Origin of the sequence: Reichenbachiella versicolor (assembly GCF_003171675.1) — a bacterium.
In the GTDB taxonomy this organism is placed as follows: domain Bacteria; phylum Bacteroidota; class Bacteroidia; order Cytophagales; family Cyclobacteriaceae; genus Reichenbachiella; species Reichenbachiella versicolor.
Window position 1 is genome coordinate 461370 of the sequence record NZ_QFZQ01000002.1, and the last position, 230686, is coordinate 692055.

General features: G+C 37.0%; 152 protein-coding genes, 1 tRNA gene, 1 other RNA gene and 1 pseudogene (2 of these 155 only partly in view). 63 read left to right on the forward strand and 92 right to left on the reverse strand.

Translation table 11 applies throughout. The annotated features are described in order from the left end of the window. From DKG80_RS06825 to DKG80_RS06835, 3 genes are all read right to left on the reverse strand, one after another. A protein-coding gene (locus DKG80_RS06825; protein ID WP_109830569.1) for a hypothetical protein crosses the window boundary here: on the reverse strand, positions 1 to 90 show its beginning. Its footprint begins 306 nt before the window's first position; the window shows 90 of its 396 coding nt (coding positions 1-90); it begins with the start codon at positions 88 to 90; the stop codon falls past the left edge of the window. 91 nt (positions 91 to 181) lie between these two features. Further along, positions 182 to 2017, reverse strand: a complete 1836-nt coding sequence (yidC, locus tag DKG80_RS06830) for a membrane protein insertase YidC (protein ID WP_109830570.1) — start codon at positions 2015 to 2017, stop codon at positions 182 to 184. 18 nt (positions 2018 to 2035) lie between these two features. Continuing rightward, entirely contained in the window at positions 2036 to 3655 is a 1620-nt protein-coding gene (locus DKG80_RS06835) for a CTP synthase (protein WP_109830571.1), read from the reverse strand. A gap of 270 nt (positions 3656 to 3925) precedes the next feature. Between DKG80_RS06835 and DKG80_RS06840 the strand changes: the two genes are divergently transcribed. The 3 genes from DKG80_RS06840 to DKG80_RS06850 are packed head-to-tail and all read left to right on the forward strand — an operon-like array spanning position 3926 to position 5488. Further along, positions 3926 to 4468 (forward strand): RNA polymerase sigma factor, encoded by a 543-nt coding sequence (locus DKG80_RS06840; protein ID WP_109830572.1) that lies wholly within the window; start codon positions 3926 to 3928, stop codon positions 4466 to 4468. A 36-nt stretch (positions 4469 to 4504) separates the two neighbouring features. After that, a complete protein-coding gene (locus DKG80_RS06845; protein ID WP_109830573.1) occupies positions 4505 to 4948 on the forward strand; it encodes a hypothetical protein in 444 nt (147 codons plus the stop codon). Positions 4949 to 4966: 18 nt separating this feature from the next. Next, on the forward strand, positions 4967 to 5488 hold the full coding sequence (locus DKG80_RS06850) for a periplasmic heavy metal sensor (protein ID WP_109830574.1): 522 nt from the start codon (positions 4967 to 4969) through the stop codon (positions 5486 to 5488). Between the two features lie 115 nt (positions 5489 to 5603). Here the strand turns inward: DKG80_RS06850 and DKG80_RS06855 are convergent, their stop codons facing one another. The 4 genes from DKG80_RS06855 to DKG80_RS06870 form a co-directional block, all read right to left on the reverse strand. Then, entirely contained in the window at positions 5604 to 8273 is a 2670-nt protein-coding gene (locus DKG80_RS06855) for a CHAT domain-containing protein (RefSeq protein ID WP_109830575.1), read from the reverse strand. Next, positions 8274 to 9248: a hypothetical protein gene (locus DKG80_RS06860; RefSeq protein WP_162555730.1), complete on the reverse strand. Its 975-nt coding sequence runs from the start codon at positions 9246 to 9248 to the stop codon at positions 8274 to 8276. 33 nt (positions 9249 to 9281) lie between these two features. Further along, positions 9282 to 9560 (reverse strand): hypothetical protein, encoded by a 279-nt coding sequence (locus tag DKG80_RS06865; protein WP_162555731.1) that lies wholly within the window; start codon positions 9558 to 9560, stop codon positions 9282 to 9284. A 257-nt stretch (positions 9561 to 9817) separates the two neighbouring features. After that, complete coding sequence (locus DKG80_RS06870; RefSeq protein WP_109830578.1) at positions 9818 to 10108, reverse strand: hypothetical protein; 291 nt, start codon at positions 10106 to 10108, stop codon at positions 9818 to 9820. A gap of 145 nt (positions 10109 to 10253) precedes the next feature. On the opposite strand from DKG80_RS06870, the gene DKG80_RS06875 reads away from it, so the two are divergent. From DKG80_RS06875 to DKG80_RS06900, 6 genes are all read left to right on the forward strand, one after another. Further along, positions 10254 to 10742, forward strand: coding sequence for an FKBP-type peptidyl-prolyl cis-trans isomerase (locus tag DKG80_RS06875; RefSeq protein ID WP_109830579.1), 489 nt, complete (start codon positions 10254 to 10256; stop codon positions 10740 to 10742). 205 nt (positions 10743 to 10947) lie between these two features. Further along, positions 10948 to 11649 (forward strand): ABC transporter ATP-binding protein, encoded by a 702-nt coding sequence (locus tag DKG80_RS06880; RefSeq protein WP_109830580.1) that lies wholly within the window; start codon positions 10948 to 10950, stop codon positions 11647 to 11649. After that, on the forward strand, positions 11642 to 12871 hold the full coding sequence (locus DKG80_RS06885) for an ABC transporter permease (protein ID WP_109830581.1): 1230 nt from the start codon (positions 11642 to 11644) through the stop codon (positions 12869 to 12871). Before DKG80_RS06880 ends, DKG80_RS06885 begins: the two co-directional genes overlap by 8 nt. A 1-nt stretch (position 12872) precedes the next feature. After that, positions 12873 to 14138, forward strand: coding sequence for an ABC transporter permease (locus DKG80_RS06890; protein WP_109830582.1), 1266 nt, complete (start codon positions 12873 to 12875; stop codon positions 14136 to 14138). A gap of 25 nt (positions 14139 to 14163) precedes the next feature. Further along, positions 14164 to 15276, forward strand: coding sequence for an efflux RND transporter periplasmic adaptor subunit (locus DKG80_RS06895; RefSeq protein WP_109830583.1), 1113 nt, complete (start codon positions 14164 to 14166; stop codon positions 15274 to 15276). A gap of 10 nt (positions 15277 to 15286) precedes the next feature. After that, on the forward strand, positions 15287 to 16651 hold the full coding sequence (locus DKG80_RS06900; protein WP_109830584.1) for a TolC family protein: 1365 nt from the start codon (positions 15287 to 15289) through the stop codon (positions 16649 to 16651). A 115-nt stretch (positions 16652 to 16766) separates the two neighbouring features. Here DKG80_RS06900 and DKG80_RS06905 read toward each other — a convergent pair whose 3' ends face one another. Then, positions 16767 to 17861 carry an AI-2E family transporter gene (locus DKG80_RS06905; RefSeq protein WP_109830585.1) on the reverse strand — a complete coding sequence of 365 codons (1095 nt, stop codon included), beginning with the start codon at positions 17859 to 17861 and terminating at the stop codon, positions 16767 to 16769. Between the two features lie 272 nt (positions 17862 to 18133). Here DKG80_RS06905 and DKG80_RS06910 point away from each other — a divergent pair, with 272 nt between their 5' ends. The 6 genes and pseudogenes from DKG80_RS06910 (at position 18134) to DKG80_RS06935 (ending at position 29371) form a co-directional block, all read left to right on the forward strand. Next, a complete protein-coding gene (locus DKG80_RS06910) occupies positions 18134 to 19243 on the forward strand; it encodes a cytochrome P450 (RefSeq protein WP_109830586.1) in 1110 nt (369 codons plus the stop codon). Continuing rightward, positions 19240 to 19575, forward strand: coding sequence for a cytochrome P450 (locus tag DKG80_RS21400; protein ID WP_109830587.1), 336 nt, complete (start codon positions 19240 to 19242; stop codon positions 19573 to 19575). The genes DKG80_RS06910 and DKG80_RS21400 overlap by 4 nt, the downstream gene beginning before the upstream one ends. 11 nt (positions 19576 to 19586) lie before the next feature. Continuing rightward, positions 19587 to 20206: pseudogene (locus DKG80_RS06920) on the forward strand (MarC family protein). 898 nt (positions 20207 to 21104) lie between these two features. Beyond that, positions 21105 to 26225 carry a LamG-like jellyroll fold domain-containing protein gene (locus DKG80_RS06925; RefSeq protein ID WP_109830588.1) on the forward strand — a complete coding sequence of 1707 codons (5121 nt, stop codon included), beginning with the start codon at positions 21105 to 21107 and terminating at the stop codon, positions 26223 to 26225. Positions 26226 to 26308: 83 nt separating this feature from the next. Next, a complete protein-coding gene (locus DKG80_RS06930; protein WP_109830589.1) occupies positions 26309 to 28558 on the forward strand; it encodes a galactose-binding domain-containing protein in 2250 nt (749 codons plus the stop codon). Positions 28559 to 28939: 381 nt separating this feature from the next. Continuing rightward, positions 28940 to 29371 (forward strand): SRPBCC family protein, encoded by a 432-nt coding sequence (locus tag DKG80_RS06935; RefSeq protein ID WP_109830590.1) that lies wholly within the window; start codon positions 28940 to 28942, stop codon positions 29369 to 29371. A gap of 7 nt (positions 29372 to 29378) precedes the next feature. Here the strand turns inward: DKG80_RS06935 and DKG80_RS06940 are convergent, their stop codons facing one another. Further along, positions 29379 to 30377 carry a DHH family phosphoesterase gene (locus tag DKG80_RS06940; protein WP_109830591.1) on the reverse strand — a complete coding sequence of 333 codons (999 nt, stop codon included), beginning with the start codon at positions 30375 to 30377 and terminating at the stop codon, positions 29379 to 29381. Positions 30378 to 30413: 36 nt separating this feature from the next. Further along, on the reverse strand, positions 30414 to 31433 hold the full coding sequence (locus tag DKG80_RS06945; protein ID WP_109830592.1) for an alpha/beta hydrolase: 1020 nt from the start codon (positions 31431 to 31433) through the stop codon (positions 30414 to 30416). A 289-nt stretch (positions 31434 to 31722) separates the two neighbouring features. Here DKG80_RS06945 and DKG80_RS06950 point away from each other — a divergent pair, with 289 nt between their 5' ends. Next, positions 31723 to 32421, forward strand: a complete 699-nt coding sequence (locus DKG80_RS06950) for a tetratricopeptide repeat protein (RefSeq protein WP_109830593.1) — start codon at positions 31723 to 31725, stop codon at positions 32419 to 32421. A 61-nt stretch (positions 32422 to 32482) separates the two neighbouring features. Continuing rightward, positions 32483 to 33406: an acyl-CoA desaturase gene (locus DKG80_RS06955; protein ID WP_109830594.1), complete on the forward strand. Its 924-nt coding sequence runs from the start codon at positions 32483 to 32485 to the stop codon at positions 33404 to 33406. Between the two features lie 481 nt (positions 33407 to 33887). On the opposite strand, the gene DKG80_RS06960 is transcribed toward DKG80_RS06955, so the two are convergent. The 11 genes from DKG80_RS06960 to DKG80_RS07010 form a co-directional block, all read right to left on the reverse strand. Further along, on the reverse strand, positions 33888 to 34331 hold the full coding sequence (locus DKG80_RS06960; protein WP_109830852.1) for an outer membrane insertion C- signal: 444 nt from the start codon (positions 34329 to 34331) through the stop codon (positions 33888 to 33890). Positions 34332 to 34427: 96 nt separating this feature from the next. Continuing rightward, entirely contained in the window at positions 34428 to 34880 is a 453-nt protein-coding gene (locus tag DKG80_RS06965; protein WP_109830595.1) for a DUF2214 family protein, read from the reverse strand. Between the two features lie 108 nt (positions 34881 to 34988). Beyond that, positions 34989 to 35330, reverse strand: coding sequence for a hypothetical protein (locus tag DKG80_RS06970; RefSeq protein ID WP_109830596.1), 342 nt, complete (start codon positions 35328 to 35330; stop codon positions 34989 to 34991). Positions 35331 to 35623: 293 nt separating this feature from the next. After that, a complete protein-coding gene (locus DKG80_RS06975) occupies positions 35624 to 37450 on the reverse strand; it encodes a sulfatase-like hydrolase/transferase (RefSeq protein WP_109830597.1) in 1827 nt (608 codons plus the stop codon). Between the two features lie 168 nt (positions 37451 to 37618). Continuing rightward, positions 37619 to 39640, reverse strand: coding sequence for a T9SS type A sorting domain-containing protein (locus DKG80_RS06980; RefSeq protein WP_162555733.1), 2022 nt, complete (start codon positions 39638 to 39640; stop codon positions 37619 to 37621). Positions 39641 to 39946: 306 nt separating this feature from the next. Beyond that, a complete protein-coding gene (locus DKG80_RS06985; protein WP_109830599.1) occupies positions 39947 to 42139 on the reverse strand; it encodes a glycoside hydrolase family 3 C-terminal domain-containing protein in 2193 nt (730 codons plus the stop codon). 334 nt (positions 42140 to 42473) lie between these two features. Continuing rightward, complete coding sequence (locus DKG80_RS06990) at positions 42474 to 43967, reverse strand: PKD domain-containing protein (RefSeq protein ID WP_162555734.1); 1494 nt, start codon at positions 43965 to 43967, stop codon at positions 42474 to 42476. Positions 43968 to 43999: 32 nt separating this feature from the next. After that, positions 44000 to 44410 (reverse strand): hypothetical protein, encoded by a 411-nt coding sequence (locus DKG80_RS06995; protein ID WP_109830601.1) that lies wholly within the window; start codon positions 44408 to 44410, stop codon positions 44000 to 44002. Between the two features lie 185 nt (positions 44411 to 44595). Then, on the reverse strand, positions 44596 to 46137 hold the full coding sequence (locus tag DKG80_RS07000; protein ID WP_162555735.1) for a hypothetical protein: 1542 nt from the start codon (positions 46135 to 46137) through the stop codon (positions 44596 to 44598). Further along, on the reverse strand, positions 46130 to 47890 hold the full coding sequence (locus tag DKG80_RS07005; RefSeq protein ID WP_109830603.1) for a RagB/SusD family nutrient uptake outer membrane protein: 1761 nt from the start codon (positions 47888 to 47890) through the stop codon (positions 46130 to 46132). The genes DKG80_RS07000 and DKG80_RS07005 overlap by 8 nt, the downstream gene beginning before the upstream one ends. Before the next feature lie 11 nt (positions 47891 to 47901). Continuing rightward, positions 47902 to 51078, reverse strand: a complete 3177-nt coding sequence (locus DKG80_RS07010; RefSeq protein ID WP_109830604.1) for a SusC/RagA family TonB-linked outer membrane protein — start codon at positions 51076 to 51078, stop codon at positions 47902 to 47904. Between the two features lie 233 nt (positions 51079 to 51311). On the opposite strand from DKG80_RS07010, the gene DKG80_RS07015 reads away from it, so the two are divergent. After that, positions 51312 to 52943, forward strand: a complete 1632-nt coding sequence (locus tag DKG80_RS07015; protein ID WP_162555736.1) for a tetratricopeptide repeat protein — start codon at positions 51312 to 51314, stop codon at positions 52941 to 52943. A gap of 97 nt (positions 52944 to 53040) precedes the next feature. Here the strand turns inward: DKG80_RS07015 and DKG80_RS07020 are convergent, their stop codons facing one another. From DKG80_RS07020 to DKG80_RS07055, 8 genes are all read right to left on the reverse strand, one after another. Beyond that, complete coding sequence (locus DKG80_RS07020) at positions 53041 to 54564, reverse strand: peptide MFS transporter (protein WP_109830606.1); 1524 nt, start codon at positions 54562 to 54564, stop codon at positions 53041 to 53043. 285 nt (positions 54565 to 54849) lie between these two features. Further along, the gene (gene trpA, locus DKG80_RS07025; RefSeq protein ID WP_109830607.1) at positions 54850 to 55620 is read right to left on the reverse strand and encodes a tryptophan synthase subunit alpha; all 771 of its coding nucleotides are present in this window, start codon (positions 55618 to 55620) and stop codon (positions 54850 to 54852) included. 5 nt (positions 55621 to 55625) lie between these two features. Continuing rightward, positions 55626 to 56813 carry a tryptophan synthase subunit beta gene (gene trpB, locus DKG80_RS07030; RefSeq protein ID WP_109830608.1) on the reverse strand — a complete coding sequence of 396 codons (1188 nt, stop codon included), beginning with the start codon at positions 56811 to 56813 and terminating at the stop codon, positions 55626 to 55628. A 12-nt stretch (positions 56814 to 56825) separates the two neighbouring features. Beyond that, the gene (locus DKG80_RS07035; protein ID WP_109830609.1) at positions 56826 to 57443 is read right to left on the reverse strand and encodes a phosphoribosylanthranilate isomerase; all 618 of its coding nucleotides are present in this window, start codon (positions 57441 to 57443) and stop codon (positions 56826 to 56828) included. 3 nt (positions 57444 to 57446) lie between these two features. Further along, positions 57447 to 58226 carry an indole-3-glycerol phosphate synthase TrpC gene (gene trpC, locus DKG80_RS07040; protein ID WP_109830853.1) on the reverse strand — a complete coding sequence of 260 codons (780 nt, stop codon included), beginning with the start codon at positions 58224 to 58226 and terminating at the stop codon, positions 57447 to 57449. Beyond that, complete coding sequence (gene trpD, locus DKG80_RS07045) at positions 58226 to 59221, reverse strand: anthranilate phosphoribosyltransferase (protein WP_109830610.1); 996 nt, start codon at positions 59219 to 59221, stop codon at positions 58226 to 58228. The genes trpC and trpD overlap by 1 nt, the downstream gene beginning before the upstream one ends. A 100-nt stretch (positions 59222 to 59321) precedes the next feature. After that, entirely contained in the window at positions 59322 to 59888 is a 567-nt protein-coding gene (locus tag DKG80_RS07050; RefSeq protein WP_109830611.1) for an anthranilate synthase component II, read from the reverse strand. Next, on the reverse strand, positions 59885 to 61318 hold the full coding sequence (locus DKG80_RS07055) for an anthranilate synthase component I family protein (protein ID WP_109830612.1): 1434 nt from the start codon (positions 61316 to 61318) through the stop codon (positions 59885 to 59887). Before DKG80_RS07055 ends, DKG80_RS07050 begins: the two co-directional genes overlap by 4 nt. 322 nt (positions 61319 to 61640) lie before the next feature. Here DKG80_RS07055 and DKG80_RS07060 point away from each other — a divergent pair, with 322 nt between their 5' ends. Next, entirely contained in the window at positions 61641 to 62054 is a 414-nt protein-coding gene (locus DKG80_RS07060; RefSeq protein ID WP_109830613.1) for a tellurite resistance TerB family protein, read from the forward strand. A gap of 48 nt (positions 62055 to 62102) precedes the next feature. On the opposite strand, the gene DKG80_RS07065 is transcribed toward DKG80_RS07060, so the two are convergent. Continuing rightward, a complete protein-coding gene (locus DKG80_RS07065; RefSeq protein WP_109830614.1) occupies positions 62103 to 63011 on the reverse strand; it encodes an outer membrane beta-barrel protein in 909 nt (302 codons plus the stop codon). 229 nt (positions 63012 to 63240) lie between these two features. Here DKG80_RS07065 and DKG80_RS07070 point away from each other — a divergent pair, with 229 nt between their 5' ends. The 5 genes from DKG80_RS07070 to ssrA all read left to right on the forward strand — a co-directional run bounded on the left by DKG80_RS07070 (position 63241) and on the right by ssrA (position 85573). Next, positions 63241 to 64830 (forward strand): PorP/SprF family type IX secretion system membrane protein, encoded by a 1590-nt coding sequence (locus DKG80_RS07070; RefSeq protein WP_109830615.1) that lies wholly within the window; start codon positions 63241 to 63243, stop codon positions 64828 to 64830. A gap of 25 nt (positions 64831 to 64855) precedes the next feature. Continuing rightward, entirely contained in the window at positions 64856 to 68197 is a 3342-nt protein-coding gene (locus DKG80_RS07075; protein WP_109830616.1) for an FG-GAP-like repeat-containing protein, read from the forward strand. Positions 68198 to 68428: 231 nt separating this feature from the next. Continuing rightward, entirely contained in the window at positions 68429 to 84139 is a 15711-nt protein-coding gene (locus tag DKG80_RS07080) for a gliding motility-associated C-terminal domain-containing protein (RefSeq protein WP_109830617.1), read from the forward strand. An 18-nt stretch (positions 84140 to 84157) separates the two neighbouring features. Then, the gene (locus tag DKG80_RS07085) at positions 84158 to 85078 is read left to right on the forward strand and encodes a PorP/SprF family type IX secretion system membrane protein (protein ID WP_109830618.1); all 921 of its coding nucleotides are present in this window, start codon (positions 84158 to 84160) and stop codon (positions 85076 to 85078) included. Positions 85079 to 85176: 98 nt separating this feature from the next. Beyond that, positions 85177 to 85573, forward strand: a transfer-messenger RNA (tmRNA) gene (gene ssrA, locus DKG80_RS07090). A 285-nt stretch (positions 85574 to 85858) separates the two neighbouring features. Here ssrA and DKG80_RS07095 read toward each other — a convergent pair. Then, a tRNA-Met gene (locus DKG80_RS07095) sits at positions 85859 to 85931 on the reverse strand. 383 nt (positions 85932 to 86314) lie between these two features. On the opposite strand from DKG80_RS07095, the gene DKG80_RS07100 reads away from it, so the two are divergent. From DKG80_RS07100 to DKG80_RS07110, 3 genes are all read left to right on the forward strand, one after another. Continuing rightward, positions 86315 to 87286, forward strand: coding sequence for a ketopantoate reductase family protein (locus DKG80_RS07100; RefSeq protein WP_109830619.1), 972 nt, complete (start codon positions 86315 to 86317; stop codon positions 87284 to 87286). Positions 87287 to 87596: 310 nt separating this feature from the next. Beyond that, positions 87597 to 88331: a DUF6261 family protein gene (locus DKG80_RS07105; protein ID WP_109830620.1), complete on the forward strand. Its 735-nt coding sequence runs from the start codon at positions 87597 to 87599 to the stop codon at positions 88329 to 88331. 225 nt (positions 88332 to 88556) lie between these two features. After that, entirely contained in the window at positions 88557 to 89456 is a 900-nt protein-coding gene (locus DKG80_RS07110; protein ID WP_109830621.1) for a M43 family zinc metalloprotease, read from the forward strand. A gap of 97 nt (positions 89457 to 89553) precedes the next feature. Here the strand turns inward: DKG80_RS07110 and DKG80_RS07115 are convergent, their stop codons facing one another. The 14 genes from DKG80_RS07115 to DKG80_RS07185 form a co-directional block, all read right to left on the reverse strand. After that, a complete protein-coding gene (locus DKG80_RS07115; protein WP_109830622.1) occupies positions 89554 to 90639 on the reverse strand; it encodes an NAD(P)H-dependent flavin oxidoreductase in 1086 nt (361 codons plus the stop codon). After that, positions 90629 to 90997, reverse strand: coding sequence for a nuclear transport factor 2 family protein (locus tag DKG80_RS07120; RefSeq protein ID WP_109830623.1), 369 nt, complete (start codon positions 90995 to 90997; stop codon positions 90629 to 90631). The genes DKG80_RS07115 and DKG80_RS07120 overlap by 11 nt, the downstream gene beginning before the upstream one ends. Before the next feature lie 11 nt (positions 90998 to 91008). Further along, positions 91009 to 91755 (reverse strand): SDR family NAD(P)-dependent oxidoreductase, encoded by a 747-nt coding sequence (locus DKG80_RS07125; RefSeq protein WP_109830624.1) that lies wholly within the window; start codon positions 91753 to 91755, stop codon positions 91009 to 91011. Position 91756: 1 nt separating this feature from the next. Continuing rightward, entirely contained in the window at positions 91757 to 91957 is a 201-nt protein-coding gene (locus tag DKG80_RS07130) for a tautomerase family protein (RefSeq protein ID WP_109830625.1), read from the reverse strand. Between the two features lie 98 nt (positions 91958 to 92055). After that, the gene (locus DKG80_RS07135) at positions 92056 to 92622 is read right to left on the reverse strand and encodes a Crp/Fnr family transcriptional regulator (RefSeq protein WP_109830626.1); all 567 of its coding nucleotides are present in this window, start codon (positions 92620 to 92622) and stop codon (positions 92056 to 92058) included. Positions 92623 to 92869: 247 nt separating this feature from the next. Next, complete coding sequence (locus DKG80_RS07140; protein WP_221409066.1) at positions 92870 to 93430, reverse strand: GAF domain-containing protein; 561 nt, start codon at positions 93428 to 93430, stop codon at positions 92870 to 92872. A gap of 238 nt (positions 93431 to 93668) precedes the next feature. Next, positions 93669 to 94370 carry a porin family protein gene (locus DKG80_RS07145; RefSeq protein ID WP_162555737.1) on the reverse strand — a complete coding sequence of 234 codons (702 nt, stop codon included), beginning with the start codon at positions 94368 to 94370 and terminating at the stop codon, positions 93669 to 93671. 304 nt (positions 94371 to 94674) lie between these two features. Further along, a complete protein-coding gene (locus tag DKG80_RS07150; RefSeq protein WP_109830628.1) occupies positions 94675 to 95049 on the reverse strand; it encodes a type II toxin-antitoxin system VapC family toxin in 375 nt (124 codons plus the stop codon). Next, on the reverse strand, positions 95036 to 95206 hold the full coding sequence (locus tag DKG80_RS21095) for a hypothetical protein (RefSeq protein ID WP_162555738.1): 171 nt from the start codon (positions 95204 to 95206) through the stop codon (positions 95036 to 95038). Before DKG80_RS21095 ends, DKG80_RS07150 begins: the two co-directional genes overlap by 14 nt. 479 nt (positions 95207 to 95685) lie before the next feature. Next, positions 95686 to 95907 (reverse strand): hypothetical protein, encoded by a 222-nt coding sequence (locus DKG80_RS21100; RefSeq protein WP_162555739.1) that lies wholly within the window; start codon positions 95905 to 95907, stop codon positions 95686 to 95688. 689 nt (positions 95908 to 96596) lie between these two features. After that, complete coding sequence (locus DKG80_RS21105) at positions 96597 to 98309, reverse strand: hypothetical protein (protein WP_162555740.1); 1713 nt, start codon at positions 98307 to 98309, stop codon at positions 96597 to 96599. 519 nt (positions 98310 to 98828) lie between these two features. After that, positions 98829 to 105764: a PKD domain-containing protein gene (locus DKG80_RS07170; RefSeq protein WP_162555741.1), complete on the reverse strand. Its 6936-nt coding sequence runs from the start codon at positions 105762 to 105764 to the stop codon at positions 98829 to 98831. A gap of 708 nt (positions 105765 to 106472) precedes the next feature. Then, positions 106473 to 107384, reverse strand: a complete 912-nt coding sequence (locus tag DKG80_RS07180; RefSeq protein WP_109830633.1) for an SH3 domain-containing protein — start codon at positions 107382 to 107384, stop codon at positions 106473 to 106475. A gap of 198 nt (positions 107385 to 107582) precedes the next feature. Next, entirely contained in the window at positions 107583 to 108638 is a 1056-nt protein-coding gene (locus DKG80_RS07185) for a hypothetical protein (protein ID WP_109830634.1), read from the reverse strand. Positions 108639 to 109739: 1101 nt separating this feature from the next. Here DKG80_RS07185 and DKG80_RS07190 point away from each other — a divergent pair. Genes DKG80_RS07190 through DKG80_RS07200 form a run of 3 tightly spaced genes read left to right on the forward strand, consistent with a single transcriptional unit; the run spans position 109740 to position 111262 of the window. Continuing rightward, entirely contained in the window at positions 109740 to 110576 is an 837-nt protein-coding gene (locus tag DKG80_RS07190) for a CPBP family intramembrane glutamic endopeptidase (protein ID WP_109830635.1), read from the forward strand. Positions 110577 to 110583: 7 nt separating this feature from the next. Next, the gene (locus DKG80_RS07195) at positions 110584 to 111054 is read left to right on the forward strand and encodes a hypothetical protein (RefSeq protein WP_109830636.1); all 471 of its coding nucleotides are present in this window, start codon (positions 110584 to 110586) and stop codon (positions 111052 to 111054) included. A 1-nt stretch (position 111055) separates the two neighbouring features. Next, positions 111056 to 111262: a helix-turn-helix domain-containing protein gene (locus DKG80_RS07200; protein WP_109830637.1), complete on the forward strand. Its 207-nt coding sequence runs from the start codon at positions 111056 to 111058 to the stop codon at positions 111260 to 111262. A gap of 391 nt (positions 111263 to 111653) precedes the next feature. On the opposite strand, the gene DKG80_RS07205 is transcribed toward DKG80_RS07200, so the two are convergent. From DKG80_RS07205 to truA, 7 genes are all read right to left on the reverse strand, one after another. Next, positions 111654 to 115925: a hybrid sensor histidine kinase/response regulator transcription factor gene (locus DKG80_RS07205; RefSeq protein WP_109830638.1), complete on the reverse strand. Its 4272-nt coding sequence runs from the start codon at positions 115923 to 115925 to the stop codon at positions 111654 to 111656. Positions 115926 to 116144: 219 nt separating this feature from the next. Continuing rightward, the gene (locus DKG80_RS21415) at positions 116145 to 122471 is read right to left on the reverse strand and encodes a glycoside hydrolase family 48 protein (RefSeq protein ID WP_109830639.1); all 6327 of its coding nucleotides are present in this window, start codon (positions 122469 to 122471) and stop codon (positions 116145 to 116147) included. A 646-nt stretch (positions 122472 to 123117) separates the two neighbouring features. Next, entirely contained in the window at positions 123118 to 123963 is an 846-nt protein-coding gene (locus tag DKG80_RS07215; protein ID WP_109830640.1) for a hypothetical protein, read from the reverse strand. Positions 123964 to 123992: 29 nt separating this feature from the next. Next, positions 123993 to 124229: a type II toxin-antitoxin system RelE/ParE family toxin gene (locus DKG80_RS21460; protein ID WP_109830641.1), complete on the reverse strand. Its 237-nt coding sequence runs from the start codon at positions 124227 to 124229 to the stop codon at positions 123993 to 123995. Continuing rightward, entirely contained in the window at positions 124226 to 124444 is a 219-nt protein-coding gene (locus DKG80_RS07225; protein WP_109830642.1) for a hypothetical protein, read from the reverse strand. The genes DKG80_RS21460 and DKG80_RS07225 overlap by 4 nt, the downstream gene beginning before the upstream one ends. 602 nt (positions 124445 to 125046) lie before the next feature. Further along, on the reverse strand, positions 125047 to 125358 hold the full coding sequence (locus tag DKG80_RS07230; RefSeq protein ID WP_109830643.1) for a hypothetical protein: 312 nt from the start codon (positions 125356 to 125358) through the stop codon (positions 125047 to 125049). A gap of 149 nt (positions 125359 to 125507) precedes the next feature. Continuing rightward, positions 125508 to 126284, reverse strand: coding sequence for a tRNA pseudouridine(38-40) synthase TruA (truA, locus tag DKG80_RS07235; RefSeq protein WP_109830644.1), 777 nt, complete (start codon positions 126282 to 126284; stop codon positions 125508 to 125510). Between the two features lie 105 nt (positions 126285 to 126389). Between truA and DKG80_RS07240 the strand changes: the two genes are divergently transcribed. The 4 genes from DKG80_RS07240 (at position 126390) to cydB (ending at position 131371) form a co-directional block, all read left to right on the forward strand. Then, complete coding sequence (locus tag DKG80_RS07240) at positions 126390 to 126752, forward strand: hypothetical protein (protein ID WP_109830645.1); 363 nt, start codon at positions 126390 to 126392, stop codon at positions 126750 to 126752. 196 nt (positions 126753 to 126948) lie between these two features. Next, positions 126949 to 128742, forward strand: a complete 1794-nt coding sequence (locus DKG80_RS07245; RefSeq protein ID WP_109830646.1) for an acyl-CoA dehydrogenase family protein — start codon at positions 126949 to 126951, stop codon at positions 128740 to 128742. 209 nt (positions 128743 to 128951) lie between these two features. Beyond that, a complete protein-coding gene (locus tag DKG80_RS07250; RefSeq protein ID WP_109830647.1) occupies positions 128952 to 130328 on the forward strand; it encodes a cytochrome ubiquinol oxidase subunit I in 1377 nt (458 codons plus the stop codon). 5 nt (positions 130329 to 130333) lie between these two features. Then, complete coding sequence (cydB, locus tag DKG80_RS07255) at positions 130334 to 131371, forward strand: cytochrome d ubiquinol oxidase subunit II (protein ID WP_109830648.1); 1038 nt, start codon at positions 130334 to 130336, stop codon at positions 131369 to 131371. Positions 131372 to 131435: 64 nt separating this feature from the next. On the opposite strand, the gene ispE is transcribed toward cydB, so the two are convergent. From ispE to DKG80_RS07280, 5 genes are all read right to left on the reverse strand, one after another. Beyond that, positions 131436 to 132257 (reverse strand): 4-(cytidine 5'-diphospho)-2-C-methyl-D-erythritol kinase, encoded by an 822-nt coding sequence (ispE, locus tag DKG80_RS07260; RefSeq protein WP_109830649.1) that lies wholly within the window; start codon positions 132255 to 132257, stop codon positions 131436 to 131438. Further along, entirely contained in the window at positions 132251 to 133024 is a 774-nt protein-coding gene (locus tag DKG80_RS07265; RefSeq protein ID WP_109830650.1) for a Stf0 family sulfotransferase, read from the reverse strand. The genes ispE and DKG80_RS07265 overlap by 7 nt, the downstream gene beginning before the upstream one ends. 70 nt (positions 133025 to 133094) lie before the next feature. Beyond that, positions 133095 to 134192 carry a redox-regulated ATPase YchF gene (gene ychF / locus DKG80_RS07270; protein WP_109830651.1) on the reverse strand — a complete coding sequence of 366 codons (1098 nt, stop codon included), beginning with the start codon at positions 134190 to 134192 and terminating at the stop codon, positions 133095 to 133097. Between the two features lie 6 nt (positions 134193 to 134198). Beyond that, positions 134199 to 135293 (reverse strand): AI-2E family transporter, encoded by a 1095-nt coding sequence (locus DKG80_RS07275; RefSeq protein ID WP_109830652.1) that lies wholly within the window; start codon positions 135291 to 135293, stop codon positions 134199 to 134201. Between the two features lie 70 nt (positions 135294 to 135363). Continuing rightward, complete coding sequence (locus DKG80_RS07280; RefSeq protein ID WP_109830653.1) at positions 135364 to 135714, reverse strand: DUF3276 family protein; 351 nt, start codon at positions 135712 to 135714, stop codon at positions 135364 to 135366. 222 nt (positions 135715 to 135936) lie between these two features. On the opposite strand from DKG80_RS07280, the gene DKG80_RS07285 reads away from it, so the two are divergent. Next, positions 135937 to 136851, forward strand: a complete 915-nt coding sequence (locus DKG80_RS07285; RefSeq protein ID WP_109830654.1) for a DUF58 domain-containing protein — start codon at positions 135937 to 135939, stop codon at positions 136849 to 136851. Here the strand turns inward: DKG80_RS07285 and DKG80_RS07290 are convergent. From DKG80_RS07290 to DKG80_RS07300, 3 genes are read right to left on the reverse strand one after another with little or no spacing between them, the layout of a single operon-like run. Beyond that, on the reverse strand, positions 136848 to 137312 hold the full coding sequence (locus tag DKG80_RS07290; RefSeq protein ID WP_109830655.1) for a nuclear transport factor 2 family protein: 465 nt from the start codon (positions 137310 to 137312) through the stop codon (positions 136848 to 136850). The genes DKG80_RS07285 and DKG80_RS07290 overlap by 4 nt on opposite strands. Positions 137313 to 137314: 2 nt before the next feature. Beyond that, entirely contained in the window at positions 137315 to 138157 is an 843-nt protein-coding gene (locus tag DKG80_RS07295; protein ID WP_109830656.1) for an SDR family NAD(P)-dependent oxidoreductase, read from the reverse strand. Further along, positions 138154 to 138894: a TrmH family RNA methyltransferase gene (locus tag DKG80_RS07300; RefSeq protein ID WP_109830657.1), complete on the reverse strand. Its 741-nt coding sequence runs from the start codon at positions 138892 to 138894 to the stop codon at positions 138154 to 138156. Before DKG80_RS07300 ends, DKG80_RS07295 begins: the two co-directional genes overlap by 4 nt. Between DKG80_RS07300 and tamL the strand changes: the two genes are divergently transcribed. Both tamL and hemF read left to right on the forward strand, forming a co-directional pair. Continuing rightward, positions 138866 to 141418: a translocation and assembly module lipoprotein TamL gene (gene tamL / locus DKG80_RS07305; protein WP_109830658.1), complete on the forward strand. Its 2553-nt coding sequence runs from the start codon at positions 138866 to 138868 to the stop codon at positions 141416 to 141418. The two genes, DKG80_RS07300 and tamL, sit on opposite strands and share 29 nt — an antisense overlap. A gap of 11 nt (positions 141419 to 141429) precedes the next feature. Then, the gene (hemF, locus tag DKG80_RS07310) at positions 141430 to 142320 is read left to right on the forward strand and encodes an oxygen-dependent coproporphyrinogen oxidase (protein ID WP_109830659.1); all 891 of its coding nucleotides are present in this window, start codon (positions 141430 to 141432) and stop codon (positions 142318 to 142320) included. A gap of 618 nt (positions 142321 to 142938) precedes the next feature. Here hemF and DKG80_RS07315 read toward each other — a convergent pair. The 13 genes from DKG80_RS07315 to DKG80_RS07375 form a co-directional block, all read right to left on the reverse strand. Next, positions 142939 to 143676, reverse strand: a complete 738-nt coding sequence (locus tag DKG80_RS07315) for an alpha/beta hydrolase (RefSeq protein ID WP_109830660.1) — start codon at positions 143674 to 143676, stop codon at positions 142939 to 142941. Positions 143677 to 143682: 6 nt separating this feature from the next. Beyond that, a complete protein-coding gene (locus DKG80_RS07320) occupies positions 143683 to 144525 on the reverse strand; it encodes a 2,3,4,5-tetrahydropyridine-2,6-dicarboxylate N-succinyltransferase (protein ID WP_245906971.1) in 843 nt (280 codons plus the stop codon). A 609-nt stretch (positions 144526 to 145134) separates the two neighbouring features. After that, complete coding sequence (locus DKG80_RS07325; RefSeq protein WP_109830661.1) at positions 145135 to 146181, reverse strand: flavin monoamine oxidase family protein; 1047 nt, start codon at positions 146179 to 146181, stop codon at positions 145135 to 145137. A gap of 74 nt (positions 146182 to 146255) precedes the next feature. After that, positions 146256 to 147011, reverse strand: coding sequence for an SDR family NAD(P)-dependent oxidoreductase (locus DKG80_RS07330; protein WP_109830662.1), 756 nt, complete (start codon positions 147009 to 147011; stop codon positions 146256 to 146258). Between the two features lie 168 nt (positions 147012 to 147179). Next, positions 147180 to 148034, reverse strand: a complete 855-nt coding sequence (locus tag DKG80_RS07335) for a helix-turn-helix domain-containing protein (protein WP_109830663.1) — start codon at positions 148032 to 148034, stop codon at positions 147180 to 147182. A 209-nt stretch (positions 148035 to 148243) separates the two neighbouring features. Continuing rightward, positions 148244 to 149638 (reverse strand): T9SS type A sorting domain-containing protein, encoded by a 1395-nt coding sequence (locus DKG80_RS07340; RefSeq protein ID WP_109830664.1) that lies wholly within the window; start codon positions 149636 to 149638, stop codon positions 148244 to 148246. Positions 149639 to 149814: 176 nt separating this feature from the next. Then, the gene (locus tag DKG80_RS07345) at positions 149815 to 150396 is read right to left on the reverse strand and encodes a hypothetical protein (RefSeq protein ID WP_109830665.1); all 582 of its coding nucleotides are present in this window, start codon (positions 150394 to 150396) and stop codon (positions 149815 to 149817) included. A gap of 46 nt (positions 150397 to 150442) precedes the next feature. Next, the gene (locus DKG80_RS07350; RefSeq protein WP_109830666.1) at positions 150443 to 151444 is read right to left on the reverse strand and encodes a hypothetical protein; all 1002 of its coding nucleotides are present in this window, start codon (positions 151442 to 151444) and stop codon (positions 150443 to 150445) included. A gap of 474 nt (positions 151445 to 151918) precedes the next feature. Next, entirely contained in the window at positions 151919 to 152746 is an 828-nt protein-coding gene (locus DKG80_RS07355; protein ID WP_162555743.1) for a hypothetical protein, read from the reverse strand. Between the two features lie 170 nt (positions 152747 to 152916). Continuing rightward, the gene (locus tag DKG80_RS07360) at positions 152917 to 153627 is read right to left on the reverse strand and encodes a hypothetical protein (protein WP_109830668.1); all 711 of its coding nucleotides are present in this window, start codon (positions 153625 to 153627) and stop codon (positions 152917 to 152919) included. Between the two features lie 174 nt (positions 153628 to 153801). Beyond that, complete coding sequence (locus DKG80_RS07365; RefSeq protein ID WP_109830669.1) at positions 153802 to 154410, reverse strand: DUF4145 domain-containing protein; 609 nt, start codon at positions 154408 to 154410, stop codon at positions 153802 to 153804. A gap of 145 nt (positions 154411 to 154555) precedes the next feature. Then, positions 154556 to 155614, reverse strand: a complete 1059-nt coding sequence (locus DKG80_RS07370; RefSeq protein ID WP_109830670.1) for a nucleoid-associated protein — start codon at positions 155612 to 155614, stop codon at positions 154556 to 154558. Beyond that, the gene (locus tag DKG80_RS07375) at positions 155611 to 156498 is read right to left on the reverse strand and encodes a DUF6602 domain-containing protein (RefSeq protein WP_162555744.1); all 888 of its coding nucleotides are present in this window, start codon (positions 156496 to 156498) and stop codon (positions 155611 to 155613) included. The genes DKG80_RS07370 and DKG80_RS07375 overlap by 4 nt, the downstream gene beginning before the upstream one ends. 708 nt (positions 156499 to 157206) lie before the next feature. Here DKG80_RS07375 and DKG80_RS07380 point away from each other — a divergent pair. The 3 genes from DKG80_RS07380 (at position 157207) to DKG80_RS07390 (ending at position 159340) form a co-directional block, all read left to right on the forward strand. Next, a complete protein-coding gene (locus DKG80_RS07380) occupies positions 157207 to 158316 on the forward strand; it encodes a glycosyltransferase family protein (protein WP_109830672.1) in 1110 nt (369 codons plus the stop codon). 97 nt (positions 158317 to 158413) lie between these two features. After that, a complete protein-coding gene (locus tag DKG80_RS07385; RefSeq protein ID WP_109830673.1) occupies positions 158414 to 158722 on the forward strand; it encodes a hypothetical protein in 309 nt (102 codons plus the stop codon). Positions 158723 to 159055: 333 nt separating this feature from the next. After that, a complete protein-coding gene (locus DKG80_RS07390; RefSeq protein ID WP_109830674.1) occupies positions 159056 to 159340 on the forward strand; it encodes a hypothetical protein in 285 nt (94 codons plus the stop codon). 42 nt (positions 159341 to 159382) lie between these two features. On the opposite strand, the gene DKG80_RS07395 is transcribed toward DKG80_RS07390, so the two are convergent. Beyond that, positions 159383 to 160510: a C40 family peptidase gene (locus DKG80_RS07395; protein WP_109830675.1), complete on the reverse strand. Its 1128-nt coding sequence runs from the start codon at positions 160508 to 160510 to the stop codon at positions 159383 to 159385. A 108-nt stretch (positions 160511 to 160618) separates the two neighbouring features. Between DKG80_RS07395 and hisS the strand changes: the two genes are divergently transcribed. Genes hisS through DKG80_RS07415 form a run of 4 tightly spaced genes read left to right on the forward strand, consistent with a single transcriptional unit; the run spans position 160619 to position 165295 of the window. Further along, on the forward strand, positions 160619 to 161995 hold the full coding sequence (gene hisS, locus DKG80_RS07400; protein ID WP_109830676.1) for a histidine--tRNA ligase: 1377 nt from the start codon (positions 160619 to 160621) through the stop codon (positions 161993 to 161995). Positions 161996 to 161997: 2 nt separating this feature from the next. Next, on the forward strand, positions 161998 to 163908 hold the full coding sequence (locus DKG80_RS07405) for a T9SS type B sorting domain-containing protein (RefSeq protein ID WP_162555745.1): 1911 nt from the start codon (positions 161998 to 162000) through the stop codon (positions 163906 to 163908). 54 nt (positions 163909 to 163962) lie between these two features. After that, positions 163963 to 164301, forward strand: a complete 339-nt coding sequence (locus DKG80_RS07410; RefSeq protein ID WP_109830678.1) for a YbaB/EbfC family nucleoid-associated protein — start codon at positions 163963 to 163965, stop codon at positions 164299 to 164301. Next, positions 164294 to 165295 (forward strand): glycosyltransferase family 2 protein, encoded by a 1002-nt coding sequence (locus tag DKG80_RS07415; RefSeq protein WP_109830679.1) that lies wholly within the window; start codon positions 164294 to 164296, stop codon positions 165293 to 165295. Before DKG80_RS07410 ends, DKG80_RS07415 begins: the two co-directional genes overlap by 8 nt. Before the next feature lie 110 nt (positions 165296 to 165405). Here the strand turns inward: DKG80_RS07415 and DKG80_RS07420 are convergent, their stop codons facing one another. Continuing rightward, a complete protein-coding gene (locus DKG80_RS07420) occupies positions 165406 to 166584 on the reverse strand; it encodes a mechanosensitive ion channel (RefSeq protein WP_221409067.1) in 1179 nt (392 codons plus the stop codon). 87 nt (positions 166585 to 166671) lie between these two features. Then, positions 166672 to 167244: a DUF4202 domain-containing protein gene (locus tag DKG80_RS07425; RefSeq protein WP_317048729.1), complete on the reverse strand. Its 573-nt coding sequence runs from the start codon at positions 167242 to 167244 to the stop codon at positions 166672 to 166674. A 223-nt stretch (positions 167245 to 167467) separates the two neighbouring features. Here DKG80_RS07425 and nirB point away from each other — a divergent pair, with 223 nt between their 5' ends. The 4 genes from nirB to DKG80_RS07445 are packed head-to-tail and all read left to right on the forward strand — an operon-like array spanning position 167468 to position 172861. Then, on the forward strand, positions 167468 to 169966 hold the full coding sequence (gene nirB, locus DKG80_RS07430) for a nitrite reductase large subunit NirB (protein ID WP_109830681.1): 2499 nt from the start codon (positions 167468 to 167470) through the stop codon (positions 169964 to 169966). A gap of 32 nt (positions 169967 to 169998) precedes the next feature. Next, on the forward strand, positions 169999 to 170373 hold the full coding sequence (gene nirD, locus DKG80_RS07435; RefSeq protein ID WP_109830682.1) for a nitrite reductase small subunit NirD: 375 nt from the start codon (positions 169999 to 170001) through the stop codon (positions 170371 to 170373). A 53-nt stretch (positions 170374 to 170426) separates the two neighbouring features. Next, complete coding sequence (locus DKG80_RS07440) at positions 170427 to 172178, forward strand: ATP-binding protein (RefSeq protein ID WP_109830683.1); 1752 nt, start codon at positions 170427 to 170429, stop codon at positions 172176 to 172178. Positions 172179 to 172186: 8 nt separating this feature from the next. After that, positions 172187 to 172861, forward strand: a complete 675-nt coding sequence (locus tag DKG80_RS07445; RefSeq protein WP_109830684.1) for a response regulator transcription factor — start codon at positions 172187 to 172189, stop codon at positions 172859 to 172861. A 32-nt stretch (positions 172862 to 172893) separates the two neighbouring features. Here the strand turns inward: DKG80_RS07445 and DKG80_RS07450 are convergent, their stop codons facing one another. From DKG80_RS07450 to DKG80_RS07470, 5 genes are all read right to left on the reverse strand, one after another. Beyond that, complete coding sequence (locus DKG80_RS07450) at positions 172894 to 174315, reverse strand: DUF5723 family protein (RefSeq protein ID WP_109830685.1); 1422 nt, start codon at positions 174313 to 174315, stop codon at positions 172894 to 172896. Between the two features lies 1 nt (position 174316). After that, the gene (locus DKG80_RS07455; protein ID WP_109830686.1) at positions 174317 to 175882 is read right to left on the reverse strand and encodes a hypothetical protein; all 1566 of its coding nucleotides are present in this window, start codon (positions 175880 to 175882) and stop codon (positions 174317 to 174319) included. Positions 175883 to 176016: 134 nt separating this feature from the next. Then, entirely contained in the window at positions 176017 to 176616 is a 600-nt protein-coding gene (gene miaE / locus DKG80_RS07460) for a tRNA-(ms[2]io[6]A)-hydroxylase (protein ID WP_109830687.1), read from the reverse strand. A 2-nt stretch (positions 176617 to 176618) separates the two neighbouring features. After that, entirely contained in the window at positions 176619 to 178442 is a 1824-nt protein-coding gene (locus DKG80_RS07465) for a putative porin (protein WP_109830688.1), read from the reverse strand. Continuing rightward, the gene (locus DKG80_RS07470) at positions 178439 to 179152 is read right to left on the reverse strand and encodes a hypothetical protein (RefSeq protein WP_109830689.1); all 714 of its coding nucleotides are present in this window, start codon (positions 179150 to 179152) and stop codon (positions 178439 to 178441) included. Before DKG80_RS07470 ends, DKG80_RS07465 begins: the two co-directional genes overlap by 4 nt. A gap of 59 nt (positions 179153 to 179211) precedes the next feature. Between DKG80_RS07470 and DKG80_RS07475 the strand changes: the two genes are divergently transcribed. The 5 genes from DKG80_RS07475 (at position 179212) to DKG80_RS07495 (ending at position 186510) form a co-directional block, all read left to right on the forward strand. Beyond that, positions 179212 to 180306 (forward strand): Nif3-like dinuclear metal center hexameric protein, encoded by a 1095-nt coding sequence (locus DKG80_RS07475; protein WP_109830690.1) that lies wholly within the window; start codon positions 179212 to 179214, stop codon positions 180304 to 180306. A gap of 6 nt (positions 180307 to 180312) precedes the next feature. Then, a complete protein-coding gene (locus DKG80_RS07480; RefSeq protein ID WP_109830691.1) occupies positions 180313 to 181089 on the forward strand; it encodes a zinc ribbon domain-containing protein in 777 nt (258 codons plus the stop codon). A gap of 10 nt (positions 181090 to 181099) precedes the next feature. Beyond that, positions 181100 to 182599, forward strand: a complete 1500-nt coding sequence (locus DKG80_RS07485) for a tetratricopeptide repeat protein (RefSeq protein ID WP_162555746.1) — start codon at positions 181100 to 181102, stop codon at positions 182597 to 182599. Positions 182600 to 182719: 120 nt separating this feature from the next. After that, positions 182720 to 185755: an ATP-binding cassette domain-containing protein gene (locus tag DKG80_RS07490; RefSeq protein ID WP_109830693.1), complete on the forward strand. Its 3036-nt coding sequence runs from the start codon at positions 182720 to 182722 to the stop codon at positions 185753 to 185755. A gap of 173 nt (positions 185756 to 185928) precedes the next feature. Continuing rightward, the gene (locus DKG80_RS07495; protein ID WP_162555747.1) at positions 185929 to 186510 is read left to right on the forward strand and encodes a YdcF family protein; all 582 of its coding nucleotides are present in this window, start codon (positions 185929 to 185931) and stop codon (positions 186508 to 186510) included. 52 nt (positions 186511 to 186562) lie between these two features. On the opposite strand, the gene DKG80_RS07500 is transcribed toward DKG80_RS07495, so the two are convergent. The 4 genes from DKG80_RS07500 to DKG80_RS07515 all read right to left on the reverse strand — a co-directional run bounded on the left by DKG80_RS07500 (position 186563) and on the right by DKG80_RS07515 (position 189822). Next, positions 186563 to 187363: an SDR family NAD(P)-dependent oxidoreductase gene (locus DKG80_RS07500; RefSeq protein ID WP_109830695.1), complete on the reverse strand. Its 801-nt coding sequence runs from the start codon at positions 187361 to 187363 to the stop codon at positions 186563 to 186565. A gap of 2 nt (positions 187364 to 187365) precedes the next feature. Next, positions 187366 to 187872: a dihydrofolate reductase gene (locus DKG80_RS07505; RefSeq protein ID WP_245906972.1), complete on the reverse strand. Its 507-nt coding sequence runs from the start codon at positions 187870 to 187872 to the stop codon at positions 187366 to 187368. 71 nt (positions 187873 to 187943) lie between these two features. Continuing rightward, positions 187944 to 188861 carry a methionyl-tRNA formyltransferase gene (gene fmt, locus DKG80_RS07510; RefSeq protein WP_221409068.1) on the reverse strand — a complete coding sequence of 306 codons (918 nt, stop codon included), beginning with the start codon at positions 188859 to 188861 and terminating at the stop codon, positions 187944 to 187946. A gap of 10 nt (positions 188862 to 188871) precedes the next feature. Then, positions 188872 to 189822: a fatty acid desaturase gene (locus DKG80_RS07515; protein ID WP_109830697.1), complete on the reverse strand. Its 951-nt coding sequence runs from the start codon at positions 189820 to 189822 to the stop codon at positions 188872 to 188874. Between the two features lie 231 nt (positions 189823 to 190053). On the opposite strand from DKG80_RS07515, the gene DKG80_RS07520 reads away from it, so the two are divergent. The 5 genes from DKG80_RS07520 (at position 190054) to DKG80_RS21110 (ending at position 196915) form a co-directional block, all read left to right on the forward strand. After that, positions 190054 to 191046: a family 16 glycosylhydrolase gene (locus tag DKG80_RS07520; protein WP_109830698.1), complete on the forward strand. Its 993-nt coding sequence runs from the start codon at positions 190054 to 190056 to the stop codon at positions 191044 to 191046. Positions 191047 to 191084: 38 nt separating this feature from the next. Continuing rightward, positions 191085 to 191936: a methyltransferase domain-containing protein gene (locus DKG80_RS07525; protein WP_109830699.1), complete on the forward strand. Its 852-nt coding sequence runs from the start codon at positions 191085 to 191087 to the stop codon at positions 191934 to 191936. Between the two features lie 125 nt (positions 191937 to 192061). Next, a complete protein-coding gene (locus DKG80_RS07530; RefSeq protein ID WP_109830700.1) occupies positions 192062 to 194260 on the forward strand; it encodes a tetratricopeptide repeat protein in 2199 nt (732 codons plus the stop codon). A gap of 794 nt (positions 194261 to 195054) precedes the next feature. Continuing rightward, positions 195055 to 195705 (forward strand): DUF2490 domain-containing protein, encoded by a 651-nt coding sequence (locus DKG80_RS07535; protein ID WP_221409069.1) that lies wholly within the window; start codon positions 195055 to 195057, stop codon positions 195703 to 195705. Positions 195706 to 196573: 868 nt separating this feature from the next. Continuing rightward, a complete protein-coding gene (locus tag DKG80_RS21110) occupies positions 196574 to 196915 on the forward strand; it encodes a helix-turn-helix domain-containing protein (protein WP_162555748.1) in 342 nt (113 codons plus the stop codon). Between the two features lie 140 nt (positions 196916 to 197055). Here the strand turns inward: DKG80_RS21110 and DKG80_RS07545 are convergent, their stop codons facing one another. After that, positions 197056 to 197256 carry a hypothetical protein gene (locus DKG80_RS07545; RefSeq protein WP_109830703.1) on the reverse strand — a complete coding sequence of 67 codons (201 nt, stop codon included), beginning with the start codon at positions 197254 to 197256 and terminating at the stop codon, positions 197056 to 197058. 72 nt (positions 197257 to 197328) lie between these two features. Here DKG80_RS07545 and DKG80_RS07550 point away from each other — a divergent pair, with 72 nt between their 5' ends. Continuing rightward, positions 197329 to 198141 (forward strand): PorV/PorQ family protein, encoded by an 813-nt coding sequence (locus DKG80_RS07550; protein WP_162555749.1) that lies wholly within the window; start codon positions 197329 to 197331, stop codon positions 198139 to 198141. Next, the gene (locus tag DKG80_RS07555) at positions 198138 to 200198 is read left to right on the forward strand and encodes a helix-hairpin-helix domain-containing protein (protein ID WP_109830705.1); all 2061 of its coding nucleotides are present in this window, start codon (positions 198138 to 198140) and stop codon (positions 200196 to 200198) included. The genes DKG80_RS07550 and DKG80_RS07555 overlap by 4 nt, the downstream gene beginning before the upstream one ends. Positions 200199 to 200213: 15 nt before the next feature. On the opposite strand, the gene DKG80_RS07560 is transcribed toward DKG80_RS07555, so the two are convergent. Further along, on the reverse strand, positions 200214 to 201923 hold the full coding sequence (locus tag DKG80_RS07560; protein ID WP_109830706.1) for a Na/Pi cotransporter family protein: 1710 nt from the start codon (positions 201921 to 201923) through the stop codon (positions 200214 to 200216). A gap of 159 nt (positions 201924 to 202082) precedes the next feature. Here DKG80_RS07560 and DKG80_RS07565 point away from each other — a divergent pair, with 159 nt between their 5' ends. After that, positions 202083 to 203192 carry a Na/Pi symporter gene (locus DKG80_RS07565; protein ID WP_109830707.1) on the forward strand — a complete coding sequence of 370 codons (1110 nt, stop codon included), beginning with the start codon at positions 202083 to 202085 and terminating at the stop codon, positions 203190 to 203192. A 75-nt stretch (positions 203193 to 203267) separates the two neighbouring features. On the opposite strand, the gene DKG80_RS07570 is transcribed toward DKG80_RS07565, so the two are convergent. The 5 genes from DKG80_RS07570 to DKG80_RS07590 form a co-directional block, all read right to left on the reverse strand. Then, a complete protein-coding gene (locus DKG80_RS07570; RefSeq protein ID WP_109830708.1) occupies positions 203268 to 204062 on the reverse strand; it encodes an XRE family transcriptional regulator in 795 nt (264 codons plus the stop codon). 114 nt (positions 204063 to 204176) lie between these two features. After that, the gene (locus DKG80_RS07575) at positions 204177 to 204455 is read right to left on the reverse strand and encodes a hypothetical protein (protein WP_109830709.1); all 279 of its coding nucleotides are present in this window, start codon (positions 204453 to 204455) and stop codon (positions 204177 to 204179) included. A gap of 177 nt (positions 204456 to 204632) precedes the next feature. After that, positions 204633 to 205847, reverse strand: coding sequence for a DEAD/DEAH box helicase (locus tag DKG80_RS07580; RefSeq protein ID WP_245906973.1), 1215 nt, complete (start codon positions 205845 to 205847; stop codon positions 204633 to 204635). Between the two features lie 108 nt (positions 205848 to 205955). Beyond that, positions 205956 to 207806, reverse strand: coding sequence for a M1 family metallopeptidase (locus tag DKG80_RS07585; protein ID WP_109830710.1), 1851 nt, complete (start codon positions 207804 to 207806; stop codon positions 205956 to 205958). Between the two features lie 86 nt (positions 207807 to 207892). Continuing rightward, positions 207893 to 208222 (reverse strand): hypothetical protein, encoded by a 330-nt coding sequence (locus DKG80_RS07590; protein ID WP_109830711.1) that lies wholly within the window; start codon positions 208220 to 208222, stop codon positions 207893 to 207895. Positions 208223 to 208898: 676 nt separating this feature from the next. Here DKG80_RS07590 and DKG80_RS07595 point away from each other — a divergent pair. Together DKG80_RS07595 and DKG80_RS07600 are read left to right on the forward strand one after the other, a co-directional pair. Beyond that, positions 208899 to 222293, forward strand: coding sequence for a T9SS type A sorting domain-containing protein (locus DKG80_RS07595; RefSeq protein WP_109830712.1), 13395 nt, complete (start codon positions 208899 to 208901; stop codon positions 222291 to 222293). Between the two features lie 858 nt (positions 222294 to 223151). After that, positions 223152 to 230686 carry the 5' portion of a DUF2341 domain-containing protein gene (locus DKG80_RS07600; protein ID WP_109830713.1) on the forward strand. It continues 6331 nt past the right edge of the window, so 7535 of the gene's 13866 nt are visible here — the first part of the coding sequence; its start codon is at positions 223152 to 223154; the stop codon falls past the right edge of the window.

Here is a 230686-nt window from a genome sequence, read left to right on the forward strand (position 1 = left end):
ACGGATCACTTCAGACTCTTCTAAAAGTTGCTTTTCTAATACATTCTCACCGTTGGGTTCTGGTTTTTTGTACCATGCCAGTATATTCATTTCTATTTTTTTTCTACTAAAAAGCCCTGTTGCAATTAATTGAAACAGGGCTTTAGACTAACTTGACAATAAAAGTTTATTGACCAATCTATTACTTTTTCTTTTTCTTCTGCTGCTTTTTAGACTCCTCTGCGGCTTTCATAGCTTCGTCTAACCTACGCTGGAAGCCTGATTTCTTCTTATTAGCGTTTTTCTTTCTATTCTCCTCCATCACCTTCTTGATTTTTTCTTCATCAATCACTTTTCTAAAAAGCGACATCTGTCCAAAAGAAACAAGGTTAGAAATAAAGTAGTAAAAAGTAAGACCCGCTGAATAGCCATTCAATACGAATAAAAACATAATTGGCATCATGTATTGCATCGTCTTCATTGGCCCTTGCATCTGAGTATTCATTTGACTATTAGACCATGTCAACGCAATTGTTGAACCTGTCATCAATAAACAAAATAAACTCACATGATCACCATAAAAAGGAATACTAAATGGTAAATCCAAAATGCTATCATAAGTGGACAAATCTTTCGCCCACAAAAAAGCTTGCTGTCTAAGCTCTATTGAATTTGGAAAGAAATTGAACATTGCTAATAAGAATGGAAACTGTAGTAACATCGGAACACAACCACTTAATGGGTTGATTCCTGCCTTACTATATAGTGCCATAGTCTCTTGCTGAACCTTTTGTTGATCATCTCCAATTCTTTCTTTGATAGCATCGATTTCAGGCTTTAGTACTTTCATCTTTGCCATTGACATATGTGATTTCCATGTCAATGGTGCCAATAATAATCTGATTATAAATACAAGAATTATAATAATCAGCCCATAATTAGATATATATTGATCAAGAAAATTAAATATTGGAATAATCAAAAGCTTATTCACGAATCTAAATAGTCTCCATCCTAAATCAACATTCTCTTCATAACCTGGATAAACTTTCTTAGTGATTTGATAATTGTTTGGGCCAAAATAGTATTTCAAATCACCTTTACCAGTTTTCAAATCACCAATTGGCAATTCAAATTCAGCTTTGACTTTCTTTACATATGAAGTATCACTCTCTACTAGGCTTGTAGAGAATGAAGGGTTTTTAATACCATTTCCATAAATCAAACCTTTAGAGAAAAACTTTTGCTTAAATGAGAACCAAGTCACAGATCCATCCACGCTTCCTTCCTCTGGCTTCTCAGAAAGACTCAAGTGATCAAATCCATTATCTACCATGTAGTAGTTAATGGTAGATTTTCTTCTGGAATCTTTAATATCAGACTCCACTTTTTCCAAGACATCATTCCAAACAAGCTTAGCATCTTGATTATCAATTATACCATCCATTCCTACTAGATTGACTTCGTATAAAAGCTCATATCCAGTCCCTCCAAGTACATATTTCTGCTCAATATATCTACCAGTTTCTAATTCAATTTTGAAACTTACGGATACGCTATCAGAGCCTGACACCACATTGTTCCCCGAAATGTTATTATCGAAGTACAACTCGGAAATATTGACCGATTTATAATTACTAGCTAAAACAAGGTCCAGTTTGCTACTCTCTGGAGTCAATAGTACCAGTGGGTTTTGGCTACTAGTTTTATACTTTTTTAAGGTTACTTTATTAACCACTGCTCCTTTACTAGAAAGCTCAACAATTATTGACTCATTTTCTAAAGTGACAATATTGTTTTCTCCCGTCGCAAAACCTGACAACAACCCATATCGTTCCTTGTTGATAGCACTAATAAGTGAATCATCTTGTACTGAATATGATGATGTATCTGTGGTAGAAGGTTTTGTAGAAGACCCAATTAGCTCAGCAGTAGAATCTTCTTGTGTTGGTTCTGGTGGTTCAGGTGCAAAAAACTGAAAATACACGGTCATAAGTATTAACATGACCACCAAACCAGCTATCTGATTTCTATCCATTATAGTATTTAGTAAAAATTATTTGGTTTCGTTTTTAAGATCTAGTGCTGCCTTGACAAACTTCACAAAAAGCGGGTGTGGGTTGAGCACTGTACTTTTTAATTCAGGGTGAAATTGAGCCCCTACAAACCATCTATGGTCTTTAATTTCCACAATTTCTACTAATCCTGATTTTGGGTTGATTCCTGAAGCAATCATACCTGCATCTTCAAAATCCCGAAGATATTTATTATTAAACTCATATCTATGTCTATGACGCTCCTGAATGTTGGTAGAACCATAAACATCATAAGCCTTAGTTCCTTCTTTGATCTCACAATCATATGAACCTAACCTCATGGTCCCTCCCATTTCGGTAATATTCTTTTGATCCTCCATCAAATCTATTATTGGATTAATCACTTTTTCATTCATTTCTCTTGAATTTGCCCCATCTAGTTTCAATACATTTCTAGCAAATTCAATAGTGGCGCATTGCATTCCCAGACAAATCCCAAAGAAAGGTATGTTATTTTCTCTCACATACTTGATCGAGTTAATTTTACCTTCTAGGCCTCTTTCTCCAAATCCAGGAGCGACTAACACGCCTGACATATGTGCTAACTTCTCTCCAACATTCTTTTCAGTTATCCCTTCAGAAGAAATCCAATATACTTTTACTTTTACTTGATTAGTAGCACCTGCATGCACAAAAGCTTCACTAATTGATTTATAAGCATCTTGTAATTCTACATATTTACCCACTACCGCAATTTTAACCTTGTCTCTGGGGTTCTTTAATTTGCTAAGAAAATCCGTCCATGGTCCTAGTCCAGCTGCTTTTTTATAAGAAAAATTAAGTTTTGACAAGACTACTTGATCTAACTTCTCTTCTCTCATTAATAGTGGCACGTCATATATAGTAGGCGCATCCATTGCTTCTATTACGCAGTCTACTGGTACATTACAGAACAAAGCTACTTTTCTTCTTAAATCATCCGGAAGTTTATGTTCAGTTCTACACACCAAAATATCCGGTTGAATTCCAGCTTCTAACAACTGTTTTACGGAGTGTTGAGTAGGCTTAGTTTTCAATTCACCTGCTGCGTTCAAAAAAGGAATTAATGTCAAATGAATACAAATAGCGTTCTCATGCCCAAGCTCAAACCTTGCTTGTCTTACTGCCTCTATGAACGGAAGAGATTCAATATCACCTACACATCCCCCTAGCTCAGTAATAACTACATCAAACTTATCCGTTTGACCTAATTTGTAAATAGAGTTTTTAATTTCATCTGTAATATGAGGAACTACCTGAACTGTTTTCCCTAAAAACTCTCCTTCTCTTTCTTTTTTTATGACATTATAATAAATACGACCAGTTGTTACATTGTTGGCTTGAGAGGTTGGTACATTTAAAAAACGCTCATAATGTCCTAGGTCAAGATCAGTTTCTGCACCATCATCGGTTACATAGCATTCACCATGTTCATAAGGATTTAATGTACCTGGATCCACATTTATGTATGGATCAAATTTTTGAATAGTTACAGAAAAACCTCTTGCTTGAAGAAGTTTTGCCAAAGATGCTGAAATGATTCCCTTTCCGAGAGATGAAGTTACCCCGCCCGTAACGAAAATGTATTTAGTAGATGTCATGTAGATGTGTTTCTATCTCTTGTTACGGGGTGCAAAGTTATGCGAATCCGTCTCATTTATGCACGTGAATTTAGGTTTATTTAAAACGGATCTTTTAATCCTCTGATTGGCAGCCACTAGGACTTTATTCTTCATGGCAGAATATCACACTATTGTCACCAATTGTTTAATAAACTCTACAACTGATCTACAGATTTTTTAAATTCTATCATTGATGTTTAAACCTTCTACATTAAATAATGTCTATAGATCAAACATTCCACTTTTGTTTTGACTGATAAAGATATAATTGACAAGATTAGAAATTCTGACAGCCTTAATATGGGCTTCAATATGCTCGTTCGCAAATATCAGGAGCGCATATATTGGCATGTTCGTAAAATGGTTATCGACCATGATGATGCAGATGACATAGTTCAAGAGGTCTTTGTGAAAGTTTGGAAAAACATTGGAAAATTCCGTGAGGATTCAAGTTTATTCACTTGGGTGTATAGAATAGCGACGAATGAATGTCTTAATTTCTTAAAAAAGAAAAGGAATAAATTCTTCTTACCTATTCATAATCTAGGAGAAGAATTAATCGGAAAGATCAACGAAAGTTCTAATATTTCTGGAGATGACATTCAACTTAAACTACAAAAAGCCCTAGTTAAACTCCCAGACAAACAACGTCTGGTATTTAATATGAAATACTTTGAGGAGATGAAGTTTGAACAGATTTCAAAGATCACTGGAACGACAGTAGGTGCACTAAAGGCGAGTTACCATCTAGCGGTTAAAAAAATAGAAGAAAAAATTAAGGCAGAAGATTAAACCTTATCAGGTCATAATTGTCAATAAATAAAACAAATGAAAAAGGAGAAGATAGATATTGATAAGTTGGAAAAGGTAAATATCTTCAAAGTACCCGAAAAATACTTTGAAGATTTAACACTTCGTATCCAAACCAAGGTAATCCAAGAAAAAGCGTCATCAACGTATTGGTATAAAACATCAAAAGCCTATTGGACACTTTGTACCTCCATGTTTGTCTTAATCATTGGATTCATTTGGCGATGGCCTATTCAAGAAGTTAAAATAGAGAATGATCCTTTAACTCAATTCACCACTGAAGAGATAATCGATTATCTAGCTTATGAAAATGTAAGCTTGTTTGAAATAGTGGACAATATGGATATCAATGTCATAATTTCTGAACTGGATAATGACTACGTAGATATCACTGATGGCATCACAGATGACGAATTAGAAGGATTGTATAGTGAATATGATTTAGAAGTTGAATTACTATAATTTTCAAAGTAGAGTATTATGAAATCAAATCTTACAAATAGTATAATGATAATAGTCTTGCTAATATCTACTTCAGCATTTGCTAAGGCGCAGCGAGGCCCAAGCCCAGAAGCTAGAAAGAAATTGGAAGCTGCCAAAATTGGATTAATAAGCGAACGCCTTATGTTAACTCCTGAACAAGCTCAAAAATTTTGGCCCATCTACAATGAATATAGCCAGAAGAGAAGAGCGAACCACGAGGCTTTTAGAAAAAAAAGAAGAGAGTACAATCCAGAAACGGCATCAGATAGTGAAACAAAGGATTTATTGACACTAGGTAGAGAAACTAAAAAAAGGGAATTTGATCTTGACAAAGAATACTCTGAAAGAATGCTATCGGTAATTGACAGCAAGCAACTTTTATCATTACATCAAGCGGAAAGAGATTTTAAAGAAAAACTCCTAAGACACCTTGAACAAAGACGCAAAGGTAGACAGGGAAATAAACCTAATGAAGATAAACAGAAATTACATCATCAGGATCAAAAGAGCCTTAGATAGAAAAGAAATCAGAAAAAACAACCTCAAGAAAACCAATAAAGAATTATGAATTAATTCGACAATCTGGATTCGTCTAGATCTATTTCAATGGAAACAACAAAAAGCTTCCAACCAACTATTGCCCTATCAAAATAAAGGCAGCCCAATAATATGGATCACTAAACTCCTCAGAGTTAATCATAGCCAGTTTAGCTGATCTTAAATCTCGTGAATACCCCTTGCTTGTTGAGTGATATAGGTGATTTTTATAAAAGTTTATCATCAGTTTAGAGGTGGATTGATCAGAAACTGTCCATAAACTCACTACAATATTATTGGCACCAGCATACATTAATGCTCTACTTAACCCTACTACTCCTTCTCCTTTTACTACTTTACCCAACCCTGTTTCACACGCTGAAAGTGTTACCAAATCGGCATTCATATTTAGTGAATAAATTTCCCCCTCATATAGATTGCCGTCCTCTTCATCAGCAGGAGTTAAAAAGACTCGTGATAATTCTGGCACTTCTGAATTCACAATACCATGAGTGGCTAAATGAATACAAGAGTAGCTATTCAAATCTTTTGACTTCAAAACCGACTCTGTTGCTTGACTTCCAATACCAACTTTACACTGATATCCGTCTCCACCGAATAAATATTTAATCTCTCTAATTTCTTCTTGAGAGGCTTTTAAAGATGACAGTCTAATATCATTTTTATCAAAATCAATAGGGGCTAACAATAAAGCACTCTTTGCTAAAACAGGATCCTTTTTAACCATCTTTTGATAAAGCATCTTAGCAGAGTATTCATATGAAAGTGAATACTCTTCAATGAGATATTGACCATCCTTATTTTTCAATACTTCAAATGGAATTGTCCCTAGAACTCCATCTGGGATTAATACTACATTTTTTACCTGCTTTGGTAATGAAGGAATCAATAAATTGTAAAGCTCCTTGGATATCTTATCAAAGGAACCATTATCCTGATATCGAATTGTATTTCTGAGAGCTTTTATTTTTTTTGAAAAACCTTTATCTAGTTTGCTTTCTACTACATCTATAGACTTTGAAGTCAAGGACATCACAAAGAACCTATCCTCTCCGGTAAAATACGAAACGACTGCCTGATCATCAGAAATATTGGATTGCAACTGTGAAATTTTTAACGGCGCATGATCATATTTTAATTGGAAATACTCTGGATAATCAGATTCCAATTCTTTAGCAAAGAGTCTCAAAGCGGACTGGTATTCAAACAAGTCCGTTTCCAATTTTTTTAAACGATCAAGGTCATTCTCATGTGCTATTAGTAACTCTTTATAGGCAATTTCCTTCTTCAAACTATCTTCAAAATCAATTTTACTTTTTGGTATTCTTCCAAACTCTTTGGCATTACTCTCTTGGATAGCTTCTTGAAGAACACCAGCTTTACTTCGTTCAGCAAATTCAAAAACCTTTTCTAAATAAGGTTTAGGAAAAACAGAATATTTACTGAGGTAGAGTGCAGACTCCATCGCAGATAAATATATTTCATACGACTCCTTAGATAGTTTAAGCTTATCCTGTTCAGATTCTCTAATACCTCTCAAATCTGTGATCAACTCATCACATAATGCATATACCTCAAGAGCACTTTCTATATCTCTTTTTTTCAAGGATTTATTAAAATGATAGGCTTCTAAGGCTCCTGCTTTGGCATGTAATGAATAAAGAAGAATATCGGGATTAAAATAGTTCTCTAATTTGGGAAGGTCATAAATATTTGAACTACTCTGCCCTATTAGGTTTGAATAAATTGCTGAATGATAATTTTCAATTGAAGATAAAAAGTCTCCTCTATTGAAGTATATCTCTGCGATTTGATAATACACGTTAGAAATCTCTGGATGCTTTTCTCCATAAAGAGAATGATAAATCGTTAACGCTTCTTGTAATAAGATTAATGCTTGATCATGTTCTCCTAATTTCACTAGAAGTCTAGCTCTATTACTTTTTGCGAAAGCTACGTTTGGGTGATCACCTTGATACTGCTGTCTCCAGATTTGATCTACTAGATCCATATAGGTAATGGCCTGTTGATAGTTACTCATACCTGCACTAGCAAACGCCAAATTGGTGTAGAGGTAAGCTTTTTTTGGATCTGATGAGTCTAGAGTTTCTTTATAAATAGCTAAAGCTTTTTCAAAATATTCAACACTCCTTGTTGGTTCTGTTTCCAGTAACAATAGACCGATATTCAAATATGAGTCACCCTGAAGCACATAATTCCCCTCTTCATTATTGTTTTGTCTTATTAATAAGGATTTTTCGTGATACCCCTGTGCTACTTCCAAGTTTCCATTATTCCAATAAGCTATCCCTAAATTTTCATAACACTCAGCAGCATCTAATGAATTAGAAGGCAATAACTTTAAAGCTTTAGTAAAGTTTTCAATCGATTCTTTATTTAACCCTAAATTCAGCTTTGATTCGCCTATTAACATCAATGACTGTCCCAAATAGTCTTGACTAAGCTCATTATTGTCTACAAAAGATTTGGTTTCTTGTGCAAGAGACAAAGCCCCCCTCAAGTCTCCGGTTTTAAGAAGACACCGTACCATCATGAAATGACAATCGGCATAATAATTAAATTGACGACTCTCAAAATACTGATCAGATAATAATTGATATGATTGATAAGCTTCTTGATAGCGAGATTCTTTAAATTTTTGATCAGCACTATTATGCCCAGAATCCTGTGCAAAGACTGTGGCAAAGCAAAATATTAACACCAATAAATTAAACCCGTATTTCATCTAAAACCTCAATACATAGCTAAGACTAGAAACAAATTCTCTTGTTAACCCATCTGGGTTAACTCTACGTTGAGCTAGCTTTTTGCCCAAAATTAACTTCATACTGCTATTGACATTGAAATGATAAGCACACCCTCCTAATACTGAAAGAGCTAGTCCTGTGGTTCCATCCTCTTTTATTCGAATATCATTATTAAAATCATATCGTTCATCTTTTGTAATTCGATAGATAGGCAGCAGTCCCACATTAAAACTATAATTGACAAATCGAAAGTTTCTTTCTATACGTAACATCACATCTGTACCACGTTTCAAATTATTAGCTAAATCATAAGACCCAACATAACCAGAAGATTCACCATTTTGATAGTTAGCCCTCCATGAACCCGATACATTTTCATTCCCCCATCTAAAATCGTTTTCATTTTCAGTTAGTGCCATCTGAATACCTGTAGCTAATAACCATTTACTGGTGATCCAAGAGCCTCCAAAAATAAGATCATAAGATCCCAAACTTGTTTGATAATACATTGGTAAGTCATTCTCTACCCCCCAAGAATCTGGATCAGATTGAGAAGAATTATTAGTAGGAATCTTAGTCCCAAGTGTAGCACTAATATTCCCTCCTAAAAATTCACCTATCCCATAAGTGATTCCGAATGAGAGATCACCTACACTACGAGCCTCTCCCAAACTTCCATCAGCCATTTGATATGGAACTTTTGCCTGAAAAAATAATGAGTTAGTAATTGAAATTGTTGCATCTAAGGTCAAAACATAAATTATAGGTGTAAGTGTAGTAGTTCCTCGATACGCATTTACTTCTATGGACTGTAACTTAAGATTGACTTTTTCACTATAGTCTTGATCTGGCTTCATAGCACCCATGGTACAGAATCCAGCATCACTGCACCCTTGAGAAAAAACACTTGATGAATAAAGGAGAAAAAATATGGCAGGTATTAATAGTTTCAAAATTCTGATAAAATTTATAAAATTAGACAAATCCTAGTTGCCTGAGTTTAATCTCAAAGCATCCATTTCTTCATCCGAAATCGCTCGCATTCGTTTTTCATGAACCGTACCTTGCTTTCTACTTTTATATTTTCTTACAAAATATTTTCTTTTAGATACCCGACCTCTTACGATACACTCTACTTCCTTACCGGTACTTTGTTCAAAAACCCAAACATGCTGATGCGTGAAAAAAACTGGATATTTTCTATCATGACGAGGATACGATCGTTCCTTGTATTTGGCACGATATGATGTCTGACAAGACGCCATCATAACAACAATAAATACCCATAAAACAATTCTCGACATACGAATGCAACAATATCAGAAGATGACAAAGATATATTTTCTTTATCCAACCTTCGCTAGGTTTTCAAAGATCAATAATTCTAATTTAATGTTTTTACTTAACTCATTACATAAATCGAATCCGAAGTAGTTATGAAGAAGTTAATAGAACTTAAGATTTTAAAGTAAAACAAATCAGAGCATCAAATATAAGAATGCTCTGATAAATTCATTTATTCTTACTTTTTCGACTCTTCAGTCTTAGGTATAGTACCCTCTAAAGATTTAATAAACTTCTCGTGAACTTTGCCTTGTTTATTGCTCCCTACTTGACGAACATAATATTTCTTCTTAGAAACATGACCATGGATAATGGCTTCCACTTGTTTGCCATCTGGCATAGTCACTAATACATGCTCGTTTATTTTAAATGCATGTCCTGATTCTTGACTATTGTTCTTTTTTTGAGCTAAAACTACTCCAACTGCTAAACATACCATCATTAAGGTAATGGCTATTTTTCTTTTCATAAAACTGGTATTAAAGATATATGTTAACTATTCTGCTAAGATAGTTTCAACTAAAATGCTATACCAACAATCAGATTAGTAGCTATTAATTTATTTAATATCCAACAGGTAAAAACGAAAACGATTGAATAGGTAACTTGCACAAATGAAAATCGAAAAAGATAAGGTCGTAACAATCTCTTACACACTAAAAGAGTCTGATGGATCGGGAGAGGTCATTCAGGAAGTAAACAATAAGGAACCTTTCTCATTCCTATTCGGTCACAATCAAATATTACCACAGTTTGAGACAGAATTAATTGAAAAAGAAAATGGGACTCAATTTGAGTTCGAAATTAAATCTGAGGATGGTTATGGTGAAAGAAACCCAGACGCAGTGACTGATCTTCCGATTGACCTTTTTCAAAAAGACGGAAAACTAAATGAGCATGTGCAATTAGGCCATTTCCTCCCTATGAATGATGCTGAAGGCAATGAACTTCAGGGATTGGTACTTGAAATTAATGATAAAACAGTAAAAATGGACTTTAATCATCCGATGGCAGGATTAGATTTGTATTTTTCTGGAGAAGTAATAGACGTAAGAGAAGCTACCAAAGAAGAAATAGAAAATAGTCTTACTCAAGGCAATTAACAGTTTAACGCAATTACTGACTAGTAATTAATGACTTAAAACCGAAGTTTAAAAATAGAATACTGTCAATGAATAGTATTCTATTTTTATATTCTGGTGTAACCTTTTCATAAAAAACCTCATCTTATGTAATAAATGAAAAAATAGTTACACTAAGTACTTGTATCTAAAAACATCTTGTGACAACTCAGCTTACAGATCCGAAATGATAGAAATTGAAAACCTACATAAGTCCTACAAAATGGGTAATAATTCCCTTCATGTACTAAAAGGCATTGACTTTAAAGTTAAACAAGGTGAACTGGTCGCAATCATGGGATCATCGGGCTCTGGCAAATCAACCCTTCTTAATATTTTAGGCATGCTGGATCTAGCAGATGATGGCTCCTATACATTGGATGGGGTTCCTATTAAGAACCTTAGTGAGACGAAAGCGGCTAATTATCGAAATAAATTTCTAGGTTTTGTATTCCAATCTTTCAATTTGATTAACTATAAAACCGCTGAGGAAAATGTAGCACTACCTCTACTCTATCAAGGAGTTTCGAGAAAAACAAGAATTCAAAAAGCAAAGGAATATCTAAAGAGAGTAGGGCTACTAGAATGGGCTGGACATCTACCAAGTGAATTATCTGGAGGTCAAAAGCAACGTGTAGCTATAGCACGTGCAATGGCTGCACAACCTAAAGTTTTACTTGCTGACGAACCTACTGGAGCCTTGGATACTAAAACTTCCTATGAGGTGATGGATTTAATTCAAAAATTAAATGATGAAGGTAATACAATACTCATTGTAACTCATGAACCTGATATTGCAGAAATGTGCCATCGAGTAGTCATCCTTAAGGATGGAAAAATTATAGAAGACAAAAAAGTAGATCAAGTAAGAGCATTAGACCATGTTTAGTAGAGATCGCTGGCAAGAAATTTTTCAGACCATTCGAAAAAATAAGCTTAGAACAATTCTTTCTGGTTTTACTATATCTCTTGGGATTTTTGTTTTCGTATTACTATTTGGTCTTGGAAATGGACTAAAGAATGCCTTTCAAGACTTTTTTATTGATGAAGCTCAAAACGCTTTTTTCATACATTCAGGAAGAACCAAAAAACCATATAAAGGCTATAAGTCTAATCGTCAAATCAAATTTAGAAATGATGATTTGTTTGATGTAAAAAGGAAGTTTGGAAATGAAATTGAGTATTTAACTCCACGTATTTATAGAAACTACAACATTAGATATAAGGGAGAATCTAATAACTATAGTGTGCGTGGTGTTTCTCCTGATCATCAACATCTTGAAAAAACTATAATGATGAAAGGAAGATATCTCAATTCTTTGGACATCAAAAACAAGGCTAAAAATATTGTCATAGGGAGATTGGTAGAAAAAGACCTTTTTAAAAATGAGAGTGCTCTTAATAAGTATGTGGAAGTAAAAGGAAGTTCTTTTAAAGTCATTGGTGTTTTTCAAGATGATGGCGGTGACAATGAAGAACGAAATTGCGTTATTTCATATAGCACCATTCAAAAAATGGAAAAAGGCAATGATAGAATAAATGCAATTCTACTTACTTTCAAACCTGAACTGGGATATTTTGGAGCTAAATCTTTAGAAGAGCGAATAAGGAAATTCATTAAGAAAAAGCATTCTATTCACCCAAAAGATAATGGAGGGTTTTATCTATGGAACTCTGCAGAAAGCATAAAAAAAACAAACCAGTTCGCTGGTGTACTTCAGCTAATTGTAACTTTTGTTGGCATTGGAACTTTATTGGCAGGAGTTATTGGCATAAGCAACATTATGATCTTTGTCGTAAAAGAAAGAACGAAGGAATTGGGAATCAGAAAGGCACTAGGTGCTACACCCGCTTCTGTGATAGGTATGATACTCCAAGAATCAATATTTATTACAACCATTGCTGGATACATAGGGTTAGTTAGTGGAATTGCCTTATTAAGTACCGTTGGTCTCAAATTGGAAGAATACTATATAAAAAACCCATATATTGATATCAGCACTGGAGTCACTGCCACAATAGTACTGATCTTCTGTGGTGCAATTGCGGGTTATATTCCAGCAAGACGAGCAGCCAAAATCAAACCTATTGTAGCCTTAAGAGACGAGTAATATGAGCTTTTTATTTAAAAGAGATACCTGGCAAGAAGTCTTTGACTCAATAGGTAAAAATAGAGTGCGCACCCTAATTACCGTAATTGGAGTTCTTTGGGGTATTTTTATCTATATCGCATTATCTGGTGCTGCTAAAGGCCTAGATAATGGGTTTGAAAAGGATTTCGAAAAGGTATCTAAGAACAGTATGTTTCTATGGACTCAGCCAACAAGTATACCATATGGAGGGTATAAGATTGGTAGACAATTCAGCTTGAAATACTCAGATATTCCTTTATTTAAAAGTAAGGTACCTGAAATCCAACATATAGCACCTAGGTCACTGAGAGGTCGATGGGGAATTCCTCCGGGTAAAGTAGTAAGAGGTCAACGTACCGGAGAATATACTATTTATGGAGACGTACCGGTGTTTACTAAAATTTTTTCCATGAAGTTTTATGATGGTGGTAGATTCATAAACCCTGACGACATAAAAGAAGCAAGGAAAGTTTGTTTAATTGGTGAACGAATTCAAGAAGAGCTTTTCGAAGAAGATGAGAACCCTATTGGTCAATATATTAGAATCGATGGAGTATTCTTTTTGGTTATTGGAGTCCATGTCTACGAGCAAGGAGGAGGGTTTAATTCAGATAGCGATATTCATATCCCATTTACCACTTTTAGAAGTATGTATAATCGTGGAGACAAAGTGGGCTGGTTTGCTTTATCTGCTCACGACAACACCGACGTAGTAGCAGTCGAAGAAAAAATTAAAGCTACTGCCAAAGAAATTTATCGAGTACATCCTGATGACGAAAGAGGGTTTGGATCATTTAATCTAGGGCGTGAATTCAGACGTGTTAGCGGGTTTGCTAAGGGAGTCACACTTCTATCAATCATAGTTGGAATTGCTACTATACTCGCTGGTGTCGTCGGTATTGGAAACATTTTATTGATCTCAGTAAAAGAAAGAACCAAAGAATTTGGAATAAGAAGAGCTCTTGGAGCAACTCCTTCAGAAGTAAGAGGACAAATATTATTAGAGTCTGTATTTCTCACATTGTCAGCAGGCATGTTTGGAATCGTACTCGGATCATTGGTCCTAACTCTGATAAGGTTAGCCACACAAGACCTAAATGATTTTCCATTCACAAACCCTACTGTACCTGTAATATTAGTGATTAGTTCGTTACTAATCATGGTAGTATTAGGAACCTTGATTGGACTTATACCTGCTCAGCGGGCAGTTAGTATAAAACCAATTGACGCTTTAAGAGAAGAATAAAACATTGACCTTATTTAACAATAACATGAAATTAGCACTAAAAATTATCTTAGGAATTGTAGCTGTAGCAGGCATTGGGTATGCTGGCTATTTTTTTATTACTACCAATCAAAAAGGTATCGAAACTTTTGAAACCGAAAAACCTTTTACTACCACTATTGAAAAGAAAACCGTTGCTACTGGTACCGTAATTCCTGAGATTGAGATTGAGATCAAACCTCAAATTTCTGGTATAGTAGATAAACTATATGTAGAAGAAGGAGATGTAATTAAAACTGGGGATAAAATTGCTAAAATTAAAGTAGTCCCGAATGAATCTGCTCTTAACAACGCAAGAGGGCAGGTCAAAAATGCTCAAATAGTTCTAAACAATGCAAAAATCGAATATGACAGGAACAAAGCACTTTTCGATAAAGGCATTATTTCAAGTCAAGTTTTTAACAATACTGAACTGTCATATAATCAGTCCAAACAAAGCCTAGAAAATGCTATTAGCAACCTTAAAATCATCAAAGAAGGTACAGCAGGTGGAGGAGCAGCTAACACCTTGATACGTGCTACTGTATCAGGTACGATACTAGAAATACCAATTGAAGCTGGTGATCAAGTCATTGAAAGTAACAATTTCAACCCTGGAACGACAATCGCTACCATCGCCGACCTATCTAGAATGATTTTTGAAGGAAAAGTTGATGAATCTGAAGTTCCTAAATTAGAAATAGGAATGCCTCTAACTATCAACTTGGCCGCTATAGAAAACAAAAATTTCAATGCTAAACTGAGATTCATCGCACCAAAGGGTACAGAAGAAAATGGAGCTGTACAATTTAAAATTAAAGGTGATGTTGTGCTAGATGGCGATTTTTACGTCAGAGCTGGATATAGTGCAAATGCTACTATGGTATTGGATAAAAGCATAGATGTTCTGGCTATAAGAGAAGCAATTCTTCAGTTTGATAATAAAACTGATAAACCATATGTCGAAATAGAAACCGCTCCGGAGACTTTCGAAAGAAGAAACATTAAACTTGGTCTATCGGACGGTATTAATGTAGAAATAGATTCTGGTTTAACTGAAAATGATAAAATCAAAATCTGGAATAAAACAGAACCTAAGAAAAGAGATTCTAAAAGCTAACCATTAAACAATGATCCGAAATATACTTACAGCAGTCATACTAACAGTATGCCTTTCAGTTCAAGGTCAAGAAAGCAAGAAATGGACTCTTGAAGAATGTGTCCAATATGCTATTGAGAACAATATCTCCATTCAACAATCTGAACTGGACATTCTAGATGCCAAAGCTGGTAAAAAAACTGCACTAGGAAACTTTCTTCCCAATGCAACTGGTACAGTAAATCATGCTTGGAACAATGGTTTAACCAGAGATCCTATTACAGGGGTCAATGCAAACGTCACACAAATGAACACCTCTGTTGGAGCTAATGCTCGAATTGACCTTTTTACAGGGTTGAATAATCGGAGGCAAATGCAGCGTGCTGAACTCAGCATAATTTCCAATCAATATCAACTTGATGATATGAAGGACAATATATCACTGAATGTAGCAAGTGCGTTTTTACAAATATTGTTTAATGTTGAAAACTTGAAAGTTCTTAAATATCAAAAAGAGATTTCTAAACAAGAGATTTCTAGAACTAATGAACTCATTGCTTCTGGTACTATTCCACAGGGGGATATTTATGAGGTGGAAGCAACACTGGCAAGCCAAGAACAACAAATTGTAATAGCAGAAAACGATATACGTCTATCCAAAATTAATCTAGCTCAAATTTTATTAATTACGGATTACGAAAACTTCGATGTTTCATTTGATGATATTGAAATAACGGAAGCCCCAGAAGTTTTGAGTGCTAAGCCAAAGGAAATTTATGATGTAGCGCTGGATACTAGATACAGCATTAAGATTCAAGAAACGCAATTAGACATTGCAAAAAAGAATTATTTTATTGCTAAAAGTGGATACTCCCCTACTTTATCCGCCTTTTATTCCTTTGATACTAGGGCAAGTGACAGACCTACTCTTGATTCCAACACAGGACAACCTCTAGATGCTGCGCCGATTTTTGATCAGTTCAGTAGAAACAAAGGTCATACATATGGTTTTACTTTAAGTGTACCTATTTTCAGTAGATTCAGAAACAACGTCAATGTACAACGAAACAAGTTATCGATGCAAAGAGCTCAACTTGATTACGAACAAACCAAAATTGATTTAGAAAGTAATGTTAATCAAGCCTATAATGACGCGAAAGGAGCTTTGAAAGCTTATCATGCTGCAGAAAAAACAGCACATGCTAGAAGTGAAGCGTTCAAATATGCAGAGGGACGTCATGAAGTAGGTGTCATCAATTCTTTTGAATATCAACAGATAAAGCAACAAATGGAGGCTGCAGAATCACAAGTAATTCGCGCTAAATATGACTATATTTTCAAACTAAAAATCCTAGAGTTTTACTTCGGAATTCCAATCGCCAAAACTACTAACTGAAATCATGAATGAGACTATCAAAAGCGTGTCTACATATAGTTTAGATAGTCTCTATTTCTGCTTCAAGTTATTCCCCACCAACTCTGCCAATTCGTGCAGAGTCAATAAGTATCAGTCAAACCTTACTTTTATTTTTAACTTGATGTTTAATAGAATCTAAATCATCTTCATACAACCACCCCATCAGTAAAGTGTAACCCAAAGACAAACCGACAGCTCCTGTAAATAGACCCAAAAAACCTACTGAAATAAACCCTCCTAGGGCACCCAAAAAGATTACTAACATTGGAACCTTTGCCCCTGCTCCCATTAAGATAGGCTTAAGCACATTATCAATGAGACCTCCTACCGCAATCAAAATACTCCAAAATATAGCTGAGCCTAAATCCATAGTAGAGAAAACATAAACAATAATCGGGGTAGTCAACAATCCTACAGGAACCTGAAGAACACCTATAACAAAACAAATTAAAACCCAAAGCCCAGCATAAGGAATACCTGCAAAATAAAAGACTAAGGCCAAGAATGTAGATTGAATAATAGATACTCCTAGTATCCCTTTAGTTACACTCCGAATAGTATTCTCGCAAAGCTCTGTTATTTCTGTCCCTCTCTCCCCTATTAGTTTATTTAAAAACTTAGCAGCTATTTCCCTAGTTCCATTTGCAGCTAACATAATTCCTGAAATAATGATGGCTAAAAATGCTTGCAAAACCGTAGAAGATATCCCTAGTACAGCTTTAAGCACTTTTCTTCCCACTCCCTTGATATTATCTTCATGCACTTTTAAAAACGCTTCTAAATCGTTAGAAGCATCAAGCCAAAAATTATAAACAACATCACCAATCAGGGGCCAACTCTTGACTTTTAAACTAGGTGGCGGAAGATCAATTTCTCCTTTAGACAATACCAATCCAGCTTCTTTAATATTCTGAATAAGAGCGTTTATCCCAAAAATTGAAGGCACTAGTACAACTAATAAAAACACAACAACCATCACTGTAGCAGCTAATTTATTCCTACCATTAAGCTTTTTAGTTAACACATTGTAAAACGGAGCCACTGCAATGGCCAGTATAGCACCTCCTACCACTGGAGTTAAAAACGGAAGTAGTATCAACACACATATTCCAATTAATAAAAAAAGAAACAGTAGTCTTATACTAATTTCTATAGATGTTTTGACTTGATCGTTTAACTCTGGTTTCATTCAAACATTTATGCTTTTCTTTCCAAAGTAAATTATAAAACATTTAATTAAGCTAATATGACATTAGGTTACTACAATCATACCGTTATAAAAAAACAATAAAACCAAAAACATGATATTTTTAAAGGCTTCATATAAAACAACTTTTACACACAACGCTACTTTATTTCTTCAATCAATGTATATTGAGGCCGGTAATTTGAATTTTATCAAATAATTTTAAAATCATAACATTGTTAATACAGTAATTTATTGCGGTTTCAAAATCAAATATGAGCACATCTAATACTAGCAATATCCTAACAAGCGATAATTTACCTTCACCAAAAGGTCATCCTTTGACTGGTCATTTCACGGATTTCAGAGCAAATAACAAACACCGAGTTATGGAAAAATGGGTAGACGAAGTTGGTGATCTCTTTAGAATAAGTCTGATAGGAAAGAAATTTATAGTTTCTGCACGATCAAGTCTCAATAAAGAAGTTCTTCGTTTGCGTCCTAATAAGTTCCGTCGTTTTAGTAACATCGATCAAGTGATGTCAGAAATGGGTATCTGCGGGGTATTTAATGCTGAAGGTGAAACATGGAAAAACCACCGTAAACTAGCCTCTGAAGCTTTAAACCTTGATAATGTCAAAAGCTACTATCCTACCATTGCCGAAATCACTGAACGACTGATTCGTAAATTCAATAAATATGCTGCTCTTAACGAGTCATTCGATGTACAAAAACAAATGATGCGATACACAGTTGATATCACCACTGAAATTGCATTCGGGTATCCAATGAACACTCTCGAAAAAGGAGATAATACAATCCAGAAACATCTTAATAAGATATTTCCTATGATTAATTCACGTATTACAGCTCCTATTCCTATTTGGCGGTTGATTAAATCAAAAAAGGATCGAGATTTTGATCACTCCCTCAATGAAACAAGAAAACTTATTATACAATTCATTAAAGAAGGTCGCCAACGTCTCGCTGATACACCATCACTAAAACAAAATCCGAAAAATTTTTTAGAGGCTCTACTTGTACAACAGGAACAGAAAGATAAATTCACCGATTACGAAATATTTGGCAATATTTTCACAATGCTCCTCGCTGGTGAAGACACTACATCAAACACCATCTCCTGGTGTATATATTATCTAAGCCAAAACCCACATTTAATAGAAAAAGTAAGAGCTGAAGCCAATGTAATTTATGAAGAATCAAATATCCCAATGACATATAAAGAAGTAAGTCAACTTAAAGTTGCAGAAGCAGTCGCACTGGAAGCTCTTCGAATTAACCCTGTCACACCCAATCTATACATGACTGCAAATGAAGATGTAGAAATAGAAGGCTTTCGATTTCGCAAAGGAGAACAATCATGATGCAAAATAAAGTGCCTCAGACTGATAAATGTAATTTTACAAAACCTAACAATTTTATACCAGAAAGATGGACTAGAGAAGGATGTCCCATTCATGAAGGCAATCATAAACCAGAGCATGTTAGAGCATTTGGAGGAGGCGCAAGATTTTGTCCAGGTAAAAATTTAGCAATGACAGAACTAATCTGTTCTATATCTGCTATTTGTAAAAATTTCAATTTCAAGTTAACAGTCTCCCCTGATGAAGTAGAAGAAGTATTTGCATTTACAATGTATCCAAAAAATCTTTTTATCAAATTGACAGCAATTAGTAACCCTTTGGTGAAAGAATAGTATCACTCAATATGCTAACAGATTTTATAAAATCTTTCATTACTTTTTTCACTGTTATTGATCCAATAGGAACCATTCCCGTATTTATAGCTGTCACTGCCCGTAGTAAAGCAGATAAAAAAATCAAATTGCATTACGAGCAGCAGTAATTGCCGCAGGCGTACTAGTATTTTTTGTGATATTGGGTAAAATAATACTTAACACAATTAATCTTAAACTCTCCACTCTTCAAATTGCCGGAGGTATTGTGCTATTCCTATTCGCACTTACTATGATTTTTGGAGAAACTAAGGCAGAGGAAGAAATATCTCATGTGGATGAAGCTGATGATAAAGCGGCCTTTCCCTTGGCGATGCCATCACTAGCCAGCCCTGGAGCTATTTTAGCAGCTATCCTATTGACAGAAAACAATAAATATAGCATAGCCGAACAAACCTTGACGACAGTAGCTATGTTAATAGTTTTAACAATGGCTTGGTTATTAATGAGAATATCTTCGAAAGTGTTCAACATAATTGGTAACGGTGGAGCAGCTATAATCAGTAGAGTTATGGGACTAATTTTGTCAGCTGTAGCTGTATCTAATATTTTAGAAGGCATAAAATCCTACTTCAATCTACTAACTATGTAGTTTAATTTTTTCTAAAAAAATCACTTGGTTTTGTTAAAATTAAAAAGATAGCATTACCTTCGTATCAGGTTAGGTTAATTAGATAATGGCGGAAGTTCTCGTTCGAGGCTTCCGCTATTTTTTTATCCATTCTTAAATGCCTTGTCCCTCTACTACCGAACTACGGAATCATTTTTTATATATTTTTCAAAAAAATAGCTTCAAAAGCTTTCGTCATTTCCATAAGTCATATTACCTTCGTATCAGGTTAGGTTAATTAGATAATGGCGGAAGTTCTCGTTCGAGGCTTCCGCTATTTTTTTGCACTATTTCTAATACTCATCTTTTTTGATGAATCATAGCCTTTCTTTGACAACAAAAAAGTCCACGACGACTTCGTAGACTTTAACTAAATATATGATGAATATGACTAAATTTTGATTTATTTTAATTGTTTGACCAATTTCTAATAGTTGCAATTTGAAAAGAATTAAATACTCTCCTTTTATTAATAGCTAATAGTATTAAATGCATTGTTCAAGAATATAGAGACCTCCGTTTTCTAATTCCTTCATTTAAAAATGGTAATAATTGACTTTCAAATCCTGCCAATTTCCTATCAGATCCTGCCATTTTTTTAATTCGCCTAAAACCTCCCCTATATATTAAGATATCCTATACCACTAAATCATGAAAACCGTAAGCAGGACTAACACCCTTTTAGGTATAGAAAATCCTTAACCATAGCTACCCATTCTATTAGATAGCTTAACTAAGCCTAGCAGTTGTTACTCAATTCAAAAATTGAACTAGTTCAAGAAATTCAACAAAACGTCAGACCTTTAAATCATAATAGTTACAAAAATTATATAATTATTTATATCGACATAGTTTTATACCGAAGTTATAATCTATACATATGAAACTAATCTTAAGGGCCAACCTAAACAATCAGCTGAATTATAAACTAAAAGAGTTATCTCTAATTGTCATGATGTTCTTTTTCATTGTTGCATCTGCTTTTGCAGAGAAACGATCTTCAATAGAGCAATATGGAATTACCTGGACTTTTGACAAAGAATATGAATGCGGTCAGTTTGTCACAGGTGATTGGTGGGTTGTCGGACCCGTTACTATTGTCTCTGTAACACCGGAACAAACACCAGGTAGAAACGGGTCTGTATTGAATCCTAACCCAGGAGCCCACCATGGATATGACGATAGATCTGCTGGAAGGGTTTATAGAGAAAGTTTAAGAGTTGACTACCCACTCACACTCTCTGGTGTAAACAGTCTTGTGTCTACTGCAAGTGTAACAAAAGCCAAAGACTGTGTAGCAGGAAATGGGTTTGACGGATATATAAGCCGATTAGGGCATTGTGATAACCGATCATCCATTCAAACTATGGCGGTTCTCACAATAGTTGATCAACCTATTCCTAATGGAACATTCAGGCCTTCATTTGTAGGTTCTGATCACAAAGAGTTCAATACAATTTCGCAAGTAGATTACAATATTCTGCCTCGTTTGCCTCAGCCCTCTATGACTCCCACTATGGAAGATTTGATACCAAACATGGATCGTCCCTTAATGGATCACTTCAATGGTTGGACTACTCAGCTATGTTACGCTTTTGATAATGGCTCTGGTTACGGAACTTCAATCACTAGAGATATGACAGATGTTGCCATCACCATGATGTTGGATATTCCTGAAGAAGATCTTCAGTTATTATCTAACTACATGATTCAGAGAGGAATCGATTCCTATGGAGCAATAAGAAATGGAGCCAAATGGCCGGCAGATGGCGGGCATGCAAGTGGCAGAAAGTTACCTATATTGATTGCTGGCAAACTACTCAACAATACTGGAATGCTTAACATTGGTAGAGACTATAGCGATGGTACTTTCGGTGAAGATTGTCAAACCTACTTTGATGATTCCAACGTCCCCAGGTGGGGAATCCGCTACTGTCAGGATCCAGATCGCCCGGGTTTCACAGATGAATCAAATAATTACCGATTTTGCTGCACATCAGTTGTATGGGGTGGACAATCTGTCGTTGCAAGAATATTACACCTGGATGATGAATGGAATCATCCAGCATTCTTTGCGTACACACAAAGATGGGTAGATGAAGGCGGATCCGTGAGGTCTAGAACTCCTAGTTATGCTGCTTATCTATGGGACAATTACAATGAAAACATTCCTGCTGAAATCCCACACAACCTGGATAATCCAGATAATGAAGCTCCTAGTCAACCGACAAACCTTGCAGCAAATAACATCACGGGCACTTCGGTCCAATTGAGCTGGACCGCCTCCACAGATAATTTTGGTGTCACACGATATGATATTTACAAAGGAAATGAGGTAGAGCAGTCTGTCATTAGTGGAATTACCTCTGTAAACATATCCGACCTTGAATGTCAGACTGATTATTCATTCAAAGTAAAAGCATTTGATAGCAGGTGGAATGAATCTGATTTCAGTGAAGAACTTATGGTGACCACTACTGATAACTGTCCTCCTGTTAACCTTGCTTTGGGAAAGAATACGAATGTCTCAGCAGCACTGCAAACCGAGTTTTCCGGAAATAAACTAACGGATGGAAACATTGAGGATGATGCCCGTTGGTCAGCATTGGGATTTCCTCAGTGGGCAGAAATTGACTTAGGAGCAAATACTGATATCACCACCTTTGAACTTTACACTTTTCAAAGTCGTGCCTACCAGTACATTATCGAATTAAAGCAAGAAAGCGGGGACTATTTTACCGCAGTAGATCGAAGTATCAACACAGCAGGTGGAAACCCGATTTCCAATACCATAGAACCTACCAATGCTCGATATGTAAAAATCTCTGTTTTGGGTGCATCGGGATACACTGGATCTTGGGTGAGTTTGAATGAATTGAAGGTCTTTGGACCCTCAGACCCTTTGATAAAAACAAATATTCCGCCAGTTGCTGATGCTGGACCCGATTTAAGTGTTGCCGTAAATACATCCGTTATGCTAAATGGGGCTAATTCTTTTGACCCTGACGGAAATTCATCTGAAACAAGCCTATCTTGGATTCAGCTAGATGGTCCTTCGGTAACTATTAATAATAGTGATGAAGCAACAGCTAACTTCACTCCGACTTTGACAGGAACTTATGTTTTTCAAGTCACGATAGAAGATGCAGAAGGGGCGATTGATCAAGATCAAACCACTATTACTGTGGTCGAAGAAATGGCTGACATCCTCGATCATTTGGTTGCTAGATGGTCCATGGAAGAAGGAAGCGGAACCATATTGACGGAAAGCTCACCTAATAACAATGAAGGGACTATTTCTGGTGCTACCTACTCAACAGATGTAAATGATCTTAGCAATCATTCCTTAAGTTTTGATGGTGTAGATGATCAAGTTGACATTGGCACACTTGACCTTACTGGAAACGAACTGTCCATCACCTTCTGGGCTAAACCGCTCTCTTTTGGAGTGAGGGACGCTAGAATACTTTGTAAGGCAATAGGTACCGATGAGCAGGATCATTATTGGATGGTTAGTACTCTAGACGGTGATCTTCGGGTACGATTGAAAACCGAGAATGGAGGTACCACTACTCTCATTGCTAGAAACACGCCATTAGACATTGGTGAATGGGCGCATTTTGCAGTAGTGTACAATGGCAATCAACTATTGGTGTATAAGAATGGAACACTTACCGATCAAGTAGCCAAGTCCGGTGCTTTGTCTTCAGACCCACTCTTAGCGGCTGCCATTGGTAATCACCCAGGAAGCATCAGTAAACCCTTTGATGGCTTACTGGATGAAATGCGTATCTACAACCGTGCATTGACAATTGAAGAAATCAATGTGGTGAAAAATGCTTCAGTAGCTGGTCAAAATCTCCCTCCTATTGCTGATGCAGGTATTGAGCAAGAAGTGACTGTTGGAACACTTGCATTGCTAAACGGCTCCAACTCAAGTGATCCGAACGGAGAAACACTCACTTATACCTGGACGCAGGTCAGTGGACCTTCACTAACAATCACGGATGCGAATCAAGCCACTGCCTCGATTACACCGTCAGAAGTTGGTGTATATGTTTTTGAATTAGAAGTGGAGAACAAAAGTGGACAGACTTCTACCGCTCAAACTACTATTACGGTGATTGAACCAGTCAATGACATCCTTGATCATCTGGTTGCCAGATGGTCTATGGAAGAAGGAAGTGGAACCATATTGACGGATAGCTCACCCAATGACAATGAAGGAACTATTTCTGGTGCAACCTACTCAACAGATGTAAATGATCTAAGCAATCATTCCTTGAGTTTTGATGGTATAGATGATCAAGTAGACATTGGCACACTTGACCCGACAGGAAATGAATTGTCTATTACCTTCTGGGCTAAACCGCTCTCTTTTGGAGTCACGGATGCTAGAATACTTTGTAAAGCAACAGGCACCAATGAGCAAGATCACTATTGGATGGTCAGTACTTGGCAAGGAGACCTTCGTGTACGATTGAAAACCGAAAATGGAGGTACCACTACCCTCATTGCTAAAAACACGCCATTAGACCTTGATGAGTGGGCTCATTTTGCGGTAGTCTACAATGGCAATCAACTATTGGTGTATAAAAATGGAACGCTTACCGATCAGGTAGCCAAGTCCGGTGCTTTGTCTTCCGATCCGTTCTTAGCTGCTGCCATTGGTAATCACCCGGGAAGCATCAGCAAACCTTTTGATGGGCTGCTAGACGAAATGCGTATTTACAACCGTGCATTGACAATTGAAGAAATCAATGTGGTGAAAAATGCTTCAGTAGCTGATCAAGCTCTTCCTCCTATTGCTGATGCTGGCATTGAGCAAGAAGTGACTGTAGGAACACTTACATCGCTAAACGGATCCTACTCAAGTGATACGAACGGAGAAACACTCACTTATACCTGGACACAGGTCAGTGGACCTTCACTAGCAATCGTAGATGCGAATCAAGCTATTGCCTCGATTACACCGTCAGAAGTTGGTGTATATGTTTTTGAGTTAGAAGTGGAGAACGAAAGTGGACAGACTGCCACTGCTAAAACCACTGTTACCGTGACTGAGCCAATCAATGACATCCTTGATCATTTGGTTGCCAGATGGTCTATGGAAGAAGGAAGCGGAACCATATTGACGGATAGCTCACCCAATGACAATGAAGGAACTATTTCTGGTGCAACCTACTCAGTAGATGTAAATGATCTTAGCAATCACTCCTTGAGCTTTGATGGTGTAGATGATCAAGTTGACATTGGCACACTTGACCTGACAGGAAATGAACTGTCTATTACCTTCTGGGCTAAACCGCTCTCCTTTGGGGTCAATGATGCAAGAATATTGTGCAAGGCAACTGGTACCAATGAGCAAGATCACTATTGGATGATCAGTACTTGGCACGGAGACCTTCGTGTACGGTTGAAAACCGAAAATAGAGGCACCACGACCCTCATTGCTAAAAACACGCCATTAGACCTTGGTGAGTGGGCACATTTTGCAGTAGTCTATAATGGCAATCAACTATTGGTGTATAAAAATGGGACGCTTACCGATCAGGTAGCCAAGTCCGGTGCTTTGTCTTCCGATCCGCTCTTAGCAGCTGCCATTGGCAATCACCCGGGGAGCATCAGTAAACCTTTTGATGGGTTGTTGGACGAAATGCGTATCTACAACCGTGCATTGACCATTGAAGAGATAGGAATTATTCAGAATGCAGGAAATTTATCGGCACGAACTTCTGACTCAGAAGAACAGTCGTTAACATTTGAAAATCAAATATTTAAATATTACCCCAACCCAGTCTCTAATTTTCTGCTAATTAAAAATATCGATAGCGATGATGAGCTAAATATTAAATTAATGAACACTTCTGGCATGATACTCTATGAAGGTATTACTATTAACAACCGTCTTAATATGAAAAAATATAAACTTGGAAAATATATTCTAATCGTAGAAACGGAAAATAACCAGAAATACACAGGGGTAGTCATAAAAAGATAGGCTCAGGCTTAATAACTGTCAACAACTTAAAATTATCATTAAATAAAGAATAGAAAGTTCGAACTTTTCTGCAAAAGTAATTCATGAGATATCCAAACAAACTCCTAATTCTTACTTTAATATTATTTTCCTGTCAAAACTTTAGTAAAGCAGAACTACTTAGTTCAATTACTCAACATGGAATCACTTGGCATTTTGACAAAGAATATGAATGCGGTCAATTTGTCACAGGAGACTGGTGGGTTGTTGGTCCCGTTACCATCACACACACTGATCCACTTCAAGTACCTGGCAGACATGGTTCGGTGTTAAATGTGATTCCAGGAAAATTTCACGGATGGGATGATCGTGCAGGAAATTTCAATGAAAACCTTAGAGTTAAATACCCAATAACACTAGCAGGCATAAATAGCTTAGCTTCTACAATTAGTGTAGTTTCCAAAGATTGTTCTGACTTATCTGGAAAAACAGGATTTATGTCTCGTTTTGGTATTTGTTCAAGAACCAACACCCAAACGTTAGCTATCCTTACTATTGTAGAAGAAAAAGTACCAAATGGATCTTTTAGACCTTCTTATATAGGAAACTCTCAAAAAGAAATTCTTAACATTTCTGATGTCGATTTTAAAATTTTGCCTCATTTACCCATTCTAGAGACTAATACTGATTTAAATCTTTTAATTGATTTCATTGAACGTCCCTGGTTAGATCATTTTAATGGCTGGACTACTCAATACAACTTCGCAGCAGATAATAATCGTGGATATGGAAGAGATATGAGTGATCAAATATCTGAGATTTCGGTCGCCCTTATGCAGGATATACCAGAATTGGAACATTTAGCAACACTTATGATACAAAGAGGGATCGACATTTATCAGGCAGTAGAAAACGGTGCAATATTCCCTGCAGATGGTGGACACGGAAGTGGTAGAAAATGGCCTATTCTATTTGCTGGTAAATTACTTAACCATCAAAAAATGCTAAAAACAGGTTATGATTACAATGCTTCTTCGAATACTTTTCAAGAAGATTGTCAGACCTACTATACTATAGAAGGTAAGCCCTGGTGGGGAGTTAGGCATTGTAGTGATCCTAGTCGAGATAGCGAAGCTTTGGACAGTTATCGAGTTTGCTGTACTGCAAAAACATGGGTAGGCCAAATGTTAACTGCTCAAATCCTTGGATTGAAAGATGAATGGTACCATGAAGCATATTTTGATTACGTAGATAGATGGATAAATGAAGGAGGTGGGTATGGAGGAGTCACTGATGGCTATATCCAAGAATTTTGGAATAAGTATAGAAACAATATTCCAGAAGAAAATCATCATTCTGGAAGTAATGAAGTGGATTCGGAACCACCTACATCTCCTCACTCACTAATGGCTAGGAACGTTACTAGTAACTCTTTAGTATTATCATGGAGTGCTTCTTCAGACAATGCTGCTGTTAGTACATATCATATCTTCATGGATGGAGTTCTTTATTCTAAAGTTACTGAAAACATACGGAGTATTGAAGTTTCAAAATTAGACTGTAATTCAACACACTCTTTTCAAGTACAAGCCCGAGACTTATCAGGAAATACATCCAATATGAGTGATATTCTGACAATAACTACAGATTCTAAATGCGCTCCAGTGAATATAGCGTTGAACAAACCGGTTTACGCTACCGATGAAGAAATACCCACTCCAGCTACTCATGCAGTAGATGGTAATATCGAACAAAGCTCTAGGTGGTCAGCTAAAGAATTCCCTCAGACAATAGAAATAGATTTAGGAGCCAACTATGAGTTATCTAATATTGAAATATTCACATATAAAAATCGAGCTTACCAATATACTGTTGAAGGAAAAATTGAAAATGGAAATTATACTCTCCTAGCTGATAGAAGAACAAACACATCATTCAAACAACCTATTTCAAATTCTATCGACGGCATTGCGCGCTATGTAAAAATTACTGTAACGGGTTCTTTTCAATATAGAGGATCTTGGGTAAGCCTTACCGAAATAAAAATTTATGGCGACTTCATCAAAAACGCCTCCTCGAAACTACTCAATGTAGCTACTCAAAATACAGTAAGTGTAAATCTCTATCCCAACCCAGTTTCAGCTAAAGACTATCTAACAATAGAATCCAAGGACTTCGACTTCTCTCAAAGCACTTATTTTTTCATAAATGACTTTTCTGGAAAAACCATTTATGAAACAGCCAATATTTCAAACCTTAGGCCTTTCAAAGTAAAAGAAATTGAAAAAGGAATCTATGTAGTTTCAATTAGTAACGGTAAACAGTTTTTTAAAACAAAGTTAATTGTGAAATAGGTTGAGCCAATCATTCAACCCTGCTTCTCATCTTTTTAAAGTTGATATTCTCAACACACAGATTACTCTAAAATATAAGCTTTTATAAGCTTATTCTACGCTATCGATTGTTAATTCTTTTTTCAAAAGAAATTTAATCTAGATTGAAAGTCATATAAAAAAGAAAACAATACCGCTATAAGTAAAACTCCATATATTAGGTACGGTTCAATTTCTGCGGTTTAACAGATTTTTAGATATTATGACACCAATTTTAATTTTATCAAAACATAAATTCTTATAAAAATTCAAGTCAATCATAGAATCAGACGTGCATTTTGAATCACTAATCTCTATCTTCATGGTATATTTGACATCAACTACTGCCTAAATAAAACAGCCATGACCGTAACCATACAAACTACTATAAACGCACCCATAGAAAAGGTCTGGAAATATTGGACAGACCCTGAACATATTACCAAATGGAACTACGCTAGTGATGATTGGATCTGTCCATCAGCAGTCAATGATCTACAACCTAAAGGAAAGTTCAATTGGAGAATGGAATCAAAAGATGGTAGCATGGGTTTTGATTTTACAGGAACATATGAAGAAATAGATCTCCATGAATTGATTTTTTTCAAAATGTCAGATGGCCGATCCGTGCAAATCACCTTTAGTGAAATTGGCAAGGAAGTAAAAATCATGGAAGCTTTCGAAACAGAAGGCTCTAATTCTGAAGCCCAGCAAAAAGCAGGATGGCAAGCTATCTTGAGTAATTTTAAGAAGTATGTTGAAGAGCAGGTAAATCAACCAAAAGTCTCTGTATAAAGAGATTTCAACCAAAATAATTGGGAATTAGTTGTTTTAATTTCTCTACTGTTTCATCTAGAGATAAATCGCTTATGCCTCCGGCAGCGTTTGCATGTCCTCCACCGTCAAAATGATCAGCAGCTAAAGTATTAACTGGATTATTTTCTCCTTTGGATCGAAAAGACATTTTGACTTTACCATCTTTCTCAGAGAGCATAACCGCCATCTTCATACCTCTAATTGTCAAAGCTAGATTAGCTAGATTATCGGTGTCTCCTTTTTTGTATTCATAAGATTCTAACTCTTCTTTAGACAAAGGAATAATAGCAGCCATATAATCATCCAATACAATCATTTTCTCACTTAGAGCGAAACCTTGCAGTCTTATTCTACTTTCTGTATTGGTATCGTTAATAGCTTCATGGATCAAATGATGTTCCACACCTGCGCTCAGCAGCTTAGCCAATATCTCATGTGTTCTTGGCTCCACTGAAGAAAACCTAAAACTTCCAGTATCAGTTAATATACCTAGGTATATTGGAGTCCCTACTTTTTGATCAAGTTTCTCATCATTTCCTGACTGAATAATTAATTCAGCTATCAATTGACATGTAGATGAAGCTGAAGTTTCAGAAATCATAATATCTGCGAAAGATGAAGGCTCCAAATGATGATCAATCATTATCTTTTTACAAGTAGAAGTCTCCAGTAATACTTGCATTTCTTCACCTACCCGATCAGTACCATTATAATCTAGACTAAATAACAAATCTGCTTCTTCAAATTTATTCCTTACTTGATCTTGATGATCAGTCATAAGTAAGAAACCGTCAGTTCCGAAATCATATAAAAAATCAGGAGCTACATCTGGATGACAAATAGTTGCATTTTTACCCAGCTTTTCAATAAAATATAACAATCCTAAAGAGCTCCCTACAGAATCCCCATCAGGAGACTTGTGTGAAGTAATAACGATATTTTCTGCAGCCAAAATAGCTGCAACAACCTCTTGATACTTATTCATGATCTCTGTATTAGAATACTAAATTAGTATCTAAACCTAGTTCTGCAAAAAATCAATAAGAAGTGGATACACCACATCGATTCTGGCAAAAGATTGAAGAGGCTCTAAATAATCATGTTTTAAACCTAACTCTGGATCAAGAGTATATTCTAATACTTCCGTATTTTCATACCCTCTCCATAATTCAGCATATTCGTCTATAACATCATTCCTTACACTTTGGTCACCCATTGACTTAATAAAAACGATCCTACTTTTCTGTTGAGGAAATTGTCCACTTTCCAAATCCTTTCGAAGTTGAGCAGCTATTTCTATAAAAGCTAGAATTCCTTTAGTATGAATTCTAGGATAAGCATGTAAAGGACCCGAGGTTGCATTATCCTGTATACTATCATTCCACCATTTAAATTCGGGAGGCATTATTTTTAGTGTGTTGATAACAAAGTTCTGTGAGTAATCAAATGGCAATGAAAGCTTAGGCAGAAAAAAGGGTGACGATAGTACGGCAACATCTACATTGTCATAATAGTAAGCGGCACATGCTGCTAAAGTAGCACCACCTGATATTGCAATTGTTCTGACAGATTCGCCTAGCCCTGAAGCAATTTCCATTGACTCATGAATATATTTAAGTAAATCTTCTTTACGTAATTTACCAAAATCGTCGGTTGCAACATCTGAGTATCCATGATAAGGCATTCTTGGAACAAACACATTAAACCCTTTTGCATATAATTGGTTAGCAAGAATTTCAAACTGCTTTGGACAATTGGTATAGCCATGAAAAAGAACAACTACTATTTCGGTTTTGTTTCCATGATCTAATACAAATGACGAACATTCCTGATTTACTTCTGCTGGTTCATTGCTAATCAAATTATTAGCATTTTCCTTAGCTGATCGAAACGACAAGTGACTTTCATTTTTATTAAACTTGACATCGAATGATGGATAATAATAAACTATTGCAAAGAGTATCACTATCAATAACGTTAAAGAAATCAACCATTTAATAAGGTTATTCAGCATTTTCATTTTTTGAATTAGTGTATGCATAACGTAGAGCAAGTTAATTACATCTCTACGAATAATACTCTATCCCAATTTAAGTGTAGATTAAACAATGATACGTGGATAATACTAAATTGAAACCGAGATGACGTATCAAAAGTCATTTAACATTTTTAGCTACTTATTTTTCAAATAAATTGTTTGACAGAATCCTTTAACTAAAAGAAAAGTCTTTCTGTATTTGAGTTCTATTTAAACAACAGTTACTCGAAATGTGGTCGTTGCGTAATATGCTCATTACCTTTGCGGCAGAATTGACGTACGAAATGTGCGTTTGGATATTTTTAAACTAAAACCAAAAGAGGAGAAAGGCATGGCAGAGAAGGCTACCGTTTACGAAACCCTTAAATTATTGTTTTATTCAGGTAAGGTTAAACCTTCATTGAATAAGATCATAGCTGAACTAGAAAAAGACCCTTCAAATTTAGAATTGACACTTTTAGCTTGCAAAGCTCTATTAAGAGGAAAAGAGTATAAGAGTATCGAAAAGTATGCGGATGCTGCTATTAAAATTGATGATCAAAACCCTACGGGTTATCACTACAAAGGTCTAGCGATTCATCATAACAAAGGACAAGAACAGGAAGCTCTCAAAAATATCAACAAAGCTCTAGAAATTGATCCTGAAAACGTAGTCTTCCTTAAAGATAAAGCCATCACACACTTAGCACTATATAAGGACTATGACTTACCTGTAAAGTTTGCAGAAAAACACGGAGACAAAAGTCGTGAATGCATTCTAAAAATCATAGATCTCGTTGACAGCAAAGCAGCTCCAAACTATATGGAACTATACGCAGTAGCAGAAGCTTCAATGATGATAGAGAAAAACCTAGACGCTAAACAGTATCTCCTTAAAGCAGAAAAAGCTTTTAACAAAGCAGAAGAAGGTGATAAAAATCAGAACGTCTATAAAGACATTATAAAGGCACAAAAAGCCTGTCAGAGACTTATAGACAAGTTCACTGAGTAGCAAATTGACTATATTCGCGTCTAATTTTAAAAATTAAGATTTTTACCAACAATCATTTCAAATGGCGACAGCAGCTACAGCTCCTAGAGAACTAGGGAAACCATCCAATAAAAGTATCTTTGGATTCTTGTTATTTCACCTAGTTCCTTTATTGGCTATATATACAGGAGCAACTGCGTTCGATTGGGCTCTTTGCATTTTCTTGTATTTTTACAGAATGTTCTGGATTACAGGTGGTTACCACAGATATTTCGCCCATAGATCGTACAGAACATCGAGGTTTTTTCAGTTTATCATTGCGTTTATGGCACAAACTTCTGTGCAAAAAGGAGCGCTTTGGTGGGCTAGTCACCATAGAGTTCACCATAGAAAAAGTGACACCTATGATGATCCACATTCGATGAAACATTATGGATTTTGGTATTCTCACATAGGATGGATTATGTCAAAAGAATTCAAACCAACACATTATAAATTGATCTCTGATTATTCAAAGTATCCAGAATTGGTTTGGTTGAATAAATACCATTTAGTACCACCTATTATTTTAGCTTTGGGAGTAATGGCTCTTGGAGGAATAGTAAACGGAGGAAGTATTGATATGATGTTTACTAGTGCTGGTACTTCAAGTTTGCTAATAGGGTTTTTCTTAAGTACAGCTATTTTGTTTCATGGTACATTTAGTATCAACTCAATTATGCATAAACTAGGCAGACAAAGGTATGAATCAGGTGATGAATCAAGAAATAGCTTAATTTTAGCATTGGTGACTCTTGGGGAAGGATGGCATAATAATCACCACTATTACGAAGTAGCGGCACGTCAAGGTTTTTTCTGGTGGGAAATCGATATTACTTGGTACATTTTGAAAGCTTTTTCTTTCGTAGGACTAATTTGGGATATGCAAAGTGTGCCTAAGCACATTAAATATTCTAAAAATAAAGAAGATGCCAAAAGGTTAGCTAAAGAAATGGCAGCCGCTTAAGAACGTTTTAGAAAAAACTTTAAAACGCAGTTATTAGATGAAATAACTGCGTTTTTTTTATTCTATAGCATAAAGAAAATCTGTCTTACATATCAAGACACAGAATTACGAACTCTTTATCCACTTAGTCTTATAATTATTATTTGGAAGGGATAGACTAGTAAACCCAAATAACGAGCTAGACACTATCTATGAATTCTTAGTGGTTTTTAATACTTCAGGATCTTGTATACTAATAAGGATCATCATCAGTAAAACAAGGCTACTTTTCTAAAGTTCAAACTCTACTCAGGACCAAGAGAATTTGTAAGTTGATAAAAGAACTCATTTTAATTTGTAAATATATTTTAGAATGCCTCCTATCAAAGACCTAAGATATTATACATATCAAATGTTAACCACGCATATTGCTTTTCTTTACGTATAAAAAAGCCCTGATTATCCAAAATAATCAGGGCTTTTTTACTATGCTAAATGGTAACTAAAAGACAAACCTAACATTCAATCCAAAACCATCTCCAGAAAATTCAGTTTCTTCTACTAACCAAAATGTTGGTCTCCAATCCGCGGATAATGACATAGGAAAGTTAAATTGGTAAGACAACCCAACTTCTCCACTTACCCCTAATAAGAATAAATTATTTCCTGCATAAAGTGACGGTCCTGCGCCTACATACCATCTCAATGCTTCTTCTGTCCCTACTCGATCATACAAAAAGTCCCAAAGAGCATCTGCTCCAAATCCATCACCGAAAGAGACATTAGCATGAATCCTTTTAACATTACCAGGGTTCAACAAACCATCAATTGCAACATTATTTCCTGAAACTTCTCCAAATCGAATACCCAGTTCTGAAACAAACTGTGCTTGAGCTCCTACTGCTGAAATGACTATGAAAGTCAAAATTGCGATAATTTTTTTCATATAATATTGTTTAAGCATTTTATCATTTTAGGGTTTGAAATTAGTACTTTTTCAATTTGTTACACCCTTTTCAGAATCGATTTTTTTGATGAAAAACTAATACCCTATTCCCTTAGCCATTAGTGATGCACACAATACGGTGAGAACCAATCCAATCAACTCAAATGTAAGTATCCTTGAAATCAACTTATATTCTCGATCTGTGACTATAGGTATTTTCCCTTTGTAAGTGGAACGTTGCCATTTGACAATTTTAACTGTTGGATAAATAGATAATACTCCTACACTGAAAAACATAGTTAGCTTAAGAATAAAAAAAGGACTACTCCAGTAAAACCCACTTCCCTTTTCTAAGAAGAAAACTCTGATGAATCCAAATATCAATACCAATGCAGCTGATAAGCCGTATACCATATCGGCTTGCTGGATTCGTTTAGCATCGACAAGGGTTAACTCCTTTTTAAAAGTAACCTTCTCATAAACAACAGCTGACACTACCCCAAATGCTGCCAAAAAATAAAAAAACGCAACTATTGAGTTGATAATCATAGACTTGTATTAATTAACTTTTAGCTCTATGAATATACTTGATATAAAATAAAAAATCCCAGTCAGCAAAAGCCAACTAGGATTTATGATGATGATAAGACTAAATTTTTATTTCGAGATTGTCTTCTCTACTGCGTAATCTGCTATAGATACTTCATAAGAATAGTCACCCTCAGGTAACCGAGATACGTCAAATCTCTTAAGAACCAAACTGGCATTTTTTACTCTTTCGGAGTATAGTGCTGCTCCATCAGCGTCGTAGATTTTAATTTTCACAACATCTGATCCAAATTTCTGGAATCCTACTAATACTTTTCCAGTTTTCTGCTGCTCGATCACCACATCAATAGCTGCAGTTTTAGTTTCGTCTAGCAATTTCCCAGTCTTAGCAAAAACCGAAGATGATGAGAACAATACTAGTGCGATCAAAGTGCTTTTAAATATGTTCATTGCTATATTATTTTGTTGCGTTGTTAATTGATTACAATGCAAACTTGAAAAAACACTCTTTTAATCTAAAATGAATACCGGCGGACTGAAGGATACTCATGGTGAAATGCACAATTATCTAGGTGAATTGAAAGAGCTTAAACCAATTAAATAATAGATACAATACAACATCATAGATATAAATAAAAGGGGTCTGAGAAAACTATCAGACCCCTTTTATCAATTATTAGAGATTAATTGCAAATACAAATAAGATTACTAACCTCTGAATTTTCCTCACTAGACAATTTTATTTAGGGAATGATATTACTAGGTATGTCTAACTTACTATCATGAGTTCCCTTCGCAAATGTGCTAATGTTGTAACTATTCTCTTTAGACCAATCACATTCTATTCTTCCATCTCCTAACACAATATTTCCCAACTTTATTCTATACCAGTCCGCCAACTTTATGTAAGCTGGATCATTGGCCAGATTATTCAATTCGAACGGATCCTTTCTTAAATCATAAAGTGCCATTTCAGCTTTTTCTCTTGCACAAGTCATAGCCCATTTGACATTTTTATTTAGGTCATTCTTAGCAGGTCTCGTTTTCATTGAGAATGCAAAGTCATTTGATCTAATATATGCTCGTGGACCAGCAACTAGGTTTATTTCTCCTACTACATAATCTCTTTGTTCATCTTCATTATTCATGAAAGTCATCAAGTCCTTACCATCCAAGTAATCAAATTTTTCCTGAGATATATCTAATCCAGCTTCGGCTAAAATAGTAGGAGCTACATCTACATATTCAATTAACTGTCTTTTGATTTTGCCTGCTGGTATTTTGTTTTTGTCAGATGACACCATGATAATAGCGCTATTTACTGATTGTCTCCAAGGCCCAAATTTGGCAGCAATACCCTGTTCTCCTAACTGCCAACCATGATCACCTACGGTAAAAATAATCAGGTATTCTTGGTTATTTTTCTCACAATAAGATTTGAATAATTCAACTGCCTCTCCTATCAAAGCATCTCCATGAGCACAAAATGCATAATAATCTTGTACAGCCTGTAACTGCTCTTCTTTAGTCATCTTATCAAAGTTTAGGTTATTGTATAATTTGACTAATTGAGGTGGAAGTTTGTTCAGACTCTCTTTTTCGAAAACTGGTATGTTGTAATTCTTTTGTTTGAAAACGTCTCTAAACTTTTTAGGAGGAAGCACCGGTGTGTGTGGTAAATGAAACCCTAGACTTATCATTTGTGGTTGATTTGTCTTTGCACCTTGTACCTTGTCACCAAGTGCTGTCTCATACGAACTATTCTCATTTTCAAGGAATTTTTTAAGTTCCCTTACAACTAAGGCATCAATGGTTTTATTTGCAGGCATGGGATTTTGCCCACCTATAATTAACTCCTTATTCCCTCCTCTAGTATAAGACCTTAATATTTCAAGCTCTTTTTCTATCTTCCTTCTTTTCTTAAGATCATCCTTACTCATCTCCTCCCCTCTTACCTTAGAGGCATACTCTACTACGCGACCGTTCTCGAATTTCACTACTTCCTTACTACCTACGCGTTTGTACTTACCATCTACTGTCGCATACTTGTACTGAGTAAATAAGTCTCCAACGCCCTTTTTTTGAAGGTAGTTTTTAAAGTGCATTACGTAATTGTAGTGTCCAGCATCATAAAAACCTTGGCCTGGTCCCCATCTGAATATATACGGATCGTATTTTCCCCAAGCCGTAGCATAATAACCTTCTGCCTGTAAAGTTTGTGGAAATGAAGGTTTTACAAAATCAGGTGCTTGATGTGTCTGCACAAAGCCAAAATGTCCAGTTCTAAATGGATACCGACCACTATGTAAGGAACCTCGAGAGGGGCCACATGCTGGTGAATTGCAAAAGGCATTAATGAACATAGTACCTTCAGAGGCCAATTTGTCTATATTAGGAGATGATACGTAACCAAGGGTACTTTCCTTTTTACCTGTAGTGGCCATATTATAACACTCAAGCGCATCTGGTCTGTGATCATCTGTTATTATCCATAGAATATTAGGCTGCTTCTGAGCAACAGTCACTAAACCACTAATTACAAGTACCAATACTAGTAATAGTCTTTTCATATCAATTAATCTTATTCTCAACATAATGTAATTCAATTAGATCTATGTAAGATAGCTTTTGGAACACTCAAATTTCTTTACACTGAATAGACTCCTACTTATTGCAGACTGAACATGATCTAAACTAAAGCCTTTAAACTATAACTTATATTTTTAGGCTGGAAGGAATCAATTTAAAATAACCCTAGTACTATAGTGAGCCTCTCCCGTGATCACTTTGACCAAATATACTCCTTCTAAAGCCTCTAATCCCGTAACACCTATCTCATCATCTTGTTTATATAACTGAACAGTTTTTATCAGGCCTCCAGATGTATTATACAACTCTACGATCAGCTCTCCTGTGTAACCTGGAATTGAAACTAGTAATTGAGAATTACTCGGGTTTGGAAACAACTTAAAGACACTCTTATTCAGTTCATCATCGACATTTGTCTCTAACCCTTCTCCGAGTCCCAATGATTCCAATATCCAATTACTATTCTCCGTCTGAGCAAGAATATCCACTCCTGACTTCCAAGCAAACTCTAATTCAGGGCCTTCGTCAATTTGGGTTATCCTAGATTTACGTTCGTTCCCTCCTGGTAATATTTCATAGTATTTACCATTATTGTGAGATCTTAAATACCAAAATGGTTTTTGTACCTTATCAGAATAATTTTCTATCTGTTCTACTAGAATCTTATCCGTCGAATTATTGTTGATATCACCAAGTGTATACCCCTTGTAAACTTCCATATATTTCTTTGTCTTGGTGTTTTTTACGAAATAATAATATGGGTATCTAAATTCCAACTCCCAAACATCACTGCTATCTGAGGTTACATCTGTGGACATAACTAGTGAAGTGTTATCATTATCTGCTACAATGTAGTCACCTGTTTTTTTATTCCGGAAACGAAATTTATCGGTCGTGTCAATAATCATTCTTGGAGCTCTATCAATTATGACCTTCTTTATCTTGGATGATGGATATTCTATATCAATGGAATTATCACCATTCAGTACTTTATAAGCAAGATATCCGTCCTTTGATGAAGATAGTCCAATATTGTTCTTAACTGAAACATCTCTCGTAGGCAATTCGTACGGTAAATATTCGTGCTCGCCACCATGATCATACATAAAATCTATAGTGTTAAAAGAAGGGTCTTTGGCTTTTGCTTTAGAAAAGTCATTATTTTCAAATACTAAGTTATAAGGAGCATTAGAGGAAATGATCCAAGCGTATGTTCCGATCCATTCGTTATTGGTAATCGTAATATCATGACACTGTTGTAGTTCTCGATCTATAAAAAGCCCCCGAGCAGGAGAAATGTGCTCAAAAGTATTTCCATCAATCAAAAAGCTATGTCCAAATTCTTCCATATGAATCATATCTACATCTGCTCTATAGCCTTTAAAATGACAATTAGTAACTGATACATTAGAACACTTGGATGAAATTCCAAGCCCTGTACCATCCATTAAGCAGTTATCTATAATTGTTTCACTTTGATCCCATACAACTGGATACTCAGTATTCCCTGCATCTAGAGAGATCGCTCGAACATTAAAATTAACCTTGTCAAAATCTGGTTTGAAGAAACAATTCCTAATGACAAGTTTAGGTGCATAATCAATTTTCAACTTTCTATTGACAGTATAACCAAGAGCACTAAATTGGATAAAAGAGCAATTAGTAAAGGTTATTCCTGCGCCGTCTCCTCCATAAGCTTGAACCTGCCCTCCTTCAAAAATTACATTTTCAACCTTCATATTTTCATAAAACTCCCCATTGGTAATATGAGAATAGCGAGTAAAAACATACCCCACATTTGTGATTGGAATCAACTTCAAATTTGCAAGCGTTAAATGACTTGACCTCAAATGCATGATTTTCAAATTCTTGAAAGTTGTTTCTACATCATAGGCTCCTTGAATACTCTTATTAATATTATCAGCCAATTTCCCACTAATACAAATTGCTTTGGTTATAACGAGTGATTTACCGTCAAAGTCATACTCAGTACTATTAAATACGATGGTATCACCAACACTTGCAGAACTAATGGCTAGACCTATTTTACTAATTAAAGTGGCACCCGAAACGGTTCCATATCTGCTATCAAAATCTATCTGATCCGCATATATCTTCTTAACTGATAATAGAATTACCAGCACTATTGTCAACCTTTTAACTATCCTCATACATTCATATTTTTTAATACTATAATAATAAACAAGGATAGTACTAAATAGCATTCCTGAGACTCGACGAAGAATCGATTTCTACTAAACAATCAACTAGATTGATTATACAAACTATATACAAAAGATGTGAACAACAGGTCTAAATTGAAAAAGATGGTATTATTAGAAAGTACAACTAAACCGTATGACAATAATATTCTTGAATCTAAATTAGCCTGTAGAAGGAAATATCTTAACATTCATAGAATGCAAAGAGCTCAGAAACTTAATTCCTGAGCTCTTTGTAAAAGGAAGGGTATTAAATCACTTAAATGAAATAAGTGATACTTGAGGTTTTGACGCTCCAAGCCTAGTACTTAATTCTCCCGGAGATGAATTACCTACTATAATTTTGTATTGCCCTTTAAACCATTGTGGCTTACCATCTTGATTAATAAAGGTTAGTTTTTCAGCAGGAACGGTAAAGGATACTTTCTTAGATTCTCCTTTAACTAATGAAATTCTTTCAAAACCTTTCAAACTAGAATTTGGGATACCTCCAGTTGAAGATACTGGATTAATGTAAAGTTGAACAACTTCATCAATATCATAATCTCCAGTATTCGTCACTTCTACTTCTACTGATAAATCCGAAGTTTTTTTGAGTTTTGTAGAACTCACTTCAAGATTATTAAACTCTGTAGAGGAATAGGTCAATCCAAACCCGAAAGGGTACATTGGTTCTTCAGTCATATATCGATAAGTTCTTCCTTTCATACTGTAATCATCGTATGCTGGTAACTGACTAACATTCTTTGGAAAGGTTATTGGCAAATGACCTGAAGGCGAATAATCACCAAAAAGAACATCTGCAACAGCATTTCCACCTTGCTCTCCTGGATACCATACTTGAAGAATAGCATCACAGTATTCTTCTATGCCTTCGAGCGAAATCGCACTCCCGCTGGCAATGACAAGAACTAAAGGCCCTTTCTTTACTTCTATAATTTGTTTGATGTAATCAATCTGATTTTGAGGTAATTTTAAATCAACTTTATCACCTATGTTGCCGGAAGCAATAGCGTCTACTTCTTCACCTTCAAAGTCTGCAGTTAAACCTACTACACAAATCGTGACGTCTGATTCCTTGGCAACATTAGGTGCCCAATTTTTGGGATTTATATTCTTTTGAAATGGCAATGCGCCACTTCTATAGTTCAATGATGTACCTAAGGAAACTGCATCTACTATTCCTTCAAGTATGGTAACTAAGTTCGGACTCACCCCATAATAACTCCCCATCAACATATCTGCGGAATTGGCAAATGGCCCAGTGACGTACGGCACTTTTATTTCCTTAGATAATGGCAACGTGTTATTTTCATTCTTGAGCATTACGATTGACTTTCGAGCTACCTCTCTGGCAAGTTCTACATGTTCATCGCAATGTATTTTTTCTGAACCAATTTGAGTGTATGGATGATCTTTAACATCATCAAACATTCCCAATCTAAACCTGGTCATGAATAACTCTTTTGTTCTTTGATGAATTAATTCCTCGGTAATTAGACCTTTTTTCAGCGCCTCTCCCATTTTACTGTAGGTCTTCCCACAATTAAGATTCACACCCACTTTGAGCGCAACTGCTGCAGCTTCTGAAGCTGTCTTTACAAACTTCTGTTTCCAAACAATACCTCCAATAGCTCCACAGTCTGAAGTCACGTACCCATCAAATCCCCATTTATCTCTCAATACTTCTTGAAGTAAGAAAGGATTTGCACATGCAGGTTCACCAAAAACGGCGTTATACGCTCCCATCACACCTTCAACATTGGCATCTTTCACTAATGCCTCAAATGCGGGCATGTACGTTTCATACAAATCTTGTTGAGTCGGTTCCGCGTTGAAAGTATGACGTACTGATTCTGGACCAGAATGTACAGCATAATGCTTAGCGCAAGCTGCAGTTTTTAAGTAGTTAGGGTCATCACCTTGTAAACCTTTGACAAATGCTACTCCAATTCGCGACATCAAGAACGGATCTTCTCCATAAGTCTCCTGACCTCTACCCCATCTAGGATCACGAAAAATATTGACATTTGGTGTCCAAAAAGTCAACCCTGCATATTTACTATGGTTACCCATGCTTTGAGAAACCTCATACTTAGCTCTAGCCTCCGTAGATATGGCATCAGCTACCTTCTTTACTAAACCAGGATCAAAAGTCGCTCCCATTGCGATTCCCTGAGGGTATATAGTAGCTTTGCCATTTCTTGCTATACCGTGAAGGGCTTCATTCCACCAATCATAATCAGGTACTCCCAACCGGGGAATAGCAGGTGCGCTGTTTATTAGCTGTCCTATTTTCTCTTCAGTTGTCATTTGACTAACCAATACTTCTACTCTTTCATCAAGTGGTAACTGTGGATTTCTGAAGGAAAAATCTACTTGCTGTGCATTCGCAAAACCTATTAGCAACATGTATGCTAACAGCGTAACCAGTTTTTTATCAATCATAATTTGAGTCTGTTATCTACTTCTTCTAAGAACTTCAATTTCGGGTAAATCAAATCAAATTCCTCAAATTCAATGACCAACTGAACTTAACAAATACTGAATTTTCGGTTTCACCATCCCCAGTATTACAATTTTTCATCCAAATAAAAAGGCTGCCCCGCCTGGGCAGCCTTTACAATTGTTAATAATAAGACTAAAATTTTTATTCTTTCAATTCAATCAGCGAATGAAAAATTCCATTCGAAGATAATTAATCTTTATTGAATTTTGCATTCAAAATACATTTATTTAAATGTAAAATAATTAATCCTATTATTGTTCTATTATATGTTTATCAAGGTACTGTAATATCAGTAACATAAACATCATCTATCAAGACGTCTACCTCTCCTCTTATTCTCAAAACAGGGAAAGCATTCACATTTGGAGCAGCCGCTGTAACCGTAAACTGGTAAGTAAAAACTTCCCACTTATCAACTTCAAACTCATTAAACGGCTTTGGAGTAATAATAGCTGCCCAAGCATTATTCATATTTTCAACAGTAGTCACACCATTGATAAAACATTCAAACGTGGCTGGATCTCCATTCCCTGCATTTAGCCCCGAAGAATTAACACGAACTCTCAAAGAAACTTGGTAAGTGTGATCCATTTGTAATCCAGCACCAGATGCTTGATAAACCTCTATATCACTTCTATCATCATCTTCATTTATTATTCTTAAATGGTTCGAACCTGAGTAAGACCTTTTTGCTTCAGCATCTTCAGCCAAAGAAAAGGACTTTGAGCCTTGACTTCCTAAATAGGATACACCTTCTCTTTCTATATAGACTTTTCCTAAATCATCAGAGGATCCATAATTAAACACTCTACAATTTGGCATAGTAATAACATCACTTGCTAATGAGGAATTTTCAAAGTCTCCACCAGAAGAGTTTACTAAACCACCTGGAGCCGCTTCATACACTACAATAAAATTATTAGCCTCGTAAGTGTCTGTTTCCCCATCAACTGATCTGGTAACCTTTAGAGTAACATCATATTGACCAGGGCTTCCATACGAAACTACTGGGTTTTCATCAGTTGATGAGGTAATTGAACCTCCTTCAAATGTCCATAAATATTGATCTTCATCCCCTCTTGATGTATTTGTAAATTGTACCATGCCGCTGTTAAGGAAATTATAGTTATCGACATCAAAATCAGCTTTCAGTACTAGTTCTGTAACAGAAATCAGATCTGTTAATTCATAAGTATCTGTCATTCCATCGACTGTTCTAGTCACCTTCAATTTTACGTCATAAACGCCAATATCAAAATACTGAATTTTTGGATTCCTTTCATTTGAAGTACTAGGTGTACCTCCTTCAAATGTCCATTCCCATTTATCTACTTCACCAATTGATATGTCATTAAATTGTACATAATCTGTTTGTTCAATATCAGTCAGATCGTTTTCGAATTCTGCATCCACAAAATCTCTTACCGTAATTAATAGAGTATCACTAGCTACATCTCCATTATTGAAATTTACTCTAATAGCAGTTTTAAACTCTCCAGCTTCTTCATAAATGAGCGTCTCTTCTGAAAGCTTAGAAGAAGATTTACTACCTCCTTCAAAACTCCATTCTCGTTCTGCCACATTGGTTGAAGAGTCAATAAAAGTTATAGATTGCCCTACAAACACTAATGTATCACTAGTATATATCTTAAAATCACCTGTTACAGAGCTTCCTCCATCATCTGTTTCTTCATCTTCTACACATGAACTTATCAAGAATATTCCTACCAACAGATACAGAAACATTCCATTTATTAGTCTAATCATCTTCATCATTTTAATAATTTAGTCCTTACATATTAATTCACATTTATTCTACATCCACCAAACTCCCATCTATATATTTCTCCTGATTTGGGAGCTATTGAAGTCCTAAAAGCATTCGGAGCAAGATTTGCGTTTGAATCTCCTCCACATTCTTTTGGTATATTTTCATATACATTCTTGTTAACCTTCCAATACCTTGCTCCCCAATAGATCTTAGATCCTGGTTTAAACTTTCTATCCGTTTTTACCACACCCTCATAAATACCATCACCGATACTCTTTGTATTGACTCCTTCGCCCCAATTATTGAAGTTTCCAAATATTATTGGAGCTTTGTATTCTCCCTTTACATTAGACATGTCTACTTGAAACTTGATCTTAACCTGTGCATTTACAGCACCAATCATAACCAACATCAAGACTGTTATTAACATATTTTTCATATTGATACCTTTTCTAATAAAAAGTCAATCTAACCTTCAACTAGATTTCCTAATAGTTCCACTCAATCATTCAATAAGTAGATAAGTCAGGTATTAAGTATTAGAAAATCTAGAGATAAGATCGGGCTATCAATCTAAGAAAGTAGCCCGATCAACAATTGTGTGATATAAAACTAAATTTTTGTTTACGGTCTTTCTACAACCTCTGAAATAGAAACATCCTCTATATATGCTTCTCCTGAACCAAGAACTCTAACCATTGGCCAATAAAATACAACTCCATCTGCTACAGTTATCTCTTTCTCATAATAAACCCAATCACCTGTAGTGGTGGTACCTCCTACGGGTACATTAGGACCAACAGACTCCACTTGTGTCGGAGCAGAATATGCTTGAAAATAGACCTGAAAACTACTAGTAGACACGTCGTAATTCTTGACAAAAATCCATGCTGAAATTTTCAATTTCATTCCAGCCTCTACTGTAAGTTTAGGAAGAGCTGCTTGTGTCCAACTAGTCACAGCTGAATTATCCATATATGCACTTTGAGAACCTGAGTATACATAAGATGAATTAGTATTCCATTTAATAGCATTACCCCACTTTGGATTTTCCCATTCATCCGTGTTTTCCATAGACCACCCAGTACTGTTAGGACCTTTTGGTGCCAATAAATTAGAAAACAAAAACTCTACATCTGTGCTAAATGATTCTAAAGGATAAAAGTCTTCAGATTCTAGATTTCCTTTAACATAGTTTACAGTAACCTCGTCCGAATCAAGAATAATTTCATCAACCAGTGAAATCGTCATTTTACTAGGATCCTCACTATCAAGTTTTACAATCTCGATTGTCGGATTTATAATAGTTCCGTCCTCTTCTTCAATAACTACTTCAAACTCATTCTTATCTACAGATGAAGCCTTAATAGGTCTACTGAATTCAATTCCAATTTCATCATCTTTTTCATAAGCAGAAATAATTGTAACTGGCTTATCAGAAGGGATTACTTCAATAAAATCCTTAATGAATAAAGAGTCAATACCTTTTGGATTAAACCTTGTGGATTCCACATATAAGTCGTATGTACCTATTGTCTTATACACTGCTGTACCTGCCAATCCACTCAGCAAAGTTGGTTCTGCACCATTTAGTGTCCACTCAGGAGTAGCTCCCGCTCCTGTCACCTCGTCAATAGAGAATTCAACGCTTTCACCTGCTTTAATTACATTCTTTGCTCCGCTCTCTAAAGTCAAGTTATTGCCTTCATACTTAGCTGAAATGTTAATTAACCTGACTGTGTCAATTACTTCTACAGATAAAACCGTATCATAAGCTGTAGTATCACTATGAAAGTCTTTTAATGTATAGAACATTGAATCTTCAAACTGTTGAAACAAGTTTATCTCGTACATTCCGAGCTTATTGAATACAACGTTAATTTGTTGAGCAGTGGCTAATGTATCGTTTAGTCCTCCTCCTTGTATATTAGAAACGCTGTCCCCTGGTAAATCCCACTGCCTTTCAACAACTCCAGTAGAAGCGTCCAAAAAGGTCAAATAATCACCAACCTGAACTCTATTTCTATCTGAAGAACCATACACCATATGGTGACTACCTAAAGTAGCACCTTCTGGCGTTTCATACTCTTGTTCACATGCCGTAAATAAAATAAGTACAGCTGCTGTATATATTAAAAAATGTTTCATGATTTTAGCCTTATTCATACAATTTTCTATTAGTCTGAACTTCATCTACTGGTACTGGAAAGTATTTCAACTCATCTGTAAAACCTGTACTAGCCTCAAAAAAGTCTGGTCTTACACCTGTATATTGAAGATCTGAAGATAAAGACCATGCATTCTCAGTTCTCCATTGTTCATCGATATAAAGTCTATCAAATTGTTCTTTAATGACACCCCACCTAATCAAATCCTTCATTCTATGCCCTTCAAAGCACAATTCTAAAGGTCGTTCAACATACCTAATGTGTGTCAATAGATTCTCGGCGGTAGCCTCGACTCTAACTTCAGCCGCAGAATTTCCATTATCGACATTAGGAACCTGTTCACTTATATGATATGCTGGAAATGAAGGAGGAGTTAAAGGTTCTGCTAAATACTCTGTCAAAGTCACGATACCAGCTCTATCTCTAACCTCATCGATCATTTGTATTGCAACATTTATATAAAATACATCATCACCGTGCTCTTCAAGAATAGCCTCAGCATACATTAATAGTATGTCAGCGTATCGAATATGTCTGAAATTAATTCCTGATCGTGCAAGAACTTGATTTTCAATTTCTCTATCATGCCAACTCGTATATTTTTTAACGTAAGCATTTTGCTGGCCTCCCCATCCGTTACTTTCTTCTGGAGTTCTATTATAGTAAAGACCTTCAAAGTTTTTTGGAGCGATAGTACCATGCATTCTCATAGAGAAATCCCTAGTATCACCTCCTCCCAATGAGTTTTGAGGATCTGTCACATCTACTTCCTGACGGGTAAACATTTCGTGCAGATACAAAGTAGGCATCACAGAGTTGAAGCCACCATAATTCAACTTAGAATAAGAGCCTGGCAACCAATTGGCTTCAGCTCCAGCTCCATTAGAATCATCATCCGTTTTATTACCTCTTAAACCCTCTTTTAGAATTTCTGAAAATGTAACTTCAAAAATTGATTCTTCATTAAATTCATTATCAGCATTAAAATTATCAATCACGTTAGCTGTTAAAGAATAAATATTAGAATCAATAATCTTTTTAAACTCAGCTGCTGCATTCGCCCAATCTCTTTGATACAAATAGGCTTTACCAAGCATAGCAGTAGCTGCTCCCCAAGTAGCCTTACCTATATCATCATTGCCATCCCACGACGTAGGAAGGTTGTCTTGAGCAAACATCATGTCAGGAATAATCAATGAATCTGTAACAAATTTGATACTCTTCATTGGCTTATGAAAGTCCTCATCAGATTTTGGAAATGTATCGTGATAAACAGCTCCACCGTAGGTATGAATAATATCAAAATAGAAGAACGCTCTCAAAAACCTTGCTTCTCCCTCCATGATTAACTTAACATCGGGTTCTATTAAATCACTTGAATCAGCAGTAATTCTATCTATCACTTGATTCGCTCTATGAACACCTAAATAAAGCTCTCTCCACTTCTCTCTAACTTTAACAGAAGCGTCATTGTACTTAAAACTTGAGTACTCTATGTGAGGAACCCAAGCTACAGACCCTCCAAGATCAGTTCTTGCCGCATCATAGGCAGTACCATCACCACTAACGTTAGGAAGTTGTAAAGCTCCATAAACGGTATTTAGTGCTTTTTGATAATCTTGTTCAGACTCCCAAAACTCCTCATCCAAAATACTATTTGGATTAGTCTCAGTTAAAAATTTATCCTCATCACAGCTTGCAAAAACTAAGACCGCAGCTGCTAACCAAATTGTATTAATTAATTTCTTCATGTCTAGTCTTATTAAAAGTCAATCTGAATTCCTCCTAAAAACTGTCGTGTCACTGGATAGTTTCCTACATCCACTCCTCTTGTTGTAATACCGTTACCTGCAACTTCAGGATCATAACCTGTGTACTTCGTGAAAGTGAAAGGATTTTGTGCAGTAGCATACACTCTAAGTTTTGTGATATTATTTCCAGTCCATTTCTTAGGAAATGTATATCCCAGAGTGATGTTTTTCACTCTTAAGAAACTACCATCTTCTAAGAAGATATCAGTTCTTGTCCTATAATTATTATGGGTATTTGATCTTCGCACAATGGCAATATCACTCTCTGGGTTCTGAGGAGACCACATATAGTAAACATCTTTATGTCTACCTTCTACATATGCAAACCTGTCTGGACCATTATAAATCTTGGCACCATAGGATAAATACGTTTGAAAAAAGAAATCAAAGCCTTTATACTTCAAATCAGCAGTAAATCCTGATTCAAACTTTGGCATAGTTGAACCTTTATAAACTCTATCCTCATCATTCAAAATTCCATCACCTTGATCTGGTACACCATCACCATCTGTATCAACCGTCAATTGATCTGTAAACATATTGTCTCCCAATTCTGCAGTAGGATCGATTAACTGATAAGCAGTCAACTGGCTTAGTTCTTCTCCAGTTTCAGGATGGAAACCAAACTCATCACCATTTGGAACATCAGACTTGATAACTCCTTCATGCTCCAATAAGAAGAAAGAGGCTGCTGGATATCCTTTGGCCATAAACGTAGTGTAATCAGTCCTATCTGCTTGGAATCTAGCAGGACGACCATTAGGGTATGCTAAACCTTCAACGCCATTCAAGTCAGTGATTTCATTGATGTTTTTCGTAAATGTTAAACCAAGCTTCCATTTCAATCCATAAGAAGTGTTATTGGTGTATGAAACTGCTACTTCAATACCCTTATTAAGCATATCTCCAGCATTAATATTTCTTACGTTGTAAACATTCTGCTGTCCTGGATGCCAAGTACCTGTTGACGGGGGTAAAACCTCTTGAAGTAACATATCATCTTTCGTATTGTAGTATGCATCGAAATTGAAATGAATTCTTGAATTCAGTAATTCCATGTCAATACCTATATTTCTATTGATAGATGATTCCCATCTTATATCTTCATTTGGATATCTCCTTTGGATAGCACCTACTGCTAGAACCTCACTACCTTCGGGACCGTATGCATAATCAACACCATTTTCAATATATCTATTTGCTTGATACAACCTGACACTTTGATTACCTAATTGAGCATAACTCAATCGCAATTTGAAAATATTCATCCAGTCCAAAAAGGAGGCGTTATTGAAGAATTTCTCATCACTTAAAACCCAACCACCTGACACACCAAAGAATGGACTATAACGGTTATCCTCCCCAAAAGCAGAAGTACCATCATATCTTAAACTAGCAGAAAACAAATATTTCTTTTTATAGTTATATTGAACTCTCAAGAGCTTTCCTGCTAGTGTTCTTCTCTCATCTGTACCATTAGGTTTAATTCCAATTGTACCTGCACTTAATACTTGTGTAGAATTACTTAGTGATCCAATAGTTCCAACACCTACATTCTTAGTATCAAAAGTTTCGTACGAAATCACTCCTGTCACACCAAAGGAGTGTCCCTTAATCCACTTATTATATTGAATAACTCCTTCAGTTGTTCCTTTAGAAAAGAAATTGTAATCTTCTTCCAATACAGCCTCAAGAGTTGAACCTCCTGGAACAAGATTTCCATCAGTATCATAAGCTAAATACTGAGGTCTGAATGACTTTCTTCTAATTACTCTATCATTATATCCCGCTTTTAAGATTACCTTAAAACCTTTAAAAAACTGGTAGCCTACTCTAAAGTTATAGGTATTTTGATCAGTTTCTGATTCATTGATATTGTTAAGTTGTCTAGCCAAATAACCATAGACATTAACATTATCTGCGTCAATTTCAGTCTCTGTATCACTTATAGCGGTTTGATCAAACAAACTTCTCTGCCATGGATCGTTTCTCAAAGCCAATTGGTACAACCCCCATGGTTCAGACGTTTTCTTGTCTCTCGAAAGCCCTATACTAGTAAAAGCATCAAGTTTACCCTTTTTGAAACTTGCATTTACTCTTGTAGCTAGGCGCTCGTAACCAGAATTAATTAACACTCCTTCCTGATCGAAGTAATTGGTGTTCATAGTCAATTTTAAAGCTTTACTACCACCACTTACATCAATGTTATAACGTTGTATTACTGCATTGTCATTTTGTACCTCACCAACAAAATCAGTATTCCTTTCAAGTATGTCAGTCTCTCCATTCTGGAAAGGTCTTGGCACTTGCTCAAATGTTAATGTATTAACATAAATCTGCTCTGGAGTATTCAACAATGGAGTACCTGAAGTAATATTTTGTATACCTCTATAAGCTGAAAGCGATACTTTCATTTGATCTTCTTTCGCTCTTTTGGTTGTAATAAGTATCACACCATTTGAAGCTCTTACACCATATATAGCCGCTGAGGCACCGTCTTTTAGAACCTCAACTGATTCTATCTGCTCAGGAGCGATATTTGGATCTTGATCATAAGGAATACCATCAACAACAAATAGAGGAGACAAAGCACCCTCACTTAATGATCCCAAACCACGAATTTGAATGTTTGCAGGCTCTCCAGGTGAACCTGCAGACTGGATATTTACACCAGCTATCTGTCCTTGAAGTGCTGATGCTACATCAGAAGTAGCATTCTTTACTAGCTCTTCTGATTTTATTGATCCTACTGCACCAGTAACTTCGATTTTCTTTTGCTCACCATAACCAATCTTCACAACTTCCTCGAGCATCTCTACGTCATTCTCGAGTTGGACATTAATTATGGCCTTGCCTCCAACTGGTACATCTTTTGTCTTATAACCTATAAAACTAAAGGACAATACAACATCATTACCAGAAACAGATATTGTGTAGTTACCATCTATATCTGATACTGTACCACTAGTTGTGCCTTTAACCAGAATATTAACTCCTGGCAAACCCGATCCATCTGTTGGATCAGTCACCTTTCCTGAAACCTTACTTTGCGCTGTAACTGATAAACTACCGAGCAATAAACATAAGATAATAGGAACTACTCTCATTTTAGTTCTTAGTCTTTTCATTCACATATACTTTATAATTCCAAATAACTTATTCATCTATACTTCATACAATGGGCGTGTAGATGCAATAAATCATTCTTCCAAAGATGATATTATTGAGTCATGTTACATTCAAATTGACATACACCCTAACTTGATATAACATCACATAAACTTGACATCAACTAGACTAAGACTTGATAAAAGGCGCATTACAATTGAATTTGAAACCTTTTTTTATTTATATTGAAGGTATGATGAGACTAAATACTCGACTACTATTGATCATTTTGAGCATTAGCACCGCACCTCTATGTACAGTTTATAGTCAGGATAAAATAGACAAAGAAACTGAAAGAGAAATTCTTCTTGATCTTCCAAATTATGATATGTTCAAGGATAGAGAAAAGACAAAAAGTCTTTACCTTGAAACATATAAAAAACATATCGAACAAGAAGATACTACCCTTGCAATAAAAGCTTTAATTGATCTTGGAGACCTCTACGCACATGGAGGAAATTTCAGCTATTCATACGACAATTACTGGGACGCCTTGGAACTAGCTAAAGCTAGTAATAATCAAGTTGCCATAATGAAAGTACATCATGGACTTGGTTGGCAATATTTAATTTATAAGAGATATGATTTAGCGGAAAAACACTTTAAAGAAGCTTTAAAGATGATAAAAGAATTAGTCACCAATACTTCTGTTGACACCTTCAGACTTCCCACTTACTATTTCCCTATAGGGTCCTGCTATCGTCGTATGGAAAAATACAATCTAGCTAAAACATATCTTGATTCTGCTGATCTCTTTCAACATCCAAGCTATGGTTCAACATTTACCAATATTGAACGGGGAATGATAAAAATTAATGAAGGAGAATTTAGAAACGCTTTGAAATTAATGTTGCCAGAACTACAATTAATAGCTGAAAAACACCCCAAGTACAATACCATATTCCATTATGCAATAGCAAGAAGCTATAGAGGTTTAAATATGCTGGATAGTAGTAAATTTTATTTTGAAAGTGCTATCCATGCTGCCCATGAGTATACCAGTCATATAGACGTATTGCCCAGTATCTATGAAGATTATTCATCTTTAATGTTATCAATGGGTGAAGTATATACCTCATACTCTTGGTTAAAAAAAGCTAAAGAACTTAATGAGGAGATGTTCGATAGTCGCATTGGAAAAAATGCCCAAATACTAGAAATAAAAGATCAATATAGAAATGGAGAGCTAGAAAAAGCACAACTAATCAAAGACAAAGAAATATTGGCCCTACAACAAGAAGATAAAGTTTGGAGGCTAAGAATAATTATCTCAGGCATAATAATAACCTCTCTTCTTCTTATAATTTTTCTAATCTATAGACATTTCCGAATAAAGTATAAAACTAAAAAAGGGTATTTACATGAAAAGCGAGAAATAGAACGTAGAAGAATGCAGGATGTAATAGACGCAAAAAACAAAGAAATGACAGCATCCACATTACAGGTAATCCAAAAAGAAGAAATACTTTCTGAACTCAAAGTACAACTCAAAAAAATTTCCAAAGAATTAAATTCTCCTCAATTAAATAAAATTGCTTCAGGTATAAGTGTATCCACTTCTCAAAACTGGAAAGAATTTGAGACTCGCTTTATACAAGTAAATGAAAGGTTCTATTCTGAACTTAATAACAAATACCCTGATCTCAGCCTTGGAGATCAAAAAGTCTGTGCGTTGATCAAATTAAACTTTAGTGGAAAGGACATGTCAAGGCTACTCGGTATATCTATTGAAAGCGTACACACTGCCAGATACAGGATAAGAAAGAAACTCAACCTTGGTCGAAAGGATAACTTAGAAAAAATTATAGGAGAGATCGGGTCTTGATCTCTCCCATAATTTTATATTGATAATAAATCAAAACCTCTAAAAAAGTGAGATTTCAATAATCCAAATTAAAAGCATTGACATGGCAATTTATTCTTTATGAATTAGATTTTTCTAAGATTACATCCTCCGCGCCATGAGCCAATTTCTTAAGACGTTTTACAAAAGCTATAATCAAGAGTCCGAATAAAACACAAAAAATAACCAAGCCTGTAAAAGTTTCTAACTCACCTGCACTTTGAGATGCTTGACCTATCACACCGGCAACTTTATTACCTAAGCCTGTAGCAGCCCAAAAGACTCCCATCATTATGGAAACATATTTGATTGGGGCTACTTTAGTAATAAAAGAAAGTGCTACTGGAAAAGTACATAACTCTCCTACTGTATGCAGTAAATACGCTAGAATCAACCAATAAATAGCTGAACTTTCTGTATTAGAATATTCGATTGAGGCTAAACTCATAAACCCGAACCCCAATCCAGTAATAATTACACCTACAGCCATTCTGTAAAGTGAAGAAGATTCTAAGCCTCTATTTTGCCACCAAACCCAAAATCCAGCAACCGAAGTTCCTAGTGTGATTATAAAAAATGCATTAACTGACTGAAACCATGCAGCAGGTACTTCAAAGTTTAACATCTCAATAACTCTATCAGTCTTTTGTTGAGCATAAAGATTCATCAAACCTCCAGCTTGTTCAAATGCCCCTAGAAATACAATAATTATTAAGAATGATAAAAGTAGAATTTTAAACCTATCTTTTTCTTGAGCATCTATGTCATTATAAACCATACCCAAAAATCCTACTGAAAGAGCTAGGAATAATCCTAAAAGAGAATAAGCAATTTTCTCTATTCCTTCAGCGTAATTCCAAGAAAGATACACGCTTAACACCATCAAAAGAAGTGTCAACACCAACTGAAATTTACTCGTTAATAACCCTTTAACCAAATCAAGAAAACTTGAAGTTTCAGTACCATCTTCAGAAACCATCTTAGGAGCTTCACCAATACCTATCAAATATTTTTTACCGTACATTAAAACGATTTGACCGAAAACCATACCAATTCCAGCCAGACCAAAACCATAATGCCAACCCCACTCTACTGCGACCCATCCAGTAGCCAAAGCACCAGTAAACGCGCCAACATTAATACCTATATAGAAAATATAAAACCCTTTATCTCTTCTAACATCTCCCTGTTCATAAAGACCTCCTACCATAGATGAGATATTCGCCTTTAACCCACCTACTCCTAGTATGATTAATGCAAGACCCGTAAAAAAAGCCCATTGTGCATTTATCGCCAAAACAGTATGCCCGGCTACAAGCAAAGCTCCTCCATACATTACCGACTTTTTTTGTCCTATAAATTTATCTGCAAGAATCCCTCCCGGTATAGATGATAAATAAACTAACATAGTATACCAGCCGTAAAAAGCTAAGGTCCTATCATTATCCCAGCCATATCCTGGATTCAACCCCACTGCCGGCGCAGCTAAAAAAAGTGTTAGCAACGCTCTCATACCGTAGTAACTAAAACGTTCCCAAATCTCCACCATAAACAATACAAACAATCCTTTAGGGTGCCCCAGCATTTCTTCCCTCTTAGCCATTAATTTTTTTCTTTGTTACAACCCCGAAATTAGCAAGATAACAGCATGTATCAAACCCTACATTTCATGACCGAACTCATCACATAATATATCTTGACCTCCACTCATTTTTCAGTATGACAAAACCCATTTATTCATCTGAATTTTAACATACGGAACAATAATATTTAACAAAATTCTAGAAATCTACTTATTGATTTTACCTTCATGCATAAACAAAAACAGACTACTATAAGTAGTCTGAATTCAAATGCTTTATATAATATTTTTTAGACTAGCCTAAAATCAATTTTTAAACTGAACCATAAAGTCTCCAATGGATTTAGCCACGTCTTTAGAATCTTTTAGTGCTTTGACAAAAGCACTTCCAATGATTCCACCTTTGGAAGTCTCACAGACTTTATCAAATGACTCTTTATCACTAATCCCAAACCCAGTAATTCTAGGGTTCTTCAATTTCATTTGCTCTAACCTACTAGCAAAAGCACTAAAATCTGAGGCAAACTTGGTATTTGTTCCAGTAATCGCGGATGAAGAAACCATATAAATAAAGGCATCGGTATTATCATCTATCAAGCGAATTCTATCATCTGTACTGGCTGGTGTAATCAAAATAACGTTGCGCAAACCGTACCCCTCTACTATAGTTTTATATTCAGCTATATATTCTTCCACCGGCAAATCAGGAATAATCAAACCATCAACACCTACCTCTTTACACTTCTTACAAAACTCTTCGAAACCATATTGTAAAATAGGGTTTAAAGAACTCATCATAATCAAAGGAACTTCAACGTCTTCTCTTACATCTACTAGTTGCTGGAACAAATTTTCAACTGTCATCCCATTCTCTAAAGCTATTGTATTTGTATATTGAATGGTAGGACCATCCGCAATAGGATCGGAAAACGGAACTCCTATTTCGATTAAATCAGCACCATTATCTTGCAGAGATTTAACCACTGTTCTGGTATCATCAAACGAAGGATATCCAGCTGTAAAATAGATCGATAGTATATTATCTTTTTCAGCTAACAACTTATTAATTCTGTTCATCAGTATTACGATTCTAATTGATCCAAATAAGTTTTTAAATCTTTATCTCCTCTTCCAGATAAGTTAACAACTATAATCTCATCAGGTTTGAGATCAAGATTATCAAGTGCTGCCAATGCATGCGCAGACTCTACTGCCGGGATAATCCCTTCCAATTTACAAAGCTCCATTCCTGCTTTCATCGCATGATCATCAGTGACAGCCTCATACTTCACTCTACCACTTTCAAACCAGTGAGCAAGTGCTGGACCAATCCCAGGATAATCCAATCCCGCAGATATAGAATGAGGCTCCTCCACCTGTCCGTCCTCAGTCTGCATGAACAGTGTCTTACTGCCATGAAGAATCCCACTAACCCCTTTAAAAGTAGCAGCAGCAGTAAACCCTGAATCAAGTCCTTTACCAGCAGCTTCAGCTGCAACCAACTCTACTTCTTCATCTTCAAGAAAATGATAAAATGCCCCAGTAGCATTGCTTCCACCTCCTACACAGGCTATTACTCGATCCGGCAATTCACTACCCGTTTCTTCCTTGAGTTGCTTCTTAATTTCTTTACTTATGACAGATTGAAATTTAGCCACCATATCAGGGTATGGGTGTGGCCCCACTACTGAACCAATGATATAATGTGTATCAAAAGGATTAGCAATCCAATATCTCATTGCTTCGTTTGTCGCATCTTTTAATGTTTTGCTTCCAGACGAAACAGGGATTACTTCAGCTCCCAACATTTTCATTCTTCCTACATTTGGAGCCTGACGATCTACATCAAGTTCTCCCATGAAAACGACACACTCTATCCCCATCAAAGCACATGCTGTTGCTGTAGCAACACCATGTTGACCAGCACCAGTTTCTGCTATTATTTTCTTCTTACCTAGCTTCTTTGCAAGGATAATCTGACCAAGACTATTATTAATCTTGTGAGCCCCTGTATGATTTAAATCTTCTCTTTTTAGATAGATATTAGAATTGTACTTTTTTGATAATCGAGTTGCTTTGTAAAGCGGAGTCGGTCGCCCCACATAATCCTTTAGAAGCTGTTCAAATTCAGCTCTAAATTCTGGAGCATTCATAATCTCCTCGTACTTTTCTTGAAGTTCAGCGATATTTGCTTGCATCATTTCTGGGATGAATGCACCACCAAAGCTTCCATAATATCCTCGCTCATTTGGGGACACTTGAGTTTCCATATTCTTCAAGTTTTAGGTTTTAATTTCCTGTATAAATTGCTCAAGCAATTGCTCGTCTTTAAGTCCAGGCTCAAGCTCAAACCGGCTGTTAATATCAACTCCAGCCATTTTATTATTCTTTATCTCTTTTAATCTAGTGACATCTGTTACACCAATACCTCCACTCACTAAAAAAGGCAAGTCAAGATCATAATCTTCTAACACACTCCAATCAAATTGAACTCCGTTGCCCCCTCTCTCAACTCCTTTTGTATCAAAAAGTGCATAATCTATTGATAATTCATAGTGCTTTAGGTCTACTGGTAGTTCATCATACACAGAAAAAGCTTTCATTACCTTCAGTCCAAGATTTCTTAATTCCTCACAAAACTCAGGAGACTCATCACCATGTAACTGTATAATATTTAACCCATACTTGTGTGCAATGCTCGAAATAGTTTCTATCGACTCATTTACAAATACGCCGACTTTCTTTTTATTAAAAACGCTAAGTTGATCTTCATCCAGATCGCCTTCCGGAAAGTTACGCTTGGACTTGTTAAAAAAAATGAATCCAACCCAATCAACATCTGATTTAGCCAAATACGACAAGTTCTGAAGGTTTCTTATACCACAAACTTTGACTATCATTTTTTATTTGGATAAAAACTTTTCCAATTCTGCAGCAGGATCCTCTGTCCTCATAAAAGATTCTCCTATTAAAAAACCTTTGAAGCCATGAGTTTGCAATAACTTCATTTCCTCTATAGAGGAAATGCCACTTTCAGAAATTTTCAATTGCTCTTCTGGAAGAATTTTGGCCAGATCAATTGAATTCTGAATGGTTGTCTTGAATCGTTTCAAGTCTCTATTATTGACTCCTAAAACATCGACTTTTTCATAATAACAATGGTTATACTCTTCTTCATTGTGTATTTCAAGAAGAACTTCTAGCCCAATCTCATGTGCCAAGTCAGTATATTTTACCACCTCTTCCTTAGTCAATATTGCAGCAATCAACAACATTAAATCTGCACCTAATGACTTGGTTTGATACACTTGATATTCATCAATTATAAAGTCCTTGCGTAAAACTGGACAGTCTAGATGGGGACGAGCCCTTTTTAAATCCTCCATTGTGCCACCAAAGAATTGTTCATCAGTAAGGATCGAAACAGCTGACGCTCCCGCATCGCAATAACCTTTAGTCACCTCAGAGACATCTGCACTATCATTGATAATACCTTTAGATGGGGATTGCCTTTTAAATTCCGAGATAATACCGAAACTATTGTTCGCTTGCAATCTTTCAACTACACTAATACCTGTTCTCTGAAACCCATCTGTAGCTTTCAATGCATCTACAGTTGTTTGAACCTTTTGTTCAGCGACTTCCTTCTTTTTTTGTTCTACTATTTTATCAAGTACATTCATTACTTGTTCACTTCTATAAATTTCTGAAAACATTGATATGCGGCACCTGAGTCTATTGATTGTTTTGCTTTAGCAATACCTTCTTCAAATGATCCCAAATCCTGACCTACAAATAATGCCAATCCAGCATTGGCTAACACGACGTTAATTTGAGCTTTAGTCGCTTCACCTTTCAATACTCTCGCGAATATTTGAGCAGAATCTTCGATAGAATTTCCTCCGCTAATTTCTTCTTGTGAAACGATATCTAAACCTATTTGACTAGGGGAATAAACCCTTTCGTCGTCTCTAGTCATGACTTTAAAATCACCTGTCAACGAAATTTCATCATAGCCATCCAATGCATGAACTACTGCACAATTTCTATTCTCCTCTTGGAACATGTATCTATAAAGTCTAGCTACCTCTAGATTATAAACCCCTGTTAATTGTCTTTCTGGCTTACTTGGATTTACCAACGGTCCTAGCATATTGAAAAATGTTTTCAATCCTAATTCTTTTCTCACCGGGGCTACGTTTTTCATGGCAGGATGAAAGAGCGGCGCATGTAAGAAACAAATACCTGACTCGTCTAAACTCTTTTTCAAAGAATCTTCATCTCCTTTAAAATCATGTCCTAAATAATTTAAAAGATTAGATGATCCACACATGGAAGAGACTCCATTATTACCATGTTTAGCTACTTTTTGGCCTGCACCTGCCACTACAAAAGATGAAGCTGTAGAAATATTAAAGGTATCTTTACCATCTCCACCAGTACCACACATATCCATTGCATCGAAATCTGAAAGATTTATTGGTTTACACAAGTCCAGCATCGCAGCTTTAAACCCTGACAACTCATGAACACTTACACTTCTCATCAAATAAACTGTCAGAAAAGCAGCCATTTGACTTTGATTGTACTCGCCTTGAGCAAGCTTCGTTAAGGTCTCTTTTGCCTCTTGCCGTGTAAGCTCATAATTATTCGTAAGTTTTTGTAAAATCTCTTTCATGTACTTATTCCTGTCAAAGGTTATTAAATAGATAGGTTATAGTCGCTTCTAAATAGAATTTAGATGATTCCATTTTGACTATGACCTTAAAAATCACACATTAAATATTAATCCAATTCTCAATCATTTTGATACCATTCTCTGTCAATATAGACTCTGGATGAAACTGTACTCCTCTTACATCATATTTGGGATGCTTATGTGCCATAATTTCGCCATCATCATCTACAGCAGTCACCTGAACTTCACCTATTTTATCAGGATGTACAGCCCAGCTATGGTATCTACAAATTTTAAACTGCTCGGGAACACCATTAAAGAGCACATCTTTTTCTTTGATATTGACATTAGTAGCTATTCCATGTAATACCGTAGGTAGGTTATATAACTCTCCCCCGAACGATTCTGCTATTGCTTGATGACCTAGACAAACGCCTAATATATTTTTATCTGAAGCATATGTTTTTATGGTATCTAACAGAATCCCACTTTCTGCAGGCAAACCAGGTCCAGGAGATAATAGAATACGATCAAATCTAGAAACTTCTGATAGTTCAATTTGATCATTTCTATGTACTTCAAGATTTTCATCTCCTTCCAACTCCCTGATTATATGAACCAGATTGTAGGTAAACGAATCGTAGTTATCTAGAACTAATGTCTTCATTTCTTCTTGTCGTTTAATGTTTTGTTGATTTCATCTGCTTTTTCAATGGCAGATTTCAATGCCCCAATCTTATTATATACTTCTTGAACTTCACTGTCAGGATTAGACTTGGCTACTACACCTGCACCAGCCCTAAAATGCAATTTGTTATTTTGACTCAAGAAAGAGCGAATAAGGATAGCATGATTAAAATTACCTTTGAAGTCCATCAACCCAATCATCCCTCCATAATAGCCTCTAACGCTCTTTTCATATTTATCAATCAATTGCATAGCTCTATGTTTAGGCGCACCAGATAAAGTACCGGCCGGAAAGGTATCAGCAGCTAGATCAAAAGCTTTCTTACCCAGTCTCAACTTATTGGTAACTTTCGAGACCAAATGAATAACATGTGAGAAAAACTGAATCTCTTTAAATTTTTCCACTGTTACATGATCACCGGAAATACTTAGATCATTTCTGGCTAAATCAACTAGCATCACGTGCTCAGAGGTCTCTTTGATATCCTCAGAAAGTTCTTTCGCTGCTTCTGCATCTTTTTCATCATCTCCAGTTCTTCTATAAGTACCAGCTATAGGATAAATAGCTGCACTTCCGTCCTTCACCTCCAGCTGTGCCTCAGGTGAGGATCCAAAAATCTTGAATGACCCAAAATCAAAGTAAAACAAATACGGAGAAGGATTAATACTTCTTAAAGCTCTGTACAATAGAAATTCATCTCCCTGAAAAGAAGTACTAAAGGATCTTGAAAGCACCATTTGAAAGGTATCCCCCAACTGACAATGATCAATAGCTTTTAAAACATTATTCCTAAACTCATCATCAGTCATTTCTGACTCCACAACTCCATTGGTCTGAAAAGAAAAAGTGGGAGTATTTACAGACGAAACTAATTGAATAATTTCATCAATCGAATCTTCAAACTCTTCAGCAAAACCATTTTGTGTCACATATACCTTATTTCTGAAGTGATCCACAGCTATTACATACTCAAAGAAGAAATACTGCATTAATGGATTTTCAAAATGCCTAATATTATCAGGATTGAAAGTTACTTCTTCAAATTGTTGTACAGCCTCATAAGAAGTAAAGCCAAATAACCCTGCATTAATTATTTGCCCGTTATTCTCAGATTTGTGATCAAAGGCCTCTATAAACTCACCAAATGATTTCCTTAAATCCAAAGTAGATAGATCCGAAACTTCAGTACCCCAAGGAGTTGAAACCGTTACTTGTCCTTTATCAACCTTGTACTCAGCTCTAGGTGAAAAGGCAATATAAGATAGACTATTTTCTTTTGCATGATAGTCCGAACTCTCCAATAGAAAAGAGTTGGGATATTTATCCCTAACCCTCAAATAGATACTCACTGGAGTTATAATATCCCCTAAGATTTCTTTGGTTCGTGAATAGATTGAAATACTCTTCATACTAACAATTTGACATAAAAAAAGCCCTGACAGTGAACGTCAGGGCTATGTTATATTTTAGATTCTACACATATGATCGTCCACATTCCTTTAAGAAATGCCCCACCACCAATTACTATAGAATTTATTTCCTTTCATCGTTGCAATAATAATTGAGTAGTCTTAAAATCCAAAACAGAAAACGTCATTTGAACGAAATTCATTATTAAATCATGGTACAAGGTAGTTTTATTGTGTTAATACTAATAAGTTTGAACTTTAAAACATTTTATTGATCTTGTACGCTTATTAAAAAGCGACCACAGGCACCTAAATTTATTCTATGCTAAACGTTCACGAACAACTTAGTTTACTAGTACATCTATCAAAAATAGACAACTTCATAGCTGAATCCGAAGCTAAGATGATTCACTACTTAGGTAAACTAAACGGAATGACAGAGGATGATATAGAATCAGTTATTGACAGTCCTATGCCTATTCCTGATATGTCAGATCTTCATCCTGATCAAAAGTTCGAACACCTATTTAACATAGTACAACTAATGAAAGTAGATGGAAAAGTATTCCAATCTGAAATTGATTTTTGTGAAAAAATCGCATTAAAACTAGGTTATAAACCCGGCGTGATAGCTGACCTTTCGGCATATGTATACAGTGACCCTAACATCAACACTAGTAAAACATTCTTGAGAAGTATTGCAGACGAACATTTGATTCCACTTAAGAAAAAGTAGAAGATCAACTAACACTATTGTTCAAAGAGATTCTATCTCAATTGGACATTACTTTTTTCTTCCCTTTTTCCTACCCACACTTGAAGTACTTCTTCCCTTTCTATTGAGGACAGGATTCCATCCAAACATATATGCAACTGATATAGAAAAAACATTCGTCTGATATTCAGTGTCCTCGACATAACCTAGTTCATTTGGAATAGTTAAATCATCTGGATCTGCTGGAGCCATCACACCACCATTACCATCATTAAAAGCCATAATGGAGTGTCCAATAAAATATTTTGCGTCAACAATCACCCTTCTTTCGGGTGTAATATCCCATAAGGCCCCAAAACCAACACCAAGACCGTATTGTAACCTATTTGGCTTCGAAACTACAAATGATGTATTATCTTCTACAGATTCTTGTACCTCATCAAAAGTTCCAAACTTCACCTTTTGATCTATTTTTTCTTGACCAGATTCAACTAGTCCATCCGCTCGAAGAGTGCCAGTACTTGCAAGCCAATATGATAACTGTGGGCCTACCTCTCCTAAAAATTTAATTTTACTTCTTTGGAACAGTATGAGTCTAGCCATTATAGGCATAGTCAACATGTGATTGACCATCTCGCTCCTAGCAACATTTACAGAAACTGTCTCTTCAGTAGGAGCACCTGTATCTGGATCAATTCCAAACACATCGGCAAAACCATTTGTATTGATTCTTATGTTGGTATATCGAAGTTCTCCGTGTACTTCAAAAGCACTCTCCGTCGAATAATCCATAGCTAAACCAGCATGATAGCTAACTTGTGCAGCTACATCAACGTAGTCCTCTCTTTTTGGATCTAAAAAGTCGTAATATGAAAGGTGTCCTCCGACTATAGGCCCAAACCAAAACTGAGCCTTAGCTATTACGGCAAAAAATACAAGAGCAACGGTAAAAGGTACTTTTATAGTCAGCGAATTCATAAACACGTTTTATTCTTATTAAGCGGCAAAATAGTAAATAATGAACTTTTAAGAGCCGAACAATTCAGTATTCATTATGATCTACTCATGAATAATAATAAGATTTCTAGTCTAATATTGTCCAAATAAATGATAATTAGCATGGAATACTAATTTAAATTAGATTTGATGAACTAAAATAAAATAGGAGCTCAATCGTATTTCACTTGATATCCTAGGTGCAAACTATATGAAGTTAAAAGCTATACTTACTGCTATCATTGGATTGATAGCAATTACAAACTTACAAGCTCAAGACCAGCGGCTATACAGTCAATTTTTCATGAACCCTTATGTCATTAATCCTGCCTACGTTGGATCAACTGGATACAGTACTTTGTTTGTTGTTCACAGACAGCAATGGCTAGGGTTAGAAGATGCGCCTTTCAATTCTCATGTAACATACCATACTCCTATAAATAAAACAGTTTCATTTGGAGGAATGGCATACAATAATAGTATAGGACCACTTAATAGTTCTGGAGCAAAAGCATCTGGAGGCTACTTGATGAAAATCGACAGAAAACAATATGTTCGTTTTGGGTTTTCTGCTGGAGTAGGTTATACTGGATATAATATCGACTATACTAATCAACAATCAGAGGTAATCAATGATCCAGCTTTGCAAGACCTATCAGGAACTATGTTTGCTTTAGCAGATGCTGGTGCAGTGTATTTTTACGAAAATTTTAGCTTAGGACTAGCTATACCAAATCTTGTTGGTCATGAAACAGTAACAACAGAAGGCTTTAGCGTAAACCTGAAACCTCATGAAAATCTAACCTTAAATGGAGGATATAGATACGAAATCAACAAAACTATGGCTATTGAGCCTCATATAATATATAGGTTTTCAATAGTCAATATGCCTCAATACGAAGCTGCTGTTATGGCTCATTTAGGACATATTGTCTGGGCAGGCCTTAGCTACCGACAAGATTATGGAGGCTCAGTTTTACTTGGCATAAAGGTTAAAGAGACTTGGGCACTAGGACTATCATATGAGTATGGTCAAAATGATCTTGACGGTATCTCAACAGGGTCCTTGGAACTGAGTTTTGGGATCAATATTGGTAAAAAGAAAAAAGCTCAGAAAAGGAACTCGATCTCATTCATTCAAAATTTTGATAAAACAAAAGTTGAACTAGAAAGAGCAGCAGAAAGAAGAAGGCTCGCGGCTGAAAAGAGAAGAAAAGCAGCACAGGATAAAAATACAACTGAAATTGCTGCTAAACCTACCGAAGAACCTAAGGAGATTGAAAACCAAAACGGAATTCCTGAAGGAATGGTTGCTTCCAATGATCCTGGAATTATTGCAGAAAAAGTAGATGATACTAAAGCTGTAAAAGATAGAATGAATGATGGCCGCATGGAACTGGGAGTAACTTATATTCAAATGAAAACTGATAGCAGTTTAATCTCAAAAGTTAAATGGCACGATGCACTTACTGACATGCCCGAAGGTAAAATTAGCCTTCCTGGAAATACAGTTCGTAAGAAAACAGGAGGAAGACATAGTCTACTAGAGTTACCAGCTGGGCATCATGTAATTGCTGGTGAATTTAAAACGCTAGATGAAGCTGAAGCTTATTCGGATAAAATATTCAACATGGGATTTCATGGAGCGAACCCTGCACATGCTGAAGGCCTCGAAGGAGATAAAAAATGGGTCGTAGTAGTACACAAAGGGGCGACCATGGCACAAGCTGAGGAAGAGCAAGTAAAATGGAGTAAGCGTCAGCAACTAGCCCATGTGTATATATTAAATGTAGTAGACTAATCTGAAAGATAAATTAAGGACAGAAATGAATACCAAGTCAATCATATACATTGCTATAGCATTACTTCTTTCAGTAGCTGCAGTGGCACAACCTAGAATAACTAATATAAACCCAACCTCTGGATCTATTAAAACAGAAATCTCTATACTAGGTAGTGGTTTTACTGGAGCTTCAAGAGTATTTATTGGAGGTATTGAAGCTGCAGTTACTTTTAACAATTCCAACAGATTAACAGCAACCGTACCCGCAGGAGCTGCATTTGATCATGTTACAGTTTTAGAAAGTGGTCTTCAAGGCATTTCAAGAGAAAAATTCCTCGTAACATTCGCAGGTAGTTCTAAAACTAGTGTAGACAATAGCGTTTTCAGTAGCGAATTTGATAGTGAAAATTTAGGTTTTCAAACTCAAGACGTCTGTGCCTGTGATTTTAATAATGATGGAAAAATGGATCTTGCCGCCTCTAATGCAGGTAGTTCTAATCTAAAAGTATTAACCAACTCTACAGCAGATGCTACGTATGGTTCTGTCTCTTTCAATTCCGCTACAAACCATGCCGGCAGATCTCTTAATTTAGTTTGTTCTGATTTAGACGGAGATGGTTTTAGTGAAATTATAGCCAATCAAAACGATGGCGATAGAAATGATGTGTATATCTACAAAAACACTTCTGGAACCATCACAGGTACACCAACTATCACACTAAACCTTCCCAATGATGATCTAGGAAATTTTCAACTCTCAGGACGACTAGCCATTGGTGATTTAAATCTAGATGGAAAACCTGAAATAGCAGTTGCTGTTCAAGGTTCGAACCGTATTTATATTTATAAAAACAAATCCACTACTGATATTCTATTCGAAGACGCTACCGAAAATAATGACTTTATTGTACTGTCAGCAATAGATGGAAATGAAGGTACCTCTGGATTGAGTGCGGTGGAAATCACTGACATGAACTCTGACGGATTTCCAGATGTAATAGCTAGTAATAGTGGCACACAAGGAATTTATACTTTCCAAAATACAGGAGACTTATCTGATATTAATTTAAAAGCAGCCGAATTTCACAACACGATCGCTCAAATAAGGATGTTTAAAACTGCCGATATGAACAATGACGGTAAGAAAGATCTTGTGATAAGTAAATCAGGTACAAGTACAACAGATAACTATATTGAAATAAAATCAAATAACAGTAGTACCGGTGGAGAGATTTCTTTCGATACAAGTGTTAGAGTCAATGACGTTACGCGTTCTTGGGGACTCGATATTGGAGATTTGGATGGTGACGGAGATCTTGATATTGTAATTGGAAGAGAAGATGGTGTAAGAAGACTATCTATCGCTCTAAATACTGACCCTAGTACTCTATCGTTTAGTCATAATGAACTGGAAGTAGATGAACTAAATAGCAGAAACATAAAACTTGCAGATTTTGACAAAGACGGTAGAACAGACATTGCTTATGTAACGAATTCTAATGCAGGTGTAAATGGGAAAATTGCAATCGTACTCAATCAAAATTGTTACTCTCCTACCACTTCCCCTTCTGGATCAGTTGATCTTTGCTCAGGAGGTAATACTACGCTTGAGGCGCCACACACTAATTTAGGATATACTTGGACAGGTGGTGCAGGAGGAAACACTCAAGCCATTACAATCAATGCTGATGGGAATTATACAGTCACGATCGATGATGAGTGTGACAACACCTCAGCCGCTGTAGATGTAACTTATATTACAGATGTGATAAATACACCAATTCTCACTACTCCGCCAGCAGCCATATGTGAAGGTACTGACTTCAATATAGCAGTGACTAACCCTGGTGATTACACATCTGCCACTTACCAATGGATCTTACCTGACGGAACTGTTTCACCTATCACTAGCAATTCATTAAGTATTTCAGGTTTCTCACCCGTTAACTCTGGGACATATAAAGTGACAGTAGCTACAGACAAATGCCAGGTGACTACCTCTCAAACCTATCAAGTTTTTAACACCCCTTTTATAGGTGTTATTAATGATAAATTAGATGTGTTTTGCAATGGAAAAAGTCTTAACCTAAAAACAACTAATTATCCAGGCTATAATTACGAATGGTTTTTAAACGGCACACCACAGGGAAACCCTTCAACTTCATATTCTCACGTTCAAACAGATAATTCTAAGAACAAAGTAAAAGTATCTATCACTGACGCAGGAAATACTTGCACCTATGAAAGTACAGAAGTAGAATTAACCACAGTGGCACCTCCAGTCTCATCATTTAATACAAACACGTCGAATATATGTGTAGAAGGAGATGTTATTTTCACCCAAACTTCTACAGGTGGATTCTCAATGATTCACAGGTGGGATTTTGACTATACAGGTACTCCAAACTACACCTCTACAGGTGAAATCGTAAGTAATCAGTACGATATCGCAAAAGACTATGAGGTAAGGATGATTTCAGAATATGATGGAATCGATGATTGTGATTATGTAATATCAGGATCTCAAACCATATCAGTAATCCCGAAGCCAGCTGATGGCTCTGCTAATATCATCTCTCAAGCAGAAGGAGGCAGCTTTGTCAAATGTCCCGAAAACAGTTTAGTTGTAAGCTTAGAAAAGGAATTTGAATCTAGGGTTTGGAATCTAGTTACAAGTAATAACGATACAATACCTCTAGGCTCTAATTCTACGGCAAGTATCTCACAAGAAGGTGAAATATATGCCAATATAACTACATCTGAGGGTTGTGAATTCGTATCAGCTAAGGAAACAGTATCGCACTATGATAACGGAGGAGTAGAAATAGCGAGTTCAAGTAATACGATTCTTGAAGATGCTGATGGTCAGTTTTACATTGATTTAGATGAAGATCAATCTGAAGTAATATTGGAACTACTGGACGCTTCTGAAGAATTTAAAAGCAATATCGTATGGTCTTCGAAAGACAATAAAGCGACGTTCAATATCAATGATACCATTTCTGATGTAAGAGTAACTACATCTGCTATTGAAACCCAAATAAATGTAGAAGCAATTGACCTCAACAAGTGTATCTCACAGGACAGTTTGATAATCAACAAACCTGAATTACTGGCAAGTATTGGATTCTCTCCTAATGGAGATGGAATCAATGACTGTTGGAGTATCGCTAACATTTCCAACAACTCTTGCTCCGTAATGATATTTGATCCTAAAGGACGTAAAATCAAAGAAATTACATCACAGCCAGATGGGTCAGACTGTCTTTGGGACGGAACTAGTAATACAGGTTTCGACTTGTCGAGTGGGGTGTATTATTACTATGTTACTTGCAAAGAGAATAATGATAAGCAATCAGGATCAATACTAATGATACGCGAATAACCTACTCCTATGAGAATTACCTAATTCATAGGCAATTCTCATAAATTCATCGAATTTCGCACTTGTTTTTATCATATCTGATATTCAAAAAATCCTTATTATTTATAATTGCTTTGGTGGAAGACTACTTTAACCATTAAACTGTCTTAAAGAGTCAATTTTTTAACGCATTTTAAGGTTACAAACTAGTTCTCTGCCGCTAAAACTATAACTCGCATTATACATCGCCCTATGAAAAGCTATAGAAGGATTTTACTTTTTATTTCGTTTCTACTTTCATCCTACCTATCCATAGCACAAGAAATCTGTGACAATGGTGTTGACGATGATGGAGACGGATTGATTGACTGTTACGACCCAGACTGTTCTGGTAATGATGCCTGCTCAGGTTTTTACATTGGTAACCCAGTGATTTGTGGAGAAGAACCGGATGCATCTGCTTTCTCTATACAGTTGCAATGGGCCTCTGACAACTACACAGCTTTCAATTCCATCACTCCAGCGGTTGGAGATTTAGATGGTGATGGTATACCTGAAGTAGTTACTACCAACAGACACGAAAGAAAATTATTTGTTCTTGATGGTGCTACTGGTAATACGAAAGGAGAATATGATCTAAAAGACTACGAACCTTATAAATCCGTGGCGATTGGATATGTAAATAAGGATAAGGATGGAAACGCTCTTGATGAATCCGCAGTTTCAATTTTTGTAAAATCTTTTAGCGGAAGAATAATTGAACGGTTTATCTATAATGCTGATGACAATAAAATAGAAGAACTTTGGTCAGAATCTTACTCATCAGTTAATCAAATTAATGATATTTCTCTAGCTGACTTCAATGGCGATGGAGTGGTAGAGCTATTACACGGTAATCAAATAATCAATGCTGAAAACGGTGATGTATTAGTTGATGGAGTTGGAAGTTTTAAGACAGAAGTTCCATTTGGAACCATAGCTATAGATCTTTTAGGTGATTCAGATTTAGAAATTCTAGCTGGAGGTGAAGTATATTCTGTTGATATAGCAGCTGGAACTGCCTCTGTGGTAAGAAGAATAAATGATATATTACCTGCAGATGGTCAATATGGAATTAGATATAGTTCTTGGGGAAGAAATTTTAATTTTTCTTCTATAGCTGATTATAACGAAGACGGAAACATAGATGCGATTTTTGCTGGAGGACAATATGTTTTTGGAACATTTACTACCTCTATATTTTTCTGGGATATTGCCAATAATGAATACAAAGTATTTAATACACCTGAAAACCATGTACATGGAGCCGGACGAATCAATATTGCTGACATTGATGGAGATGGTTTATTAGAATGTACATTCGTTTCTAAACAAAGACTTTATGCAATTGATGATTATAAAAATGTAAGTGGTAATAATTTACAATTAATATCTGGATGGAATGGAGGTAAAGGCTATAAGGATATCCAAGAAGGCTCTTCAGGTTTTACAGGCTGTACAGTATTTGATTTCAATGGAGATAAAGCAGCTGAAATTGTATATCGTGGTGAGAGATATGTTCATATAATTGATGGAAAAACTGGCAACTCCCTCAACACTATCGCCTGTACATCAAGAACGTATGATGATTATCCAGTCGTAGCGGATGTCGATGGAGACGGTGCTACAGAAATTTGTGTTTCATGTTCTTTTGACAATAACACTCCATTTTCACCTTATAGTAATGGTAAATATGGTCATATCAGAGTTTTTGAAGCTGGTGGTGGAGAAGTATGGCAACCATCGAGGACAGTATGGAATCAGCACGCCTATTTCAATGTCAACATCAATGATGACTTGAGTATACCCAAAATTCAACAAAATATCACAGCAGAATATAATGGCTGTAACGATGAAGGAGTAACACCTTTAAATGCATTCCTTAACCAAGCACCATTCTTAGACCAAGATGGATGTCTTTCATTTGCCTCCCCTAACCTAGAACTTGTTTCTATAACAGATGTTGGAAATGCACAATGCCCAGAAGGTAGCTTCAATGTTACTGTGAATATTCAGAATGTTGGAGATATGAATCTAACAGGTTTATTACCAATAACATTTTACAATGGTTCACCATTCGAATCTGGATCTCAACCTTTAAATACAGTCGTAACGACACTTACTAATTTTGATGTTGGTGAATCCTTATCAATAGTTTGTGAAGTAATAGGTGAAGGAGGAGATTATGATCTTTATGTATCCCTTAATGATGCTGGTGGAATTACTCCTCCAATTTCATCTGAAGAGAGTATAAACAGACAGCTTCCAGAATGTTTATTTTCTGAAAATATTGATTTTACCAATGTAACAGCTGATCCATTCGAAATTGTTGTAGATATCAACAGTGATGATGAAAGGTGTGAAAATACTTTTCCTGCTAACGGTGATGCTAATGCTTATTTTTTAGGAACTATTTCAGCCACGAGTGAAGTAATATGGTCTGAAAACTTTGAAGACTTAGCTGATGGAACTGAAGAAGATACTGGAGTTACAGCTTGGTCATTCACTACTGCTCCTTCCAAAGCAGATAATCTTGAAGTTTCATTTACGGGAGCCAATAACGAATTATGGTTTAACGATGTGGATGGTGTAGCAGTTTGGGAGAGTGAAGTTATTGATATCTCAACAGCTGAAGAAATTCAACTTTCAATATCTTTAAGATCATCAGCTAGGTATAATGACAATGGTGATGAGAAAATAGAAGCTTATTACAGGGTAGACAGCGATCCAGAGCAAAGATGGGCGTCTGAAAAGTTTGATTTTGGTTCGACAACCGCATCTGCAACTGGCATAACTGGGAGTAGTTTAGTAATAATTATAAAAGCCAACAACAATGATAATAGAGAGTTCTATTACGCTGATGATATAGTAGTTACTAAAATAACAAATAAGATTAGCGGAGAGATCACTGCTGGATTTGACTTCAACTGGTTCCAAAACAATAACTTCAACGATACTTTAAGAAAAGGAAATAGATTTGCGGACTTACCTGCTGGCACGTATCAAGTTGTTGCTTCTTCTCAAGACAATTCGTGTATTTCCGAAATAGAAGAAATTATTATTGAAGAAGTAGAAGAAGATTTTGAAATTGAAATCGATGTAATTAATCAGCTAACCGATTGTTCGTCTCCTAATGGTGAGTTACATGCCTTCGTCGTTAAAAATGGTGTACGAACCCAAACAGGATATGATTTCACTTGGTATCTGGGATCTACTCAAGTAAGCTCCATTGCTGTAGGACCTGAAGTCGAAAACCTTGCTCAAGGTGAATATAATGTAGCTGCCATTAGTGAAACGTCTGGTTGTGAAAAATTCAAAGTTGGCAATGTAACCACAGCAATTAGTGTACCTGTTGCCTCACTCGTAAACGTAGTACACATTACCGACTGTACTGATCCAAATTCTGGAAGTATTCAAGTTGAAGGAGATGAAGCTAATAGTAAATATTTCTTTAACTGGTATCATGGAACTGAAGTGAAGCCAACTCCAGATTGGTTTGCTTCTGGCAACGCTGGGGCTGGTGATTCTGGAGAAACTTACAAAAATTTAGAAGCTGGTTTTTATACTGTTCGTTTAGAACATAAAAACACAGGTTGTTTATCTGATCCATTAGTTGTCGAAGTTTTAGATAATTCAGGTGCACCAGAAATCAATGTTGATATCGTAAATAATCAATCTTGTAATGATGTTGGTAGTGGCAGTGCTACAGCCGAAATAGCAGGAGCAAGTATTAATGATTATAGTTTTTCATTTTACAATGGATTCAATACTCTATCAACTAATCTCATAAGCACCACTAGCGGTACCAGTGGAGAAACTGCTTTATTACTTACTGGAGGGGATTATACTGTAGTCGCGACAGAAAACACTACTAATTGTACATCAAGGAAATTCTTTACAATAACGGATAATTTATCATACCCAAGCCTACCTGCATCACCTCTTGATAACATAGTTATAACTAATGTTACTACTTGTGATGGAGTAGCAGCAGGTCAAGGGTCTATTGATGCTTCTGGATTGCCATTAGCTTCAGTAAACACAAGCGAATTTGAAACTATTGTAAATGGTAGTTTTGAAGTCCCTGTAATTACAACCGTCCCAGGTTGTACAGGATGTCCTGGATGGACCTATTTGGATCAGTCTCTCGCACTAGGTTGGTCGACCACAAATCCTTCAGGAAATCTCGAATACTGGGCTTCTGGTAATGGTGGAGTTCCAGCTGTAGAAGGAAATCAATTTGCTGAAATTAATTCAGATGGTTTTGGTGCGTTCTATTTCGATATTACCACAAAGCCTGAGGTACGAATGGTTTGGTCATTCTCTCATAGAGGAAGAGCTGGTACTGATAGAATAGCATTAAGAATTGATGAGCCTTCTGCTTCGAGCCCTATAGTCATCACAGAAGAATCTACAGGAAATTCTGATTGGGCTGAATATTCCGGTACATATACTATTCCTGATGGACAAACAGCAACAAGATTCTCTTTCGAAGCTATAAGTGCTGCTGGTAGTAGTACTATAGGAAACTTCCTTGATAACATTGTTTTTGAAGTAGCTCCTTATTATTACCAATTATATTCTGGTAATAATACAACTGGCACATTAGTTGGTGAAAACACAACTGGTACTTTCAATGGTCTAGACGCAGGGACATATACGCTTTCTATTGTTAATAACGTTACAGGTTGTCCTACAGATGATTTAGTATTAGTCATACAAACTGCTGAAGAGGCGCCTATCATCGTAAGACAAACAAAGACTAGTGATAGCTTCTGTGAAAATGGTGATGGTACTCAAAGAATTACGTTCTCTACTGATACTAACGTAGGTGAACCTGTTGCAGGATATGATGTGGCATTATACGCTGGAACTACAGCTACTGGGACTCCAATAGAAACAGTTTCAGGTAATTCAGGAGATTACACTTTTGCTAACCTAGCGGATGGTGACTATACTGCGTTAGTAACTAATAATGATAATTCTTGTTCTAACACTACTCAATTCACAATTCTAGATATTTCTGATCCAAGATCTCTGGGTTCTCCTACTACATCTCCCCAATCAAACTGTACTGGCACTCCTAATGGATTTGCTGCAATTAGTGTTTTCGGAGGTGGAAATGAAGATTTTCTATGGACATGGCTAGACGCCAGTGACACTCCTATACCTGGCAAAATAGCTGTAGACTTTGATATTGATGGCACAGCAAATAATTTAACTGATGTTGCAGCAGGTACTTATAAAGTTTTTGTCAAAGAAAAGACTACTGGTTGTATCTCTCCAATTGAGACAGTTGTCATTCCATTTGAAAAAGAATCTGTAGATATTAATCTATCTGAGTTAGCATCCAACACTTCTTGTAATATTGGTAATGGTGAACTTGGTGCTTCAGTAGGCGCATTAGCTGAAGTAGACGATTATATTTTCGAATGGTATGTAGGTACTGATACTGAATTACCTGCTGTTCCATTAGCCGTAGGCGATGACGCTGGCAACAATTCTAATGTAGGTTTCAGAGGAACGAATAATAGTGAGATCTTTGGTTTAACACAAGGTACTTATAGTTTAAAGGTGACTAGTAATGCTAGCGGATGTAGCAACACTTCTTCTATCACACTTTCTTCAACTCCTATTCTTCCCGTAATAAATGAAGGTGCTGGAGATGTAACTGTGACTGGCGTAACATCATGTGGAGGATCAAATGGTACTATTACCTTAAACAACATTGAAACGGGTGGTGCCTTTACTTCAACTTCTGATTATACCTATACATGGTATGAGGGCGCATCTAATACTGGTGTTGTTTTATCTGAAACCTCTAATAGTATTTCTGGACTTGCTTCGGGAGATTATTCTGTTGAAGCTACAAACAAAGTTACACTTTGTACTTCTGCATTTATTACTGTCAATGTAGGTGAAGTAAGCCCTAACTACACTATTACACCTACTAACAAAGTAGATCAAACTGTTTGTGATCTAACCTCTTTTGATCCTACAGGAGGAATTACACTAGACATTGCTTCTGATGCAGCCACTCAAACTGCTGGGTTCTCTTTTAAACTTTTTAATGGTCACAGTACTGCAGACATTGATGAAATAGACCCTGCATCTACTATCGTTAATTTTACTCTTAGCTCTCCCGGAGTAAGCTCTGGTAACGATCGAATCGTAATTACAGGACTAAATACTGGAACCTATAGAGTTCAATTTAAGGATGAAGACACAGAATGTTTAGCTACACAAGATTTTACTATCATTGAAAACACTGTCAGCCCTGTAATAAATCAAACTACACTTGATGCGGCAGCTAACAACAATACTACTTGTGATGTCGCTAATCCGAACGGTTCTGTGGATGCTACTACTGCTATCTCTTCTGGCTCTTCTCCGTACTCATACATCTGGTATGAAGGTGGAGCTGTCGGAGGGACTCAAGTAGCTACCACTGCTAATGCTACTGGTCTTGCTGCTGGACAATATACCGTCGAAGTAACTGATGCGGTTGGTTGTAAAGCAAATGCTACTGTTACTATTGGTGAGACATTACCAGTCGTGGCTTCTGCTTCTTCTGCTAAAACTGATCAAACTGTTTGTGATCTTACTTCACTAGACCCTACGGGAGGAATTACTATTGATGCTAGTACATCAACTGGTGCTTCCACTGCTGGATATGCTTTCAAGTTCTTCAATGGGCTTAGTACTGCGGATGTTGATGAATTGACTATTGCTGCGCCGATCGCTGTAACTGTATCTGCTACTGGTGTTGGTTCTGCTACCAATGATGATAGAGCTGTTATTTCTGGATTGAATGTGGGTACTTACACTGTGCTTATCACTGACCTAGATAATCAGTGTACGACTTTTGAATCTTTCACTATCATTGAAAATACTGTTAGCCCTGTAATAAATCAAACTACACTTGATGCGGCAGCTAACAACAATACTACTTGTGATGTCGCTAATCCGAACGGTTCTGTGGATGCTACTACTGCTATCTCTTCTGGATCTACTCCGTACTCATACATCTGGTATGAAGGTGGGGCTGTCGGGGGAACTCAAGTAGCTACCAATGCTAATGCTACTGGTCTTGCTGCTGGACAATATACCGTCGAAGTAACTGATGCGGTTGGTTGTAAAGCAAATGCTACTGTTACTATTGGTGAGACATTACCGGTCGTGGCTTCTACTTCTTCTGCTAAAACTGACCAAACTGTTTGTGATCTTACTTCACTAGATCCTACAGGAGGAATTACTATTGATGCTAGTACATCAACTGGTGCTTCTACTGCTGGATATACTTTCAAGTTCTTCAATGGGCTTAGTACGGCGGATGTCGATGAATTGACTATTGCTGCGCCGATCGCTGTTACTGTATCTGCTACTGGTGTTGGTTCTGCTACCAATGATGATAGAGTTGTTATTTCTGGATTGAATGTGGGTACTTACACTGTGCTTATCACTGATCTTGATAACCAGTGTACGACTTTTGAATCTTTCACTATCATTGAAAATACTGTTAGCCCTGTAATAAATCAAACTACACTTGATGCGGCAGCTAACAACAATACTACTTGTGATGTCGCTAATCCGAACGGTTCTGTGGATGCTACTACTGCTATCTCTTCTGGATCTACTCCGTACTCATACATCTGGTATGAAGGTGGAGCTGTCGGGGGAACTCAAGTAGCTACCACTGCTAATGCTACTGGTCTTGCTGCTGGACAATATACCGTCGAAGTAACTGATGCGGTTGGTTGTAAAGCAAATGCTACCGTTACTATTGGTGAAACGCTGCCAACAATATCAGCTGGTGCTTTCAATAAGATAGATCAAACTGTTTGTGATATTGTAACATATGCCCCTACAGGAAGTATCTCTTTTGATCCAAGTACATCTTCAGGTTCATCTAGTACTGGATACTCTTTTGCTTTCTTTGAAGGAAGTAACACAGATGTAGCTTTAACAATCAATCCTCCTATCGCAGTAAGTATCGATGATTCTGGATCAGGAGCGGATCCAACATTCAATGATCGAGCCGTTATTTCCGGACTGACTAAAGGAACCTATACAGTATTAATAACTGATTTAAGCAATACTTGCTCAATAGAAGAAACATTCATTATTGAAGAGGATTTAACAAATGTTCCCACTATTAATGTGGCTTCTGTAACTGAGGTAGATAATACTGTATGTGAAGGAGGAACAGACTATCCTAATGGATCCATAGATGCTTCAACTGCAGTCGCTAGTGGAACATCTCCATATAGTTATGTATGGTATTATGGAACATCTACTAGTGGTATAGTTATTAATGATGGAGATGACCTTTCATTAATCATTAATGGATTTGATGCTCCAAATCACGTAGACTTGACTACTGCAAATGCTCCAGATAACTTAATAAGTGGTGATTATACAGTGGTTGTAACTGATTCAAAAGGATGTGAATCTGAGGTTTACACTTTTAATATTGATGATTCTCCTACCCTGCATACTCCATCTATTACAATTCAGGTGGAGCAATTATCATGTAATCCAGCTACGCCTACTGGACAGCTTCTTGCTGATGCTGATGGTCTAGGAACTACGACAGGATATAGTTTCAAATGGTTTGAAGGCAATACTACTGCTCCAGCAAATGAAATTACTCCGACTCAAGTATCAGGAAACGATTTCAATGTAACGGGGCTATTAAATGGAGTATATACAGTCGAAGTAACCAATACTTCAACAGGCTGTATAGCTACGAACATGATAACCATTGGTGAAACTATTGCAACAGTTTCTGCTGTTGCAACTCCTACAGAAATGAAAGTGCTTTGTAAAACGGCGGATGGATCAATTTCTGTTGTTCCAAGTACATCTGGCACTGGAGTAGGATATTCAAATACTGGATATACATATGTTTGGTATTTTGGGAATACTGAAGATACAGATAGTCTCATTAGCAATGGTAGTAAAAGATATTATGGCGATGATGCTCTATTAAGCGCAGGAGGCTCTACATTGAGTCAAATTAGTGCAGGTGAATACCTCGTAGTAGTTACAGATAATACTACTGGATGTGCAGCATCCGCTCAATCTGTGGTAGTTCCAGATATGACTACTGCTAACCCAATTTCTATTACTGAACTGACAACACCTACTGATTGTGCTGATCAAGGAGGTAGTCTTTTAGCCACAGTATCTGGGGCAAATGGACCATTCACATTTGAATGGTATGAAGGATCTGTTGACTATGCTGCCATGGATGATCAAACGGATGAATTAGTAGACGGAACAAGTATTCCAAATAATGGAACGGTAGCTCTTAATATCTCTAATACAAGTGCTACAACAAATACAATTTCAAACTTGACATCATACATCTACACTGTGGTTGTAGAAAACGCTAATGGTTGTAGATATCAAGCCACATATGATTTAGGTTATGCAACTCAAAAAGTAACAACTGCCATTACTGTATTCCCTGCAACAGAGTGTAATGACTTTAATGGTAGCGCAGAGGTAGGAATTGAGAATGATGTTTATAACGACGAATGGAATGTAGGAAGTTATACGAACGGAACTTCGTTTGACATCGGTGAAACTGTCACTGGTGGAGCAAGTGGTTATTCTGCTGTAGTTATAACTGCTAGTCCATTAGTATTTAACTTCTCTAACCAAGCTGAAGTTTTTGTAGCAGGTGAAATACTGACAGGTAGTAATGGTGGGCCATCTTTCACTACAGCAATTGTTGATTTAGCAACTCCGACCAATGCAATAATTGATGATGCAGACGATATCAATAATTATGATATATTCTTATTTGTCGGCGACGGAGTTCCTTCAGATAGAAGCGTTTTCTTTAGTAAAATTGACGGTGCATCTGTAGCCTCTGGTTCCGAAGTTAATTTCACTTTGTTACCTCCTGGAACCTATACCGCCGTGGCTCAAGAGAAATCTGGTTTAGTATCCGGTAACGACTGTTGGACTGCATCAGCTACCGAAACAGTTCTTCAATATGGCTATGATCCTATTTTATCCAGTGCAACTATTATAAATGATAATACTTATTGCAATGCTAGTGGACCTTATAATGGTTCTATCACCGTAGAAGCTGGAAATGATGGGGCTGACACTGGAGATGCTACTTATCAACCAGGTACTGGTTTTAGATTTACTTGGTACACCGGTTCTGATGATTCCTCTCCTATTTCTGGTTTTGAAAATATTGATGTAATATCAAGTCCTGCAGTTAACACATTAACAGGAAGACCTGCAGGAACTTATTCAGTAAAAATTGAAAGATTAGGCTTAGCTGGTGATGCTCCTAATGGATGTTTCATTTTTAACACCTACGAAATCATAAATGATTATCAGGTTATAGCACTCAGCAACGGTACACCATCTCCAAATACAAATTGTGACACTCCTGACGGTAGTATTACTATAGCTGACGCTGATATCGCTGATGGGGATATCGATGAATATAGATTTGATCTTTACAAAGGAGGAACGAATGTTGGAGATAAAATTCTTGATAACCAAACAACAGCCTTAGCTTCAATAGTATTCTCTGGTCTCGAAGAAGATACCTATTATATAGAAGCTGAGAATATTTTATCTGGATGTACCTCAAGCTTACTAGAAGTAATCATAGACCGAAGCTCTTTGGACCCTACATTAGAAATAACTTCAAGCGCTAACGACATCACTTGTTTATCAGGTATTGAAGGAAATGGCAACATTACTGTAAGCGTCTCTGATGGTGTTGGAGGATATGAACCAACTTCTGATTACAACTATAGATGGTTTACTGGTACTGGAGTAAATATTGCAAACCTTATTAGTAATGCTGGAACGATAAGTGGAGCAGATACAGAAACCATTAGCGGCATATCTGGAGGTACATATACTGTCGAAGTGGAAGAAATTTCTTCTAATTGTACTAATGAAATAACTTACACTATTCAGACAAACGAGCAAGTATTGACTGCGATAGTTACCAAAAATCAGGATAACCAAACATGTGATGGAAATGGTGAACTTGAGCTAACAGATGTACTTGTCAATGGTGTTTCTAGTGGAATTACTGGATATACTATTGAATGGGATGATGATATTAACTTTACTTCAATAGATGGAACTGGAGCTGTATTTTCTTCTCTTGTTCACGACACATACTATGTAAGGGTAAAAGGAAGTGGATGTACTTCTGGAGTAACATCTACTGAAGTGGAGGACAAAATTGATAGAACAGCTCCTGAGCTTGTTGCTACTGTCAATAGTCTGGATCTCGCTTGTACGGGTGGGACTCCTACAGGTGGTGCTACGGTTACCGCATCGGGAGGAGTTGGTCCTTATACTTATCAATGGTATACTGAAGACACATATACTACTACTTTAAGTTCTGCTAACGGCGGTAATAACCATACAATTTTCAATGTCGCTGCTGCTGATTACTTCGTGAGAGTAACCGATACTGGGGCTCCTGTTGGATGTACTATTACTAGTGACCTTGAAGTCGTTATCGGTTCAGGTGATACTGATATTGTCGCCACTACTGGAGTGACGCATCAAACTGATTGTTCTCCAAATGGTGAAGTGGAACTTACTACTGTTTCTATTAACGGCACTAATATCACTCCGCTTACTGAATTGACTATAAGCTGGTATGAAAATGCCGATAAAACTGGAGCCATTAGTAATGGGGCTAATATTGCTGATCTAGATGCTGGTACTTACTATGCGTTCGTTACAGACGATACTAGAACCAACCCTACTGCATGTATCTCTGAAGCTATTCCAGTCACTATTGAGGATAATGTCGATAGAACAGCTCCTGAGCTTTTTGCTACTGTCAATAGTCTGGATCTCGCTTGTACGGGTGGTACTCCTACAGGTGGTGCTACAGTTACCGCTTCTGGTGGTAGTGGCTCTTACACTTATCAATGGTATACTGAAGACACATACACTACTACTTTAAGTTCTGCTAATGGTGGAAACAACCACACAATCTTCAATGTCGCTGCTGCTTCTTACTTCGTGAGAGTAACCGATACTGGGGCTCCTGCTGGATGTAATATTACTAGTCAACTTGAAGTCGTTATTGGTTCAGGTGATACTGATATTGTCGCTGTTATTTCAAGTGTTGACCAACAAAACTGTACTCCATCAAATAGTAATGTGGAAATTTCTACAGTAACTATTAATGGTGCAGATCAAACTGGAAATGTAGGAATCACTTGGTACGCTAATGCGGATAAGTCTGGAGGAGCACTTTCTACAACACCACTCTATAGTGGAATTGAGGCAGGTACCTATTACGCATATATTGAAGACAATACTAGAGTAGGAAATACTGCTTGTACTTCTGAAGTAATAGCAGTTACGATAGACGATGTAACTGTGAAACCAAATATAGAGGTTGACATAGTAAATTCTCAAGACAATACTTGGTGTGATACTACAGGTGAATCTGGTGATGGTATTCTAGCTGTTTCGATTACGGGAGGAATTGTGAACGATTATGAGTTTACTTGGTACCGTGGTGACAAAGTAGATGCTGGTAATAATATTTCTGATGGAAGTGCTTCTGGAACTGCAACAGTATCAGGTGGAGTTAATGATGAAAGAATTGAAAACCTTTCACCAGGTAAATACACAGTAGTAGTTAGAGATAATAATGCAGTTGATTTTAACTTCGATTGTTCTACAACAGCAACTTTTGAAGTAATTAGTGTTCCAGCAATTCACAGTCTTGATTCAACAAACATTGCAAACAATATCATTCATGTTGTTGACTGTGGTGCTGCAGCAAATGGACAAATTACAATTTCAAACGCCGATGTAACTTCTGCAAACGTAGCTGACTACACCTTCACATGGTATACTAATAACCCATTGACTGAAATTGTTGGGGAAACATCTGCTACAATTAGTGGTTTGACAGCTCAATCTTATGTAGTAGAAGCTACCAACACTACTACGGGCTGTACTACAGATCAAATTAGATTTGAAATTGAAGATAATTCTGTAAATCCTACTGTGGATCTGACGATTATCGATTTAGATTCTAGTTGTAAACTTGGTGATGAAGGTAATGGAGTTATTGAATGGGAAATTACAAGCCCTAAAGTTAATAACTTCTCCTATCAGTGGTATGCAGGAAATAATGTAGCTAGTGGCACTCCATTGACCAATGGAGCTATTATTGGAGGAACTACAGGGAGTGCCAGCCCAGTTTATAACGGTCAACTTTCAGGTGTAAACGCAGGCTACTATACTATTAGAGTAATTGATGAAACTTCAGACAACAGAACATGTTTTGTTGATGCTACAGTTAAATTAGAGGAAGATCTAAAAGATTACACTATAGCCACTGGCGGTGGTATAGCAGTACCAAATGAAATGTGTACTGCTCCTTTCTCAGGTGAATATGAAGTGTCTAATATTAGTGTTGATGGAACACCGCAAGCCGGTATAACTGGTTTCACTATGGCATTCTCCAAACCTGATGGAAGTGCTCATGGAGGTACTGACGATGCAAACGGTCAAGTAAGTGCTCTTGAACCTGGTCTATATCAAGTGACATTGACCAATGATGCTACCGAATGTGAAAGCATTCCATTTGACTTCGAAATCGAGGATGATGCTACTGCTCCTGAATTAAACTTTATCCTAGATCAACCTGATCAGTACTGTACTGGAGGTAATGGAGAATTAACAGCAAATACAGATGCCGGCACACCGGTATATGACTGGAGCACTGGAGCTACTTCTGCACAAATTACTGATCTTGATCAAGGAACATATTCTATTACTGTGACTGATAATGATACAAGGTGTGAAGTTTCAGGTTCTTACACAGTTCCTCTAGAGCCAATAGATGTGACTGTAGATCCTGATAGTGACATTGATATCACAGAAAACACTTTCTGTGTAAGTCCAAATGGTATCATTGAAATCACTGGAATAAACCCTAATGCATTAGCAGATTATGAATATATACTTCATACAGGAACATTCGTAGCTAGTGGAGGAACTAATAAAGGAAACAACCCTGTAATCAGTGGACTGAATTCAGGTGAATACTTTGTTGAAATACTTCATACTGAGACTGATTGTAAATACGACCCTATTCAGTTGACAGTACCGGACGCTACTAAGTTCCCTGTTCTTGAGTTGACAGATTTTGATCTACAAACAGATTGTGGAGGAACTCCTAACGGCTCACTTACTGTAAATGTTCTTGAGGAGGACGGTTCGTACAGCGATGATACCAATGTAAACTATAACTTCCAGTGGACTGGAGGTCCTAATGCAGATACTTACACTGGCTTGACAGCTACTGATATGCTTGATCGAGGCACTTGGTACAATATAAGCGTAACCAATAATATCACAGGCTGTATCACTAACGAAGCTTACGGTATGGAAGATGGTGAAGACAACGTAATTGGTATTTCTGTATCCACTAGTGGTGATGAGTACTGTGATAGAGATAATGGTATTATAGTAATCAATATTGCTCACACTGATGAAGAAGGCAAGGCTATTCCAGTAACTCCTGTTTATTATATCTCTGAAGGAACAACTCCTCCAGATTATATTGCGGCTAATGAGTTACCATCTAATACGAAAGATGGTGTAGCAGCTAATAAACAATATACCATTCAAGTATATGATGAAATCACTGAGTGTTCGTCTGATCCAGTAACTGTTACTATCGATGATGATACTAATACAATGGATATGATGATGGACATAGTACAGGACTTCCCTTACACGAAATGTGATCCTAGTTTAGCTGATGGACAAGCTACAGTTTCTTCTGTACCTGATGAGCCTTCTAGATATAACTATGAGTGGTACTTTGGCTCTACTTCTGAAGAATTTATTGGCACTGGATTCACTCAACATAATTTAATTGGAGGTACTTATATTAATACTGGAAACAGGTATTACTACACCGTTAAAATGATGGATAGATATACTGGATGTATTGTCACTGACACTATCCAAATTGATTATGAGAAAACAATCGTTCCTATTCCAGATGTAGAACTTGTAAGTGATCTGATCAACTGTAGAGTCGACAATGGAGAAGTAAAAGCAACTATAGATAATGAAGTCTCTGGATACATTTTTGAATGGAGATCATCGGCAGACGCAAACAGTACTACAAACTTCATTGATTATGGTTCTGTTTTGGATAGTTTATCAGTTGGCAAATATTATGTCAATGCCTTTGACGTAAATTCTGGATGTAAATCAGAAGCGGATAGCATTGAAGTTGCTGATGCTAGAGTGATTCCTGAATTCGAAGTAGATGTAGTAGATCACAAGTGTGCTCCTGATCTCAAAGAATTTGACGTTGAAAATGGTGCGACAGGATTTACAGGATATGTCGGAAGTGGTGAGGCTGATCTCTTCTATACCACAAGTGCTAGCATTGATCAGTTTTATTGGTGGGAAACTGCTGACACCACAAATATCACTAGTTTAAATACGGAGAATGTAATCAGTAGAGATGAACGTCTAAGTGGATTAATGGCTGGTTCGTACTATGTGAAAATAGTTGACGAAAATGATTGTGAATTTGAAAGTGATTTCGAAGTCAGATCTGATGTAACTATCTATAATGGTATATCCGCAAACGGAGACGGACAAAATGAATACTTCAGAATTTCGTGTGCTGGAGATTTCCCAAATAACTCGGTTAAAATATATAACCGATCTGGAACGTTAGTATATGAGACTAGAGGATATGAAGACCCTATCTATGATATAGATGCAGCTGGTAAAAATGTATTTACTGGTACAGCAAATAAAGGAGTTGGAGGATCTGGTGACTTGCCTTCTGGAACTTATTTCTATATTTTTGACAAAGGTGACGGTAGTGATATCTACCAGGGTTATCTTGAACTAGTGAGATAACCCTTGATTAAGGGATAAATGAATAAAAAAGGTGTACTGTTATTGGCAACTTCCTTGTTTCTATGCTTAGTAGCATTGGGACAAGGAAGACCAGTTTTTTCAACATATGTGTATAATGGCCTTCAAATAAACCCTGCATATGCAGGTAGTTTGAATGTATTTTCGGTGTCTTTTACCAATAGGAATCAATGGTTGAATGTTGATGGAGCTCCGATTTCGCAAAACTTAACGGCACACAATGCTTTTAGAGAAAATCAAATTGGTGTAGGTTTAAATGTATCTAGAGATGCAGTAGGTGTTCATGAACAATATAATGTCTATGGTGCGTTTGCTTATAAAATTAGAACTCGTGTTGGAATATTAGCAATGGGTTTGCAAGGAGGTTTTGATCATAGAGCTTCTGACTTTGACCAACTCAATTGGTTTGACCCTTCTGACAATTACTCAGTGTCTGTAAACAGGTATAGTCCAAATTTCGGTACTGGTTTATATTTCGCTAATAGAGATTATTTCATTGGTGCTTCAGTACCTTATATACTAACACCAAAAATTTTCGATGCAGAAGTGAAGGATATTTCATCTGAAGGACGACAATCTAGGTTTTACTATGTGAACGGAGGTTTTGTAAAAGATATTAATAGAAATGTCAAAGTAAGTCCTTCAGTCTTGATTAGACTTCAGGATAGAACACCTGCCTCATTCGACCTAAATGTTAATCTTATTTTCGCTGAAGTGATATACGGGGGACTATCTTATCGATATCAAGACTCCTTCTCTGTAATGACCCAATTAGTGCTAAATGAGAACTTCCGATTTGGGTATGCATACGATATTCCTACTAATGAATTGAGAACAGCAGGCTCACATGAATTCTTCTTGAATTATAGGATTAAATTAAAAATTCATAAGAAAGATGGATTGTGTCCAGTATACTTCTAAAAGTTTTACTGGATGATAAAAAGGCATCATATTTGATTCAAACCTTAGTTAAGTAAATTCAGTTATTTCATTAACTTCGCGCACTGTTCTTTGAAAATGGGGCCGACCGGTATTGACAGTAAGTGTCCATATTGCGCTAGCATGTCAGGTGGTGAGTACGCATCTGTGATAAATGTATTCAAACTTTAGTTGGCGAAAATTCTTACGCCATGGCTGCTTAATCCAAGCTGATAGCTTAGATTATTAATCCACGAATAAGATTCGGGACAGACACATCCCTCCACGTTTTTGATTTGCGAATAGGATAAAGGGGTGTCATTTAGTAAATCTAGCTGAGGGTGATGTTGCTAACCTAATGCGAATACTGCGCAACTGGCGAGAAAGATAGGTTGTTGTAGGCCAGTCCTCTTGCGAGATCCTAATTTACAACTAAGCATGTAGAAGGTTCAGTATTGCCTTATCTGGACGAGAGTTCGATTCTCTCCGGCTCCACTTTATTTTGTCAAAAAAGAGGCTGTTCTTTTGACGGCCTCTTTTATACATATTTTTTTCACACCTAGCTTTCTTGTTTAGATACTATTACAATCCATTAACAGAAGCTTGCAGAGGAGCAATAAACACAGAAATCTTCCTCCTCAGATTATTAAAACTTTTTGCCTGAAATCCACAATCCCGCAGAAAACAGATTGATTCATGATATCATTGAAATACTAATAGAATTGTTCGCATTCTAATACAAAAAAAGGTCAGTACGCTCGTACCGACCTTTTCACATTTTAGTAGCGGGAGCAGGACTCGAACCTGCGACCTTCGGGTTATGAGCCCGACGAGCTACCAACTGCTCCATCCCGCGATATAATTTTTACCGTAATTAAATTCAGTTCATTACTCTGTATACGATATCAGAACTTTTTCTGATTTGTCCAATTTTTTTGTATCTCTGTTTCTGAATTGGAGTGCGAAGATAGATCATTATTTAAAACACACAAGATATAGATTCATCTTTATTTCTAACAACTCCATCTTTTTTTATTGATTATTGAGACTCATTAAATCAACTTATTAATCAAAACCAATCATAAAACTTTGATTAATAAATACTTAAAAATAATTCCAAAAAAAAATTCGAACGATCGTTACAATCCATCCACTAATCGAAATTTTTTCCTATCTAATCGTCTTGTACGTATCTTAAATACATGAGATAGAAAAGTTTTTACTAAAACCACTGACGATATGAAAATAGCAGTTATTGGAACGGGAGCCATTGGAAGTTATTACGGAGTCAAACTTGGACTTGCGGGAAACGATGTCACTTTTATCTCAAGAGGTAAGACTCTATCTCAAATCCAACAATTTGGAATCAAGTTACAACTGCCGAGTGACAAATTGATTCACTTCTCTCCTATTGCTACTGATGACATGTCACGAATCAATGACTGCGAACTGATACTCATAACAACAAAGTCTTGGCAAGTTCGAAATGTAGCATCTTCTATCTCTGCTCATTTACATAAACACGCAACAATACTTCCTTTAGGAAATGGTATACATACAATGGAAGATTTAGCCTCATCTATTCCTGAAGAACAAATTCTTGGAGGTCAATGCTTAATATTCTGTCAAAAACTAAAAAATGGAGTTATCCAATGCCTCAGTGAGAAACCATTACTCACTTTTGGAGAATTCAACAAGACAATAAGTAAAAGAACAATGGATATTAAGAAAGTGTTCGATACTTCTAACATAAACTCTAAATTATCTAAAGATATAGAAGCGGATATTTGGAGAAAGTTCATGCTTGTTTGTACTAGTGCTTTAGGAGCAATCACTCATAAAGACTTTGGACATCTTAGGATTGAGCGAAACTCACGTAGAATCATGATTGAGATTTTTATGGAAATAAACAAATTAGCCAACTCAAAAGGAATCTATTTGGGCAATGACATAGTGCGTAAATCCTTATCCATTATTGATCATATACCTGAAAAAGCCTCTTCTTCTCTTTCAAGAGATATTCTCAACAAAAAACACTCGGAACTTGAATATCAAAATGGTGTAGTAGTAAGACTGGGTAAAATGCTTGGAATACCTACTCCTACTAATGAAAAAGTTTATAACATCATAAAATCTATTTCTATCCCAGAACACCAATTATTACTAAGTCCAGCGACCCAAGAATACTTATTGGAAGGACATATACCATAGTCACTTATCGCATCTAGACTAATCAGTATTCTTTTGCTTTTACCTCAAAGTATTAACCTTTGTTAATACATAACTAATCTAACAACACCACATCAAGTAAAGGAACAACTCATCTATCGAAAAAGAAACATCGCACCCTCCTAATTACTAAGTTTGATCTACCAATTGAACACCCCAGTTAGATTAAAACTAACTCTAACTTGAAATAAAAACTTAATACCGTTAATAATGAATGAAAAATAATGATTAGATTTAAGTAACAGCATGTGAGAAAAGATTAATTGAATATTTAACAATTAAACTTTTTACTATGCCAATCAGACCAATCGTAAAAACCCACTACGCTACTAATGAAGTAGAAACATTAATCAAAGGATTTTCAAATGCCTTAAGGCCATTAATTGCTATTCAGCCTTTGGTCAAAGCTTTGTTTGGAAGGTTAACCATAGCTATGGTTGCTATTCAAGAAGCTAACAGAAATTCAAATCATAACGCTAAGACAGAACTAATACTCAAAGCTGAAAAAACTCGTAATCTTGCTTTTAAAGCATTTTATGGAGTAATTGAAGCAGGTACTCTTAGACAGAATGATAAACATAGAAAAGCTTGTTTGAAAATCATGGCTTATGTTGAAAGGTTTGATCGACGGTTAGTTAAATATAATTGTGCAAAGGAGTCAGTAGAATTGAAGGAACTATTTATTGAGATGGAACAAGTTCAAAATGAAATTGAATCTGTACAATTGTCGACCTGGCTGTCAGAGTTAAAAAATGCAGAACAATATTGTATAAACCTTCAACAGGAAAAAAACTCCAAGGAAATCAAAAACAAAGTGATCATGAGTAATGAAAATGCTCGAAACAAAGGATTGAACGAGTTAATCAAAGTCTCAGAAAAGCTGAATGATCTAGAGTCTGATGGGACGCAGGGAATAGCCGATCTAAATAGTAGACTAGATTCTTTGATCGCTGATTTAGAGGTTCCGATAATTAAGAGTAGAAATAAGAAAAACGATGAAATGGAGAAAGAATTAGAAATGGCATAATATTATTATACAGATTATAATTTGAGGAAGGGGGCTTAATAAAGTCCCCTTCGCTATTTACACGGATATCATTTATCGACCCAAAGCTTTTGATAAAAAACATCTCCATTTCTATGAAATCGAAGTTTAACGATAAATAGTATTATACATTTTGTTTGATACGGCTAACACTAAAAATAAATACTAGCTTAGCCGTTAACATTCATTGAATACCTATTAAATCAAATGGAAAAGTATTTATCACTGGCTGTATTTATCTTACTGTTTTCATGTAGTAAAGATGAAGATGAAACATTTGATCCCAATGAGCCCAAACTATACACACTTCCCGTAGTCGTTCATGTGATTCACTCTGGTCAAGCCATAGGCGATAGTATTAACATATCAGAGGATAGAATCAAAGAACAGATAGAATCCCTAAACAATGATTTTAGAAGAAAAACAGGAACACTTGGAGAAAACAATTCTGCACTAAGTGATGATTCCTATATTCAGTTTAAACTGGCAGAATCAGATCCTGATGGAAATCCTACCACTGGTATCACTCGCATTAACTTTCTAAAAAACAAACCTAATAATACCGATGATATTCAAGCTAATTGGCTCTATAAGTTAGGGTATTGGGATCCAGAAAATTACATTAACATATGGGTGTATGGAGGTTTCCGGCCGAAAGAAAACCTAGGCTACGCTACATTACCTACAGCAGATCTGGATGGATTGAGAGAAGAGATACAAGTAAATAGTGATGGGATCATGATAAACACTCACCACTTTGGTAAATCTACCATCGATACGGAAGCAAATTTAGGCAGGACACTTACCCACGAAATGGGACACTTCCTTGGACTACTTCACATCTGGGGTAAAGAAGAAAGTGAGCACTGCATGGATTTTGATGATTTTGTTGAAGATACTTCTCCGGTTACTGGGCCAATATTTGAATGTGATGAAATACCTCTATCCTGTATCGGAGAACCTGCTCCTGTTAAAAACTACATGAATTTATTGAAAGATGAGTGCATGAATACATTTACCCAAGGACAAATAAAACGTATGAGGTTTGTACTGGAGAACTCTCCAAGAAGGAAAAATTTGATGCACTCTAATACTATCAGTAGATAAAGTTGAAAGACTGTCCAACGAAGTATCTTTTAGTAGCCAAGCATCTTCAATAAATTGATTAAGCTTGAATAGAACATCAATTACTAATCCCTAACTCTTATGCACCTTTTTTCTTGAGTGCTAATAATTCAATCTCTTGAATGAGACTTTCAAATAATGATTCTGTAGAACGTTTAGTTAAAATAGCTGATGGTTCACCTGCCCAAAAAGCTAATTTTTCACCCCATCCATTTTCCTTATATTTTTTCATTAGTGGGCTTAACAATTTACTTTGAAGTGGATAAGGAGCATGGATTAGTTTTTCTAAACTATCAATGCTGAAGGAGTTAGTAATTGTTCTAGCCAATCTACCAGTAAATATTTTTGATAACTCTGTACTATAAGAGTTCTTTGATAGCAATAGTTCTTTATGCTCCAATGTAGCACCGGATTCATGTGTTGCCAAAAAAGCAGTACCTAGTTGAACAGCTCCAGCCCCCATTTCTAGATATTTCCACGCAATCTCACCATTAGAAATTCCACCAGCAGCTATGATGGGTTTATCAAGTTTTGCAAGAATAAGTTTCAACAGGTCCTCAGTAGATTGTAACGAATTTTCTGCTGCATTTAAGAAGGAAGGTCTATGCCCTCCAGCTTCCTTTCCTGTAGCGATCATTATATCTACTTCGGTATCATTTAAAAGAAGAGCTTCTTCTATAGTAGTAGCAGCGGCAATGATAGTTGTCCCATTCTTTTTTAATTCTTTTATAGCTTCTAATGGAGGGATACCAAATATAAAGCTTACTACTGGTGGTCTTAACTTCAGAACAGCTTCAAGTTGATCTTCAAAGTTTAATTCGTTTTTAGGCATAGCTGCTGGAATAGAAAGATCAACTTCCCTAAAAATCGGATCATAAGTATCTTTCCATGCATTGTAATCCTGTTCTTTAAAACGATGAACAGGATCACTCTTAAGTGGCACCCAAAGGTTAAGGTTATATGGTTTTGAAGTTGCTTTTTTAATAGCAGAGCCTATTTCTAAGATTTGCTCATGCGAAAAGGAGTTTAAACCAAATGACCCTAACCCTCCTAAATTAGATACCGTGGAGAGCAATTTGACGGAAGAAAAACTTCCGCCAAATGGTCCTTGAATTATTGGGTACTTAATATTTAATAACTGTGTAGCCTTAGTCTTATTCCACATGAGTAAAAACCTTATTTACAATTTTCCATTCACCCTCAATTACTACTAATGACAAGAAATCATAGTAGTTGAAACCTAACATTGGAAGGTGAACTTTGGCTAGTGCTGTATTCCCCAATATTTCTACTGAAATGATTTCCATCTTGTCTATCTCGTTTAGCTCTTTAGGACTTTTCCTATTCTGAACACCTTCGAGATAATCATCCAGAGATTTAATGTACTCATTTCCTTTTATATCTCCATAGAGGAAGGTATTGGGGTGAAAACTAGACTTAAGTTTTCCAATATTTCCAGTATAGACACCTTCAAAGTAATTGTCAATCACTTTCGTGATTTTATCCATCTTTATGTTATACATATCTCTTCAGTTTAAATTTTATGACCTATTGTATGACCTCCAGCTACGTTTAAAGTCTCTCCTGTGACAAACTTTGAACTAGCCAAGTAATATGCGGCTTCTGCTACTTCATGAGGTTCTCCTATACGATCCAAAAGATGAAGACCAGCTAGACTATCTGCATCTTCAACTCCCATTTTCCCTTGTAATGGACTTCTAATAATACCTGGAGCGATAGTATTTACTCTAATATTATTTTGACCAAATTCAGCTGCCAATTGCCTAGTAAGTGTATGAATAGCTCCCTTACTAGTCAATGGGGCAGAAGAAGGAAACCCTGCTATGGCATGATCTACTAGTACTGTTCCTATGTTAATAATAGCTCCTCCTTCCTCTTGGCCAAGCATTTTCTTAATGACTGCTTGCGAAGTAAAATACGTTCCTTTTAGATTGATGTCTAAAAAACGATCTAAATCTAATTCTGTCACATCCAAAAAGGGTTTGGGTTGAAAAACTCCTGCATTATTTACTAAGACGTCAATACTTCCATATTTACTGACTATAGTCTCTACTAACTTTTGACCCACTTCTTTATCAGAAATATCTCCTGCGACAAGGTGGACGTTTATTGGAGCTCCCATCTCATCATAGGCTTCCTCAAGCTTAGATTGAGAGCTAGAGTTCAGTACTAAGTTTAGTCCTTTTTCTAAGAAATATTTGGCAATAGACTTGCCAATTCCGGTAGAGGCACCTGTTATAATCGCTGTCTTGTTTTCCATTTCAACTTTGACTTTTAATATCAGAATACATTTGAGCATTAACCCCCCAGTTATCTATAGACACTTCATCGATGACAACATGGGTAGTTTCAGGATTCTTATTGAGAATGTCAACCATCAATTGGGTGGTTCCTTCAATTAGCTTCCTTTTTTGATCTTTGGTCACATTTTCATCAGTGACCTTAATATTGATATAAGGCATAACTTTATGTTTTTTATATATGACAAAGTTGATGACCGAAAGTAGAACCTCACAGGAGGCAAATCACGAATTGAAAGTGAGGTACCTCACTCTGGAATTTAGTCTTGAAATCGACTAAGTGTCTCTCTAGAGACACCTAGATAAGAAGCAATTAGTTTTTTGGATACTCGTTGAAAAAGTTGAGGGTACTGCTCAAAAAGTTCATCATACCTCTCTTGAGCAGTATTTTTCAGAAGGGATAAGATCCTATTTTGAAGTGCTATGTAACCTGCTTTGGTTTTTTTACTCCAAAAACGTTCCATTTTATGCATCTCTTTTGAAAGCTTTTCACGATTTTCATGGGTGATATAAAGTAGCTCACAATCTTCTAAACAATCCACCGAAATCTTTGCTTTCTCAATATTAGTAAATGCATCATAATCCGTCACCCACCAATTTTCCATAGCAAACTGTAGAATATGTTCTTTGCCATTATCATCAAAAAAGTAAGCTTTTAAACACCCTTTTATGACCCAAAACTCCTTGTCGATCTTTTCCCCCTCTTGTACCACGAATTGATACTTCCTCTTTTTTACCGTCGAAAAGTGCGTAAGTACATATTCAAATTCCTCATCAGTGAGAGGAACTATTTCGTCTATATGTATTTTTAATGGATGAGTATTCATTTGCTGATCACTAACATGTGAGGAGTACCTGTATAGTATATATGTAATGCTGATAGGGCGACTGATACAATCCAAACTCAAAAGTTTGATTGTCACTTAACCTCATCAAAGGTAATACGAATAAGAAAGAAGATTCCTTTTAAAGCCTCGCTTGATCATATTCAATAAAATCATAATCACTCCTCTCTTTGACAATTATTGGTTCTCTATTGCGCTCGTAAACATAAAATGATTAAAAAGACACTTTTTAACCCTTGAATTGTCTCTCTAAATGATCTACTTCAAACTGGTCTTTCATGATTTGTTCGAGATACACTTGGTCGGTATTATCAAATGATTCTTTCACAGAACTATCTACATCAAACACCGCAATCAGTTTGTTTTCCTTGTCAAATACTGGCACGACAATCTCCGAATGAGAGTTTGGGTCACAAGTGATGTGCTCTTCTCCTTCTACTAACTGATGTACGTCCTTTACGATTTTTGTTTGTTTGTCAGCTGCTACAGCACCGCAAACGCCTTTACCTATTTCTATATGTATGCATCCTAACGTACCTTGATATGGCCCTACGGTGAGCCTCTCATCGTTTAAGCAGTAGAAACCAATCCAATAGGCATAAGGAATATGAGATTTCAAAATACAATTGATGGTTGCCATTTTCACAATCATATTATTTTCTCCATCCAGCACCGCATTGATTTCAGCTATTGACTGTTTGTAGGCTGCTTCTTTTTCTTCATTGTTTAGGTTTCTAGATGGATTGATGAAGGAAGGCATGCCTTGCTCTGGATCTATATTATGGCTCATATGTTGTATTTAGTAGCTAGTTATATTGAATGTCACTTACACGTAGGAACTGGTAATACAGTTTCTCTAGCGTGGAAAATCGTGACGTAGCTAAACTAAATGATCCGATTTTTATAGACAAAGTGAGATTCATTGAGTTTAGGTTCGTGATGGTTTCCTAATTACCTCACATGGCAAAACAGCTAATCTAGTACTAACCCTGAAAATCAAGATACGCCAGCCCTTACTCTGAACATACTTACCTAGCCCTTAGAGGACCTGTTCTTCTTTCAGGACTTGGTCTGCTCACAGGCATCTTTTGCTTGGTTTTACCTGATAATCTATAGACCAAGGTAAGTTTAATGAGGTTTGGTCTCCACCCATACTGACTACTACTAATATTTGTACTCGTAGTAGTTCGTTCTGAACTAGTGAAGGGATAGGTTCTCGTCTCAATCTCTGTTGTGGATGTTTCCCTAACTTCTAACTCAGTTTTAGTAATAAAAGGAAGTACAGCAGCACCAAGTACAAGGTTCTTATTGACCAAATAATTGAAACCAAATTTAAATTCGACTCCATAATCTTTTTTAACAATAGCGGAGTCTAAGTTTTTACTTAAAGATTGGGTCTGTTTATCTACATCGTAACTAAAACCTGCACCAAATCTAAACTCAAAATTGGGAGCCAATTCGTGTCTACCTTCTAAGCCCAGATTGAATCCTAAGTTTGAATTAGTATTTTCCAGTTCTGTATCTTCATCTAATTCTTTTTGTGAATACATATTTACCCCTAACTCAGTCACTACTTGTCTGTTTCCAAACCTATATAGAATCCCTAATTTGTCAGGTGATTGAAAGGAAATACCGAATTCCTGTATGGGCTGAACAATTCTGATGGAATCTTGAGCAATTAGAGATAGGTTCATTAAGATTATGGAGGCTAAGGTAAAAAGCTTTTTCATGGTTATTCGAATCTAATGTCTCTGTATAAGGTGTTCCTCTACAGTTTTTAAAGGCGCGAAAGTAACGGATACGACCTTCACAGCCAACCTTGTTCTCTGCTTATTTAATATCTTAAGAAGTTTGACTTCAAACCAATAGATAGAATAACCTTAGAACCCCATTTTCTCAGTATTCTATCAACAAGATAGTGCTATACAGGTCACGTCGGGAGACACTAAGACCTCATTGATAATTTCAAGTGTGTTACTTTTAATCAATAAATTATACAATCAAAGGATGAGCAGCATATGTGTTATCATCTTTCTATTCTGTAGAGTAGATTACCACATCTAGTTCTTCAATTTTGCCAAATGCCTTATCAGCAGTGAGTAGAGGTAACTTACTATAATATGAGGATGCAGCTACGATAGCGTCTGGCAATTTAAGTTTACGAGATTTTCGAAATTCAACAGCTAGTTTCTTAACACCAGAATTAATATTTAGAACTTGACAATCTCCTATGAGCTCTTCGATGGTTTTAGTTTCTTGAACAGTTATGTTTGGTACTGCAAGAAGTTCAAGTTCTGTAATTACAGAAATAACCAATTGTTTACCATCTAATATCTGAGTGATTTCAGGATCTCCATTGAGCAAATAAATTAGAATATTCGTGTCAACGAATAGTTTATTTCCAATCATCTCTTGTTTCTGATTGGTATTTTATTGGATCGATTTTGTTTACCAGTACACCACTATACTTGGATGCAGTGATACCTATAGTTTCCTTTGAAACAACTTCATTTAGCTTTTTAAGCTGCTCGTGAATTGGTGTTCCTTTTTTAATTACCGTTACCATGCTTCAAATATACGAACTTCAAACTTTTACTGTTGACAGAAAGATTGAATAACCGTAGAACTACATTTTCTCGGTATTCTACCATCAATATAGTGCTATATAGGCTTGTCGGGAGACACTAAGAACCCGTTATTTTAAGTGTAAGTGCAACGGCACTTAAAATTGAAGATGATGTTCTAGTGTCTCCTGACACGGCCTTTCTAATGCTATCTCTAAACTAAAGTGTTAATAAATGAGATATTAAGCTTATTCGACCTTTCAAGAACATTGTTTAAAAAACTATAGCAGCAAGGATAGTTGATGTACCTGAGCATTAATTTGCTCAAGTGTAAAAAATTATGTCAATCGACAAGAGGTTTTGGATATAGAGATGCTTTTATAAGCAGGCCGTGTCGGGAGACACTAGGGTTGCATTTTTAAGTTTGAAGTCACCCTTCGGAAGACTTCAAACAACAGAGGTTGCGAGTTCAAATTAGTTTCTACGATTTTATTTTTTGACTTAAGTATCCTACTAATTCTATAAGTTGTTTTCCTGACAGATTTGTTCCCCAGCTAACTCTTCCTAATGTTCTTTCCGTGACATACAGTAGATTACCTACTTTGAGTTTACTAGCCCAACTAACTTCTTTAATATCTGAAAAAAATACTGTGTCATTGACCCATGGTCTTAGTCTACTTTTTATTACAAGCCTATCAGACATTACCATAAAATAATGATCCCCACCGCTTAATAGTAAATACACAAAGAAATTTAAAATAGAAAAGGCTAAAATTGAATTTAATAACCCTAGATCTGAAAGTTGAAAAATATAGTTTATCAAAAAATTGCATCCCAAAAGCATAATAATTTCTATCAGTAAACTCGCGAAGGACGGTGTAAACTTCTTCATGCTTTTTATTTATTGGTTTCAGCTTGCTCATTATACATTCTTTTCACATCAGAGATTCAATTCACAGAATTAACTTGCAAGAAAAATACTTTTCAATTCGTCAAACTGTGCTTTACTAATATTTGTACCCCAACTTTTAGTGTCTCCGTCTTCATATTCAATTCGTATAAAATTTCCATCTTTTGGTTTACTTTTCCATTCAAGGTTTTTTACTTCTGAAAAAAGGAATGATTTCTTAAACCAAGGTCGTAATCTGCTTTTTATTGTAAGTTTATCGGACGATACAATAAAATAATGATCCCCCCGACTAAAAATTAAATACAGGATTAAATTAATTATGAGAAAAAGAACAACACTTTGAGCAATAGTGTGTTCTCGTATGTTGTAGACGTATATGGTCAATATATTTAAGCTAATTAAACATACTAAATAGAAGAAAAGGGTTGCATTTTTCGGGTGAAATTTTGTCATTGATTTTCTTTATTTGTTGTTTTTTAGATCTACTTCTTTATATCTGAAAATGCTGTGTAGACGTTAATGGCATCAATCGTTAATGAACCAGCTCTTACAAGTTCATTTAAATTCTCCCCAGTTATATTTTCTTTTATACTAGATAATGAAAAACCAACAGCAGTTATATCATAAACAAGTCCTGCTTCATCACCTAGATTTTCAATGAGAAATCCTTTTACGATCTTGTACTCTTTATCACTTTGAAAAATACCTTCCTCAATTGCTTCTAATGTTTCGTAGCCACCTGATATTTGATCCAAGCTAAAAGCAAGTCCAGCTAAAGCTACCATGTTCTCCGTGAAAAATGATTTCGCAGATGTAGAGATACTTGCGGCAGAAAATAAAGCGCCTAAACTGCCACCAGCAATTTGAAGAATAGCACCATCCTTACCTTTTCTAGCATCTTGCTTATATTTAAGAAGCTTTTGCTCTTTTTGAAAAGCTATTTTAAAAGCCTCTTCCCTCTGAGCATTTTTTTCTTTTTCCTTTCGGTCTTGGCCATTAAAAAGTAAAGTATCATACTTTTTAAGAACCTGATTTGCCTCACTTTTTAAATCTTTGAATTGTTCTAGAGCAGCTTGTCTATCAACATTAAAAAGATCGATTAATTCATTATTAGCTCTATGAGAATCAAATCTGTGAATCCCGTCTTTTCCTTTGATTATATAGTTCTCTTTTAGTACTTCGTTGTAGAAGTTCTTGAGTTTACTATTAATAAAATCTGGAGATCTCATTTTCCCATCAAACTTCCTTGGTTCGGTTACAATAAGCGAAGGTATTCCTTTAATATCTCCTTTAGAATCATTGCTAATATCTTCATAAACCTCCTGTTGAGAATTCCCTTGCTTCAGTTTATCAACATGAATAAACCTATCTAACCTTTCAGCATAGTAATTATCCACGTTCTTATCCGAGGAGCTTGAAGATGATTCAAGAACCAATTTCATTTCTTTGAGTAGATTTTTATCGGCTCTTTTAAGATCAGCATCTGACAACTGCTCCATCAGTGAATCGACTATTTTAGTACGACCCCTAGGTTCGGATACTTCTAATATCGAGTGTATAAGCTGTGGGTTGTTCGAGATATTTCTTTTTAGAGTATTTGCGAGCCTAGGCAGATCTGAGTATTTATCTAATATGCTTCGAATAGGTTTCTCCTCTGTAGTATTCGCTTTATCTACACCTTCTGTTAATTTTTCAGATGCTACTTGAGGCTTCAATTCGTTTTGAGAATCCTTTTGCTCCGTCTGAGGCGATGGTGATAATACCTCTTTCTTTCCATCCTCGTTGGTTTTCTTGACAGACTGGCTAAGGCTATTAGCATTATCTGAGGCTTCTTGGTTCACTGGGCTAGCCGCTGCCCAGACACTCTTAAATTTCTTTACAGATCTAGTATTCTTTGAGACTTCTTTGTCTTGTGGAGTATTGGTTTGATTTAAACCAAACCTAGCTCGTTTGATATTCTCTGGATCTGCTGCTGCTTTAGCATATCCTGGTTGCCTTTGCATTAACATTATATCTTTCAAAGGATTACCTGCCGAATTAGGTATATTTCTCTGTAAAGCATTTGACTGCTGTGCGATTTGATTTTGCAAATTCAGTTGGTTAGGTGTTGTAGGTTGATTTTGTTGGTTTTGGTTTTTGTTCTGTCGATCGATAAACATGCGGTGTCCGTCTCCACTATCTCCTCCGTCTGCCATTATATAAGGTCTTTTTTAGTTAATTATTATTTTAAGTAGGGACAATGATACTAAATCATTTCTGAATTACACTTAACTACTTTTAGGTTTAAGTAATAAAGCAAACTCAGTTAAACTTCGCCTCAAACAGACTCAAACGGCCCTCCGAAACATTCATACACATAATACGAGGCTTTCGGGTCTTCCCGAAAGTGTGCTGCAAACAGTGAGAAGCTTTCAGGTCTTCCCGACGAGCTCTAGCGAGCTGCAGGAAGGTTTCAGGTCTTCCCGACGGGTCCCTGCAAGCTGCAGGAAGGATTCTGGTGGATCTGAAAGTCTCCTGCAGGCTGCAGGAAGCTTTCGGGTGGTTCTGAAAAGGTGCTGCAAGTTGCAGGGAACTTTCAGATGAAACCTGAGCATCAAACTCAGCGGTGAAAGTGCAAATGAAAAAAACCTCACAACCAACTTCCCTATGGAAGCTGGTGTGAGGTAAACTAAATGAATGAATGAAATAAATGGGCTCTCGCCCTTTGACTAAGACTAAGTTTTTATAAAGCGAAATAGAAGTACTTGTTCCCCTCTCTTGAGTCTGATGAAGTAGACTCCTGATGACAGCGAGTTTACATTGATCACCTGTCTACCGTTTTCACTTCGCAGTGCTACATTATACTTGTGACCCGTCGCATCAAATAGCTGGTAAGTGGCATGCTCAAGATCTTCGGCTTCGATGAATAGATGATGACTGGTGATCGATGGATAAATCAAGATACTTTCATCCTTCAAAGGTTCGATTTGTACTTGACGGGCATTGCTACTACAAGATGGCGCTGTGGTGCTGTTGGTGAAGTAGAGGGTAAACCCTCCTGTCTTCGATACCATCACAAAATCACCTCCAACTACATTGACATAGTAAGCTCCATCTAGTCCCACGAACCCTGTGCCTGACAGTGTGATATCTGGTGAAGAACTTCCAAATGTATGTGTGGCAGAAGCAGCTAAATTGTTCCACCAGCTAGGCTGTCCATTGTTGGTAGACATGGATAGCTGATGCAGACCATTGTTAGCTTGGTTCCAATTGATCGTAAAGTTGGTCACATTGGACAAGTCAGGACCTCCAGCGCCTAGTACATGTATATGGTTATAAGCGATGTTTTGTATAGACGGTAGCGCTGTAGATATTGGCGTCCCAAAATTGCAATCACCTGGCGATACATTGTCCTCAGCTGTGATGACCATCGTGATAGCGTCTGTTCCTCCGTTGCCATCTGATACGTTCAGCACTACAGTGTATGAGCCAAGAGTTGTGAAGGTATGAGACACGGTGACTCCTGTACCTGTGGTATTGTCTCCAAAGTCCCAAGCGTAAGTCAAAGCATCTCCGTCTGGATCGCTACTGCTACTAGCATCAAAGGACACGGTCAATGGCACTGTGCCGGCAGTGACGGATGGAACAAATGCAGCGATAGGATTGGAATTGATCGGTGTATCGCTTGACTGTATCTGAACTGTCTCGGTGTCCACTCCCCCATTACCGTCGTCTACGGTCAAGATGACATCGTATATTCCTGCTAGGTCATAAGTATGATTGACCAATGCTCCCGTACCCGAAGTACCGTCTCCAAAGTCCCAAGTATAAGTCAGCGCGTCTCCGTCTGGATCACTAGAGGCGGATGCGTCAAAGGACACATCTAGTGGTATGATACCAGTAGTAACAGATGTCGTGATTCTAGCCGTTGGCAGGTTATTGACCAAGGGATCAGTCGCCGTGACAGTCAGGGTTTTGGTAGTAGTCGCTCCCTGATCGTCAGTGACGGTAAGCACAACTTGATACGAACCGGGTACATCGTAGCTATTGGAGGTCTGAGCGGTGCTGGCGGTAGTTCCGTCTCCAAAATCCCATGCATAGCTGGATATAGTGCCGTCTGGATCTGAAGATAGACTTGCGTCAAATGACACTTGTAGCGGTGCATCTCCTGTCAAAGCGGTGGTAGAAATAACTATCTGAGGCTTCAAGTTGACCGGCGTTGAGTTTCCAGGTTCCAGCCCCCATACCAACTGCCCTTGATAGTAGAGCGTGGTTTGGATGTGCGGCTTGAATGACGACTTACCTCTATCATATGAAAAGTCGTTGGTCTGATCCTGAGACTGATATCCAGCATGGTGCAGCCGCATCTGTACGGAGCCTGATTTGCTATTCGCCGAAAGGCTGGCAGAATTAGCGAAAGCAATTTCTATATAATGCTCGCCATCGGTAGTCACTCCTGATGTACCGGACACGCCTGAGATCGCAGAGTAATCGGCGTTGAATTTTAACCCTCCCGAGTGCTCTGGGGTGTACCAATACCGAACTGCGAAATCACTATATGGAATGGCGGCTGATGAATCATTGACTAGTCTAATGACTGGTTTTATCTCTGCACCTAATGGAGAAGAAGAGTTATTATAATACTCTACTTTGAATGGCGAATCTGGAAGATTGGCAACTGCCTGATCTACAGTGACGGTAATCGAGGCTTCTGGCCCTGTGAGTGTACCGCTTGCATCTGCTAACGCTAGTTTGATCTCATGCTGTCCATCTGCCTGACCTGTCACTGGTATTGGACTGAAGTCAAAGGCACTGGTGAGCAAGACATCGTCTAGATAGCACTTCACATGTTTTCCTCCGGGCTGAATATCCCAATCAAAGGTTGAAAATTCAATGTCAAAATCTGGCCCAAGGAGACTTCCGTCAAATGGATTTTTGAACGATACAGTCGGGCCAGTCGGCAATGGATCATCAGTGACGATCACAGTGAGCGTATCGGTCAAATCCATCGGAAAGTGGTTACTTCGCTCCATCTGTAGTGTCAAGGTATGAATTCCTTCACTCAAACCTGCCCCTGTACTGAACGAACCTTCGGAAGTGATCAGTCCTCGATCTGACCCATCGATTCTGAATCGAAGCTTGTAGAGACCAGAAAACAAGTCCCAGTTTTCCGTCACAAAACTGACGTCAAATGGCGTATTGACCAATACCCCGTCAGCTGGCGAATCAAAATAGATATCTGCGCGTGAAGCGATTGGGGTTTGGGCGTCTCCACCATGAAGTGTCCAAAGTACCGCTGCATCGAAGAGCTTCCAGCCGTCGTCAGTCAACAAATGCATGAACTGATCTCGCAGTGGGAAGGCGACTCGTCTGGAGACAGCAGATGAACCGCTTTCATATCCAAAAATGATGGGCTGAGTACCTGCTGAGGCTATCACGATGGCATCTTCTTTGGGGGCTCCATACGGCAACTTCTGAACGATGCTGTACAGCTCGGCCGAAGCTCCCAACCCTGCGGCCATTGGGTGAGTGGGTTGGTTGATGGTTATTGTCTGATAACCTTCGGAAGTAAAACCATTGTCTCCTGTACCTCCTGGTGCTGTCAATCTTACTCTATTGTATATGTAAGGGTCCCAAGTCATGATCGGTACTACGGAAGATTCTATGTCACTTCCTAGTACATGTGGGTCTACTGTCACAGAGACCAATACAAGGTCATAGGGGTTAGTTTTGGCTGGCGAACTGGCATCTTCATCATCCCACACGTGCATGTTGAACCCGTACAATTGTTCCATTCGGCTTTTTACTCGCTGGTCATCTCTGGATAGGTCTTTGTCTCCTACAATAAACATGACGTCGATGGCTTCTTTGAACTGAACATTGATTTCTGGAGTGACTGAGGCGGTCTTACCATTGTTATAGTACACTTTGGCAGAAAGGCCGTATTGCTTCCAAATCACTGGCTCCCATGTGGATGTAAATGGAGCTGCAGTAGCTGAAGAGACCAATTCGTTGTCTATGAAGTATTCAATCTTGGTGACTCCGGTGATACTGGTATTCACTGCCAATTCCACAGGCGCTGATTTTGTCAACTTCGTACCATCGACAGGCGAAGACATTTCTAGCGTAAAATCATTTGAGACGCTTTGGTCATCTCCATCCAGTTGACTGAGATAGGCCACAAGGTCGTTTAATTGGCTTTGAGTCAGTGATTGTGCGTCGCTATGTCCTTCGGTGGCGTTACTAGAGGTCAATACTTCTAGTAGTGTCGCTGCGGAACCATCATGCAGATACGGTGGCGTATTCCAGATACTCTTGAGTGTAGGTACATCTAGACCGGGTAGAGTTTTGCCCATACGAAGACCACTCGTGCTAGTGATCGTACCTACATCGTGTACTCGACCTGTAGGACTATCGGTGAAGGCATCGCCTGAATGACAACTGTTGCAGTTCAGCGTCTGAAATAGTGTCTTGCCTGATAGTGCAGCGGCTGTCATGGAGCCATCATTGTTTTTATATGGACTTTTGTCAAAGTCGGATAGGGATTCTACATAGGCGGCGAGGGCATCCAGATCCACGGACTTACCAGCCTTGGGGTCTCCTAGCGTCAATGAGGTCGTACCTTCGATAAAGTCGGCGTTGCTAAGGAATCCTGATCCGTTGAAGTGAAAGCGTATATCGTTTTCAAAATCCTGAATTTCATCAAAATTAGCACTCCAGTGTACGCGACCATGTGCAGTTCCGGCGCGTCCTCTTAGGCTGATTGTATTTCTCAAGCCTTCTCCTCTATCCGTAAAATCCCAAACTCGACCGTCTTCTGCTCCGTCTAGGTGACAGCTGGCACAGCTAATGTATCCATCTGTACCCATTCGTTGGTCAGCGGCATTGTAGAAAATTTGTTTTCCTGTGAGTACTTGACTGGTCAAGAGTTCCGAACCCACAGTGGAAACTGTAGCCAGTTTGGATATACCTACCGTACCCGTCTCTAGCATACTTTGGGCATCGAATATGGTGACCGTTCGATCCATGAAGTTTTTTACAAAAATCTTTTGAGTCACAGGGTCAATGATTAGCCCCTGTGGTGCGAGACCTACCTCTTCGGTAAATAGCTCCAATCCTTTCTTGGGATCAATGGCTATCAGGTGATTATTACCTTGCATGGTTACAAACAGATAGTTTCCTGTCGGGGTGAACATTGCCGCCGATGGCTGGCCGTGGTTATCAATATCCATTCGCTCTGTGACCGTTTCAGTGGCTGTATTCAGATCAAGCTTGCTAATCGCTGTTCGCACCGAGTTGTCAAAAGTCATGGCTTGACCGTCCCTTGCCAGTCCTCTGAGGATGTTGTCCTTTTTACCCACGGTCCACGCAGTATTGTTGTAAGGATGAATAGATACCCCTGTAATGTAGTTGGGAATACCTCGTGCTTGATTGCCATTGTCTATGGTGGTATCGTCTATGGGCAAGGTAATGGACGCTTTGAGGGAGAAGTTCGATGTGTTGACTTCCCATACATTTCCTCCACTATCTGGAGATATCAGCTGCGTGACCAATAGCTGCGTACCATCTCCGCTAAGTGCTAATGCTCTTGGTCCATTTCCTAGCGTCAGGCTGGAGCCAATCGTATTGGTACTTCCGTCTAGCTTGGTAACTAACCCTGCACCAAACTCTGACAGGTATCCTTCTACTCCATTGTGATCAAAGACTACACCGTACGGTGATGCTCCACGACTGAGTGGTATTGACTTGACGAATACGCCTGCGGTACTGAGAATATCGATCTGATCAGCATCTCGACAAGCTACCCATGCTTCGCCCTCTGCGTCTATGGCTACACTTACTGGGTCTTGCGCTACGGGAATTTCTTTAATCTTCGCATGCGTATCTGCATCCAGCATGGTCACAGAGTTGTTGTCTGGATTGACTACCCATACAATTCGATTAGCTGCATCTATGGCTATTGGACTGGATTGGGAAGGCTTAGCGACTGGGATCGAATTGACAATGGATACTGATTTGGTGTCTACTGAGAACCCACCATTGTTGTCAGATATTTGTACTTGTATTTTAAAATTGCCGTCTTGTAGATAAGTATGATTGACCGAGGCTCCACCCCACGCAGTCTTGGGCGAACCGTCTCCAAAGTCCCAACGATAGCTCAGTGCGTTGCCGTCTGGATCTGTAGCATTTGCACTAAATGACAACTGATTTCCTACTAGCGCTGGGAACGATGTGGTGCTGGTAATACCGCTGACGATTGGAGACTGATTACTGCTGTCTCCTCCCGTCGTGAAATAGTAGATGTATTCTTCCATACCATTTCCTACAGCGTCTTTGATTCCTCCTTCTACAAACTTCACTTCATAGGTAGTATTGGGTAGTAGAGGTTGTCTAGGTGCGTAGTTTATCACTTGATACGAAGTAGAGCTAACGTCGGCTTCTATCGGGCTGCCGCCGAGTGGACTGACTTGGATATTGGCATCATTAAGTGTAAGATCGTCTAGCACTTCATTGATCACAAAACCTAGTGTGGTGGTCACTGGCTGATTGATATCTCCGGATTTTGGGAAGTGAAATCCTACTGTCGGAGGTTTCAGGTCGAGTCCGTCTTGGTGTGAAAAAATGGAGGTCTTCCCGTCTCCACTCGCTACTACTATATTTCCTATTGGCATCCACTGATTGTCCAATAGCTGTAAGGTCTCGTCTGTAGAAGGTGGAAAAAATTCCTGCTCGACGCGCATCTCTTCGAAATTGTATTTTACGCCTCGGTCAAATCTGCCTGTGAAGCCAAATTCGTCTTGGAATATCATGTACCTCCCTAGCGTAATATCGTCTGATGAGATATTGAAGCCGTGGGTGACATTGGACGGATCACTAATATCAAATGCGACTAGATTATCTCCAGCATTGCCACTCATATAAATGAGGTAATTGCGCCATAGTTGTATCCCTGTACTATACTGTTCGTGTGGTATATCAGATCCAAATGATCCTAGAAACTTGACATTCATCGGGTCTCCTAGATCGAAGACTGACAGATCTCCTGTCTGTGGTACAAAAAACACATAGTTGCCCAATCGAACTACGATATCTGGCTTACCAATAGAAACGGGTATATCACCCAAGGTAGCCCCTGATCTCATGTCGTATACGGTACCTGACTCTATGGTATGTGGAAATGTTTCCAGCTTGTCATATCTATAGTTGCCATCCAAGACTGTGTAGAGTACATCTGAAGAAGTGATGGGCTTGTGATCGAGCATATTGGATAGGTCAAGGTATCGGTAGGGTGTGCCCGAAACTTCTGGAACGGAATACTCTCTCCAAAACAGGTCTCCTATCTTGTACCACCTGTGTCCGTTATTGGCTTTTTCGCTAAACTTCAACCGAGTAGGATCTGTAGGATTAGAAATATCCCAAATACCTGTTCCTGCTTGTCCTGAAATCATCAGGTAGTTTCGATGATAGGTATTGATACGGTCTCCTTCGGGAAAATGACTTAAGAAAGTTCCTGCCGGCCATGTTTGCTTTTGCAGCTCTGGCCCTGCTGTACCATCTGGCACTAGTGCCAAGTGCTTGAACGTCCATCCGGCTAAAAGCGGAATGCATAGCAGTGCAGCCCATCTGACAATGGATCTGACACCAATCCTGAGTTGTTGATGTAATCTCATAACTTTCATCTTATTTATTCATGGCATCATTGCCCTATAACTCACCATACAAAATCCGCTTCTTATCAGGTGATTCTCATCTGCTATCGTCGGTCCCTCTGATCGCCTGAATCTGCTTCTTTTTAGCTGAAATGAATTTACCAAGGAGAGCTAATTTTCGCTTGTACTATTGTCCCAATGATCATAAAATCTGTGTCAGAGGACTAAAAAAGGGCTAAAGCAGAATAAAAACTACCGATCTTAGTGTGGGTATTCTGTTCTATTAAGTGCACATTCTATCTGAGATCTGAACGACTCTGTTCGTTTCGAAATGAAGCTTTATTACGAAGAGGAATGACGTTGCACTGTGTCTGTGTAAAATAGGCTGTGAGATCCCAGATAATTTCCCGACCTATCGGTCTTGGTAATTTCTGGGATGACGACCGATCAACCTACAATCAATCAAACCGTCATTCCAAATATCAATTTTGCGATAGCACGAATTGGTTATTTGGGATCTATCTAACGTCATGGGTAGGCAAGGAAGGATCTATCTGAGAATGGCTCAGTCTTTTAGAATGGTACAGGTTCTTTCCACAGTTAGTGCGACTTGGGAACTATATTTCATAATCCCAGAAGTTTTTCTCAAATCAGCAGAAAAAGCTATCTATAATTTCATACTTCTAGCTCGTTTCGAAACAAAACAGAAAGTCTAAACGAAGAGTAAGATCAACAACAAATTCCAAAAGCAAACGCAGCAACTGGCATAAGAATCGTTTCATCATTTGTTGGCGAACTTAGGTACAGAATATAAGAGCCTCCATACCCTGTATCAAATATAAAATCATCTATACCATCCCCATCTAAATCTCCCTTCCATTGAATACTTTCTATTTTTCCAACTGGAGTTCTAATTCTCTGTTTAAGTGTTTTCCAAACGATGAGTAATTCACCTTCATCGTTAATTTTATACTCTGATGATAGTAAGTCTGCATCAGGGTTTTCTTGCTTAGAAAATGAGCCTAAACGAAATGAATCTTTGATTTGAACATTATCCTTTAGGTCTAACTCCGTACCAAACATGAACAAAGGCTGAATATCGGATTTTACGTATGTTACAAAAGTTGATATTTCACCATCTCCAAAATAGTGCAGTAGTTGTACCTTTTTAATCAAAAACCCGCTATCCTCTTTATATACGCCAAACCACTTTATTTTTGGATTGGAATTCACATAAACAGAACAAGCGTCACCTGGGAAATACAACCCGAAACTTTCATCAAAATCAGATTCTCGAATATTTGAATTAAGTGAAATAAATGAACTATAAACATAGCCTATTACTCCTTTGTATAATGCTTTGACCCATTTCCCTTTTAAATATATCGATGTTTGATTTCCTTGATAGTCTATGAATCCATGAGCTTTTACAGAGTCTGTATGCTCTGTATATTCAATGACTTTAAATGACTTTAAGAATGGAATTTTATATATAACCTTTGAGTTTAATGTAGGAGATGTCCTAAAATTTATTCCAACTGGAGCAATAACCTTAGCAAATTGTTCTTGCTTGTAGGTTTGAGCTTTTAAATGTTCATTTAAAATCAAGAAGAAAAAGAGACTTGCAAATATTACCCTCATAGATTTAGATTATTTGATATTATTCTGATTAACCATGACAGTTGTGGGCCGTTTGTTATGTAGTTTATTTCTGTACGAATATAGTCTAACCTTCGATTCGACTAATACTTTTTTGATTTACCATGAAGCTTATTTTAGATTCGAAAGGGATTTAACGTTTCCTTTACTTCTGAAACGCCGTTCAGAAATCATCGATTGTTATTTACTTCTTTTATCAAGAATTTGCTGAGCAGCTTCAATGGCATACTCTGCATAATAATCATCTCTTTTGATTATTTCTTCCAGTTTTCCTGTTTCATAGTCTTTGAATTTGTCTAGAAATTCTTGTTTCTTAGATTCCTTCCTATTGGCTTTTTCTTTTTTCTGTTTGGAAGTCAGTATTTCGAAAGAAAGTTTAGGGTACAAAACCTGCTCAGTTTGATAGTTGTGTTGAATTAAGCTCACAAGGTCCATAGGAGAAATTGTTAAATGCGTAATTATATAGTTCCCCTTTCGAGATTTAATCAGGGTGTAAGTATGTTGATCAAATACCCGTTGGTCATCAGGTGTTTTTATGATTTTAATAGAAGTTATCTCTGATTTATGTATTTGATGAATTATGCCGTTTCTATCAATGATCAATTTCTTTTCCTGTGGTAAGTAGTTTATTTTTTGTCTACTATCATTGTTCCAGTATGAAAGGTTCAGTAAAGTACTGGGAAGAATTGCAACTAAACAAAGAAGCGTAAGAACTCCTATCATGGTTAGATCATAGTTTTCAGCAAGAGTAAAGATCGTTATTGGAACAAACATGAATAACAGAGGCAAGAACATGTCTCCTTTTTCCCTAGAAAACTCAATTTCAACTTTCTCAAAATCCTTAACACTCTGGTTAACATCAAATAGCTCAAGAGTTTCATCAATGGAAGAAGAAAAAAATTGCTCAATTAATTCGTTCACCGAAATACTTGATCTTACATCGAACGAGTCATTTGATACACTTAGGCTACCACATTTATCATCATTTTTATAGTAAACATAAAAACCGTAACTATTCAAAGAGGAAATTGATAAGAAGTGTTCGTCCGATAAGTAAAAATAGATAGTTGGAGAAGTTGAAGATAAATTTTCCTGTCGGCGTCGTTCTACTTTTTCATACTGCTCCTCCCAAGGGAATTCTGAGTAAAGGGCAATTGCAGTACTATAATTTAAATCGACTTCTCTTTTCTCAATATGTTCAGGATCAAAGTCGGCATTTTGGTATCCAAAGGTCATGTTCAAATAGGTCAATTCGTATTAGTTACAGTATAATACCAGAATTGATGACAATATCACCAATTCACAATGGATTTGTTATTTATAGTATCAAATTTTTGTCTTATCGTAAAGGCTACCAAGAATTAAGGCAAATTCAAATAGCCACATTAATCGCTTCTTACTTCGAATACATGCTATGAATAGATTAAATAGGTTATCTGAAGCCTTCTGAAGAATGACTCGAAATTTAAAGTGAAACCACCTACTATATTCCGTAACGAAACACTAACTGTTAAAACAATTGGTGCAATTATAATATGACTTTCATAAAACATGTGTTTCCGAATAGATTCCGAAAAAATATGCGTAAAACATTTTTAAAAAAAATTATGCGTGGATGGTGTCAAAAAGAATATGCGTAAAAAGGTTTTTGAAAAAATTATGCGTGACACGAAAAACGTTTTACGCATAAAAATTTGAAAAATTATTTTTTATGCGTGACCACCTAGTGCATAAAAATATGCACAACCATCCTACGCATAAAAATATGCACGACCCCTTTACGCATATATGCGTGGTTGTCTTTTGATAATATGCGTAAGTGAAAAAATTCAATCACGCATAATTTTTTGCAGACGAAAAAAATATGCGTAACCGAAAAATCTTTTCACGCATAATCTAACCCACGATTGATTTCACTTTTCTATTGAATCTGATTAGCAGACTGAAGTTCCGACTACTGAGCATTCGTCATCTTTATTTGATTAAAGATCTATCTCTGGATCGTATAGCCCTTTGGAATGGTACGGATTCTTCCTATCGTCAGAATGACTTGACAACCACTTATATCATACGGGCATCCATTATGTTCTAAGTCTTTTGAAGACTAGCTTTTCACCTTCAATTTTGAGCATCGTTATACAAGAAATGAAAACAACAAAGTCACCCCTGCTCTATCCGTTTAGCTTCAATTATCTAACCAATATCTGAAACAGATACTCTTTCCAAACAACGATCAAAAACAATCGAACTTGATACTTGCTATCAGCTTAATATTTTTAAAAAATTATTGTTTTTCAATAATTATTAATACAATTGTTATCGAATAACGATAATAAAATGACAAATAAGTTAGATTCTCCAAAAGTATGGTTCATACTTTTAGCAATAGTAATTCAGTTCATTTTGATGCAAGGATCTCAGATTCTGTTAATTGAAATAATACAATTAATAAATCCGAATATAGACCGAATGAACCCCACCGTATTCATACCTATTAGAGTCTTTGGTCACATTGTTGGAATGCTCGTTATACTTTTGGTTGCCTATCTAATCTCATTAAAAAGAAGAATATCATTAGGTAAACAATTCGGACTTCAGTTCCCCCCTTTACTCAAATGGCAAGTTTTCATTCTTGGTATTTCGTCACTGGCCATTGCATCTCTGGCAGGAAGAATCGCTCAAGCGATGTTTGGCTTACCAGAAATTGAACAAAAAACCCTGTCTTTCTTAGAACAGCTAAGTCCTTTAACAATGGTAGTTCACGTTTTAATCACGGCTCTATTTGCAGGTTTTTTCGAGGAGATTACTTTCAGAGGTTTTATTCAGAGGCACTTGAGTAAGAGAGTTGGCGTGATTTGGGCTATATTGATTTCGGGCTTGATGTTTGGTTTGGTTCATATTGCTCCATACGGAATCGTATTGTCAACTTTGATGGGAATATGGTTTGGGATAGTAGTCTGGCGAGTAGGTTCGATATGGCCTACAATATGGGGGCATATTTTTATCAACGGCTTTAACAGTTTCTATATGTCAGGCAAGTATGTTTTGGGTTTTCCGGAAACCCCTTCACTAATTTTGCAATGGACATTAGGGGTAATATCATTTTCAGCATTACTTTATTCTATATGGCTTTTATGGAGAACCAGTCTTCCTCTTTCAGAAAACACTAAATAATTAGCAGATGGACAAAATCAAATTCCTCAGTCGTTCACTATTGATTGTAAATATTTTACTCATAACCGCGTTAGTTGCTCAAATCATCATTTTTGTTATTTCTGGTCTAATAGATCCAGGTGTCGTTGAAGACAAAATGTTTGGTATCTTTCATCATTTGATCCAAGCCATACAAGTATTTCTACTACTTATTGGACTGTGGAACGTACAACAAGGGCTGCAACGGATGGTGAGGTCTGGTTTGTACAATATAGACACTCAAAAAAAATCAAGAAAGGGAGGTACATTATTAATTTTGTTTGGAATGGTGAGTATAATACTCAATCTAATTCGAATATCAGAAACCAATTTAAGCGATCTAGTTGGTCATTTGGTTCAAAATGTTTTCACAGGTTTAGTGGGTATAGGTTTGCTAGTATTCTCTGAATTTGTAAAAAACGGAATTGTCCTTAAAGAAGATGTTGATTTAACAATATAGCATGCCGATAGTCGTCAATCTGGATGCCATGCTATCCAGAAAAAACATAAAGAGTAAAGAGCTAGCAGAAATAATTGGAATAACCACTGCAAACCTTTCAATTCTAAAATCAGGAAAAGCTAGAGCGATAAGATTCTCAACGCTTGAGGCGATTTGTAAAGCATTAGACTGTCAACCTGCTGATATCTTAGAGTTCGTTGATGAATGACAGTTGACAATATCTCTTGTTGTTTTGGAGTCTACTCAGAGGTACTCGATAAGTTATTTAGAAAGCAATTAGTTCAAGAGCCGAGGTAACCCAGCTACTATTCATTCATCTTATTGACACACGGAAAGACTTATCTGCGGATCGAATAGCCTTTTGGAATGGCACAGATTCTTCCTATCGTCAGAATGACTTGACAACCACTTATATCCTACGGTCATCCTGACGCAAGGAAGGATCTATCAGCACATCATAGCAGTGCTTACTCTGACAAATTTCCTCCTAGTACCTCCTCACGATAGTTGTTTTTAGTTCCCTATTTACTAGTCAAAATGTAACGATCTTACCGACCTAAAGTCCAATATTTTAAACCTAAAGGGTTACAGACCAACGGCTACACTACTTCTAGTGATGCTGACTCATTATATTCTGTTGGGCATACATTGAATCGTTTTCGGAAGCAGGATGTAAAATAGGCTGGGTCTTTAAACCCTACCATGAAGGACAGTTCTTTTATGGACACCACATTTCTCTTGAGTATATCAGCTGCTCGATCTATTCGGTAGTTTCTAATTACCAAACTGACCGAGGTACTTGTACAGCTTTTGACTTGGCGATATAGCACCGAACGACTCAATCCCAATTCTTGAGCCAAAATATCTGGGGACAGTTCAGGATTGGTTATGTTCTTTTCTATTATTTCATACAGTTCCTTGACAAAGGTTTTGTCCTTCTGTGAGTTGAGTATTTCTTTTGGGATGATGGGAGCCTCTTCATATTTTACTTTTAAGAGCCTTTGTCGAGCTATCATATTCGACATCCTTGCTTGAAGTATATCGATGTTAAAGGGTTTAGCGACATAGTCATCTGCTCCATGAGACAATCCATCTAAGATGCTTTGGTTTTCAGTTTTAGCAGTCAACATGACTATCGGAATATGAGCAGTCTCGGCATTCTCTTTAAGAGTTTTACATACCTCATTCCCATTTTTACCGGGCATCATGACATCACAAAGAATCACATCTGGCAAGTGACGCTCTGCCATTAATAAACCCTCATCACCATTTTGAGCTTGATGAACGTGATAATACTTACTGAGACTCGAATAGATATAACTTCGAATGTCCTCACTATCATCTATGACCAATACACTTGGTCGATCTAGAAGAATAGAAGTGTCTTTTGGTATCTCAATGGTTCGTAGATTGGTAGGCATTACTGTATCTCCAACGGCAATAGGCTCGCTTTTCAACAGTTCATGTTCGAGATATTGTTTAGCATCTATCGGTACCCAAACGATAAACTTATTGCCTTGTTCTTGATGACTATCCAGATGAACATACCCTTTATGAATCAATGTTAATTGTAGTACCATAGACAGGCCAATTCCTGTACCTGGCTCGTCAGTATCTGTATATTTGGATTGATAAAATCTATCAAATACTCGATCCTTCAAATGGTCAGGTATTCCTTTTCCATTATCCTCTACACTGATACGTAAGTATCGATCCTCTTTATTATCCGAGAGTTCTACCTTCTTAGCTAGAAGAGTGTCTTTTCTAGGTCTGGTAAGTTCGGCTGAGACGGTAATCTCTCCATTTTCTGGTGTGAACTTGACAGCATTGGAGATCAAATTATAAAGTACTTTTTCAAGTTTATCTCGATCGACAATACCGCTAGTTTCTTTCTTGATGGAGATGTTCAGCAAGTACTGTATGTTTTTTCTTTCTGCTTTGAAGACAAAGCTCTTATAGATATGTTCTACGAAAGTACTGAGGTCAGTCTGCGAGGCTCGCAGCTTGGTAAAACCTGCGTCTAATTGATAAAAATCTAGGAGCTGATTGACTAGCCGCAGGAGTCTGTTAGCATTTCGATCAATGAGATTGAGCATCTCATTCTGTCTTGAGTTATCGATCGCATGGCGCTTCAGCTCTTGCAGTGGCCCCAATATAAGTGTCAAAGGAGTACGTAATTCATGGGATACGTTCGCAAAAAAACGAATCTTCATCTCATCTAGCTCCAGTTTATGACTTAGATATATCCTCTGAAGTACTGACCGTCGAATCAATGCTACAAGTATGATAAATACTACGACGTATAGGATATAAGCCCATGTCGTCTGCCAAAATGGTGGCAAGATTTTGATACCTAGTCTGGTAATTTCTTTATTCCATATCCCATCATTGTTGGAAGCCATCACCTTGAATGTATAACTACCCGGAGGGACATTTGTAAAGTTGGCTTCTCTTTGATTTCCAAAATCAATCCACTCGTCTCGAAATCCATCGAGCTTAATTCTATAATTGTTTCGAAGGGGATTGATGTAATTAAGTCCTGTGAAGGATATGGAGAAAAAATTCTGATCATGATTCAAGATTAAATCTGTAGTAGCGGCTAGATGTTTATCTAAAATTCCTAATTCGTCTCCTGGCAATACTTCTTTTCCAAAGAGTTTGAACTGGGAAAGAAAAACAGGAGGCTTGAAAGTATTGTCCCTGATCTGAATAGGGAAAAAACTGGTGAGACCATTCTTCCCTCCGAAATGCAACTGCCCATTGAAACTTTTGAAACTGGCTGTGGGGAAAAACTCGTTGGACTGAAGTCCGTCTTCTTCGTAGTAGTTTTTGAATAGTAGAGAGTCAAATACAAACTTTGACAAACCATTATTCGTCCCGATCCATAGCGAACCTTCATTGTCTTGCTCTATCGACCTGATTGAATTATTAGGAAGACCGTCTTTGGTGGTGAAAACTTTGAATCCTCTTAAGGAATCCAAGTACAGGTTTAGTCCATTGTCCGTTCCTAGCCAGATTCTACCTTTTAGATCTTCAAAGACTACACGGACATTGTTGTGACTCAAGTTGCTGTTTTCTCTGAAAAAGGAATGGAAATCTTCGGCTTCGGGGTACAATACGCTGATCCCAGTGACAGACGCTGCCCAAATTCGATCGTGGGTATCCACCATTACATCGTTCACCCAGTTGCTAGACAACGTATGGGCAAGGTCTGGATAGACTGTTTGATACTTCGTGACTTTCTCTCGTTTGTCATAGCAGACAATTCCCTTACCATGAATGGCTAGCCAAAGATTCCCTCTGCTATCCTCCGCTATCGCTCTCAGGTCATTGCCTAGTATACCGCCCAGTGCTACAAAACGACCATTGGCTTCATCATATCGGTGTAATCCTTTTTCATAAGTCCCAGCCCAAATTGTGCCTTGCTTATCTTCATAAATAGTAAAAACTGATCCATCGTCACCGACTTTTAGTGTGAGTGCAGGACCATAATGTACTTTATTCTGGTCTTGGATCAAGTCTATTCCCGAAGTGTAATACCCTATCCATAACCTACCTCTAGAATCTTGATGAAGGGTTGAAATTCGGTTCTTGGTCAATAATGAATGATCGCTGGACGTGTGCTTATAATGTTCAAAAGGTTGACCATTGATCCGTATGTTCACTCCTCCCTGATAAGATCCAATCCAAAGATTTCCTTGATTGTCTTCATAGAGTGTACTCACCGTTTCTGAAAGTAGGCCTTTGTCATTGTTGGGTGTAATGGTGTATTGGTTAAAACTGTTGCTAATCGAATTAAAAAGCCCAAGTCCTTTATCGTTACCTATCCAGAGATTGGATTTTTGATCTTTGAGTATACTCTTGATGTCATTGGATGCCCAGTGGATTTCATATTTTTTGATGTCATTGTTTTCTAGATTCAATCTATTGAGCCCACCACTTTTGGTACCTATCCAGAGTACTTTATCATCAAACAATAGACTTGAAATTTCATTGGAGCTAATTTTTGAATTGGACATATCTAATCTTTGATGAACCTTACCATCGAAGAAATAAAGAAGACCGTCTTGTTCTGTCCCTATCCATAAACCGCCTCGTTGGTCGGCCTTTAGTACCCGTATGGCTTGTCCAAAATTGCCTACTTCACAGGCACTAATAATCTGATGAAAATCAAAAGTATCTCTATCTGTTACGTGCTCTTTGAGGTATTGACCAAACCAATGTTCATCAATAAAAACAGTGTCAACCAATTCAGTCAATGCGGCTCTCAATGATTCTGGCCAATTGATCTGACCGGCATACGCAACGGTCTTTGGTGTGATTTTCAATATCCGCTGATAGAGAAACCGCTCGAATTTTTCTTCTTGACGACAGAATTTATTCAATCCCATCATAGTAGCTACCCATAGGTCACCTCTGGAGTCTTCAGTGATCGAAGTGACGTAGTCGAAGTTGATGGAATGGGCATCATAAATGTCAAAATGGTAATTGTGAAATGTATTTGTTTCTCTTTCGTATCTGCTTAGACCATTGTTTTCGGTTCCTATCCACAATTGTCCAAACCGATCTGTGTATAAACAGGTGATGGAATTGTCTGGTAAACTTTTAGGGTTTTCGAACTCATTCCGATAGGTCTGAACTTGATATCCATCGTAGCGATTGAGACCGTCTACGGTTCCTATCCACAGAAACCCATGACTGTCTTGCATAAAACATGTGACGTCACTGCTTGAAAGACCGTCCGACTGCGTCAAGTGAGAAAACTTTAACTCGGCTGTCTGGCTCTTAGTTATTCGTGGCAATATGCTTACTGTAGCACATAGTAGAATAGCGCGCACTAACACACTATTGCGTTTAAAAAAGGTTGACATAATTCAGCTGGTTTTAGTTGGAGGTGCGTATGCCCCTCTTCCATAGAAGATACTAGATTTTTATCTGCTTCCCCAGCTGTCAAGTGACTATGTCATGTATTGATGTATTTACCCTCCTTATTAGTCCTATTACCCCTAGTATTTTTCTTTAGAGTCAAAACAAAAAAAGGCCAGAAGTACTAGCTTCTGACCCTCTTTGAATACAAAATAAAACTTCAATTATTGTTTCATCAGTTTAAAGTGTTGTTTTTCACCACTTGCTGTAGTTAGCTCTACGATATAGATACCAAAGCTCAAAGCAGAGATATCTATGGATGCGGTGTTAATTGAATTTTCAATCGATACACTTACTCTCTGATTTGAATTCACGTCATATATACGAACCGTTGCTCCTCTGAGTCCATGATTGCTCGAAATACTCAAATGTTGAGAAGCTGGGTTTGGAAACAACATTACTTCCAACTTCCCTTTGAAAGCATTAGAATCTGTAGACGCTGTTCTTGCATTAGAAGGTGCACAACTTGGCTCAGTAGAAGAATTACTGAAATAAATAGTAAACCCTCCTGTCTGAGAAACCAAGGCAAAATTGCCGCCATCGGTAGTCGCGTAGTAAGCTCCATCTAGACCGGCAATTCCTGATCCTGAAATAGTAATCGAAGGAGATGCTGATTTAAGCGTATGAGTACTTGCTCCAATCAAGTTAACCCACCATGATGGCTGTCCATTATTGGTACTCATCGAAAACTGATACAAACCATTATTGGTATTATCCCAGTTGATATTGAATGCTGTCACATTACTTAGGCTTGGACCACCTGTTCCTAACACATGAATGTTGTTATATCCACTGACCATAGATGGTAGACCTGCTGCCAATGGTGCTCCGAAACTACAATCTGGTAGATTGCTTGCTTCTATCATCACTGATACCATGTCACTTCCTCCGTTTCCATCACTCACTGTCAATGTCACCATATATGACCCTGCGACTGTATAGTCATGACTAACTAAAGCGCCTGCACCTGTCGTGCCATCTCCAAATGACCAGGAGTAGGATAATACATCTCCATCAGCATCTGTAGATGCTGAGGCATCGAAGTTCACTGTTAATGGTACAGAACCGCCAGTCACATCAGTCACTAGATTGGCTACTGGTGCAGTATTTCCTACAGTGACATCAATAGCGCTTGAAGTACGTGTATCAGAGCTATTATTGGTCGCTACAGCTGTCAGAGAATAAGCTCCTTGAACTACGCTAGACCATACCATTGAATAAGGACTGGTAGTGTCTACTCCCAAACTAACTCCATCTACGAAAAACTCCACTTGGGTAATAGAACCTGCACTGTCAGTTGCGTCTGCCGTGATCGTTACATTACTTCCTTCTACAAGCTTAGCACCATTTACTGGAGCGGTAATAGCCACATTAATAGTAGATTTTGGTCCAAAGAAATACCCAAATTCAGCATTGGCCAATGCTACTTCAATCTGTGCCCATGTCCTGTGATAGTTTTGTGTGTATTCTACTCCAGAGTTGTATGCCGTTTCTAGTGCAGCAAAATCTGGATCATTTTTCAGTCCTGATCTGATGTCTAGGAATTTGATACCTGATTTGATGGTATCTCCGTTTGGCATGTATCCTTCATATCCAGACGGTACATATACTTCCTGATCAAAGATTCTAGAGAAGTCTCCACGTGACTCTGGAGCAGATACTCCTTTATCATCTCTGTAGGTAGTCCACATACGATCCAAAACTTCCTGAGCTAAATCTCTAGCCGCAGTGTTTAAGGTTCCATATTTTTCTGTAGCCGCTGCGTAATAAGTCAGTGCTTTTGCCATAGAAGCTGCTATACCTAGATCTTTTCCATAGTCTGTCACTGTTACGCTCAACCCTGCATTGGTTCCTGGGTTCAATGGATCCCAAGTATCTGGCTCTCCTGACCAACTCAATGTAGCTGGAATATTAAAATCATCGGTTCCTATCAGTTGTACTTCGCTGATTACCCAGCTAGACCATTTATCCATAAGGCTCTTAGCCATCGGGTCGTTGGTGATGTAGTAGTACTCAGCTATTCTCTCCATCGACCATGCTTGCCAACCAAACCAAGTTCCACTTCCTGGATCGTGATATACTGGATCGGTATCGTAGGCCATATCATAGAATGTAGCTTTTCCTACAGGATACGTGCTGTAGTCTCCATTCCAGCTATTGGTAGCACCTCCAGCGATAGCTCCGTTGGGTGCTTGTAGCCAAGTATAGAACTCCAACTGACGATTCAAGCTTTCCGTCCAGTCTCTCACTCCATTTTGTGATTGAGGTTTCAATGCATTTACTTGAGTCAGTGCGTAAGCTGCTATTGGGTTTTGATAACCAAAATGACAGTGACTAGAGCTGATTCTAAATGCCCATGCTGAGGCTGGATCTGCAGATCCTCCCCATGAAGTATACCATGACATCAAGTAATGTGCACTTTCGTACCCTTGTCCAGCTCCTGAGGTAGCACTTTGCACTCCTAGTGGTTTGAAGTATTTGTCAAACATGGATAGTCTTAGGTAGTCTCCCATCTTTGTAGCTTTGTCCAATGGCAAAGTAGCTGGATCTAGTCCTTGCTCTTGTATGTATTCATATGCCCAATACATCGCCTGAACTGCTCTAGCATCTGCATCTGGTGCTGAAGTATATCGCCACTGCTTAGCATAATTCGGGTCTTCTACAAAGAGTGGTAAGTATCCGTCGTCTCCTCCCCAGTCAAAGGATTCCCAAGAAGGGTGAGGTATTGTTTCGAATACGGATTCTTGTTCACCTCTCTGGAAAGTATTGATGTATGAAGGTGTACTTACACCATCACCTCTATTACCATAGCCATAGAAATTATCATTGTCTAATAACCAGTGCATCAAATAAACATCGTCTCCATATTCGGCAGTTAGATCCGCAGACACTGGATCTACTCCTACTGGGGCATTGAATAGAAGAGGAGATGGATAATTACTTGGCAAAGGAAACTCCGCAGCATATGCAGCTGGGCTTGATGGATTATAAGCTGCGTTAGTAGGTTGATCCGCGTTAGTAGGAATGATCATTCGTTCCATCGCATCCCACACATCACTTACAGGTTGCCAGTCTTCGGTTACCCTACCATACATTACTTCCAACCACAACCAGTATGAATATAGCTCACTGGTGGATTCGTGCCCATGATCTGGTGCTTCTACGATAAGAGACTCAACAGAGTGATGAGGTGATCCATCTGCACTGAAATAGCCATTCGCTGGATCATAAATCTCATCTCTCATTTCAAGAAAACGATCTACGTAAATGTTATTTGCCGCACCTGTATTGTTTACGCTATTGGAAGGTAAGACTGCTCCAGATGAGTTAATCGATAATGGAGCCGTTCCGCTAAGTGTCGTTACTAGATCTGTCGATAAAGTAGCTGGACTATTTCCACAATCTGGTGCTACAGGATTATTGCTAAAGTAGATGGTAAATCCGCCTGTCTTAGATACCATTACAAAATTACCTGCATCTTCAGTTACCCAATAGTCTCCATCCAATCCTGTGAATCCCGTTCCGGCAAGGGTCAAAGCAGGCTGTGGTGAGTTAAAGTTTTGCGTCGCTGTAGGTATTAAATTATTCCACCAATTTGGCACACCGTTCGTAGTCAAGATAGAAAACTGGTACAATCCATTGTTGGGAACATCCCAGTTGATGGTGAAATTATTGAGGTTGCTAAGATCAGGGCCTCCATTGCCCAATACATGAGCGTGAGAGAATGAAACATTACTAAATGTAGGTAAACCTGTACTGCTCGGAGTATCAAACCCACAATTGGAGACTTCATTAGCTGTAATGACCTGCGTCGCCGTTCCTGTTTTAACTCCTGATGTCGCTGTCAATGTGACCGTGTAACTTCCTGCAGTAGCGTAAGTAGATGTACTGTTCACTCCTGTTCCTGAAAGACCATTTCCAAAATCCCAACTATATGAAAGCGTTCCGCCTTCTGGATCTGAAGACTCTGACGCATCAAAGCTTACTGTCAATGGAATAGTCCCGGTATCAGGTGTCGCAGTGAATGATACGATCAAAGAGCCATCTGTTACAGATAATATCTGAACCACAGGGTCACTATCTCTACTACCATCATTGACTATCAATGTGACAGTATAGTTTCCTTCTAAGTTATAAACATGACTTGGCGATGCTAAAGTAGATGTGCTACCGTCTCCAAAGTCCCATAAATATGTCAGCGGGTCTCCATTAGGGTCACTTGATCCTGTCCCATCGAAATTGAAAGTAGCTGGTGCTACTCCAGAAACATTATCTACTGCAATAGCTGCTATCGGTGCATCGTTGCTATCCAGTACTTCAATAGTTTCCGTAGCCGTGTCTGAATTGGCTCCATCACTGACGGTCAGTACTACTACATTGTCTCCTATATTGGTGTAGGTGTGCGTAACTGTAGCTCCAGAACCCGTAGCACCATCACCAAATACCCAACTATATGTCAAAGGATCGCCATTAGGATCTGAGGAATTCGTAGCGTCAAATGTTACTACCAATGGTTCCTTACCGGAAATCGGAGTTGCTGTAAAACTTGCGCTTGGAGTATCGCCTCCATTAGGTTCATTCCCAAAAACTAAAACGCCATCATCATAAACTGGAATGTTCGTACTTTCAACTTCGGTTCCTCCTCCTAGGCCATTTGCTGACCAGTCATTGGCTACGTCATAAGGTACTCCGTTAGATACTCTGAAGTTTAACTGTACCTCTCTTCTGAATGCTGGATCTCCTACTGGAGCTATTGCTTCCCCTACTAAGGATACTTCTGCATAGTATATGTTATTAGTTGCATCCCAAGTACCGACTGTCAAAGTACTAGATCCTTGAACTGAGTTCAGTTGAGGAGTATAGTCAGATATAGTATAGCCTTGAGCTACACCTTCACTGATATCAAAGAAGTATCTAAATGACAATTTATCAGTCACTCGTGCAGGCCATGCAGTTCTATTTTGAACCAATATTCGGACTGTACTTCCAGATGCATTGTTACTATTGAACTTTGAAAATGTTCTAACTTCAGCTCTAGTGGGTACCTCAGGCTGTGGGAAGTTCGTCAGTGGCGTTCCTCCATATTCGGAGTACATTCTAGCCATTACTCCTGTAAACCCTGCGTTGTAATCACAAGCTACTTCATTAGCTACATGTTCATTTCGGTCATCTGCGAACTCATCATTATTAGGATTTTTGGGTCCTCCGACTAATGCACCGTACAGGGTATGACTTGGCAATACTGGCTCACCATTCACATTATTAGTCCAGTTACCGTGATTACCTCTGTGATGAGGATTATATGCTGGATTGTTTCCATATCCTACCACGAAGCTTCTATTGATCGGGTTGGTACCTAATGAATAGTCCGCAATGAATTTAGCAAATGTGGTATAACGTTGTTGTTGAGCTGGGTCAGTAGATACCTTGTCACTATAGATCAAACAAAGCAAAGCCTCATTGTTTGCATACCTAAGTGTCCCCCACTGTCTGATATGTGGCAACCCTCCTGGAGTAGTTGGTACTTGCTCAGATCCTCCTCCAGCGAAATAATCAAGGTTCCGCTCAGCATCGGTTTTGTATTTATTCTTACCTGTAAGCTGTGCCAACAGTACATACGCTCCATACGCTTTATCATCCCATGATAGGGCTTCTTTATATTTAGCGATAGTACCTTGACCTTCACGCTGCATATTGTCATACTCAGCTTCTGCTTTCATTAAGTACTGGTTATCATTAGTCGCTCTGTACAACCAGATAGCTCCCCAGACGATTTCATCTTGATAGCTACTAAAAGATCTATAATATCCAGCTGCATCAGTGATAGAGTTAGAGTATTCTCCTCTGTAATTGTCCGCAAAGCTGTATAGCTCTTCGGCATGCTGAACCAACAATGCACTATAGGCTGGATCGTCATTGGCAAACAATATACTGGCTGCTGACAGCGCAGCTGCCGCCTCTGCTGCTAAGTCTGATCCTGGATGAGCGGTATCTATTTTATAGGATGGTCTGTCTGGTAAGTAAACTTCTGGAGATCCCCACCAAGCATGATCACGTCCTCCATGTCCTACTTGTCCATAGAACTCATTTGGAGCGGTATGACACTTTAATAGATAATCTGTAACATATCTGATGTTTCTCTTGAGTATATCTAATTGACCCGCATCTCTATACGCGTCTTCATACTCTATAGCTCCCCAACATAATATGGTCACTGAATAAGACATTGGGAAATTAAACTTGACATGATCTCCAGCATCATACCATCCACCATTTAGGTCTAATCCTACATCAGCACCATCTGTGGTAGTAGCGTCTGCTCGCCAACTTACACGATTCCAATCGGGCAAGAATCCTGACTGCTGCGCTTCATAAAAGAACAAAGACTTTTGCAGTACCTCTCCATAGTTGTGTTGTGCCATGACATAACTACAATGAAGCAGTAGTATGGCAACAACCAACGCGGTCATTTTTTGGGATAAATTTCTCATAGAAATAGTATTTATGTTAATAATCAAACAACTAATACTTAAACCTATGATGGGTAGTCAAAAGGGACTTTTGCTATAATCCCAAAGACTATAATCCTGAAAAAAGGACTATGATTATTTTGTCAAAACCTATTGTTATTTTCTCATTTGGACTGGATTAAGGCCTTTCAGTTCCACAGAACCTTGTTTAGTACTGTCTTTGAGAGCTGATTTTGATTTGCCGTTAAGACGATGAATTATATAACAATGGATCTATTGAGTAAGCAATTGATTAGTGTTTTTATATGCTGTAGAGAATGAAACACTAAGGAATGAGTTCTAGTCTTTTAAATTTTTAACGAAGCTTTCTTATCTCCTCTATAAGTTCATCAGGATCTTGCCTATTGTCAGTAATTGTGATTATCTCAATCTCCTGATCTTTGACTCTATAATAGAAGGAGGTTAATTTCTACACAACGACTCTATATGCTTGGGGGCGTTTGTTACGTAGTTTGTTTCTATAAGAATATGGTCTAATCTTTGATTCTATTCATATATTTTTGATTTACAATGTGGCTTATCACAGATTTGAAGGGGCTTCTAAGAGCTCTGCAACTTCTTTTACCACTATATCGCCCTGTAGACATATCGATTGTTACCAGCATTTTTAGAAAAGTGACTTCATCGACTTCAATAGAAATTTTATTTGATTCTCATGTGTAGTCATAATGTTAGAAATCAGATTACCATTAATACTAGATGGTTTCATTTTTTCAAAAACAATGATTCCATGCGGATTGTCGGCATCAATACTGTTGAAACGATATATATAAAATGCACAGCTTCTCATTGTGAGCTTTTTCAACCGTTCGTCAGTAATTGTGCAATTTTTCTTCATATAGTTTTTATAGGAGCTTCCTCCCTTCTTCCATTCAGGAATATCGTGAATTTCAAAAGTGTCTTGATGCCAACCTTTAGCGATAAATCCTTCTTCATCTGAATAAACCTCCTGACCTCTCTTGTTGTAAGTAGGGTTGTTTGCGTATCTTCCTAGTAGTCTAAAATGAGTTCCTTCGTGTTTGTATAAGCTCACTCTACCATTACCCTCTGTTGTTTTAAAAAACTCACTGAAAATTTCTTGAATTTGATTGCTACAAAGTTTGAAATATTCCTCCTTCAGGATTTCAATACGATCAACTAAGCCGTTGTTAATGGTATCTAGTTCATTTAGCTTAAGGTATTTCTTATTACTTATGCTTGATGAAATAATTCCGATGATACTTAATAAGACTCCCAAGATAATAAGTGCGAGATTAAGTTCTTTCCAAGTATAACCTAAGAGTAATTTATTGGTGCTATCAGATTTAATATCAGCTAGTAGAAAGAGATAAGCACCTGACAAGGTAATTAATTGATTTTTATTTGGGTTGAGGATTGTCCGTACAATAGGGAAAGCCCAAGCTATAAGAAGAAGTAAAAGGTAACCAACTAAATAAAGAATATCTAAGCTCACTGAATAAGTTAAATTAATGAGGGCGCAATTTACTTTTTTAAGATTACAAACTGAAGATAGTTGCTGGCAACGCTCTTATAAATATCATTAATCGAATCGTACCTTCGGCATGATTCAGGAAAACTCTCAATTTTAGCAACTGCTTGCTTGAGTTCCTTTAAAAATTTTTGCTTTGATTTTTCACCCCAATTCAAGGTTAGATATTCAATAAGGGATTCTAATTTAAATTCCGCTACAAAAGAAAGGTAAACCTTGTGTTTATTCATGAAAACTTAGACATAAAAGAATCAAACGATGTTCTTTTACCTTCATTCAGTTCGGTTAATGCAATTTCAATTTCCTCCTTTTCTGTATCGGTAAGCGTGTTAGTAAATTCGTCTTGACTATCCACTATCAACGCTTTAATCTCCTCTATAACTCTTGGGTTATCAAGGTTCAGAATCAACTTTGCAAGTTCTATTTTAGAGGTTTGAATATCCATACTCAAAGATAATATACTAAAAACAAACCTCTGATTTGATCTACATCATTTTCAATCTTATTGAATCATTCTCTTAATGATATGTTTTAGAAGCAATAACAGATTAATTCAGACTTCAACCATCTCCATGTTAGACATGGAACCTTCCCCTCGTAACATGGAGGGGGGAAAGCCTAACATGGAGGACAAGCTTACTGGCATGGAGCATGCTAATTGTAACATGAGAAGATAAGATTGTAACATGGGAAGACAACCTTGTAACATGGAGGGGTATAGCACCAACATGGAGGGTAAGAAAATCACATGGAGAAGTTGTCTGGTGTTTAAAATCTACCTCATGCTAATTTCAAACTAAAGATGAAATCGTAGTGTCTCATTGATAGTTCAATCTGCACAATGCATTCCCAAGTCTAAACAACTTCTTGTTGTTTGATAGTTATAGGGTAGGAAGTAAAAAGAGATTGCTTCAAAAAGAAACAATCTCTTAGTAAAATATTCTGTTTTGAGCGCAAAATGGGTTGATTCAACATCTACTTGAGATAGTCAAATTACAATACATCAGCTCTATGTAACTCTGGATATATCTGAAATTCGGAGAATAATTAGTCTTCTTCAGTCCATTCAACTTCGATCTTAGGTATGCTTGCAGATCTTCCCATCCTTTGGTTCAAAACTAGTAGACCTTGAGGTCCCACATCATTTATTTCCAAAGTTTTCGAATCGTTTCCTGCTAACTGCCCTTCATAAATTTGTCCCGCAGTAGGAAAAAACACAGTAATACTAGCTTGTGTATCAGCATCAATATTTTTGATAACTAATTTGTACGAATGATTTGGCTCACCATTTAATAATGCGTAATCGCCTTGACCAACAATCTTAGTTGTTAATTCAACATCTGCTTCTAATTCTTTCATAACGTTTTATAGGTTGTTTTATTAATAAGTTACAGCTTATAATTATCATTCATGCACCCGAACTACATTATTAACACACTGACAACAAATAGATAACAAACCTAAAATCTTACTATCTCAGAAGCTCATCTATTCAAAATAGATAAAACTCATTTAAAGCTAACTGCATTCAGCATCAACCCACTGGCTGGAGCTACATAAGTCACAGGGTTGTGCTCTTTGGCATCTATAAGCGCTTGCATTTCTTCAAGAGTGATATCTCCCCTACCTAGATTGATCAAGCACCCCATCATGATCCGAACTTGATGGCGCATGAAACCTTTTCCTCTGACTTTAAATACATAACTTTTCTCAGGAAAGAAGCTTGCAGTCATCATATCATTGGCAACAATCTCTGCTGAATCTATACTACGACGAGTAACAGTGTCTTCTTTGGGTTTGTAGGCAAAATTGATAAAGTCGTGCTCTCCTTCTAGCAGTTTAGCGCCTTGCTTCATTAGCTCAATGTCCAACTCACCTAGCAAGCAACACATGTATGGTGCCGCGAAAGGGTGATTCTTTTGACCATAAGAAAATAAGTAGGTGTACTCCTTGGTCTTAGGGTCATTGATGACATTGAACTCCTTCCCTACCTCTTCTATACTTAGAGCACGAATATCGGCAGGTAAGTTTTCATTGAACTTGACAAGAAAGCTGTCAATCTCAATCGGATCATCAAGGAATAATTCAAAATAGGATTGGTTTGCAGAAACTAGTGCATCTGTACGTCCAGTGATGAGGACTTTGAACTTAGCCCCATCAAGCACATACCTGAGTGTACGCTCTACCATTCTCTGAACGGTATTTACTTCTGGTTGTATCGCCCAACCATGATATCTAAATCCCAAGTACTGGATCTCAACCAGATAGAAGAATTTACTTTTCACTTTGCTATTGACTTATCCAAAAGCGAATTTGAGGTAACTTCATGAATCAAGAAGCGATTCTTTGCGTTTTTATTCATTTGGCGTTTTAATTTGATTGTATCCTTTATGAATTGGCTACTACTTCTCAGCGGAATTTTAAGCATCTTACTGGTCACTGCTCATAGTATCATCGGCGAATTAAAAATTTTTAGAAGCTCCAAAAACTCACCACAAGGCATGTATAAAGGTATTCTATGGGCTAGTTGGCATGCTCTCACATTATTCGGTTACGTCTGTGGAAGTTTGTTGATCTTCATGGCTTGTAATACTTTTGTAATAGCTACTAGATATGGGGCTTTCAGTTTATATGCGATTTTAGCAACCTACCTTATATCTGCACTATTAATATTCTCCGCTACCAAAGGCAAACATCCAGCATGGGGTGTTCTTTTAATTATTTCGGTGCTTTTGACCTCAGTGGTTTATTAATCAATCCATTCCAAAATTAATTTGAGGCATCAAAGGGGTTCTTTTGATACCGCTGGCTTTCAGCATCATATAACCAATTCATGACAATAGTCGTTAATTAGATTAATTTATTATGCATGCAGAGTATTTTTTAGTATATTTCAAATACGCTGCAAAACATGCAGATGATTATTGACAACTATAAGACCCTTTTATTATGGAAGCTGTACAAGAAAAACGAACGATCAGAGGCGGTGAATACTTAGTCTGGGAGACTGATGCACAAGAAGTATTTATCCCCGAGGAATTTACTGAGGAACAAAAAATGATGGCAGCTGCCACTCAGGATTTCATTGAAAAAGAAATCGAACCAAACCGAGAAAAGATCGAAAAACAAGAAGGTACAGTAGTTCCAGACATCATGACTAAAGCTGGCGAACTAGGTCTTCTGGGCATTTCTGTTCCTGAGGAATATGGTGGTATGGGAATGAGTTTCAATACTTCCATGCTCATCGCAGATATATTAGGATCTACAGGATCATTTTCAACTACTTATGGCGCACACACTGGTATCGGTACTCTACCGATTCTCTACTATGGTACTGAAGAACAAAAGCAAACTTACCTTCCCAAAATCGCTACTGGCGAATGGAAAGCTTGCTACTGTCTAACAGAGCCGGATGCTGGTTCAGATGCTAACTCTGGAAAGACTAAGGCAACCCTAACAGACGACGGAAAACATTACTTGATTAGTGGTCAAAAGATGTGGATCTCTAATGGTGGCTTTGCCGATCTATTCATAGTCTTCGCCAAAATTGATGATGACAAGAAATTAACAGCTTTTATAGTAGAGAAATCATTCGGTGGCATCACAATGAATGATGAGGAAGTAAAACTAGGAATCAAAGGATCTTCCACCAGACAGGTTTTCTTCAACGACACCAAAGTACCTGTTGAAAATATGCTATCTGAAAGAGAGAATGGATTTAAAATAGCTGTAAATATTCTAAACATAGGACGTATCAAACTAGGCGCTGGCGTATTGGGTGGCTGTAAAGATGTGGTCAATAAATCAACAAATTATGCCAATGAAAGAAAGCAGTTTGGCACTTCTATATCTTCTTTCGGCGCTATCAAGCACAAACTTGCCGAAATGGCTATTAAAACTTGGGTGACTGAATCTATTTGCTATCGTGCTGGTCAGAATATTGATGATAAAATAGAAGATCTTATTAGCAGAGGAACACCTGATCACGAAGCTAAATTGAAAGCATTTGAACAGTTTGCTATAGAGTGTGCTATTGCTAAAATTCATGGTTCAGAATCTATCGATTATGTAGTAGATCAAGGTGTGCAGGTGTATGGAGGTATGGGATTCTCTGAAGAAGCTCCTATGGCCAGAGCTTATAGAGATGCTCGTATTTGTCGTATCTATGAAGGCACTAATGAAATCAATCGAATGCTAATGGTCGGCATGGTACTCAAGCGAGCCATGAAAGGTGAACTCAATATCATGGAGCCTGCCATGGCAGTAGCTAAAGAATTAACCGCAGTACCTTCTTTTGAGACTCCAGACTTGTCTCAACCTTTCGCTGAGGAAAAAGAAGTATTAAAGAGACTAAAAAAATCAGTACTTATGGTGGCTGGTAAAGCAGCTCAGACATTTGGCCCAGCTTTTGAACAAGAGCAAGAGATCATGATGAATGTAGCGGATATGATGATTGAAATCTATGCTGCGGAGTCTGCGATCTTGAGAGCAGAGAAATTGACAAGCATGCAAGGTAATGCGGCTTCTTTGCAAGCTAATATGGCTAAAATATACTTGTACGAAGCTTCTGAGAAAATCAATAAGGCTGGCAAAGACGCTATTATTTCATTTACTCAAGGGGATGAACAAAGAGTGATGCTGATGGGATTGAAAAGATTTACTAAAATGAACCCTGTTAACGTGAAGGAGATAAGAAGGGAGGTAGCAGATCATCTAATTGCAGAAAATAAGTATGCAATCTGATGTAAAAGTGACAATTATACTTTTGAGAGAAGTAGCCGTTCCGAATTTCGGAACGGTTTTTTTCTGGCCAAGATTCAATACTTCCCCCCCTGTCGATACTGGATATTTAAGCCATAAACCCCCTTCTTAGAAACGACTTGTCATGAGTGGGCTAAATTTTATTTAATTGTATCAAAGACTCCGTGTAAATTGCAAGCAAAAAACTGCCTATGGATACCGAAATCCTCGCGCGCATTCAGTTTGCATTTACAATAGCCTTCCACTACATCTACCCTCCTCTTAGTATCGGTCTTGGATTGATCATGGTGATTTTCGAGTCACTCTACATTCGTACCAAAAACGAAAAGTATCACACACTCGCTAAGTTTTGGACCAAAATTTTCGCACTGACCTTTGGAATCGGAGTGGTCACTGGTATAGTAATGGAGTTTGAGTTTGGGACTAATTGGGCTACTTATTCTAGATATGTTGGAGATGTCTTTGGTAGTGCATTAGCTGCGGAAGGCATATTTGCCTTTGCTCTTGAAAGTGGCTTTCTTGGAGTTCTACTATTTGGTTGGAATAGAGTCAAGCCTTGGGTTCACTTAGTTTCGACTATGGGAGTATTCTTCGGATCAATGTTTTCAGCAGTCTGGATTGTAATTGCTAATAGTTGGCAACAAACTCCAGCAGGGTATCACGTCGTTGGTGAAGGTTTGAATGCCAGAGCCGAAATCACAGACTTTTGGGCGATGGTCTTCAACCCCTCTAGTGTCGATAGACTCAGTCATGTATGGTTAGGGGCGTTTCTGTCAGGAGCATTTTTGGTATTAAGTGTACATGCTTATTACTTGGTAAAAGGTCGATATGTAGAAATTTCTAAAACTGCTTTTAAAATAGCCTTGGTCGTAGCTACTATTTTCTCTTTGGGCCAGTTACTTACTGGTCATCACTCAGCCGACGGAGTAGCAATCAATCAACCTGCTAAACTTGCGGCTCTAGAAGGACACTTCGAAGCTGAAGCAGCTGCAGATATGTACATATTGGGTTGGGTAAATAAAGAGGAACAATCTGTGACCGGTATCAAAGTACCCGGTGGATTATCCTTTCTCCTTCATCAAGATTTCGAAACACCAGTGACTGGACTAAATGCTTTTCCTGAAGACGAACGTCCCCCTCAGGTCAATGCCGTATTCCAGTTTTACCACATTATGGTTGCGATAGGTATGACTTTGATTGGATTGAGTTTGTTAGGCTGTTTTTATTGGTGGAAAGGAAAACTTTTCGAAACCAAATGGTTGCTCACTGCATTTATATTCGCTGCGCTCCTACCGCAAATCGCCAATCAAGCAGGATGGTTTGCAGCCGAAATGGGTAGACAACCTTGGGTGGTATATGGATTGCTTAGAACCTCTGAGGCATTTTCGCAAGCTGTGAGTGCCAATCAGATAATGTTCTCTTTAATTCTCTTCTTCTTCGTTTATCTCCTGCTATTCATTTTGTTTGTTTACTTACTTGATAAGAAAATCAAACACGGCCCATACGATGAGACACTTGTAGACGATAGACCCAATACTCAAGGCATCATGGATGCTATTAAAGCTTAATCATTATGGAAACTTTATTTGGAATAGATTACCCTACCCTTTGGTTTTTAGTAGTTGGTGGGTTGTTTTCAGGATATGCCATTTTAGATGGTTTTGATTTTGGGGCTGGCGCTTGGCATTTATTCTTTAAGAAGGAAGAAAACCGTCGAATAGCGCTCAATGCTATTGGCCCTGTATGGGATGGGAATGAGGTATGGTTAGTTATTGGTGGAGGAGCACTATTTGCAGGATTCCCAGTCATGTATGCTACATTCTTGTCATCGATGTACGTTCCATTCATGCTCTTTTTAGTGTTCATTATATTCAGAGCTATAGCAATAGAATTTCGAGGCAAAGAACCTATGAAATGGTGGAGGCAGACTTGGGACGTATGCTACAGTGTATCTAGTATCACCTTAGCTTTTCTCCTAGGCGTTGTTCTTGGTAACGTCATCCAAGGAATAGCAATAGGTCCAGAATACTCTTATGAAGAAGCTGGGTTCTTTGAGTTCTTGAATCCTTATGCTCTTATCACTGGTGTAACTACGCTATCTCTTTTCATGACTCATGGCGCAATTTATCTACTGTTAAAAACTGAGGGCAGATTATTTGCTAAGATGAAGTTTCTTCTTAGAGGCGGCATCATATTCTTCATTATCAGTTTTACAGTGATGTCCATTTATACATTGCTTTTCATCCCTCATTTAACAGACGACTTCAAGGAGACACCTATACTATTCATAGTTCCTATCCTGACGTTTTTAAGTGTAGCTAACGTTCCTAGATTAGCCAACAAAAAGAAGTATGGGCAGGCATTCGCATTCACGTCCTTGACTATAAGTCTTCTACTAGTTCAAGTCGCAATTGAAGTCTATCCTAAGCTTCTATTTTCCACTGTAGATCCAATGTATGATTTAGACATCTATAACTCCGCAGCTTCTGACAAATCTTTGGGAATGATGTTGATAATGGTGGCTATTGGCACACCTCTAGTTCTTAGCTATACATTTTTTGTTTATAAGACCTTTAGTGGAAAAGTACAGCTAGACGAAACAAGTTATTAAATGTAATCACAGTACAGAATCCAATTCTGTGCTGTGACTTATTGTACCCAAGTGGACAATGCCGTTATATCGATAACTGAGAAATAAATGTAGGCATATCCCCAAAATGTAATTTTAAATCCAGCTCATCAGCTTCAGAAGGAAACAAGCCATACACAGAAGCTCCACTTCCTGTCATACTCACATAGTCCGCTCCCAGAGTGTATAGTTTATCTTTCAAAGAAAGAATTTCTGGATAAGCATCAAAAACAGAGGGTTCAAAGTCATTTTTTAATTGGCTTTTCCAATTTGTCACCGGACTGTTTAATATGTCTTTGATTTCTACATTAGGCTTTTGGGGCATCACTTGGCTAAACGCAATCTTAGTAGGTACATGAATCATAGGGTTGACTATAACCACTTTGTATCTAGACAAATCCAAATCAATATCATCGAATATCTCACCGATACCTGAAACTAATACGGGTTTGTTTTCAATAAAGAAAGGGCAATCTGCACCGAGTTTCTTGGCATAACTCTGCAATTGTTCTATTGTCAAGTTGAGACCAAACTCTTTATCAAGCATCTTAAGTGCAAAAGCACCATCAGCAGAACCTCCTCCAAGACCTCCCCCCATAGGAATTACTTTGTGAAGATGAATGTGTACGGAACCTATGTCATAATCTGTCTTAAGTAATTCGTATGCCTTCACACAAAGGTTTGATTCGGTCTTTCCTGGGATTTCAAGTCCTGAAGATGAGAATTTAAATTCATCTGACGGCACTATTTCCAAAGCATCCTTCCAGTTTACAGGAATAAAACAAGAGGATATATTATGATAGCCATCTGGACGTTTCGAAACTATATCTAGCCCTAGATTGATCTTTGCGTTTGGGAATGTCAGCATTTGAATTTGGTATTATTCTTATCGAAAGAGGTTTTTATTTCTTGCCAATTTTCAAGCCACTCTTCAGTTTTTGAAGGTGTAACTTGTACAAAAGTAGACTTTTTCATTTCCGCAATTGGTAAATCTAAAAATGCTCTAATACTTGAAAGTGTAGTTATCTGATCTTCAAATAATGACTCATAGGAAATAGACACAACCTTCTTAAATCTACCTCTTTCGAAAAAAGCCTTTTCTTGACACTCTGATTCAGCAATTTGACTAATTACTTGTTCTGGGTTTAGTCTTATTTTTCCAACATTTATATCTTTCTTTTTTATGTTATACAAGCCCGTTTTCCTAGCTCTTAAGAAAGAAACTGCATGAATCAATTTATCTTCTCTATTCAAGTATATCGCTTTACAATTTGAATCAGCTAGACACTTTTCTACTTGTGGATAGGCTTCCAATTGATCTAAACTTATTTTGAAACCTTTCAAACCTAAATGGCTGCTTTCACCAGGCAACAAATAAGATTGAATTAGATATTTAAGAGGGAAATTAAACCTCGACCTTGAAAAAGATTGCCTATTGAACAAAAAGGCTATTAGCCTATTCAAAAGATTTGATCTCAAAAAAACATTAAAAGAATTGTTCTCATAAATAGATCGATCGAAGACTTCACCATCCATAGAAATGTCTTCATAGTTATCCAGAGTTTCCAATAGATACCATGATCCACTTCGACCAGGAGTGATGATTACAAAATCGTATTTGAGATTATTCCTCATAAAACAAAAAAGCGCTATTCTTTCACAAGAATACCGCTTATTCAAAATCTTTTATGCTCAGATCAACATATCAAACATTGAATCTAAAATGCATTACATCTCCGTCAGCCACTATGTATTCTTTACCTTCTACTCTTAGCTTTCCAGCTTCTTTACAGCCAGCTTCCGTTTTATATTCTTGATAATCTGGAATTTTGATTACCTCTGCCTTGATAAATCCTTTCTCGAAGTCTGTGTGAATCACACCAGCAGCTTGAGGAGCCTTCCAACCTTTCTTTATCGTCCAAGCTCTTACTTCAGTCTTACCCGCAGTAAAATAGGTGATCAAATCTAGTAACTCATAAGCGGCTCTAATCAGTTTATCCAAACCTGATTCTGTCAATTCATATTCTTCCAAAAACATCTGCTTATCTTCTGGATCATCCAATTCAGCTATCTGAGATTCGATACTTGCGCTAACTGTAATTACTTGAGCACCTTCATTAGCTACAGCAGCTTTTAAAGCTTCCACATGTTCATTTCCAGTATGAATAGCTGTCTCTTCTACATTCGCTACATAGATTACTGGTTTGATTGTCAAAAGTTGAAGTGGGCCTACAACTTCTTTTCTCTCATCCGTTAGTTCAAGTTCACGAGCATTCTTACCTGATTCAAGTAAATCTCTATACTCATATAATACCTCTACAACAGCCTTTAATTTAGCATCACCAGATTTAGCAGCTCTTTCATTCTTTTGGATTTGCTTCTCTATTGACTCAAGGTCTTTCAATTGAAGCTCTGTATCTATTACCTCCTTATCCGCTACTGGATTGACGTGACCATCTACATGGACAATGTTGTCGTCATTGAAGCATCTAGTTACATGGACAATAGCATCAACTTCACGAATATTGGCTAAAAACTTATTACCAAGCCCTTCTCCTTTGCTAGCTCCTTTTACCAATCCTGCTATATCTACGAATTCAATCACAGTAGGGAGAACTTTCTCTGGGTCAACTAACCCTTCAAGAATCTGAAGTCTCTCATCAGGGACAGAAATCACTCCTACATTTGGTTCGATAGTACAGAAAGGAAAATTGGCAGCCTCTGCCTTGTTGCTTGATAGTGCATTGAACAGTGTTGACTTACCTACATTTGGCAAACCTACAATCCCGCATTGCAATCCCATGGTATATTATTTTGTTGCTTGAAAAACCTTATAACTCTTGAATCCAGACCTGATTTCCATAAACGACACCCTCACTATCGTGTAAGCTGGTATCGCCATCACCATACCTGTAATCCCCGCCAATGAAGCGGCGGCAAAGATAACAACAAATATTTCTAAGGGATGAGCTTTAACACTTTTAGAAAAGATCAGTGGTTGTAGGACTACATTATCTATGATCTGAACAAAACCAAACACTGAACCTATCTTAGCGATAAGAATCAAAGTAAAATTATCAAAAGCAAAATGCCCCGTGGTAGATACACCGACCAATATCCCAAACACCGACCCCATTAATGGTCCCAAATAAGGAATCAAGTTGGCCAAAGCCGCGAAAAGCGCAATAGTAAGTGCATATTTCACACCCAACACGGTTAACCCTACCCCAGCAATAGTAAAAATTGATAGCATCTGAAATGTCAACCCTATAAGGTAATTGGATAATAAGTTCTCAATTTTATGAATTGCAGAAATATACAATTCGAAGTATTTGTTAGGTATTACGGAGATAACTACTCGACCAAGTAACCCATTTTCGTACAACAAGAAAAAGGTAATGAATGATATGGCCATCATACTTATAAAGAAGCCTCCAGTAATGCTTACCAAATTGTTAATTACAGAATTTACTTCAATACTACTAATTATATTAAATGTGCCTTGTCGTATTGTTTCTGTTAGATTATGATCATTAGGATTAATCACCTCAGCATGGATTAAAAACTTCTCTAGAGAAACAATTGGCTGCGAAAGATTAGCATACACTTCTTCAAAACTCAGTTCGGAGAGAACATTTATTTGATCAACAATCAAAGGAATAAATAATAGCATAAATGCTGAAATCACTCCTATCACCACGATAAATGACACAAGAATGGCTAACACTCTTGGCATTTTAATACTGTAGATATAAAGACGATTAATCACATTCGTCAATGGCCTTAGTATAGTTGCTATGACTATTGAGATTACCAGATACAGAAATATATCTGAAAACAACCATGCACTAAAGACAAAAGCAGCTGCGATCGCCAGTATTTGAATCAGGGTTTTATTGATCATGGAGCCAAAATACGAAAAAAGCCTCGACTTTCATCGAGGCTTTAATTCTTGTATGTTCAGATAACCTATTTTAATCCCATTGCAGCTCTGAAGATTCTCCATTGTCTGCTACTGCTTCTAAAGATTGTTCATGGTCTTTGTCAAACTCATCAAAATCTACTTCTGGCATCAATTCGTCTTTCACATGATTGACAGTATCATTTAATGCCTGAACGAATTTGTTAAAATCTTCTTTGTATAAGAAGATCTTGTGCTTCTCATAAAAGAAATTGTCATCATTGTATTTTCTTTTGCTTTCGGTTATGGTCAGGTAGTAATCATTTGACCGTGTCGCCTTCACATCAAAAAAATACGTCCTTTTCCCTGCTCTTACTCTCTCTGAGTAAATTTCAGCTCTGTCGTTTTCTTTGTTCTCTTCCACTTTGCGGTTCGTTTAAATTTTAAGAGGCTGTAAGTAGTATTACCTAATTCCTTTTCTTAGAATTTAAATATACTTATTTTTCGCGGACAATTACAAGTCTTTGAATGGTAGATCACCAGATAGCTGTAACTGTTTAAAGCTACATTGGGATTAAGAAGAAATAATCGATATTACCTAACATTTTAATAACATTGTGATAAGAACATTTTTTCTCGGCACTGCATGAAACTGAAGCTAGATATCAACGAACTAAAGCAATTTTCTAATATTGAAATGCTAGCGAGACAGCTGGTAGAAGGTTTCATTACCGGACTTCACAAATCTCCTTATCATGGATTTTCTGTTGAATTCGCTGAACACCAATTGTACAACTCTGGTGAAAGCACTCGACATATTGATTGGAAAGTATTCGCAAAGACGGATAGATTATATACTAAACGATACGAAGAAGAGACCAATTTACGCTGCTACATAGTGCTAGACACTTCTTCATCGATGTACTACCCAAAACCGTCTAATGATAAAATCAAGTATTCAATCCTATCTTCGGCAGCTTTAGCATTCTTAATGCAAAAACAAAGAGATGCTGTTGGGCTATTTACATTCTCTGACCACATCGACTTTCAATCTGAAATTCGTTCCACTTCTAAACACGTCCATAACCTTCTGTTAAACCTTCAAAGGTTATTTGATGAAGAACAAAAAGAAAGTAAAAGTAGTGTAGCTCAGACTTTACATGATATCGCTGGGAAAATTCCTCGTCGATCTCTAGTTATATTATTTTCAGACATGTTAGATAGCGATCCTGAAAAGCAAAACGAAGTATTTAGAGGTTTGCAAAATCTTAAGCACAACAAACATGAAGTAATCATGTTTCATGTAAATGATAAAAAGACAGAACTGGAATTTGATTTTGAAGATAGGCCTCACAAGTTCCAAGATGCAGAAACAGGTGAGATCATTAAACTAACTCCTACAGACATCAAAGAGTCGTATTACGAGCAAATGAATACGCACTATAAGGAACTCTATTTAAAATGCCATCAACTTAAAATTGACTTTATTGATGCAGATATTTCATTAGGGTTTGAGAATATCTTAGAATCATATTTGATCAAAAGATCGAAAATGAACTAAGTCTTAGACATATAACTGTTTAAGGATTTTTCTGCCATTACCCTTACCTTATTTTGAAACTTTGAGGTCCATCCTAATATAAGTCCTAAGAAACCAAAAGCCATTTTACACCAGTTGTATATATCAAACCTATCTACATGATCAATAATCAACTCATCTTCAAATCTTAATGTGGCTTCTATCCTATTATGAACTTTTCTTCCCGTTTTTGAAAAGGTATAAATCGCTTCCCAATTTGCTACTACTATATTTCCTTGTTCCTTACAACTGACTAACTCTACAGTAAGATCTGTAGCTCTACTGACTAACATAGACCACATCGCTTTAGTCTCATTGTAATCTAGATGCTGAAACACTGGATCTGTAAACCTTACATCCTCATGATAACAAGAGTTCATTACCTCGCTATCACGTTCATTGAATGCTGAATAAAATCTTTTAACTGTGTCCAAATAGCTCATAATCAAATCATTTTTAACACCTTAGCTAACAATCTATCATATTTCCTAGTAGATAGCAGATACTTTGGTAAATAATACCTCACCCACTTACCCGAAGTAAACACATAACTCACTTTAGCATTTCTAACTTTGAATGTGTTAAACACAACTCTAGCGAACCTATCTACTCCTACAGCTTGTTTTTCTGACTTTCTTACCAATTTCATCAATCTCTTCAAAGGAAGTCCATACTCGGAATTCTGAACCTCTGTAGAAAACTCTTCAATCTTTGACCAAATGGGTGTAGCTATCGGTCCAGGATTTAAAGCAACCACATCAATACCAAATACCATCAATTCCCTTCTAAGTCCTTCGGTCAAACTATCTACTGCGGCTTTTGATGCAGAATATGGTGTCATAAACGGCATACAATTCTTAGCAGCAATAGAACTCATATTTATCACTCTAGGATTAAGCCCGTTTTTCTTAGCTAGTTTCAATAAGGGCAAACAAGCCTTTGTGATCTCAATAATGCTGAAAAAGTTAACCTCAAATTGATCTCTATACTCTTGGACATCTAAAAATTCTACTGGGCCAGTAACTGCATACCCAGCATTATTGATTAAACAAACTACCCCATCACTGACCAGAGTTTTTAATCTACCAAATTCCTGAGTAATTTCTTCCTTACTGGTCACATCAAAAACTAATGGGTAATAGTTTTCACCTAATTCAGATTGAAGTCTTTCCCCATCCTCTTTCTTCCTTACACTACCAAAGACCTTGTAGCCTTCGCCAATAAACATTTGTGCACACGCATACCCAATACCAGTTGATACTCCTGTAATAATTACATTTTTTGTCATACAGTAAGACGTTTGAAGTTATCACAAAAAATCGCAGTAGACACTGCCACATTCAAAGACTCTGCTTGACCAAAGCCTTCTATTTTCACCTTATTTTGAACTAAATCAAGTAAGTCGTCAGCTATTCCATGAGATTCATTACCAAACAAAATGATCGATGGCTCGCTAAACTTGACTTTGTGTAAATCTTCACCTCCAAGTGCAGCTCCATAAGTGTTTGTGGTTGTTCTTAATAAGGTCTTCAAATCCTGATAATGAACTTTCACTCTCGTAAACGACCCCATGGTTGATGAAATGACCTTAGCGTTATAACAATCTACAGAGTCTATAGAACAAACGATATCTTGAAATCCATACCAATCTGCAATACGAATAATAGTACCTAAATTCCCTGGATCCATGACCCTATCAAACGCAAGAATAGACTTATTTATGTTCTTTATGGGTGCTACTTCTGGCATCTTAACCACCGCCAAAGCAGCATTATTAGATTTAAAAGTACCGACTTTCTCTATTTCAGATTGACTCGCCAAACCCACCTTATCATCAATTGGATTAAGCAACTCTGAATGAAGGTTAGCAAATTTATCTGTAACAAAAACCCTATCGATATCCAGACCTGAGACTAGCAATTCACACACACTTTTTTCTCCTTCGACGACAAACTTCTTTTCAAGGGTTCTAAATTTTTTTAATTGGAGTGATTTAATGAATTTTGACTCGCGTTTTGAAATCATTCTCAGCTGGTTTCAGTTTCAGTACAATGGGATTGAATACATTCTTGCCCACAATTTAAAATTCAAACATAAGCGATTAAATCTATTTAGTATTTCTCAGGAGAACTCAAATATTGTAGTATCCAGAGCTTTTCGGTTTCTAATCGTGGTTCTATCTGTGTCTTATCTGCTATCTGGCTGTATGGGTAGACGCTATTTAGTTGAAGATCAGACCATACTGGTCAATCAGCACCTTACAAGTGTTGGAAAACTAAACCTAGACGAACTAGAAGCACAGTACTCCTATGTCCCAAATGATAAAATTCTTTTCTTACCATGGTCTCCTTATGTTGACCTATATCAAATGGGAAAAAAGCGCTATGACTCTATAAAATATGTCAACAAAATAGAAGAGATAAGAGTCAAGTATGAGACTAAAATTGCTGAAAAAGAGGGCAATAAAGAGAAACAACAAAAACTCAAGGACAAAAAAATCAAAAAAGAGAACAAGCAGTACAAAAACCTGAAAGAAGGCAACCTATTCATGAGAATGGGAGAACCTCTTGCTATATATGACACCGCTCAAGAAAATCAAACCGTTGAAAACTTAACCAATTACCTACATTCCAAAGGCTATTTCAACGGTACTGTTGAACAGTCAACTGATAACGAATTCAAACTGGTTTCTGCTACTTACAAGCTGGTTAAAAATGACCCATATATAATAGACTCCATTTATTATAAAATCCAAGACAGTTTGGTAAATAAGTTGATCTATCTAGATACTGAAAACTCCCTTTTAAAAACGGGTATTAATTACGATCAACAATTATTATCTAATGAAAGAGACAGAATATTCAACCTAATGCTAGACAATGGATACTACACTTTCTCAAGAAACTATATCAGTTATAGAGTAGATACCACTACTCTTGGAAATCAAAAAGTAGCGCTTGGTATTCGAATAAAAAACCCTGAAAAAGGTAATCATAAAGTATATAGGATTGATTCGATAAATTTCACCACCGATGCAGATATAAAAGACAGTAAGCGAGAAAGAATTCAAAAAGAGAATTACAATATCACATTTAGGTTTTATGATAGGAAATACATAGAAAGAAATCTATCATGGAGAGTATTTATCAATCAAGATAGTCTATTCAGCAAAACGAACACATTTGAAACTCAAAGACAGCTCGGAAATGTTGATATTTTCAAGTTTACAAACATCCAATATGATACCACTGGAGGTAAATTCATAGCTAACATCAATACTAGTCCTCTCAAAAAATATCAAACATCTACTGAAGCAGGATTAAAAGTCACACAAGGTTTACCTGGCCCATTCTTCAATGCTTCTATCAAAAACCGAAATACCTTTAGAGGTTTGGAAATACTACAATTAAGTGGACAATTTGGTTTTGAAGGACTTTCTGGTGCATCCGAGACAGGTAGCCCCTATTCATCTCTCGATTACGGAGTAAATCTATCTATTACTTTTCCTCAATTCTTAGCTCCTCTTAGAGATAACAGAAGGCAAAAGCTTGGACGACTTAACCCCAAAACAAGAATTTCTTCTGGATTAAACTTCATCTTCAGACCGGAATATCAAAGAAATGCGATATCCTCAGCTATCAAATATAGTTGGGTACAATATGAAAAAAATGTCGTGCACAATTTCGCCCTAACAGAAGTCAATTTTATTAAATCTGACCTTACCGCTGAGTACAATAATTTTCTAGACAGCTTGGCCTCCGAAGGCAATAACTTAATTCAATCTTTCCAATCTGCCTTTGTGACTAGTATGTGGTATTCCCCGACTTATAATTTCAATGATTATGGGAATGCTACTCATCCTTCTTCTTATCTAAACTACAAAATTGAGACTGGTGGCAATTCTGAAGCGATCTATAAAGAAGTTGCTACTAACAAGGCGGTAGAAGTATATAAATACGCTAAAGGTGATTTCGATTTTAGACATGTCCATCCTTTGTTTGCTAGAATCTCATTTGCAGGACGATTTCATACCGGTTTGGCTATTCCATATGGTGAGAATGAAACTCTGCCGTATGAAAAATTTTACTTCTCTGGAGGTAGTAATGGAATTCGTGCATGGACCCCACGACGTCTTGGCCCTGGTTCTTTTACGCCAGTAGATGAAGAGGGAGTGTATAACAACAACTATGAACAACCTGGAGAAATAATTTTAGAAACAAGTGTTGAATTGCGTCACAAGCTTTTTAGCTTTCTATATGGTGCATTTTTCTTAGACGCTGGGAATACATGGACGATACGAAATGACCCTACTAGACCTGGTGCTCAATTCAAATCAAGCAATTTCTTTAAAGAAATCGCAATTGGAGGAGGATACGGAGTAAGGTTAGATTTATCCTTTTTACTATTGCGCTTGGATGCAGCATGGAAGCTCAGAGACCCAGGTACAAGGACTGCTACTGGTGAACTAGATCGAAATCCATGGGATATACCGGATTATCCTGGTTATTCCAAGTTGATTTGGAATATCGGGATAGGCTATCCATTTTAACACTATAATCTATGAATAAAGAAGAAATACAAAACTGGTTCAAATCCCTTCAAGACTCTATTTGCACAGCCCTAGAAGAAACTGACGAAAAAGGGAAATTTGAACAAGATTTATGGACTCGCCCAGAAGGTGGGGGTGGACGAACTCGAATTCTTCAAAATGGTAATATCATAGAAAAAGGTGGAGTGAATTTCTCAGCTGTAGAAGGTCCAACTCCTAATAAAATTCTTCAAGCGTTAGGTCTTGATAAGGCTGATTTTTTCGCTACTGGTGTATCTATAGTAATGCATCCTATTAGCCCCATGGTTCCAATCATTCATATGAATGTTAGATACTTCGAAATGAGTAACGGGATCAACTGGTTTGGAGGGGGAATAGATTTGACTCCACATTATGTAGTTGATGAAGATGCTAAGTATTTTCATCGAACTATGAAAGATACTTGTGATAGACATCACTCCAGTTACTATACTGACTTTAAGAAATGGGCTGATGACTACTTCTTTATCAAACATAGAAAAGAAACTAGGGGAATTGGAGGTATTTTCTTTGATCGGCTGAATGAAAAAGATGGCATCAGCATGGAAGACCGATGGAAGTTTGTACAAGACGTTGGAAGCCAATTTGCACCTATCTACACCAGATTCATGACTAAAAATAAAGATTTAGCATATGGAGAAAATGAAAAAGCTTGGCAATATCTAAGAAGGGGAAGGTATGTTGAATTCAACCTAGTATTAGATAAAGGAACTAAGTTTGGATTGGATACAGATGGACGAACTGAATCTATATTAATGAGTCTTCCTCCTCAGGCAAATTGGGCATATCAATTCGAACCAAAAACTGGATCAAAAGAAGAAGAGACATTAAACAAATTGAAAAAAGGAATTGATTGGATTTAATTCCTGCCTTTTGACTGGGACTTATAAATAGAATAGAAATAGGAATGGCAAGGGCGCCTATGCAAAATTCCCAAAATGCTGCTACCCTCACCTAACTTGAATTCGACCAAGTTATACCTTTTTTAGTAGGTGACTAATCAGAAATGAAAACAAGAACTGTCTCCTCATGCTCCCTCACTGTCGCTGTTCTTGTTTCATTATATAATAACTAACTTTTTTTTGTTACCTGCAGCGTTATTAACTACGAGGCTCTATGAATTTGAAAAAAATCAGGAGCCATCACTTCCCACATCCCTGCTTCTCCGAGGCTCCTAATTTACTTCCAAAAACCAACTTATATTTTTATTAGAATCTAGTAATGACCTTAAAGAATTCTTTAGAACTGATTCTATTTTCTCTTTCTGTAAAAACAGCCTTGTTTACGAACAACATGATTGCAAGTAGTAAAGCTGATGTAATGATTAATCCCATAACAGTTGAATTTTAAGTTACTAAGTTATTTTCTGTCTTTGCTGTATTTGATTACAATACAAAGATGGTACCGATACCAGACGTTTGTAACAGTGAAATAGCCAATTATAAACTTTAGGTGATTTGCTTACTGAATAGAAAGAAATCTTATGACTTAGCCAGAAAACTCATTACACGCTCCCAATAGAGCTTATGATCGTAGAACTTAGTGTATAGGGCTTTAGCACCGTGATTCCCAGGAGAATCTATTGGGTAGAAGAAAATTTTACTCTCAGAAGATAGTTTAGCGTAAATGAGCTTAACATTTTCTTGTTCATCGTATGAACTCATTATCAGAGAAGGTACAGTTACTTTCTCAGCTAAAGTCTGTATGTAATCCCTTCCTTTTCCTGCGGATGAAAAATACTCGCCCGGAGAAAACAATATCAAAGCTGATATAGACGAATATTCACTGGATAATCTAATTGATAATGAAGCACTATAGGAACTACCTAAAACAATAATCGGAGCTCCATCGCAGTAGGACTTGACAAAATCCAAAGCAGCTACCATATCTGGATAGGCATCTAAATAGCTTGTCGGTTTCATCAGTCGTTTAGCATCAGCGTTGGTCTGATTTCTGACACCATTAACCAAGTTCCCTGATCTTAAGTCTACCGCTACGCAGTTATATCCTAGTTGATTGAAAGTTGGCGCTACTTCTAGATATTCACCTCGACTCCAACCAGCTTGGTGAAACATGAGAATTACTGGAGTAGATTTAGGGTGACTAAAATGCAAATCGGCCGTGACGCTAACGCCACCGGCCGATTTGAAGGTTACTTTCTCGATCGCTTGAGTTTCAAGCGAAATCAGAGCAATCATAAAAAGTAGTATGTATTTCATAAGTGCTTAGACAGCTACGTTATTCTCTCTCAAAGCATCATTTAAAGAAGTTTTCTTATCTGTGCTTTCTTTTCTTTTACCAATGATCATTGCGCAAGGAACGTTGTATTCACCTGCTGGAAATTTCTTAGCATAAGAACCTGGAATTACGACAGATCTCTCTGGAACGTATCCTTTATACTCTACAGGTTCATCTCCTGTCACATCGATGACTTTAGAGCTCATGGTCAAGGTTACTCCTGCACCTAATACAGCTTCTTTCCCTACTCTTACGCCTTCTACTACAATACATCTAGAACCGATGAAAGCATTATCTTCAATGATAACTGGTGCCGCTTGTACAGGCTCCAACACACCGCCGATTCCTACTCCACCACTCAAATGAACATTTTTACCGATCTGAGCACAGCTACCAACAGTTGCCCAAGTGTCTACCATCGTTCCTTCGTCCACATATGCACCTATGTTTACGTAAGAAGGCATCAATACCGTACCAGCTGAGATGTAAGCTCCATATCTAGAAACTGCATGAGGAACGACTCTGATTCCTAATTTATCATAGTCCTTTTTCAAAGCCATTTTATCATGGAATTCGAATGGTCCTACTTCGATTTTCTCCATTTTTCTGATTGGAAAATAAAGGATTACCGCCTTCTTTACCCAGTCATTTACTTTCCAACCATCTTCAGTAGGCTCGGCAGTTCTCAATCTACCTTTGTCAAGTTCCTCTATGACGAACTCTATGGCCTTAACTACTTCTGGCTGAGAAAGCTTTGATCTATCTTCCCAAGTCTCTTCGACGATTTTTTTGATGTCTTCCATTGTAATCTGAATAACAGTTTGATTCATTCGGACCGTACCGAATCTTAAAATTTCTGCAAATCTAAACGCTGTTTTTGCTTTGACAAACCGAGGCGTTAATTGTTGAGGGTTGTAAAGCGGAAACTGTCAATTCAGTACCTGAATAAGACTAAAAAATATATGAACTATCTAATTAATATGGATCACCTTAAAAGTTACTGGGAGATGAGGTTTTAGAGTTGACTATTTCATTATGAACAATCCTTTGTCTATTTAGGGCTTGCTGAGAAACTTACTCTTGCTCGAAATATATGGAATCCATAAGGTAATTGTACAAAATAGCACGTTTGAACAGCTCAGAAATAGATTTTGACAAGTATCTCAAACAAACTTTACATAAGGGATTTCTCTACTTTCTTGCTTGACCAAGAAAGTAGCAAAGAAGTCAAGTCTGTAAATCAGAAAGCTAAATTTTGACTCCATTTCGCTAAAAATTTTAAACTCGTCGTACCTCCTCAAACAGTAAAATTTTTGACCGCTTCTTTCCATCAAAATTCTTAACGCATCTGATTTAAGGACCAAGCTTTTTAGTGCAAGCTTTGCGTCGTGTATAACAGACCATTTCCAACATTTTTCAAATGTTTTTCTGCTAACTCGCTAATGTCTGTCCCTCAAAACCCTATCCAAAGTCAAATTTGCAGAGATCACAGCACCTTCCATATACCCTGAATAGGCAGATGATGATTCTGTGGATGAGATATACAGCCTTGAATCAAAATAGGGTTCTTGAAATAAGGGAGAACCATTATTTTCATGAGGGTATAGCTGGTTAACACTTTCAGAATAAGTTTTATCCTCTTCTAGCCAATTCAATTCTTCATAGTTAATGATATTCTTGGCTTCATCGCCGAAGACACTTACGATTTGGTTTAATACAATCCCCTTACGTTCTTCGTTACTAAGGTGAGCGTAACTAGGATTCAAAAAGCCACATAGTGCATACTTGCTTAGTTCTGAATTACAATGGTCATAAAATTCTGAAATTGGTCCAGAGTTACTAAAAAATGTACCTGACTGCCCATTAGTTCTCCAAAATGGATCTTGATAGCTTAGAGCAACTTTTATAGAATGCTCCATCCATGTATGCGTATTCAAAGCAGTGTTTTTCAAGTCTTGAGGCAAGTCCGGTATTACTTTTATACTGGTTGCCCATAGCTTTGGAGGTAAGGCTAATATAACCTTGGAGGCTCGATAGATCTTCTTGGAGATGATTTGAATATCGTCAGTGGAGAAATTTATCTCTTTTACATTTTCATTCAATAAGATATGCTCCTCTCCTATGCGCTGGGCTAACTCTTGAACAATTGCTGATGTCCCTCCTTTGATTCTATAGCTTGGTGGTTGGCTTGGAATGGGAACTGAACTGGCGGGGGATGTAGAAATTGGCTGAAAAAATGCAGTCCCGTTCATGAACTGTTCAAAATACTCAATACCTAGCTCATCTAATAAACTCTTCAGCTCAACATGCTGCTCACCAAACCATGTAGCTCCCATCTCAAGAGGTGTCTCTGATGAATCAAGTACTGTATGTATGCGACCACCTATTCGATCTCTGGCTTCAAGTATTTTAAATGGAATATCTTTTTGTTTTAGCCGATACCCTAATAGCAAACCAGACAACCCTGCACCAATTATTATAACCATCGTTTCTAAACAATTTATCTACACAAATTATATAAGGGGAAGCATAGAAAGTTCCCCCTTTTGTAAAATGAAGCTTAATTTCTTCCGGCCATTACTCCTCCATCAATATCCCAAATCGCTCCTGTGACCCATGAGCTTTGGTCCGTCAATAGGAAATATATGGTTTTAGCAATATCCTCAGGTCTTCCGACTCTACCTATTGGATGAAAGTCATTGAACCCTTGTAAGGTTTCTTCAATCTTGTCCTCTTCTATAAATGCTCCATATATCGGAGTGACTACTACTGCAGGAGACACTGCATTGACTCTAATATTATACTCTGCTAGTTCCATTGCCAAATGCTGTGTCAAACTATGCAATCCTGCTTTGGCCATAGAATAGGCTGACGAAGGAGTCGCTTTGATGGCTTGTTTAGCCCACATTGAACCAACATTTACTATTGCTCCATTGCCATTTGACTGCATAAGTTTTGACACTGCTTGAGTGATAAAAAAGAATGCCTTATTGAAAGCATGATATGTTTCATAATCCTCCTCTGAGTGTTCCAAAAAAGATTTTGGGCTAAAGTACCCTGCTGAATTGACTAGATACTTGACATTTGGTGCAATAGCTTCTAGTGAATGGATGAAGTTCTGAACTGACTCTTGGTCAAAAAGATCCACTCCTACGGCGCTAACTTTCCCAAAAGTTGATAGTTCATTCTTTACATCATCTAGGTTCTTATTAGGGCGACCTATTACAATTACTTCTATCCCGTCTTTTAATAATAATTCAGCAGTAGCTTTTCCCATTCCGGTAGTACCGCCTACTATGATTGCCTGTTCCGTCATAATATTGGATTTGCATGGAATTCAGATGACGATTTCAAAAACCCTGCAACTGGAGGCAGTAGCTTTTATTTTCACCTTTCTTCCTGATTAAACTGTTCTAATTATATGCGACAAAACTAGAGGGCTGACCTTACCACTAATGGCAATCTGGAGCCTAAGAATGGTAATTTAGAGTAACTGTTCTTGAAACTGTTTGGGTGTGGTAGAGGTTTCCTTTTTAAAGAACTTGGTGAAATAGGTAGGCTGATCAAAACCCAGACTATAGGCAACTTCTTTTATTGATATATTTTTATTGGATAGTTTGCGCTTAGCTTCTAGCACTTTTAGTTCTTTTATCTGATTGGCGGGGGTGAGCGAGGTGTACTGTTTCGTAAGTGAAGTAAGTCTCTTTGCTGAAACCCCTAGCTGTTTTGAATAGTCTTGAATGCTTAAGTTCTGACTAATGTTTTCAATAATGAGTTGTTTGAACTTTACAATTATTGAGAAGTCTGAATTTGAATCTATCGTGTAGGTTGTTTGTTTCTTTTTAATCCTTTCAAGCTCGAACAATAAGTTCAAGAACTGATGCATAACTATATTTTCAAAGTTCTCCTCTTGATCATCTAGCTCTGACATGATAGAGTCAGTAATCGACCCTACTTTTTCTACTTGCCCTTCTGTCAAATGAATGAATGGCTGACCTATTTCACTGAATATAGAAACCGAAAACCTAAACAACAGGTCCATGGATAGTTTTGATATAAACGAGTCATTGAAATGAAACAAATATCCTTCGTTACTGGACTCTGGGCAGAAATAGTGTACTTGGTTTTGGTTAACCAAGAATACAGAATTGGCCGGATGATCTATTACTTCATAGTCAATATAGTGCCGCCCTTCTTCCTTGAACCAGAGGATTTGAAAAAAAGTATGTCTGTGAGGTTTTGATGCTTTGTCTTCGTTGACAAAGAAATATGGCTTGGTTTCCTTTAGCTCAAAATGAAGTTTTGATGAGTCATTTTTGTGTAAGTGATACGTTTTCATTTGTGCTTCAAAGCCGTCCGAGTTGTGAATATGAGTGTTTAAAATTCAAATATAATCCTCTATCCTACTATTGGCTTGAAAATTAAGTCTTGAAGAATCAAAAACGATTTATATCGAATTCATAAAATAATTAAAGAAAATAGTACGTCTGAACAGCTCAGCAATAGATTTTGATGGTGTTTGAAACGAACTAACTATATACAATCAGTTCATTCTATAATCAACCTCAATGTATGTGATTCTCCTTGAGCGGCAATTTTCAATAGATACACTCCTCTTGATAGCATGGAAACTTTAACGATACCATCTTCAGTCTTTCCTTGTTCCAATAGCTTGTATTGATAGTCATAGATAACGTATTGAAATTTTTGAGGAGCCCAATTGGCGATTTCAACAAAATTGATGGCTGGATTAGGGAAAATATAGGGTAACGATGCATACGAAGGCAATGGCTCTGGGGCTTCTTGATTACATGTCTTTTCTATGAAATACGCTAAGTCTTCACGGTCATGAATTTGGGTATACCCGAGCGTACTAGCCTTGGTAAAATATCGGCAGGCCTTCTTATCATTACCTCTATCGAAATAGATCTCCCCCATATTTCGATTAGCAAATGAGTTATTGGGGTTAATCTCTAGCGCTTCTTCCAAAGTTTCTATGCCCTCCTTTGTATCTCCTAATTTGTGCTGAACTAGTCCTTTTATAGTACGCAAATCTCTTTCTGCCCGTCCTGAATTATGCTTGTATATGCTTTCTTCTCTTTCCAAGGCTTGATTCAGAAAGTCCAAGGACTTCTCATATTCACCAAGATCTGAATAAATAGCCCCTAGTGTCCAATTGGAGAAATTGTGCTTGGGCCATTTCATCTTGACCTCATCTATATATCTAATGGCTAAGTGATACGACTTGATTTTATATAAATAGTACGCCATGTTGTATTTAAGACGATTGTCATCTGGCGTTTCTTTCAGGGCTTTGTGACGATAGTGCAGGGCGTAATTTTCCAACTCTTCTTGACCATACAAAACAGCCAATCGATCGTATACATTGGCTTTCGTTTTGGCAGGGACTCTCTGTCCTCTCTCAGAAGTCATAAACCTCCTAAAAGTATTAAAGTCACGAAGTGCCAGATAGTCATTGCCAAGTGTAGCCCTCATCTGAGCTCGCCAATAGATCAGTCTATATTTTTTAGGGTTATAATCAGTAGCCTTATTAAGAGAGTCCAACTTGGCATAGGTTCGCTCCATTCTTTCTTGATTCTTGATATTGGTGCGTTGAAAATGGTCTACTCTATTTCTTAGCTTACCATGTTCAAAGGTCCATGTCACCATCAATTCTCCCTGTAGGTCATGCTGGGTACACGCTCCATTGGGTCTTCCGTTATCATTGAAGTAGAAGGACTCTTTGAGTTTCCCATTCTTGTAATATGACTTCAGACTATCAAGCTTACCATTATTCCCGTACCAAAACTCTTTGGAAACGATTCCATCTTTATACTTTCTAGATTCGTATCTGTCAGACTGTGCTGTGGTTTTGGAAGGCAATGCTATAAGAAGTACTAAAAAGGCACTTAGGAAGGGAGGGGTGAGGAGGATTTTTATCATAGGTTTATCAGTTCATACTTGGTCAAAGTAACAAACTTTTTGTCAACTTGTTAGATTCAAAACTCTAATATTCTGCCACTTAACATTCTCACACAACTATTTACTCATGTGAATAGGCAATCCCCTTTACTAGTACTGAATCACTTCAAAAGCCAAGAGTGAAGGGAATAAAAACATTATTTACTTTTCCATTTATCATAAAAACCCATCTTGGTAAGATCGGGATGATATTCAACTTCTTGATCATCAAAACTAGCTGTTGATTTCTCCTTGGTGTTCATCTTATATACCGAAATCAGATTTCGAATAAGATCACCTTTAGAGTCAAAATAGAGTCTTTTTTCGATTGTCAAAGGTTCTTCAGCCCTGAATGTATTCATCCGCCAAAAGATAAAATAAAGTTTATTATTCTGACCAAAATAGTAGTCAGCTACTATAGTCCAATCAGCAGATATTGAGAAATTGTAACAGTTGACGAATGTTCCAAGATTAGCTTTTTCTATCAAATTTACTTTTTGAAACAGAAATTTATCTTCCGATGTCAGTTCTTCAAGATACCAATCATTATTTTGAAAATTATCTCTCCAAGCATAATGAAAAAGTTGAGTTGCTCCATTCAATCCACTCCCTAGAATAGGTTGCCATATTTTATACTTCTTTCTAATTTCAAGAATTGTTGGGTCTTCTTGAGAGAATACGAATAAACTGTTAAATAGAAAAAATGGTACAAAAACTACCGAAAATAAGAATTGTCTCATAACCTACCTTAATGGTGAAATAAAACCCAGCATCTAAACTATGAGGTCATTGAATGACCTCACCTTCATAGTTGTAGTTTATCCTTTTAATGTATTCTCCATTTTCATCATATATATACTTCGACTTTGCTCTCACCTTCGGATCTTTTGTTTGATTCCCATTCCTGTCGTAGTATACGACTTCGTCCTTAGCCATATTTTCATGATATGTTACGACGCCCATGGCTTTTTCTTTCGATGGATACCCCGATTCGTCAGTGAAGTAAAAACGTCTGTTTTTCCCATATTTATTAAAATCTCTCATGTCTATTTTGGCATACCCCAAACTGGTGCTATTAACCAACTTTGACTTACTGTCAAGAAATTCTTCTCCATAAAACTGTCCATCTTGGTTCATATGAAAAACAACTTTTGCATATCCATATTTACCATTCTGTAATTCCCCTCTTTGGTCTCTATTTTGGCGAGAGGTGATGAATCCATCTTCATTATAAGTGAAATGGGTAACCTTAAATCCGTTTGGGTCTGGGATAGTATCTAGGCTTGAATTAAATCGAATCTCGCTTAACCTTCTGTTTTGGTAATCTCTGTATACTTTCCATACAGCTACTCCATACTGTTCTTTGAGATTACCTTTCTTACCGTGATTCTCTTTTCTTGTCCAATACCCTTCTTCATTAAGAGAATACTTACATAGCCATATTCCATTTTGATTCGATACTCTTTTATTCTCTGTGTTTCTGAATGACTCTTCCTTATGATCTGAGAAATATTTCACTTCCATCATGTGCGCTCCATAGCTTGCGTTCGAGCTTTTCTTACCAGAGACAAAATATTCCACTCTTTGAAGTCTTCCCTGCTCATCGAAGGTTACTTTATAGCAATTGATTGATTGGGCTTCCTTTTCTGTCAATTTGATAGAAGGCTTTATTGTTCTCTGTGTATGGTCAGTGTTCCAATCCATATAGTATCCACTATCATGCTGACTAAACAGTTTTGTCGATGTCAGCATTAAAACTCCAATCAGGAAATATTTTTCAAAGTTCATTTTATGATGTTGTATAATGTAAATAAGTTCTACTTCATGGTGCTGTGCACCTGTTATCAGATAGAAAACTCTATAAGATCGTCGCAAGATGAATGAATTTGTACCAATTACCAGAGATTATTAAATCAAAAAAACCGTTCGTCATCTCGGAAGGTTTTCTAGCGACAACAAAGAAAAACTATCCAAGATCTCAATGTTCCTGCATATAGCTACTGTGAGATCCCAGATAATTCCCCGACCTATCGGTCTTGGTGATTTCTGGGATGACGACCTCTCTATGTACAATCAATCCACACCTCCCTTCGTGATTTTTTGATCTCCCTGCGGCGCAGGAAAAGTGTCGGATAGCGCAGGGAGCATAATAAAACTCCGCAGGGAACAGTCAATTTGGTGCAGGGAAGGTCTTGTAACGTGCAGGGAACCTCTTTCATACCGCAGGAGAGATTAATTTTGGTACAGGGAGGTTGAAATGATCTAGTTAAAGTCTCTAAAAACCTTTTTAAACTTCTTCTTGGATAAGACCATCGATATTACTCCATTTAATGCTCTCCCTCCACATATTGAAGTGGCTCCCATATCTTCTTTAGTTAAATATTGGACATCTATTGCTTCAACAAAAAGAAACTCTTTTAACATCTCATAATTTTCAACTATGTGCCCATTAATTATTAATATGGGTTTAAGGTCTTGCTCTTGTCTATCTCTAATTTTTAAGACTTTAGGTTTCTTAACAGCCGTTCCTAAGTTTGGTTTATATACAGTTGAGTCTAATTCACTAGGTTCGTATCCTAGCACATTAAAGAGAATTGAATCAACATAGTTGAACAATTTGTTTTGAGATAATTCATCAAACCTTAAAACAGTAAGTTGTTTTATTTCATAAGGGTAACGATTTACACTTTGTTCTTTGAATTGTAATATTTTGAACTTGTCAAATATTACTCCCTGTCGACTTAAAACAATTGTTTGACCAAAATCAGTATTCTTCAGTTTTAGTTTTTCATTGCGTACTGAAGAGTTCAGTCTTCCAGGTTCAGTGCATATGAAAGAATTTACTTTTTTGAATGATTTCTTCCCAATTCTCCATTGGACGAGTTTACAAGTGTTGGTTTGAAATTTATGATTTACATCTAAGAAAAGTGTAATTGTGTCATTCTTGTAATAGGTACTGTCTTGATTATTCGCTTTCCATTCACCAAAGAGTTGTCGTTTGTCAACGTCTTGTCCATGTAACGATAGAAAACTATTAAGAAAAAGAAAGACTATTATTGATTTACACAATCTCATTGTGGCTAACCTCAAAATGCTATGATTGTTAATTATACAATTTATTACTATATGAATATAGTCGAATCTGAGATTCGACTCATACATTTTTTGATTTACACTAAGTACAGCGCAGAATCAACAGGATTTCTAAAAACACTAAATACTTCTCTTTATCTCTAAACCTTCCCGTATATACCACAATGCTATATAACTTCCTTTATAAGCTGTCCTAGAGATTCCGTAGTTAATTCTGTCTTAACCTGTATGGACTGATTTAAACGTAGAAACTGTTGTTGATCTAAATCATCATATAAAGTCACAAAGAATTTTTTAGCCGTATTTGTTAGCCCAATAAGATCGTTTTCACTGTTTTTATCAACAAACATTAAAAATTGACTTCTTCCACTATCAGCATATCCATATACTTCCACATTTTCTACGAATTCAGTTAACCACTGGATCATGAAACTAAATCCGTAAAATTCAATGTTAGGCAGCTCTATAACTGAATATTTTTCAGTTCGATGAATCTTAAAACCATCTACCGTTACTTCAGGGCAAGTCTCATCTGCTTCCATAAGCTGTTTCTCAAGCTGATCCGGAATGGTGTTTAAGAAAATGAATTTTTCAAATATTCTAAAGTTTAGATTTTTTCGACCCTCAGTTTTGTAAGAACGAGTTCTTGATTCTTTGTTTAAGTACTTAGTAAAGAAGTTGGTACCGAAACTATCTTCAATAAAACTAATCAGTAGATCTATAGGAAATAGAATGAAAAGTATGATATTCCAAATTCGCACGAATGGAAGGAAAAGAATACTAAGAACTGTTTTTCCTGCATCCCTAGGGTATTTGAAAATGGTTATGATGAGTGCAATGACTCCAAGTATTATTAAGACTTCAACAATATGGTTCATGGATTATGAAGTATTGTAATATAACTATCATATTTGCTGTGGGACATTTTTTACATAGTTTGCTTTTAGTAGAATCTGGAGTTTGACTCGTGAATTTTCGATTTATAATAAGGATCATCAGAGTTTCATAGTATACTATAACCTTACACTTCATTCTGAACTGACCAGCTTATATCATCGATTATTAATATTTTTTCTTCGTTCTATAAAATCATCAAACTTCTGTTTAAAAGAATAAGAAAAATCAAGAATTGCGATAGTGAAATCCAGTATATCTCTAGCGTCAGTAGAAGTAAATGTTGAATCAATATTATGAGCAGCTTCATTACCCAAGAGCCTCAGTTGATTAGCCCATTCAAAAAGCTGTTTATTAATGATACCAGTTTCTTTTAGTTTCTTGATTGATTCTGCAAGATTTCCTGACTTCACATCTTTTAAAGAGCAGAAACCTTCTATGGTACGTCTGCACATTATAGCAGTAGCTGTATTTGCCCCTCCTCTATAACACTGTATACTTTCCTGAAGTGACTTTCTTAATTGTTCAGGAATGGTTGGGTTCAAATGAAAATCTCCAGTTGGAAACAACAATCGAGGTGTTCCAAGGTGAATTTGATCAGCGAAAAATTCGGGATTTTGAACTGTAAGAATTGGTTTTTTGCATTTAGGACATTTGAGAAACTTATATATTTCGCCTTCAAGGGGTTCCAAAGGGTTGTCGACTCGGTAGCTACCGTGTTCAATGGCATCCACATTAATATTACATACGTGACATTCTACGACCATGTGCAGTATTTATAGACACTAACATCTATACATGAATGCGATTAGAGATATTAGTAATATTATTTTACATAGATAAATCAAACGTAGCACAATTGAAACTACTATTTTCGCAGCATAACTTTATACAGTCGATTGTATGCTTTTTTTAGTTCTCCATTTTTTGTAAAACAACCACTATCTTGTCTTCCAAACCATTATTAATTTCCAATTGTAAGTCATTCACTGAACTATTTGATTCACCGTCAATTACTTTTATACTTTCTAGTTCATCAGGATAGCCTATAATTGATAAATCACATGCTAATGGAATAGAAATTCGTTTAAGTTTTAATTTGTGAGAAAGTAGAGAAACATCCTTAGTAAAGGGCTCAGAATATTTTTCTCGTATTATTTCGTATTCAAATCTCGTTTTCAACCTACCTTCTAGATAGTTATTAGAAAAATCTCTAGGAGAAATAATTCCTGAGGTTTGCTCTCGATACATCACGTCTAAGGCTTTCAGTAAACCTACTCTGTCGCTTAAATTGTTGACATTGGATTCAATGAAGAACTTAGAATCATTGTAAAAGTTCTTTGATTTTAGTTTGTCATTGCGGTCTGTAGTGAGCCCAAGAAATTTTCCATAGAAATATTCTGTTAAGTCTTTCTTTTGCAGATTAAATAAATCATCATACATGTAAGGTCTAAATGTCGAACCTTCTTTGATAAAGAACCCTATTTTATAAAAGTCTTTTGCAGGAGAAAGAAATACATCTTCTATAACTTGAAGTTCATGTCCGGAAATACTAAAAACTTCTTGAAGCTCGGCCTTGATTATGAAAAAAAAGTTTTGATTTTGAGAAGTTCTCCCATCTCCTATAAGGCAGTATCCTCCTGGGATTTTAGCACGATAATGGGCTCCCGCTAATTTGTGAGCAAGTTCTTGAGAATTTTCCAAAAATTTTTCATCATTAAGGTCATCAAATGACTTTAAAAAGGAAAAAACACTCCTCTCAGATTCGTCTTGAAATTCTAATTTGAATGTCTTATTTGTCTTAGACAAAGCTTCATGAAGTCTATTTTTTAGAATACCCTTATCATCATCTCCAATGGTTAATAATTCATTAGAAGTTACAGCAAACGCTTCAAGTTCTTTGGTTTTCGGATGTACTTCGTGGGCAATTAGCCTATTAATACTTACAATTTCTAGGTCAGTTAAACTCATAATTTATGAAAATTGGAAAATGAAAAATCAAACATATTTTTTGTATATTCTCTATTCTTTACAGGAGAAACAACAGTTGAATTAAGGTGTTCTAGTACTAGCATATATTGGTATGTAAGGGTATTGTGTTCTCCCTCCATTTGAAATAGAACCCAAATATTATCTTCTGTTTCAAACTCTGGGTAAAGATTGATTTTAACTTTTTCTTCTTCAAATAGCTGTTTATTCACGTTGAAAACGATTCCGAGATCTAAAAAACAGATGAAATTGGGAAGATTTCTATTATCCTCTTTATTTAGATAGTTTCCTATTTTATGGGCATCGCATTGAGAAGAATCAACGAACGTCATAAATGTAAATAACGGATTTCGAAATGGAAGTTTTGTTAAAGGTTTCTCAACATAAAAACCCGAACCTGAGGTTTCAATATAAGCAGGTGAAATATCATCTCTGACAAGTTCATTCTTTGTTCTTGCTATATTATTTGAAAAAGACTCTATTAAATCAGATTTATAGAAAGAGGATTTAACTTCTGCAAAACAATAGGTAGATTCAAAATATACTAACTCTGATTTATCTGATAGATTGAAGAGAACAGGGTTTTTCTCATTTTCGGAAATGACAATATCATACTGAGGACTTACCTTTAGGTTTTTATCGACTATATGTCCATCACAAACATGATACTTTGGAAACAGTTTCCTTGCAAAAAAATCTTTTACTGCTAATTCAACTTCATCTCCACTTGCACGAATATTCTTAAGATCTTTTCGAATAGAGCCTGAAAGCCTATGGGCCATTAATATTTTTTCCAAATCATGTCTGAAGTATTCAAAAATAGGAAGGGTATTGAATGGCTTTAACTCCATTGTTTCAAAAATCAATCTTCATAGCAAACTATATATCTAACAAACAACAAATGTCATCCATTCAAAATACGCCTGTTTTAAAAAGGTGTCAATTAATCCTCTCTAAAATAGCCTATCCGAAGCTACCAACAAACCAAAATGACGCTTAACTGCTTTTTACTTCAAATCACACGTTCCATTGATTTTTTTTTGTAGAGCGACGTAGCGTAATTACTAATAAATTAGACTTCAAAAAAATATGCGTGATTCGAATCTGTAAAAAAATATGCGTGGCCAGAGTAAGTAAAAATATGCGTGATTGATTTTCAAAAAAAAATATGCGTAACTGTGTTTGAAAAAAATATGCGTGACTCAAAAAAACCATATGCGTGACTTAAATGAACCACGCATATATGCGTGACACCCCTACGCATATATGCTAACTCAAAACAACCACGCATATTTATTTCGTCTGAAAAAAAATATGCGCGGTTGAGATCTAGAAAAATATGCGTAGTTAAGGTTTTTGAAAAAATATGCGCAGTCAGGATTTCAGTTTCTTCCTTAAATAAGTTTAAAGAACGAACTTATCGATCTAGGGCAAATTATCATCCACGTAAGTTCACCGAACATCACCCAGTGGTCGAGTAAGTAATCCTATAGAATCATCACCTTATTATAGACAAACGTGCGATGACATAAATAAACAGCTCTAGTTAAAAAGCTCTAGCGTAGCTTTGGGGCATGAATCCAAAGAGAATCGCTATTATCTCCATCCTCAAGCCTGTGGATGACATCCGTTCTTATGAAAAATTCACCAAGACTCTCGCACAAACTGGTGATTACCTGATTGACTTGATCGGCTATCCTAGCCAGACAGTACACGAAGATGCTGACCACATTCGCTTTCATTCTCTTTCTGCTTTTAACCCCAAAAGCAAGGAGCGATTCAAACAACGCAAAGTGATCTGGAACAAATTGAAGGAAATCAAACCTGACCTTATTATCTGTACTACTCACGAATTGTTGGCTACCAGTATCAAAGCCAAGTTCCGATTGGGTTGCAAGATCATATATGATATCCAAGAGAACTATTTCTACAATCTCTGGTATCAAAACAACTATTCTACACTTGTCAAAACTGGATTAGCTATAGCTGTTAGACTCAAAGAAACAGTACTGTGCGGCTATTTCGACCATTTCTTTTTAGCGGAAAAGTCTTACGCTAGAGAGCTACTTTTCACGAGCAAGCGGTCTACTATTCTTGAGAACAAGGCGTTGAACCATCTACTAGTGGAAGAAAAGTCTTTACACTCTCGCCCTACTTTCGTTTTCACTGGTACTTTGACAGAGAGCAATGGCATATTGAGATGTCTCAAGTTCATGAAGCAGATCAAGGCTTCGGCGCCTAATTATAGATTTAGGATAGCAGGGCATTGTCCTGACAAGAGCATCTGGAACGAACTGGAGTCTGAACAATACAGTTTTATTGAGAAAGATATCTCAATAGATCCGATTCCTTATGACAAGATTTTGGAAGTCATTCATTCGGCGGACTTTGGTTTTATCGCTTATAGACTTAATCCTAGCAATCAATACTGCATGCCTACGAAGGTATTTGAGTACGTCGCTGCTAAGGTCAGCTGCATCTACGAAAGTGGCGCAATGTGGAGCCAGTCTCTGGAAAAGCATCGTCTAGGCATCAAGATAGACTATGACCATTTTGAAATTGATGATTTCTTAAATACTCAAACTGATTATCAAATAAACGAAGACTTTGATCGAAGCCACGTAGTTTGGGATACTGAATCGACTGAAATGATAAAATCTGTGCGTCGAATACTTATTTCTTAGGACTAGCGTTAGACATACTTAATCCCACCTCTTTCCAAAGACCATTTGGCATTCCCGTGTTCAAATATTGGAAAAACTAAAACTATTCTACTAACACATGAACTATTTACTAAAACCATTCTTAAGTACCATCCTAGTATCATTTGCCTTGACCATTGTATCCTGCGATGAGGAAGAGGAAAAGATAGAGTGGGCCAACAATAATAAGGTTCTCTTTTCTGCTTCATGCCAAGACGGAGAAAATGGCTTCTCTGGCAATGAAAGAGAATGCGACTGTCTTGCCGACAGGGTTTCTACGATTATTAGTTATGACAACCTTATTGACAATAGCTATGAAATGTCATCGGATGAAAAAGAAGCACTCTCTACAGCTATGAGACAGTGCGGTGTTTCACTGGCTTTTTAGAAGATAAAAACACTCAAAACACCGCTAGCGCAAGCTCAATGTCGTTAAGTTAAGGTCATTGAGCTCGCACCAGCAATGGTGTCTTGTAATAATATAATTAATCCAACTCAGGCTTACCTCTTGAAGATACCTTCTACAAAACAAACTTACTGCCTCAAATACCTCCTTACTTCTAATCAAAAACGATTCTGAGATATAATAATATCGATTGACCTGTCGACTAGTTTGCCATAAGTAAAAAGGGTTTTACGGCTATTCTTTCGACCACAACTTTTCCATCAAACATAATTTACTTATATTCAAATAATTACAAACTAAAACAATTAACTAAACATGAAACATTTATTCAAATCACTACTTTTTGCTTTTATAGCTTCTCTAACTTTTACAATAGTATCATGTGATGACGACGAAGACGGTGGATGGTCTTCTGAAGAGCAAGAAGCTGCGATTAAAGAGTGTGTAGAAGATGGAGACACTCAAGCAGTATGTGAATGCGCTATTCCAAAAATCGCTGATAAAATAGATTACAGCAAATGGCAGGATGACGATTACGAACCTACTGAAGAAGAAACAGCAGTCGTACTAGCAGCATACTTTGCTTGTTTAGAGGATTAACAATTTCTTGAACGTAATAGCTACTTTTGAAAGAGTAGCTATTTACTTTAAGTACCGCCTCGCCTCTAAGAAACGATTCAAATTAAACTCATCGTATAGCGCTGAGCTAGGATCAAAACTACTCAAACGAACTCGCTGAGATGAGTGTATCATCAACTGATCTTCGAGCCACATTCCTACATGAGTTACACGACGTTTGGTAGAATCAGTAGCTGGCCTTCCAAAAAACAACAAATCTCCTTTTTGAAGGTTTTCGAACTGGGTTCCAGCCTCCACTTTCACCCCTTGATTGACTTGTTGAGAAGCATCTCTAGCTAAGGTCATCCCATTCATCGCATAAAGTGTTTTAGTGAATCCACTACAGTCTACCCCTTTGGAAGATGTTCCTCCCCAGAGATAGGGCAATCCTAAAAATGGTCTAGCATAGTGATCTAAAACTTGGGCAGAAGGTACCAAATCACTTTTCCATTGACTATACTTCTTTGCCACTGTCTTATAAATAGTTCCTACTCTCCCATCAGGGTATTCTACTACAAATTCATCGTCCTTCTCATCTATCAACTTCAATTGACTTCCCAGTACCAAGTCTGAAATCTGCTGACCGTATTCCCCAAGTACTTCACCAGTCATTTCAGTTACTATTACTTTTTCAGAAGCATTCCACTCGTCGATTTCTTTTTGCGTCATCAATTTCACTCCTCCGTGATCGACCCATGAGATGTATTGATCTGGAGTCTGAACCAAATACCATTCGTCTAAGACCTTCAGTACTTTCACTACCGTTCCCAATACTGCCTGAGTAGCAAGTTCACTGCTATGTCTATGATCAGAACGAATGTTGGCTACACTATTATTGACCACGGCATAGGGTGTCTCTTTAGCCTTAGCATCTGGAAGTTGTTCAATGGATTCTTGCCATTCCAATCCGGACTGCTCCATGTGTTCTATTAACCGAGCATAAGCCTCAGGTTGATCTGTTACACCTGTCAATTGAAGTTTCTTATCCTGCCATTTAGCTTTTATATCAAACCAAGCTACCCTTTTATCTGGTGCATACGAAGCCTTGAGGCTATCGATCGTTTCGGTCACTTTGATCAAGTCCTGGCCGTTTTCTAGTTGACAGGCATAGACTAAAACAGAAACTAGTAGAAGGAAGAATGTGTTTTTCATATAGCTAAACTAAAGAATCGACTCGTCCGATCGATCGTTAATGCGTATAAAACATTGCGCCAACGAGTTGCGATTCGTAGTTTTGCCAAAATTTTTAGATCGAGTACTGTGCAAAAACCTTCAATACCAAGAGGAACGAGAGATTTTGGCCCGCAGCAAATGGCCAAAAGGAATTACATTTTCAACACTATCAAGGCCGTTTATCAAAAGTTTGGCTTTTCGCAATTAGAAACGCCGACTTTGGAAAATCTATCGGTCTTGACTGGTAAATATGGAGACGAAGGTGATCAACTACTCTTCAAGGTTCTGAACTCAGGAGACTTTCTTAGTAAGACCTCCGAGGATGACTATAAAGCAGGTAGCAAAGCGCTATTGAACAAAGTCTCTGAAAAAGGACTTCGCTACGACTTGACCGTACCGTTTGCTAGGTATGTAGTCATGAACCGAAATGACATCACTTTTCCATTCAAAAGATTTCAAATCCAACCAGTATGGAGAGCTGATCGTCCACAAAAAGGTCGATACAGAGAGTTTTACCAATGCGACGCCGATGTAGTGGGCACCAACTCTCTACTTTGTGAAGCAGAAATCATAGTAATGATCAATGAAGTATTTGAAAATCTCAACCTTGAAAACTTCACGATCAAAATCAATAACAGAAAGATTCTCCAAGGTTTTACCGAGGTGATTGGGGCTCCAGGTAAAGAAACGGAGCTCTGTGTAGCCATTGACAAACTAGACAAGATCGGTAAAGAAAAAGTGATCGAAGAGCTAGAAAACAATGGTTTCGATGCCGAAAACTTAAAAAAGCTAGACCCTATCTTCTCTATCGGTTCTGATTTACAAGCCAATTTGGAGTTCTTAGAAGGGTTCTTCACAGACTGTGAGATAGGTAAAGAAGGACTTAAAGAAACCAAAGAAATTTTGACATACTTGGAGGCTTTTGATCTTCAGGATAGTCATCTCGAACTGGACATTACGTTAGCTAGAGGTCTCTCCTACTATACTGGAAGCATCTTCGAAGTAAAAGCCAACGGTGTCAAAATCGGCAGTATCTGTGGTGGTGGTCGCTATGACAATCTTACCGGTGTATTTGGACTGAAAGATGTATCAGGAGTGGGAATTTCATTCGGTGTCGATAGGATCTACGATGTACTAGAAGAACTAGAATTGTTTCCAGCATCTAGTGATTCAGACCTGCAGGTGGTAATTGTTAATTTTGGAGAAGAGACACAGTCTGCCAGTATCAAACTACTAAGTTCACTAAGAGCTGCTTCCATCAACGCAGAGTTGTATCCGGATGCATCCAAGATGAAAAAGCAGATGACGTATGCTAATAAGCGCAACGTACCGTTTGTAATAGTAATCGGTGAGGATGAAATCAAATCTGGCGAGTATGTTTTGAAAAACATGCTAGATGGTAATCAAGAGAACTTATCACCCGAAAGCATCATTTCTACTATTAAGGATAATTTAAAGTCATAAAATTGAAACTGTTTAAAATTGGCTTTGGTCTGGCTATCGTGCTAATAATTAGCATGACTCATACAGTCCAAAGCCAATCGAGCAGTAAAAAAGGTCGCTTCCAAGTAGACTACAGGAGAGGCTGTACAGGAACTACTATCACTATTACTCAAATAGGTACTTTCTCCCCTGCCCCTGTCTATTGGTATGAAAATCTGGTTGGCTCTTTTACCTCTACGCTTTCTCATACCTACAACACCGCAGGTTCTTTCTACATCGTTCAGTTGGTCAATGATGCCAGCCTAGGCACTGACAATTACGATTCTCTTCTAGTAGAAATATTAGAACCTCAAAACGCTGAATTTACAATCCACAAATGTGCTAATCACAAGGTCAGAGTAGAAACTGCTAATGACTACTATGATCGCTATGAAGTCGATTTTGATGGACTCAGGACAGATATAGTCAACCCAAATTCTTTTACCAATGAATTTGATTTTGGTTCAAGTGGTGTCTACAACATTACAGTAACTGGTATCTTGACAAGTGGAAATAGTAACTGTGGCAGTCAAGTAGAAACTGTTTCTACGGTCACCTCATTGACACCTCCATTACTATCTACCGTAGAAGTAATAGACCAAAATACTTCTGGTTCGATCCTACTGACTCATACGCTAGATGCAGGCGTAGATTATAACCTATACTATGGAAATGGAGACAGTAAAAATTTAACACTCCAAGGTTCTATTTCCAGTAACCAAACAAATATTTCACCTATCAATACAGCTACTGACTATCACTGCTACCAACTAGAGTCTTTTGATGTTTGCAACGGAGATAGTTACAAATCCGAAGTCATCTGTTCGATCATACTGGACACCTCCTCAGATGAAAAAGGAAATCGAATGAATTGGTCTACAGACAACTCCAATGCAAAAACCACTGAAATAATTAGAGATAACTCTATTCTCATAAACCTTCCTACCACCTCTTCTTCACATACTGATAGTCTAATCGTTTGCAACAAAGACTACTCTTATCAAGTGCAGCAGCTATACCAACAGGGCAAGTCTCTTTCAATGAGTTCTACTATTACTGCGTCTAACACACAATCTCTTCCGATCATTAACGGCAACCCTTCATCGACATTCAGTGGAGACTCGGTAATAGTGACTTGGGACAAACCAAATGACGGTGAAATTCCTTTTGATCAATATGTCGTCCAAAGAAAGGTGGGTAACAGAGACTGGTCTGACTGGATGAATACGACCGAGCTTGTCGCAGTTGATAAGGATATCCGTCTTAATCAAGCACCATCCTATAGAGTAAGTTATTCCGATGATTGTGAAAATGAATCCACTCCGTCAATAGCTACTACTCCAGTGGTACTAGCAGAGTCTAATAACCGTGGCAAAATCATCACCTACGAATGGAATAGATACGAAGAGTGGCAAAACGGAATTCAAGGTTATACACTTGAACAACTAGACGAATCAGGAAATATTCTTGAAGAGTTTGAGGTGCTTAGTGGACGTTCTAAATCCATCGACTTTTCTAATCAAGACCCTACAGACAAATACCTCCGAATCAAAGCTACTTCACTGGATTCTCCACCAGTCTATTCCTATTCAAATGTAATTACTACTAAGATCGAGACAGTTTTATACTTCCCCACAGCATTCACTCCCGACGAAGATGGAGTCAACGACACTTTTGTTCATCAGGGGCCTGCCATAGCGGACTATAAACTAGACATCTACAATCGATGGGGAAACCAAATCTATTCTACTACTGACAAAAACTACGGCTGGGATGGCACTGACCGAACAGGTGATTCACCACAAGGAACCTATCTCTACAAGGTATACTTCACGGATCTTGAAGGTCGCAGCCATTATCAAAATGGTGTTTTAACACTTTTTAGATATCTATAACCAACCGATTTACTAGCTTAGCCGTTTCTTATTTTCAAATCAAATAGACGGGATATGTTTGACATGATGAACATGATGGGTAAGGTCAAAGAGCTTCAAGAAAAAATGAAAGAAGCTCAAGAGTCACTAGGTGCCATAGAAGCTGAAGGAGAATCTGGAGCTGGATTGGTTAAAGCTGTAGCCAATGGTAAAAAACAAGTCATCAAAATTGATATAGACGAGTCCTTATTAAATAGTGCAGACAAAACAGTCATTCAAGATTTGGTGGTCGCTGCAGTCAATATCGCTACTCAAAAAGCTGGAGAACTAGGCGCTGAACACATTAAAAAACAAACGGAAGGCACTCTCCCTAATATACCAGGCATGGATTTTAGCAAACTATTCAATGGCTAAAAAGACGGCTGTAGTTATCCTCAACTACAATGGGGAAGAATTTTTAAAAACATTCTTGACCAATGTCGTTGAGAACAGTCCCAGTGCAGATGTAATAGTAGCGGACAATCTATCTTCTGATGGATCTGTAGATTTCCTGAAATCAAACCACCCCGATGTCCAGCTTATAGAGTTGGATCAGAATTATGGGTTTACAGGAGGATATAATCGCGTAATATCCAAACTTGATTATGAATACACTGTATTGCTGAATTCAGATATTGAAGTTGCTCCCAATTGGCTAGAGCCCATCATCAACTTCATGGATTCCAACCCTAAAGTAGCTGCTTGTCAACCCAAGATTTTAGATTATAATCAAAAAGAATATTTCGAATATGCCGGTGCGGCAGGTGGATTCATAGATACACTTGGTTTCCCCTACTGTAGAGGAAGGGTTTTCGATTCGTTAGAAAAAGATTCTGGACAGTACAATTCTCCATTACAAGTATTTTGGGCTACTGGAGCTGCCATGTTTGTCAGAACAAAACTTTACAATGAAGTTGGGGGACTAGATGAGGATTTCTTTGCTCACATGGAAGAAATTGATCTTTGCTGGAGACTTCAAAGAGCTGGTCATGAAATATACTGCATTCCTGATAGTACAGTTTATCATGTAGGTGGCGGTACACTCAACAAAATCAACCCACGAAAAACTTATTTTAATTTTAGAAACAACTTAGCAATGATTCTAAAAAACGAATCTGCTATCAATCTTGTATGGAAAATCCCTGTTAAACTTACGCTAGACGGTATAGCAGCCATCAAACTATGGAAAGATCATTCATTTGGTCATTTCATCGCTGTGATCAAAGCTCACTTCCATTTCTATGCTAAAGCCTCCATTCATTGGCGTAAACGTACTTCTACAACTACGACAAACACCTGCCAAGGCCCTTCTAAGTATATTCTAATCGATTATTTCATCAAAGGAAAAAAGAAATACAACCTATTGTAAACCAATTACCATCAGATAAAAACAGCCTTAAAACCAGGAGCTTCATTAGCCTTACAAGAAAAACGCTCGACCAAATGGCCGAGCGTCTACACCCGTTAATTTCCTGATTTTTATTTCTTATCACTTCCTCTGAACTTATTCAGAATTTGTTTCATATGCTCTCCAGCGGCTTCTCTCCCCCCAAGACCATATGCCAATGCAATTGTCACTGCTAAAGATCCAAGAGTCAACCCAAATGCTAACTCTACGATGCTGTTCGCTATCCCCATAGTCCTAAGCGAAATCGCAAAGAATAATCCTATGATCAACATCTTTACAGCACTGGCAGCAAATGCATCTTCACTCTTTTTAGACATTGACTTGTGAATTGCTGTAGCAATGATATTACCAATCACCATCACGACTAACCCAAATAGTATACTGCCTGTCAAGTTGAGAATAGAATGTAAAACTTCACTCATTCTTTCGAATCCAAGCATATCTGAACCTGTCACCACACCTGTGAAAATGATAAAGAAGAACAATACATTAGATACGACAGTACTAAATGACTGCTCATCACTGATAAAAAACAAATTCAATTTCTTACTCCAATCGTCTGCACCAAGATTGGTCAAAAGGTCTTTTACGAAATTGGTCACAAACCTTCCGAGAATATAAAATAAGGCTATAATCAATGCTGCTCCGATAATATGTGGCACCGCATCCATGATCTTATGCAACATATTATTGGCAGGAGTAGTAATAGCATCTAGATCAAGAGCATTCAGAGCTAAAATAATTACTGGTATAAACACCAGTAAGAAAACCAGCTGCTGGATAAAATGCACAAACTTCTCAGTATCATTAAAGCCTACGCTTTCCATCAATCTATCTAAGAAGCTTCCTGTCATTCTTACCAAGTTCGAAGCAAACTTGGCCAGTATATAACCGATAAAAGTGATAACCAAAGCTGCGAATACATTATCTATATAAGATAAAAATTCATCCAGCATATTTTTGATTGGATCAAGTACGTAGCTTACGCCAAGCATCTCTAATACAATCAATAGCACAATCACCATCAAGATGTAATACACTAGATTGGCGATGAACTTATTAGTATCTACAATAGTATTTCCAAGCAATTTCTCATCCCACTCAGTCTTCTTCATCAATCCGTGAACAATCCTTCTTATTAGAAGTGAAAACAACCACCCTCCGATGAAGAAAACAATCGCACCAAGTACTCCAGGAAGAGCATCGTGTAATGTTTCAGAGATTCTATGCAGTAATGAGGTAAAATCCATAGTTCAGTATAGTTTTAGTTTACTACTGAATTTAGGAGAAGCCTATGTAATTTCAAAAAAATGAAATTAATTTATGTATCGTACAAACTAGCTCAAAGCCTTCTGTACCAACGCTAAATCCTCGGGTACATATTCTAATTTCAATGCCATCTCGTGTCCTTTTTCAGTCATTTTACCCCAAGTTTTTCTTACAATATCGATTACCTTTTCTTCCTGATGAAGCTTAGCGAATTCGTGGAAATAGTACTTTAAAAACACTAGACATATAACATCTTCTAATTGCTGGGATGGCTCATCCGTTTTCAATTTCTTTTTAGTCACCAATTTCACTACCTCATCCATCGAATCTTGAGAATAACCATTTTCTTCCATGATCTCTGACAAGAGTTCACCATGGTAAATTTTTACCATTGTTCTCCATTTGAAATATCCCGCACGACCCATAGGATATTCACTTCTTTGAATATCCCATCTACGTATATGCTGTCCACGAGCGGCAATCTGCATTTCTTCGGAAGGAGATGAATCATATTCACCTAACATTTCAGTCATTCTCTGACCATAAACCAATTCTTTAGGCAGTTCTTTTCCATCGACTACTTCTTTATTAGGATCTTCCGAATTGATCTCATCTATCTTTTTGAGGACATTTTCAAGCATTTCCATAGGATTTAAGCATACACTCAAAACTAGAAACATCAACGCAATCTATTATACCCTTCTAGAATTAATTACTTGGATAGAATCAGCATACACACCTCATTCCATCTTAATCAGATCTATTCTTAATTACGTAGAAATTTTCGATAAAGAATACTTTTTTACGTAACACTACTTGTTTTATCAGTAGAAGTACGTAGTTTTGAATATCAATTTGAAGGAAATGGAAAAAATCGTTGTAATAGGTAATGGAATGGTCGGCTATAAGTTTTGTGAAAAACTGAGAGCAGCGGCTGGAAAAGATCAATTCGAAATCACTGTATTCGGTGAAGAGCCTCACGTAGCGTACGACAGAGTACACTTGAGTGAATACTTTACCAATCCTTCCGTCGAGCATTTGGAAATGGCTCCAAGAAGCTGGTATGAGGAGAATGACGTTAAACTTATTTCTGGAGAACTTATCACTTCGATTGACAGAGCTGCAAAGACTGTTACCAGTTACAAAGGAACGACCATCTCATATGATAAATTAGTCTTAGCAACTGGTTCTGGAGCATTTGTGCCACCTATCAAAGGAGTAGAAAAAGAAGGGGTCTTCGTTTATAGAACCATTGAAGACCTTGACGCAATTATAGCATATGCTAAAAACACAAAGAAAGCTGCCGTGATGGGTGGTGGACTTTTAGGTTTGGAAGCTGCTAAAGCAATGCTGGATCTTGAGCAAGAAACACATGTAATAGAATTCGCTCCAAGGTTAATGCCTAGACAACTTGACAATGCTGGATCTGATTCTTTAGTTTCTAAAATGGAGGCTTTAGGAATTAATATCCACATGAACAAAAACACTTCCAACATTTCTGGAAACGGTAAAATGACTGGAATGGAATTCGCAGACGAGACTTCATTAGATGTTGAAATGCTCGTCATCTCCGCAGGTATCAAACCAAGAGATGAACTTGCTAAAACCTGTGATTTATCCGTAGGACCTCGTGGTGGTATAGTAGTTAATGACCTTCTTCAAACTGATGACGAAAATATTTTCGCTATTGGCGAATGCGCTCTTCACAAGGGCATGATATATGGACTTGTGGCTCCAGGTTATGAAATGGCCGACGTAGTAGTAGACCAACTAATATCTAAGCGTGAAAAATCATTCGAAAGCTATGATATGTCTACCAAACTTAAACTGATAGGTGTAGACGTGGCAAGTTTTGGGGATCCATTTTGCGAAAGTACTCCTCATAAACCAATCATTTTCGAAGATAAACTCGAAGGAATTTATAAAAGAATCAACATCTCTGAAGATGGCAAGACACTACTTGGTGGTATCCTAGTAGGTGATGCAGAACAGTATAATATGCTACTTCAGGTTTGTTTGAACGGTATGGCTTTACCTCCAAACCCTGAAGATTTGATTTTGGGAGCTAGAGGTGGAGAAGAACTGGGAATGGAACTTCCTGACTCTGCCCAAATCTGTTCTTGTGAAAACGTAACAAAAGGTGACATCTGCAAGGCTATTGTAGAAGAAGGCCTAGAAGATATTGCTGCTGTAAAGACATGCACCAAAGCCGGAACTGGCTGCGGTGCCTGTTCTCCTATCGTAGCCGACATTTTCAACGAGCAAATGAAGAAAATGGGGGTTACTATCAAGAAAACCGTATGTGAGCATTTTGATTATTCTCGTCAAGAGCTTCTTGACATCATCAAAGTCAAGAAAATCAAGTCCTACGAAGAATTGCTTGACACGGTAGGAAAAGGAGATGGATGTGAGACCTGTAGACCATTAGTAGCCTCATTACTAGCTAGTACATGGAATGAGATGATTCTAGAAAATGGTCACGATTCTATCCAAGATACAAACGACAAGTACTTAGCCAATATACAAAAAGGGGGATCGTATTCAGTAGTTCCACGTATTCCTGGTGGTGAAATCACACCTGACAAATTAATTGTAATCGGACAAGTAGCTAAAAAATATGATCTGTACACTAAAATCACTGGTGGACAAAGAATAGATCTTTTCGGAGCAAGAGTAGACCAGCTCCCTGACATTTGGGAAGAATTGATCAATGCTGGTTTTGAAAGTGGTCATGCATATGGAAAATCCCTAAGAACGGTTAAGTCGTGTGTCGGGTCTACTTGGTGTAGATACGGTCTTCATGATTCTGTGTCCTTCTCGATAGAGGTAGAAGAAAGGTATAGAGGGTTAAGGTCTCCTCACAAATTGAAATCGGCTGTTTCTGGATGCAGAAGGGAGTGTGCAGAAGCTCAAAGTAAGGATTTTGGTATTATTGCGACTGAAGTAGGCTGGAACTTATATGTCTGTGGCAATGGTGGATCAAATCCTCAACACGCACAGTTATTAGCTGGAGATATTGATAGCGAGACCTGTTTAAAATACATAGATAGGTTCTTAATGTTCTACATTAAAACTGCAGAACCATTGAACAGAACAGCGACTTGGTTGAACAAGCTTGAAGGCGGAATGGATTACTTAATAGATGTAGTGGTCAATGATTCGCTAGGAATAGCTGAGGATCTAGAGAAGGAAATGCAGTTCATGGTAGATACGTACAAATGTGAATGGAAAGAGGTAGTGAACAACCCAGAACTACGTAAGAAGTTCAAGCATTTTGTAAATACAGAAATTCCTGATCCAACAATGAAATGGGATGAAATGAGAGGACAAAAGAAACCTGCTGAATGGGGTTTTCCAGCATAATTGACTAGATCTATCACAGAAACAATAAAGACATGAGCGAAGTATTGGAATATAAAACTGTAAAAACAGAAGAGGTAACTAACTGGTTCAAGGCAGCTTCAGAAGATGCCTTTCCAGCCAATGGTGGTGCAGCAATCGAATATAAAGGTCTTCAAATAGCAGTTTACAATTTCACCAGAAGAAACGAGTGGTATGCTACTCAAAACCTTTGTCCTCACAAACATCAGATGATTTTATCACGTGGAATGTTGGGTACAGAAGGAGAAGAACCAAAGGTCGCTTGTCCTTTTCACAAGAAGACATTTAGCTTAAAAAACGGAACAAACCTTAACGGAACTGAATGCGAATTAGCTACGTACCCAGTAAAGGTAGAAGACGGCTTCGTTTACGTAGGATTCGCTGATTAAATTAAGTATTATTACGGGTGCTAAAAATAACACCGTTTCGAAAACTAGGGCTAATGTATCTCATTGCATTAGCCAGCATTGTACTGACTATTATAGTCAGTCAAATATTGATTCAGTCGTTTATAAAGAAGCAATCCTTTGATTCCAGGGTAATCAACGTTGCTGGTAAGCAACGAATGCTTAGCCAGAAGATTTGTAAAATTGCCCTCAAAATTAAGATTGACCCGACCAATCATAATCTATATCAGGAGTTAAGTGCTACTACTGATCTTTGGAAGCTATCGCATGTAGCTCTTCAGGAAGGAAGCGATACTTTGGGAGTAAGTGGAATAAATTCAGCAGAAGTACTTAGTCTTTTCGCTAATGTAGAGCCATATTTCTCCGAAATACTCAAAAATTCAGAAGCTATTCTGAGTACATCTACTCAAGACACTACTCATTTACATAAGTATGTTGACAGCATTATTTCAGTAGAAGAATCTTTTCTTCAAGGAATGGATGCTATTGTATATCAGTATGACCAAGAGGCTAAAAGCAAAGTTCAAATACTCAGCAAACTTGAATTTATCCTTTTTGCAGTTGCTATCCTGATTATAGTTTTCGAATTCCTCTTTTTATTCAGACCTACTTCAAGACGAGTCGTTGCAACCTTCAACGATCTTGTAAAATCTGAGGAAGCAGCTAAGAAAATGACTGCTGAAGTTAACAAGCTGTATACTGAACTTGGGAAATCTTATCAAGATCTTGAATCAGTAAATATTGAGGCGGACGAACCTTCTATCCTACTAAAGTGCAACAGTCAGGGCAAAGTAGAATTCATTTCTGAGCGATTCAAGGAGATCATGTCTATAGAAGCTCCTGATTTTGAAAGCAACTTATACAAATGGCTAGGAAAAGAAGGCTACAATGAAGATTTCTTAACCAAACTTGAAAATATTGTTGACCTAGGAGAATCATGGAGTGGCGAGCTTAATGTAACTGACGGTGATGGTGATCTAATCTGGCTAGACATGTATTTCCAACCGGTTCCTTCTAATGGTAAAGGACAAAAGCCTAAAGTCTTGGCCATTGGTAGAGACATCACCGAAGTCAAAGAAGCTAAACAACGCTCAAGAGAAATCAATAGAGAGGCAATTGAAAAACGAGTCAAAGAACAACAGTACAGATCTGTATTGATTCTCGAAGGTCAAGAAGAAGAAAGAAAAAGAATATCAGCCGAAATTCATGATGGAATTGGTCAATTACTTACTGGTTTGAAACTCAACCTTGAAGGTATAACACCCACTGATGCACCTCATATGAAGAAGCGTATCAAGGATACCAAAGAATTAATGAAAAGTGTAATCAAGGAAGTTAGAAGAGTTTCATTTAATCTTGCACCAAGCAGTTTAGTCGACTTTGGTATTACACCGGCTCTTAAGAAAATAAGCCAAGAAGTCACAGCGCTAACCAACACAACCGTATTATTTGAAAACCGTACTGGTTTCATTAATCGATTGGATAAGATAGTCGAGACTAACCTTTACAGAATTGTTCAAGAAGCTGTCAACAATAGCATTAAATATTCAGAAGGTACGGAGATTAAAATATCAGTAGCTCATGCATACAACCAACTCACCGTGATCGTTGAAGATAATGGGAAAGGTTTTGAGAAAGAGCGATTGGAAAAAGCAGGGCACTTTGGTGCTTCGGGACATGGAATCTTCAATATGAAGGAACGTGCAGCATATATCAATGCTCAATTTGATGTAACTACTGAATTAAATAAAGGAACAAAAATCACTATAAGTTTACCACTTAGCTGAAAGAAATTATGAGCCCAATAAAAGTTATCCTAGCAGACGACCATGTCATTGTAAGAAACGGCATTAAAATCCTACTTGAAAGTGATGGAGAAGTAGAGGTAATAGCAGAAGCGTCTAATGGTGCGGAAGCTCTTGACAAAGCCAAAGAGTATCAACCAGATATTTTGATTTCTGATATCAGAATGCCCATCATGAATGGTATAGAGGCTACTGCTAAACTTAAAAATGTAGCACCAAATACCAAAGCACTAATTTTATCAATGCACGATGATGAAGAGTATATTATCAAATCAGTAGAAAGTGGTGCATCAGGATATCTTCTGAAAGACACTACCAAAGACGAATTCTTAAAAGCGCTTAGAGCTATTCTAGACGGCCAGAAATATTTCAGTGGAGATATTTCAAATATTCTAGTGAACAACTATCTCAATATACGAGAGCAGCCTGCAGCTACTAGTAAAATAAAAAGTATTGAAAACGAATACCATATTACCAAAAGAGAAAAACAAATACTTCAAATGGTTTACAATGGGCATAGCAACAAAAGCATTGCTGACGAATTAGGCAAAAGTATTCGTACGATCGAAACTCATCGTTTCAACATAATGAAAAAGTTAGAGGTAAGTAACATCACAGAATTACTTAGAAAAATAGATGGAGAACCATTCTTAGTTTCAGAATGATTCTCCATTCTCATAACCTGTTTTATCTTAATTTACTTGTGTCCTAAATCATTAAGGTGTTGTAAATTATATTCTTCTGGAAAAGGGTCAATAGTTTCTTTTACCGGCTTCTCAGTCTTAACCTTCACTTCTTTCACCTTATTCTCTTTCTGCTTCTTGTACTTACGTCCAAACAAGAAATTAGCTCCAAACCTAAAATTTAACGAACTATTATTGACTAAGCCATCAGACGATATATAGTTTGGAATATTTTCTGCACTTCCATAAAGTTGTAAGAAACCAAACCTAGCAGCCAATCCTCCTCCGACAGAGAAACCATGTAGTGATTGATACGAAACAGTAGCAGATACATCTAAAATTCTAGCAATACTCTGAGAATACCCAAGTGCATAAATTTGAGCATGATTTCCTTCATCTATTTTAAACAATGTAGAAGCTCTTACATTACCACCTTTGATCACTTCATATCTCGCATCTAATAGAACTCGAGTAGGAATAGAGCTAGAATACGCTCTTTCATTAGTTTCTTCTTCTATAAAACTCTCTAAACTATCTGCTAGCGCTTCAAATGTTTCTTCAATATCATTAAAACTACCTCCTTTAAGATCTATTTCTCCATCATCAATAGTATAATTCTTAACATAGTCATTCCATGAAATCTTACCAAGATCATTAACAGCGAAACCAACTGTAAGTTTATCATTGACATCTAACTCAGCACCAATATCAATCCCAAAACCTGTATTACCATTAGTTATAAGATATTCCGCATCTTCCTGATCCATTGCCTCAAGCCCAGCAGTCTGAAGAATTAAATTCTCTACTCTAATGTTTTGTATGAAGGTGACACTATCAGTTCTCAAATGAACGGCCGCATCTGGAGATGTTTCCATATTAAAAACACCTTGTAAGTACTTTAATCTTCCTCCTACTCTGAGTTCCTTATCTCCTAGAATTTTCAGAGAATGTGTATAACCTATTCCATATTCTCTAAAATGATTTAGATTGAACCCAAAATCATCATCTGTTCTAGATTCGCCTAAATACTTGGAATTATTGATTAAAAAGTCTGCAGTTCGAGTAGGCATACCGAAGGAAGAGGTTATTCTTTCATTTCCAAATAACGTTACTGCTCCATAATCTCCAAGCCTAAAACCAATCTGATATAAAGTCGTATTAAAATCAAAAGAGATAGAGTTCTTATCAGACAACCTGTTCAAATACGAATCCCCCTCTGGAAATATGTCATTGGCTGATATCTCACCATTTAACCTCATTTTCACACCAGATATAACGGGTAATGCCACGAATACCCTAGCATCTGGAAACGACACTGGTTGAAAAATATTTACCTGGGGAACATTACTTCCAGCATGTAAAAATGAAATATCCATCTGTGCTGATGCACTTTGAACAATGGATACGATTGATAGTATTAATATAAATTTTTTCATATCACAGTTCAAGATCAAAGTCAACTAAAGCACCAACGGTAACAGCAATTTTAGCATCTGAAAAGAATGACACATCTTTCAGATTATCTACATCAAACGACTCCAATTTCAGTACAACTTTTAATGTAGCAGCAGTCAAGGTTTTATCTATATCTTCTTTGACCAAACTAATTCGAGTAACAGTAACTTTAGATTCTGCTATTGATCCGTCATCTCCGACTGTAGGTGAATCAAATGCTAAATTGCTAGCCTCTTGAGAGTCTACCAAAGAAGAAATTACATTACCTCGTTCATCTAAAATATATAGCTCAATCAATCCGAAAATTGGCATCTCATTATCTACAGCGATTTGAATAGCAAGTTGTTGAGCATCTTCCAAATCTGATATATCCCCTAAATCATATTCAAAATCATAACTATAGTCTTTCAACTGAACAGTCATTGGAATTTCCATGATTGCGTCAACTACTATCTCACTAGTATCCGCCATGAAATTCTGTGTCGCACTAGAAATATCGGGATTGATTTCTACCAATAGCGGCATCTCAATTCTATCGGGTTGAGCACTAATTAAGTCATCAATATTCGAATTATCCTTGTTAATTTCAATTGCCGATTTAGTTGGAGTATTAGCATTGGTAGCTGCCAATATTAACCTGTCCTTCTCAGCTATTGTATTCTCTAGTTCAATTGACGACCCATCTTCTAAAACACCTGTAACATTATCAAAACCTAAAAGCACATCTGCTCCATAGTCATTATTACATTCTAAAATCAACTTTGGATCGGTAAACTTCACTCCTATACTTCTTAACTCTTCTATTCCTGACATGTCAAAGCTAACTGGATCCATATTCAGCTGCTTTTTATCAAACAAAGCATAAAGAAGCTTAATACTAGGATTCTCAAATGATAGATTAAGAGTAGCATTTGGCCCTGCACCTACGAATTCACCATCTAGAAATAAATTAATTTGATTACCTGTCTCAAAATACGTTTTGAAGTTACTTAGATCTTCTTGAATAACTTCATTTACTGGGCCCGCCAAAGACACTTTAGCACCACTATTGAACTCTAGACCAGTAGTAGTGTAAAAAGTATTCCTTATCCCCCATTGATAATCGTTTAGACCATTTGGATAAGCCAGAGAATAATTTAACATCCCTCCTGAGTAGTAAAGGGAATCTAATCGACTAGCTCCAATTACACTGGTAAAAGTAAAGGGAATGGTATAAACATTAGATCCAGCTATTGTTGGAAAGGAGTGATTAAAAGTCTGTGTAGGAAGATCGACTATATCATCATTTTTACTAAACTCAATACGGTCCCTAAAGATCATGGTAACTGGTTCCCCCTCTTCAGCAGTGTATTCAACATTATCCTCTTCCCCCTCACTTAGGTCTTCAAGCAAATCAATTACATTGACAGTATCAGTACCAATATTAATCGCTGGACTAAATTCTAACCTATGGACAGTTTTATCTGGATCTATTTCTTCAAGGCCGCAAGCTCCTATTCCAGTAAGCATTGCCAGCCATCCTAATCTCTTAAATATAGTTTTATTCATATCTGGTCATTTGACGTATCGAAATTGTAAAATACCTCGAAACAATTAGAATTATTTTCGGTGAATACCTCAAACCATTAGATGTACTATTAAAAATAAACAACTAAAATGTTTCAGCACTGTAGAATCAATTGTTAATGCATTCGGTCAGGTCGAATTTCTAGTCCCTTCATTATTTCCGCTTCCGCTATCAGAAACTCTCTCCATCTTTCATTCACATAATCAGAATCGTCATAAAGCTTAGCCAACTCCAAAAAAGTATGATAATGTCCAGCCTCAGACACCATTAGTTCGTGATAAAATTGGGCCAGATCTGGATCCTTAATATTCTTCCAGAGCAATTTAAAACGCTCCGCACTTCTTGCTTCAATTAGAGCATTAAGCAAAAGCTTTTCTGTCAATTGCTGTTGACGACTTCCGCCTGACTTCATTATTTTATTAACCGCAGCTACATATTCGTCTTTTCTAGCCTTTCCTAGCTTTATTCCACGATCTTTCATCTTATTGAGCACAGCTTTAAAATGCCCCCATTCTTCTGTTACCAGTGCAGTCATGGTCTCTACTAATTCTGTCTTCTCTGGGTACTGGACTATCAGAGTAATTCCAGAAGTAGCTGCCTTTTGTTCACAGAAAGCATGATCAATAAGAATATCGGCGATTTGCTTTTCAGCAATATTAATCCATCTAGGATCAGTAGGTAGATTAAGCCCTAAGGTCGTTTTTTCGTTTTCCATATCTAATCAAAAAACATCCACCTTACACCAAAATCAAATACACGTCTCATTCCTGGATAAAACGGCACTTCAAAATAGCCACTATCTCGTTGCTGGTTTACATAATTTGACTTAACCCAAATACTTATGTTATCTTTTTTCATAACAAAGAAGAGGTCTGCAACAAAATAAGAAGGTGTTCTTAATTCATATTGATTATAAAACTGTTGTGTAATTGGATCATACCCCAACCCAAAATATTCAGATTGCCACCTTACATCTAGCCCAAGTTGCATTTCCATATCTCCTTTGAACAGAATATTCGCGTAATACCACTTTCCAGAAAGATTCCAATCTGCTATTTGCATTACCTCCGAATTGTCGCCGGCAACATTGTTAAACACTATTTGATTGTCAAAATGAAGATGGTTCCAAATTTTAAAATTGGCAATCAAACCATATTTATTTATTAACAATGTCCCAGTGTTTTGGGCTGGTAGTTTATCAGTATTGAAATAAATATAATCTGTCAATGTAGTAATCTCCGCCTCTGGTTCTAGGAAGACAAATCCAAAATCATAATGCAAAGCACCTTGAATAGAGTTGGCAAAAGTTGAGTTAAAAGCATTATTCCATTCATAGTGATTACCCAAATAGCCTTCTACTAAATATGAGGGTCGATAAGTCATACTAGAATACGAAGCTTCAAAAATGTTATTGTGCAAAAAGCTCTTAAACTGGTATTGTCCTTCATTCATAAGCTGAACTTCTCCACCAATTTCATTCTTATCATTTAAGTGAAATACAAGATCCCCTCCTAGATAGTACTCAAACTCTTTTCCATATTCACCTAAATATTGAGTCTTTTGATTCAAAGCACGACGTCTAGCAAAAGCCGTGTAATAAATATGATTGACTACTCGACCTTTAATACCAAGTTCAATATCCAATTCATCCAACTGAGACTTATCGAATGTAGAATCGGAATCAAAATATGCAAAATCGTAATAATCTCCATCAATAGATAAATCCGAAATAAATTGATTTTGTTTTCTGGTTTGCTCTATCGAATTGTAGACTTCAAATGAAGGCATGATGGAGTATTGATGATATAAATAAAAACGCTGCCTAAAATCTGTATTAGATGTCGCAGAAAGAGCAATAGAAGCATTTCTGTATAAGAAATAATCTTTCGGATCAGGTTCATCAACACCTCCTGTTTCCTCAAATAGTTTATGCTCCATTTTGTAAGCATGAAACATCATTTGATATTTCCCTCCTTCAGATCTATGAAAAGTATAAAAATCTAGTTCTGTGTTTTCTGCTTGCTTTTCTCTTAGACCTGCGGAACCTATTTGTTTATTAGAATTAATTCTATGAATATCAAAGCCAATATTCCATTGAGGATTAATATTTCTAGAGAACTCAAAATCAACAGTAGAACGTTGCTTACCTGCAAAAACCGCATTTAAATTGATATATGGAGACTTAGTGTCATAATATCTAAAATTAGAAACCTTCTTGTAATATGGCTCATAGGCTGTAAAACCAGTGGTTCTCCCTATCTGATCAGGTAAAGAATAATACATAGGCTGAAGAGCCGTACCATTTACACCTAAATCATAGTATGGCATTTCATGTTTATACTTCTCCTGAAACCTTTCTAAATCATATAATGATGTATCCATTATATGATAAAGCGTATCACTATGTTTAAGATCAAGAACAGTCTTGTATCTAGTAGTTGTAGGTCCATAGACTAGCTTAGTTGAATCATCAAGAATCTGAGCAAAGCTGCTCAATGATATCAACTCTAATAAGATTACAATTAATAAAAGTTTCTTCACGCCTGATTTGTGAGTATATTAATTCTTAAGCTCTCGCTTAAAATTCTGCCAAAGTTATCATGATCCGATACAATTCTTATTTCATCGTCAGATATATCTAGCTTTTTTTGAATGTCTAATACTATTACTTGTGACGACGCAATACTTCCAAGCTCAATTAGATCATGTATCTGAGAAAACGACTCTACTTCATTAACAACTATAAAATCTGCATCTCTTAAAGCTGATAGAGGGTATTTTCTTTTCCCTAAAGGCATTAAACTCTCAGAAATCAATCCTGAAAGTGAAGTATAAAATACTTTCAAATCTACTCGTACTTCACTATCGAAATCATGATCAATTAAAACCACCAAATCTGGTTTCAAAGCACTATACAGTTCTGAAATAGCTAATAACAAATGCTTATAGCTATAGACTTGATCTTTATTTTGGATAGGAATAGCGTTGAAGAATGTATTGGAGTTTGTATCCTCAGAACCGTCATACCTTCGCTTCTGTAAGCATAGGCTATTAGAAAATACTGAACAAGAGACTTTTTCTATATCAAGATTTAAATTATCATTCTTTTCAAATCCACATATAGAAACAATCGGAATTTCGAAAGCAACAGATTTCCACGTTCCTTTTTTAAACATAAATTTTCTAAACTGATACCTCCAATCCACCAACATCATTAGTGGTAAAGCGATCAATTTCAAGATTACTTTCATCCGGCAAAGATTGAAAATTCTCTAAGGCTTCTATTGAATTAAGCAACTATTTTTGCAACATGAAAATATCAGAAATAATCAAAAAGCTGAATCAATGGGCTCCACCAGCCTATCAAGAATCTTACGACAATGCTACACTGATTGTCGGCAATGATAAAGCCGATTTAACTTCTGCACTCATTACTCTCGACTGCACTGAAATGATAGTACAAGAAGCTATTGACAGCGGTGCTAACCTTATTATAGCACATCATCCCATCGTTTTTAAAGGACTCAAATCAATTACAGGTAAAAACTATGTAGAACGGACTGTGCTTAAAGCTATTAAAAACGACATAGCCATTTTTGCTATTCACACTAACCTAGATAATATAGATACTGGGGTTAGCAAGAAGATAGCGGATATTATTGGACTTGAAAACACAAAAATATTAGCCCCAAAAAAAGAACTACTCACCAAACTTGTAACCTTTATACCTATTGAAAATAAGGATGAGGTTCTTCAAAGTATTTTCAAAGCAGGTGCTGGTCAAATTGGCAACTATGATCAATGCAGTTTTCAACTGAATGGAACAGGGACTTTTAGAGCCAACGACAATGCTAATCCCTTTGTTGGGAATAAAGGAGAACTCCAAAGAGAACCTGAAACTAGAATCGAAGTCATATTTCCTAGCTTCCTTCAAAACAAAATTGTTACAGCCTTAAAAAAGTCTCACCCCTATGAAGAGGTGGCTTATTATTTAACTGACCTGCAAAACGAAAATCAAGAGGTTGGATCAGGAATTGTTGGAGAATTAAGTAAAGAGGTTTCAACAATCGAATTTTTAAAGCTATTAAAAGAAAGGTTCAACTTAGAAATCATAAGACATACTCATATACATGTAGATAAGATAAAAAAAGTAGCTCTGTGTGGAGGTGCTGGCAGTTTTCTATTAAGTAAAGCAAGAGCACAAGGAGCTGACATCTTTATCACGGGAGATTTCAAATATCATGAGTTCTTCGATACCGAAGACCAAATCATTATTGCCGACATAGGACACTATGAAAGTGAAGCCTTTACAAAAGACTTGATTTACGATTTTTTGAAAGAAAATTTCCCTAATATTGCACTCAATTTGTCAAAATTGAATACAAATCCAATTAAATACTTTTAGATATACATGGATAGCACGGTTGCACAGAAGCTTGAAGCACTAACGAAACTACAGTCAATTGACTCAGAATTAGATGAAATCATGAAAGTCAGAGGTGCATTGCCAGATGAGGTAATGGATCTTGAGGACGAAGTGGCTGGATATGAAACTAGAGTGGGCAACCACCAGTCTGCTATTGATGAATTGGAGATAGCAATCACCAACCACAAAACGGCTATAAAAGATGCTGAAAAGTTGATCGCTAAGTACGAAGAACAGCAAATGAATGTTCGAAATAATCGAGAGTATGATGCCATCACTAAAGAGGTAGAACTACAACAGCTTGAGATTCAAATCTTGGAAAAGAGAATAAAAGAAACTCACGCTAAAATCGATGCGAAAAACAACGAAATCGAAGACACTAAAAACTCTCTAGACGAGAGAAAGAAAGATCTCGAAAATAAGAAAAGTGAATTAGCAACTATCACTTCTGAAAGTGAAGAGGAAGAAGCTAAACTAAGAAAAGGAAGAGACAAAGCTGCTTCTGTAATCGATGAAAGATTGCTAAATTCTTACAATAAGGTAAGAGGCAATGCAAGAAACGGATTAGCGGTAGTTTCTGTAAAGAGAGGTGCATGTGGCGGATGTTTCAATGTTGTCCCTCCACAAAAGCAGGCTGAAGTAAGAGAAAAGAAAAAACTTATCGTTTGTGAGCACTGTGGCAGAATACTTGCTGATGTAGAAGAAGTTGTTGTAGAGGAGAAGAAACCAGTAAGAAGAAGAAAAGCCGCAGCTAAAAAATAAGGTTAGCTCTTTGACAATCAAAAAAAATACAATCATTAAGGTGAGCATTGCTCACCTTTTTTTGTTTACATACTTTTTTGGTTTTTGTGGTAATAAAGAAATCACAAGACCTCTTCAAAAGGATAAGCATGCGTTGGCTGCTTATGAGGCTATGCTAGACCTAAGGCTTACTGAAGCACGTACATTACTTGAACATCCTAAAGTAGAATCAGCTCATAAACAGTTTTCAAATAGCCTAGCAGATATTATTGAAATCATTTTCAAAGCTGACCAAGCTACATATGACAGTCTTATTAATAACGAAACTGTCTATTTAAACAACTTATCTAACCTTGCAAAAAAGGATCCTCACAAACTATACTACATGTCCGAAGTAAGAATTCAGTGGGCAGTAGTTAAACTGATGTTTTCAGAAGAAGTAAAAGCTGGATGGTCCCTCAAAACAGCCTATGGGGAGATAGAGGATAATATCAAAAGATTCCCAGATTTCGAACCAAACTACAAAGCTTTAGGAAGTCTCAAAATCCTATTTTCGGCAATGCCTGAAAGTTACCATTGGCTTTTAAACCTTTTTGGTATTGACCCCAATAGTCACGATGGATGGAAGCTTATAAACAAAATTTCTCCTAAAAGCCCTTATTACTTAGAGACTTCCATTATTAAAACGCTAGTTTCCACAAACATTATTGGTGATAAAGAAATAGCTCTCAATGAAGTCAAGAGAATGGCTAAACTTTACCCAAAGAATCAACTTTCAACATACTTTAGAGGCATTACACTCATAAAATATGCCCAAAGTGAAACCGCCCTCCCTTTACTTCAACAAACATCTAATACCGACACAAGCCATGTTATCAATCACTATTCCCGATACCAACTGGCTAGTATATACCTTCAAAAACAATCTTATGATTCAGCTAGGCTATGGTTTCAAAACTTCTTAAATGAATACACGGGCACTAATCTTGTTAAAGATTCTTATTTCAAAATAGGAGTATCTCATTACCTTCAAAAACATACTTTTCGTGCAATGCAGTATTTTTCGCAAGCAAGAAAAGAAGGTAGCACGAAAGTGGAAGAGGATAAAAATGCATTCTATCTACTAATTCAAAACTCCTACCCCCCATCTTCTCTTTTAAAAATTAGATATGCAACAGATGGTGGTTATTTTGATTTGGCAAAACGAGAATTAGAAAATCTAAATGTTAATGATTTCAAATCGTCCAAATACAAAATAGAACTACAATACCGAAAAGCTAGACTCTTTGATAAACTTGGAGATATTAAAAATGCTATTCCTTTTTATGAAAAGACTATAGAATTATCAGGTGAGAATAATTGGTACTTTGCTCCAGCTTCTTGTTTAAACTTAGGTAAATACTATGCATCAATTGAAAAGTACGATTTAGCAAAGAGCTACCTTAAGAAAGTTCTTTCATATAAAAGACATCAATACAAAGCTGGACTTGATAACAAGGCTAAAGTTGCATTACAAGGGCTACCTAAATAGTGTCATATCAAGAAATAACATAATTAAGAAGAGCAAAGGTGTTCTTACTTCTTTTTTACATTAATTTTCGGGCTATATAAAATATTAACAGACCCAAAAAACCACTACCACACCCAGTATATGAGTGAGCAACTACTAAAAGCCATTATTCACCTACTTGCTATTGTAGCCAAAGAAGATGATGTAACCGAAGATGAAAGACAAGCTATAGTCGACTTTCTACTTGAAAACGTCAGCAAAAAAGACGTTGACAAGTTTATGAAATTATTCGATCAACTTTCGGAACAAATGGCTGGTGAAAGAAAAGTTTCTTTTAGCGAAGAAAAAGAAATCGAGCTCTTGGCAAAACAGGTCAATAAAGAACTTAGCCAACAACAAAAAATTATTGTTCTATTCAAAGTAATGGAGCTAATAATAGCTGATGGTGAAATCTCAGAACGCGAAGATATTTTACTAGCTGCCATAGGTGAATATCTTAACTTCAAAGAAAGAGAAGTTAAGAGAATCAAAGCTTTCGTTGTTCATAAAAAAGAACAATACATGAGTGCTGATAATATTTTAATCGTAACACCCAATAAGCAAATTTTAGCTCCTTCTAAGTCAAAGCATATTCAAAGACCTCTTATTGACGGTATGATGGCTTTTTTCAGGATTCCAGCTTTGGAACTTTACTTTGTTAAATATGTAGGATCACAACAACTTAACCTCAACGGAACACCCCTTAGGTATAATAAGATTTATACATTTTCTTCTGGAAGTAGCATCCGGGGAAACGCCATGAAGTCTGTTTATTATAGCGATATAGTATCTACTTATCGAGAAACAACAGACCAAAAGAAAATTTCGTTCGTTGCTGAAAACATCCAGTTCAAATTTCCAAATGGAACAGTAGGCTTACAAAACATCAATATATCTGAACCTTCAGGTAAACTCATTGGTCTAATGGGAGGCAGCGGAGCAGGTAAGTCAACTTTGCTTAATGTTCTAAATGGAAACGACACTCCAAATAGAGGGTTTGTTAGAATAAATGGAATAGATATTCACAAAGATCCTGAATCAATAGAGGGTATTATCGGATATGTCCCACAGGATGATCTATTAATTGAAGAACTGACAGTCTTTGAAAATTTACAATACGCTGCTAAACTATGTTTTTCTAACCTCAGTGATATACAAATCAATGATCTTGTAGAGAAGACTTTAGCAGCACTGGGTTTGATGGCTACCAGGGACTTAAAAGTTGGATCACCTTTGGAAAAAACTATCAGTGGTGGACAAAGAAAAAGGTTGAATATTGGTTTAGAATTATTAAGAGAGCCTTCCGTCATGTTCGTTGATGAGCCCACATCTGGATTATCATCAAGAGACTCTGAAAACATCATGGACTTACTCAAAGAGCTTTCTTTAAAAGGGAAAATGATCTTTGTTGTAATTCACCAACCATCATCTGACATTTTCAAAATGTTTGATAAGTTGGTAATTCTTGATGTAGGAGGATACCAAATTTATTATGGCAATCCTGTAGATGCGGTTGTATATTTCAAAGGGTTAGTTGATTTAATAGATAAAGACTCAGGTTCTTGTATAGAATGTGGCAATGTAAATTCGGAGCAGATATTCAATATTATTGAAACAAAAGTAGTTAACGAATATGGAGCCTTTACTGACCAGAGGAAATTTACTCCAAAAGATTGGTACAATTACTTTGTAGACAAGATCAAACTAACGAAAGCAAAAGAATCTGAGGACAAGCCAGAAAAAACTCTAAAAATACCAAATAGACTAAAACAGCTTACCATTTTTACAAATCGTGACCTAGCAACGAAACTCAGTAATAAGCAGTATTTAGTCATCAACATGCTACAAGCTCCATTGTTAGCTTTGATTTTAGCATTTATAGTAAGACACACCTCAACAGAATCAGACACTTACATTTTTAGAGAAAACCCTAATATACCTGCATACTTTTTCATGGCGATCATTGTTGCTCTTTTTATGGGACTTACAATAAGCGCTGAAGAAATATTCAAGGATCGGAAAATACTAAAAAGAGAAAAATTCTTAAACCTTAGTCGCTGGAGTTACTTGATTTCAAAAATGCTAATTCTCTTCACCATATCTGCGATACAGACTTTATTGTTTGTATTAATTGGAGATATCGTACTTGGAATCAAAGGCATGACAATGTCTTTTTGGTTAGTAATGTTCTCTATTTCTTGCTTTGCCAATGTACTCGGATTGAATATTTCTTCGGCTTTTAATTCTGCCGTTACTATTTACATTACAATACCGTTATTATTAATTCCTCAGCTCATATTAAGTGGGGTAGTAGTAAATTTTGACAAGTTGCATCCATTACTAAATCATGAAAGTAAAGTTCCTCTCATAGGAGAACTAATGGCTAGTAAATGGGGATATGAAGCACTCGTCGTTACTCAGTTCAAAGACAATATCTATACTCGGAATTTTTATGAATATGAGAAAGTATCTTCAGAATCAGAATATGTAAATCTCTACCTCTATCCTGCTATTGATACAGATCTGAGCTATATAAATAGCCATATTAAGCAACATGGCAAGAAGGATGAAGCGTTAATTAACAAGCACCTTAGCTCAGTCCAGTCCGAACTTATTAAAGAAATGGAAGCTAATAGCATACCCAAAAATAAGTTTCCTGAAATTGATGATTTGACCATCGATAGGTATAGTGAAAATACCTACACTGCTACAGTCAAATTCATGAAAATCATGAAAATCATCTATAATTCCAGAGCCAACAAAGCAAATGATGCGAAAAATGAGCTTAAGAAAACTATGTCTGATACAGATGCAAAAGAGAAAAAATTGATATCTATGAGACAAAACCATACTAATGAGATGATTGAATTCTTCCTTAAAAACACGAGCAGCAAAGACAGAATAATTGAAACAGATAAAGGCTTCGTCCAAAAAATCTATCCTATTTACATGGACTCTGAACCAAGTAGCAAAGTCGACATTCGATCACACTTCTACGCTCCAAAAAAGCATTTTGCAGGATTATATTTTGACACGCTATACTTTAATGTATTTATCATATGGCTCATGTCATTAATACTAATTGTAAGTCTATATTTCGACTGGTTTAAAAAAATTGTAGAAGTATTCGGTAAGTAATGTTTTTCATCCTTTCAAAAATACTTACTTGGCTTCTTATGCCTATTGGGCTAATAACACTGTGCTTGGTTGGTTTCCTCTTATTCAGAAAGAAACCTATTGGTAAATGGTGTTTATGCATTGGTAGTTCATTATTTCTTTTCTTTTCTAATCCTATTATTGCCAAACTAGCCATGAACAAATGGGAACCCACTCATGTTCTTTATGAAGATATTAATGAAGTCTATGATTATGGAATTGTGTTATCTGGATTTACTCTTCCAGATAGACCTCCATATGATAGAGTCCAATTCAGCAAAGGAGCAGATCGCATAGCTCACGCTATAGATTTGTATAAACTTGGTAAAATAAAAAAGATAATCATCTCTGGTGGATCGGGAGTATTAACTTATGAAGGACGGACAGAGGCTACTATGATTTCTATGTTTGCAATCACAGCTGGAGTTCTTAAAGATGATATCATTACCGAAAATCGGTCTAGAAATACTAGAGAGAATGCATATTACACCAGTCGATTAATTGATAAAGACTCTAAAAGTCTACTAATTACTTCTGCATTTCACATGCATAGAGCTTCGAAGTGCTTTGACAAAGTCAATATTAAATATAAGGCTTTTCCTACTGATTATTATGGAGATACTATTCGATTCGATTTCACTGAATTATTACCTCAACTTCAAGCCATTGAACTATGGACCAAACTATTCAAAGAATGGTTGGGAATAGTAATGTATCGAATAGTAGGATATATCTAGTCGAAGAAAGGTAAATTATTTCGTCTTGTAATCAACCAATTCCCACTAGCTATCAAGTTACAGCTAACTTCCTAACTGCTCTTGAGAAAATTTTAGGAAAAAACCTCTTTAAATATACTCCAGCTACTTCTTTGAAGCCTCCAATATAAATCTCCTCTTTTCTTTTGGAAACGGCTTTTAAGCAAATTGGAATTAGCTCATCTACGGTCATTCCATTCGCCTGAGCATTATCCATTTTATTTTGTTTTTGTCCGTTTCCCTTCAAAGCATTCAAAGAAATATTCGTTTTGATGTAACCTGGACAAAGTAATGTGACTGCTATATTATCAGCATGATGCTCCGCTCTAAGTGCATCAAAATAGCCATGCAGAGCATGTTTAGAAGCAGCATAGCCCGACCTCAATGGAGAACTTATAATTCCTGTCACACTCGTCACAACTACCTGATGACCAAACTTATTTTCGACCATCTTTGGTAATGTCCTTTTAGTCACATCTATCGTACCAAAATAATTGACTTCTACTAAACGACGCTGAACGTCCATAGAAGTATCAACCACTCTATCACGTTGACTGATTCCTCCACAATGAATAACTATATCAACCCCATTATACTTTTCTATGACCTTATTCGATACTATCTCAATTTGTCCAGAATCAGCTAAATCTAACACTTCAATATCAAAAGATGCCTTTGCCCCTTGATTCTCTGACTTAACTCTTTCTAACTCTTCTTTTCTACGAGAAGACAATATTAGCTGACAGTCTATAGTGCTCAAATGTCTTACAAAGCCCTCTCCTATCCCACTAGAAGCACCCGTAATCCAAATTTTTTTCCCTTGAAAGTAGTTCATAATTATTTGCGTCGATATATAACGTAATCGAATGAGTAAATATGTCTAGCATCAATAGGATGATGAATTCTTGATATCTCCTCCCATGCTTCATGTTGAAATTCAGGAAAGAATACTTCTCCATTTTCAATCTGAGTATCAATCTCAGTCAAGTAAATCTCATCAGCAAGAGACAATCCTTGTTGATAAATTTGTCCTCCTCCAATAATAAACAAAAGATTTTCCTCAATCTCCCTTGCATACTCTACAGCTTCTTCCATTGATGGAACAACCTTACATCCCGGTGCATAGTAATCATCCTGACGAGTTACAACCACATTAGTACGAGCCGGCAATGGTCTGAATTTTTCAGGAATAGACTCGTAGTTTTTTCTTCCCATGATGACTGTTCTGCCCTTAGTGGTCTCCATAAAATATTTCATATCATCTGGCAGATTCCAAGGAAGATCATTATTTATACCAATTACTCTATTCTGAGACATGGCTGCAATAAGTGCTATTTTCATCATAGTTTTCTGATTATAAGGTTCAATTGGATTTCTATTTTGGCTAACTCATTTTCATAGATTAACCGCATTCATTAAGCTTCAAATTTATAGCCTCTGAGCAAATCTTCGATAGACATTCTCTTTTTCCCTTCTACTTGTAGATCAAGTATATCTAAAACACCATTTCCGGTTTTCACTGAGAAATAACTCTTATTATCTGTGTCATACTCCCCAACTTGGTTAGTAGTCATACTTCTTTGCGAATGCTTTACTTGAAAAATCTTAAATCCTTTATCGTTCCATCTAGTCCAAGCCGCTGGATACGGACTTAGCCCCCTAACAAAATTCCTGATGGTCTCAGAATCCTGAGACCAATCTATTCTACAAGTATCTTTATGAATTTTTGGAGCCTCTTTAATAGCTAGTGATTCGTCCTGCTCAGTCAATATATAATCGCCTGACTCAATTTTCCGAACAGTATCTAATACAAGCTTAGCTCCATTATGCATTAAGCGAGTATATACATCGCCTACAGTATCTTCTTCTCCGATAGGTTCCTTGATCTGATCAATAATATTGCCTGTATCTATCTGATGCCTCAGAAAAAAAGTCGTAGCTCCTGTTTCTTTTTCCCCATTAATAATAGCCCAATTAATAGGTGCCGCTCCTCTATATTGTGGTAATAGTGAACCATGTAAATTAAAGGTTCCAAGTTTTGGCATATCCCAAACCACCTCAGGTAACATCCTAAATGCAACTACAATCTGTAAATCTGCCTGAAGAGATTTCAACTCTTCAACAAAATTCGGATCTTTAAGATTAGTAGGTTGAAGAATATTAAGCCCTACTGACTCCGCGTATTCTTTTACAGGAGTTCCCTGTAGTTTTTTCCCTCTTCCTTTTGGTTTGTCTGGAGCTGTAATTACTCCTACTATATTGACTCCATTTTCATGGAGGATTTGCAAACTGGGAACTGCAAACTCAGGAGTCCCCATATAAACAATTTTCATACGTAAACTCTTATTTTTTTCTGATAGAATTTGTTCTCTTCACTCTACTTCCTAGGCTAATTGAAGGATTCATAATAAACTGCCAAGTTACGTTCACCCAAGATTTATGTTGAAATAAATCATCATAAAACTCATGAGCTACTTTTCGCAATTTTGGCAATCTAGTGCCCGGGATATTTGGAAAATCATGATGTTCATTATGATAACCAACATTAAGTGAAAAGACGTTTAACCAACCATAATAAGAATATGTTTCTTGTCCTTCTTTGAACACATAATGCTCAGCTATAAAGTGCGCTGCCAACGGGTGAATACTTCCTCCTAGAAATAAACAAATAGCTAAATACAAAACTGCATCCCAACCTACAAAGTAACCGTACACAGCAATCGCTAAAATTTGAAAAATGATATTTATTTTATGCCATTTATCCAACTTGATGGTGTGAACGAACATTGGTCTCAACGCGTAGAACAATATCTGATTGAATGCCCAAAGGAATTTGCCTAATTTACCCTTGAATGTTTTTGCTTCTCCACTCGTAGGTAAATCAACATCGTTATCTTGATCTCCTTGCTCCCAATGATGCTTCAAATGATAAGTTCTAAATGACATTGCATATGGAAACACTATAGGAATATTAGCAAAAAGACAAAGTATATTGTTTGCAAATCGACTTTTAAAAGCTAAATCATGACTTAATTCGTGAATAGCCAAGAAAATCGTATGAGTAATAGATGCTCCTACGATGTAGCAAATTGGAAGGTAAAAATACCATGCTAAATCAGCTATAAATGAAGCTGAAATAAGCTGAAAAGCTACCATTACTATTATCTTCAACCATAGCATTGAATCAGTACCATATAATTCTTTAACCTCAGGATGCGCAGCTAAAATTTCTTTTCTTCTACGAAAGTGTGGTTCTCGATCATCTGACCAATAAAATAATCCCTTCTTCTCCATCAAAATCAATTTTCAATCTGCAAATGTAATAATCGAAATTAGACATCTAGTGTCGGTTTGCGATATTATGATTAGGATAAATATTTCGAATTAGTTCATTATAGCATGTATTTGTACAAATTCAACCGATCTGTAATAAAGTAATAATCCACAAACAACTGGATAATATTTGTTCATAAAATCAATAGATAAATTACTCTCTTTGTTGTAAGCTATAACTGAACAAGCACTATGAAGGGACAAATTTTGAAATCATGGGCGACTATCACTTGGATAGTATTTGGCCTAATATTCACTCAAGAAGTTTACGCAAAAAAAAGAAAACAACCACTACCTTACACTGATCCTAAAAACACTGGCGAATGGGTACTAAACACCGACGTGAGTGATGAATTTAATTCTAAAAAAATAGATGAAGATCAATGGTATATTGTAGGTAAGTTCAAAAATGGCAAACCTTATTACAAACATCCTGACACCCCTAATAAAAAAGTTTGGAAAGGACGGGCTCCTTCTCAATTTTCAGGAAGAAACTATAGGTTAGAAGATGGTAAATTGAAATTAATGGTAAAATGGGAACCTGATTTCCCTTTCAGTGATGAAATACCGCAACCTGTATTCGGAGACCCTATGCCTTATAAGGATATCACCACAGCTTGCTTTATTGCCAGAAAAGCTTTCAAATATGGTTACATTGAAATCAAAAGTAAAGCAGCTGACGCCGAAATAACATCCGGATTTTGGTCAATGGGAAAAGGCCTAGAATTTGATTTTTTCGAGATGTATGGAGACGGTCGTCAAGTAGGTAAAGAACATCTAGATAGTCAAATGTGGTGGTCTATCCGTGATTGGAAACAATTAAGAGGCAAACCATCCTATACTGTTAAAAAAGACATGGGGTTCAGAGGTGCCGAAAAATTCCATGTTTACGGAATAGAATGGTCTAAAGATGGCATTAAATACTACATTGACGGCAAGCTTTTCTCCTCTGTCACTCCGAATGAAGCAACCGCTTGGGCAAAAGAAAACAGAGATGTAAGCAAAGGTTATGATGGTTATGTGGCTACTTCCGAAATCAACCTTTGGTTAGATCTCGAAATATTCCCTTGGCATGGTATACCTCAAAGTAAAGAAGATTTAACTCTTAATGGCACCTCAGAACAAAAAGCTGGAGGCTACATGGATTTTGAAATCGAGTATATACGAGTATGGCAAAAGAAATAACGAAACAATGATCAAGTAGTAGTATCATTGTCGAAGACATGAAAATCACTACTCACGAAACAGAAATAGCTAAATATTATAGACAAACTCAAAACCATTATTTAAAGTGGTGGAATTTGAAGAAATCTCTTTCTTTACACTATGGTATATGGGATGATAATGTAAAGAGCTTTGCTGAATCATTAGAAAACACAAATAAAGTTTTATTAGAAACTGCACAGATCAAATCATCAGATAAAGTATTAGATGCGGGATGTGGTGTAGGCGGTGCAGCGCATTACATACACAAATTAACAGGTGCTACCGTAACTGGTATATCCTTAAGTCCTGAGCAAGTAACATTAGCTAATTCAGTAATCTACAAAAAAGGACTTGCAAAACAACTTGACTTTCATGTTATGAATTATTGTGAAACAAGTTTTGAGAATGAAAGCTTTGATGTCATTTGGGCTTGTGAAAGTATCTGTCACGCTACCAATAAATCTAATGTTATCAAGGAGTGTATACGCCTTCTCAAGCCTAGTGGAAAGCTGATAATGTGTGATTACTTTCTAACTCCGCAAGGAGAGAATGATACCACTGGTATTTTGCGTAAATGGGAAAGGGCATGGTCACTTAGTCAACTACCTAGCCTTCCAAGCTTTACAAATCAACTTAATAATCATTTTCAAAAAGTTAAAGCATGGGACTATACTAGCCAAATTGTAAAATCTTCCAAACGCATGTACTATGCGTCTATTTTAGGATCCATTCCATCTGAGTTATATAATCTATCACACCCAAAAGTTTCTCAATATGCTAAAAACCACTACAAAAGTGGCATCTATCAATACCAAGCACTTAAAAAAAGACTGTGGGGTTACAATGTCATTTTAGCTTCTAAAAGATAAAATGTTCGAAGTCTGAACTTACTCTATTTAGAAAAACCACTACTAATCATATAAAACATTGATTAACCTCATTCTATCATACTAGTCATCATTTATCTACTAACTTCGTGGATCAATGAATTGAGATGAAGAAGAATTTAATACACTTTTTATTATTAATTTCAGTAGTAGCATGCTCTACCAAAAAGGAAACTGTTAGTATTGAAAAGATCAAACCTGTTAGCTATAAAAGACTGTCCGAACAAAAATTTATAGGTAAAGAAAAGTGTAAAACCTGTCATGAAGATCAATTCAAGGAGTGGAAAGGATCTCATCACGATCAAGCAATGAAAATTGCTAGTGATTCTACAGTTTTAGGAAATTTCAACAACACAGAGTTTGACATTAAAGGTGCGAATTATAAATTTTTCCGAAAAGGAAAAGACTTCATGGTCAATGCACAAAACGGAGATAATCAATACCAAGATTTCAAAGTGAAATACACGTTTGGTGTTTATCCTCTCCAACAATATTTGATCGAATTTCAAGGCGGCAAATATCAAACACTACAAGCATGTTGGGATTCAGAGAAAGGAAGATGGATGGATGTCCAACCGCACTTTGACATAACTCATGATGAGTGGTTACACTGGACTCGCGGTGCTATGAATTGGAATTCAATGTGTGCAGATTGCCATTCCACCAATCTTCATAAAAACTACAATCCATCAACCCAAACATACAACACAACTTTTTCTGAAATCAATGTTAGTTGTGAGGCATGTCACGGACCAGGAGAAGAGCATGTTAAGTTTTATGAAGACAGCACAAAAGGAACACCACCCAAACTATACTTAGTAAAAAATGTTGACAGCCGTGAATTAGTGGATAAATGTGCCAGATGCCACGCGCGCAGAGGTCAAATCACTCCATATTTTGATTACGAAGGACACTTTTCAGATCACTACGACCCCGCTTTATTGACCACCGACAACTATTTCCCTGATGGCCAAATAGAAGATGAGGACTACGTATGGGCTTCATTTCGTCAAAGTAAAATGTTCCATGAAGGCGTATCATGTAAAGACTGTCACAACATGCATTCTTTAAAACTAAAGGATCATACCAACGGACTATGTCTCCAGTGTCATGATGTAGATAAATTCAATACTGAAAAGCACCACTTTCACCCAGTGGAAAGTGAGTCTGGAAAGTGTATAAATTGTCATATGACAGGAAGAGTATATATGGGTAATGACTTCAGAAGAGATCATAGTTTTAGAATACCTAGACCAGATCAATCAGTCATTTACAATACTCCGAACGCCTGCACGGAATGCCATGAAGACAAGTCTAACGAATGGGCATCCAAAGCAATAGAAAATTTCTATGGAGACAAAAGACCTGCTCATTTCTCAGACCTTTTGCTACCAGGTCAGGCAGGAAACAAAGAAAAGCTCTACCAATTAATAGATAGTGCTGAAGCACCAGAAATAGTAAGAGCAACGGCAATACAGTATTTGGCTACAATTGCAGACCAATTCGACTTCCAACGAGCCAAAAAATACTTTAATGACAAGTCTTCTTTGATTCGTACACACATGCTTAGAAACTTCCATCAACCTAATGATACATGGTATCAAAGTTATCTTAACGAGCTGCTCAATGACCCAAATAGGTTGGTACGAACGGCTGCGGCAAAAAATAAATTATTGATAGATCCACAAGCAGATGCCTCAGGCCAATTAGCCTACAAAGACAACTGGAATATGATGATGGCACAAGCCGAATTTGCAAGCGGACAACATGCTCTTGCAGCTTACTACGAAACAAAAGGTGATATAGAAGCAGCAAAAAGATCTTACGAACAAGCGTTAGAAATTGACAATTTCTACAATCAAGCTAGATTAAATCTTGCCTTACTCAATTATAGACAAGGAAATATTGAAGAAGCTAAAAGTCTGTATGAAAAAGTTATTTCTCAAGAACCTGATTTTGGGTATACTTATTACATGATGGGACTTCTACTTAATGAAACCGGTGAGACCACAGAAGCTTTAAATAATCTAAAAATAGCTTTTCAAAAAGAAACTAATAATTATAGAATAGCCTATAACTATGCTTTACTTCTTCATCAAAACAAGCATTATTCTGAGGCTATTAAAGTTGTTGAAGAAGCTTCTTTAAAATTTGGATTAGTTGAGGATCTAACATACGTCAAACTAATTGCCTTAATGGAAAGCGGACAAACTGTCAAAGCAAGAAAAGTATGTCAACAATTGCTTCAAATAAACCCTTCTCAACAAGGGTATCAACAAATAATGGAACAACTTATTAGTCAATAGCTTTCAGAAAACAACAAAAGCTTTTCAAAAGCTACATCTTCGTCCCAACAGGCTTCAAAATGTATTCATAAAGTGTTGATTTAAAGAAAATAAGTTGATAGGCTACATCGAAACCAAAACATCATTAAGATACAGGTGTTAAGTACAATAGGATTTTACAAAGATCTACTCAACCTATTCTAAAGAATCTAAAACATTATCATTTTTTCGATTTATAATTTGATAAAAATCACAAATTAACCCCTCTAATAAGTCAGATCTTTCTCCTTGCAACATACAATTTTATACTTTGTAGAGTTTAACTTGCATTACGGTAGAAAGCCTTTTTAACTTTCTACAGAGACGTTTTTGAGCAATTGAAAAAACTAATGATAGTAAATTTTAAAATTTAACTATTCAAAGAATTTTCAGGATAAAAACAGATAAATCACACATTTCACAAAGAACTACAAATTATCCTCTATTTGATAAATTAAAGGTATTGACAAAAAACATCTACTAATTTCCTTTTCCTATTAAAAGGAATCAATAGTATGATACGGCCGATTTAATCGACTATAAGAAAATAAAGGTATGTCGAATTGAAGTAAAAGATCTCGACCGAACTTAAACTACAAGTATTGGTCATCGCGATTCAAAAATTAATACGGAGCATAGCTAGTTCTAGTAGAGAGTAGAATAAAGATGAGATGATAAGAAAAAATGCATTAACTATAACTTTGACTTGCATTTGTTTATGTTTTCAAGGTTTCTCCAAAACCGAATCAAACGTTATCAAAATAAAAGATACTCAGTTGTGGACTGATTATAATATTAGCTACAAACATTCTAGTAAATGGACTTTTGGAGGAGATATTGGATATCGAACCAGATTCAATACAGATTTATACACAACACTTATTCGACCAAAAACCCAATATATACTAAGTAAAAGATTTAATTTCTTTACTACGTTGGCATACTTCAACACGCAAAAGTTAAGAACGTCAAGCCACGAAGTAAGACCAGCTCAACAAATGAACTTTCAATGGCCTGATTTAGGTAAGTTGGGAAAAATTTATCATTCATTAAGGTTTGAAGAAAGAATGATTTCCGAAGAAAAATCAACATTTTTTAAAAATGTACAAACTCGTGGAAGATATAAACTAAACTATACATCAAGTAATTTTAGTCTTCTCAAGATGAAATCTAAACCATTATACACAACTGTAAACATGGAAATTTTCTCTCCTATCGACAAGAATCTAACAGATCTGATGATAAACAATTACAGATTTGTTGTAGGCATAGGTCATAAAATATCAACAAACTTTAAATACCAAATAGATTACATTAGGCAAGGATCCTCGTTTTTAGAAAATAACTGGTTCAACGTCGTTGAGGATATTGTAAGACTTCGATTTTACCAAACAATAACACCAAAAAACTATACTTTGTATCGATAAGCGACAATTATTTGATCAAAATCAAAGTTTTTAACTAAATTAAGCCCTTAATCCTTAAACCAATAACTAAGGACAAACCTAGACTACTACTAACAAGCCTCTTACAGGGCTTGTTTTTTTATTATAACCAACTGTTTATTAAGTAATGTCCAAGAGTTTGAGTTTAGACATAAAAATTTGATTTAGGTAACCTAATCTGATTTAGATAATTCAAACCGGTTTTTTTCAAAATATAATATTCAATGTAGCGTTAAGAATTGAACCAATAATTTAAACAAACACTTTTCTAGTTTACAAGATTATTTTGGCTAGCACAAGGCTGTATTATATTATTGTTGTTGATCTAATGAAGACTTGCCTGAGCTATGGTTACTATTTTATGACTTTTAGAACATTATTTTTAATATTCTTATTCTTTCAGGTATCGATTAGTATAGCTAACGGTAAACATTTTTCTAATATTAGACTAGAAAATTTACTAATTACTGACCGAAACGACAGCACATGGGCAGCACCAATACTTACTCATGACTCTCTTGCATGCCCTCCTTCTTTTAAATATGCTGAATGCATTTTCACTAATACCTCTACAGACACTATTACTGCCTACTATTACTTGATCAAACCAAACATGACCTCTTGGCAAAAGCGATCATTTAAGACCGTCGACACTATTCAATTCACTTTAGAATCAGGTGTTAATGAGATATTTTTCAAAACAAACACTTCAACGAATACTATCGGCAAAATTATAGTCTATAGACAAATATCAAGCCTCTTTCATTACTTGGCATCTGCTCTCGTATTCTTGGTTGTCCTTGTATTCATAATAATATCCAACAGAAATAGCTCCTTTAAAAAGGAATCAATGAATAAAGATTTTAAAAGTTTATTAGATGAAAATGAAAACTTTCTCGAAGTAATCGAGGCTATCATTGATGAGCATATTGAGGATAAAAAATTCAGCTCTAAAATAATTGAAAAAGAGCTCAGCATAAATAGAACAAAACTCAATAAAATAATAAGAGAGACTACAGGTAAAACTGTAAAAAACTACATTATTGAATACAGGCTGCTCAAAGCTACTGATCTTATAAAAACTGGAATAAAAGATCTTGATGAAGTTGCTAAAAAGGTTGGCTTTAGTAATGGATCTTTTTTAAAGGACTCTTGTAAAAAACACTTTAATAAGAGCATAGAAGGGTTCTAGAATCCTACCCAATATTAAAATAACTGAGCGTTATTTTTAATTTTCAAATTAAATATCAGATTTTAAAAATCTATTTTATTAGCAAAGCGAAAGTCCTGTGGGATTAATTCCCCAACCCAAGGATCGGTGAGCTATATTTATTAAATCTCCCAAATAGAAAAATCCGCTCCTCTACCCTGAGATATCAACTCAGACATCTTATAGTATTCTAGTGTATGCAAATCCCGCAATAAAAACTCTTTATCAGAAGTGATTTGCAGTACCGTAAATTCAAATTTTTCTCCATAATTGGTTAAAACATAGTTTTTATGGGTTCTAATGTTGTTAAATGCGATACTCATTATAATTTTATAACGAAATGAAAATTTTGCTTTAAGCAAAAATGTAAAGGAAAGCCTAACAATTCAATACTAATGAAAGACATTATACTAATTGCCTTTGTGCTATGTCTTACCCAACCTATTATTGCACAGCATGGAAACTATGAAATGGGGGCGCGATCTGCAGCCATTGCTAATTCAAACTCTACATTAGGAGATGAATGGGCTCTTTTCAATAATATTGGAGGACTTGCTCACTCCCAAACGACCAATCTATTTGCTACTTATAGAAATCCATATGGTCTAACTGAACTCTCTTCAATAGCTGCTGGAATATCACACCCTGCACTCAAAGGTGTATTGGGACTAGGAGTTTACAGATATGGAGGAGATGAATTAAATGAACATCGAATTCATTTAGGATATAGTAACAAACTAGGTCCAATAAGCCTTGGGATCAATATTGGTTATTTTCAACTTAGAATAGATGAGGGTGGTAGTACAAATAGTTTTATGGTTGACTTTGGAGGTCAAGCTCAATTATCCAATCATTTATTTTTTGGCGCACAAATATCAAATATTAACCAATCAAAATTATCTGATGTAACAGAGGAAAAAGTCCCAACTTACATGAAAACCGGTATCAGCTACCGTCCATCGAGATTTTTAATGTTAAATCTCGATGTAGAAAAGTCAATTGACTCGGATCTACGTATCAAGACAGGCATTGAGTACATGATCATAGAAATGATTTATCTACGCACAGGGTTGACTACAGAGCCTTTTAATAGTTGTTTTGGACTTGGTTTCAAGTCAAAAAAAATCGGTGTAGACTATGCTTATTCAATACACACAGATTTAGGAGGGATTCATCAAATATCATTTAGTTACCTCATTCAAGAATGAAAAAACCTTTCCTAATTATCTTTTTACTAACCCCATTTATATCTATTGGACAAATTAGACCGGAAATCGATCTTCAAAAGTTTATAGAAAACTTGTTTCAATTTCCAGAGGAAGATATTGTTTATGATGATCTCTATGAGTCATTATATCAGATATATATAAATCCAATTAACTTAAACAATACGAACTACTCCGAATTAACGAGTTTGTACATGTTGACACCTATTCAAATCAACAATCTCATATCTTTTATAGAAAAAAATCATCCACTACTTTCAATCTATGAATTACAAACAGTAGACGGTTTTTCTGAACAAGACATTCGAAACATACTGCCATTCATAGAAGTTCGATCACCAGGAGACTATCAAACTAAAGGTAATCTCATGAAACGAATTTCTATAGAAGAAAACAAATATTTCATCTTTAGATCAGAAACTGTATTTGAACAACAACAAGGTTTTGAAAAAACTGATTCTACTGGTTTTCTAGGATACAGAAATAAACTCTATGGTCGGTTTCGAGCAAGTCATAGTAAAGACTTTTCATTTGGGTTCACATTTGAAAATGACCCAGGAGAACAAATCGCTTGGAATGCTCATCAGAGACAGTATGGAATGGATTATTATTCTGCTCATTTATTGCTTGAAGAAAAGGAAAGATTCAAAAAAATACTCATTGGAGATTATCAAATGCAATTCGGACAAGGGCTAGTAGTTGGCTCTGGCTTCAACCCAGGTAAAGGAGCAGAAACTATTACCACGATCCAAAGAAGCAATTCAGGTATTCGACCATACACATCCGTACTTGAGTCTGGATTTTTTAGAGGTACGGCATTTACATATCAACTTCATCCAAACTGGTCTATTTCTCCATTTTATACGCGCCTTAGACAAGATGCATCTTTAAAAATGGCAAAAGGCATAGGGAACCATTCAAAATACATATCGAGTATTCAAAACACCGGATTTCACAGAACTTTAAATGAAATCAAAAACAAAAAACAAATCATCGAACAGACTTATGGCCTTAACATCACGTACCAAAATACAAAAAATAGGAATTTTGAAGCAGGACTTACTTTTTTAAAAAATAGATACTCTCTAAACCTTATTAAAACACCTAATAACTACAACCAACACGAATTTCAAGGTAATCAAAACTATAATATTGGAGTATTTACGAATTATAATTTTCAGAATTTCCTATTTTTTGGCGAATGGGCAATTTCTAGATCATCTGGATCTGCATATTTAATTGGATTACTCAGTAGTCTAACTAATAATCTATCATTTAGTTTATCTGCTAGAAAATATGATCCAAACTACCATTCATTTTACGGAAACTCTTTCGGAGAAGGGTCCCGCACCATCAACGAACAAGGTTTCTATTGGGGAATTAAGTACCGTCCATCTAAAAAATTATGGTTTTCTGCATACTATGACAAGTTTAAATTTCCTTGGAATAAACATCAAGTAGAGGCTCCTAGTGATGGAAATGAATATTTATTGCGGTTCAACTATAGCCCATCCAAAAAAGCAAAAACCTATTTACAATTTCGAGAAGAGAGAAAGGAAAAAACTATTGGCTCTAGTTCAAACCTAAAAACACTCGCCGAAGGTATAAAAAGAAACTATTTAGGTAATATAGAACTTAAAACTTCGGATCTATTTAGCCTAAAATCTAGGGTGCAGTACAGCACTTATACAATAAATAATAAGACATCTCAAGGGGCTGTAATGACCCAAGATATCAATTTATCTTTCAAGCGAATTAAAATGAGTGCTCGGTTTGCGATTTTTGATACTGAAGACTACGAGAATAGACAATATGTTTATGAAAAGGATGTTCTATACGCATTTTCTATCCCTGCATACTCAGGACAAGGAACACGCAACTATTTATTAGTTCAATATCAGATGAATAGAAAGCTGACAGCATGGTGTAAACTAGGAAGATATAATTATGAAAATCAAAACATCATAGGTTCTGGCAACAATAAGATCTTAGACAATAAAAAAACGGAACTGAAAATACAGCTCCGTTTTAAAATGTAAGTTTTGGGTAGTTTTTTAGACCTCGTCTTCCTCGTAAGACTCCCCAGCCATAGAATCAGCTACTCTGATGATGTGATCCCCAACCTTCTCACATGCATAAACCACATCTCGATAAACTATACCTGTAGCTACATCATAGTTGTCTTTATTAATATTTTTCAAATGCGACTTGTTCAACTTCTTTGTATAAGCATTAATATCATCTTCTGTACTCTTTGACTCTTGGATATCGATCTTACCATATTCCCCTTCTAGATTTAATTGCATTAAATCCAGAGCCTTAGAAAGTTTATCAAACATGACCAAAGTGCTCTCATTCTGCTTTTCAGAATACTCTAGATTGTTCTTATTTCGTCTCTTAATATCATTTGCCATTCCAAGATACACATCAGCAATGTTCTCTAAATCATTGGTAATACTCATCATGGAACTCACCTCATTTGAAGCGTTAGCAGTTAATCTACCTTCAGATACTTTTACCAAGTAATTATTAATACTAAGCTCCAAAGAATCTGTCTGCTCTTCATATTGAATAATCTTATCAAAAAGCTTGTCTTGTTTCTTTTTACTACTTACTTGAATCAATTCCTTCATAGAATCATTCATTTCAATTAGTATTTTACCGAACCTAACTATTACTTTTTTAGCTTCCAAAAGTGAAAGTTCAGCAGTTCTCATCAAGTTTGTTCCAATAAATTCTAACTGATATTCATCAGCATCATCGTCAGAAGATTTAATAACCTTGGTAACCACCTTTGCTATTTGTGGTACAAACCAAATCATTACTAAAGTATTAATAATATTGAAACTAATATGGAAATATGTCAGACCCCATTTCACTGCTAAAGTATCGTTTAAAGGAGACCCATTATCAGTACTAACCATTACCGAATCAATAGCTCCTAGAAAAAACTGGAATATGATTAACATCCAGACTACACCAAATACATTAAATATAAAATGGGCAAAAGCCGCTCTTTTAGCATGATAATTACCAACCAACGCAGCCAAATTCGCTGTAATAGTAGTACCAATATTCTCACCTAAAACTATAGCTGCTGCCATCTCAAATGGAATCCAACCATTATCACACATTATGAGTGTAATTGCCATCGCAGCTGATGAAGACTGTACTACTACTGTTAATAGAGTACCTAAAAGAACCGAAATAATAATAGATACAAAGCCTAAACTATTAATATCCGCTATCCATTCGAGTACTTCTGGATTATTTTTCAAATCAGGAACTGCATGCTTTAATGAATCCAACCCCATAAATAACAATGCGAATCCAATAAGAAATTCTCCCCAATACTTTAAACTGACTTTTTTAGAGAATAAAAGAGGAAAACCAAAAGCAATGATAGGAAGTGTATAATGTGATATACTAAACTTAGAAAAACCGAATACTATAATCAAAATAGCAGTAATAGTTGTACCTATATTGGCTCCCATTATGACTCCTATAGCTTCCTTAAGCTTTAGAAGACCTGCATTTACAAAACTTACCACCATCACTGTCGTGGCAGAAGACGACTGGATGATTGAAGTAGTTAAAAAACCTGTAAAAACAGCACTGACTCTATTTGAAGTAATCATACTCATGACAGACCTTAGCTTATCACCCGCTACTTTTTGGATTGACTCACTCATGACCTTCATTCCGTAAATAAAGAACCCTAGTGCTCCTATCAACTCCAAAATTTCAAAAATCCCGTACTCCACGTTGACTTAGTATATTTATTGTTTTTGTATGATTTAAAAATGCTGCGGCAAGTTAAAGAAAAACTTATCAGAACAAATCAAGACTTCTTCATGAACCTCAATTCATAACAATCTCATAACACACATTCCAACTCGCCTACATACATTTGCACCCCTAATATGACAAAGGAAAGTATAAAAATAGACGAGCTTTTAAAATTCATACTGAGCATTACAATAGCTCTAGTAATATTCCTTTGGGCTTTAGATTTAATGACTGACATTTTTCAATATGTTGGTAATCAAACTATTAACAAACTACTTGAGTTTACATCTAATCCTTTTATAAGCCTTTTTATTGGTTTATTTATTACTGCAGTAATCCAAAGTAGCTCTACAAGTACCTCTTTGATTGTAGCTATGGTAGCATCTGGTAGTCTTCCATTAGAAAACGCGATCCCTATGATTATGGGAGCTAATATTGGTACTACATTGACCAGTACCGTTGTTTCTTTGAGTTATATCACTAATAGATATGAATTTAGAAATGCCCTGACTAGTGGAGTCATGCATGACTTCTTCAACATATTTACTGTAGCAATACTCTTTCCTTTAGAATACTATTACCATGTTTTATCACGGCTTTCTGGATGGGCTGCAACCATATTTGATAATAACAATACTTACGAAGGTGGTCAAGGAACTAAATACGAGTTGTTTGGAACCATTAACGAAAGTCTTATTTCCAGCTTCGAGTATAAATCGATTTTATTTATAATAGCAGCAGGCTGTTTACTTGGGTCAATTAAATTCTTAAGCAAAATCATTTCTAATAAAATGATTTTAGCAACCAAAACTCGTTTTCAAGAAGTCTTTTTCAAAAACTCTTTGAACTCTTTCGGACTAGGAACTATGTTAACTGCAGTTAGTCAATCTAGCTCTATCACAACAACAGTTATAGTACCACTAGCAGCTGTAGGGAAAGTACCTGCAAAAAAAATATTTCCATACATCATTGGAGCTAATGTAGGAACTACAATTACAGCAATCATAGCGGCAATTAACCGTTCTGAAACAGCGATGAGTATCGCACTCGTTCATTTTTTCTTCAATGGAATTGGGGCATGTCTTTGGTTAATACCAATATTTAGAAAGCTCCCTGTACTGTATGCACGTAAATTTTCAGCCATGACTGCTGACTACAAAATAGTAGGTTTCTTTTACATTCTATTTGTTTTCTTTGTGTTTCCTCTAGCACTTATTTTTATTTATAAACTATTAAACTCGTAAATCAAAGCGCTACTTTTCTAACTCTGAACAGTCTATTCAAAACAAATAATAAGCGATAAAATCAGTTTAGAAATTTTACTTTGAATCCTTAAGCTTTACAATCTCGCTTTGTAAGTTTTGAACAATTCCAGTCAATTCCTCAATTGACATATCTGTCTTAGGATTACTTTGATCAGGAAAATTAACACTAATAAAAGCTTTTGATTCCCAAACTTCAATAACATCATTAGCATCAATTTGATATGGCGAATAAGACTTATTGTCTGACACTAAAAACAACTTTCCTGTATCTTCTACATAATTAAATACACGCTTGTACACTATCCCTTCTTCTTTACTAAGGATAACATAAGTCTTACCATTTTTAATATGCACGGGGTTTTCTACATACTCCCCAATGATTATTGTCCCTGGCTCTAGCGGAAGCATTGAATCTCCAGAAATTTCAAAAGCTCTATAGGTAGCATTTTTGGGTAAAAATGGTAATTGGAATTTTGGTAACGTCTCTATATAGGTCGGATCTGTATAACCATTAAGATAACCAGCTGAAGCCTTCTGAGGAATTAACTCAATATTTTCGTTTTCTTCCTTATCTACAGTTATTGCGAGTATTTTAGCTTCATTTTCTCCTATACGATGTAATTCCTCCTCTGGTAAAACCTTAACATCCTTAGTGATCATAGTATCTACACTCACATTAAAAATACTTGACATCTTTATAAGATTGTTCAATCTAGGGTCAGCCCTACCTTCCTCATAAGCTCCCACTAAGGATCGTTTTATTCCTACTGCCTCTGCAAATGTCTCTTGTGTATAGCCGAACTTCTTTCTAAGGAATTTGATATTTTCATTGACTTTAGCAGTATCCATTTATTTAATATTAGTATTACTAACAAATTTAGCACAAAGACTCTATACACTTAAATGAGTCTCCTTGAAATTTCTATAATCAGTATTTAGCTACACTTTAAGAATAACACGAGTCTATGCTTCAAACATTACCATATTGGAAGCTTGAGACTTGACTCCTCCCAATGAAAATAAGTTGATATGATGAAGATTATCTCTAGAATTTACTTTATCCAAACGAGTCACAATTTTTTCAACAACATTAGTAAGTGTCTCTCCCTTATCAGCAAGGATATAGCCATACATCTTTTTCTTTTCTCTCATATGAGCATGAAACTTTACCTGACATTTCCCAGATTTTAATTTTTTAGAACTAATTTTTAAATCATACTCACCTCCGATATTAAACTCCATTATTACTAATTTATTTATCAATTAAACGATGAAGAGAGCTAATACATTATGCTCTACACTTTATTTGACAATAAAATTAGTAATACCAATTTTAATACCGAAATTAAACACTAATTATTTTAGCATTACTAATGATAGTTGCTAAAAAAAGGTTTGCCAATTGACAAACCTTTTGAATTACTTCTTCCTGGAAAATTTTCGACGTCCTCCGCCTCCTGGTTTTCTGGGTTTACGAACATTTTCAGGATCATAAGTAGGTCCCTCACCTAAATCCCCCGGCAGTTTTATTTGAGTAATTGATTTACCTATGAGTTGCTCAATATTTCTAAATTTGAACATATCGTCCTCATTCACGAAGGTAAATGCAACCCCTTCAGTTTCAGCCCTACCAGTACGACCTATTCTATGAACATAGTCTTCTGGGTCATTTGGCACATTGTAATTAATAACCATATCAACCCCTTTAATATCGATACCACGACTCATTACATCAGTAGCTACAAGAATATTGACCTTTTTATTAACGAAGTCCTGAAGTACTACTTCTCTTTTATCTTGTTCAAGCCCTGAATGGATCGGCTCTGCACTAAGGCCCAATTTTTTAAGCTCTCTAGCCACTACATCTACCTCAGATTTTCTTGACAAGAATACAAAGACACTATTTAGCGGTTTAGCTGTTAAAATATGCTTAATTAATTCTAATTTTTGTCCATCGTAAGCCATACAAGCTGCCTGTACAATAGTTTCTGAAGGCTTAGATATAGCAATATTTACCTCCTCTGGATCAGTAAGTACTTCTTGGGCAAGTTTTCTAATTTTAGGAGGCATAGTAGCCGAAAAAAGTAAGTTCTGTCTTTTTTCTGGCAGCACTTTCATGATTTTTTTGAGATCATCATAAAACCCCATATCAAGCATTCGATCTGCTTCATCAAGTATAAAGTGACGAACTTTCGATAAGTCCACATACTCTTGATTGATATGAGCAATTAACCTTCCGGGGGTTGCTATGATTACATTTGCCCCTTTAACAAGTGCTTTCTTTTGGACATCCCAAGACATACCGTCCCCACCACCATATACAGGTAGAGAACTAACATCTACAAAATAACCTAGCCCTTGAATCTGTTGATCGATCTGTATAGCCAGTTCACGCGTAGGAACAACTATTAGAGCATCAATACTTCCATGATTAGTTTGTTCATTGATCTGCTGTAAGGTGGGCAATAGAAATGCCGCGGTCTTACCTGTACCAGTCTGCGCACAACCTATTAGATCTTTATTAGATAAAATAATAGGGATAGCCCGAGCCTGAATTGGAGTAGCTTCTTTAAATCCCATCGCCTCTACTCCGTCTAATACTGGCGCGACAATACCTGCTTCTTTAAAATTCAATACTTTTATATAATGTTGTTGGTTCGTTTAATTGATCAAAGCTAGTTGAAAATAATTGATCTTTGAAGATTACTCCTCTAACAAACAATTGATTAAATAGTTTTTAGATTAGTGAAAATCATTTTCGATCTCCCCAAACACCTCTACTTCTTCAGAACTTAGTGGGTAACTATTATTTTTCAAAGTAACATCAGCCATATTCCTTTCAGGATCAATTTCTATAGTTTTTATGTCTTTTAACTTATTAGGAATAGAAAATGAATAATAGTCATTGACCCAAGGCCAATCTGTAAGTAAAGTCCAATTGTAATCTAGTGGCTTATGTCCAAGAGTCAAACCCGTAGGGATATGATACCATTTAACTTCTCCATTTTTTAGTTCCACCTTAATATCAAGTGGCATTGGCATCTCCCCTTCCTTTTGTAGACGAACTCTGGTTTTCTTATCTTGTTCATATACTGCATAAAGTGCATAATCAATGTGCTTTGTAGTTTTCACCCAGTAATCTAAATACCAATTCAATTCAAGATCACTTTCTTGTTCCAAAACTCTGATAAAATCAACATCATCAGGATGCTTAAACCTCCATTGATCATAATAACTCAACAGTGCTTTCGCGAAAACATCATCTCCTAGTATATACTTAAGTTGATTTAGAAAAACACAACCTTTAGAATATGCACCATAGCTATATGCCTTATTTGTATTAAAAATATCTGCATGGGTAGTCAAAGGCTCTTCCACACCTGACGCGACTAATGTCCTATAATAACCATAAGACCTTTTGTGAGGATTATCTCCTGTTGAGTCATTGAGTACAAACGCCTCCGTAACGTTAGTAGCATAAGTGGTAAACCCTTCATCCATCCAATAAAGATAACTTTCATTTGTTGCTAACATCATTTGATACCAACTATGCATTAGTTCATGAACAGTTACTCCCAGCAAGCTTTTCATCTTTCGATGACCTGTAATTAAAGTTCCCATAGGATACTCCATACCTCCATCTCCCCCTTGAATGACATTGTAAATTGGGTATGGATAGTCTCCAAAATTCTTCTCAATATAAGGCAAGGCCGTCTTGACCATTTTTTGCAACTTTTCCCAATAGTCATTGTAAGCAGTATCCTTTCTATAGAAATAATGAAAGTCCAAATCATCTTTCATTTTAACTATTTCATGTACGTATGCAGTATCCGCTGCCCACATAAAATCATGAACATTTTCTGCTAAAAAGTGGTATGTAAGTCGACTTTTATCTGGCCTAGTATCAGCATAACCCTTACCAATCTCATCAGGATTCTGTAATATCCCTCCTGCTGCTACCGTATAACTACTATCAATAGTGATCTTGACATCAAAGTCTCCCCAAGGGCTATAGAACTCCCTTCCTACATATTGATGTGGATGCCAACCATTCCTGTCATATTCAGCTATTTTAGGATACCATTGTGACATAGAGTAGCGGATACCTTCCTTGTTGTCACGACCTGTTCTACGTATTTGTTTTGGAATTTGGCTTTTGAACTTGATTTCAAAATTAGCTGCGGTACTTGGTAAAATTGCCTTTGGTAATTCAACCTTCATAATAGTTCCACTGATCGAATATTCAACTGACTGATCATTGTAAGTCAAACTTTCTATCCTGTGATAACCAATTTCATGCTCCTCCAACTTAAAAATTCGATCTTTAACTCGTCTATCTGGATCTGCAATAGATCTACTTCTGACATCCATCATACTTCCTGGCTGGAAAGCATTGTAATAGAGATGAAAATAAACCTTATTAAGAGTATCAGGAGAATTATTCGTATAGATCAACTGAAGGTTTCCCTTCATTTGATTTAGCTGTTCATCTACATCGACCTGGATTTTATAGTCCACCTGTTGCTGCCAATGACTAGCAAATAAAACAAATGAAAATAGGTGGAATAATGCTGTAAAAGAAAGTGCCTTCATGTATAAATTTGATATGAAGGCCGCAAATTAATGCCGATTAGTTCAAGAAACCTCATAGGTTGAAAAAACCTGTAAGGTTCCTGATTTTATGCAGCTTTTTTATTCGACTTTTTCAGTGCTTTAGCCTCTTCCTTAGCTTTTTTTGCAGCCATTTTCGCTTCTAATTTTGCTTTTTTAGCATCAAGCTTTGCTTTAATGGCTGCTTGTTTAGCTTCTTCTTTAGCTTTTCGTTCTGCTTCTTTCTTAGCTCTCTTTTCTGCTAGAACAGCTTGTCTCTTCTTTTCTTCTTCAACTTCCTTTTGAAGTTTCAATGTCTCATAGATTCCCTTTTGGTTCTCCTTTGAGATTCGTGCTATGTACTCCTTTGGCTCTGATTCAAATAATCCTTTTAAGAAGCCCCCTAGTGATTTGAACATAAATAATTAAGATACAGTGATTCTATAAAATGTTGGCAGCAAGTTTAATGGGGGACTACTTGAATAAAAAATCTTGTAGATGAAAATAATTTATTTCAGATAGATAAAGACTCATTCTTTCAGCAGAAAACATCTATGTCATACTGAATATTTGACATTATAAAAGAGACAAATACAAACGAATCCATAATCATTTAAGTCTGAATTATACTCTCAAAGACATTCAATTCTATTTGACTCAATAGGTAATTCCCCTAAAAACTTAAACATCAAACGATTTTAATAAAGAATTATTTTGCAATCCAAAAAATTGATCGGTTAAAAACGTTTACTCATCGAAAAATAAGCAAACTCTATCTGATTGATTACTTGACACACCCTAAACCTGTCTTCTGACAAATACTGAATAGTTAAAAATTAAGAGATTATCATAAATCTGTAAATCAGTATAGTCTCTCTATTATGACAATTCTGGCAGGGATATTTTTGTATCATGTTAAATTTTAAAAAATGCCAGAACATACCGTTTAGTCTAAAAAAATATCAACTATTCAAATCATTAAGTATCACTTCCAATCTTCCCTTCTAACTTTTATTTTTTAGTGTGCTTAGGCTTTAGTAAGCATCGCAAACTTTAAATAAATCGACTTTACCCGTTACCAATAAACCAATAAAAATGAAAAGACTTCTACTTTCTATACTCCTTGTCTGTGCAGGACTTTTTTCACCAAAAGCTCAAACTGTATTCACCTCCGTTGGAGATGGTTCGTTTGTTACAACAGGAACCTCTGTCTGGTCTCCTAGTGCTACAGCCTCTGATTTTACTGATGGCCTTAACACCTTTATTGTATCTGATGGTCAATCTATAATAATAGATGGTGGAAGCACTATTAATGTAGCCTCTATTGAAGTAGGTGCCGGGACTAGTGGTATTTTAACTTTCGGTAATTCTACTACTTCAGCGGAAGTAACAGTATTAAATGATTTCGTTGTTCAAAATGGAGGGACATTTCAAGTAAACACAGATGATGGAAATTCACACGACCTACAGATTAATGGTGATATCGTTAATAATGGAGGAAGCTTCACATTAGAGAGTGGCACTGGATTGGTAAACACTACACTAGGAGGAAGTACCACAGCCGTACTATCTGGTAGCACAATGACATTCAATGATTTGAGTATAAACGGAGGAGGTTCTGCTATCATTCTTTCAACGATAGATGTAAATGGAAACTTTTTGGCTGATGGTAGTGGAACAAAGGTTAACACTACCTCTAATCTCAACTTTGCAGGAGACTTTACTATTTCAAATAGCGCAATATTTACTGCTACTTATAGCACTCTGAGATTTGACGGGCTTACAGCTCAAAACATCACTTTTACTACAGGAGAAGCGACTTTCAACAGCATCACTTTTGACAATAGCAACAAAACGGTCACTGGTAATTTGATAACTGATGGAACATTCGAAATTACAGATGATGCAATATGGACAAATACAGGTAACGATCACCAAATTGCTAACCTTGAGGTTAAAAATAATTCTGGAATATCATTAAATGGCGGTTCTGTTACTTTTCTCGGGGGTGAAATTCGATTTGGTGATGATACAGGCACAGATGGTACGATCACTCTCGGTACAGGAACTAACATAATCATACAAGGAACTGAGTACATTGAACCAGGTGACAATTTGACCATAGACGGAGACATGGAAATCATTGAAACTGGTCAATTTGTGATAGGTGGAAGCGCAGGAGGCGCGGAAGATTCAAACTTAAATGTATCTGCAGGACATACTCTAACTCTTCTGGAAAATGCAGACATCTACTTAAGAGGTTATGATAATTTCCCAACAACGTTTGACACTTATAATTTTGATCAAACAAGTTTAGTAAGATATGATCGAGACTATCTTCAAATCATAAGAGGTGAAAACTATTTAGGCAATACAATTACTTTGGGCCGTCTTTACATAAGTCAATCTGATGCTTCTACTCAAGTAACCAAACAACTCAACAATACAGAAAACCTAATATTAAGTGGTCAATTTGACTTAGTTAATGGCAGTAGATTTTATGCTTCCCATAGTTGTACTATCAATTTTGGAGAAGATTTATATATGGATCCCGGCACAGGAGCTGGTGATCCAGTATTTGATGCACAGGAAGCTGTAGTGACCCTTGACGCAAATTTCAACCAAGTGGTTGATGGACCGCTAAGTGGTTCATACGATGTGGAATCTTGGATCATTACTAACAGCAGTTCCCCTACAGCTATCAAGATTGTTTATATAGATAATAATATTTCTATTGATGGGTCATTTTCGATTACCAACCCTAATGGTTCTCCTTCCAACCTATTGGTAGTTGACATTGATGACTTCCAGATTATTGGCGAGCTATCTAACTCTGACAACTTTACTTTAGGTGCGTATTGTAGAATACAGACTAGTTCAAATGACGCAGATGGATTTGCAGAAGGTTTTGGGGATACAGCTCCAGCAGATGTAATTTCTATCGATCCTGAGAGTATTATCCGATTTGATAGAAATGGGGACCAGGCTATTCCTAACTTCAATGGAGGTACTTTTGGATCCATTGAATTTTCTGGAAGCGGGAATAAATACATCCCATTTGAACAAGTTGGTTTTGACTTTTTTGGTGTTGACCTGAATATAGAAGGAGACGTCTCTAGAATAGGTGGTAGTCCTGTATTTAGATTTGGTTCTATTGGAGACGCTTTCCAGAGAGATGTGAATCATACAGTATCAGGTGACTGGAACATGGATACAAGATACACTGGAGATGATGAAACTAATGGCGGCATAGTTGACGCAATTATTACCTTCGATGGAGCAAATCAAACAATTAGTGCTTCTGATTTCGGAAGTGTTGTGTTTGCAGGCTCAGGTACTAAAACCCTTACTGGCCAACTGCTGATTGACGCAAACCTTACAATCAATGATGGAGTAACTGTCAACGCAGGGTCTGAAGCAATAGATATTTTAGGTAACTGGACAGAAAACGGAACCGGTACTTTCACTCAAACGGGATCTACTACAGATTTTATTGGGGGGACTACCCAGAATATAGTAACTACTTCTAATTCCTACTTTAACTATCTAATCATTGACAATAATTCTTCTGTAGATATTAACTCATCTGTCAATATAAATGGGGACTTAGATATTAGAACGGGGTCGATTGACATTGAAGGTGAAACCTTGATTATTGGTAGAGATTTGTGGGTAAGAAGTGGTACGAGTATCAACTACAGCAATGCGACATCTACAATTATTCGTTTTGATGGAGCTACGGAACAAGACATTCGAAATATAGAAGCTTCTCAAAATTTCCCTACTCTAGAATTTGAAGGAGTGGGTAATAAAGAAATCGTCAACAATATTATGACTATTGAGGGCGATCTTACGATTTCGAACGAATCTACCTTTAACGGGAATGGTTTTCAGATCAACTTTGAAGGTGACAACTGGACGAATAATGGTAACTTCAACCACACAAACAGTGTAAACTTTGTCAATAATGGAGGTACTACCACAGTAAGTACTTCTACCTTTCATGACATAGATATTGGACAGGGAGATGGTACTCTATCAACTACTGTTTTACTAGCAGGCAACATTTCTCTTGATGGTGAAATGAACATTTTCGCAAACTCTACTCTTGATGTATCTGCAAGCAACTATGCCATTACCGTAGAAGAAGACTGGAATAACTACGGATCTTTTGTAGCACAAAATGGAACAGTAACCTTCATTGGTAATGAGTCAGATTTTAGATCCGTATCAAATTCACTAGCGAATTCGGGGAGCCAAGCAGACAAGGCCTTCTTCAACTTAGTAATAGGCCAAAATACCGATGCTCGCTTTGATATTGAGGATGATGGTTTAGGCTTTGCTTTGAACGATCAATTTGATATCCTAAATGATTTAACCATTACTTCTGGATATTTTAGATATAGAATCACTCCATCTGTAGGTACTGTAAATATTGGCGGTAGCTTGATCAATAGTGGTAACGGTCTTGAATTTAGAAATGATCAAGACAGAATCGTAATGAATGGTAGCTCTGGAACACATGAAATCAATTTAGGTGGAGATCAAGTTCGTAATTTCCAAATCAACGCTAGTGGGGCAACTTATCAATTAACTGGGGATTTCAATACTCGAGATGACTCTGACAATTCATTTGATATGATTGACGGTACACTCGATCTAAACGGAAATATCTTAACTATTAATCGTGGTGGTGTAGATATGACAGGTGGTACCTTAATTATCGATGAAGGTGCATCAATGCTAATAAATGATATAGGGGCCGATCCTAATTTTGATAAATCAGGTGGTACGCTTCAAATTATAGGTATAGATGGTACTCCAGCTACACTTAGTGCCGTAGACGCTGGCGGCTTTAATTTCACCCAATCAGGAGGAGATATTCAAGCACAATATTATACCATAGCAAATACAACAACTGATGGTCTTAGAATAGAAGGAGGTACAATAGATGGAACTTCAACTGGCAACGATTTTAGCAATGGTACTTTTACCTCAGGAGCTGGAACTGCATACCTTACACTAGCCAATATTCCAATTGGTACTATTTCAGCTAATAACGTAATATTCAATGCGGGCCCATCAAACAATGTAGCTGTAGATTTAGCAAACCAACCTGTAAGTGGAAGCATCGAATTTATAATTTCAGGAGGTAGTCTTGCGGGAGCTCAAGATGAATTGGATAATCCTGACGGAGGAGCTACTACAGGATTTATTAGATGGGACGAAGACCCTGGGTTTACATGGGTTGGTGGTACTAGTTCAGCATGGAATGTAGCTGCAAACTGGATAGACACTAGTGGAGATGCTGATGGTATTCCTGACTCCGATGATATCATTTACATAGAAGCAGGAGCTCCAAATGACCCTATCATAGGAGCTGGTGAAAACTATTCTGTAGCAAGAATTACTATCCGAAACAGCGGTAATCTTAGTCTAACAGGAGATGGATCTCTTTCCGTAGATGGAAACTTCACCATATTCTCGGGAAGTACATTAGACATGTCTTCAAGTAGTACTTCTACCCTATTTATAGCCGGCTCATGGTCAAATGCTGGTACCTTCAATGAAGGTACTGCCACTGTAACATTTAATGGCACTACAGGCACACACCCTATTACTACTCTTGGAAATGGTGACCCGTTCTATAATATTGTGATAGATGGAAGCGGAGCTACTTATACTTTAGGGTCAGTATTGACTATTACTAACTCATATTCTCTTACCAACGGAACATTCGATGCGTCTAGTGGTTTTGATATTTTCATTAATAACAATTGGTCTGTCAATGGAGGCTCATTTGAACCTGGACAAGGTCGTGTAAGATTCAATGGAACCTCTGGAACTCAAAGTATATCTGGAGGTACTATGTGGGATATTCTATTTGAAGGTGCTGCTATCAAGAGCATCGACGGAAATATTTCTGCTGAGGATGATATCGTATTTGCAAGTGGAACTGGTAATGTAGAAGGAAATGACAGAACGATATTTATTGGTGGTGATTGGGATATGCAGCAAGCCGACGCATTTGTTTCTGAAACAAGTACTGTGATTTTGAATGGCGCTAATCAAGACCTTGAAGACTCTGGATTTGACCTTAGTTTTCATAACATGATTTTCCAAAACACGGGTACAAAGGAGTTTTATAGAAATGCTACTGTATCTGGAGACTTCTCTATCATCTCTGAAAACAACTTTGTTGACTTAAGAGTAGGAACAGTTGTTTCAATCACTGGAACGCTTTCACAAACAGGCGGTGAACTAAGAATATTTGACAGTAACTTCCCTACCGCAGGCAGCTATAGCCTGACAGGAGGTGAAGTAGAATTTAGAAATGATGGTACCCAATCACTTCCTGCCAATATTACTTTCAACGACGTAGAGATAAGAGATAACGGAGGTGGAGCTACTACAGCTAACTTAACAGGAAATATTACAGTTGTTGATGATCTTAATCTAGATGATGGGGATGTTACTTTAAACGTTAACGGACATACAATTACACTTGGAGACAACTTGTTTGTGGGAAGTGATGAAGTACTCAGCTGGGGCAGTGGTACACTTATTCATACAGGAGCTTCTTGGTATATGGATACCCAATTTAACACTACTACAAGAGGATTTGAAAACTTGATCTTGCAAGGGACTGGTGTTAAAAGACCTAACTCAGACATATTTGTAGGCGGTAACCTCACCATATCAGATGGAATTGAGTTTGAACAATTTACAAGAGCTGTTAGTAATGATGGTGACGGGGTATTTACCATGGAACAAAACACCATTCTTGATAACAGAGTTGTAGGACTTTCTGTTCCTTCAGGCTTTGCTTCTTATTCAATAGACCCTACTAGTACCGTTCAATTGAATGCTGCTGGAAATCAAACCTTATTTACCCAGTCAGGAACAATTCAATATGGTGAAATATACATGAATAGCACAGGTACTGTCACATTAGATGGCAACCTCATTGTTCAAGGAGATTTTGATATGACGAGTAATCCTACACTTGCTGATGCAGGATTTAACATTACCCTAAATGGTGATTATATAGATATTCAAGATTATACTCCGTCGGCAAGTACTACAGTGACTTTTGCTAGAAGTGGAGACCAAATAATTACAGACAATGATGGAAATGGTCTGAATTTAGACCTTGAAAATGTTGTCTTCGGAGGAAGCGGAACTAAGAACATATTTCCAAATGCTACATCAGAATACACAAATATTGATGGGACAGTTACTATCAATAGTGGTGTAACGGTAACAACCTCAAGAGGAGTTGACTTCAGTGGTTCATCTTGGACAAATAATGGTGAGTTCTATTCTACAGTTGGTTCTAGACCTTTTGAATTTACAGGTACTAATTCCACTATGGATCCTGGAACGCATGAAATTGAAGGGTTAATTGTTTCAAATTCTGGAGGAACACTTACTATACAAAACAATGGACTTAATCTCGGAACTGGAGTTTTCCAAATAGATGCTGGTGCAGCTTTAGATTTTACTGGTCTAACTCATACTCTTGAGACTATAAACTTCACTATTGACCCAGCTGCAAGTTGGATATTGACAGGAGCTACTATCGATTTTGACCGAAACAGTGCGCAAAATATTCCAGTCATAGATGAGGCCAATGCTAATATCACAGGGATTCCATCCATAATAACCTCCACTGTAGGTACAAAAACGTTGACAGGAAATATCGTAGTCGACAATGTAACCATAGGAGCGAATACTGCATTTGATGTAAGCTCAACTTATAATTATCAAATCACAGTAAATGGTAATTGGGATAATCAAGGAGGTAGTTTTCTTGAAAGAGAAGGTACTGTTATTTTTAACTCAGACAATACTGTTGCGAAAACAATTAATCCAAACGGTAGAGACTTTGCACAGCTGATATTTCAAGGAACAGCCGTCCGTACATATTCTCTTACTTCAGACATGAGAGTGGATGGTAATGTGGCTGGAGATGGACTAACTCTTGCGTCAGCCACATTGGATTTGTCTGGTCAAGCTTTAACACTTGGAGATAATGATACTGATGATCCTCCTGCAGAGGTCAATGTGATAGGCAATAACGGAACTCTTGAAATAGGTCCTGGAGGTACTCTTCAGTTTAGTACTTATGACGACAATGGAGATGCATTGGCTGCTCCGGAAACAGGGGGAATCTTAGTTGTTCAAAGTGGAGGAACATTGAATGTTGTAGGTAGTGCTGCCGACTTAGCAACCATAACAAGATTTAATGGAGGAAATCAAATAGACATAAATATTGAAGCTGGTGGAGAAATAGGAGCTCAATATTACAGCATAGAATATTTAACGGATGAAGGATTAGAAGTTGAGGATGATGCAATAATCAATGCAACTAACAACTTTAGTAATGGTTCATTCTCTAATATCGACACAGATGCGGGTCCCAATACTTATTTGAGTCTTGAATCTGATGCTGCGATGACCATTGACAATGTAACTTTCAATTTCAGCGGAACCCCTACTGTTGCTAATCATTTCAATGTGTCTCGTACGAATACAGGAGGAAATGGTATAATCACTTTCACAAACACTTCTGGAGCACTTGGTCGAGTTGGAGCTACTTATGAAAATGATCCTGGAGGAGATAGACTAGAATGGGACATCCCAAATGATACGCAGTGGCTTGGAACGACAAGTACTGAATGGAGTAATGCAAGTAATTGGGACAATGGAGTTCCATCAATTTCAACCAATGATAGATCAGCTATTATTGCGCTTGGTGCTCCGTTCAACCCTACTATTAATTCCGTCACAGGAACCGTTAATATCAGAGAGTTAATCATAGAAGACGGTATTTTGAAGCTAATTTCTGGTGGTACATTAGACGTAGACGGAGATTTTAGTTTGGGAGATGGTTCTGGTGGAGCATTTATCATGGACAACACCTCTACCATGAATATACAAGGTTCATGGAACACGACAGCCAATGCTATTTTCGACAATGGAGAAAGTACTGTGACTTTTGATGCAAGCTCTGGAAGTACTGTAACAATTTTCCCTGGAGATCAAAGTTTCCACAATTTGACCTTTACAAATTCAACAAGTGCAGGAGAGTTCAATATATTCTCTTCTGATTTAGACATTAATGGAAACCTTACGATCGCTAATTCAGCAAATGTTATCCCTGCTACTAGCAACTACGACTATACTGTTGCGGGGAACATCACAAGCACTGGTGGTAATTTTGATACAGATGTCAATGGAGAGATAATTCTTGACGGAGCCGATCAAACAATTACAGACGCAATATTTGATCAACTTACAGCTTCTGGTACTGGTACTAAAACAGCTGCAGGAACTTTAGTCACTATCAATGATATATTCGAAGTTGAATCTGGAGTAACATGGACTGGAGAAACTACATTAGAATTCAACAATGATGTAGAAATATATGGAACCTTCAATGGTGTCACAGGTCAAATCTACAATTTCAACGGAACAGATTGGATAGCAGTACCTAATAGCTATACTGGTGAGGGAACAGTTAATTTCACCTATATCGGTGGTACTCAGTACATCAGACAAGTAACTGATGGTAGCAGCAATGCTGTGGAATTCCACAACTTGACATTAGCTGGTACAGCACAAATTCAATTGGGTAGACTTATAGGAGGTAAACAATATGATGGCAATATCGATATAACAGGAGACCTGACTGTAAACAATTCTATTAATCGACTGGATGTCAACGGTTATTTGATTGACAATACATCTGGAACTGGTACAATGACTCTAGCAAGTGGTGAGTACATCCAGGTAGAAGGCTCTGATAACTTCCCATCTAATTTTGCGAATTATGACTTAGCTGATGACAGTTTTACGCTATACTATGGTACAGTAGACCAATCAATAAGAGGAGGAATAGAATATGGTCATTTGTACTTATTCAATCCTAGTCTCAAGACTCTTGGTGGCAATATAGACATTGATGGAAACCTTTATTTCCAAAACTCCACTCTTGATGTATCTACCAATAATTACTCAATAAATATTGCCAATAGATGGGACACTAATAATGGCAACGATGATGGGTCATTTATTTCAAGAAGTGGTACTGTAATATTTGACGGAGATGCTAATCAAGTAATAGACCTTGGAGAAACAGGAACTCAAGCGTTCAATGATGTTCAAGTCAATAAAGGAAGTAGTTCGATACTAGATGTTGGCAACAGTAACATTAGTATCACTGGTAATCTAAATGTATTCAATGGTACCTTCGACATCAATGGACTTACTGCGACTATCGGAGGAAATATTGGTGCTTCTGGAACAGGTCAATACCAAGGTACTGGAACATATTACTTAAATGCATCAACTGGTACTCCAACTATTGGCACCAACGGATCAACTATTCAAGGTAGTTTAGAAATCAATGCTCCTGGAAGGACATATGAACTTGTAGATAACATTACGCTACTAAACAATTTCACCCTTACCTCAGGTACACTTGATATCAATGGTCAAACCATGAGTGTAGGAAACGCCGAAGACGTAGTTAACATTTTTGGAACTCTAAATGTAAGTACCACTGCTAAACCGGGTGGAACGCTTGCGCTTGGTAACGACGTTCAACTAGTAGTACAACCAGGAGGAACCATAAATATAGTCGGTACTGCATCTCAACCTGCTACCGTGACTAGTACAGGAATAAATGACTATTTATTCTCAGTTACTGGAACAAGCTCTAACAAAGGAAATATTGCTGCAAGATTTTATTTGATAGAGTATGTAGGAGTTGATGGAATTTATATCAATGACAATACGAATATCGACGTCACTAATAACTTCAGTGATGGAACATTCCAGAATGGTTTTGCTGGAGGTAAATATTTAAGGATCGAAAACGATCAAGACCTCACAGGGTCAAATAGAATAGAAAACATTGTATTTGATGATGACCCTGGAGCAGGAGCTTCTAATATTTATAAAGCAACTGCCTCAACTGGTGATATTGAAGTATTCAATTATACTGGAATCTTCTCGGGAGATGATTATGATGTAGACCCAAATGATTTGATCACTTGGCTCGACCCTCCTACCGTAACTTGGACAGGAGCAGTCAATAGTGATTGGTTTACAGCAGGCAACTGGGATTCAGGTAGTGTACCATTAGCAACTCAGAGCGTTATCATCCCACAAGTTCTAAACGAACCAGTTATTACTGATAATGCCAGCATAGCAGTAGCTGACAACCTTACTCTTGAAGTCAATGCTAGATTAATCTTGAACACAACAGATAATGACGTTGACTTACAAATTGGAGGAGATTTAAATTTTGAACCTAGTGCTAGACTGGAAAGTGCTGGATCAAATGATGATATAGAAATCGGAGGAAGTTGGACAAGAGTGTCGACTGCACTTTTTACAGCAGGAACAAGTCATATAACCTTCAACTCTGTAGATGGACTAGAAACCTTAGATGCTTCTGATAGTTTTTATGATTTAACGCTGAATCTAACAGGGACTATCAATCTATTGTCTGATTTAGGTGTTACCAATGACTTTAACTTGACTGCTGGAACATTAGGTTTTGGTGGTTTTGATATGACTGTAGGGAATGATTTCGTAAATGCTGGTACTATCAATGTAGGAAGCAATTTGCTTTCCCTAATTCCAAACAATACCAGTTCTCCGAAAACATTCAACCCAGGAACTAGTGAATACTATAATTTGGTCATTGGTCAATTAGCTGGAAACGATGTCACTTATGATCTTAACAATGACCTAATTGTTAATCACGATTTTAATCTGGTAGTTGGCACATTGAATCCCATCAATCAAAATATCACATTTGGTGATTCTGATGGGTTCCAAGATGACATCAATATAGGTGGTACAATTCTAGTTGGACCAAATGAAACAATGTCACTAGGAGACGATGCTTACTTACTGGTTCAAAACGGTGGAGACTTAAGATTCATAGGCTCATCAAGTAATGCATCTGTTATGACTAGACGTTCTTCAGGAACCTACGACTTTACTGTACAATCAGGAGGAACATTCGAGGCATCCAACTTCTTGTTTGAATACATGGAGGATGAAGGCATCTGGTTACAATCTGGAGCTACTCTAGTAGGATTGGACAATGGAACATTTGGAAATGGTAGTAGTACCCAATATTTGAGACTAAGCAATGCTTTTGCTTCTGACATTACGGCAACTAACATCACATTCAACAATGGTCCTGCTAGCAATGTGAGAAGAAACGAAGCAGCTGGAAACAACATCATCTTTGAAGATGCAAGTGGTGTTCTATCGGGTCCTACCTATGAAATTGACGATAATGATCCGACTACAGGTGAAGTGCAATGGAGCTATACAAATCCACTAAGAATATGGACTGGAGCGGTTAGTACTCGATGGGATGACAATGATAACTGGGAAGATGAATTTGGAGTAAGTCCAGCTACTTTCCCAGTAGCTACCAATACTGTTCAAATTCCAGATGTAAGTGCAGGATCTAATAGATATCCAGTAATAGATGCTACATCAGGAGACGAAGCTGCAGCGAGTATTACTATTTTCACCAATGCGCAATTGACAGTGGATGATGGACAAGCCCTGACTGTATCGGAAGAGTTGACGAATGAAGGTACATTTATTATTCCTGGTACCACTACGCCAAATATCTCTGTAGGTGATAGCTGGACCAACAATGGTACTTTAATACCTGGTAATTCTACTATAACACTTAACTCAGATGCTGACATTACCGTATCTGGAGGGCTAAGTTTCTGGAATCTAATCATTAATGGATCTTCTCCATCAATTGAATTCACTACCAATTCGCTTATTGATGTCAACAATGACTTGACGGTCACTCAAGGAATACTCCGAGTGACAGATGCAGGCCACACCATTAATATTGGAAACAATCTATCGGTAGACGGTCCAAATGGTCAATTCATTGATCAACTTTCTACAGTTACATTCGATGGCAACAATCAAAATATTGGAAGTGCAGCTCTTAGTAGTACACTACTTTTCAATAATGTGATTCTTGCTGGAACAGGTACTAAAACGTTAGAAGACGGAATCGACTTGGAAGGAAACCTTACGGTGAATACCGGTGTAACTCTAGATATGCAAGATGAATCATTGTCTTTTGCAGGAAATAGCTTCGATATAGATGGTAGTTTAGAGACTTCTACAGGAGCTAACTCTATTACATTCGACGGGACGGTCGTTCAAGTAATTACCGGTAGTTCAGGCGCTGTTCAATTTGAGAATCTAGTAGTCAATAATACGGCAATAGGTAACAATGATATTCAATGGAATATTGGTATCTCAGTTAATCAAAACTTGAACTTCATCAATGGTGTAGCTCAATCAACAGGATCTAATCCCCTTACTTTCAATGATGGGTCTACCGTATCTTATGATGGAGTGCAAGACGTACTTACATCTTATATTGACTCAGACGACAATAGTTATGCCGTTGGTCCCGTTCGAAAAATTGGTGATGGTAATTTCATCTTCCCTACTGGGGAAGGCTCAAGATTTGCTAGAATAGCAATTTCTAACATTGATAAAGGTAGTAACACTGACGTCTATGAAGCAGAGTATTTCTTTAGTGATAATGCCGATAGAACTCAACCGTGGGATCCGAATATCGCGATTTTGAGTAGCTTGGAATACTGGGATCTAGAGAATGTTAACGGTCATAGTGGAGAACCATTTGTTTCATTGTACTGGTCAGCTGCAAGTAATGTAATAGAACCAACTGAGTTGTTAGTAGCACATTATAATGGTACATCATGGGATGATGAAGGAAATAGTGTTAATCAAAACAATGTTCCTGAAGACGAAGGCTTTGTCACTTCAAATAATAGACTAAGTTCATTCTCTCCTTTTACGTTGGCTTCCGTTAGTGCAGCAGGATTCCCACTTCCAGTGGATCTAGTTTACTTCAAAGCAGAATCGTTGCAAAATGAAATACTCGTTTCTTGGGCTACAGCCTCAGAAGTTGACAATAGTCACTTTGAAGTATTGAGATCAACAGATGGAGTTACTTTTGAAAAAATAGGAACTGTAGAGGGTAATGGAACTACCAATACTACTTCTGAATACAGCTTCACAGACTATAGTCCGAGGTCAGGAAGAAGCTATTACAAGCTAATCCAATATGATTTAGACGGTGATTTTGAAGCGTTTGATCCAATAGCTATTAATAGACAACTAGATGAGGATTTTTTAACAATTCAACTTATACCTAACCCAACGACGAGTTCTAATATCAATGTAAATGTTTCAAGTATTGATAAAGAATCTCCAGTATCAATCAGCTTGATCAACATGCAAGGACACACAGTCTTCCAAGAGTCTTATGACCTATTGGAAAATCGTGAAACAATAAACATCCGAACTAATTATCAATTACCATTTGGTGTTTATCAAGTAAAAGTCCTACAAGCTGGACAAACTAAATATCTGAAATTAATTGTTCGATAATAAGAAGTACTATTTCAACAAAGGCGGCTTAGAATATAATTCTAGGCCGTCTTGTTTAAAGTTTGATTGACAACTAATGTTTTTGTAAAATCCAGCAAATAGGTCTCAATAGACTGCACAGTTATCTTGACACTCTGCATGCTATGCCTAAAGGACTGCACAGATATCTCTATTCTCTGCACAGAATACTTAAAGGTCTGCACAGGCATCTTGACACTCTGCATGCTATACCTAAAGGACTGCACAGATACCTTGACTCACTGCACAAAATGCCTAAAGGTCTGCACAGGTATCTTGACTCACTGCACACAATACCGAAAGATCTGCACAGGCATCTTGACTCACTGCACACAATGCCTAAAGATCTGTGAAGTATCCTAAAAAAAGTTGACAGGTTTTACACTAATACTGATATGAGTTTACAATCTTACTCGTTAGTCCTAATTGTACATTACAAAGATGTACATAATCCTATGTGCAGTAGACAGGCTAGGATTTAGTCCTGCTTTGGATTGACTCTTTGTTACTTAACCCCTCTCCTAGCATCCACTGTACTAAGTGATTTCCTTACAAAACCTAAGTGTTTCACCTAATTCAGAAACACACCATAGAATCTTCACTCTGTTACCCGTCGAAAGTTTGCAACCATTCATCCAAGGTAAGAAGCAAGTCATCTAATCAAGACCAGCTCTGTATCAAAGGTAAAACTAGCCCAGCTATAGATTTTTTATCTTGTCATAAGTGATTAGCTTAATGTAGAATTTAGAGAAAAGTCCCATTAAATGAGCACTTTAGATCATTTAGCTTTGAATTCAATATCTATTTTGCCCGTAGACAGTTATAACAACCTTTACCAGGATGAGAAATTTATACACCTTATTATTAGTAACGGTACTATTTAGTTTCAACCTCTATGCCCAAACTGGGCCGGGAGGCGTAGGTTCATCAGATGGAACCTCCAACCTTCAACTTTGGCTAAAACCAGAAGGTATGTTAAACGGTTCCAATAACCCCGCATTAAATGGTGAGACTGTTGAAACTTGGCAAGACGCCAGTGGTCATGGTCACAATGGAGTCACAAATGATTCTGATGAAAATACGGACGGAGTACCACTGGATTCGACAATAGCCTTTTTCAATGGTTACCCAGGACTGATCTTCGATGGTGATTATCCGGGAGGCACTGATGGTTATGTGGTTCAAGATATCAATGACGACCCTTCAGAAGCAACTGTCATGGTTGTTTTAGCTACTGCAGACTTTGTGAATAATGTCGGAGTAATGGTAGCTTATGATAATGGCAACGCAGGTAGTACTACCCCAGGTGACAAGTCGATTGGTATTTGGGTTCAAAATGATAGAGACTTATGGGGAAGAGTCATTCAGTCTAATGGTTCCTACCAAAGCTTTAGTAACACATCTACGGTAGATTTAATAAGTAGAGACCCAAACATAATCACAGTACATGCAGACGGAGTTTCTACCTTATCTCAATTTGCTAATGGATCATTAGCGAATGCTCAAGTAACATATAATGGAACGATACAAGAATATGTTGACGTGTTAGTGGGGCGCCAGGCAGATGAAGAATTTGCTGGACATATTGGAGAGGTTGTTATTTTCAATAGAGCACTTAACGATGCAGAGCTAATTGTTGCCAACAACTATTTGGCTTCCAAATTTGGGATCAGTGATTTGACCGATGATTTCTTTGCATTTGATAATGTTCACTTTTATGATGTCGCAGGTATTGGACAATCTGGGACGGACACACATGTATCTTCTTATTCTGATGGTATTTTAGGTATCAATTCACCTTCTGCTCTTTCGGATGGAGACTGGTTGTTCTTTGGACATGACGGAGCCGATGCCACGACATGGACTACTGATGAACAAATTAATGGAGATCCAAACCTTGAAAGACTTGCTAGAGAATGGCGGATCAATAAAACCAATGATGTAGGAACAGTTACTATTTCAATAGACCCTACCTCATTACCAGCCTTCAACGCTGACTTTGACTTTTACACTTTATGGGTGGATGATGATGGTGATTTCAGCACTGGAGCAACTTCTTATCCCCTTACTTTTAGCGGTGGAGTGTACAATGCAACGGGTGTCTCTTTAACAGACGGCCAATTTATAACCATTGGAGCGTACAAACCTGAAATCAATTTCGTTCAAACTGCATTTTCTGGATTTGAAACAGTTACTCCTGCTTCATTCCAAGTGAATATAGATTATGTAGTCGATGCTAATATCACTGTCAACTATACTACTGGTGGCACAGCTGATGAAGCTACTGGAAGTGGAACATTTACAATTTCGGCTGGTAATACATCCAGTAATACAGTGGATTTCACTATCAACAATAGTGACGGGTTTGAATCAGATGAAACAATTATTCTGACCTTGACAGGAGGTTCTCAATCTCACGGAACAATAGGATCAAATGTCAGCACTTATACTATTTATAACTCAGATGCAGCGACTACTTCCGTTCAATTCGATACTCCTCTCGAATACGCCTTCAAAAAAACAATCACTATTGATAAAGATATGGTGGATGGTTCCTCCGATCTTGAGAATTTCCCAGTTCTCATCAAGGTGGATGGTGCTGACTTTCTAGAAATAGAGGGAGATGTACAAAGTGCGAATGGATATGATATTCGCTTTACATATGAAAATGACATCGAATGGTTGGATCATCAAATAGAACTATATGATGAAACTAACGACATATATTTAGCTTGGGTAAAACTTCCCCTCCTATCTGCTACTGTGGATACCAAACTAGAAATGTACTATGGAAAAAGTGGCGCCACTGACCCATCGTCCACTAGTGTATTTGGAAACGAATGGGAAGCGGTATACCACCTTGAAAATGCTAATGATGGTACTTCGAACGGAAATAATGGAACAATTAACGGAGGTGCTAGTTACGCAAGTGGTAAAATAGGGAATGGACTGGCTTTGGATGGCTCCAATGACGATTTGGAAGTCGTCAATAATGCTTCACTTGTATTCGGTCCATCAGAGAGTATTACGTTATCAGTTTGGTATAAGGGTACAGACACTTCAGGAGACTTTATGTCCATGATGAATCAGGCAGATAATGCTAAGGGATATGCTTTAAGATATTTCTCTGGAAACCTTTCCTTTCTATTAGGAGAAGCTTTTTTGAGCTCACCAGAAGGAATCAGAGCAAACGCAACAGAAAATGTCAATGATGACGCTTGGCACTTAATCACCATGGTATATGATGGCTCGACCAACGCGTCTGGTGTCACAATCTATAAAGATGGTGATGCTTCTACATTTGGATCTATATCTAATGATAATTTATCAACAGGATCTGACACTAACCCCGGCACCAACTTTACGATAGGTAGTAGAGTTAATGGCGGCGGCAAAACTCAATATCTTTCTGGAACTGTCGATGAAGTAAGAGTCGTAAGAGGTTTACTTTCTGGCGAATGGATTAAGACTGAGTACAACAACATGAATGACAATGGCACCTTGGTGACCTTTGATACAGAAGTTGCTAATAGTGGCTTAGCCATCTTAGAAAGTACAGATACAGTTAGCTTCGTAATCGCACTAACTAATACAGTAACGAACGATGTGACGGTCAACTATTCTGTCACTGGAGGTTCTGCTATAGAAGGAACTGACTTCGTTTTAGCTGATGGAGTAGCTACTATTTTAGCTAATACTTCGTTTACAGTAATCACTGCCGATCTAAACAATGACGCTACAAGTGAAGCCAATGAAAATGTAATAATTGCACTATCAAACCCAAGCTCTGTAGACAATGTGTCGTTAGGGTCATCCAATGAGCTTGAATTCACGATTACGGATGATGATGCTGTCCCTGAAATATCATTTAGTCAAACATCTATATCTGTCAACGAAGGGGCTAACTTGATCAGCTATACCGTAGAACTAAACGCAGCATCTGGACAAAATATAACTGTAGACTACACAGTCACAGCAGGTACAGCCACTAGCGGAGTAGATTATATTCATTCTTCAGGGACCTTAACAATCCCAGCCGACAGTACTTCCGCGACTATATCCTTTAATGTAATTGAAGATAACGAGATAGAAACTCAAGAGAGTCTAACCATCGATCTATCCAACCCTATCAATGCTACCTTAAATAGTTCTTTTGATCAACTGTCTATCAATATCAATGACAATGACAATCAAGGGATCGATGGACCTGCTGGTGTCGGTTATAAAGATGGCTCTGGGTCTTTGACCATGTGGTATGTTGCTGATTCCGCTACTGTAACAGGCTCTAATGTCACCGAACTTAAAAACTTAGTAGGAATCACAGAGTATGACATGATCACCCCTGCTAGCGATCCAAACTTTGTAGACTATGCGGGAACAGGTACACTAAATGGACACGCAGAGATTAGCTTTAATGATGTTCAGGATCAATTGGCTACTAACTCTACTTTAAGTGCCTCCACATTCCCTTATAATGAAGCCACTACTTTTGTAGTAACAAGACATGATAACATGTCTCAACTAAGTGATACATACGGAACGTCAACATCTCAAACAGGAAATGTAGCTACAGTTAGGTTTTCATCTCACCTACCATGGAACGGAATATGGTACTATGATATCGGTACATGCTGTGGAAGCACAGCAAGAATAAGCGGAGCCTATCAAGCTGACTGGGTAGGTGAATATGGTATTTTTTCATATATAGCGAGTAGTGATGATGGCAAGTCTGCTTATAGAAACAATGAATTAATTGGAGGGCCTAGAGCTGGCACATCTAATTTCACCGGCCATATCAACAACTACTTCACGTTAGGGCAATCTTGGAGTGGGAATCACTTTGAAGGCGACATTGTAGAATTCATGCTTTACACTAGTCCTGTGAATGATGCTCAAAGAATCATAATTAACAACTACCTAGCAGCCAAGTATGACCTTACTATTTCTAATGACTTATATGATTTTCAAGCAAGTCATGCAGTGGATGTTGCTGGTATTGGACAAACGGGAGGTGAATTCCATGTAGCCGCCAAATCAAGTGTCGTAACCGTAGGAAACCCTTCTCAATTGGATGATGACGAATGGATCATATTTGGGCATGACAATGAAGACATTACAGCTTGGAACACTTCAGATATACCTTCTTCATTCAGCAACCTTCAAAGAATAGATCGTGAATGGCGATCTGATGTTACCGGCACTCCTGGTACGGCGTCTATTATTATCGCCGATACTGAATTACCTTCTTTACCTAGTGGATATAGTGACTATGTATTGATCACAGATGAAGATGGAATAGACTGGTCAAATGCCACAGTTTATCCAATCACTTTGGTAGATGGAGAGTACATTGCCAATGACGTCATATTAAATAGCGGAACATATTTCACTGTCGGTACTCACATTAGAACGATTGAATTTGTAGGAAATAGTTTTCAAGATTTTGAAAATGTCAATAATACAATATCTCTAAGTATATCCTTAAGGTCAGCTCAAGACATAAGTATTCCTTATACCATATCAGGAACAGCAACTGGCGGATCTGACTATACAATTGCGAGTGGTACATTTACTATTTCTGCTGAGAACACTACTAAAACCATCGATCTAGGAATTATAGATGAGACTGTAGAAGAATCTGATGAAACCATTATCGTTACACTAGGTGCAGCTCCTTCAGGAACAGTATTAGGTACAAACAATGTATTCACGTATACCATCAATGATGATGATAATGTTAGATCTGTCAATCTAGATTTCTTTGATTATTCTAGACAGTTGACGATCAATGGATCAGAGGTAACTGGATCACATACTGACTTCCCTGTCCTGATAAGCTTTACAAACAATGATCTTCGTACTGTAGCCAATGGTGGTAATGTTCAAAATGATAATGGATATGACATTGCATTTTATGATTCTTTATCTGGAAGTTGGTTAGACCATCACTTAGATTACTATATCCCTACTACTGGTGAAGTGGTTGCTTGGGTTAAAATCCCAACACTCAGCACTACTGATGTAGAAATAACTATGTTCTATGGTAATTCAGCGATCATGTTTGATCAATCAAGTACTACCACATGGAATAGTAATTACCAAGCAGTGTGGCACATGGGAAGCGACAATTATGAAGACGGGACTGCAAATAACCTAGATGGTGTGGATCAGGGTGCAAACGACACTGACGGTATTATTGGTAGAGCCGCTTCATTTGATGGTAGCAGCAATGTAAAAGTAGCGGACGTTTCCCTCCTATCCTTTGACAGAACAGACTCTTATACCATTTCGGCGTGGTATAAAGGCACCGATTCAGGAAAAACTATAGCAGGAATAGTAGATGACAATGCCAATAGTCACGGATATGATTTGTACATAAGTACTGGAAACGGATTGATTGGATGGCAAGGTGACAATGCAGGAAATAGAGAATACATAAGGGACAATGACGCCATTAATGATGACAGTTGGCATTATTTAGTAGTGACTTGGGATGGTGCAAGTGGACAGGCATATGTTGACGCAAATACTAATAATACAACTACTCAATCGGTTGGTACGATCGGAAACGACATCTCACCAAACGTAAGCTTCACCATAGGGTCAAGATCATCAGGAGCTGCTATTGCTCGATCAATAACTGGTGACATTGATGAAGTCAGAGTATCCAACACAGCAAGATCAGCTGATTGGATCACCACGGAATTTAATAACCAAAGCAACCCTAGTGCATTTGTAACTGTAGCTGCTGATCAAGACACTACTTTCGCTTTAACTTTAGATGAAACTATCGGTGAAGTCACTGTCAATGTCAGAATCGATCCAATTGATGAAACACAAGCAACAACTATTGATTTTGGAGATCAAGCAAGTGGTACTGCTTTAATTGGCAGTGATTTTGCTCTTACTCCTGCTGAAATCACAATTCCGGCGGGAAGTCGAACCTCTTCATTCACCTTTGATATCATCAATGACCTTCAAGACGAGGAAGATGAAACTTTTACTGTTGAATTAAGTAATCCTTCATCCAATACTAAGCTAGGAACAACTAGCAATGCAAGTTTCACTATAACTGATGATGATTTAGCACCTACCATTGAATTTGTAGACGCCATTTCAAGTGTCAATGAAGGAAGCCCCGCTGTCACAATTGGTGTACAAATATCTGATGAATCTGGTAATGATGTTACAGTGGAATTCGCAGTAACAGGCGGAACTCCTGCTGCTACTCTTGGAGACGATTACTTAGTTCCTGCCACGTCCCCATTGAACACTGTAACAATACCTGCTGGAAGTCTAACTGGTAATATTATCATAAACTTAATCGATGATGCTGAGATTGAAGTATTAGAAGATATAGTGATTAACCTTAGTAATCCTAGCAATGCGACTCTAGGTGGTGTCACAAGTCATACAATGACCATCAATGACAATGACGACCTTGGCTTTAATGGACCTGGAGGAGTTGGTGAAGTAGATGGTTCTAAAACTTTGAAATTATGGTTAGCAGCTGACTCTGCAGCAGCTACAGGTGGAAATGTGACAGCTTGGAATAATGCAATCATTTCGGTTGCAGGTCTTGATTTCGCACCTATAGGCACACAACCAACACGGGTAGACAACGCTGTAAACGGACATGCTGAAATTAGTTTCGGCAATGTAAATGATGTATTAGAGTCAGACCAAGTACTTGCTGCTTCTACATTCCCATACAATGAAGCCACTTTCTTCATTGTGACAAGAACGGACAACCTTAATCAGCAATCAAGTGCTTATACTACTGCCACTAACTCCTCTGGGGCATTGTCTGGAACCAATATCACTGCCGCTATTCCGAATGGATCTGACGACGTTAGATTCGATCATGCTGGAGATGTATTGAGTACCAACTACCCTACTTCGTGGGCGAATGGAGAGCACAATATATTCGTACATAGAGTTACAGCAGATTCTCAAAATGTATGGAGAAACAATGAAGTGATCCTATCAGCTGGGCCTTCAAGTACTTCTAATAACTTCACTAATCACTCGAATTTTAATTTCTACCTTGGACGAACAGAAACAGATAACTTTCAAGGTGATATTGCTGAAGTCATCATGTTTACTCGACCCGTCTTCGATACACAAGCTGATATTATTCAAAACTACCTAGCAGCTAAATATGGATTAACAATTGAAAATGACAAGTACGTATTTGACAACACTCATGGAAACGAAGTAGCGGGTATTGGTCAGGTTTCTTCCACTGATAACCATGTAGCTGCTGAGGCTGGAGTTATTACCATAAGCAATGCCAGTACATTGGGCAATGGAGATTATGTACTGTTTGGTCATGACAATGCTAGCATTAGTAACTGGGTAACAACTGACACCCC

Coding starts and splice junctions, on each gene's coding strand:
- DKG80_RS07550 (WP_162555749.1), top strand. CDS start 197,329: ATGAAAGACATTATACTAATTGCCTTTGTGCTATGTCTTACCCAACCT.
- DKG80_RS07020 (WP_109830606.1), bottom strand. CDS start 54,564: ATGGCTAAGAGGGAAGAAATGCTGGGGCACCCTAAAGGATTGTTTGTA.
- DKG80_RS07180 (WP_109830633.1), bottom strand. CDS start 107,384: ATGAGGGTAATATTTGCAAGTCTCTTTTTCTTCTTGATTTTAAATGAA.
- DKG80_RS07440 (WP_109830683.1), top strand. CDS start 170,427: ATGTATCTCATTGCATTAGCCAGCATTGTACTGACTATTATAGTCAGT.
- DKG80_RS07525 (WP_109830699.1), top strand. CDS start 191,085: ATGAAAATCACTACTCACGAAACAGAAATAGCTAAATATTATAGACAA.
- DKG80_RS07325 (WP_109830661.1), bottom strand. CDS start 146,181: ATGGTTATAATAATTGGTGCAGGGTTGTCTGGTTTGCTATTAGGGTAT.
- DKG80_RS07145 (WP_162555737.1), bottom strand. CDS start 94,370: ATGAAAAAGCTTTTTACCTTAGCCTCCATAATCTTAATGAACCTATCT.
- DKG80_RS07170 (WP_162555741.1), bottom strand. CDS start 105,764: ATGAGATTACATCAACAACTCAGGATTGGTGTCAGATCCATTGTCAGA.
- DKG80_RS07385 (WP_109830673.1), top strand. CDS start 158,414: ATGAACTATTTACTAAAACCATTCTTAAGTACCATCCTAGTATCATTT.
- DKG80_RS07245 (WP_109830646.1), top strand. CDS start 126,949: ATGGAAGCTGTACAAGAAAAACGAACGATCAGAGGCGGTGAATACTTA.
- DKG80_RS07035 (WP_109830609.1), bottom strand. CDS start 57,443: ATGATAGTCAAAGTTTGTGGTATAAGAAACCTTCAGAACTTGTCGTAT.
- DKG80_RS06910 (WP_109830586.1), top strand. CDS start 18,134: ATGAGCACATCTAATACTAGCAATATCCTAACAAGCGATAATTTACCT.
- DKG80_RS07370 (WP_109830670.1), bottom strand. CDS start 155,614: ATGAGTTTAACTGACCTAGAAATTGTAAGTATTAATAGGCTAATTGCC.
- DKG80_RS21400 (WP_109830587.1), top strand. CDS start 19,240: ATGATGCAAAATAAAGTGCCTCAGACTGATAAATGTAATTTTACAAAA.
- DKG80_RS07490 (WP_109830693.1), top strand. CDS start 182,720: ATGAGTGAGCAACTACTAAAAGCCATTATTCACCTACTTGCTATTGTA.
- DKG80_RS07050 (WP_109830611.1), bottom strand. CDS start 59,888: ATGAAGACATTAGTTCTAGATAACTACGATTCGTTTACCTACAATCTG.
- DKG80_RS07345 (WP_109830665.1), bottom strand. CDS start 150,396: ATGAGACAATTCTTATTTTCGGTAGTTTTTGTACCATTTTTTCTATTT.
- DKG80_RS07350 (WP_109830666.1), bottom strand. CDS start 151,444: ATGAACTTTGAAAAATATTTCCTGATTGGAGTTTTAATGCTGACATCG.
- DKG80_RS06955 (WP_109830594.1), top strand. CDS start 32,483: ATGGCGACAGCAGCTACAGCTCCTAGAGAACTAGGGAAACCATCCAAT.
- DKG80_RS07100 (WP_109830619.1), top strand. CDS start 86,315: ATGAAAATAGCAGTTATTGGAACGGGAGCCATTGGAAGTTATTACGGA.
- trpA (WP_109830607.1), bottom strand. CDS start 55,620: ATGAACAGAATTAATAAGTTGTTAGCTGAAAAAGATAATATACTATCG.
- DKG80_RS06935 (WP_109830590.1), top strand. CDS start 28,940: ATGACCGTAACCATACAAACTACTATAAACGCACCCATAGAAAAGGTC.
- DKG80_RS06850 (WP_109830574.1), top strand. CDS start 4,967: ATGAAATCAAATCTTACAAATAGTATAATGATAATAGTCTTGCTAATA.
- DKG80_RS07105 (WP_109830620.1), top strand. CDS start 87,597: ATGCCAATCAGACCAATCGTAAAAACCCACTACGCTACTAATGAAGTA.
- DKG80_RS07070 (WP_109830615.1), top strand. CDS start 63,241: ATGAAGTTAAAAGCTATACTTACTGCTATCATTGGATTGATAGCAATT.
- DKG80_RS07520 (WP_109830698.1), top strand. CDS start 190,054: ATGAAGGGACAAATTTTGAAATCATGGGCGACTATCACTTGGATAGTA.
- DKG80_RS07505 (WP_245906972.1), bottom strand. CDS start 187,872: ATGATGAAAATAGCACTTATTGCAGCCATGTCTCAGAATAGAGTAATT.
- DKG80_RS07110 (WP_109830621.1), top strand. CDS start 88,557: ATGGAAAAGTATTTATCACTGGCTGTATTTATCTTACTGTTTTCATGT.
- DKG80_RS07495 (WP_162555747.1), top strand. CDS start 185,929: ATGAACAAATGGGAACCCACTCATGTTCTTTATGAAGATATTAATGAA.
- DKG80_RS06925 (WP_109830588.1), top strand. CDS start 21,105: ATGAAACTAATCTTAAGGGCCAACCTAAACAATCAGCTGAATTATAAA.
- cydB (WP_109830648.1), top strand. CDS start 130,334: ATGGAAACTTTATTTGGAATAGATTACCCTACCCTTTGGTTTTTAGTA.
- DKG80_RS06905 (WP_109830585.1), bottom strand. CDS start 17,861: ATGAAACCAGAGTTAAACGATCAAGTCAAAACATCTATAGAAATTAGT.
- ychF (WP_109830651.1), bottom strand. CDS start 134,192: ATGGGATTGCAATGCGGGATTGTAGGTTTGCCAAATGTAGGTAAGTCA.
- DKG80_RS07545 (WP_109830703.1), bottom strand. CDS start 197,256: ATGAGTATCGCATTTAACAACATTAGAACCCATAAAAACTATGTTTTA.
- DKG80_RS06945 (WP_109830592.1), bottom strand. CDS start 31,433: ATGCATACACTAATTCAAAAAATGAAAATGCTGAATAACCTTATTAAA.
- miaE (WP_109830687.1), bottom strand. CDS start 176,616: ATGGAAAACGAAAAAACGACCTTAGGGCTTAATCTACCTACTGATCCT.
- DKG80_RS06960 (WP_109830852.1), bottom strand. CDS start 34,331: ATGAAAAAAATTATCGCAATTTTGACTTTCATAGTCATTTCAGCAGTA.
- DKG80_RS07085 (WP_109830618.1), top strand. CDS start 84,158: ATGAATAAAAAAGGTGTACTGTTATTGGCAACTTCCTTGTTTCTATGC.
- DKG80_RS07480 (WP_109830691.1), top strand. CDS start 180,313: ATGGATAGCACGGTTGCACAGAAGCTTGAAGCACTAACGAAACTACAG.
- DKG80_RS07315 (WP_109830660.1), bottom strand. CDS start 143,676: ATGAAATACATACTACTTTTTATGATTGCTCTGATTTCGCTTGAAACT.
- DKG80_RS06965 (WP_109830595.1), bottom strand. CDS start 34,880: ATGATTATCAACTCAATAGTTGCGTTTTTTTATTTTTTGGCAGCATTT.
- DKG80_RS07410 (WP_109830678.1), top strand. CDS start 163,963: ATGTTTGACATGATGAACATGATGGGTAAGGTCAAAGAGCTTCAAGAA.
- DKG80_RS07140 (WP_221409066.1), bottom strand. CDS start 93,430: ATGAGCCATAATATAGATCCAGAGCAAGGCATGCCTTCCTTCATCAAT.
- DKG80_RS07130 (WP_109830625.1), bottom strand. CDS start 91,957: ATGCCTTATATCAATATTAAGGTCACTGATGAAAATGTGACCAAAGAT.
- DKG80_RS07230 (WP_109830643.1), bottom strand. CDS start 125,358: ATGAAAGAATTAGAAGCAGATGTTGAATTAACAACTAAGATTGTTGGT.
- nirB (WP_109830681.1), top strand. CDS start 167,468: ATGGAAAAAATCGTTGTAATAGGTAATGGAATGGTCGGCTATAAGTTT.
- DKG80_RS21415 (WP_109830639.1), bottom strand. CDS start 122,471: ATGAGAAATTTATCCCAAAAAATGACCGCGTTGGTTGTTGCCATACTA.
- DKG80_RS07365 (WP_109830669.1), bottom strand. CDS start 154,410: ATGGTCGTAGAATGTCACGTATGTAATATTAATGTGGATGCCATTGAA.
- DKG80_RS07225 (WP_109830642.1), bottom strand. CDS start 124,444: ATGGATATTCAAACCTCTAAAATAGAACTTGCAAAGTTGATTCTGAAC.
- DKG80_RS07445 (WP_109830684.1), top strand. CDS start 172,187: ATGAGCCCAATAAAAGTTATCCTAGCAGACGACCATGTCATTGTAAGA.
- DKG80_RS07125 (WP_109830624.1), bottom strand. CDS start 91,755: ATGGAAAACAAGACAGCGATTATAACAGGTGCCTCTACCGGAATTGGC.
- DKG80_RS07530 (WP_109830700.1), top strand. CDS start 192,062: ATGAAGAAGAATTTAATACACTTTTTATTATTAATTTCAGTAGTAGCA.
- DKG80_RS07380 (WP_109830672.1), top strand. CDS start 157,207: ATGAATCCAAAGAGAATCGCTATTATCTCCATCCTCAAGCCTGTGGAT.
- DKG80_RS06970 (WP_109830596.1), bottom strand. CDS start 35,330: ATGAACATATTTAAAAGCACTTTGATCGCACTAGTATTGTTCTCATCA.
- ispE (WP_109830649.1), bottom strand. CDS start 132,257: ATGCTGACATTCCCAAACGCAAAGATCAATCTAGGGCTAGATATAGTT.
- DKG80_RS06940 (WP_109830591.1), bottom strand. CDS start 30,377: ATGAATAAGTATCAAGAGGTTGTTGCAGCTATTTTGGCTGCAGAAAAT.
- DKG80_RS07250 (WP_109830647.1), top strand. CDS start 128,952: ATGGATACCGAAATCCTCGCGCGCATTCAGTTTGCATTTACAATAGCC.
- DKG80_RS07075 (WP_109830616.1), top strand. CDS start 64,856: ATGAATACCAAGTCAATCATATACATTGCTATAGCATTACTTCTTTCA.
- DKG80_RS07205 (WP_109830638.1), bottom strand. CDS start 115,925: ATGTCAACCTTTTTTAAACGCAATAGTGTGTTAGTGCGCGCTATTCTA.
- DKG80_RS21095 (WP_162555738.1), bottom strand. CDS start 95,206: ATGGTAACGGTAATTAAAAAAGGAACACCAATTCACGAGCAGCTTAAA.
- DKG80_RS06930 (WP_109830589.1), top strand. CDS start 26,309: ATGAGATATCCAAACAAACTCCTAATTCTTACTTTAATATTATTTTCC.
- DKG80_RS07500 (WP_109830695.1), bottom strand. CDS start 187,363: ATGAACTACTTTCAAGGGAAAAAAATTTGGATTACGGGTGCTTCTAGT.
- DKG80_RS07190 (WP_109830635.1), top strand. CDS start 109,740: ATGACAAATAAGTTAGATTCTCCAAAAGTATGGTTCATACTTTTAGCA.
- DKG80_RS07300 (WP_109830657.1), bottom strand. CDS start 138,894: ATGATTTCAAAACGCGAGTCAAAATTCATTAAATCACTCCAATTAAAA.
- DKG80_RS07470 (WP_109830689.1), bottom strand. CDS start 179,152: ATGAAAGTAATCTTGAAATTGATCGCTTTACCACTAATGATGTTGGTG.
- DKG80_RS07150 (WP_109830628.1), bottom strand. CDS start 95,049: ATGATTGGAAATAAACTATTCGTTGACACGAATATTCTAATTTATTTG.
- DKG80_RS07185 (WP_109830634.1), bottom strand. CDS start 108,638: ATGACCTTTGGATACCAAAATGCCGACTTTGATCCTGAACATATTGAG.
- DKG80_RS07455 (WP_109830686.1), bottom strand. CDS start 175,882: ATGAATAAAACTATATTTAAGAGATTAGGATGGCTGGCAATGCTTACT.
- DKG80_RS07575 (WP_109830709.1), bottom strand. CDS start 204,455: ATGGAGTTTAATATCGGAGGTGAGTATGATTTAAAAATTAGTTCTAAA.
- DKG80_RS07450 (WP_109830685.1), bottom strand. CDS start 174,315: ATGAAAAAATTTATATTAATACTATCAATCGTATCCATTGTTCAAAGT.
- DKG80_RS21105 (WP_162555740.1), bottom strand. CDS start 98,309: ATGGCAGACGGAGGAGATAGTGGAGACGGACACCGCATGTTTATCGAT.
- DKG80_RS07475 (WP_109830690.1), top strand. CDS start 179,212: ATGAAAATATCAGAAATAATCAAAAAGCTGAATCAATGGGCTCCACCA.
- DKG80_RS07135 (WP_109830626.1), bottom strand. CDS start 92,622: ATGAATACTCATCCATTAAAAATACATATAGACGAAATAGTTCCTCTC.
- DKG80_RS07555 (WP_109830705.1), top strand. CDS start 198,138: ATGAAAAAACCTTTCCTAATTATCTTTTTACTAACCCCATTTATATCT.
- DKG80_RS07335 (WP_109830663.1), bottom strand. CDS start 148,034: ATGAAAACGTATCACTTACACAAAAATGACTCATCAAAACTTCATTTT.
- DKG80_RS07420 (WP_221409067.1), bottom strand. CDS start 166,584: ATGGATTTTACCTCATTACTGCATAGAATCTCTGAAACATTACACGAT.
- DKG80_RS06895 (WP_109830583.1), top strand. CDS start 14,164: ATGAAATTAGCACTAAAAATTATCTTAGGAATTGTAGCTGTAGCAGGC.
- DKG80_RS07285 (WP_109830654.1), top strand. CDS start 135,937: ATGAAACTGAAGCTAGATATCAACGAACTAAAGCAATTTTCTAATATT.
- DKG80_RS07015 (WP_162555736.1), top strand. CDS start 51,312: ATGATGAGACTAAATACTCGACTACTATTGATCATTTTGAGCATTAGC.
- DKG80_RS07390 (WP_109830674.1), top strand. CDS start 159,056: ATGAAACATTTATTCAAATCACTACTTTTTGCTTTTATAGCTTCTCTA.
- hemF (WP_109830659.1), top strand. CDS start 141,430: ATGAATAAAGAAGAAATACAAAACTGGTTCAAATCCCTTCAAGACTCT.
- trpC (WP_109830853.1), bottom strand. CDS start 58,226: ATGAATGTACTTGATAAAATAGTAGAACAAAAAAAGAAGGAAGTCGCT.
- DKG80_RS06865 (WP_162555731.1), bottom strand. CDS start 9,560: ATGGCGTCTTGTCAGACATCATATCGTGCCAAATACAAGGAACGATCG.
- DKG80_RS07425 (WP_317048729.1), bottom strand. CDS start 167,244: ATGCTTGAAAATGTCCTCAAAAAGATAGATGAGATCAATTCGGAAGAT.
- yidC (WP_109830570.1), bottom strand. CDS start 2,017: ATGGATAGAAATCAGATAGCTGGTTTGGTGGTCATGTTAATACTTATG.
- DKG80_RS07195 (WP_109830636.1), top strand. CDS start 110,584: ATGGACAAAATCAAATTCCTCAGTCGTTCACTATTGATTGTAAATATT.
- DKG80_RS07055 (WP_109830612.1), bottom strand. CDS start 61,318: ATGAAGAGTATTTCAATCTATTCACGAACCAAAGAAATCTTAGGGGAT.
- DKG80_RS21110 (WP_162555748.1), top strand. CDS start 196,574: ATGAATAAAGATTTTAAAAGTTTATTAGATGAAAATGAAAACTTTCTC.
- DKG80_RS06885 (WP_109830581.1), top strand. CDS start 11,642: ATGTTTAGTAGAGATCGCTGGCAAGAAATTTTTCAGACCATTCGAAAA.
- DKG80_RS07120 (WP_109830623.1), bottom strand. CDS start 90,997: ATGTATAACATAAAGATGGATAAAATCACGAAAGTGATTGACAATTAC.
- DKG80_RS06835 (WP_109830571.1), bottom strand. CDS start 3,655: ATGACATCTACTAAATACATTTTCGTTACGGGCGGGGTAACTTCATCT.
- DKG80_RS07570 (WP_109830708.1), bottom strand. CDS start 204,062: ATGGATACTGCTAAAGTCAATGAAAATATCAAATTCCTTAGAAAGAAG.
- trpD (WP_109830610.1), bottom strand. CDS start 59,221: ATGAAAGAGATTTTACAAAAACTTACGAATAATTATGAGCTTACACGG.
- DKG80_RS07065 (WP_109830614.1), bottom strand. CDS start 63,011: ATGAATTCGCTGACTATAAAAGTACCTTTTACCGTTGCTCTTGTATTT.
- nirD (WP_109830682.1), top strand. CDS start 169,999: ATGAGCGAAGTATTGGAATATAAAACTGTAAAAACAGAAGAGGTAACT.
- DKG80_RS07295 (WP_109830656.1), bottom strand. CDS start 138,157: ATGACAAAAAATGTAATTATTACAGGAGTATCAACTGGTATTGGGTAT.
- DKG80_RS07395 (WP_109830675.1), bottom strand. CDS start 160,510: ATGAAAAACACATTCTTCCTTCTACTAGTTTCTGTTTTAGTCTATGCC.
- DKG80_RS07585 (WP_109830710.1), bottom strand. CDS start 207,806: ATGAAGGCACTTTCTTTTACAGCATTATTCCACCTATTTTCATTTGTT.
- DKG80_RS07265 (WP_109830650.1), bottom strand. CDS start 133,024: ATGAGGAATAATCTCAAATACGATTTTGTAATCATCACTCCTGGTCGA.
- DKG80_RS07000 (WP_162555735.1), bottom strand. CDS start 46,137: ATGAATAAGGCTAAAATCATGAAACATTTTTTAATATATACAGCAGCT.
- tamL (WP_109830658.1), top strand. CDS start 138,866: ATGAATTTTGACTCGCGTTTTGAAATCATTCTCAGCTGGTTTCAGTTT.
- DKG80_RS07200 (WP_109830637.1), top strand. CDS start 111,056: ATGCCGATAGTCGTCAATCTGGATGCCATGCTATCCAGAAAAAACATA.
- DKG80_RS06890 (WP_109830582.1), top strand. CDS start 12,873: ATGAGCTTTTTATTTAAAAGAGATACCTGGCAAGAAGTCTTTGACTCA.
- trpB (WP_109830608.1), bottom strand. CDS start 56,813: ATGGAAACTCAAGTGTCCCCAAATGAGCGAGGATATTATGGAAGCTTT.
- DKG80_RS06990 (WP_162555734.1), bottom strand. CDS start 43,967: ATGATTAGACTAATAAATGGAATGTTTCTGTATCTGTTGGTAGGAATA.
- DKG80_RS06845 (WP_109830573.1), top strand. CDS start 4,505: ATGAAAAAGGAGAAGATAGATATTGATAAGTTGGAAAAGGTAAATATC.
- DKG80_RS07240 (WP_109830645.1), top strand. CDS start 126,390: ATGAATTGGCTACTACTTCTCAGCGGAATTTTAAGCATCTTACTGGTC.
- DKG80_RS07515 (WP_109830697.1), bottom strand. CDS start 189,822: ATGGAGAAGAAGGGATTATTTTATTGGTCAGATGATCGAGAACCACAC.
- DKG80_RS07115 (WP_109830622.1), bottom strand. CDS start 90,639: ATGTGGAATAAGACTAAGGCTACACAGTTATTAAATATTAAGTACCCA.
- DKG80_RS06855 (WP_109830575.1), bottom strand. CDS start 8,273: ATGAAATACGGGTTTAATTTATTGGTGTTAATATTTTGCTTTGCCACA.
- DKG80_RS07060 (WP_109830613.1), top strand. CDS start 61,641: ATGCTAAACGTTCACGAACAACTTAGTTTACTAGTACATCTATCAAAA.
- DKG80_RS06900 (WP_109830584.1), top strand. CDS start 15,287: ATGATCCGAAATATACTTACAGCAGTCATACTAACAGTATGCCTTTCA.
- DKG80_RS07565 (WP_109830707.1), top strand. CDS start 202,083: ATGACAAAGGAAAGTATAAAAATAGACGAGCTTTTAAAATTCATACTG.
- DKG80_RS07080 (WP_109830617.1), top strand. CDS start 68,429: ATGAAAAGCTATAGAAGGATTTTACTTTTTATTTCGTTTCTACTTTCA.
- fmt (WP_221409068.1), bottom strand. CDS start 188,861: ATGAAAATTGTTTATATGGGGACTCCTGAGTTTGCAGTTCCCAGTTTG.
- DKG80_RS07005 (WP_109830603.1), bottom strand. CDS start 47,890: ATGAAGAAATTAATTAATACAATTTGGTTAGCAGCTGCGGTCTTAGTT.
- DKG80_RS07415 (WP_109830679.1), top strand. CDS start 164,294: ATGGCTAAAAAGACGGCTGTAGTTATCCTCAACTACAATGGGGAAGAA.
- DKG80_RS21100 (WP_162555739.1), bottom strand. CDS start 95,907: ATGTCTGATAGGCTTGTAATAAAAAGTAGACTAAGACCATGGGTCAAT.
- DKG80_RS06870 (WP_109830578.1), bottom strand. CDS start 10,108: ATGAAAAGAAAAATAGCCATTACCTTAATGATGGTATGTTTAGCAGTT.
- DKG80_RS06880 (WP_109830580.1), top strand. CDS start 10,948: ATGATAGAAATTGAAAACCTACATAAGTCCTACAAAATGGGTAATAAT.
- DKG80_RS06985 (WP_109830599.1), bottom strand. CDS start 42,139: ATGATTGATAAAAAACTGGTTACGCTGTTAGCATACATGTTGCTAATA.
- DKG80_RS07340 (WP_109830664.1), bottom strand. CDS start 149,638: ATGATAAAAATCCTCCTCACCCCTCCCTTCCTAAGTGCCTTTTTAGTA.
- DKG80_RS21460 (WP_109830641.1), bottom strand. CDS start 124,229: ATGAATAAACACAAGGTTTACCTTTCTTTTGTAGCGGAATTTAAATTA.
- DKG80_RS07320 (WP_245906971.1), bottom strand. CDS start 144,525: ATGAATCAAACTGTTATTCAGATTACAATGGAAGACATCAAAAAAATC.
- DKG80_RS06875 (WP_109830579.1), top strand. CDS start 10,254: ATGAAAATCGAAAAAGATAAGGTCGTAACAATCTCTTACACACTAAAA.
- DKG80_RS06975 (WP_109830597.1), bottom strand. CDS start 37,450: ATGAAAAGACTATTACTAGTATTGGTACTTGTAATTAGTGGTTTAGTG.
- DKG80_RS07290 (WP_109830655.1), bottom strand. CDS start 137,312: ATGAGCTATTTGGACACAGTTAAAAGATTTTATTCAGCATTCAATGAA.
- DKG80_RS06980 (WP_162555733.1), bottom strand. CDS start 39,640: ATGAGGATAGTTAAAAGGTTGACAATAGTGCTGGTAATTCTATTATCA.
- DKG80_RS07010 (WP_109830604.1), bottom strand. CDS start 51,078: ATGAAAAGACTAAGAACTAAAATGAGAGTAGTTCCTATTATCTTATGT.
- DKG80_RS07595 (WP_109830712.1), top strand. CDS start 208,899: ATGAAAAGACTTCTACTTTCTATACTCCTTGTCTGTGCAGGACTTTTT.
- DKG80_RS06995 (WP_109830601.1), bottom strand. CDS start 44,410: ATGAAAAATATGTTAATAACAGTCTTGATGTTGGTTATGATTGGTGCT.
- DKG80_RS07330 (WP_109830662.1), bottom strand. CDS start 147,011: ATGACGGAACAGGCAATCATAGTAGGCGGTACTACCGGAATGGGAAAA.
- DKG80_RS07590 (WP_109830711.1), bottom strand. CDS start 208,222: ATGTTCAAATCACTAGGGGGCTTCTTAAAAGGATTATTTGAATCAGAG.
- DKG80_RS07275 (WP_109830652.1), bottom strand. CDS start 135,293: ATGATCAATAAAACCCTGATTCAAATACTGGCGATCGCAGCTGCTTTT.
- DKG80_RS07360 (WP_109830668.1), bottom strand. CDS start 153,627: ATGAACCATATTGTTGAAGTCTTAATAATACTTGGAGTCATTGCACTC.